Annotated in this window: 207 protein-coding genes, 1 tRNA gene and 1 riboswitch (1 of these 209 cut by a window edge); of the genes, 113 read left to right on the top strand and 95 right to left on the bottom strand. The window is 62.6% G+C overall.

Translation table 11 applies throughout. The annotated features are described in order from the left end of the window. Positions 1 to 522: the final stretch of an ATP-binding cassette domain-containing protein gene (locus KEM63_RS01035; protein WP_223654128.1), read on the top strand. 1,386 nt of this gene lie to the left of the window's left edge; the window shows 522 of its 1,908 coding nt (coding positions 1,387-1,908); its start codon lies beyond the left edge, outside the window; the stop codon is at positions 520 to 522. A 28-nt stretch (positions 523 to 550) separates the two neighbouring features. Then, on the top strand, positions 551 to 997 hold the full coding sequence (locus KEM63_RS01030; protein ID WP_223654126.1) for a YaiI/YqxD family protein: 447 nt from the start codon (positions 551 to 553) through the stop codon (positions 995 to 997). Here KEM63_RS01030 and KEM63_RS01025 read toward each other — a convergent pair whose 3' ends face one another. Together KEM63_RS01025 and KEM63_RS01020 are read right to left on the bottom strand one after the other, a co-directional pair. Then, entirely contained in the window at positions 998 to 2,506 is a 1,509-nt protein-coding gene (locus KEM63_RS01025; protein WP_223654124.1) for a methyl-accepting chemotaxis protein, read from the bottom strand. Positions 2,507 to 2,518: 12 nt separating this feature from the next. Further along, positions 2,519 to 3,079, bottom strand: a complete 561-nt coding sequence (locus KEM63_RS01020; RefSeq protein ID WP_223654122.1) for a DUF6436 domain-containing protein — start codon at positions 3,077 to 3,079, stop codon at positions 2,519 to 2,521. A 246-nt stretch (positions 3,080 to 3,325) separates the two neighbouring features. On the opposite strand from KEM63_RS01020, the gene KEM63_RS01015 reads away from it, so the two are divergent. From KEM63_RS01015 to ppk1, 3 genes are read left to right on the top strand one after another with little or no spacing between them, the layout of a single operon-like run. Further along, positions 3,326 to 4,558, top strand: a complete 1,233-nt coding sequence (locus tag KEM63_RS01015) for a GGDEF domain-containing protein (RefSeq protein ID WP_223654120.1) — start codon at positions 3,326 to 3,328, stop codon at positions 4,556 to 4,558. 42 nt (positions 4,559 to 4,600) lie between these two features. Further along, positions 4,601 to 5,614, top strand: coding sequence for a porphobilinogen synthase (gene hemB, locus KEM63_RS01010; protein WP_223654118.1), 1,014 nt, complete (start codon positions 4,601 to 4,603; stop codon positions 5,612 to 5,614). A 40-nt stretch (positions 5,615 to 5,654) separates the two neighbouring features. Beyond that, positions 5,655 to 7,832 (top strand): polyphosphate kinase 1, encoded by a 2,178-nt coding sequence (ppk1, locus tag KEM63_RS01005; RefSeq protein WP_423747844.1) that lies wholly within the window; start codon positions 5,655 to 5,657, stop codon positions 7,830 to 7,832. Here the strand turns inward: ppk1 and ppx are convergent. Next, the gene (gene ppx, locus KEM63_RS01000; protein ID WP_223654107.1) at positions 7,811 to 9,316 is read right to left on the bottom strand and encodes an exopolyphosphatase; all 1,506 of its coding nucleotides are present in this window, start codon (positions 9,314 to 9,316) and stop codon (positions 7,811 to 7,813) included. The two genes, ppk1 and ppx, sit on opposite strands and share 22 nt — an antisense overlap. Positions 9,317 to 9,464: 148 nt before the next feature. On the opposite strand from ppx, the gene trxA reads away from it, so the two are divergent. From trxA to KEM63_RS00980, 4 genes are all read left to right on the top strand, one after another. After that, positions 9,465 to 9,791 (top strand): thioredoxin TrxA, encoded by a 327-nt coding sequence (trxA, locus tag KEM63_RS00995; protein ID WP_223654104.1) that lies wholly within the window; start codon positions 9,465 to 9,467, stop codon positions 9,789 to 9,791. Between the two features lie 215 nt (positions 9,792 to 10,006). After that, entirely contained in the window at positions 10,007 to 11,272 is a 1,266-nt protein-coding gene (gene rho, locus KEM63_RS00990; RefSeq protein WP_223654102.1) for a transcription termination factor Rho, read from the top strand. 171 nt (positions 11,273 to 11,443) lie between these two features. After that, on the top strand, positions 11,444 to 12,910 hold the full coding sequence (gene ubiD, locus KEM63_RS00985; protein WP_223654100.1) for a 4-hydroxy-3-polyprenylbenzoate decarboxylase: 1,467 nt from the start codon (positions 11,444 to 11,446) through the stop codon (positions 12,908 to 12,910). Beyond that, positions 12,907 to 13,890, top strand: coding sequence for a 2Fe-2S iron-sulfur cluster-binding protein (locus KEM63_RS00980; protein WP_223654097.1), 984 nt, complete (start codon positions 12,907 to 12,909; stop codon positions 13,888 to 13,890). The genes ubiD and KEM63_RS00980 overlap by 4 nt, the downstream gene beginning before the upstream one ends. Before the next feature lie 35 nt (positions 13,891 to 13,925). Here KEM63_RS00980 and KEM63_RS00975 read toward each other — a convergent pair whose 3' ends face one another. Next, entirely contained in the window at positions 13,926 to 15,161 is a 1,236-nt protein-coding gene (locus KEM63_RS00975; protein WP_223654095.1) for a heme biosynthesis HemY N-terminal domain-containing protein, read from the bottom strand. Beyond that, on the bottom strand, positions 15,154 to 16,122 hold the full coding sequence (locus tag KEM63_RS00970) for a uroporphyrinogen-III C-methyltransferase (RefSeq protein ID WP_223654093.1): 969 nt from the start codon (positions 16,120 to 16,122) through the stop codon (positions 15,154 to 15,156). The genes KEM63_RS00975 and KEM63_RS00970 overlap by 8 nt, the downstream gene beginning before the upstream one ends. 91 nt (positions 16,123 to 16,213) lie before the next feature. On the opposite strand from KEM63_RS00970, the gene KEM63_RS00965 reads away from it, so the two are divergent. Beyond that, positions 16,214 to 16,528: a hypothetical protein gene (locus tag KEM63_RS00965; protein WP_223654091.1), complete on the top strand. Its 315-nt coding sequence runs from the start codon at positions 16,214 to 16,216 to the stop codon at positions 16,526 to 16,528. 39 nt (positions 16,529 to 16,567) lie between these two features. Here the strand turns inward: KEM63_RS00965 and KEM63_RS00960 are convergent, their stop codons facing one another. The 4 genes from KEM63_RS00960 to KEM63_RS00945 all read right to left on the bottom strand — a co-directional run bounded on the left by KEM63_RS00960 (position 16,568) and on the right by KEM63_RS00945 (position 20,202). Continuing rightward, positions 16,568 to 17,353: a uroporphyrinogen-III synthase gene (locus tag KEM63_RS00960; protein WP_223654089.1), complete on the bottom strand. Its 786-nt coding sequence runs from the start codon at positions 17,351 to 17,353 to the stop codon at positions 16,568 to 16,570. Further along, entirely contained in the window at positions 17,350 to 18,291 is a 942-nt protein-coding gene (gene hemC / locus KEM63_RS00955) for a hydroxymethylbilane synthase (RefSeq protein WP_223654087.1), read from the bottom strand. Before hemC ends, KEM63_RS00960 begins: the two co-directional genes overlap by 4 nt. A 79-nt stretch (positions 18,292 to 18,370) precedes the next feature. Next, on the bottom strand, positions 18,371 to 19,120 hold the full coding sequence (locus tag KEM63_RS00950) for a LytR/AlgR family response regulator transcription factor (protein WP_223654085.1): 750 nt from the start codon (positions 19,118 to 19,120) through the stop codon (positions 18,371 to 18,373). A gap of 20 nt (positions 19,121 to 19,140) precedes the next feature. Next, entirely contained in the window at positions 19,141 to 20,202 is a 1,062-nt protein-coding gene (locus tag KEM63_RS00945) for a sensor histidine kinase (protein ID WP_223654084.1), read from the bottom strand. A 240-nt stretch (positions 20,203 to 20,442) separates the two neighbouring features. Here KEM63_RS00945 and argH point away from each other — a divergent pair, with 240 nt between their 5' ends. Both argH and KEM63_RS00935 read left to right on the top strand, forming a co-directional pair. Continuing rightward, entirely contained in the window at positions 20,443 to 21,837 is a 1,395-nt protein-coding gene (gene argH, locus KEM63_RS00940) for an argininosuccinate lyase (protein WP_223654083.1), read from the top strand. Between the two features lie 39 nt (positions 21,838 to 21,876). Continuing rightward, a complete protein-coding gene (locus KEM63_RS00935) occupies positions 21,877 to 22,092 on the top strand; it encodes a hypothetical protein (RefSeq protein ID WP_223655920.1) in 216 nt (71 codons plus the stop codon). A 168-nt stretch (positions 22,093 to 22,260) separates the two neighbouring features. On the opposite strand, the gene aguA is transcribed toward KEM63_RS00935, so the two are convergent. The 6 genes from aguA to KEM63_RS00905 form a co-directional block, all read right to left on the bottom strand. Then, complete coding sequence (gene aguA, locus KEM63_RS00930) at positions 22,261 to 23,358, bottom strand: agmatine deiminase (protein ID WP_223654082.1); 1,098 nt, start codon at positions 23,356 to 23,358, stop codon at positions 22,261 to 22,263. Further along, positions 23,358 to 24,236, bottom strand: a complete 879-nt coding sequence (aguB, locus tag KEM63_RS00925) for an N-carbamoylputrescine amidase (RefSeq protein ID WP_223654081.1) — start codon at positions 24,234 to 24,236, stop codon at positions 23,358 to 23,360. Before aguB ends, aguA begins: the two co-directional genes overlap by 1 nt. 155 nt (positions 24,237 to 24,391) lie before the next feature. Continuing rightward, the gene (locus tag KEM63_RS00920; RefSeq protein ID WP_223654080.1) at positions 24,392 to 25,180 is read right to left on the bottom strand and encodes a M90 family metallopeptidase; all 789 of its coding nucleotides are present in this window, start codon (positions 25,178 to 25,180) and stop codon (positions 24,392 to 24,394) included. After that, complete coding sequence (locus KEM63_RS00915; protein WP_223654079.1) at positions 25,177 to 25,812, bottom strand: TetR/AcrR family transcriptional regulator; 636 nt, start codon at positions 25,810 to 25,812, stop codon at positions 25,177 to 25,179. The genes KEM63_RS00920 and KEM63_RS00915 overlap by 4 nt, the downstream gene beginning before the upstream one ends. 12 nt (positions 25,813 to 25,824) lie before the next feature. Continuing rightward, a complete protein-coding gene (locus tag KEM63_RS00910; protein ID WP_223654077.1) occupies positions 25,825 to 27,087 on the bottom strand; it encodes an NAD(P)/FAD-dependent oxidoreductase in 1,263 nt (420 codons plus the stop codon). A gap of 484 nt (positions 27,088 to 27,571) precedes the next feature. Further along, positions 27,572 to 28,996, bottom strand: a complete 1,425-nt coding sequence (locus KEM63_RS00905; protein ID WP_223654075.1) for a glutamine synthetase family protein — start codon at positions 28,994 to 28,996, stop codon at positions 27,572 to 27,574. A 272-nt stretch (positions 28,997 to 29,268) separates the two neighbouring features. Here KEM63_RS00905 and KEM63_RS00900 point away from each other — a divergent pair, with 272 nt between their 5' ends. From KEM63_RS00900 to KEM63_RS00840, 13 genes are all read left to right on the top strand, one after another. After that, positions 29,269 to 30,033, top strand: coding sequence for a gamma-glutamyl-gamma-aminobutyrate hydrolase family protein (locus KEM63_RS00900; protein ID WP_223654073.1), 765 nt, complete (start codon positions 29,269 to 29,271; stop codon positions 30,031 to 30,033). Continuing rightward, entirely contained in the window at positions 30,030 to 31,376 is a 1,347-nt protein-coding gene (locus tag KEM63_RS00895; protein ID WP_223654071.1) for a glutamine synthetase family protein, read from the top strand. The genes KEM63_RS00900 and KEM63_RS00895 overlap by 4 nt, the downstream gene beginning before the upstream one ends. 43 nt (positions 31,377 to 31,419) lie before the next feature. After that, complete coding sequence (locus KEM63_RS00890) at positions 31,420 to 32,790, top strand: aspartate aminotransferase family protein (RefSeq protein WP_223654069.1); 1,371 nt, start codon at positions 31,420 to 31,422, stop codon at positions 32,788 to 32,790. A 101-nt stretch (positions 32,791 to 32,891) separates the two neighbouring features. Further along, positions 32,892 to 33,983: an extracellular solute-binding protein gene (locus tag KEM63_RS00885; protein ID WP_423747843.1), complete on the top strand. Its 1,092-nt coding sequence runs from the start codon at positions 32,892 to 32,894 to the stop codon at positions 33,981 to 33,983. Positions 33,984 to 34,079: 96 nt separating this feature from the next. Beyond that, on the top strand, positions 34,080 to 35,180 hold the full coding sequence (locus tag KEM63_RS00880) for a polyamine ABC transporter substrate-binding protein (RefSeq protein ID WP_223654067.1): 1,101 nt from the start codon (positions 34,080 to 34,082) through the stop codon (positions 35,178 to 35,180). A 124-nt stretch (positions 35,181 to 35,304) separates the two neighbouring features. Beyond that, the gene (locus tag KEM63_RS00875; protein ID WP_223654066.1) at positions 35,305 to 36,441 is read left to right on the top strand and encodes an ABC transporter ATP-binding protein; all 1,137 of its coding nucleotides are present in this window, start codon (positions 35,305 to 35,307) and stop codon (positions 36,439 to 36,441) included. Further along, a complete protein-coding gene (locus KEM63_RS00870) occupies positions 36,438 to 37,343 on the top strand; it encodes an ABC transporter permease subunit (protein ID WP_223654065.1) in 906 nt (301 codons plus the stop codon). Before KEM63_RS00875 ends, KEM63_RS00870 begins: the two co-directional genes overlap by 4 nt. Next, positions 37,340 to 38,203, top strand: a complete 864-nt coding sequence (locus KEM63_RS00865; protein WP_223654064.1) for an ABC transporter permease subunit — start codon at positions 37,340 to 37,342, stop codon at positions 38,201 to 38,203. Before KEM63_RS00870 ends, KEM63_RS00865 begins: the two co-directional genes overlap by 4 nt. Before the next feature lie 143 nt (positions 38,204 to 38,346). Further along, positions 38,347 to 39,477, top strand: coding sequence for a pyridoxal-phosphate-dependent aminotransferase family protein (locus tag KEM63_RS00860; RefSeq protein WP_223654063.1), 1,131 nt, complete (start codon positions 38,347 to 38,349; stop codon positions 39,475 to 39,477). A gap of 919 nt (positions 39,478 to 40,396) precedes the next feature. After that, positions 40,397 to 41,416 (top strand): leucine-rich repeat domain-containing protein, encoded by a 1,020-nt coding sequence (locus KEM63_RS00855; RefSeq protein ID WP_223654062.1) that lies wholly within the window; start codon positions 40,397 to 40,399, stop codon positions 41,414 to 41,416. Between the two features lie 75 nt (positions 41,417 to 41,491). Next, a complete protein-coding gene (locus KEM63_RS00850) occupies positions 41,492 to 41,977 on the top strand; it encodes a GNAT family N-acetyltransferase (RefSeq protein ID WP_223654061.1) in 486 nt (161 codons plus the stop codon). A gap of 81 nt (positions 41,978 to 42,058) precedes the next feature. After that, a complete protein-coding gene (locus KEM63_RS00845) occupies positions 42,059 to 42,343 on the top strand; it encodes a hypothetical protein (protein WP_223654060.1) in 285 nt (94 codons plus the stop codon). A gap of 110 nt (positions 42,344 to 42,453) precedes the next feature. Beyond that, entirely contained in the window at positions 42,454 to 43,155 is a 702-nt protein-coding gene (locus tag KEM63_RS00840) for a DUF4145 domain-containing protein (protein WP_223654059.1), read from the top strand. A gap of 251 nt (positions 43,156 to 43,406) precedes the next feature. Here KEM63_RS00840 and KEM63_RS00835 read toward each other — a convergent pair whose 3' ends face one another. Next, positions 43,407 to 44,534, bottom strand: coding sequence for a zinc-binding dehydrogenase (locus tag KEM63_RS00835; protein WP_223654058.1), 1,128 nt, complete (start codon positions 44,532 to 44,534; stop codon positions 43,407 to 43,409). A 312-nt stretch (positions 44,535 to 44,846) separates the two neighbouring features. Between KEM63_RS00835 and KEM63_RS00830 the strand changes: the two genes are divergently transcribed. Both KEM63_RS00830 and KEM63_RS00825 read left to right on the top strand, forming a co-directional pair. After that, a complete protein-coding gene (locus KEM63_RS00830; RefSeq protein WP_223654057.1) occupies positions 44,847 to 45,068 on the top strand; it encodes a VF530 family protein in 222 nt (73 codons plus the stop codon). Positions 45,069 to 45,115: 47 nt separating this feature from the next. Continuing rightward, the gene (locus KEM63_RS00825; RefSeq protein WP_223654056.1) at positions 45,116 to 45,658 is read left to right on the top strand and encodes a DinB family protein; all 543 of its coding nucleotides are present in this window, start codon (positions 45,116 to 45,118) and stop codon (positions 45,656 to 45,658) included. A gap of 311 nt (positions 45,659 to 45,969) precedes the next feature. Here the strand turns inward: KEM63_RS00825 and KEM63_RS00820 are convergent, their stop codons facing one another. The 3 genes from KEM63_RS00820 to KEM63_RS00810 form a co-directional block, all read right to left on the bottom strand. Continuing rightward, the gene (locus KEM63_RS00820) at positions 45,970 to 46,683 is read right to left on the bottom strand and encodes a VC0807 family protein (protein ID WP_223654055.1); all 714 of its coding nucleotides are present in this window, start codon (positions 46,681 to 46,683) and stop codon (positions 45,970 to 45,972) included. A gap of 93 nt (positions 46,684 to 46,776) precedes the next feature. Continuing rightward, positions 46,777 to 47,751 carry a calcium/sodium antiporter gene (locus KEM63_RS00815; protein WP_223654054.1) on the bottom strand — a complete coding sequence of 325 codons (975 nt, stop codon included), beginning with the start codon at positions 47,749 to 47,751 and terminating at the stop codon, positions 46,777 to 46,779. A gap of 91 nt (positions 47,752 to 47,842) precedes the next feature. Then, entirely contained in the window at positions 47,843 to 49,534 is a 1,692-nt protein-coding gene (locus KEM63_RS00810; RefSeq protein WP_223654053.1) for an AMP-binding protein, read from the bottom strand. A 191-nt stretch (positions 49,535 to 49,725) separates the two neighbouring features. Between KEM63_RS00810 and KEM63_RS00805 the strand changes: the two genes are divergently transcribed. Both KEM63_RS00805 and KEM63_RS00800 read left to right on the top strand, forming a co-directional pair. Further along, positions 49,726 to 50,976: an efflux RND transporter periplasmic adaptor subunit gene (locus KEM63_RS00805; protein WP_223654052.1), complete on the top strand. Its 1,251-nt coding sequence runs from the start codon at positions 49,726 to 49,728 to the stop codon at positions 50,974 to 50,976. Then, on the top strand, positions 50,973 to 54,110 hold the full coding sequence (locus KEM63_RS00800; protein WP_223654051.1) for an efflux RND transporter permease subunit: 3,138 nt from the start codon (positions 50,973 to 50,975) through the stop codon (positions 54,108 to 54,110). The genes KEM63_RS00805 and KEM63_RS00800 overlap by 4 nt, the downstream gene beginning before the upstream one ends. 16 nt (positions 54,111 to 54,126) lie before the next feature. Here the strand turns inward: KEM63_RS00800 and KEM63_RS00795 are convergent, their stop codons facing one another. Continuing rightward, positions 54,127 to 55,050, bottom strand: coding sequence for an SPFH domain-containing protein (locus tag KEM63_RS00795; protein ID WP_223654050.1), 924 nt, complete (start codon positions 55,048 to 55,050; stop codon positions 54,127 to 54,129). Positions 55,051 to 55,052: 2 nt separating this feature from the next. Then, entirely contained in the window at positions 55,053 to 55,541 is a 489-nt protein-coding gene (locus KEM63_RS00790) for an NfeD family protein (protein WP_223654049.1), read from the bottom strand. A gap of 133 nt (positions 55,542 to 55,674) precedes the next feature. On the opposite strand from KEM63_RS00790, the gene KEM63_RS16925 reads away from it, so the two are divergent. The 5 genes from KEM63_RS16925 to KEM63_RS00770 all read left to right on the top strand — a co-directional run bounded on the left by KEM63_RS16925 (position 55,675) and on the right by KEM63_RS00770 (position 59,234). Further along, complete coding sequence (locus tag KEM63_RS16925) at positions 55,675 to 55,917, top strand: transporter substrate-binding domain-containing protein (protein ID WP_267461150.1); 243 nt, start codon at positions 55,675 to 55,677, stop codon at positions 55,915 to 55,917. A gap of 22 nt (positions 55,918 to 55,939) precedes the next feature. Next, a complete protein-coding gene (locus KEM63_RS00785; RefSeq protein ID WP_423747821.1) occupies positions 55,940 to 56,731 on the top strand; it encodes an ion channel in 792 nt (263 codons plus the stop codon). Positions 56,732 to 56,948: 217 nt separating this feature from the next. Beyond that, entirely contained in the window at positions 56,949 to 57,884 is a 936-nt protein-coding gene (locus KEM63_RS00780) for a triacylglycerol lipase (protein ID WP_223654048.1), read from the top strand. A 48-nt stretch (positions 57,885 to 57,932) separates the two neighbouring features. Further along, entirely contained in the window at positions 57,933 to 58,910 is a 978-nt protein-coding gene (locus KEM63_RS00775; protein WP_223654047.1) for a lipase secretion chaperone, read from the top strand. 90 nt (positions 58,911 to 59,000) lie between these two features. Further along, positions 59,001 to 59,234, top strand: coding sequence for a hypothetical protein (locus tag KEM63_RS00770; RefSeq protein ID WP_223654046.1), 234 nt, complete (start codon positions 59,001 to 59,003; stop codon positions 59,232 to 59,234). Positions 59,235 to 59,258: 24 nt separating this feature from the next. Here the strand turns inward: KEM63_RS00770 and KEM63_RS00765 are convergent, their stop codons facing one another. From KEM63_RS00765 to KEM63_RS00755, 3 genes are read right to left on the bottom strand one after another with little or no spacing between them, the layout of a single operon-like run. Next, a complete protein-coding gene (locus KEM63_RS00765; RefSeq protein ID WP_223654045.1) occupies positions 59,259 to 59,603 on the bottom strand; it encodes a YdbL family probable chaperone protein in 345 nt (114 codons plus the stop codon). Between the two features lie 10 nt (positions 59,604 to 59,613). After that, the gene (locus KEM63_RS00760) at positions 59,614 to 59,802 is read right to left on the bottom strand and encodes a YnbE family lipoprotein (protein ID WP_223654044.1); all 189 of its coding nucleotides are present in this window, start codon (positions 59,800 to 59,802) and stop codon (positions 59,614 to 59,616) included. A 14-nt stretch (positions 59,803 to 59,816) separates the two neighbouring features. Further along, complete coding sequence (locus KEM63_RS00755; protein ID WP_223654043.1) at positions 59,817 to 62,399, bottom strand: intermembrane phospholipid transport YdbH family protein; 2,583 nt, start codon at positions 62,397 to 62,399, stop codon at positions 59,817 to 59,819. A gap of 80 nt (positions 62,400 to 62,479) precedes the next feature. On the opposite strand from KEM63_RS00755, the gene KEM63_RS00750 reads away from it, so the two are divergent. Then, entirely contained in the window at positions 62,480 to 63,925 is a 1,446-nt protein-coding gene (locus KEM63_RS00750) for a phospholipase D-like domain-containing protein (protein ID WP_223654042.1), read from the top strand. On the opposite strand, the gene gabT is transcribed toward KEM63_RS00750, so the two are convergent. The 3 genes from gabT to KEM63_RS00735 form a co-directional block, all read right to left on the bottom strand. Next, complete coding sequence (gene gabT / locus KEM63_RS00745) at positions 63,926 to 65,197, bottom strand: 4-aminobutyrate--2-oxoglutarate transaminase (protein WP_223654041.1); 1,272 nt, start codon at positions 65,195 to 65,197, stop codon at positions 63,926 to 63,928. A 326-nt stretch (positions 65,198 to 65,523) separates the two neighbouring features. After that, positions 65,524 to 66,984, bottom strand: coding sequence for an NADP-dependent succinate-semialdehyde dehydrogenase (gene gabD, locus KEM63_RS00740; protein WP_223654040.1), 1,461 nt, complete (start codon positions 66,982 to 66,984; stop codon positions 65,524 to 65,526). A gap of 141 nt (positions 66,985 to 67,125) precedes the next feature. Next, positions 67,126 to 67,593, bottom strand: a complete 468-nt coding sequence (locus KEM63_RS00735) for a MarR family winged helix-turn-helix transcriptional regulator (RefSeq protein WP_223654039.1) — start codon at positions 67,591 to 67,593, stop codon at positions 67,126 to 67,128. Positions 67,594 to 67,846: 253 nt separating this feature from the next. On the opposite strand from KEM63_RS00735, the gene KEM63_RS00730 reads away from it, so the two are divergent. From KEM63_RS00730 to KEM63_RS00715, 4 genes are all read left to right on the top strand, one after another. Beyond that, positions 67,847 to 69,619, top strand: coding sequence for an N-acetylglutaminylglutamine amidotransferase (locus KEM63_RS00730; RefSeq protein ID WP_223654038.1), 1,773 nt, complete (start codon positions 67,847 to 67,849; stop codon positions 69,617 to 69,619). A gap of 129 nt (positions 69,620 to 69,748) precedes the next feature. Then, positions 69,749 to 71,497 carry an N-acetylglutaminylglutamine synthetase gene (ngg, locus tag KEM63_RS00725; protein WP_223654036.1) on the top strand — a complete coding sequence of 583 codons (1,749 nt, stop codon included), beginning with the start codon at positions 69,749 to 69,751 and terminating at the stop codon, positions 71,495 to 71,497. A gap of 23 nt (positions 71,498 to 71,520) precedes the next feature. After that, positions 71,521 to 72,735 carry an osmoprotectant NAGGN system M42 family peptidase gene (locus KEM63_RS00720; RefSeq protein ID WP_223654034.1) on the top strand — a complete coding sequence of 405 codons (1,215 nt, stop codon included), beginning with the start codon at positions 71,521 to 71,523 and terminating at the stop codon, positions 72,733 to 72,735. A gap of 29 nt (positions 72,736 to 72,764) precedes the next feature. Next, on the top strand, positions 72,765 to 74,840 hold the full coding sequence (locus KEM63_RS00715) for a TonB-dependent receptor family protein (RefSeq protein ID WP_223654032.1): 2,076 nt from the start codon (positions 72,765 to 72,767) through the stop codon (positions 74,838 to 74,840). Here the strand turns inward: KEM63_RS00715 and KEM63_RS00710 are convergent. Both KEM63_RS00710 and KEM63_RS00705 read right to left on the bottom strand, forming a co-directional pair. Then, positions 74,828 to 76,003, bottom strand: coding sequence for an MFS transporter (locus KEM63_RS00710; RefSeq protein ID WP_223654030.1), 1,176 nt, complete (start codon positions 76,001 to 76,003; stop codon positions 74,828 to 74,830). The genes KEM63_RS00715 and KEM63_RS00710 overlap by 13 nt on opposite strands. 2 nt (positions 76,004 to 76,005) lie before the next feature. Next, positions 76,006 to 77,505, bottom strand: a complete 1,500-nt coding sequence (locus KEM63_RS00705; protein WP_223654028.1) for an aldehyde dehydrogenase — start codon at positions 77,503 to 77,505, stop codon at positions 76,006 to 76,008. A gap of 193 nt (positions 77,506 to 77,698) precedes the next feature. Here KEM63_RS00705 and aptA point away from each other — a divergent pair, with 193 nt between their 5' ends. The 4 genes from aptA (at position 77,699) to KEM63_RS00685 (ending at position 83,384) form a co-directional block, all read left to right on the top strand. Then, positions 77,699 to 79,042, top strand: a complete 1,344-nt coding sequence (gene aptA / locus KEM63_RS00700; RefSeq protein ID WP_223654026.1) for an omega-aminotransferase AptA — start codon at positions 77,699 to 77,701, stop codon at positions 79,040 to 79,042. A gap of 213 nt (positions 79,043 to 79,255) precedes the next feature. After that, complete coding sequence (locus KEM63_RS00695; protein WP_223654024.1) at positions 79,256 to 80,752, top strand: CoA-acylating methylmalonate-semialdehyde dehydrogenase; 1,497 nt, start codon at positions 79,256 to 79,258, stop codon at positions 80,750 to 80,752. A gap of 167 nt (positions 80,753 to 80,919) precedes the next feature. Continuing rightward, positions 80,920 to 81,282: a cupin domain-containing protein gene (locus tag KEM63_RS00690; protein ID WP_223654022.1), complete on the top strand. Its 363-nt coding sequence runs from the start codon at positions 80,920 to 80,922 to the stop codon at positions 81,280 to 81,282. Positions 81,283 to 81,473: 191 nt separating this feature from the next. After that, on the top strand, positions 81,474 to 83,384 hold the full coding sequence (locus tag KEM63_RS00685) for a beta-ketoacyl synthase (protein WP_223654019.1): 1,911 nt from the start codon (positions 81,474 to 81,476) through the stop codon (positions 83,382 to 83,384). A gap of 159 nt (positions 83,385 to 83,543) precedes the next feature. Here KEM63_RS00685 and KEM63_RS00680 read toward each other — a convergent pair whose 3' ends face one another. Then, positions 83,544 to 84,203, bottom strand: a complete 660-nt coding sequence (locus KEM63_RS00680) for a glutathione S-transferase family protein (RefSeq protein ID WP_223654017.1) — start codon at positions 84,201 to 84,203, stop codon at positions 83,544 to 83,546. A 183-nt stretch (positions 84,204 to 84,386) separates the two neighbouring features. Between KEM63_RS00680 and KEM63_RS00675 the strand changes: the two genes are divergently transcribed. After that, positions 84,387 to 84,623, top strand: coding sequence for a TIGR02647 family protein (locus KEM63_RS00675; protein WP_423747820.1), 237 nt, complete (start codon positions 84,387 to 84,389; stop codon positions 84,621 to 84,623). Between the two features lie 10 nt (positions 84,624 to 84,633). Continuing rightward, the gene (locus KEM63_RS00670) at positions 84,634 to 87,471 is read left to right on the top strand and encodes a class I adenylate cyclase (protein WP_223654015.1); all 2,838 of its coding nucleotides are present in this window, start codon (positions 84,634 to 84,636) and stop codon (positions 87,469 to 87,471) included. Positions 87,472 to 87,495: 24 nt separating this feature from the next. Here KEM63_RS00670 and KEM63_RS00665 read toward each other — a convergent pair whose 3' ends face one another. Further along, positions 87,496 to 87,678, bottom strand: coding sequence for a DUF1289 domain-containing protein (locus KEM63_RS00665; protein ID WP_223654014.1), 183 nt, complete (start codon positions 87,676 to 87,678; stop codon positions 87,496 to 87,498). After that, entirely contained in the window at positions 87,678 to 88,013 is a 336-nt protein-coding gene (gene cyaY, locus KEM63_RS00660) for an iron donor protein CyaY (RefSeq protein WP_223654012.1), read from the bottom strand. Before cyaY ends, KEM63_RS00665 begins: the two co-directional genes overlap by 1 nt. A 104-nt stretch (positions 88,014 to 88,117) precedes the next feature. Between cyaY and lptM the strand changes: the two genes are divergently transcribed. The 6 genes from lptM to KEM63_RS00630 are packed head-to-tail and all read left to right on the top strand — an operon-like array spanning position 88,118 to position 92,687. Then, complete coding sequence (gene lptM, locus KEM63_RS00655; RefSeq protein WP_223654010.1) at positions 88,118 to 88,264, top strand: LPS translocon maturation chaperone LptM; 147 nt, start codon at positions 88,118 to 88,120, stop codon at positions 88,262 to 88,264. Between the two features lie 6 nt (positions 88,265 to 88,270). Continuing rightward, positions 88,271 to 89,524 (top strand): diaminopimelate decarboxylase, encoded by a 1,254-nt coding sequence (lysA, locus tag KEM63_RS00650; protein WP_223654008.1) that lies wholly within the window; start codon positions 88,271 to 88,273, stop codon positions 89,522 to 89,524. Position 89,525: 1 nt separating this feature from the next. After that, positions 89,526 to 90,356, top strand: coding sequence for a diaminopimelate epimerase (gene dapF, locus KEM63_RS00645; RefSeq protein WP_223654006.1), 831 nt, complete (start codon positions 89,526 to 89,528; stop codon positions 90,354 to 90,356). Continuing rightward, positions 90,353 to 91,051 (top strand): DUF484 family protein, encoded by a 699-nt coding sequence (locus KEM63_RS00640; RefSeq protein WP_223654004.1) that lies wholly within the window; start codon positions 90,353 to 90,355, stop codon positions 91,049 to 91,051. Before dapF ends, KEM63_RS00640 begins: the two co-directional genes overlap by 4 nt. A gap of 20 nt (positions 91,052 to 91,071) precedes the next feature. Next, positions 91,072 to 91,983, top strand: a complete 912-nt coding sequence (gene xerC / locus KEM63_RS00635; protein WP_223655912.1) for a tyrosine recombinase XerC — start codon at positions 91,072 to 91,074, stop codon at positions 91,981 to 91,983. Next, complete coding sequence (locus KEM63_RS00630) at positions 91,983 to 92,687, top strand: HAD family hydrolase (protein ID WP_223654002.1); 705 nt, start codon at positions 91,983 to 91,985, stop codon at positions 92,685 to 92,687. Before xerC ends, KEM63_RS00630 begins: the two co-directional genes overlap by 1 nt. Positions 92,688 to 92,739: 52 nt before the next feature. Here KEM63_RS00630 and KEM63_RS00625 read toward each other — a convergent pair whose 3' ends face one another. The 15 genes from KEM63_RS00625 to glnK all read right to left on the bottom strand — a co-directional run bounded on the left by KEM63_RS00625 (position 92,740) and on the right by glnK (position 104,776). Next, entirely contained in the window at positions 92,740 to 93,036 is a 297-nt protein-coding gene (locus tag KEM63_RS00625) for a hypothetical protein (protein WP_223654000.1), read from the bottom strand. A gap of 87 nt (positions 93,037 to 93,123) precedes the next feature. Beyond that, positions 93,124 to 93,966, bottom strand: a complete 843-nt coding sequence (locus KEM63_RS00620) for an ABC transporter ATP-binding protein (RefSeq protein WP_223653998.1) — start codon at positions 93,964 to 93,966, stop codon at positions 93,124 to 93,126. Between the two features lie 4 nt (positions 93,967 to 93,970). Continuing rightward, complete coding sequence (locus KEM63_RS00615; RefSeq protein ID WP_423747842.1) at positions 93,971 to 94,726, bottom strand: ABC transporter permease; 756 nt, start codon at positions 94,724 to 94,726, stop codon at positions 93,971 to 93,973. 83 nt (positions 94,727 to 94,809) lie between these two features. Beyond that, positions 94,810 to 95,577 (bottom strand): hypothetical protein, encoded by a 768-nt coding sequence (locus tag KEM63_RS00610; RefSeq protein ID WP_223653994.1) that lies wholly within the window; start codon positions 95,575 to 95,577, stop codon positions 94,810 to 94,812. Beyond that, the gene (locus KEM63_RS00605) at positions 95,574 to 96,356 is read right to left on the bottom strand and encodes an N-acyl homoserine lactonase family protein (RefSeq protein ID WP_223653992.1); all 783 of its coding nucleotides are present in this window, start codon (positions 96,354 to 96,356) and stop codon (positions 95,574 to 95,576) included. Before KEM63_RS00605 ends, KEM63_RS00610 begins: the two co-directional genes overlap by 4 nt. Positions 96,357 to 96,359: 3 nt before the next feature. Then, a complete protein-coding gene (locus KEM63_RS00600; RefSeq protein WP_223653990.1) occupies positions 96,360 to 97,130 on the bottom strand; it encodes a creatininase in 771 nt (256 codons plus the stop codon). Continuing rightward, the gene (locus KEM63_RS00595) at positions 97,130 to 98,008 is read right to left on the bottom strand and encodes a DMT family transporter (RefSeq protein ID WP_223653988.1); all 879 of its coding nucleotides are present in this window, start codon (positions 98,006 to 98,008) and stop codon (positions 97,130 to 97,132) included. Before KEM63_RS00595 ends, KEM63_RS00600 begins: the two co-directional genes overlap by 1 nt. Next, on the bottom strand, positions 98,008 to 98,763 hold the full coding sequence (locus tag KEM63_RS00590) for an SDR family NAD(P)-dependent oxidoreductase (RefSeq protein ID WP_223655911.1): 756 nt from the start codon (positions 98,761 to 98,763) through the stop codon (positions 98,008 to 98,010). The genes KEM63_RS00595 and KEM63_RS00590 overlap by 1 nt, the downstream gene beginning before the upstream one ends. 2 nt (positions 98,764 to 98,765) lie before the next feature. Continuing rightward, positions 98,766 to 99,548, bottom strand: a complete 783-nt coding sequence (locus KEM63_RS00585; protein WP_223653986.1) for an SDR family NAD(P)-dependent oxidoreductase — start codon at positions 99,546 to 99,548, stop codon at positions 98,766 to 98,768. 1 nt (position 99,549) lies between these two features. Then, positions 99,550 to 100,602, bottom strand: coding sequence for a fatty acid desaturase family protein (locus KEM63_RS00580; RefSeq protein ID WP_223653984.1), 1,053 nt, complete (start codon positions 100,600 to 100,602; stop codon positions 99,550 to 99,552). A gap of 59 nt (positions 100,603 to 100,661) precedes the next feature. Beyond that, on the bottom strand, positions 100,662 to 101,669 hold the full coding sequence (locus KEM63_RS00575) for an ABC transporter substrate-binding protein (RefSeq protein WP_223653982.1): 1,008 nt from the start codon (positions 101,667 to 101,669) through the stop codon (positions 100,662 to 100,664). Positions 101,670 to 101,723: 54 nt separating this feature from the next. Further along, a riboswitch (guanidine-I (ykkC/yxkD leader) is annotated at positions 101,724 to 101,830 on the bottom strand. A 242-nt stretch (positions 101,831 to 102,072) separates the two neighbouring features. Continuing rightward, the gene (locus KEM63_RS00570; protein WP_223653980.1) at positions 102,073 to 102,531 is read right to left on the bottom strand and encodes a hypothetical protein; all 459 of its coding nucleotides are present in this window, start codon (positions 102,529 to 102,531) and stop codon (positions 102,073 to 102,075) included. A gap of 101 nt (positions 102,532 to 102,632) precedes the next feature. Beyond that, a complete protein-coding gene (locus KEM63_RS00565; protein ID WP_223653978.1) occupies positions 102,633 to 103,055 on the bottom strand; it encodes a secondary thiamine-phosphate synthase enzyme YjbQ in 423 nt (140 codons plus the stop codon). An 81-nt stretch (positions 103,056 to 103,136) separates the two neighbouring features. Then, positions 103,137 to 104,387, bottom strand: coding sequence for an ammonium transporter (locus KEM63_RS00560; protein WP_223653968.1), 1,251 nt, complete (start codon positions 104,385 to 104,387; stop codon positions 103,137 to 103,139). A 50-nt stretch (positions 104,388 to 104,437) separates the two neighbouring features. Beyond that, complete coding sequence (gene glnK, locus KEM63_RS00555; protein WP_093396590.1) at positions 104,438 to 104,776, bottom strand: P-II family nitrogen regulator; 339 nt, start codon at positions 104,774 to 104,776, stop codon at positions 104,438 to 104,440. A 505-nt stretch (positions 104,777 to 105,281) separates the two neighbouring features. Here glnK and KEM63_RS00550 point away from each other — a divergent pair. Continuing rightward, positions 105,282 to 105,557 carry an accessory factor UbiK family protein gene (locus tag KEM63_RS00550; RefSeq protein ID WP_223653967.1) on the top strand — a complete coding sequence of 92 codons (276 nt, stop codon included), beginning with the start codon at positions 105,282 to 105,284 and terminating at the stop codon, positions 105,555 to 105,557. A 31-nt stretch (positions 105,558 to 105,588) separates the two neighbouring features. After that, positions 105,589 to 107,094: a YifB family Mg chelatase-like AAA ATPase gene (locus KEM63_RS00545; protein WP_223653965.1), complete on the top strand. Its 1,506-nt coding sequence runs from the start codon at positions 105,589 to 105,591 to the stop codon at positions 107,092 to 107,094. Positions 107,095 to 107,097: 3 nt separating this feature from the next. Here the strand turns inward: KEM63_RS00545 and KEM63_RS00540 are convergent, their stop codons facing one another. Further along, complete coding sequence (locus KEM63_RS00540) at positions 107,098 to 108,768, bottom strand: putative bifunctional diguanylate cyclase/phosphodiesterase (RefSeq protein WP_223653963.1); 1,671 nt, start codon at positions 108,766 to 108,768, stop codon at positions 107,098 to 107,100. Between the two features lie 189 nt (positions 108,769 to 108,957). Here KEM63_RS00540 and rep point away from each other — a divergent pair, with 189 nt between their 5' ends. After that, positions 108,958 to 110,964, top strand: a complete 2,007-nt coding sequence (gene rep / locus KEM63_RS00535; protein ID WP_223653961.1) for a DNA helicase Rep — start codon at positions 108,958 to 108,960, stop codon at positions 110,962 to 110,964. 61 nt (positions 110,965 to 111,025) lie between these two features. On the opposite strand, the gene KEM63_RS00530 is transcribed toward rep, so the two are convergent. Then, positions 111,026 to 111,460, bottom strand: a complete 435-nt coding sequence (locus tag KEM63_RS00530) for a c-type cytochrome (RefSeq protein WP_223653959.1) — start codon at positions 111,458 to 111,460, stop codon at positions 111,026 to 111,028. A gap of 208 nt (positions 111,461 to 111,668) precedes the next feature. Between KEM63_RS00530 and KEM63_RS00525 the strand changes: the two genes are divergently transcribed. Beyond that, positions 111,669 to 111,745, top strand: a tRNA-Arg gene (locus tag KEM63_RS00525). 616 nt (positions 111,746 to 112,361) lie between these two features. Here the strand turns inward: KEM63_RS00525 and KEM63_RS00520 are convergent. From KEM63_RS00520 to KEM63_RS00510, 3 genes are all read right to left on the bottom strand, one after another. Further along, positions 112,362 to 113,666, bottom strand: a complete 1,305-nt coding sequence (locus tag KEM63_RS00520) for a DUF2254 domain-containing protein (protein ID WP_223653957.1) — start codon at positions 113,664 to 113,666, stop codon at positions 112,362 to 112,364. 188 nt (positions 113,667 to 113,854) lie between these two features. Beyond that, a complete protein-coding gene (locus tag KEM63_RS00515) occupies positions 113,855 to 117,628 on the bottom strand; it encodes a PAS domain S-box protein (protein WP_223653955.1) in 3,774 nt (1,257 codons plus the stop codon). Positions 117,629 to 117,772: 144 nt separating this feature from the next. Continuing rightward, positions 117,773 to 119,590 (bottom strand): glycosyl hydrolase family 79 C-terminal domain-containing protein, encoded by a 1,818-nt coding sequence (locus tag KEM63_RS00510; RefSeq protein WP_223653953.1) that lies wholly within the window; start codon positions 119,588 to 119,590, stop codon positions 117,773 to 117,775. 231 nt (positions 119,591 to 119,821) lie between these two features. Here KEM63_RS00510 and KEM63_RS00505 point away from each other — a divergent pair, with 231 nt between their 5' ends. From KEM63_RS00505 to KEM63_RS00490, 4 genes are all read left to right on the top strand, one after another. Then, complete coding sequence (locus tag KEM63_RS00505) at positions 119,822 to 121,216, top strand: alpha/beta hydrolase domain-containing protein (RefSeq protein ID WP_223653952.1); 1,395 nt, start codon at positions 119,822 to 119,824, stop codon at positions 121,214 to 121,216. Positions 121,217 to 121,392: 176 nt separating this feature from the next. Next, positions 121,393 to 122,997, top strand: coding sequence for a tetratricopeptide repeat-containing response regulator (locus KEM63_RS00500; protein WP_223653950.1), 1,605 nt, complete (start codon positions 121,393 to 121,395; stop codon positions 122,995 to 122,997). Continuing rightward, on the top strand, positions 122,994 to 123,689 hold the full coding sequence (locus KEM63_RS00495; protein WP_223653947.1) for a sensor histidine kinase: 696 nt from the start codon (positions 122,994 to 122,996) through the stop codon (positions 123,687 to 123,689). The genes KEM63_RS00500 and KEM63_RS00495 overlap by 4 nt, the downstream gene beginning before the upstream one ends. Before the next feature lie 122 nt (positions 123,690 to 123,811). Further along, on the top strand, positions 123,812 to 125,479 hold the full coding sequence (locus KEM63_RS00490) for a long-chain fatty acid--CoA ligase (RefSeq protein ID WP_223653946.1): 1,668 nt from the start codon (positions 123,812 to 123,814) through the stop codon (positions 125,477 to 125,479). A 231-nt stretch (positions 125,480 to 125,710) separates the two neighbouring features. Here KEM63_RS00490 and KEM63_RS00485 read toward each other — a convergent pair whose 3' ends face one another. Both KEM63_RS00485 and KEM63_RS00480 read right to left on the bottom strand, forming a co-directional pair. Then, complete coding sequence (locus KEM63_RS00485; protein ID WP_223653944.1) at positions 125,711 to 126,736, bottom strand: NADP-dependent oxidoreductase; 1,026 nt, start codon at positions 126,734 to 126,736, stop codon at positions 125,711 to 125,713. Between the two features lie 142 nt (positions 126,737 to 126,878). Next, positions 126,879 to 127,430 carry a gamma carbonic anhydrase family protein gene (locus KEM63_RS00480; RefSeq protein WP_223653941.1) on the bottom strand — a complete coding sequence of 184 codons (552 nt, stop codon included), beginning with the start codon at positions 127,428 to 127,430 and terminating at the stop codon, positions 126,879 to 126,881. 124 nt (positions 127,431 to 127,554) lie between these two features. Between KEM63_RS00480 and prlC the strand changes: the two genes are divergently transcribed. Both prlC and KEM63_RS00470 read left to right on the top strand, forming a co-directional pair. Beyond that, on the top strand, positions 127,555 to 129,597 hold the full coding sequence (gene prlC / locus KEM63_RS00475; protein WP_223653939.1) for an oligopeptidase A: 2,043 nt from the start codon (positions 127,555 to 127,557) through the stop codon (positions 129,595 to 129,597). Then, a complete protein-coding gene (locus tag KEM63_RS00470) occupies positions 129,594 to 129,857 on the top strand; it encodes a YheV family putative zinc ribbon protein (protein ID WP_223653937.1) in 264 nt (87 codons plus the stop codon). Before prlC ends, KEM63_RS00470 begins: the two co-directional genes overlap by 4 nt. Before the next feature lie 25 nt (positions 129,858 to 129,882). On the opposite strand, the gene KEM63_RS00465 is transcribed toward KEM63_RS00470, so the two are convergent. Next, positions 129,883 to 130,527 carry a hypothetical protein gene (locus KEM63_RS00465; RefSeq protein WP_223653935.1) on the bottom strand — a complete coding sequence of 215 codons (645 nt, stop codon included), beginning with the start codon at positions 130,525 to 130,527 and terminating at the stop codon, positions 129,883 to 129,885. A gap of 390 nt (positions 130,528 to 130,917) precedes the next feature. Between KEM63_RS00465 and coxB the strand changes: the two genes are divergently transcribed. Genes coxB through KEM63_RS00445 form a run of 4 tightly spaced genes read left to right on the top strand, consistent with a single transcriptional unit; the run spans position 130,918 to position 135,139 of the window. After that, positions 130,918 to 132,042 (top strand): cytochrome c oxidase subunit II, encoded by a 1,125-nt coding sequence (gene coxB, locus KEM63_RS00460; protein ID WP_223653933.1) that lies wholly within the window; start codon positions 130,918 to 130,920, stop codon positions 132,040 to 132,042. Positions 132,043 to 132,052: 10 nt separating this feature from the next. After that, positions 132,053 to 133,633: a cytochrome c oxidase subunit I gene (ctaD, locus tag KEM63_RS00455; RefSeq protein ID WP_223653931.1), complete on the top strand. Its 1,581-nt coding sequence runs from the start codon at positions 132,053 to 132,055 to the stop codon at positions 133,631 to 133,633. Positions 133,634 to 133,643: 10 nt separating this feature from the next. Continuing rightward, the gene (locus KEM63_RS00450) at positions 133,644 to 134,210 is read left to right on the top strand and encodes a cytochrome c oxidase assembly protein (RefSeq protein ID WP_223653930.1); all 567 of its coding nucleotides are present in this window, start codon (positions 133,644 to 133,646) and stop codon (positions 134,208 to 134,210) included. Between the two features lie 29 nt (positions 134,211 to 134,239). After that, positions 134,240 to 135,139, top strand: coding sequence for a cytochrome c oxidase subunit 3 (locus KEM63_RS00445; RefSeq protein ID WP_223653922.1), 900 nt, complete (start codon positions 134,240 to 134,242; stop codon positions 135,137 to 135,139). Positions 135,140 to 135,156: 17 nt separating this feature from the next. Here the strand turns inward: KEM63_RS00445 and KEM63_RS00440 are convergent, their stop codons facing one another. After that, positions 135,157 to 135,372: a twin transmembrane helix small protein gene (locus tag KEM63_RS00440; protein WP_223653920.1), complete on the bottom strand. Its 216-nt coding sequence runs from the start codon at positions 135,370 to 135,372 to the stop codon at positions 135,157 to 135,159. 69 nt (positions 135,373 to 135,441) lie between these two features. Here KEM63_RS00440 and KEM63_RS00435 point away from each other — a divergent pair, with 69 nt between their 5' ends. The 5 genes from KEM63_RS00435 (at position 135,442) to KEM63_RS00415 (ending at position 139,396) form a co-directional block, all read left to right on the top strand. Continuing rightward, entirely contained in the window at positions 135,442 to 136,173 is a 732-nt protein-coding gene (locus KEM63_RS00435; protein ID WP_223653918.1) for an SURF1 family protein, read from the top strand. Then, entirely contained in the window at positions 136,160 to 136,759 is a 600-nt protein-coding gene (locus KEM63_RS00430) for a hypothetical protein (protein WP_223653916.1), read from the top strand. The genes KEM63_RS00435 and KEM63_RS00430 overlap by 14 nt, the downstream gene beginning before the upstream one ends. 4 nt (positions 136,760 to 136,763) lie before the next feature. Beyond that, positions 136,764 to 137,801, top strand: a complete 1,038-nt coding sequence (locus KEM63_RS00425) for a COX15/CtaA family protein (protein WP_223653914.1) — start codon at positions 136,764 to 136,766, stop codon at positions 137,799 to 137,801. 66 nt (positions 137,802 to 137,867) lie between these two features. Next, positions 137,868 to 138,773, top strand: a complete 906-nt coding sequence (gene cyoE, locus KEM63_RS00420; RefSeq protein ID WP_223653912.1) for a heme o synthase — start codon at positions 137,868 to 137,870, stop codon at positions 138,771 to 138,773. Beyond that, on the top strand, positions 138,770 to 139,396 hold the full coding sequence (locus KEM63_RS00415; protein ID WP_223653910.1) for an SCO family protein: 627 nt from the start codon (positions 138,770 to 138,772) through the stop codon (positions 139,394 to 139,396). The genes cyoE and KEM63_RS00415 overlap by 4 nt, the downstream gene beginning before the upstream one ends. On the opposite strand, the gene KEM63_RS00410 is transcribed toward KEM63_RS00415, so the two are convergent. The 9 genes from KEM63_RS00410 to KEM63_RS00370 all read right to left on the bottom strand — a co-directional run bounded on the left by KEM63_RS00410 (position 139,393) and on the right by KEM63_RS00370 (position 149,363). Next, on the bottom strand, positions 139,393 to 140,235 hold the full coding sequence (locus KEM63_RS00410; RefSeq protein ID WP_223653909.1) for a TIGR03915 family putative DNA repair protein: 843 nt from the start codon (positions 140,233 to 140,235) through the stop codon (positions 139,393 to 139,395). The two genes, KEM63_RS00415 and KEM63_RS00410, sit on opposite strands and share 4 nt — an antisense overlap. Next, positions 140,232 to 141,446: a putative DNA modification/repair radical SAM protein gene (locus KEM63_RS00405; protein ID WP_223653907.1), complete on the bottom strand. Its 1,215-nt coding sequence runs from the start codon at positions 141,444 to 141,446 to the stop codon at positions 140,232 to 140,234. The genes KEM63_RS00410 and KEM63_RS00405 overlap by 4 nt, the downstream gene beginning before the upstream one ends. Before the next feature lie 79 nt (positions 141,447 to 141,525). Continuing rightward, entirely contained in the window at positions 141,526 to 142,176 is a 651-nt protein-coding gene (gene pdeM, locus KEM63_RS00400; protein WP_223653905.1) for a ligase-associated DNA damage response endonuclease PdeM, read from the bottom strand. Then, the gene (locus KEM63_RS00395; RefSeq protein ID WP_223655910.1) at positions 142,173 to 144,635 is read right to left on the bottom strand and encodes a ligase-associated DNA damage response DEXH box helicase; all 2,463 of its coding nucleotides are present in this window, start codon (positions 144,633 to 144,635) and stop codon (positions 142,173 to 142,175) included. The genes pdeM and KEM63_RS00395 overlap by 4 nt, the downstream gene beginning before the upstream one ends. After that, positions 144,625 to 146,220: an ATP-dependent DNA ligase gene (locus KEM63_RS00390; RefSeq protein ID WP_223653903.1), complete on the bottom strand. Its 1,596-nt coding sequence runs from the start codon at positions 146,218 to 146,220 to the stop codon at positions 144,625 to 144,627. Before KEM63_RS00390 ends, KEM63_RS00395 begins: the two co-directional genes overlap by 11 nt. Next, positions 146,220 to 147,215, bottom strand: coding sequence for a ligase-associated DNA damage response exonuclease (locus tag KEM63_RS00385; protein WP_223653901.1), 996 nt, complete (start codon positions 147,213 to 147,215; stop codon positions 146,220 to 146,222). The genes KEM63_RS00390 and KEM63_RS00385 overlap by 1 nt, the downstream gene beginning before the upstream one ends. Positions 147,216 to 147,302: 87 nt before the next feature. Further along, positions 147,303 to 148,088, bottom strand: a complete 786-nt coding sequence (gene znuB / locus KEM63_RS00380; RefSeq protein ID WP_223653899.1) for a zinc ABC transporter permease subunit ZnuB — start codon at positions 148,086 to 148,088, stop codon at positions 147,303 to 147,305. Next, on the bottom strand, positions 148,081 to 148,884 hold the full coding sequence (gene znuC, locus KEM63_RS00375) for a zinc ABC transporter ATP-binding protein ZnuC (RefSeq protein WP_223653897.1): 804 nt from the start codon (positions 148,882 to 148,884) through the stop codon (positions 148,081 to 148,083). Before znuC ends, znuB begins: the two co-directional genes overlap by 8 nt. Beyond that, positions 148,881 to 149,363, bottom strand: coding sequence for a Fur family transcriptional regulator (locus tag KEM63_RS00370; protein WP_223653895.1), 483 nt, complete (start codon positions 149,361 to 149,363; stop codon positions 148,881 to 148,883). Before KEM63_RS00370 ends, znuC begins: the two co-directional genes overlap by 4 nt. Positions 149,364 to 149,445: 82 nt before the next feature. On the opposite strand from KEM63_RS00370, the gene znuA reads away from it, so the two are divergent. Beyond that, complete coding sequence (gene znuA / locus KEM63_RS00365) at positions 149,446 to 150,426, top strand: zinc ABC transporter substrate-binding protein ZnuA (protein ID WP_223653894.1); 981 nt, start codon at positions 149,446 to 149,448, stop codon at positions 150,424 to 150,426. Here znuA and KEM63_RS00360 read toward each other — a convergent pair whose 3' ends face one another. Next, a complete protein-coding gene (locus KEM63_RS00360; RefSeq protein WP_223653893.1) occupies positions 150,427 to 151,380 on the bottom strand; it encodes a homoserine kinase in 954 nt (317 codons plus the stop codon). 9 nt (positions 151,381 to 151,389) lie between these two features. Beyond that, on the bottom strand, positions 151,390 to 151,641 hold the full coding sequence (locus KEM63_RS00355; protein ID WP_223655909.1) for a DUF2782 domain-containing protein: 252 nt from the start codon (positions 151,639 to 151,641) through the stop codon (positions 151,390 to 151,392). Between the two features lie 127 nt (positions 151,642 to 151,768). On the opposite strand from KEM63_RS00355, the gene polA reads away from it, so the two are divergent. Further along, positions 151,769 to 154,516, top strand: coding sequence for a DNA polymerase I (gene polA, locus KEM63_RS00350; protein ID WP_223653890.1), 2,748 nt, complete (start codon positions 151,769 to 151,771; stop codon positions 154,514 to 154,516). Between the two features lie 235 nt (positions 154,517 to 154,751). Here polA and yihA read toward each other — a convergent pair whose 3' ends face one another. Further along, positions 154,752 to 155,396, bottom strand: coding sequence for a ribosome biogenesis GTP-binding protein YihA/YsxC (gene yihA, locus KEM63_RS00345; protein WP_223653889.1), 645 nt, complete (start codon positions 155,394 to 155,396; stop codon positions 154,752 to 154,754). Positions 155,397 to 155,663: 267 nt separating this feature from the next. Here yihA and KEM63_RS00340 point away from each other — a divergent pair, with 267 nt between their 5' ends. From KEM63_RS00340 to KEM63_RS00310, 7 genes are all read left to right on the top strand, one after another. After that, positions 155,664 to 156,281 carry a c-type cytochrome gene (locus KEM63_RS00340; protein ID WP_223653888.1) on the top strand — a complete coding sequence of 206 codons (618 nt, stop codon included), beginning with the start codon at positions 155,664 to 155,666 and terminating at the stop codon, positions 156,279 to 156,281. 158 nt (positions 156,282 to 156,439) lie between these two features. Next, entirely contained in the window at positions 156,440 to 157,072 is a 633-nt protein-coding gene (locus tag KEM63_RS00335; protein ID WP_223653887.1) for a thiol:disulfide interchange protein DsbA/DsbL, read from the top strand. Positions 157,073 to 157,079: 7 nt separating this feature from the next. Continuing rightward, the gene (locus tag KEM63_RS00330) at positions 157,080 to 157,952 is read left to right on the top strand and encodes an endonuclease/exonuclease/phosphatase family protein (RefSeq protein ID WP_223653885.1); all 873 of its coding nucleotides are present in this window, start codon (positions 157,080 to 157,082) and stop codon (positions 157,950 to 157,952) included. A 53-nt stretch (positions 157,953 to 158,005) separates the two neighbouring features. Beyond that, the gene (locus KEM63_RS00325) at positions 158,006 to 159,658 is read left to right on the top strand and encodes a GGDEF domain-containing protein (RefSeq protein WP_223653883.1); all 1,653 of its coding nucleotides are present in this window, start codon (positions 158,006 to 158,008) and stop codon (positions 159,656 to 159,658) included. A 63-nt stretch (positions 159,659 to 159,721) separates the two neighbouring features. Beyond that, a complete protein-coding gene (locus KEM63_RS00320) occupies positions 159,722 to 160,588 on the top strand; it encodes an N-acetylmuramoyl-L-alanine amidase (protein ID WP_223653882.1) in 867 nt (288 codons plus the stop codon). Positions 160,589 to 160,606: 18 nt separating this feature from the next. Next, a complete protein-coding gene (locus tag KEM63_RS00315) occupies positions 160,607 to 161,836 on the top strand; it encodes a nucleoside recognition domain-containing protein (RefSeq protein ID WP_223653880.1) in 1,230 nt (409 codons plus the stop codon). 60 nt (positions 161,837 to 161,896) lie between these two features. Beyond that, positions 161,897 to 163,234 carry a ribonuclease J gene (locus tag KEM63_RS00310; protein ID WP_223653878.1) on the top strand — a complete coding sequence of 446 codons (1,338 nt, stop codon included), beginning with the start codon at positions 161,897 to 161,899 and terminating at the stop codon, positions 163,232 to 163,234. A gap of 7 nt (positions 163,235 to 163,241) precedes the next feature. Here KEM63_RS00310 and KEM63_RS00305 read toward each other — a convergent pair whose 3' ends face one another. Together KEM63_RS00305 and KEM63_RS00300 are read right to left on the bottom strand one after the other, a co-directional pair. Then, the gene (locus KEM63_RS00305) at positions 163,242 to 164,537 is read right to left on the bottom strand and encodes an NAD(P)/FAD-dependent oxidoreductase (protein WP_223653876.1); all 1,296 of its coding nucleotides are present in this window, start codon (positions 164,535 to 164,537) and stop codon (positions 163,242 to 163,244) included. A gap of 59 nt (positions 164,538 to 164,596) precedes the next feature. Further along, positions 164,597 to 165,091 (bottom strand): Lrp/AsnC ligand binding domain-containing protein, encoded by a 495-nt coding sequence (locus tag KEM63_RS00300; protein ID WP_223653874.1) that lies wholly within the window; start codon positions 165,089 to 165,091, stop codon positions 164,597 to 164,599. Between the two features lie 152 nt (positions 165,092 to 165,243). On the opposite strand from KEM63_RS00300, the gene KEM63_RS00295 reads away from it, so the two are divergent. The 4 genes from KEM63_RS00295 to KEM63_RS00280 all read left to right on the top strand — a co-directional run bounded on the left by KEM63_RS00295 (position 165,244) and on the right by KEM63_RS00280 (position 168,699). Beyond that, positions 165,244 to 166,542, top strand: a complete 1,299-nt coding sequence (locus KEM63_RS00295) for a D-amino acid dehydrogenase (RefSeq protein ID WP_223653872.1) — start codon at positions 165,244 to 165,246, stop codon at positions 166,540 to 166,542. Next, a complete protein-coding gene (locus tag KEM63_RS00290) occupies positions 166,517 to 166,873 on the top strand; it encodes a RidA family protein (protein WP_223653870.1) in 357 nt (118 codons plus the stop codon). The genes KEM63_RS00295 and KEM63_RS00290 overlap by 26 nt, the downstream gene beginning before the upstream one ends. A 91-nt stretch (positions 166,874 to 166,964) precedes the next feature. After that, complete coding sequence (gene alr, locus KEM63_RS00285; RefSeq protein WP_223653868.1) at positions 166,965 to 168,038, top strand: alanine racemase; 1,074 nt, start codon at positions 166,965 to 166,967, stop codon at positions 168,036 to 168,038. A 112-nt stretch (positions 168,039 to 168,150) separates the two neighbouring features. Further along, on the top strand, positions 168,151 to 168,699 hold the full coding sequence (locus KEM63_RS00280; RefSeq protein ID WP_223653866.1) for a cupin domain-containing protein: 549 nt from the start codon (positions 168,151 to 168,153) through the stop codon (positions 168,697 to 168,699). 22 nt (positions 168,700 to 168,721) lie between these two features. On the opposite strand, the gene KEM63_RS00275 is transcribed toward KEM63_RS00280, so the two are convergent. Continuing rightward, positions 168,722 to 169,288 (bottom strand): DUF4136 domain-containing protein, encoded by a 567-nt coding sequence (locus tag KEM63_RS00275; RefSeq protein ID WP_223653864.1) that lies wholly within the window; start codon positions 169,286 to 169,288, stop codon positions 168,722 to 168,724. 280 nt (positions 169,289 to 169,568) lie between these two features. On the opposite strand from KEM63_RS00275, the gene KEM63_RS00270 reads away from it, so the two are divergent. Both KEM63_RS00270 and KEM63_RS00265 read left to right on the top strand, forming a co-directional pair. Then, positions 169,569 to 170,405: a BON domain-containing protein gene (locus KEM63_RS00270; protein WP_223653862.1), complete on the top strand. Its 837-nt coding sequence runs from the start codon at positions 169,569 to 169,571 to the stop codon at positions 170,403 to 170,405. 55 nt (positions 170,406 to 170,460) lie between these two features. Further along, positions 170,461 to 170,628: a DUF1328 domain-containing protein gene (locus KEM63_RS00265; RefSeq protein WP_223653860.1), complete on the top strand. Its 168-nt coding sequence runs from the start codon at positions 170,461 to 170,463 to the stop codon at positions 170,626 to 170,628. Between the two features lie 55 nt (positions 170,629 to 170,683). On the opposite strand, the gene KEM63_RS00260 is transcribed toward KEM63_RS00265, so the two are convergent. Further along, entirely contained in the window at positions 170,684 to 171,655 is a 972-nt protein-coding gene (locus KEM63_RS00260; RefSeq protein WP_223653858.1) for an NAD(P)/FAD-dependent oxidoreductase, read from the bottom strand. Between the two features lie 88 nt (positions 171,656 to 171,743). Beyond that, complete coding sequence (locus KEM63_RS00255; RefSeq protein ID WP_223655908.1) at positions 171,744 to 172,424, bottom strand: type 1 glutamine amidotransferase domain-containing protein; 681 nt, start codon at positions 172,422 to 172,424, stop codon at positions 171,744 to 171,746. A gap of 81 nt (positions 172,425 to 172,505) precedes the next feature. Here KEM63_RS00255 and KEM63_RS00250 point away from each other — a divergent pair, with 81 nt between their 5' ends. The 3 genes from KEM63_RS00250 to KEM63_RS00240 are packed head-to-tail and all read left to right on the top strand — an operon-like array spanning position 172,506 to position 174,993. Beyond that, the gene (locus KEM63_RS00250; protein ID WP_223653856.1) at positions 172,506 to 173,252 is read left to right on the top strand and encodes a 5-oxoprolinase subunit PxpA; all 747 of its coding nucleotides are present in this window, start codon (positions 172,506 to 172,508) and stop codon (positions 173,250 to 173,252) included. A 2-nt stretch (positions 173,253 to 173,254) separates the two neighbouring features. After that, positions 173,255 to 173,959 (top strand): 5-oxoprolinase subunit PxpB, encoded by a 705-nt coding sequence (gene pxpB / locus KEM63_RS00245; RefSeq protein ID WP_223653854.1) that lies wholly within the window; start codon positions 173,255 to 173,257, stop codon positions 173,957 to 173,959. Continuing rightward, a complete protein-coding gene (locus KEM63_RS00240; RefSeq protein ID WP_223653852.1) occupies positions 173,956 to 174,993 on the top strand; it encodes a 5-oxoprolinase subunit C family protein in 1,038 nt (345 codons plus the stop codon). Before pxpB ends, KEM63_RS00240 begins: the two co-directional genes overlap by 4 nt. On the opposite strand, the gene KEM63_RS00235 is transcribed toward KEM63_RS00240, so the two are convergent. Then, positions 174,960 to 175,274 (bottom strand): iron-sulfur cluster assembly protein, encoded by a 315-nt coding sequence (locus tag KEM63_RS00235; RefSeq protein WP_223653850.1) that lies wholly within the window; start codon positions 175,272 to 175,274, stop codon positions 174,960 to 174,962. The genes KEM63_RS00240 and KEM63_RS00235 overlap by 34 nt on opposite strands. Before the next feature lie 296 nt (positions 175,275 to 175,570). Next, positions 175,571 to 176,551 (bottom strand): AraC family transcriptional regulator, encoded by a 981-nt coding sequence (locus KEM63_RS00230; protein WP_223653848.1) that lies wholly within the window; start codon positions 176,549 to 176,551, stop codon positions 175,571 to 175,573. A gap of 98 nt (positions 176,552 to 176,649) precedes the next feature. Between KEM63_RS00230 and KEM63_RS00225 the strand changes: the two genes are divergently transcribed. From KEM63_RS00225 to KEM63_RS00200, 6 genes are all read left to right on the top strand, one after another. Continuing rightward, positions 176,650 to 177,975 carry a flavin-containing monooxygenase gene (locus KEM63_RS00225; RefSeq protein WP_223653847.1) on the top strand — a complete coding sequence of 442 codons (1,326 nt, stop codon included), beginning with the start codon at positions 176,650 to 176,652 and terminating at the stop codon, positions 177,973 to 177,975. Beyond that, on the top strand, positions 177,972 to 178,913 hold the full coding sequence (locus KEM63_RS00220; RefSeq protein ID WP_223653846.1) for a bile acid:sodium symporter family protein: 942 nt from the start codon (positions 177,972 to 177,974) through the stop codon (positions 178,911 to 178,913). The genes KEM63_RS00225 and KEM63_RS00220 overlap by 4 nt, the downstream gene beginning before the upstream one ends. Continuing rightward, on the top strand, positions 178,910 to 179,842 hold the full coding sequence (locus KEM63_RS00215; protein ID WP_223653842.1) for an SDR family oxidoreductase: 933 nt from the start codon (positions 178,910 to 178,912) through the stop codon (positions 179,840 to 179,842). The genes KEM63_RS00220 and KEM63_RS00215 overlap by 4 nt, the downstream gene beginning before the upstream one ends. Before the next feature lie 324 nt (positions 179,843 to 180,166). Further along, complete coding sequence (locus KEM63_RS00210) at positions 180,167 to 180,955, top strand: SDR family oxidoreductase (RefSeq protein ID WP_223653840.1); 789 nt, start codon at positions 180,167 to 180,169, stop codon at positions 180,953 to 180,955. Beyond that, on the top strand, positions 180,955 to 181,689 hold the full coding sequence (locus tag KEM63_RS00205; protein WP_223653838.1) for a sulfite exporter TauE/SafE family protein: 735 nt from the start codon (positions 180,955 to 180,957) through the stop codon (positions 181,687 to 181,689). Before KEM63_RS00210 ends, KEM63_RS00205 begins: the two co-directional genes overlap by 1 nt. A 4-nt stretch (positions 181,690 to 181,693) precedes the next feature. Further along, the gene (locus KEM63_RS00200) at positions 181,694 to 182,332 is read left to right on the top strand and encodes a cytochrome b/b6 domain-containing protein (protein WP_223653836.1); all 639 of its coding nucleotides are present in this window, start codon (positions 181,694 to 181,696) and stop codon (positions 182,330 to 182,332) included. A gap of 7 nt (positions 182,333 to 182,339) precedes the next feature. Here the strand turns inward: KEM63_RS00200 and KEM63_RS00195 are convergent, their stop codons facing one another. Next, positions 182,340 to 184,097 (bottom strand): SulP family inorganic anion transporter, encoded by a 1,758-nt coding sequence (locus tag KEM63_RS00195; RefSeq protein WP_223653834.1) that lies wholly within the window; start codon positions 184,095 to 184,097, stop codon positions 182,340 to 182,342. A 338-nt stretch (positions 184,098 to 184,435) separates the two neighbouring features. On the opposite strand from KEM63_RS00195, the gene KEM63_RS00190 reads away from it, so the two are divergent. The 8 genes from KEM63_RS00190 (at position 184,436) to fhuF (ending at position 197,679) form a co-directional block, all read left to right on the top strand. Continuing rightward, entirely contained in the window at positions 184,436 to 185,209 is a 774-nt protein-coding gene (locus KEM63_RS00190) for an SDR family NAD(P)-dependent oxidoreductase (protein ID WP_223653832.1), read from the top strand. A 74-nt stretch (positions 185,210 to 185,283) separates the two neighbouring features. Further along, the gene (locus tag KEM63_RS00185; protein ID WP_223653829.1) at positions 185,284 to 189,189 is read left to right on the top strand and encodes a PAS domain-containing protein; all 3,906 of its coding nucleotides are present in this window, start codon (positions 185,284 to 185,286) and stop codon (positions 189,187 to 189,189) included. Further along, positions 189,186 to 190,817 (top strand): GAF domain-containing sensor histidine kinase, encoded by a 1,632-nt coding sequence (locus KEM63_RS00180; protein ID WP_223653827.1) that lies wholly within the window; start codon positions 189,186 to 189,188, stop codon positions 190,815 to 190,817. The genes KEM63_RS00185 and KEM63_RS00180 overlap by 4 nt, the downstream gene beginning before the upstream one ends. Positions 190,818 to 190,852: 35 nt before the next feature. Then, positions 190,853 to 191,245, top strand: a complete 393-nt coding sequence (locus KEM63_RS00175) for a response regulator (protein ID WP_223653825.1) — start codon at positions 190,853 to 190,855, stop codon at positions 191,243 to 191,245. Continuing rightward, entirely contained in the window at positions 191,232 to 192,881 is a 1,650-nt protein-coding gene (locus KEM63_RS00170) for a diguanylate cyclase (protein WP_223653823.1), read from the top strand. The genes KEM63_RS00175 and KEM63_RS00170 overlap by 14 nt, the downstream gene beginning before the upstream one ends. 79 nt (positions 192,882 to 192,960) lie before the next feature. Beyond that, a complete protein-coding gene (locus KEM63_RS00165) occupies positions 192,961 to 194,613 on the top strand; it encodes a multidrug ABC transporter permease/ATP-binding protein (RefSeq protein WP_267461148.1) in 1,653 nt (550 codons plus the stop codon). A gap of 42 nt (positions 194,614 to 194,655) precedes the next feature. After that, entirely contained in the window at positions 194,656 to 196,830 is a 2,175-nt protein-coding gene (locus tag KEM63_RS00160) for a TonB-dependent siderophore receptor (RefSeq protein WP_223653819.1), read from the top strand. 81 nt (positions 196,831 to 196,911) lie between these two features. After that, positions 196,912 to 197,679, top strand: coding sequence for a siderophore-iron reductase FhuF (gene fhuF / locus KEM63_RS00155; protein ID WP_223653817.1), 768 nt, complete (start codon positions 196,912 to 196,914; stop codon positions 197,677 to 197,679). Positions 197,680 to 197,687: 8 nt separating this feature from the next. Here fhuF and KEM63_RS00150 read toward each other — a convergent pair whose 3' ends face one another. The 7 genes from KEM63_RS00150 to KEM63_RS00120 all read right to left on the bottom strand — a co-directional run bounded on the left by KEM63_RS00150 (position 197,688) and on the right by KEM63_RS00120 (position 205,490). Further along, positions 197,688 to 198,731, bottom strand: coding sequence for an NAD(P)H-dependent flavin oxidoreductase (locus KEM63_RS00150; RefSeq protein ID WP_223653815.1), 1,044 nt, complete (start codon positions 198,729 to 198,731; stop codon positions 197,688 to 197,690). A 55-nt stretch (positions 198,732 to 198,786) separates the two neighbouring features. After that, the gene (locus KEM63_RS00145; RefSeq protein WP_223653813.1) at positions 198,787 to 199,704 is read right to left on the bottom strand and encodes a hydroxymethylglutaryl-CoA lyase; all 918 of its coding nucleotides are present in this window, start codon (positions 199,702 to 199,704) and stop codon (positions 198,787 to 198,789) included. A gap of 31 nt (positions 199,705 to 199,735) precedes the next feature. Continuing rightward, a complete protein-coding gene (locus KEM63_RS00140; RefSeq protein ID WP_223653811.1) occupies positions 199,736 to 200,746 on the bottom strand; it encodes a zinc-binding alcohol dehydrogenase family protein in 1,011 nt (336 codons plus the stop codon). 167 nt (positions 200,747 to 200,913) lie between these two features. Continuing rightward, a complete protein-coding gene (gene fhuB, locus KEM63_RS00135) occupies positions 200,914 to 202,893 on the bottom strand; it encodes a Fe(3+)-hydroxamate ABC transporter permease FhuB (protein WP_223653809.1) in 1,980 nt (659 codons plus the stop codon). Continuing rightward, positions 202,886 to 203,746 (bottom strand): ABC transporter substrate-binding protein, encoded by an 861-nt coding sequence (locus tag KEM63_RS00130; protein ID WP_223653807.1) that lies wholly within the window; start codon positions 203,744 to 203,746, stop codon positions 202,886 to 202,888. The genes fhuB and KEM63_RS00130 overlap by 8 nt, the downstream gene beginning before the upstream one ends. Further along, entirely contained in the window at positions 203,743 to 204,513 is a 771-nt protein-coding gene (locus tag KEM63_RS00125; protein ID WP_223653805.1) for an ATP-binding cassette domain-containing protein, read from the bottom strand. The genes KEM63_RS00130 and KEM63_RS00125 overlap by 4 nt, the downstream gene beginning before the upstream one ends. A gap of 77 nt (positions 204,514 to 204,590) precedes the next feature. Next, positions 204,591 to 205,490, bottom strand: coding sequence for a LysR family transcriptional regulator (locus KEM63_RS00120; protein WP_223653803.1), 900 nt, complete (start codon positions 205,488 to 205,490; stop codon positions 204,591 to 204,593). A gap of 91 nt (positions 205,491 to 205,581) precedes the next feature. Between KEM63_RS00120 and trpB the strand changes: the two genes are divergently transcribed. Continuing rightward, positions 205,582 to 206,793 carry a tryptophan synthase subunit beta gene (trpB, locus tag KEM63_RS00115; protein ID WP_223653801.1) on the top strand — a complete coding sequence of 404 codons (1,212 nt, stop codon included), beginning with the start codon at positions 205,582 to 205,584 and terminating at the stop codon, positions 206,791 to 206,793. Further along, positions 206,790 to 207,620 carry a tryptophan synthase subunit alpha gene (gene trpA, locus KEM63_RS00110; protein ID WP_223653799.1) on the top strand — a complete coding sequence of 277 codons (831 nt, stop codon included), beginning with the start codon at positions 206,790 to 206,792 and terminating at the stop codon, positions 207,618 to 207,620. Before trpB ends, trpA begins: the two co-directional genes overlap by 4 nt. On the opposite strand, the gene aroE is transcribed toward trpA, so the two are convergent. The 5 genes from aroE to KEM63_RS00085 all read right to left on the bottom strand — a co-directional run bounded on the left by aroE (position 207,574) and on the right by KEM63_RS00085 (position 212,168). Beyond that, positions 207,574 to 208,386: a shikimate dehydrogenase gene (aroE, locus tag KEM63_RS00105; RefSeq protein WP_223653797.1), complete on the bottom strand. Its 813-nt coding sequence runs from the start codon at positions 208,384 to 208,386 to the stop codon at positions 207,574 to 207,576. The two genes, trpA and aroE, sit on opposite strands and share 47 nt — an antisense overlap. After that, complete coding sequence (hemF, locus tag KEM63_RS00100; RefSeq protein WP_223655907.1) at positions 208,386 to 209,309, bottom strand: oxygen-dependent coproporphyrinogen oxidase; 924 nt, start codon at positions 209,307 to 209,309, stop codon at positions 208,386 to 208,388. Before hemF ends, aroE begins: the two co-directional genes overlap by 1 nt. Before the next feature lie 63 nt (positions 209,310 to 209,372). After that, positions 209,373 to 209,930 (bottom strand): L-threonylcarbamoyladenylate synthase type 1 TsaC, encoded by a 558-nt coding sequence (gene tsaC, locus KEM63_RS00095; RefSeq protein WP_223653795.1) that lies wholly within the window; start codon positions 209,928 to 209,930, stop codon positions 209,373 to 209,375. A gap of 55 nt (positions 209,931 to 209,985) precedes the next feature. Further along, on the bottom strand, positions 209,986 to 211,092 hold the full coding sequence (dprA, locus tag KEM63_RS00090) for a DNA-processing protein DprA (RefSeq protein ID WP_223653786.1): 1,107 nt from the start codon (positions 211,090 to 211,092) through the stop codon (positions 209,986 to 209,988). A 50-nt stretch (positions 211,093 to 211,142) separates the two neighbouring features. Continuing rightward, on the bottom strand, positions 211,143 to 212,168 hold the full coding sequence (locus KEM63_RS00085; RefSeq protein ID WP_223653785.1) for a LysM peptidoglycan-binding domain-containing protein: 1,026 nt from the start codon (positions 212,166 to 212,168) through the stop codon (positions 211,143 to 211,145). 136 nt (positions 212,169 to 212,304) lie between these two features. On the opposite strand from KEM63_RS00085, the gene def reads away from it, so the two are divergent. From def to KEM63_RS00060, 5 genes are read left to right on the top strand one after another with little or no spacing between them, the layout of a single operon-like run. Continuing rightward, positions 212,305 to 212,817: a peptide deformylase gene (gene def, locus KEM63_RS00080; RefSeq protein WP_223653782.1), complete on the top strand. Its 513-nt coding sequence runs from the start codon at positions 212,305 to 212,307 to the stop codon at positions 212,815 to 212,817. A 55-nt stretch (positions 212,818 to 212,872) separates the two neighbouring features. Next, positions 212,873 to 213,841, top strand: coding sequence for a methionyl-tRNA formyltransferase (gene fmt / locus KEM63_RS00075; RefSeq protein WP_223653780.1), 969 nt, complete (start codon positions 212,873 to 212,875; stop codon positions 213,839 to 213,841). Beyond that, the gene (rsmB, locus tag KEM63_RS00070) at positions 213,838 to 215,190 is read left to right on the top strand and encodes a 16S rRNA (cytosine(967)-C(5))-methyltransferase RsmB (protein WP_223653778.1); all 1,353 of its coding nucleotides are present in this window, start codon (positions 213,838 to 213,840) and stop codon (positions 215,188 to 215,190) included. Before fmt ends, rsmB begins: the two co-directional genes overlap by 4 nt. Then, positions 215,187 to 216,560, top strand: coding sequence for a Trk system potassium transporter TrkA (gene trkA, locus KEM63_RS00065; protein WP_223653776.1), 1,374 nt, complete (start codon positions 215,187 to 215,189; stop codon positions 216,558 to 216,560). The genes rsmB and trkA overlap by 4 nt, the downstream gene beginning before the upstream one ends. A gap of 21 nt (positions 216,561 to 216,581) precedes the next feature. Beyond that, complete coding sequence (locus KEM63_RS00060) at positions 216,582 to 218,030, top strand: TrkH family potassium uptake protein (protein WP_223653774.1); 1,449 nt, start codon at positions 216,582 to 216,584, stop codon at positions 218,028 to 218,030. A 1-nt stretch (position 218,031) separates the two neighbouring features. Here the strand turns inward: KEM63_RS00060 and KEM63_RS00055 are convergent, their stop codons facing one another. The 3 genes from KEM63_RS00055 to KEM63_RS00045 all read right to left on the bottom strand — a co-directional run bounded on the left by KEM63_RS00055 (position 218,032) and on the right by KEM63_RS00045 (position 219,868). Beyond that, positions 218,032 to 218,307 (bottom strand): PilZ domain-containing protein, encoded by a 276-nt coding sequence (locus KEM63_RS00055; RefSeq protein WP_223653772.1) that lies wholly within the window; start codon positions 218,305 to 218,307, stop codon positions 218,032 to 218,034. Positions 218,308 to 218,334: 27 nt separating this feature from the next. Further along, the gene (locus tag KEM63_RS00050) at positions 218,335 to 219,222 is read right to left on the bottom strand and encodes a lysophospholipid acyltransferase (RefSeq protein WP_223653770.1); all 888 of its coding nucleotides are present in this window, start codon (positions 219,220 to 219,222) and stop codon (positions 218,335 to 218,337) included. 64 nt (positions 219,223 to 219,286) lie between these two features. Further along, a complete protein-coding gene (locus KEM63_RS00045) occupies positions 219,287 to 219,868 on the bottom strand; it encodes a DNA-3-methyladenine glycosylase I (RefSeq protein ID WP_223653768.1) in 582 nt (193 codons plus the stop codon). A 158-nt stretch (positions 219,869 to 220,026) separates the two neighbouring features. Between KEM63_RS00045 and glyQ the strand changes: the two genes are divergently transcribed. The 4 genes from glyQ to KEM63_RS00025 are packed head-to-tail and all read left to right on the top strand — an operon-like array spanning position 220,027 to position 224,333. Then, a complete protein-coding gene (gene glyQ, locus KEM63_RS00040; RefSeq protein WP_223653766.1) occupies positions 220,027 to 220,974 on the top strand; it encodes a glycine--tRNA ligase subunit alpha in 948 nt (315 codons plus the stop codon). Continuing rightward, complete coding sequence (glyS, locus tag KEM63_RS00035) at positions 220,974 to 223,028, top strand: glycine--tRNA ligase subunit beta (protein ID WP_223655906.1); 2,055 nt, start codon at positions 220,974 to 220,976, stop codon at positions 223,026 to 223,028. Before glyQ ends, glyS begins: the two co-directional genes overlap by 1 nt. 4 nt (positions 223,029 to 223,032) lie before the next feature. Next, positions 223,033 to 223,572 (top strand): D-glycero-beta-D-manno-heptose 1,7-bisphosphate 7-phosphatase, encoded by a 540-nt coding sequence (gene gmhB, locus KEM63_RS00030; protein ID WP_223653764.1) that lies wholly within the window; start codon positions 223,033 to 223,035, stop codon positions 223,570 to 223,572. Further along, positions 223,569 to 224,333, top strand: coding sequence for a lysophospholipid acyltransferase family protein (locus KEM63_RS00025; protein ID WP_223653762.1), 765 nt, complete (start codon positions 223,569 to 223,571; stop codon positions 224,331 to 224,333). The genes gmhB and KEM63_RS00025 overlap by 4 nt, the downstream gene beginning before the upstream one ends. Before the next feature lie 83 nt (positions 224,334 to 224,416). On the opposite strand, the gene gyrB is transcribed toward KEM63_RS00025, so the two are convergent. Genes gyrB through dnaA form a run of 4 tightly spaced genes read right to left on the bottom strand, consistent with a single transcriptional unit; the run spans position 224,417 to position 230,652 of the window. Next, positions 224,417 to 226,831: a DNA topoisomerase (ATP-hydrolyzing) subunit B gene (gyrB, locus tag KEM63_RS00020; protein WP_223653754.1), complete on the bottom strand. Its 2,415-nt coding sequence runs from the start codon at positions 226,829 to 226,831 to the stop codon at positions 224,417 to 224,419. 19 nt (positions 226,832 to 226,850) lie between these two features. Next, positions 226,851 to 227,942: a DNA replication/repair protein RecF gene (recF, locus tag KEM63_RS00015; RefSeq protein WP_223653752.1), complete on the bottom strand. Its 1,092-nt coding sequence runs from the start codon at positions 227,940 to 227,942 to the stop codon at positions 226,851 to 226,853. 15 nt (positions 227,943 to 227,957) lie between these two features. Continuing rightward, positions 227,958 to 229,061, bottom strand: a complete 1,104-nt coding sequence (gene dnaN, locus KEM63_RS00010; RefSeq protein WP_223653750.1) for a DNA polymerase III subunit beta — start codon at positions 229,059 to 229,061, stop codon at positions 227,958 to 227,960. Positions 229,062 to 229,113: 52 nt separating this feature from the next. Then, on the bottom strand, positions 229,114 to 230,652 hold the full coding sequence (dnaA, locus tag KEM63_RS00005; RefSeq protein WP_423747871.1) for a chromosomal replication initiator protein DnaA: 1,539 nt from the start codon (positions 230,650 to 230,652) through the stop codon (positions 229,114 to 229,116). Positions 230,653 to 230,686: the final 34 nt, after the last annotated feature.

Raw genomic sequence — 230,686 nt, 5'->3', positions numbered from 1 at the left:
ATGGAGATGCGTCACGCACTGACGCTGGCGCTGCAGGAGTTCGACGGTGCAATGCTGCTGGTGTCGCACGACCGTGCACTGATTCGCGACACCACCGACGAGCTCTGGCTGGTGGCGGACGGTCGCCTGCAGGTCTATGAAGACGATCTCGATACCTATACCCGCTGGCTTGCACGCTTTCGTCAGCAGCAGGAGCAGGCTCGTGTCGATGCGCCTGCCGAACAGCCCAAGGTGGACGCCAAGGCGCAGCGGCGTCTGGCTGCCGAGCAGAGACAGCGGTTGGCGCCCATGAAGAAAGCGATCGACAAGCTGGAACAGGCCATGGCGCGCGTGAACACCGAACTGCAGGAAATCGAGTCTGCGTTGAGCGACACGAGCCTGTATCAGCCCGACAGCAAGGATAGACTGAAGGACCTGCTGGCCCGGCAAACCGCCTGCAAGCAGAATCTGGACGCGCTGGAGGAGCAGTGGATGGACGCCAGCGAGGAACTGGAGGCGCTGCAGGCCAGCGCCGACGCATGACGGAGACCTTACCCATGCAGGTGCGCCAATGACGCTGTGGATTGACGCCGACGCCTGCCCGCGTCCGGTTCGAGACGTGGTGGTGCGCGCCGCACGGCGGCGCCAGATCGAGCTGATTCTGGTCGCCAACAGCGCCCAGCAACTGCCCCCAGGCCCGGGTGTACGTCAGGTGGTCGTACCCAGCGGCGCGGATGTGGCGGACCAGTACATCATCGATAACGCCCAGCCAGGGGATCTGGTCGTTACGGCAGATATACCCCTGGCGGCGGGGTTGGTGGAGCGGCAGATCGTCGCCATCAATCCGCGCGGTGTGATCTATGACGCCTCGAACGTGGGCGAACGGCTGGCCGTGCGCAATCTCATGGATGAACTGCGCGGAGCGGGCCTGGCCGGACGCGGCGGCCCGGCACCCTACAGCGATCGCGACAAGCAGGCCTTCGCCAATTCCCTTGATCGTCTACTGGCGCGACTCTGATCAGCGAACGATGAAGCGGCTCACCTGCTGGTCGAGTTCGCTGCGCAGGCTATCGAGACGGTCTGCCAGAGACGCCAGCTCCACTGCCTGATCGGCGTTGGTACTGGCAACTTCCCGCACGCCATGCACATGTTGCGCGAGATCGTCGCCCACTGCAGCCTGTTCCTGGGTCGCGGTGGCGATCAGCTCGTTGAGCTGTGATATCTGCGTGATCTCGCCGACCATTCCCTGCAGCATCTGAGCGCTGGAATCTGCCGAATCCAGACAGCGCTCGACCGAAGCACGGCTGCGAACCATCGCCTGGGTGGCAGCGCCGGAAGCTTCCTGCAGACGGGTAATGAAGTCCTGAATCTCTGCAGTGGACTTGGAGGTCCGCTGGGACAGATTGCGCACTTCGTCGGCAACGACGGCGAAGCCGCGCCCCTGCTCACCCGCACGGGCAGCCTCGATCGCTGCATTCAGCGCCAGCAGGTTGGTCTGCTCGGCCACGCCGCGGATGGCATCGACCACCTGATGAATATCCGCAGCGATCCGCGCGGTGCCTTCCACCGCCTCACCGGTAACGGCGATATCCTGATGCAAGGAGGCAACTTCCTGCTTGATGCGCTGCATTGCCTGATTGCCACGGGCCGCGTGCTGGTCGGCATTGCGAGCCGCACCGGCAGCTTCTTCGGCATTGCGGGCTACGGCAGAGGTGGCTGCGCTGAGCTCGCCAATGGCCTGCACCATGTAGTTCGCTTCGCCAGCCTGCCGGTCTGCGCCCTGACGAACCTGGACCGATTTACCGGTGACATCCGAGCTGAGCTCGCCAAGCTGACGCAGCCCACCCTGCACACCCCCAACGACATCGCCGAGCTGACCAACAAAGCTGTTGAACGCATCCATCGCCGGCGACTTGATCGAGACGCGATAGCTGAGATCGATGCCTCCACGCCCTTCGGTGATGTGCGCAGTCGCTTCGCTCAGCGCCAGTCCTTCCTGTGCATCCTGCATGCTCTGGCGAGCCAGGTAGACCAGTACCACCGCTTCGACGACCACATAGCCAGCGTGAACCCAGACCAACCCCCAGGTGGCTTCCGCGGCCAGCCACACGCCACTGGCGGTGCTCTGCAGATAGAAGAACGCCAGATGGTGCACGGCGATCACGCCCGCTCCGACCACAATCGGCAGCCAGTCCCGGTAGTAGATGAGGAAGGCCAGCAAGACGAAAATGGAAAAATGCATTTCCACCGCGCCCTGGCTCTGGTTGATATGCAGTGCAGACATGACCATCAGCGCCACCGCCACCATGCAGCGAAATAGCCGCTGCCCGCGAATAAGCCCGTGGAGGGCATGCATGACCGCGACGGTCCCGCCACCGACCAGAAGGGCCTGCATCCAGGTGTCGTGCCACGCTGCGAGCGCAAAGGAGTACAGCAGCGTGATCCACAGCACACCGAGCATGGTGCGATCGGCTTTCAGATACAGCCCTTCCAGCCCGAGGGCAGGAGACCTACTACCAGTATTCATGGTGCGTTCCAGTTAACGGAGCTCACACAGGCAGGACACCGTGTCCTGCGAGGTAATGTTGACCGATCGGCCCGACAGCAATGTCCGTATCACTGGCTCTACAAAACTGCTCTGGCTGTTGCAGTGCACGCCGTCGCTGTAGGGGCCGACGTAAGCCAGCCTGCCCGTTGCATCCCAGATTGCGATCGACGGAGTACCAGGCCAATCGGCCCACGCTTCTGGTATCGGCCAGTAGGGCAAATTCTTGAACGGACTGCCTCCTTTTTCTTCATTTTCTGCTCCGGCGACGGCAAATTGCACGCCCAGGGCAGTGAAGCGCTCGGTCATCTCCGCGATGTATTGCTCATGCCCCGCATTGCATGGACATCCGGGCTGCCAGACATGAACCACCTGAACCTGGCCGACGGCGAACGGCGGTGCAACAGCGACGCCGTTGAAAAAGGCCGGGCGGTCGAACGGCCGGACATAGCGCCCCTCGTACCACCAGAACGCCCAGACGAGCCCGGCCAGCCACACCACCAGAAGAAGTGCCGTCAGACCTGCCCGCCAGATAGTGCCGCTAGTGGTTTTCAATCCTGGTCCTGAAGCGTGACGGCTGCGTGCGCACACTCTAGAAGTGCCGAGGCCGCGCGCCCAATAGAAAAACAGCATTGCCGTTCATCGGCCAGCCTATCAACTGCTAACTCGACCACATTTCCACCGGGAACCGCATTTGCATTCGACGGTCTGCTGATATGGTTGCCCATCTGAGCGGAATTCCTATTCTAGATAACAGCGGTATCCGGCACGTTCCGAGCCGAACAAGGATGATATTTCCCCATGCCTGGAGAACTTGACATCGCCACCCTCGGAGTAGCCCTGTCGCTGGTTACTCTGAGCATGACGCTATTGCTGTGCGTGGCCGCCTGGCATGCCGGGATCGAGAAGGGGCTGCGCCATTGGGCGCTGGGCAACTTCGCGATCATGCTTGGCCTTGTCCTGAACGTCTACCAGGAGCACATCCACCACGGCCTGTCCGTCGTTCTCGCCTATACGCTGATGACCCTCGGTATCGGCGTCACCTGGCTTGGGATCCGCGCGTTCAAGGGCCAGACGCAGCCCCAGACCGGCCCTCTGCTCGCCGCCCTGACCGTGATGCTGCTGATGTGGGTGTTCCGCTTTCAGGTCGACGATATGCCGGCGCGTATCGTAATTTCCTCGGTCATTCTCTCGGGGATGAGCCTACTCTGCGCCCGCGAGCTCCTGATCCCCGCTGAACAGCCGATGCGCACCGCCTACTGGTTTACCGGCTTCACCGCCCTGTTCTGCGCCATCGGGCTGGCCTTCCGGGCAGCCCTGAGCTTCACGCTTCTGCCTTTATCGCAGGAAACCAACCTGGTGCCGATGCAGAGCGTGACGCTGCTAGGGGCGATGGTAGCGCAGATCGGCCTGGCCTGCGGCTTCCTCCTCATGACCCATTACCGCACCACCATCGCCCTGCATCGCCTGTCCGAACGCGATGCCCTGACCAATACGTTGAACCGTCGCAGCCTGCAGCAGCAAGCCGCGGCCGTACTCGAACTGGCACGGCAGCAGGAGTACCCGGCCACACTGATCATGCTCGACGCGGACCATTTCAAGCGGATCAACGACCAGTTCGGCCACCAGACCGGTGATGCGGTGCTGTGTCATCTGGTAAGCCGTGTACGCCAGCATCTACGCAACGATGACCTGCTCGGGCGCTTTGGTGGCGAAGAATTCGTACTCCTGCTTCCGGGCCTCGATACGGAAAGTGCAGTGCAGGTGGCCGAACGCATCCGGCAGGCACTGTGCGCTCAGCCGTGGCAGAACGAGAACCTGCCAGTGGCGTTGAGCGTCAGCATGGGCGTGGCCTGCAGCGATCAGCACGGCTACGACTTCGATTCCCTGGTCGGCGTTGCGGATGCAGCGCTCTACCGAGCCAAGGCGCTGGGCCGCAATCGCGTCGAGCTGGCCAGCGTGCCGGATCAGGAACTGCAGGACCAGATGGCATTACGCTTACTGTCGCAATTCCGTCATAATCTGGACGTATAACGTCAATCAGATAGGTGTCGTTCCGGCACCACGGGAGTTCCAGTGAGCTTTGATCCTGCAAATCGCCAGTTTCCGCTGAGCCGCCTGCGGCGGTTGCGGCGTGACGATTTTTCCCGCCGCCTGGTCCGCGAGACGCGCCTGACCGCCGACGATCTGATCTATCCCGTATTCGTTCTCGAAGGTGAAAACCAGCGCGAAGCGGTAGCGTCGATGCCTGGCGTCGAACGGCTGTCGATCGACCTGCTGCTCGAGGAAGCCGCCGAGCTGGTAGAGCTGGGCATTCCTGCCGTAGCACTGTTCCCGGTTACCCCCCTTGCATGCAAATCGCTGGATGCTGCCGAAGCCTACAACCCCGACGGCCTGGCCCAGCGTGCGACGCGCGCTCTGAAGCAGGCGTTTCCGCAGCTCGGTGTCATCACCGACGTGGCGCTCGACCCGTTCACCACGCACGGACAGGACGGCATCATCGACGAGGCCGGCTATGTGCTGAACGACGTCACCGTCGAGGCACTGGTGCGCCAGACGCTCTCGCATGCCGAAGCAGGCGCGGACATTGTCGCCCCGTCCGACATGATGGACGGGCGCGTCGGCGCCATGCGCCGTGCGCTCGAAGAGGCAGGACACATCAATACGCGGATCCTCGCCTACTCTGCCAAGTACGCCAGCGCCTATTACGGCCCGTTCCGCGACGCCGTCGGTTCGGCAGGTAATCTGGGCAAGGGTAACAAGGCCACCTATCAGATGGACCCGGCAAACTCCGACGAGGCCCTGCATGAAGTGGCGCAGGATCTGGCCGAAGGTGCCGACATGATCATGGTCAAGCCGGGCATGCCGTATCTGGACATCGTCCACCGCGTGAAGGAGACGTTCAAGGTCCCGACCTTCGTTTACCAGGTGAGCGGCGAATACGCCATGCACCAGGCAGCCATTGCCAACGGTTGGCTGAGCGATGCGGTCATCCTCGAGTCGCTGACGGCCATCAAGCGCGCCGGCGCGGATGCGATCCTTACCTACTTTGCCAAGACCGCTGCGCGCCAGCTGCGGCAATCGAACTGATCAAGAGGAATTCATGCAGGAACTCAAGAGCGTGGGTGACATGAGCGAAGTCAAGGATCCGGCACAGTCATTACCGGTGGTGCGCAGCGCACCGGCGCTGACCGCGCCGTCCGAGCCCGCCACACCCTCCGCCGACATCAATGCGCCGGAGCTGTACATCCATCGTGAACTGTCGCAGCTGCAGTTCAACATCCGCGTATTGGAGCAGGCGCTTGACGAATCCTATCCGATTCTGGAGCGATTGAAATTCCTGCTGATTTTCTCCAGCAACCTGGACGAGTTTTTCGAGATCCGCGTCGCCGGGCTGAAAAAGCAGATCACCTTCGCCCGTGAGCAGACCGGGCCGGATGGCCTGCAGCCGCAGCAGGTGCTGAGCAAGATCAGTGAGCTGGCGCACCAGCAGGTTGGTCGTCAGTACGCCATCCTGAACGATGTGTTGCTGCCGCAACTGGCCGAGAAGGGCATCCGCTTCGTGCGCCGGTATCAGTGGACGCACAAGCAGACGCTGTGGGTGCGCCGGTATTTCCGTCAGGAAGTCGCGCCGGTCATCAGCCCCATCGGGCTGGACCCGACCCACCCGTTTCCGCTGCTGGTGAACAAGAGCCTGAACTTCATCGTCCAGCTGGAAGGGACTGATGCCTTCGGCCGCGATTCGGGTTTGGCAATCATTCCGGCGCCGCGCTCGCTGCCGCGCCTGATCAAGCTGCCCGATGAACTGTGCGAGGACGGTGGCGACGCTTTCGTGTTCCTCTCGTCAATGATTCATGCCCATGCCGACGAGCTGTTTCCCGGCATGAAGGTGCTTGGCTGCTACCAGTTCCGCCTGACGCGAAATGCCGACCTGATCGTCGATCCCGATGAGGTGGACGATCTGGCCCGCGCACTGCGCGGCGAGCTGCTGTCCCGGCGTTACGGCGACGCGGTGCGTCTGGAAGTGGCGGATAATTGCCCGAAGCCGTTGACCGACTTCCTGCTCAAGCAGTTCGGCCTCAGCGAGGCGGAGCTGTACGAGGTCAACGGCCCGGTCAACCTCACGCGCCTGTTCGCCATCACCACGCTGGAGAATCATCCCGAGCTGCAGTTCCCGCCCTTCAGTCCGGGAATTCCCAAGCTCCTGTCGAGCGCGGACAACCTGTTTCAGGCGATCAGCAAACAGGACATTCTGCTGCTGCATCCCTACGAATCCTTCAGCCCGGTTGTCGACCTGCTGCGCCAGGCTGCGCAGGACGCAAACGTTCTGGCTATCAAGCAGACGCTGTACCGGACCGGAGCCAACTCGGAAATCGTCAACGCGCTGGTGGACGCGGCGCGTAACGGCAAGGAGGTGACGGTAGTCATCGAGCTGCGCGCCCGTTTTGACGAGGAGTCGAACCTGCAGCTGGCCAGCAGGCTCCAGCAGGCAGGCGCGGTGGTCATCTATGGCGTGGTGGGCTTCAAGACGCACGCCAAGATGATGCTGATCCTGCGCCGCGAGGACAAGGTTCTACGACGCTATGCGCATATGGGTACCGGCAACTACCACGCCGGCAACGCACGGCTGTACACCGACTACAGCGTGCTGACGTCCGACCTGGCGCTGACCGAAGACGTGCACAAGCTGTTCAATCAACTGATCGGAATGGGCAAGACCCTGCGCATGAAAAAGCTGCTGCAGGCTCCCTTTACGCTGAAGAAGCGACTGCTCGAACTGATCAACCGCGAAGCGCTGGCAGCGCAGGCCGGCAAACCCGCGCAGATCATCGCCAAGGTCAATGCACTGACCGATGCGAAGATCATCAAGGCCCTGTACAAGGCTTCGCAGGCCGGCGTGAAGATCGATCTGATCGTGCGCGGCATGTGCTGCCTGCGGCCCGGCATTCCGGGCGTATCGCACAACATCAACGTGCGCTCGATCGTCGGGCGTTTTCTTGAGCACAGCCGGGTTTACTACTTCCTCAACGAGGGGCAGGAGCAGGTCTGGCTGTCCAGCGCCGACATGATGGAGCGCAACCTCGAGAAACGCGTCGAGACCTGCTTCCCCCTGGAAGGGAAGAAGCTGATCACCCGTGCCAAGCAGGAGCTGCAGGTGTTCCTCACCGACAACACCCAGAGCTGGATTCTGCAGCCCGATGGCAGCTATGTGCGCAGCAATCCCTCCGGCAACCAGCTTGCGCGCAGTGCTCAAAGCGCGCTGCTGGACAAGCTGGGCAACTCGCCTCAGCGCACCGTCAGCGTATAACCGATCTTATCCCAGGACTGGGCTTCCTGCTGGAAATCCGCCTGGGTTAGCGGATTGTTGTCCAGCCAGCCTTCGGGAAACACCACGCTCAAGGCGTTCCCGGAGGTTTCCACGGCGAGGGCCGGCATTTCCTGATACCCCCGGATATGGTGATACAGAATCGCCAGACGCAGCAGCATGCTCAAGCGCAGCAGTGGTTGCGCCTCCTCGCCGAACTCGCTCAGCCGGTCGTCATTCGGCAGGTTGCGCCGGTGGCCGCGAATCAGCAGCGAAATTGATTGCTGCTCGTGCCGCGAGAACCCCGGCAGATCCGAATGCTCGATGAGATAGGCGCCGTGCTTGTGATACTGGTGGTGAGCAATGTCCATGCCCACCTCATGTACCCGGGCAGCCCAGCGCAACAGATCGGCGTACTTGCGATCGGTAAGACCCCAGGCATCGGAGACCTTGTTCAACAGACTGATCGCCTTGGCTTCAACCCGGGCGGCCTGATCGATGTCGACGTGATAGCGCTCTATCAGGGCGCTCAGCGTCCGCTCGCGGACGTCTTCGTGCTGATGCCGTCCGAGCAGGTCGTACAGCACGCCCTCGCGCAGCGCGCCTTCGGAATGGTGCATGACCTCCACGCCGAGCGCTTCGAACACCGCCTCCAGAATGGCGAGCCCGGCTGGCAGGATCGGCCGTCGATCGGCCTTCAGGCCGGGCAGATCGAGCTTGTCGATCTGCCCGGCCTTGATGACCCGGCGCTTGAGCCACTGCAGACCCTCACGGGTAACCTCGCCCTGACCCATTCCCGCCGCCTGCAGGCATTGACCGATAGCCCGGATGGTCCCGGACGCGCCAACCGCCTCCTGCCAGTCCAGGCGCTGAATGGCCTGCTCGATTTGCATCAGCTCCAGCCGGGCCGCGGTATAGGCTTCTGCATAGCGTGATGGACTGATGCGACCATCGGAGAAATACCGCCGACTGAACGACACGCAACCGATCGACAGGCTCTCGCGGAGAATGGACTCGAAGCGTTGACCGACGATGAATTCGGTACTGCCACCGCCGATGTCCACCACCAGACGCTTGCCTGCATCATCGGCAAGTGTGTGGGCGACGCCCAGATAGATGAGCCGCGCTTCCTCCCGGCCGGAGACCACATCTACCGGATGGCCGACGATCTGCCGGACCTGGCGGATGAACTGGGTTCGGTTGCGCGCTTCGCGCAGGGCATTGGTGCCCACTACCCGCACTGCTCCGGCAGGCAGGCCATTGATCAGCTGGGCGAAGCGACGCAGACAATCGAGCCCGCGCTGCATGGCCTCCTCGCTCAGGTCGCCATCGTCGTTCAGACCGGCGGCAAGCTGGACCTTTTCGCCGAGCCGCTCGAGAATTCTGATCTCGCCATGGTCGACGCGCGCCAGAACCATATGGAAGCTGTTCGAGCCCAGGTCTATCGCTGCTACCAGCGGAAAGTCCGGCTGTTCTGTCTGCACCATGCGCTCCCGTGAATAACCTGCCCGGATTCTAGCACCGCACCGAAGACTTTTCTGCGCAAAGACGAGCGCCCTAGGTCGCCTTTCGCTGATCGTCGGGGTGGTGCTATGATGACTCTCATTCTGCCCCTTACGATCCTTGGAGAGACTGATGAGTGATTTGATCGTGCATGTCACCGACGGCAGCTTCGACAGCGAAGTACTCAAGGCCGACGGCCCTGTTCTGGTGGACTACTGGGCTGAGTGGTGCGGCCCGTGCAAGATGATTGCACCGGTGCTGGACGAGATTGCCAAGGACTACAACGGCAAGCTGAAGATCTGCAAACTGAACATCGACGAGAATGCCGATACGCCGCCAAAATACGGCGTGCGCGGCATCCCCACCCTGATGCTGTTCAAGGACGGCAACGTCGAAGCGACCAAGGTCGGCGCCCTGTCCAAGTCGCAACTGACAGCCTTCCTCGACAGCAACATCTGAGGCTTGGTTCCGCCCCCTCGGTTTTTTCTGCAGGGGGCGAATTTTCTGGGCTTTTCCGCTAGACGCATGCCCGGAGCAGTGCTAGATTTGCTTTCCAATCCCTGCCACACCCCGTGGCAATGGCTTCCCTACTTCAGCCAAACCCATCGCCCCATTCCCAATGGCGGCCTGTTACTAACCGTCCTGCCGAAAAGACGCCTGAACCATCTAACTCTATGAACCTGACCGAACTCAAGCAAAAACCCATTACCGAACTGTTGGAAATCGCCGATCAGATGGGCCTGGAGAACATGGGCCGATCGCGTAAGCAGGATGTGATTTTCGCCATCCTCAAGAAACACGCCAAAGGCGGCGAGGACATCCACGGCGATGGCGTCCTGGAAATTCTTCAGGATGGTTTTGGTTTTCTCCGCTCGGCTGATTCGTCCTACCTCGCCGGCCCCGATGACATCTACGTGTCGCCCAGTCAGATCCGCCGCTTCAACCTGCGTACGGGCGATACCATCTCCGGCAAGATTCGACCCCCGAAGGATGGCGAACGCTACTTTGCGCTGCTGAAGGTCGACTCGATCAACTTCGACCGTCCGGAAAACACCAAGAACAAGATCCTGTTCGAGAACCTCACGCCGCTGTTCCCGGATGATCGTCTGGTCATGGAAGCCGGCAACGGCGCTACCGAGGATCTGATGGCGCGGATCATCGATCTGTGCGCGCCAATCGGCAAGGGCCAGCGCGGCCTGCTCGTGGCACCGCCGAAGGCCGGCAAGACGCTTATGCTGCAGAACATCGCATCGAACATCGCGCGTAACAATCCCGAGTGTCATCTGATCGTTCTGCTGATCGACGAGCGTCCGGAAGAAGTGACCGAAATGCAGCGCACCGTGCGCGGCGAAGTGGTTGCCTCAACCTTCGACGAGCCGCCGAGCCGCCACGTTCAGGTTGCCGAGATGGTCATCGAGAAGGCCAAGCGCCTGGTCGAGCACAAGAAGGACGTGATCATTCTTCTCGACTCCATCACCCGCCTGGCGCGCGCCTACAACACGGTTATCCCGAGTTCCGGCAAGGTACTGACCGGCGGTGTCGACGCGCACGCGCTGGAAAAGCCCAAGCGCTTCTTTGGTGCGGCTCGGAACATCGAGGAAGGCGGCAGCCTGACCATCATCGCCACCGCGCTGGTCGATACCGGTTCGAAGATGGACGAGGTGATCTACGAGGAATTCAAGGGCACCGGCAACATGGAGATCCACCTGGATCGCAAGATCGCCGAGAAGCGTACGTTCCCGGCAATCAACATCAACCGCTCCGGTACCCGCCGCGAAGAATTGCTGACCAGCGAAGACGAGCTTCAGCGCATGTGGATTCTGCGCAAGATCCTCCATTCCATGGACGAAATTGCCGCCATCGAATTCCTGCTCGACCGTCTGAAGGACACCAAGACCAACGACGAATTCTTCCAGTCGATGAAGCGCAGCAAAAACTAAGCTGCAAGCGTCAAGCTTTGAGCTGCAAGCGGTCCTGCACTGTTTGCAGCCTGTTTCATGTTACAACGGCCAACACGCCGCCTTGCCGGCATACTGTGCTTCTGACCAGACACCCAGGCTGCCGCATTCCTCGTACTGCTCGCAGCTTGCCGCTAGAGGCTTGAAGCTGCGATGCAATACTCCGATCTACGCGATTTCATCAAGGCCCTGGAAAGCAGAGGCGAGCTGAAGCGCATCCACACGCCAGTGTCGCCGGTGCTGGAAATGACCGAGATCTGCGACCGGACATTACGCAAGGGCGGCCCCGCTCTGCTGTTCGAAAAACCTACCGGTTTCGATATGCCTGTTCTCGGCAACCTGTTCGGTACGCCCGAGCGCGTTGCCTTCGGCATGGGCGCCGACGATGTCAGCGAGCTGCGCGAGATCGGCAAGCTGCTCGCATTCCTGAAGGAACCCGACCCGCCCAAGGGGCTGAAGGATGCCTGGTCCAAGCTGCCGATCTTCAAGAAGGTCATCTCCATGGCGCCCAAGGTGGTGCGTGACGCGCCGTGCCAGGCGACGGTCTTCGAAGGTGACGACGTCGACCTCGGGCGCATTCCGGTGCAGACCTGCTGGCCTGGTGATGCCGGCCCGCTGATCACCTGGGGACTGGTGATCACCAAAGGGCCGAACAAGGATCGGCAGAATCTGGGCATCTACCGCCAGCAGGTCATCGGTCGCAACAAGGTGATCATGCGCTGGCTCAGCCACCGCGGTGGCGCACTGGACTTCAAGGAATGGTGCGATAAGCATCCGGGAGAGCCGTTTCCGGTTGCCGTCGCCCTGGGCGCCGATCCGGCGACCATCCTCGGCGCGGTCACGCCGGTGCCCGATTCGCTATCCGAATATGCCTTCGCCGGGCTGCTGCGCGGGCAGCGCACCGAGCTGGTGAAATGTCGCGGTTCCGACCTGCAGGTTCCGGCCAGCGCCGAGATCGTGCTAGAGGGCGTGATTCATCCCGGCGAAATGGCCGAAGAGGGGCCCTTCGGCGACCATACCGGCTATTACAACGAGGTCGACCGCTTCCCGGTGTTCACCATCGAGCGGATTACCCAGCGCGAGAAGCCGATTTACCACAGCACCTATACCGGACGCCCACCGGACGAGCCGGCCATCCTCGGCGTGGCGCTCAACGAAGTCTTCGTGCCGATTCTGCAGAAGCAGTTTCCCGAGATCACCGACTTCTATCTGCCACCGGAAGGCTGCTCGTATCGCATGGCGGTCGTGTCCATGAAGAAACAGTACCCCGGCCACGCGAAACGCGTGATGCTCGGCGTCTGGTCCTTCCTGCGCCAGTTCATGTACACCAAATTCGTCATCGTCACCGATGACGATGTCAACGTGCGCGACTGGAACGATGTCATCTGGGCGATCACCACGCGCATGGATCCCAGTCGGGACACGGTGATGATCGACAACACCCCGATCGATTACCTGGATTTCGCCTCGCCTGTGTCCGGCCTGGGTAGCAAGATGGGTCTGGATGCGACCAACAAGTGGCCGGGTGAGACGACCCGTGAGTGGGGCGTGGCAATCAAACAGGATGCGGCGGTACAGCAGCGCGTCGACGCCATCTGGAACGAGCTGGGAATAGAATGACCAGAGTCACACTGCAACCGTCCGGACACGAGATCAAGCTGCTGCCGGGTGAGACGATTCTCGCGGCCGCTCAGCGCCTGGGCTTTGACGTGCCGCAGAGCTGTCGCAACGGCAATTGCCACGTATGTGCGGCGAACCTTGTCAGCGGCAGGGCGCGCCAGGGCGACACTGTGGTCGAGACGGGCGAACTGTATACCTGCATTACCAGACCGCTGGATGACTGCACGCTGCATTGGGAAAACGTACTGGCGCCGAACGAGCTCCCGCTGCGTAGCCTGGCCTGCCAGGTCGTCGACTGCATCGATCTGGGTGCTGACGTATGGCAGGTCAAGTTGCGCACGCCAGCCGGCAAGCCGCTGCGGCATCACGCCGGCCAGTACCTGCTTCTGGAACGCGATGACGGGGAGTCGTCTGCGTTTTCGATTGCATCGGCGCCCAATGATGACCGCGAGCTCGAACTGCAGATTCTGGCCCGCGAGCAATCGGCCATTGCCCTGGTCGAGCATCTGCGCCGTAACCGCATCGCGCGGGTCAAGATCCCCCTGGGGGACTGCCATGTAGCGCAGCTGCCTCAGCGCTCTCTGATCCTCATAGCGGCCGGAACAGGGCTTGCGCAGATGCAAAGCATCATCGAGAACTGCCTGGCACGCGGCTTTGATCGGGCGATCCATTTGTACTGGGGGGTGCGCGAGGCGGCCGATTTCTATCAGGCACCTTTCTGGGAGAGCTGGGCGACTCGACCGAATCTATACCTGCATCAGGTGGTCAGCGACGACGCCGCATGGCCCGGACGTCAGGGATTGCTGCCACAGGCAGTCAGCGCTGACCTGAGCAGTCTTGGCGATTATGAGGTGTTCGTCAGCGGGTCACCGCCTATGGTCTATGCAACGCTGGATTCACTGGTCGCAGCGGGCATGCCCGAGCAGAACATGCACGCCGATGTATTCGCATACGCGCCCCGGGAGGCGCTGGGCGAGTGACCGTCTGAACCGCTGCGGCCTCACAGAGGCCGCCGTCAACGCCTGTCGGGCATGGGTAACGCCGGCAGGTCATGCACCATCAGAGCAATCCCCTGCCGCAGCATCTGCTCGGCGGCTTCATGCTCACCCATGTGTTCCAGCAGGCGCACCAGCTCTGCGCAGGTCTGAATGTCACGCTTGCTGGCGAAGCTCGCCTCGAAATAATCCCGCGCCTTGCCCCATAGACCGTTGCGCAGACTCAACCGCCCCAGGGCCAGCAACAGCGTGGCGTCATGGGGATGCTCTTCGAGCCACTTTTCGGCGGCGTTGAGCTGACGAGCAGGATCCTTGCCCTGTACCAGACCGTAATGGTGCACCAGCCGGTCGTTGAACTGCTGCTTCAGCGCCAGCCGCAGCGTCTGCTCGGCAGGTTCCTCGGCACCGATACTCCTGAGCTGCAGGCAGTATGCTTCGATCAGTGAAGGGTCCTGGCGCATGGGCTTGGGCACCTGATTCCATACGCCGTCGATGGGATCGGGCTGCGGCGGGTCGAACTGCTTGGCACGCTGGCCGGCCTGTGACAGCAGCGCCAGGTAAACCTGATGCTCAAGCACCTGCTGTTCAGCCTGGCTCAGAACATTGTGCCGGCGCAGCTCCGGCAGCAGCTGCTGCAGCCGCGGCCAGTCCTCCAGCCGAACATACAGCTGACTCATCAGCTTCAATGCGTACAGGTGCTTGGGGTGATCCTTGCGTAGTCGGGTGAGCGTCGCCAGCGCCTGCTCATGCTGTCCGCGGGCAATCTGCAACTGCGCCTGGGTGACTGCAATCGCCACGTCGGCCTTCGGCGTGTTGTCGTACGCTTCGCGCAGCAGCCCGTCGGACTCGGCGTAGTCTTCCAGCTCGTGCGCGGCTCGCGCCGCAGCCAGGTAATTGATCAACGGCTGCTCGGCATGCGGAGCGGATCGCTTGAGCAGACGCAGTGCCTGACTCCAATGGCCTTCGGCAAACTCCAGAAGACCGCGCGTCGCGGCTGTGTTGGCCCGGCGCCCGCGGTTGTGCCGGGACCAGGGATTGATGCGTCGGCCGGAGGCTCGCAGAAGACGGGTCAGGGCCCGCAGCAGGGTGAACAGCAACCAGAGGCCGATCAGTACGGCAAGGCCGACCCAGATGCTGGTTTCGACCGACATGTTGCGCCAGGCGATCAGCAGGTAACCGGGATCTTCCGCTATCGCCATCCCCAACAGGGCGGACAGCAGCAGGACGACAAGGATGGCGATGTAGCTTTTATTCATCCTCCGTCTCCTGCTCGGCTTCGCCGGAATCCTGCCCTCTGCTGCGCATGTAGTCGGCCAGTGCGCGCTGTACCGGCGAAAGATCCGGCGGCGTCAGGCTGACCGGACGCTCGGCGAGCTCTGACAACTGGTCCCGCATCGCGCTGACCTGCTGGCTTTGCTCTTCGAAAAACTGCTCAAGGACCTCACCAGCGCGCTCGAGGCTGCTGCGGTATACCGCCTGCTCTCCACGCAGCGCTGCCCATTGCGCCTGCTCCAGGGTGAGCTGCAGGGTTCGGTGGATACGCTGCATTTCGGCTTCATCGAGCAGTGGGGTGATGACCTTGCCGCGCTGGAAGTCCACTCTCACGTAACGCTCGAGCCTCATCAACATCCGCTCTGCCCAGGTACGTCGGGCCAGACGGTCTTCGTACTCTTCCTCGGCGCTTACCTCATCCGGATCAAACTCGGGGACCGGCAGGGCGACGAGCTTGTCGACCTGATTGTGCAGGGCAGCCAGACGCAGGTAGATGCCGGCTCGATCGACCTCAGGCAGCGCACTGATCTCGGCCTGAGCCTGCGCCAGCACTTCGCGCACGGCGAACACGCCGCTGTCGGGCTGGTCACGCATGATCTGATCGACCGCCTCGAGCATTTCGCTGGCCGAGCGCACATCCTGGGCGGCCATCAATCGCAGCGAAGCAAGGCGCAGCAGGTACTCGGCCTCGGCCAACTTCCAGTCCGTGCGCGCATCACCCTGCTCTTCCAGACGAGTTCTGAGGCGTTGCTGACTGCGCTGGAGGTCATCCACCAGCCGACGTGTTTCATCCAGCTCCTCGGCGCGGGGGACATCTTCAAGGCGCTGCGCCTGGCTCTCGCTGGCTTCGCGCTGGCTCTGCTCAAGTTGACCCAGCCGCTGCTCGAGCTCTGCTGTCGGATCGTCGTCAGATGCCTGCGTCTGATACCACTGCCACACACTCATGCCTCCGGCTGCCAACGCAACGAGCAACGCCAGCGAAGCGAGTCCTCGACCACCGGACGACCCGTTCTTCCGAGGTGGCGACGGAGGCGGGGTGCTGCTTCCAGCGCCTGCGCCTTTGCCCGCCGTGCTGGAACCGGTGCCGGGCCTGGACGCGCTCGAAGCACTTTTCGTATCTGTGATTTGCGCCGCGGAGCCGGCTGCTGCGGCCTCCCTGGATGCAGCAGTGCTTGCGGGGCCACTGCCCGGCTTCGCCGCAGCGTCCTTGCCGGCCGCTGATCCGGTATCGGCACTCGAGCCGTTGGTAGTGTCTCCGGGAGGCTGGACACCGACCGGCGTGCCACCGGACGCCGGCTCCGAGCCGCCCAGATCCGCAACCGGATCACTACCGGCCCTGGTGCCAGCCTGATCGCCGATTGTTTCCGTCGGGTCCTTCGGCTTGTTCTTGTCAGTCGGTTCCACGCTGTTCCCCTTGTTGCGTCAGCGGATGCGAAGCGACAGCAGCAAGTACTGCCGCGTCGTCCGCTCCGTCACATACCACAATGTCAGTGCAGCCCAGCTCGGCGGCGCGTTTCGCCACCCTTTCGCTGGGCACCCAGCAGCGCCAGTGCCGTTGGCTATCCCATCGCGGGGCTGCGGCGTCGTGCCAATGCTCGAGCGCCTGCGCGCTGCTGATCAGGATGCCGGTTACGCCGCTTCCGGCGGCGGCGTGCAGCGCCTGGGCAAGCCCGGCAGGTTGCGTGCGCCGGTATAGTTCAAGATAGTCGACCTCTCCGCCAGCGCTGCGCACTTGCTCGGCAATATGCTCGCGGCCACCCTCTCCACGCCAGATCAGAACCCTGAGCCGTGGCGTATCGAGGAGCTCCTGCCAGACCGGCAACCGCATCAGGGCTTCGCTGTCCTGGCCGTCGTGCGGCCGTCGTACCGGCAGGCCGTAATCCGACAGAACGCCTGCGGTCGTCGCGCCGACTGCAAGCCACTCGATACCCACCGGCGCCTGCGGCCAGTATCGGTCCAGGCGCTCCAGCCCGAACCGTGCAGCCACCGGGCTGACCACGACGACCGCCTGATAGCGGTCCAGATCAAGCATCCTCTGGCGCTGCATGGCGGTTTCTTCGCAGGGCTCGATGCACAATAGCGGCACGCCGAGCGTGTCGACTCCCTCAGCCGCCAGCTTCTCAGCAAGACGCTGATTGTCCTGGTCGGCACGGGTCAGCAGCAGGCGTCCGCTCACCGCGGACCGGCCTCCTCCTGATAGACGGAATCGAGAATGTCCTGCGCGCCCTGGGCGAGCAGATCCTCTGCGACCGAGATACCCAGCGTCTCGGGATCTTCTTCAGGCCCGCGGGCCTCGGCGGTGATCAGCCGACTGCCATCGGGCTGGCCAACCAGACCCCGCAACCAGATCTGACCGGCTTCACGCTCGGCGTAGCAGGCAATTGGCACCTGGCAGCCGCCGTTAAGGCGATGATTCAGGGCGCGCTCGGCGCGTACGCGCAAACCGCTGTCCTGATCGTTGAGCGGAGCCAGCAACTGGTGCAACTCGGTGTCGTCAGTCCTGCACTCGATCCCCACCGCACCCTGCCCGCCAGCCGGCAGGCTTTCCTCGGGAGCCATGGCATAGCCAATGCGTTCGTGGAACCCCAGCCGCATGAGACCGGCCGCGGCCAGTATGATGGCGTCATATTCGCCGGCGTCGAGCTTGGCCAACCGTGTGTTCACATTTCCACGGAGGAAATGCACGGTCAGATCAGGACGGCGCGCCATGAGCTGAGCCTGACGCCGCAGGCTGGACGTGCCCACGATGCTCCCTGCGGGCATGCTGGCGACCGTCTCATAGCGGTTGGAAACGAAGGCGTCACGCGGATCTTCCCGTTCGCAGATGGCGTACAGACCCAATCCGTCAGGGAAGTTCATCGGCACATCTTTCATCGAGTGCACGGCCAGGTCGGCCTCGTCGTTCATCATCGCTGTTTCCAGCTCCTTCACGAACAGCCCCTTGCCACCGATCTTGGCCAGCGGCGAGTCGAGCAGCTTGTCACCGCGGCTGACCATGGGGACCAGGCTGACGGTGATGTGCGGGTGAAGGTGCTCCAGGCGCGCCTTGACGAACTCGGCCTGCCACAGGGCCAGCGCGCTCTTGCGGGTGGCGATACGCAAATGTCGACTCATGGGATTCTCGTTCAGGACCAGCCGGCATCATACGGCATGCCCCGGCGAGCATCCACGCGGGCTGCTGTCGCAGCCCGACTCACAGCTGACCCATCAGTTTGCGCACACCGGGCACGTGGCGACGGCTGACGGTAAGCGTTTCCTCCGGCAGCCCCTTGAGGTGCAGATGGAAATGTCCCATGGCACTGCGCTGCAACCGCTCTATGCGATTGCGCGCGACCAGTGCGTTGCGATGGATACGCACGAAGTAGTCGCCGAACTCGTCTTCCAGCGCCTTGAGCGGCTCATCCAGAAGTACCTCGCCCTCACAGTGGCGCAGCGTGACGTACTTGTGGTCGGCGATGAAGTACAGAACCTCTTCAATCGGGACCAGCTCGACGCCTCGCCGGGTCCGCGCGCTGATATGACTGCGCGCCTGGTTGGTCTCGCTGGTGACCCCGGCCTTGCCCAGATTGGCCAGCTGCATGCGGTTCAGCCGCTGCGCCTTGGCCAGCGCGTCGGCCAGATCCTCGCTGCGAACCGGCTTGAGCAGGTAACCGACAGCGGCAACGGAAAACGCTTCCAGCGCGTATTCGCCGTGCGCTGTACAGAACACCACCGCCGGCGCCTCGCTCATTTCGCTCAGCTTGCCTGCGGCCTGCAGACCATCCATGCCGGGCATGCGAATATCCAGCAGGACAATGTCGGGGTGTTGCTCGGCTACGATATCGAGTACTTCCTGGCCGTTGCTGGCCATCTCCGGTAATGCTGTGTAGCCCGGAAGCGCGGAGACCAGTCTGGCCAGGCGTTCTCGAGCGAGTGGTTCATCATCGGCGATCAGTACTTTCATGCCTTAATGACTTCCTGCGGTTATGGACGTTTGCTACAAGGATAGACCAGCCTGCTGAAGTAGCGTGGACCATCGCGCCATGCTTCGACGCTTGCCTGCGGCCCGAACAGGGCAGCCAGGCGTGCCCGGATATTCTGCAAGGCCATGCGAGATCCCTGATGGCTATCTACCACGTCTGGACAACTGTTGGAGACTTCCAGTTCAACCACGCCGCTTCGATAGATACCGTGAATACGAATGTCGCCGCCGTGCAGGCTGGGCTGCAGACCGTGCAGAATGGCGTTCTCGAGCAGCGGCTGCAGGGTCAGCAGCGGCATCGGCGTAACGGCTGGCAACGCCTCGGTATCCCACTCCACCTTCAGCCTGTCACCGAGGCGATACTGCTCGATGCGCAGATACCCCTCACACAATCGCTTTTCCTCGGCCCAGCTGGCGACGCCCTCGGCTTCGCCCAGGTTCGCACGGAACAGGTCGGCAAGATCGAGCACAGCGTTCTCGGCCTTGTCCGGCGATGAACCGATCAGGCTGACGATGCTGTTGAGGCTGTTGAACAGGAAATGCGGACGAATGCGCGATTGCAGCGATTGCAGCCGCGCCTTGAGCTCAGCCTGGGTCTGGCGCTGCCATTGTTGCTGGAGGTAGAAATAGCGCAGCAGCAGACTGGTCATGATCAATGCGATAAGCCCGTGGCGCAGCAGCAGTTCCGCATCGAGCTGCGGCAGACCGAGCATCCCCTGATGAAGCACCCACTCGCCGAGAATGGTGAATATCAGCACCAGCGAGATCACCACGGCGTAACAGGCGGCGATCGCCAGCCCGAGCGGACGCCGCTGCATCCAGGGCCGCAGGCGACACAGCAACGCGGCCGACAACAGCACGATCCATTGCACGAACAACGACGCCATGGCCAGCTGCAGCCAGTCGAATCCGCCCGACACCGGTTGCGCCAGCACCCACAGCAGCACCACCAGCTCGGCGAGCACCACCAGCGTGAACACGGCAAATGATGAGCAGAGATCCGGAAGGAAGAAATCTTCTCCGGGATAGGGTTTTTTCAGTAAGGTCCAGAGTCCATTCTTCATGGACGAAGTGTCGATCAGCCCGAGGTCGTCGCGCAAGCGGGAAATGGTATGCTATGCGGCTTTCAGCGCCGCGACTTGCTCCGTGCAAGCGTCATTGTGTGCTGGCGGAGCCGGACACGCCGTGAACCCATCCGTGGGAGCTCGGCGATGCCGTCCGGGGCATCGACGGTCCGCCCCCCAGCACCCAACGCCGCCTATGGCTTGAGCAAGCCGCCGAATCAACGAGCACGGACCACCGACATGAGCCAAGACAAGACTACCAATCAATCCTGGGGCGGGCGGTTCAACGAACCGGTCGATGCCTTCGTGGCCCGTTTCACCGCTTCGGTGGACTTCGACAAGCGCCTGTACAAGCACGACATCCAAGGTTCGATCGCCCACGCCACCATGCTGGCCAAAGTGGGGGTGCTCAGCGACGCCGAGCGCGACCAGATCATCGAGGGTCTGGACCAGATCCGCGCCGAGATCGAAGCGGGCGAATTCGACTGGCGCGTCGAGCTGGAAGACGTGCACATGAACATCGAAGCACGCCTGACCGATCGCATCGGCATCACCGGCAAGAAGCTGCATACCGGCCGCTCGCGCAACGACCAGGTCGCCACTGACATCCGCCTATGGCTGCGCGAAGAAATCGACGTGATCCTCAGCGAGCTCACGCGACTGCAGACCGGCCTGCTCGACCAGGCAGAAAGGCACGCGGACGTGATCATGCCGGGCTTCACCCATCTGCAGACCGCACAACCGGTTACCTTCGGCCATCACCTGCTGGCCTGGTTCGAGATGCTCGCACGCGACGCCGAGCGGCTGGCCGACTGCCGCAAGCGCGTCAACCGCATGCCGCTGGGCAGCGCGGCCCTGGCCGGCACCACTTACCCGATCGACCGCAGCGTTACCTGCCAGTTGCTGGGCTTCGAAGCCGTATCGGGCAACTCGCTGGACGGCGTGTCCGATCGCGACTTTGCCATCGAATTCTGCGCCGCAGCCGCGCTGGCAATGATGCACCTCTCGCGCTTCTCCGAAGAACTGGTGTTGTGGACCAGCTCGCAGTTCAACTTCATCGACCTGCCCGACCGTTTCTGCACAGGCTCGTCGATCATGCCGCAGAAGAAGAACCCAGACGTACCCGAGCTGGTCCGCGGCAAGAGCGGCCGCGTCTATGGCCATCTGATGGGTCTGCTGACCCTGATGAAGAGCCAGCCGCTGGCCTACAACAAGGACAATCAGGAAGACAAGGAGCCGCTGTTCGACGCCGTCGATACGCTGCGCGACAGCCTGCGCGCCTTCGCCGACATGATACCGGCGATCCAGCCGAAGGTGGAATCCATGCGCGAAGCGGCCCGCCGCGGATTCTCCACCGCCACCGACCTGGCCGACTACCTGGTACGCAAGGGTCTGCCGTTTCGCGATTGCCACGAGATTGTCGGCCACGCCGTGAAACACGGCGTGAACACCGGCAGAGACCTGGCCGACATGAGCCTGGATGAACTGCGGCAGTTCAGCGATCAGATCGAGCAGGACGTGTTCGAGGTGCTGACCCTGGAAGGCTCGGTCAATGCGCGGGACCACATCGGCGGCACGGCGCCAGCTCAGGTACGTGCAGCAGTATCACGTGGCAGGGAATTGCTGGGCGGCTAGGACGGTCCAACGGGATAGATCCCAGCGGAGCCGCTTCAGATGAGCGAAGACCGACCACGTTATCGCGTCAGCGCCGACCGGCACTCAGCCAGCCGGCGCGTACGCTATGTGGAAACCATTCAGCCGGAATATGGACAATGTACCGTCTGCGAACTCGACGAGCTCGCAGACCTGGAAGCGATCCGCGAAGGCCAGCACCCGCAGGAGTCGAGCGACTCGAAGCCACCGGACACGAAATCCAGCGCAGAACCGTGACGCCTCCGCAAAGATGCGTTGCTGCCCAGTACCGCTACGCATCGCCGCTATCTCGACCGCGCCCCTGTAGGAGCGGGCATGACCGCGAAGAAGGATGCACGCAACCCTGCCTCGTTATCATGCGGCCTCTGACCCGTAAGCACGCCGCTTACGCTCAGATCCTGATCCCTAAGCCACCGGCTGCTGCTGCGTAATGCAGTGGATGTTCCCCCCACCAAGCAAAATTTCCCTTCCAGGTACCATGACCACCCGGCGATCAGGGAACAGCTGCTGCAGAATCTCCCTGGCCTCGTCATCCTTCGGGTCATCGAAGGACGGAGCCACGATGCCGCCATTGACGATCAGGAAGTTCACATAGGATCCGGCAAGACGTATCGACGGATCGCGCGGCTGGCTGCCGACCACCTTGTCGATGCCGGTGCACTCTTCCTCGGTCGCGTATATCGGTCCGGGGATCGGCATCTTGTGCACGACGAATTCCCTGCCCTGCGCATCACGACTTGCCTGCAGCACTCTGATCGCCGCCTGACAACGCAGGTAGTTGGGATCCTCTTCGTCGTCGGTCCAGGCAAGCAATACCTCTCCTGGCCGCACGAAGCAGCAGAAGTTGTCGACATGCCCGTCAGTCTCGTCGTTGAACAGACCGTTCGGCAGCCAGATCACCTTGTCGATGCCCAGGTAGTCGCCCAGCTTGAGCTCGATCTCTTCGCGCATCATGTGCGGATTGCGATTAGGGTTGAGCAGGCACTCCTCGGTCGTGATGACGGTGCCCTCACCGTCTACATGAATCGCCCCGCCCTCGAGCACAAAACCTTCGGTGCGGTACCGCGGTGAGCGTTCCAGGCTGAGGATCTTGTCAGCGACCTGATCGTCGCGCTGCCACGGCCAGTAAAGACCGCCGTCGAACCCGCCCCAGGCATTGAAGGTCCAATCGACGCCACGGATGCCGCCCTGTCCATTGACCACGAAGGTCGGACCGGTATCGCGCACCCAGGCATCATCGGTACTCATCTCGACGATGCGGATGGCTGGATGATCGAGCTGCGCACTGGCGTTGGCATACTGTGCCGACGACACGCACACACTGACCGGCTCGAAGCTGGCGATGGCCCGCGCTACCTCGGCGAAGGCCGCCTGCGCCGGCTTGCCGCCGAGGCGCCAGTTGTCCGGGCGCTCGGGCCAGACCATCCAGGTCTGACCGTGCTGCTCCCACTCGGCAGGCATACGATAGCCATCGGCGCGCGGCGTACTGTGCAAGGTATACATCAGGACTCCAGGCTGCCGTCGAGGGTCTTGATCGGCGCGTACAGATTCGGCCGGCGGTCACGAAACACGCCCCAGGCGCTGCGAATGTGCTCCATGCGGTCGAGGTCGAACTCCTGCACCAGCACCGCTTCTTCGGTTTCACCCGCCTCCTGCACCTTGGCGCCGAACTGATCGGCGATGAACGAAGAACCGTAGAAGGTGATGTCGTAGCCGTCCTGCTCTTCCGTGCCGATGCGGTTGCTGGCGATGACCGGCATCAGGTTCGCCCCGGCATGGCCCTGTTGCACGCGCTGCCAGTGATCGCGGGAAGTGATGCTCGAATCATGCGGCTCGCTGCCGATCGCCGTGGGGTAGAACAGGATCTCTGCACCCTGCAACGCCATGGAACGGGCGCACTCCGGAAACCACTGGTCCCAGCAGATGCCTACGCCGATCTTCGCATAGCGGGTATTCCACACCTTGAAGCCGGTATCGCCCGGGTTGAAGTAATATTTCTCGTGGTAGCCGGGGCCATCCGGAATGTGGCTCTTGCGGTAGATTCCGAGATTGCGCCCGTCGGCATCGATGATCGCCACGCTGTTGAAGCGCGAACGCCCGGCGAGCTCGAAGAAGCTCACCGGCAGAACAACCTCGAGCTCACGCGCCAGCGCCTGGAAATGGGCGATAGCCGGATTGTTATCGACTTCAGTCGCCAGCTGAAGATATTCCGGATTTGGCTTCTGGCAGAAGTAAGGCGTTTCGAACAATTCCTGGATAAGAATGATCTGCGCACCCTGACTGGCGGCCTGCCGCACCAGGCGCTCGGCCTTGGCGATGTTGTCCTGACGGTCCCAGGAACAGCTCATCTGGGTAGCGGCGACGGTAACGAGACGGGACATGGAGGTCTCCTGCAGAGGTGGGGAATTGAGCTTTATAATCGATATTTATCGGCTTTACAACGCATGTCGTCCGTCTTGAGGCGACCCGGCATGACTGTTACACCGACATATATCCGGAAGAATCCGGGAAAACTGATAACAACCAAGCATAGCCGCTAGGGAGCGCTCACGCCGCGCTCAGCCGGCATCAGCGGATCCTGTCGATAGAAAGCCACAAGGTGCTGATACACAGCCGGCCAGGCCGCAGCCAGCGGGCGGGGCGCTTCGAAAAAGGTTTCCGACAGAACCGCAAAGAATTCGGCCGGATCCTCCAGCGCATACTCGTCGACCGGCAGGCTTGCGCCGGACTCTGCCCGCCGACCCAGATCATCCCACGCACCCTGCATGTCGCGTTTCCAGGCCGCCGGATCCATTCCGGCATGCAATGGGGGCGCGCCATTGGCGCCTTCCCGCCGCATGTCGAGCGTGTGCGAAAGCTCATGGATAACGACGTTGAAGCCGTCGAGGCCGGAGGCCAGCACATCCTCCCAGGAGAGTATTACCGGCCCGCGATACCACGCCTCACCGCTACGCTCGCTTGTTTCCTCATGGACGATGCCATACTCGTCCTCCCAGCTATGCTCGGCGACGAAGGGCCCGTCGTAGATGATCAGTGTCTGCCAACCGTCATACCAGTCCAGACCCAGCTCGAGCACCGGTACCACCGCCATGCCGGCGATGCGCAGGCGCATCGCGTCACTCAAGTGCAGATCCCCGGCCGCCACCAGATGCTTGCGCAGCAGCAGCCTCAGCGCCATCTCGCGCAATTTCTCCTGCGACTGCGGCGCATACCGGCGGTACACACCCCAGTCCCCGAGCGCTTCGCTCCATAGCGCCTCGGAAACCTCCAACTGTTCGAGCCTGCGGCTCTCACGCCAGGCCGAGAGCTTGCCGAACAGGCTCATCGACGCAGCTCCGCAGCAGGCAGAACGGCGGGCAGGTACAGACCCAGATACCCGATGATCACCCGCGTCGCCTCGCGGCACATGGGCGGGGTAAGACAACCGTTTTGTTGATAGTCGACGGCGAGCAACTTGTCCGCCGCCTGTAGCGCGAGGGTAAATATATCGACTTCCTGCGGCAGCGGTGGCAGCTCATAGCAGGCGGACAGACATTCATGAAAACGCCTGCCGAGCTGCAGGTCGTGCTGACGGTCGGCCTGGCGTATGGCTGCAAGCTCGTGAGCGCCCAGAAGCAGTTCGCGCGCCGCCGGGTGGGACTGATAGTAGGCCTGAAAGCGTGCTTCGATGCGCTCGACCAGCGCAGGCCAGCTCCCGGCGTGGGGAAGTTGGGCCTGTTCCTTGAGCAGCGCATCGAGCTCGAGGAACACGCGTTCGGCCAGCGCGGCCAACACATCACCGACCTGGGGGAAGAAGTGATACGCCGAAGAGGGCGGGATCTGCGCCTGCTCGGCGATGGCGTACATCGAAAGCTCGCCCAGGCCCTGCTCACCCAGCAGCGTCTCGGTGGCATCGAGTATTCGCTCGATGCGCTCCTGGCTGCTGGCACGGCGTTTAGGAGGGGTGCGCGCGTTCATTGGCATCCGGAATCAGCGTATGTCGCGCAGACGATACCATAGCAGCGCCAGCGCCCGAACGGCGGTGTGCAGCCCGGCCCCCGGTGGAACCGGAACATGACGGATCCGTGCGAAGAGATCGAAACCGTCGCCGCGGCCGACCAACACCTGAGCCATCAGCTGGCCTGCCAGCCCGGCCAGCGCGACACCCTGCCCGGAGTACCCCTGCGCGTACAGCACGCGCTCGCCGATACGACCGAATTGCGGCGCCTTGTTCAGTGTCATAGCCACCTTGCCGCCCCACAGATAGTCGAAGCCTTCTCCGGCGAGCTGGGGGAACACTGCGGCCATCCTCTGCCGCATGGCCGGCTCGAGTCGCTCCGGTCGCGCATCGTAGGCGCTGGCGCGGCCACCAAAAAGCAATCGGTTGTCATGACTCAAGCGGTAATAGTCGAGCAGGTGCTTCATGTCACACACGGCCATCCGCGACGGGATCAGCTGCTCGGCCAGCTCGCCCAGAGGGCGGGTTGCGCCGATGTAGCTGCCGATCGGCATGAAGCGGCGCGCGTGCCAGGGCAGCAGTTTCCCCATGTAGGCGTTGCCGGCCAACAGCAACTGATCCGCGTGGATTTCTCCGTCTGCCGTTCGAACGCGCACCCCGGTCGCCTCTTCCTCCCAGGCCAATGCCGGCGTGCGCTCGTGAATAACCGTTCCCGCCTCGGCCGCTGCACGTGCCAGCCCCAGTGTGTAGTTGAGCGGGTGCAGATCACCGCCGCCATGATCCACGACGCCGGCCTGATAATCGGCGCGCAGTTGTTCGCGCAATTGCTGGCGATCGAGAAAATGCAGCTGATCGTAACCCAGTGACGCCAGCGTGGCCTGCCAGGCATGCAGCTCCTCGACATGTCTGGCCTTGTTGGCCACCAACAGGATGCCGGGTTTTAGATGACAGTCGATGGAATGTTCGGCGACGCGTCGGCGGAGCAGTCCAACGCCCTCCACTGTCAGCTCCCACACCTTGCGGGCATCGGAGTTGCCCAGCTGCCGGACCAGCGTAGCGTGATCACAGGCCGGGCCCGGGTTGATCTGCCCGCCGTTGCGTCCCGAGCAGCCCCAGCCGACCCGTTCGGCCTCCAGCACCACCACCCGCCTCCCGGCCTGCGCCAGCTCGAGAGCGGCAGACAGGCCGGTGAAGCCTGCACCGACGATGCAAACATCCGTGCGGTGGTCGCCGTTCAGCGCAGCGTAAGCCGGTGATGGGTTTGCAGTGGCTTGGTACCACGACTCGTGCTGCACCCTTGTTCTCCCCTTGACGGATTAATAGAAGCCCGCGCCAGCACCCCGTTCAGCAATGTGGCGACCAGGCTCGTGCCGGGCTCGGTGCAATGGGCCGACTTCGCATCGCCTGGACCGGACACGCGGCAAGCCATCCCTGGGGCTCGACCACGCACATCCCTGTGCGTGGACGGTCCGGCCCAGGCGATACGAAGCCAGCCCAGCAGGCCTCAGTGCTGCGGATAAAAGATCCAACCGGGCTTTTCGGTCGGCCTGCACGACGTAACGCGGTGTTCGGGTGGGATAACCCTATACGGGACCGTCCGCGCACAAGGATGTGCGCGGTCGAGCCCCAGGGAAGGCTTGTAGCGTGTCCCGTATAGGGTTATCGCACCCGGACGCCCACATCGAATTCCCCGTCCACACAGCACCCACCACCGACGACACCAACAAAAATCCCGCCAATTTGACGGGATTTCAGTACTGCTCAGCACAGCAGACGGCGTCACACCGTGTGCAAATACCACATGTACTCAAGGTCGGAGATGGTTTTCTCAAACTCTTCGAGCTCGCTCTCCTTGCACAGCACGAATACATCGAGGTATTCCTCGCCGATGTATTCCTTCATCACTTCCGAGGTTTCCAGCTCGCGCAGAGCATCACGCAGGTTGGTCGGTAGTGACGGCTCGTGCTGGTCGTAGGCGTTGCCTTCGGTCTGCGGTGGCGGCTCGATCTTGTTGCTGATCCCGTAATGAATTGCAGACAGCAGTGCGGCCATCAGCAGATACGGGTTGGCGTCGGCGCCAGCCAGACGGTGCTCGATACGCATCGCGTCGGCATCCCCACCGGGCACGCGGACAGCCACGGTACGGTTGTCGATGCCCCAGGTCGGTGCACAGGGAACGAAGAAACTCGGGCTGAAACGACGGTACGAGTTCACGTTCGGACACAGGAATGCCATGTACTGGGGAAGGGTCTCGAGCAGGCCGCCGATCGCCCAGCGCAGCATGTCGCCCAGCGAGCCATCGGCATTCGGTGCGAAGACATTGCGTCCGTCCGCGTCGACCAGGCTGATGTGCACATGCATGCCATTGCCGGCCTGATCGTAGTACGGCTTGGCCATGAAGGTGGTGTCCATCTCATGGTCATAGGCGACGTTCTTGATCACCCGCTTGAGCAGCACGTTGTAGTCACAGGCCTTGACCGGATCATCGACGTGGTGAAGGTTGACTTCGAACTGGCCTGGGGCCGATTCGGCGACGATGGCGTCAGCGGGGATGTCCTGCTCGTGGGCAGCCTCGATGACGTCCTCAAGAAACTCTGCATATTCGTCCAGATCGTCCATCGAATAGACCTGAACCGAATTGGGCCGCTTGCCCGACATGGGCGAACGTGGCGGCTGCGGGCGACCAGTGAGGTTTTCCTGATCGATCAGGTAGAACTCCAGCTCGAATGCCGAGACGGGCTTCAGACCCAGCTCGCTGAAACGCTCTACAATGCGCTGCAGCACATAGCGCGGATCAGCGAAGAACGGCGTCTTGCGATCCAGCTCATACATGGTCATCAGTAGCTGACCCGTCGGGCGCTTCTGCCAGGGTTCGATATTCAGGGTGTCGGGAATCGGCAGGCAGATGCGATCGGCGTCGCCGATTTCAAGGCCGAGGCCGGTCTCTTCGACAGTTGTACCCTGAATGTTCAGCGCAAAGATGGAGGCCGGGAGGGCGATGCCCTTTTCATAGGCTTTGGGCAGAGCGGAACGGTCGATGCGTTTTCCGCGGACTATGCCGTTCATGTCGGCGATCAGAAGGTCGATAAAGTGAATTTCCGGATGCGCGGCGAGAAACGCCTCGGCTTCCTGGATACTGCCTGACGCAGTCTTTGCTGCATCAGTATCGACCGGAGCAGTATCCGCGCCGGCTTGGGGTTGCATTGATATCACCTGTAATTTTGTAAAATATATCAATCACGCAAGTACTACGGAGAGAGTTAATCCGAAAGGTTCCAACGAGTCAATAGAGCCAGCGATGCCCTATATATGTGCACAACGCACCAAATAAGGCCAGTTCTAGGCCTTTCAGGCGCCGCGCACAGCTTGCGAGAAGCGCGCCATCGGCTATTCTGTATTCATGATTTTTTATTGCTATTGTGTAAAAAATTGAACAACATCGAACTCATGTACGTTATTCAACACAGACCATGGACATGTCATCTCAGCGCAAACCCCTGATAGGTATCTCCTGCTGCACCGACAAGAGCGGTCTGCATCCTTTCCATATAGTAGGGGAAAAATACATCCTCGGCGTGGTGGATGGCGCGAACGGTCTACCACTACTGATTCCTGCGCTTGGCGACCGCCTGGCCAGCGAGCAGCTCCTGGAAACGCTTGACGGTGTACTGTTCACCGGCTCGCCTTCCAACGTCGAGCCGCACCACTATGCTGGCCCGCCCAGCGCCGATCCGAAGCAACATGACCCTCAGCGCGACGCCACCACGCTGCCGCTGATTCGTGCCGCTATCGACCAGGGCGTTCCGGTGCTCGGCGTGTGCCGCGGATTTCAGGAAATGAATGTGGCATTCGGCGGCAGCCTGCATCAACGCCTGTATGAAGTGCCCGGTTTTATCGAGCACCGCGAAGACAAGAGCCAGCCAGTGGACGTCCAGTACGGCCCCGCCCACGATATCAAGGTCGAACCGGGAGGACTGCTCTACGAACTGTCCGGCCGCGATTCGGCCCGGGTCAACTCTCTGCATACGCAGGGTGTAGACCGTCTGGCGCCGGATCTGCGGCCGGAAGCGACCGCCCCCGACGGGCTGATCGAGGCTTTCTCGGTCGCCCAAGCTCGCAATTTTGCGCTGGGCGTGCAATGGCATCCAGAGTGGAAGGTCACCGAGAATTCCTTCTATCTGTCGATATTCAGGGCGTTTGGTGACGCCTGCCGGGCACGCGCGGCTTCGAGGACTGTATGAATCAGATCGAATCCTGGCTTAAAGAACACAAGATTACCGAAGTGGAATGCATGGTCAGTGACCTGACCGGCATTGCCCGCGGCAAGATCGCTCCGACGATGAAGTTCGTCTCGGAAAAGGGCATGCGTTTGCCCGAAAGCATCCTCCTGCAGTCGGTCACCGGCGACTATGTGGAAGATGACATCTATTACGAACTGCTGGACCCGGCCGACATCGACATGATCTGCAAGCCGGACGAGAACGGCATCTATCTGGTGCCGTGGGCCATCGAGCCGACGGCGCAGATCATTCATGACTGCTATGACAAGCAGGGCATCCCGATCGAGATGTCGCCGCGCAACATCCTCAAGAAGGTGTTGAAGCTGTATGCCGACAAGGGCTGGCAGCCGATCGTCGCGCCCGAAATGGAATTTTACCTGACCCGCCGCAACGAAGATCCGGATCTGCCCTTGCAGCCGCCGATCGGCCGTTCCGGCCGTCAGGAGACCGGGCGTCAGTCGTTCTCCATCGACGCGGCGAACGAATTCGACCCGCTGTTCGAAGACATGTATGACTGGTGCGAGACTCAGGGGCTGGATCTGGACACGCTGATTCATGAGGAAGGCACGGCGCAGATGGAAATCAACTTCCGTCATGGCGATCCGCTGCATCTGGCTGACCAGATTCTGGTGTTCAAGCGCACCATGCGCGAAGCCGCGCTCAAGCACGACATGACCGCGACGTTCATGGCCAAGCCGATCACCAACGAGCCGGGCAGTGCAATGCACCTGCACCAGAGCATCGTCGACAAGAAGACCGGCAAGAACATTTTCTCCAATCCCGACGGCACCATGAGCGAACTGTTCCTGCATCACATCGGCGGGCTGCAGCGCTACATCCCCGAAGTGCTGCCGTTGTTCGCCCCCAACGTCAACTCGTTCCGCCGCTTCCTGCCAGACACCTCGGCACCGGTGAACGTCGAATGGGGTGAAGAAAACCGTACCGCCGGCCTGCGTGTTCCGGATTCCAACGCGCAGAACCGCCGCGTGGAAAACCGCCTGCCGGGCGCTGACGCCAACCCCTATATAGCGATTGCGGGCAGCCTGCTCTGCGGGTATCTGGGCATGGTGGGCAGCATCGCGCCGTCCGCACCGGTAAAAGGCCGCGCCTACGAGCGCCGCAACCTGCGCCTGCCGTTCACGCTGGAAGCGGCGCTGGAACGGATGGAAGCCTGCCGCGACATCCAGGAGGTGCTGGGCGAGAAGTTCTGCCGTGGTTACGTGTCGGTCAAGCGGGTCGAACACGAGAACTACAAGCGCGTGATCAGCTCGTGGGAGCGCGAGTTCCTGCTGTTGAGCGTCTGATCCGCCTCGCCTCACCGGGCACCACTGAACAACAGGAGTAACGATGAGCCAGCCAACCCATACCACCGCCGAGTTGCGTGCGCTTGATCACGCGCATTATCTGCATCCGTTCACCGACCACAAGGATCTGGGCAGCCGCGGCTCGCGCATCATCGAGCGTGCCGAAGGAGTCTACCTGTGGGACAGCGACGGGCAGAAGATACTTGACGGCATGGCTGGCTTGTGGTGCGTGAATATCGGTTACGGCCGTCGCGAACTGGCCGAGGTGGCGTACAAGCAGATGCTGGAACTGCCGTATTACAACAGCTTCTTCCAGTGCGCCAACCCACCTGCGGTCAAGCTCGCGGCGGCAATTGCCGAGATCGCGCCAGCGCATATGAACCATGTGTTCTTCACCGGCTCCGGTTCGGAATCAAACGACACAGTACTGCGCATGGTGCGTCGTTACTGGGATCTGAAGGGCAAGCCGACGAAGAAAACCGTGATCGGGCGCATCAACGGCTACCACGGCTCGACGGTCGCCGGCGCCAGTCTCGGCGGCATGGCGCCGATGCACGAGCAGGGCGACCTGCCTATCCCCGGCATCGTGCATATCGCGCAGCCGTACTGGTATGGCGAGGGGGGCGACATGAGTCCGGAGGAGTTCGGGCTCTGGGCGGCGCGCCAGCTGGAGGCGAAGATCGAGGAAGTCGGTGAGGACAACGTCGCCGCCTTCATAGCCGAACCGATTCAGGGCGCCGGCGGGGTGATCATTCCGCCGTCTACCTACTGGCCGGAAATCAAGCGCATCCTCGACAAGTACCAGATCCTGCTGGTCGTCGACGAGGTCATTTGCGGCTTTGGCCGTACCGGTGAATGGTTCGGCAGCCAGTACTACGACCTCAAGCCTGACCTGATGCCGATCGCCAAGGGCATGACATCGGGCTACCTGCCCATGGGCGGGGTGATCGTCGGCGATCGCGTCGCACGGACCATGATCGACGAGGGTGGCGAGTTCTTCCATGGCTACACCTACTCCGGCCATCCGGTTGCGGCCGCGGTAGGCCTGGAGAACCTGCGCATTCTGCGCGATGAAAAGATCGTCGAGTACGTCAAGCAGGAAGCGGCACCGTATTTGCAAAGCAAGATCGCCGGTCTGGCGGATCACCGCCTGGTCGGTGAAGTACGCGGTGTGGGCCTGCTCGGCGCGATCGAACTGGTGAAGAACAAGGCGACGCGCGAGCGGTTCCATGAGAAGGGCACCGCGGGCACGCTGTGTCGCGACATCTGTGTTCGCAACGGCCTGGTCATGCGGGCTGTGGGCGACACCATGATCATGTCTCCGCCTCTGGTCATCAGACCGTCGGAAATCGACGAACTGGTGATGCGTATTCGGCAGTGCCTTGATCAGACCGCGGAGCAGCTCGGCATGTGAAGGTCGGCCGGCAGGGTCCGCGTGTGCTTCGAGTGTGTAAGGAACAACCGTACAGGTTCGCAACGCGTTCAAACACAATGGATGGAGAGCTGAGAACGATGATCAAGCATCTGAGCAAGACTCTGTTGGCCGTAGGTGTCGCCACCTTTGGCACCCTCGCCCACGCCGAAGAAGTGGTGAACATCTATAACTGGTCGGACTACATCGCCGAAGACACGCTGGACAATTTCCAGAAGGAAACAGGCATCCGACCGGTTTACGACGTGTTCGACAGCAACGAAGTGCTCGAAGCCAAGCTGCTGTCGGGCAGTTCGGGATTCGACATCGTGGTCCCCTCCAACCAGTTTCTCGGCAAGCAGATCAAGGCCGGCGCCTTCATGCCGCTGGACCGGAGCAAGCTGAAGAACTGGGAGAACCTCGACAAGACCCTGCTCAAGGCGCTCGACACCAATGATCCGGGCAACCAGTACGCCTTCCCCTATCTGTGGGGCACCACCGGCATCGGCTACAACGTCGACAAGGTAAAGGAAGTGCTGGGCGACGATGCCCCGCTCGATTCGTGGGATCTGGTGTTCAAGCCGGAGAACATGGAGAAACTGGCCAAGTGCGGCGTAGCCTTCCTTGACGCGCCCGCCGAAATCATCCCCTCGGCCCTGTTCTACGCCGGCCTCGATCCGAACAGCACCAACGCCGACGACTACGCCAAGGCCGAGGAAGTGCTGATGGGTGTGCGCCCGCACATCACCTACTTCCACTCCTCCAAGTTCATCACCGATCTTGCCAACGGCGACATCTGCGTCGCGGTGGGTTGGTCCGGTGACATCATCCAGGCCTCCGACCGCGCTGAAGAAGCCGACAACGGCAATGACATCCAGTACGTCATTCCCAAGGAAGGCGCGGCCATGTGGTTCGACATGATGGCCATTCCGAAGGACGCGCGGAACGTCGATAACGCCTACGCCTTCATGGACTACATTCTGCGCCCGGAAGTGATTGCCGAGATCAGCAACTACGTTGCCTATGCAAACGGCAACGAGGCTTCCAAGTCGATGATCGACAAGGAAGTACTGAATGATCCGGGCGTCTATCCGAGCGACGAGACCTTGAATAAACTCTTCACGCTGGCCGAGCTGCCGCCGAACATCGAGCGTGTGCGCACCCGTGCCTGGACCAGAATCAAGTCCGGCCGTTGAGGACCTGAAAGCTGAACCCGCCGGATCGAAAGATTCGGCACACCAACAAGGCGGGCCAGGCCGGCGTTGCGGCTGGAGTCCGTTACAGGAGATACGATGAAAAACTTTAAGAAAAGCCTGTTGGCTGTCTCCACTGCCGTTCTGCTGGGAGGCGCTGCCAGTGCCCAGGCTGAAGGCGAGCTGAAGATTTTCAACTGGTCCGACTACATCGCCGAAGACACGGTCGACAACTTCGAGAAAGAAACCGACATCGACGTCACCTATGACGTGTACGACTCCAACGAAACGCTGGACGCACGCCTGCTGACCGGCCGCTCGGGCTTCGACATCGTCGTGCCGTCCAACCACTTCCTGACCAAGCAGATTCAGGCGGGCGTGTACCAGGAGCTTGATCACAGCAAGCTGCCCAACATGAAGAACCTTGATCCGAAGCTGATGGAACAGCTCGAAAGCGTTGATCCGGGCGCCAAGCATGCCATCCCCTACATGTGGGGCACCAACGGCATCGGCTATAACGTCGAGAAGGTCAAGGCTGCGCTGGGCGACGACGCCCCCACCGATTCATGGGATCTGGTGTTCAAGCCGGAGGTGGCCAGCAAGCTCAAGGACTGCGGCATTTCCATGCTCGACTCCGGTGACGACATGCTGACCTCCGCGCTCGGCTATCTCGGACTCGATCCGAACAGCACCGACGCCGACGACATCAAGAAAGCCGAAGAGCTGCTGATGGGCGTGCGCGACAACGTCCGCTACTTCCACTCCTCACGCTACATCACCGATCTGGCCAATGGCGACATCTGCGTCGCAGTCGGCTTCTCGGGTGACATCTTCCAGGCGGCCTATCGCGCCGAGGAAGCGAAGAATGGCGTGGAAATCGAGTACACCATTCCCAAGGAAGGCACCCAGCTGTGGTTCGACATGATGGCGATTCCGAAGGACGCGCCGAACCCGGACAACGCCCACACATTCATCAACTACATCCTCAAGCCTGAGGTCGTCGCGCCCATTACCGATTACGTGGCGTATGCGAACCCGAACAAGGCCGCGAACGAGCTGGTTGATTCCGAGATTCTCAACGATCCGGCGATCTACCCGACCGAAGAAGTGATGAACAAGCTGTACGTGGCCAAGCCGCGCCCGATGGCGGCACAGCGTCTGGTCACCCGCGCCTGGAACCGCGTCAAGTCAGGCAAGTAAGCAGCCGGGCCGCCCTGCGGGGTGGCCCTTTTTTGATCCAGCATTTACGACTTAATGGCCGCCCGGCCCTGCCGGGCGGTACTGATCAGGCGACCGCCTTTCGTGTCGCCGTGTGGAGATGAGTATGGTTGGTGCAGCAGGTGCCATGAAACAGGCCATGGCCAAGGCCGAGCCTAACGAGTTCGTCAAGATCGATCGCATCAGCAAGCGATTCGACGAGGCGCTGGCGGTCGACGATGTCAGCCTGACCATCAACCGCGGTGAAATATTCGCCCTGCTCGGTGGCTCCGGCTCCGGCAAATCGACGCTGCTGCGGGTACTTGCCGGTTTCGAACGCCCGACCGAAGGCCGCGTCTGGCTTGACGGCCAGGACATCACCGACCTGCCGCCGTACAAGCGCCCGATCAACATGATGTTCCAGTCCTATGCACTGTTCCCGCACATGACCGTGGAACAGAACATTGCCTTCGGCCTGAAGCAGGACCGCATGAGCAAGGCGGAGATCACCGACCGCGTCCAGCAGATGCTCAAGCTCGTGCACATGACCGAGTACGCGCGGCGCAAGCCCAACCAGCTCTCCGGCGGCCAGCGCCAGCGGGTGGCACTGGCACGGTCCCTGGCCAAGAGCCCGAAGCTGCTGCTGCTCGACGAGCCCATGGGCGCGCTGGACAAGAAGCTGCGCTCGCAGATGCAGCTCGAACTGGTGGAAATCATCGAGCGCGTCGGCGTGACCTGCATCATGGTCACCCACGACCAGGAAGAGGCCATGACCATGGCCCAGCGGATAGCCATCATGCACCAGGGCTGGATTGCCCAGGTCGGCACGCCGATGGATATCTATGAAAGTCCGGTGAGCCGCCACGTGGCCGAATTCATCGGCAGCGTGAACATCTTCGAAGGCGAGATCATCAGCGACATGGAAGATCACGCGATCATCCGCTGCCGCCATCTCGACCGCGATATCTACGTAGGCCATGGCATTTCCACCCGCGCGCAGGACAAGAAGATCACCTACGCGCTGCGCCCGGAGAAGCTGTTCGTCAGCACCGCGAAGCCGGAAAGCGAGCACAACTGGGGGCACGGCCACGTGCATGACATTGCCTACCTGGGCGGTCATTCGGTGTACTACATCAAGCTGGAAAGCGGCCTGATGGTTCAGGCCTTCTTCCCCAACTCCGAGCGCCGGCTGCCGCGCCCGACATGGGAAGACAAGGTCTACATCAGCTGGGAAGATGACGCCGGCGTGGTACTGCAGTCATGAGCAGGGGGCTGTCGCGACTGCTCCCGAGCGGGAAGCTGTGGGTCATCAGCATCCCGTACCTGTGGCTGTTCCTGTTCTTTCTGCTGCCGTTCGCCATCGTCCTGAAGATCAGCTTTTCGCAGGCGGCGATTGCCATTCCGCCCTACGAGCCGCTGATCGAATACGCCCAGCAGTCACTGAACATCGTGCTGAATCTGGGCAACTACCTGTTCCTGGCCAGCGACTCGCTGTACTACTCGGCGTACCTGGGCTCGCTGAAGATCGCCTTTTTCTCGACGCTGGTGTGTCTGGCCCTCGGCTATCCGATGGCTTATGCCATCGCCCGCGCGCCCAAGGACAAGCAGCTGGTGTATCTGCTGCTGGTGATGATGCCGACCTGGACCGCGATTCTGATCCGTGTGTATGCCTGGATGGGCATTCTCAGCACCAATGGCCTGCTCAATTCGGCGCTGATGGGCATGGGCATTACCGACTCGCCGATCCCGATCCTCAACACCGATACCGCCGTCTATATCGGTGTCGTCTACGCGTATCTGCCGTTCATGGTGCTGCCGCTGTACGCCAACCTGGTCAAGCACGACATGAGCCTGCTGGAGGCGGCAATGGATCTCGGCGCCGGCAAGACCAAGGCGTTCTGGACGGTTACCGTGCCGCTGTCGAAGAGCGGCATCATCGCCGGCTCGATGCTGGTGTTCATCCCGGTCGTCGGTGAGTTCGTCATTCCCGAGCTGCTCGGTGGCCCCGAGACGCTGATGATCGGCAAGGTGCTGTGGCAGGAGTTCTTCAACAACCGCGACTGGCCGATCGCCTCGGCGTTGGCGATCATCATGCTGCTGATCCTGTTGATTCCGATCATCCTGTTCCACTACAACCAGTCCCGGGAAATGGAGAAGAACGCATGAACACTCGCTCGACCTTCTCCACCGTGGTGCTCTGGCTGGGCCTGGCATTCATCTATGTGCCGATGCTCATCCTGGTGATCTATTCGTTCAACGACTCGCGCCTGGTCACCGTCTGGGGTGGCTGGTCGATTCGCTGGTACGTGGGTCTGCTGGACAATCAGCAGTTGATCAACGCGGTTCAGCGCAGTTTGCAGATCGCCTTTTTCACCGCATGTGCCGCAGTGCTGCTGGGTACGCTCGCGGCATTCGTCATGACGCGCATCAAGCGCTTCCGCGGCCGTACGCTGTTCTCCGGACTGGTCACCGCACCGCTGGTCATGCCCGAGGTGATTACCGGCCTGTCGCTGCTGCTGCTGTTCGTCTCCATGGCCCAGCTGGTTGGCTGGCCGGCCGAGCGCGGCATGGTGACAATCTGGATTGCGCACACCACCTTCTCCACGGCCTACGTGGCGATTGTCGTCAGTGGCCGTCTGGGTGAGCTGGATCAGTCCATCGAGGAAGCCGCGCTGGATCTCGGCTCGCCCCCGTGGAAGACCTTTCTGCTGATCACCGTGCCGATGATCGCGCCGTCGATCTTCGCCGGCTGGCTGCTGGCGTTCACCCTGTCGCTGGACGATCTGGTTCTGGCCAGCTTCGTATCCGGTCCGGGCGCGACCACCCTGCCAATGGAAGTCTTCTCGGCCGTGCGCCTGGGCGTGAAGCCGGACATCAACGCCATCGCCAGCCTGATCCTGCTTGCCGTGTCTCTGTTCACGCTACTGGCCTGGTTCGTCGCCCGCAGCGCCGAAAAGCGCTCGCGGATGCCGGAAGCGGAAGCCGCGCCAACCTGGAAGGACGCCATCGACAGTCGCCGCAATTGATCGAGCCGGGGCGCGCGCTGCGTAGCCCCGGCTTCCTTCCAGGCGAGCGTTAGGCGACTGCACCGCACAATCGAGTTAGGATATTCCCCTTCGTCGCCGACCCGTTCGGCACTGCCTGTTTACACCCGCTTGGAGATACCACCGTGTCCAGCCTGGTCCCCACCGTCGATCCGGACGGCCTGCTCGAATATTCCGTCGTCTTTACTGACCGCTCCCTGAATCACATGTCGCAAACCTTCCAGGAGGTGATGCGCGACATCTCCACCACACTCAAGCAGGTCTACCAAGCCTCCGCAGTGGCCGTGGTCCCGGGCGGCGGTACCTACGGCATGGAAGCGGTGGCGCGCCAGTTCGCCCGCAACAAGCGCTGCATGGTGATTCGCAATGGCTGGTTCAGCTATCGCTGGAGCCAGATCTTCGAGATGGGCGGCATGCCAAGCGAAGAGACCGTACTCAAGGCCCGCCAGACCGGCACCGGCGATCAGGCGCCCTTCGCGCCGGCACCGATCGAGGAAGTGGTCGCGGAGATCCGCAACCGCAAGCCGGATATCGTCTTCGCACCACATGTGGAGACCGCTGCCGGCATCATGCTGCCCGATGACTACCTGCGTGCCGTCGGCGAAGCGGTTCGTGAGGTCGGCGGCCTGTTCGTGCTCGACTGCATCGCCTCAGGCACCGTCTGGGTGGACATGCAGGCCTGTGCAGTGGACGTACTCATCAGCGCACCGCAGAAGGGCTGGAGCGCCTCACCCTGCAGCGCCCTGGTCATGTTCAGCGAACGTGCCGAACAGCGCCTGGCCGAAACCAGCAGCGACAGCTTCGCCTGCGACCTGAAGAAATGGCGGCAGATCATGCAGGCCTACGAAAACGGCGGCCATGCCTACCACGCCACCATGCCTACCGATGCCCTGCGCAGCTTCCGCGACACCATGCTGGAGACGCGCGACTACGGCTTCGACAAGGTCAAGCAGGAGCAGCTGGATCTCGGCCGCGCCGTACGCGCTTTGATGCAGGAAAAGGGCTTCGCTAGCGTTGCTGCAGACGGCTTCGGCGCCCCTGGCGTGGTGGTCAGCTACACCACCGACGAGAACATCCAGAACGGCAAGGCCTTCATCGCCCAAGGCTTGCAGACGGCAGCAGGCGTACCGCTAATGTGCGACGAGCCCGCCGGCTTCAAGACCTTCCGCATCGGCCTGTTCGGCCTGGACAAGCTGCACAATATCGAGCGCACCGTAAGCAACCTGCGCCAGGCGTTGGAAGCGGTTAAAGGCTGAAGACGACTCGCGATGTCGACGGCATGCCGAGCAGGCTCAACCCCTGTTGAATCTGCTCGGTGTGCATCACGTCTGCTAGGCCCCGGCATACCGTTGGAAAAGCCCTACCCCTGATATATGCTCGAACTCGGCAAGGGATGCCGTCGATACACCCGCCTACCGGCAAGGACAGCCGTCTCATCCCCAGCCTTTTAATACACACGCATGCTATGCCTTCTTGGCACCGGCAGGGCGGTAGCATGTTTGCCAAAACCGTCGCAGGTTCTGAGCTCGCACGCCTGCTGTAATGGCTAGCGCCTCGACGGCCGGAATATTGAGCGGACCAAATGTGGAAGTCACGCGATTACAGGTGTCGAGCCGAGCGGAACAGCAAGTGATTGTGTTACGAGGAAAAACCACCCCTAACGGTCCGGCATCGGCGGGAATATGTGGAAGCAACCAATATGCAATATGCTGGAATTCCATCTAATCACTGTTAAGTGAGGGGCGCGTTAAAGCTAAGTGCCACGTTTAAAGAGGAAGTTGGGTTCGGCAGTAGTCATAAAGCCTTGCGCCACGCTTTAAGAAACACCGATTCAAGTAGCGCAGGAGCTTAAAGCTGGGTGGGCGTAAAGAGGCGCGGTTTCGTTCATGTTGCGTTGGGTAAATCAAGCTCGTCATTTCAACAGCAATAGAAAGGGGCGCATGTTCTAAGCACCTCAGTGGCTTCAGGCCAAGTAGAAAGACGAAAAACAAAAAAGCAAGGCAGGTTTTGTGGTATGGCAAAACAGCAGTACACTTCAAAAACAAAATCACTTAACAAACGGTTCAAGCAGACAGTTTTTCCGCTCCGCCTTTTTGTGTTTGTTAACACAAAAAGGCTCCACTCAAAAACTGCTGCTTAACCGGGCGTTAACTTTAAATCAGAGATCGAGTATTTATGGCAGATAGCAAGGATGAATTTACTCTCTACAGAGAAAAGTCTAAGACCAAATCCTCAAAAGAGGTGCTTCAGGGCTTCATGGATTTGATGAAGCAAGAAATGCATTTAAGAAGTGAAGACGTTCAGCCATCTCATAGTTTTTGGTATTACCGCCCAACAAAAGACTTTCCGCCAAAATCAATTCGCTATCCGTCAGAGTATGATGGAAGTGATCGACTGAATATCGCATGCACACAGACAGAATTAAAACCTAGTGCACAAAAGAAGCTGGTTAATTCTTGGTGTGAATCATTACCAGATATGGACAACGTCGAATATATTTGGTTTTCATCAAGGACAACTCAAGAGTTGTTTGATGCTGTATGTGAGATGAAGTCAATAAAAGGTCTCTATATTAAATGGAGCGGAATAAAATCAATAGACAAAATCACTAAGGCAAAAAGTCTTAGGTATCTCCATATTGGTAGCTCTCCTTCTTTGGCACCTCTTGAACCTCTTGGTCAGCTTCCAGCCCTTGAATGGTTGGAACTTGAAAATATAAGGGCCTGCGAAGATTTATCATTTACTAAGAATCTCATTAACTTAAAGGGGCTTTCTATTGCAGGTGATGGGAACAGTATCAAGTACTTAAAAGCCAAAACTCTGGAGCCATTAACTTCGCTTCAGGAGCTTTACTGGCTATCACTTGGGACATTTATGGTGGAACAAGATGGGCTTTTACCCCTTGCAAAACTAAGAAAGCTAAAATATCTCTTCATTAGCAATAAATATAAATTCGAGGACGTGGCGGCACTAGCAGGCGCAAGACCTGATGTGGAGTGTGATTTGTTTGAGCCAGTATCTGGTGTTTATGATTTTCTTGCTTGTAAAAAATGTGGCGAGCACACAGTGATACTGCCTACAGGTAAAGGTAAGCCTTGGATGTGCCAGACATGTGATGCAAAAAAAATAGAAAAGCATATTCATCAATTCAATGAAATAGCTAACGAGTACTTAAAATGGTCATCAAAAAGTTAACAAGTCAAAGCACTCGGACGCAGCAAAGCTGCGCCGGTGTTTGAGGCGTTAAGCGGACATTAGAAGGTGCCATATATGATCAGAGATGTGATGTTTCCCGATGATGCTCAAGAACTGAACTCACTAATTCGCGAGTATGTCGAGTGGTTGAATATAGATCTGTCATACCAAGATTTCGAGGGGGAAATGGCGAGAATAGAGTCTGTATTCACTCTTCCCCGCGGTCTATACACATTCGTGATCGTAAACTCAAAAGTGGCAGGCGGTGTTGGATTCAGGCACATTGACCCTGAAACGGCAGAGGTAAAGCGCCTCTATGTTCGCCCACAGTATCAGGGGCTTGCCTTGGGCCGTGCCCTAATGAACAGCATGCTTGATAAGCTGGCCAGCCTCGGCTACAGAAGAGTCGTCCTAGATGCTGTGCCTCCGACTGTGCATGCACAGTCGCTCTACGTGAGCATGGGTTTCCATGAAATTGATCCTTATTTCGACAATCCCACGCCTGACACGAAGTTCTACGGCATTGAACTCAATGCATCGCATAGAAAGCCAAAAGCTTAACAATCGGCAGCACGGCGAGCGCTTTTACGCAGCTGCGCTGCTCCAAAGCGCCGCGTGTGCCGGGCGTTATGTGGTGATGCAATGAATCGTCGCTACGATGTATTTGATTTCGTTGTGATGGTCGGCTTCGTGCTGATCGTCGTGGCACTTGGACTGTTTTTTGTATTGCAGGCAGCCGATACCTTTGAGGTTTTGGTTACCTTGGGGCTGTGGGTGATTTTCTCTTTTTTCATAACAGCACTCGTGCATGGCGTCGCTCGGGGGATCCCAAGGACCGAAGTGAAGGTGCCCAAAGGGTTTGCTTTGCTCGCTTTCAGTATCAGTGGAGCATTGTTTCTTTCTGCCTGGGTCATTAGTGGCACATAACCAGGCGCTCAAATGCGTTACGGTCACGAAAGGCGTGGCCTCCACCGGACAGCCACTGCTTCGCAGTGTCTGCCGTTTAGCTTAGCGTTAGCCTTCCTGGAGACATACCCATGCCGTTCGAACACTTCCCTCCCGCCCTTGGAAAGGGCGAGTATCACTGCCCATACTGCAATGTTTACGCAAAGCAGTTCTATGCGCATCTAGCAACTCTGACAAATTTCAATTGGCGGAGTGTGGTTGACTCGCACTCCAAATTCGATGCGCTCATGCCGCAGGATTGGATTGTCACCAAATGCCAGCACTGCAGCGAGGTTGCTTTCTGGCATGGCGGGAACATGATCTACCCCAAGAAAAGCATCGCCACTCCACCGAACGTAGATCTCTCAGAGTCCATTCAGGCGGACTACCGCGAGGCAGCAAGCGTTCTTGCAGATTCTCCGAGGGCGGCCGCCGCGCTTTTGAGATTCGCTTTGCAAAAACTGTGTGTGCAGCTTGGAGAGCAAGGGAAGAACATTAACGACGATATCAAAAATCTGGTTAAGAAGGGCCTAAATCCACTCGTACAGAAATCTCTCGACGCCCTCAGGATCACCGGCAACAACGCTGTCCACCCAGGCGAGCTTGATCTCTCTGAAGAACCTGATCGAGTTCTCAAGCTCTTCGAATTGATCAACTTCATTGCGAACAAGATGATTACCGAGCCCAAGGAGATCGAATCCTTCTACGAAGGATTGCCTTCTGGTGCGATTCAAGCTGTAGAATGCTCGAGCTCATCGCGGCGAATCGGCAAAAGCGTGATAAGGCGGGGGTAGAAGGCTAAAAATTCATTCAAACCGCCGCCGCTTCGCGGCGCGGCGCGGCGCGGCGCGGCGCGGCTTTAGAAACTGGGGTCAGATGAGAGTTTCTGTACCAAAAAGGCGAGAGATTTATTCGTATTAGCCAAACGGAACGACCATGGACAATTTTCCCCAAGCGTCCCGCCCTCCTAGGCATTGTCCCATGCAAGCGCTGGAATCAATCTGACTCCAGCGCTTTGAGATGGCCTCACAGCACCCGCTAAACGTTAGCTCTGTGGTTTGATCAGAAACTTCTCTCCGGTCGCCTGCTTGCCATAAACCGAGATCGCATCCAGCTGTAACGCACCGGACAGGGATACTTCGTGGGTGTAGTGGCTGGCGAACGTGGTTTTGATTTCGGCCGCTACGCGTTTGCGCATGGCTGCGACGGTGTTCTGACCCAGCTTGCCTAGCGCATTGAACAACAGAAAGCCGTTCACGCCCCAGGCAAAACCGAAGGTGCGGTTCAGCGTGACGGGGCCGCGATCAAGGCCGCCATAGATGTACACCTGCTTGTAGATGTCCGAGCCGTACACGCTGTATTCAGTCATGTCGCGGGAGACGGCGGCTTCCATGCAGGTGAGGATGTCACTGGCCAGGCGACCACCACCGATAGGGTCGAAGGCGATGGTCGCGCCGGTATCGATCAGTGCCTGGGTCAGGTCAGCCATAAAGCTGTCGCTGCTGGAGTTGACCACGTACTTGGCACCCTGGCCGCGCAGCAAGGCTTCCTGTTCCGGCTTGCGGACGATATTGACCAGGTCGATGCCGTCGGCGATGCAGATGCGGTTGAGCATTTGCCCGAGGTTGGAGGCGGCGGCAGCGTGAACGATAGCCTTGTGACCTTCGGCGCGCATGGTCTCTACCATGGCCAGTGCAGTCAGCGGATTAACAAAGCTTGATGCGCCTTCGACTGCGGTAGTACCCGGCTCCAGTTCCAGACAGCTTTGGACATTGGCGCATACGTATTTGCGGTAGCTACCCCCACCAATGAACGCAACGGTTTTGCCCATCAGGCTCTGCGCAGCGGCTGACGAGCCCGCCGCGACAACAGTGCCGGCGCCTTCGTTGCCCACGGGTATGGACTTGCCCACCCGCTTCTTGACTGCACCCATGAATTTGGGCGGTACATCGGCATTGATGACCGGGCGATCGGCGCTGCCGGATTGCCTGGCAGTGGTCATATCGCCCACGCTGAACATCACGCCCAGATCAGAGGGGTTGATAGGGGCGGCTTCGATGCGGATGACCACCTGATTCTCGCCCGGCTGGGGGATCTCGATATCGCGCAGGGCAAGTTCCAGTTTGTTGTCTTCACTGATCGTTGAAATGAGTTCGATGTTGGTATCTGACACGTGTTTCTCCTTCAAATGTAGGTGGTCTGGTGCTTCGCTGACCGGTGTTGGTGCATAAAACTGCGTGGCATCCCCTTGACGCCTGCTTGATCCGCGTCGCTGGGACTGCCTGATCCCCGTGATCAATGGGGCTAGAGTAGCCCACTTAATGGATCTGCTCCTTCTCGAACGGCAGGCGACCTACCGCCAAGCAGCCCGGGCCAGCATGCAAGGCAAGGCGAGGGATCCATATGCGCGGTCAACTACCGATTCGCCCTCAGATCGCGGCGTGCGATAGTCTTACCTGCCTGATCATCTAATGGAGCCCGTCCTATGCCCGACCCCACGCCATCGCGCGACCCCCTCCATGGCGTTACGCTGGAGCGCATGATCAACGAGCTGGTTGAGCACTACGGTTGGGAAGGGCTTGGGCAGCGGATCAATATCCGCTGCTTTACCCATGACCCCAGCGTGAAATCGAGCCTGCGTTTTTTGCGGAAGACACCCTGGGCTCGCGAGAAGGTCGAGGCGCTGTATATTTCGATGGTGCGTTGAGATCGGCTCAGGCCGCTTAGCCTGGCGGATACTGGAGGGAGACGGTGATGACTCTGCAGGCACGTTTCACACTGCTGGCTGACTACAACCAGTGGATGAATGCGAAGGTCTACGAAGCTGCCGCTCAGCTTGACGAGGCGGAGCTGACCAGGGATCGCGGAGCGTTCTTCGGCTCCATTCTCGGCACGCTGAATCATATTCTCGTGGCCGACACGATCTGGCTTCAGCGATTCGCGAAACACCCGCGTTGCCACACCCTGTTGCAGCAGGTCTCGGAGTTGCCCAGCCCTGCTGGTCTCGATCAGATGCTGTTCGATGATCTGGCTGAACTGGCTCGGCAACGGAGCTGGATGGATCGTCAGATTATCGATTGGGTGCAGGCGCTGACCGATGATGATCTGGAGCTCGTGCTCAGCTATCACAACACCAAGGGCGTTGCTGCCGGCAAACGCTTCTCCAGCCTGATGCTTCACCTGTTCAATCACCAGACGCATCACCGTGGGCAGGTAACGACCCTGTTGTCGCAGGCGGGGGTCGATGTCGGCGTTACCGATCTTCTTGCTTTGATTCCGGATGAGGGCGACTTATAGATCGCTTCGTAGAACGTGCATCGCCAAAGCCGTCCATCTGCGAGTTTGGTGGGGTGGTCGGGCTTTGCTTTCGCGCCCGGGTGCGCTCCTACAAAAAACCCGGGTCGCGGATTGCTTGGGTACGAGGGCATTCTTGGGGTGATTCGGCGGATTCGGATGATGGGGGGTTCGGGGGTAGGGAGTGAGTTGTAAGGGTTTGGTGGGGTGGTCGGGCTTCGCTTTCGCGCCCGGGTGCGCTCCTACAAAAACCCCCGGGTTCCGGATTGGTCGTAGGAGCGCACCTGGGCGCGAAGGGGGTGTAGCGGGTGGGCTCAGCCCGCCTTCTGCGCGACGATATCTTCCATCTTCAGGCCGGTCAGGCCGTGGATGGTTTTCCACAGGTACAGCATGATCAGCACCATCATGACCATGGTGGGTAGCGCGATCATCGGGTAGCTGACCAGGGTCATGCGGCCAAGTTCTTCGTTGAAGGCGCTGGTCCCGGCCGGGCTGGTGACGATCCATTTGGCGACCAGGTAATTCATCACGGACGAAAAGAAGAAGGTCCCGGCGAGGAAGTAGGTGGCGCGCGACAGACGCCCTTCGAACACTGACACCTGACCGCGCTCTTCCAGCCGCTCCTGCACTCGGGCGACGTTCAGTACAGTGTCGTTGTACAGCAGGGTGCGGATCAGCGGATAGCGCGTGCGTGTGGAGATCAACACGGCAATGCCGATCAGCCCCGGTACGGCAGCTTCCTTGATGGCCAGCCACTGCGGGTCCAGCTCGAACAGGCCGATGCCGCCGGTAAGCATGACGCTGACCACCCCGAGCACCGCGATGAAATTGAATTTGCGATAGCGCAGCAGCTCGAACAGCCCCCAGCCGATCGGGAACGCCAGTGCCACGATGAGCGCCAGCGGCGCGCCGAGGTCCTCGTCGCCGCTGAACTTCATCAGGATCACCGAGGGCAGCAGGATGCTGACCAGCAGGTCGACCATGGGGCGGGGTTTGTGTTGCGGCGTGCGGGGTGTGGAGTCAGTCATCGAAGCTCAGTCGGTCTCGTTCGTATCGGCCACCATCATACACGGCCCGGCTGCGGTGTTCGCAGCCGTCGGCCTGCCGGCAACCGCCGGCCGTCAGGCGCCGATGATGGTATAGGCCAGGTAACCGGTATAACCGGCATACACGCAAAGCAGCAGCGCGCCTTCCAGGCGGTTTATGCGCCCCTGGCGGCCGCGCAGGCCGATACCCATGATAAACAGCGCCAGGGTCAGGCCGGCCATGACCATCCAGTCCCGATACAGAACGACTGGGTCGACCGAAAGCGGCATGATGCCGGCAGCGATGCCGACTACTGCCAGGGTGTTGAACAGACCGGAGCCAATCACGTTACCCAGCGCCAGATCATGCTCGTTCTTGCGGATCGCCGCGATGGATGAGGCCAGCTCGGGTAACGAGGTGCCGATGGCGACGATGGTCAGACCGATGATCAGATCACTCACGCCCAGGCTCTGGGCGATGCTGACCGCACCCCATACCAGCACCCGCGAGCTGAGCACCAGCAACAGCAGGCCGACGAACAGCCAGATCAGCGCAGACTTAAGCGGCATGGCGTTGGCCTTGAGCTCGGCGTCGTAATCGCTTTCCAGTGCGTCGCCGCGCCCGCGCATGCCCTGGAAGATGGACCAGCCCATCAGCAGGAAGAACACGCCGAGCAACACCCAGGCATCCATGCGGCTGAGCTGGCCATTGAGCAGTTGGTAACCGGCCAGGAGCGTCACGCCCATGAGGATGGGCAGCTCCTTGCGCAGTACCTGGGAGTGCACGGAGATCGGGCTGATCACTGCGACCAGACCGAGAATCAGTGCAATGTTGGTGATGTTCGAGCCGTAGGCGTTGCCCAGCGCCAGACCGGGATTGCCCTGCGAGGCGGCCAGCGCCGAGACGACCATCTCCGGTGCCGAGGTACCGAAGCCGATGATCAGCATGCCCACCAGCAGGGTCGGCATCCCGAAGTGCGTAGCGGTGGCCGAAGCGCCGTCGACGAACTTGTCGGCACTCCACACCAGCAGCGCCAGTCCGGCGATTACAGCGGCAAAAGCCATCAGCATGAACAATTCTCCGTGGTCAGCAGGGCGCCATTATCGGCAAAACATGCCCTTCCGACCAGCGGAGCGAACCGCCTGTTCCGCAAATGCCTGTTCAGGCGCAGGCCTGGCCACGCAGCCGTTCTTCCTCGTAGAGCTCCTTCTTCGACAGCTTGCCGACCGGCGTGCGCGGCAGCGCATCACGCACCTCCATCGACTGCAGGCGCTCGTGCTTGCCCAGGCGAGTCGCCAGGAAAGCCTGCAGCGTCTCGAAATCGAGCGGCTCAGCGCCCGCCTTGAGCTTGATGAACGCCTTCGGTGCCTGACCGCGGTAGGGGTCATCGACGCCGATCACCGACACTTCCTCGACGCTCGGCATCTCGTAGATGGCTTCCTCGATCACCCGCGGATACACGTTGTAGCCGCTGCACAGGATCATGTCCTTGGTCCGATCGACGATGTAAACGTAGCCGTCCTCGTCCATGTAGCCCACATCGCCGGTGCGCAGGTAGCCGTCGGCGGTCATGGTTTCGGCCGTGGCGTCGTCGCGCTTCCAGTAACCGACGGTGATGTTCGGGCCGGCGATGCATACCTCACCACGCTCACCCACCGCTACGCTGCCCGCCGAGCCGTCCAGCGGCGCAATACGGATGCGCGCTCCCGGGACCGGAATACCGCAGGAGCCAGGGCGTGGCTCGGCGTCCTTGGGCGAGAACGTACCGGTAGTGGTGGTTTCGGTCATGCCCCAGCCTTCCTTCAGCGCGCAGCCGGCCGTGCGGCTGTAGCGCTGCTGGACCTCTACCGGCAGCGGAGCCCCACCGGAGTTGCACATCTTCAGCGACGTGAGATCGTAGCTGGCGGTATCCGGATGGCTCAGCAGACCGATAAACATGGTCGGCACGCCCGGGAACGTGGTGATGCGGCTCTGGCTGATCTCCTTGAGCGCTGCTTCGACATCGAACCGCGGGTGCAGGTGAATTTCGGCCGCCCTGCTCAGACCGAACACCATGTTCACCATCAGCGCGTAGATGTGGAAGGGAGGCAGCACGGCCAGGACGCGCTCGTTGCCCATCTCGAGCGTACCGCGCAGGATCTCCTCGAGCTGCGCGCAGGATGTGGTGATGTTGCCGTGGGTGAGCATGGCGCCCTTCGGCGCACCCGTGGTACCGCCGGTGTATTGCAGCACGGCCAATTCCGTCGCCGCGTCGGCGATCGGATACGCATGATAGTTGCCGTCGTTGTTCAGCAGATCGGTAAACAGCTGGCAGCCGTTACCCACTTCCACATCTGCGCGTGGCCCCAGCAGCTCGGCCTGGACCGGTGTCAGGCCTTCGCAGAAGTCTTCCAGCGAGCCGACGACGAGATGCTGCAAGCGCGTGCGCGCCCGCAAGCTGGCCATCTTGGGATAGAACGCCGCCAGATCGAGCGTCACCATCACGTCCGTCTCGCTGTCTTCGATCTTGTGCTCGAGCGTGCGCTCGGCATCCAGCGGCGAATAGTTGACCACCGTCCCGCCAGCGCGAAGCACGCCGAAGAAGGCGATGTAGTAGTGCGGGCAATTGGGCAGATACAGACCTACATGCACGCCCGGCTTGACGCCAAGTGCCTGGAAACCTGCAGCGGCATGACCCACCAGCTCCTGCAGACGGGCGTAGCTGATCCTGCTGCCGAAGAAGTTGATCGCCGGACGCTCAGGGTAACGCTCAGCGGAGCGCTCGAGCAGGCTGTAGACCGGCACAGCTTCCAGCTCCACGTCCCATCTCACGTCTGCAGGGTAGGATTTCAACCAGCGCATATCAGCGTCCACGGTACGCCTCCGTATGTATTGTTGTTGTCTCGGTCTTAGAAGGTAGCCCGCAAGTGTCTCTGCCGATATACAAATCGACGACAGATATGAAGCACTATAGCTACAAACCCGCCTGACACCGCTGCGCCTATTGAATGGCCGTCAGCCGGCAGGTATACAGGACGACTGTCAAACCCCCGCAGGGAGTGCCCATGCGCAAACGTCTGGTTCCGGTGCTGATCATCGCCATCGGTATTGCCATTTTCGTATTGCTCCGTATCACCAGGGACGCTCCCGAGCCCGTGGCGCCGCAGGAACGCAGCTGGCGGGTGGATACGATGGCCATCGAGCCGGGCACCCTGCAGCCGAGCTTGACGCTTTACGGACAGCTGGAATCACCGCGCCGCTTCACCGTGGTCGCACCGCTGGCCGGCCGGATCGACCAGTTGCCGGTGCGTGATGGTCAGGTGGTCGAAGAAGGCACCTTGCTGGTCGCACTGGATGAGGCCGACATCGAACCGCGCCTGCAGCAGGCGCGTGCAGAGCTGCACGACGCGCAGGCGCAGCTGACCAGCGAGCGTTCGGCACATGCCAATGACCGTCAGGCGCTCGAGCTGGAAAAGCGCATCCTCGCCAACGCCCGTCGCAGCGTCGAGCGTACCGAGCAGCTGATCGAGCGGCAGGTGGTCTCCCGCGCCGAGCTGGAGGCCGCAAACGATGCGCTGGAGCGTGCCGCCTTGACCGTTGCCACGCGCTCGCGTGCGATCGAATCGTTTCCCTCTCGCGAAGCGGCACTGAAAGCGCGCGTCGACCGTGCCCGGGCCAGCCTGGAGAGCACCGAACGTGACGCCCAGCGGAGCCGTTTTCGCGCGCCGTTCGATGGCGTGGTCGGCGAGGTTCAGGTAGCCGTCGGCGACCAGGTATCGGCCAATGCGGCGCTGCTGCAGTTCTATCCGGTGGAAGGCATGGAGCTGCGTGCGACGCTGCCGCAGATGTACAGTCAGGACTTCATTCAGGCGCTGGCTGAAGGCGAGCAACTGGTGGCGCGGACGCTGGATGTCTCGCCGGCCGTAACCATGACCCTGCAGCGCATTGCCGGTCTCGCCGAAGCGCGGGGCGTCGAGGCGATATTCCGGCTCGACGACGCGGCGCCGAACCTGCGCCTGGGCACGCTGCTGGCTGTCAGCGTACCGCGCCCGGTGCGCGAGAGCAGCGTCGCCGTGCCCTACAGCGCACTCTACGGCAATGACACCCTGTACCAGCTGGTCGATGGTCGGATGAAACGGCTGCAGGTCGAGCGCGTCGGCGAAACGCTTCGCGAAGACGGCTCGCGCTGGGTGCTGGTGCGCTCCGAGCAACTGCAGCCCGGCATGCGCATCGTCGTCACCCATCTGCCCAACGCGGTCGACGGCCTGCGCGTCGACCCCACCGAGCAGGCGCCAGCCGGAGCAGCAGCGCAATGAACCAGACCGGCGGGCCGATCGGCTTTTTCGTCAACCACAAGGTCGCGGCGAATCTGCTGATGCTGGTCATGCTCATGGGCGGCGTGCTCGGCCTGCTGCGCATGAACATCCAGTTCTTCCCCACCTTCGCGCTGGATTTCGTCACCGTACGCGTGGTCTGGAGCGGTGCGGCGGCCGAGGACATCGAACAGGCGATCACCCAGCCGCTGGAACAGCGTCTGCGCAGTCTGGAAAACCTCAAGTCGATGACATCGACCTCCGCACAGGGCATCTCGAGCATCACCCTGGAGTTCACCGAGGGCACCGATCCGATCATCGCGCTGGACGACGCACGCCAGCGCGTCGAAGAATTTCGCAACCTGCCCTCGGATGCCGAGCGCCCCGAAGTGGTACGCGTCGCACGCTTCGATCCCGTGGCCAGCGTGCTGGTATACGGCCCGTACACAGATGCCGAGTTGCGTTCGCTGGCCAACCGCTTCGAGCGCGATCTGTTGACCCGCGGCATCGATCGCATCACGCTCGCCGGCCTGCCCCAGCAGCAGGTCAGCGTGGAGATTTCCACCACCCAGCTTGAACGGCTGGGCCTGTCGCTGGATCAGGTGGCCGACCGCATTGCTGCCGAGTCGCGGGATCTGCCAGCCGGTCTGGCCGGTGAGGACGACTCGGCACGCGAACTGCGCGCCATCGAGCAACGTCGCTCGGCAGACGAGTTTGCCAGCATCCCGCTGGTCGAAGGTGCCAGCGCGCACCTGCGCCTGGGCGATGTCGCGCAGATCATTCAGGAACCGATGCGCAACCAGGTTCAGCTGCGCCACGACGGACATCCGGCGGTCGAACTGCTGCTGCAGCGCGCCGAGGACGGCAACTCGCTGACCTCGGCGAAGATTCTCAACGACTGGCTCGACGAGGTGAGACCCACGCTGCCGCCCGGTGTGTCGATCCATGTCTACGATGAAGCCTGGCAACTGATCAACGACCGCATCGCGCTGCTGGTCAACAACGGCGTCAGCGGTCTGGTACTGGTTCTGCTGCTGCTCTACCTGTTCCTGCCCGGCCGGGTGGCGCTGTGGGTCGCGGTGGGCATTCCCACGGCGTTCCTCGCAGCGCTCGCGGTGTTCTGGCTGATCGGCGGTTCGATCAACATGATTTCCCTGTTCGCGCTGATCATGGCGCTGGGGGTGATCGTCGACGATGCCATCGTGGTCGGTGAGGACGCCGACGCCCACTTCCGCAACGGCGAGCAACCCGGCTACGCGTCGGAAGGTGCAGCCAAGCGGATGCTCTGGCCGGTAGTCGCTTCCTCATTGACGACCATTGCCGCCTTCATGCCGCTACTGATGGTCGGCGGCGTGTTCGGCAACATCCTCGGCGACATTCCCACGGTGATGATCTGCGTGCTGATCGCCTCGCTGCTGGAATGCTTCGTGGTGCTGCCGCATCACTTGCGCGGGGCATTCAAGCCCGGCACCGGCAGCCGCCAGCGCTGGTATTCCGGTGCTGCCCGTCGCGTGGATGCGGTTCGCCAGCGCTTCGATCAGAGTTTCGACCGGTTCCGCGATGGCCGTTTCCGACGCTTCTCTGCGCTGACCTTGCGCCATCGCGGCGCCACGCTGGCCTGTGCCCTGGTCAGCGTCCTGCTTGCCATCGGCCTGGTCAGCAGCGGGCGGATCGGCTTCAGCTTCTTCCCGACGCCCGAGCCCCAGGTGCTCTATGCCAATGCCAGCTTCGTGGCGGGTACGCCGCGTGCCGAGGTGGTGCGCTTTCTCGATCACCTGGAAGACACGCTGCTCGAGACCGACGCGGCCTTGGGTGGCGGCGTGTTGCAGACCTTCGTCATCCGTCAGGGCGAAGTCAGCGGCTCCGGCGGCGGCGCCCGCCAGGGTGATCAACTCGGCTCGATCATGATCGAACTGGTCTCGCCGGATCACCGCGAGGTACGAAACCGTACCTTTATCACCGAGTGGCGCGAGCGGATCGTCATGCCCGCCGGCATCGACCGGCTGAGCATCAGCGAGCGCGTTGCCGGGCCACCCGGCAAGGACATCAACGTACGCCTGACCGGCAGCGAACCGCATCAGCTCAAGGCCGCTGCCGATGCGGTCGCGGTGATGCTTGCTTCCATCGACGGCGTCACCAGTACCGACGACGACATGCCCTGGGGGCGCGAGCAGTTGATCTACTCGCTGACACCCTATGGTCAGGCCCTCGGGCTGAGCACCCAGAGCCTCGGCCGGCAACTGCGCGCCGCCTATGACGGGCGCCTGGCGCAGATCTATCAGCAGCGCTCGGATGAAATCGAAGTGCGCGTGCAATTGCCCAGAGCCGAGCGGGCCAGCCTGGCCAGCCTTGGCGATCTGTCGATTCGGCTGGATGACGGGCGCAGCGTGCCGCTGTACCAGGTCGCCGAGTTCTCCACCCGCCAGGGCTTCGAAGCGCTACGCCACGCCGAGGGGCAGTTAGCGGTCGAGGTGACTGCCGACATCGATCAGGCGCAGACCACCGCCGGCGTGGTGCTGGAAGCGATGATGGCCGAGCTGCCGGCGCTGGCCGAACGGCACAACGTGCGTTACAGCTTCGAAGGTCGCTCCGCAGATCAACGCGATACGCTGGCGGACATGCGCACCGGCCTGCTGGTCGGCCTGGCACTCATGTATGCGGTGTTGGTATGGGTGTTCACATCCTGGGCGACGCCGCTGATCGTCATGGCGGTGATTCCCCTGGCCCTGGTTGGCGCGCTGCTCGGGCACTGGTTCATGGGGCTGAATCTGACCATCCTGTCATTGTTCGGGCTGTTCGGCCTCTCCGGCATCGTGGTCAACAACTCGATCATTCTGGTCAGCTTCTACCAGGATCAGCGCGAACGGGGGCTGGAGGTCAATCAGGCGTTGAGCGAGGCGGTGGTGCAGCGGTTGCGGGCGGTACTGCTGACATCCCTGACGACAGTCGGCGGGCTGCTGCCGCTGTTGTTCGAAACGTCGCTGCAGGCGCAGTTCCTGATTCCGATGGCCACGTCCATCGCCTTCGGGCTGGGCTTTTCGACCCTGCTGGTACTGTTCGTGATTCCTGCGCTGCTGTCCTGGCTGGAGACGGCGAGAATACGTCGGGCAGAACGGGCCGCAACCAGCACAGGCTGAATGCGGCCTCGACCGGTCAGGGGCGGTTGACCTGCTCCATGGTCTTGGTGATCGCCGCTACCGCAGAGCCTATGTTGGTCAGCTCGGCGGGCAGGATCATGGTGTTGTTGGTCTTGGCCAGCTTGCCGAACTCCTCGACGTACTGCTCGGCAACCCGCAGGCCGACCGCGTCCTTGCCGCCGGGGGTGTTGATGGCCTCGGCGACACGGCGCAACCCTTCGGCGGTAGCCAGCGCGATCAGTTCGATCTCGCGCGCCCGACCTTCGGCCTCGTTGATCTGACGCTGCTTCTCGGCTTCGGACAGGTTGATGGTTTCCTGCTTCTGGCCTTCGGACACGTTGATCTTGGCCTGACGCTCGCCTTCGGACTGGGCGACAACCGCGCGACGCTCACGCTCGGCGCGCATCTGTTTTTCCAGCGCATCGAGGATGGTGGCCGGCAGTTCGATGTCGGCGATCTCGTAACGCATCACCTTCACGCCCCAGGGCCGGGCTGCTTCGTCCAGCGCCTGCACCACCTGCACGTTGATGGTCTCGCGCTCCTCGAAGGTCTTGTCCAGATCGATCTTGCCGACCACCGAGCGCAGCGTGGTCTGCGCCAGCTGCATGGCGGCATAGCGGTAGTCATTGATCCCGTAGCTGGCCGATTTGGGGTCGACGACCTGCAGATAGATCACGCCGTTGACCACGACCTGGATGTTGTCCTTGGTCACGCAGGCCTGCCGGTCGACATCGATCGCTTCTTCCTTGAGGGTGTGCCGGTAGGCGATACGGTCGACGAAGGGGATCAGCAGGTGAAAGCCCGCATCCAGCGTCTTGGTGTATTTGCCCAGACGCTCGACCACGTAGGCCGACCGCTGGGGAACGATCTGTGCGGTCTTGGCGATGGTGATGATCACCAAGGCCAGTACCGCCAGTGAAATGATGGTTGCCAATTCCATGCTCAAGCTCCTTGCGATGTATGAGAAGACGTCGGCTGACGCCCGCTGACGGTCAATACGATACCGCTGTGTCGGGTCACCCAGGCGGCGTCGCCGGCCTTCAGTGGCTCATCGGATTCGGCGTCCCACTTCGCGCCGTTAAGCTGAACCGCGCCGGTGCCGTTGGCGAAGTCGGTGGCGACGAACACCCGTGAACCGACCAGCCCGTCGTCCTGCGAATAGCCTTCGCTGCGGTCCGATACGCCGCCACGGAGCCAGTTGTTGAAATGGCTACGCAGCGCGAACAGCGCCACCACGCTGATGACGGCGAAGGTCAGCAGCTGGATCGGAAGCGTGTCGATGACACCCATCCAGGTCAGCAAACCGACTACGACCGCGCCGATGCCGAAGAACGCAGCAATCAGACCGGGAACGAAAAATTCCGAGATGAACAGGGCCAGGCCAAGCAAGAGCCAGAACCCGAAACTGGTGAACAGACTGCCGGCAAGCATATACAGATCCTTGTGTGATGAACGGACACAGGCCTCACAAACGTGCATCTGCATTTAACCACGATTCAGCGGGCGCGCCGAACGGCGCAGACCAGTTTGCTACCATCGGCCCTGATACCACGGAGAGAAGACCATGCGACTGATCCAATTCCTGCTGCCCGTTCTGTTCTGTTTCGGTACCTATGCGCACGCGGAGCCGATCCGCGTCGGCATTACCGAAGTACCGCCATTCGTCATGCAGAATGACAGCGGCGAGTGGGAAGGGATCAGCATCGACCTGTGGGCGCAGATCGCAGACAACCTCGATATCGAGTACCAGCTGGTGCCGATGCCCTTTCCCGAGCTGCTGGCCAGCAGCGCGGGACGGTTCTGCTGACGTCGCCGTCGGCGCCTTGACCATGACTGCCGAGCGCGAGGCTGAATTTGATTTCACGCATCCGTTCTACCAGACCGGACTGGCGATCGGTGTGCCGCGAGAAGATTCCGCAGGCATCCTGCGAAGTCTGGGCGCTCTGCTCAGCTGGCAGTTCCTCAGCCTGGTCGCCGGGCTGGGTCTGCTGCTGCTGGCGGTCGGGTCGCTGCTATGGCTGGTGGAGCGCCGGCGCAATGCCGAGCAGTTTGGCGGCTCGCCCGCACAGGGCATCGGCGCGAGTTTCTGGTGGGCGGCGGTGACCATGACCACCGTCGGCTACGGCGACAAGGCACCGGTTACACTCGCCGGCCGCCTGATAGCGCTGGTCTGGATGTTTGCCGGTTTGATCATGGTCGCCAGTTTCACCGCAGCAATCACGTCAGCCCTGACCGTCAGCAACCTGCAGCGCCAGATCAACGGCCCGCGTGATCTGCCCGGTTTGCGGGTAGCGACCGTTGCCGATACAGCCAGCGCCCAGTACCTCACCGAACAACGCATCGAGCAGGCCCGCTATCCCGACCTGCCCACCGCCATGCGCGCCGTGGCCGATGGCGCGGCGGATGCGGTGGTCTACGACCAGCCCCTGCTGCAGTATCGCAACCGGGAACTGGGCGAGCGGCGTCTGGATATCCTGCGCAACACCTTTGCCGAGCAGTTGTATGCCTTCGCCCTGCCCGCCGGAAGCGAACTTCGCGGCCCGCTGGCTCAGGAGGTGCTGCGCGTGACGGAGTCGGCCGAGTGGCAATCCTTGATGGATGCTTACCTGGGGCACCGCTAACAACCAAACCATGAATGACCGTTCGTCGGATCACTGCCGTCAATGATCGCAAAACAGAGCCATCGACTTCGTAGTCATCCCCTGCCGCTCCGGTCATCGCCCTGACCTGCAACGACCCGGCTTACCGGCCGGGTTATCGCTGCCTATGCTTGGCTGGCGTGCTCCAAGGAGCAGCTGTCGCACAACAACAATAAAACTCGACCCAAGGACACCTGCTATGCGTAACAGGATCTCCATCCCGCTGGCTGTGGGGCTTGCCGCCTCGCTCGCCGGTTTCAGTCAACAGGCATTGGCCTCCGGCTATACCCAGACCCGCTACCCCATTGTGCTGGCGCACGGCATGCTGGGCTTCGACAGCATTCTCGGCATCGATTACTGGTACGGCATCCCGTCGGCCCTGCGCCGGGACGGCGCCAGGGTCTACATTACCGAGGTCAGCCAGCTCGACACCTCCGAAGCGCGCGGCGAACAGCTGCTGCGTCAGGTCGAGGAAATCGCCGCGATCAGCGGCAAGGGCAAGGTCAACCTGATCGGTCACAGCCATGGCGGCCCCACTGCCCGCTACGTCGCTGCAGTGCGGCCCGATCTGATTGCCTCGGTCACCAGCGTCGGCGCGCCACACAAGGGCTCGAAGACGGCCGACTTCCTTCGCCAGATCCCTGAAGGATCAGGTGGAGAGGCCGTTCTGGCGGGCATCGTCAATGGTCTGGGTGGGCTGATCAATTTTCTCTCGGGCAGTTCATCCACCAGCCCGCAGAACTCACTCGGTTCGCTGGAATCACTCAACTCGGCCGGCGCGGAGCGCTTCAACGCCAAATTTCCGCAGGGCATTCCTACCAGCGCCTGTGGCGAAGGCGCTTATCAGGTGCGCGGCGTGCGCTATTACTCCTGGGGCGGTACCAAGCCGCTGACCAACATTCTCGACGTGTCTGACGTGTTACTGGGCGCCTCGTCGGTTCCCTTCGGTTTCGAAGCCAACGATGGCCTGGTAGGACGCTGTAGCTCGCATCTGGGCATGGTGATTCGCGACAACTACCGCATGAACCATCTGGACGAGGTCAACCAGACCTTCGGCCTGACCAGCCTGTTCGAGACCAGTCCGGTGTCGGTCTACCGCCAGCATGCCAACCGGCTGAAGAACGCCGGTCTGTAAGCGCAGGCCGGCCTGCGGGCCGGCTTCGCTCGACGAGGACCTCACACCATGAAAGCCATCGTTTACGCTCCACTGCTCGGCTGCATTCTGCTGCTTGGCTGGCACCTGACGCGGCCTGCCGTGGAGGTGGCGGAACTGTCGCCTGCGCTGCAAGCACCACGCTCCACCCTGCAGCAGGTGTCGACCAGACCTGCCGCGACCAGCGCGATCCCTCGGCAAGCGCCGGCCTCGCTGCGCGGGACCGAGGTGGACGGCACACTGCAGACCGATCATCGAGGCCATTTGCTGGTCACCGAGCAACTGCGCGACCTGTTCGAGTACTACCTGGCTACGATCGGCGAGGTTCAGTCGGATCAGGCGGTCGAGATGATTCGCCAGCAGCTGGCCGCTCAACTGAACCAGCCAGCCCTGACCGAGGCGTACGAGCTGCTGGATGCGTACCTGGAATACAAGCAACGCGTAGCCGCGTTAGAGCAGGACCTGCCCGTGGTCGCTGACCTGGCCGCGCTTGCCGAGCGCGAGGAGGCCGTACGCCGGCTGCGGGCCGAACTCTTCGATCCTCTGGTACACGAAGCCCTGTTTGGCCGGGAGGAGCAGTACAACCAGTATCACCTGGAACGGCTGGCCATACTTCACGACAGCGAGCTGGATGAAACAGGTCGGGCGCTGGCCCTGGAAGAGCTGCGCCAGCGCCAACCGGACGCCTTGCGTGATTCGCTGGCAGTACAGCTGCACCAGCAACTGGGTGAGCGCACCCGGGCGTTGCAGGCAGAGGGGGCGCCGCCGCAGGCGGTACGCCAGTTACGGCTCGAGCTGGTTGGGCCGGAAGCCACCGAGCGGCTGGAGCAACTGGACCAGGAGCGCGCCCGATGGCAGCAACGGCTGGACCAATTCGCGGAGGAGCGCCAGGCGATTCTTGCCGATCCGGGACTGGCTGATCAGGACAAGCAGGCCGCCGTCAGCGAGCTGCTCGCGGACCGGTTTGACGAGCGAGAGCGCATGCGCGTGGCTACGCTGATCGACTGAACAAATGCTGTAACAGCTCTGCCGACCATCGGCGGTGCAACCGACCGGGTCGGCGCCCATACTGGGGTTTTCCCACTCGAGGGATACAGCATGCGCGCCGACGAATTTCTCAAGAAGTACGGACTGGATGGGGACGACGACGACTTCAAGGACAGCAGCCTGAAGGGCAAGTCACTGGAGCGTGCCATGCATCCGGGCCGGCCGAAGGCCGGCACACCGCATGACTGGGAAGAATGGGAGGCCTACAAGGCCCGGCACGGCATTGTCGAGGACGAGCCGCCCGCGTCCCCCGGCAAGCCTTCGCCCGACTCTGACAAGCCCTGATTCACACTGGATTGGAGGTGAAGGCTACTTCTTCATCCACACGCCGTTGAGCATGATGTACTGCCCCTTGGCGGTACGCTCGATGGCCTTCTTGCCGGCAATCGATTCGACATCGGACTGCTGTATGCCGTTTTCCCTGGCCAGGCGCTGATACTCGGCGCGCCGTGCGCGGTTGATCTGCTCGGCAATCTGCGCGGCGCTGCCGCCGGCAGCCACCACCCCAAGATAACCATCCGGCTGTTCACCCAGCTGACCGGCCGCCTTGGCTGCGGGCAACGCGGACATCGCCTCGTTGAGGGTCATGGCCCAGGCAGAAACACTGAGCAGGAGGGCGAGCACAAGCCCGCCGATACGAAACGTCATACGCATGCGTTTTCCCTCAGAACAGGCCGCTGGATTCGTTGAAAATCTCGTCCAGCTGACGATCGACCTTGATATAGATTTCGTGCTGAATCTTCACATTCAGGTTGATGTTGATCGGCTCGCTGGGAGCCGCAACCCTTACCGTCGGGGTGCAGGCCGTTATTCCCCACACCAGAACCGCGACCGACAAGACGCGCCATCGCATGCGCCACTCTCCTTCTACTGGACGAGCCGCTGCCGCAACAGCCGCTCCTGAACCCGCTTCTGAATGATGTCGCTGACCTGACCGCTGAGCTGCAGGCTGGCGAGCAGCGCCGGGATGTTTTCCTCGAGATTGATATTGAGGTGTACCGGCCGGCCGTTCTGCAGATCCGGATTATTGCCCTCCAGACGCAGACCGAGTATGAGCATACCGTCCTCGCCGTAGTCAAGCTCACTCGATAGCACGCTGTAGCGGAAGTCATCCAGTGCCACTGCCAGCTCGCGCATGCCCAGGTTGCTTCGCCCCAGCTCGCTGAGCCGCTCGGACCGATACTGCAGCACGCCGCCCGGCTCACGGGCGCGAACCGAGCCCGAGTCAACCGTCACCTGGCCGTCGACCAGGCTCACTGGCAGCTGTCCGTCCAGCGTACCTCGCCCGCTCAGCCCGTCGGCAGGGTAAGCCTCGAACAGACTCGCCAGCTGCAGTCCGCGCAAGTCAATCACCAGATGCTGGCGTTCGGCAGCCAGATCGAGGGTCGCCGGTTGCACCACAAGCTCGCCACCGAGCAGCCCCATCTGCGCCTGGTGGACCGTAAAACGCCCCTCGATCGGGGCGTTCAGCGGCGCGTCATAGCCGAATCGGGCCGACAGGGGACCCAGCTCGACTCCGGGGTTCAGGGTCGTCAGTCTCAGGCCGTCGGTCTGCACGCTGAGCACGTCGCGGGCGATGGCGATGTCCAGCGGCAGGGTGAGCCCCTCGAACGTCGCCCGGTCATAGATTCCGGCAATGCCGCTGGCATCAACCGTCCCGTCGAGCCGCTCAAGCGAGGTCACTCCACTGACATCGAACCGCCCGCGCAGTCGCCCGCTCGCCAACGTCAGCAGCTCCGGCCAGTCTGCCAGCGTAGCGGCGATCGGATTGTCCGCGCGGAAAAACACTTCCTGCAATTGCACCTCGGCACGCCATGGCTGATCAAGCGGCCACACCAGGGCCACGTCCAGCCCCAGCCCGCCGACGGTGGCGACTGTACCGCTCCAGCTGAGGCCATCGTTACCCTGGCGCAGTGCGCCCTGCAGCGTCCAGCCCTGCGGCCGGAGTGCAGCGTGCTGCACCTGGCTGGCTGCAATCAGGGTCTGGCCTGCGATACTGGTCGCTGCCGGATCATTGAGTGGCGCCTCGACTGTCATGCCAGGGAGACCAAGGCGGACATCCGACAGCGCCAGGCCCAGCTCGGCGTGCGAGGCCAGCCCGGCGCTGAGAAAAGCGCCCTGACCCAACAGGAGATGTACAGCCTCGGCGTCCATTCGCGCCTGCAGTGGAAGCTGCGCGCGCACGTTCTGCAGGCGCATCCCCTGCTGGTCGAGCCGCGCCACCTGCAGGTCGATTCGCCCGTCGTCGAGACGGGCCTGCCAGGCCTGACCGGGGGTCAGGTGCACGAGTCCGGCGACCGTGCCCTTCAAGCCGCCCTCGGCCCGGGCTTCGAGCGCCAACACCAGTTCCTCCTGCCAGCCCAGCGCCAATGCGGGGCTCGGACGGATGTTCATGTGCAGGACCTGCGGCCGAGCCTGCTCTGGCAAGCTGTTCAACACGGCAATCGCAGGCTGCTCGAGTCGAACATCGGCGCTGCCCTGATTCAACAGCCAACGGCCTCGGTCACCTGCCAGGCTCAGGCTCATCGAGCCACTGACGTCCCCCACATCCGCCACCTGCCAGGGGCGTGTCAGATCAGCCTGCGCATCCAGTCGAACCTCGCCCGCCAGCCAGTCCTGCCAGGATCGAGGCGCACCCGGCGGCTGCAGGGCCCACCGGGCTTGCAGACTCAGGCCCGAGGGCAACTCGACGGGCAGGGCGCCCACGTCCGCCCAGGGCCGGACCAATCCGACGAGGACCTCGCTGGCGGGAAGAGACGGTACGGTCAGCTCGCCGGACAGCTCAGCACCGCCGGCGCCGTGCGACCAATGAGCGAGCAGCGCCGCACCCGGCTGATCGTTGAGACGCAGGTTGGTGGACAAGGCCAGCGCCTCGCCATTGCGGGAGACCCCGGCCTCGAGCTCCAGCCGGTCTGAGCCGGAGCTCAACTGGGCGCGCGCCTCGAGTTGCTGATCGGCGAGGTGATTGCGGACCTCGAGCCCGCCCACCAACCGGCAGCGCGTCGCCTGGCAGGGAAGATCAAGCTGCAGGGCATGAACGCGGATAACGTCGGGCAGCGAGCGCGAAGCATCGAACCAGTCCTGCGGCTCATGCAAAAAATCGTCTACCGGCTGGTTACCCGGCGGCTTGTCGCTGGCGGTGCGCTCGGGGCGGGCATCCCAGTCGAGATCCAGATCACGCACATCAAGCAGGAGCACCCGGGGTCCACCCTTCCAGGTCGGCGCCAGGCGAACCTCTTCAAAGCTGAATTCGAGACGGCCGTCGGCCCCGTTGTACACGCCGCTGACCCGTTCAAGATGGAATTCACCACTGGAATAGCTCAATCCCTGCCAGTCGAGCTGCTCCACCCCGGCGTCGATCAGAGCCCGCTGCGCCCAGTGATAGACGAACAGACAGGCCAGTACCAGGAACAGCACTATCACCAGCCCTATCCGCAATGCCCTTTGCATCGCACTCTCCTCATCAGCTATCGCTCAAGGTAGCATGCAGCTTCTTCGTGTCAGGCTGACGCACACCCCGGATGATTCGCATGGATGAACCTCGTCACTCTTCGCCCCGCCGCTGGCTCCAGAGCCTGTTCTTGTTGTTGCTGTTTTGCTGGCTGGGCATGGCGGTGTATCAGGCATTCAAACCGCTGCCGGAAGGCCTCTCTGTCACTGCGCCGTTAAGGCCTGCCAGCGACATCCGCCTGCTCATCGACCAGACCCATCATGTAGGCGATCAACGCGTCACCCAGCAGGCGATCTTCGATGAAGCCCTGGCCCTGATCCGACAGGCTCGTCGCCTGATCGTCGTCGACATGTTCCTGTTCAACGACTTTGCCTCCACCGCCGATCACCGACCGCTGAGCGAGCAGTTGACCGACGCGCTAGTGGCGGCCCGTCGCCAGCACACTGATATTGAGATCGTCGTAATCACCGATCCGTTCAATACGTTTTACGGCAGCATGCAGGCGCCGGTCATCGAGGCACTGCGCAGTGCAGGCATCACGGTGGTGGAGACACCGGTGGCTCAGCTTCGCGCGTCCAATCCGGTGTGGTCCGGGCTATGGCATCTGTGCTGTAGCTGGCTGGGCAATAGCGAAAGCGAAAGCGGCGGGTGGCTTCCGAATCCGGTCGCCGACGGCAAGGTGACCCTGCGCGGCTGGCTGCGCCTGCTCAACTTCCGCGCCAACCATCGCAAGACGCTGGTGGTCGATCACGGTGAGGACTGGACCGGGCTGGTCACGTCGGCCAACCCGCATAACGCCAGCAGCCATCACTGGAACGCGGCGCTGCGCTTCAATGGCGGCGCCGCGCTCGATCTGCTGGTATCGGAACAGGAGGTGCTGGCCATGGCCGGAGTGGAAGCGGACTGGCCTGAGCCGGCAGAGATGTCCAGCAGCGTGCTGCCGGCGGTGCAGGTACTGACCGAAGGCGCGATCCGTGACGCGCTGCTGAAAATGATTGAATCGAGCGAAGCCGGCGACCGTTTGGATCTGGAAGTATTTTATCTGTCGCACAGAGCCGTCATCGATGCGCTGATCGACGCGCAGCAGCGAGGCGTAGCGCTGCGGGTGTTGCTCGACCCCAACCGCGACGCGTTCGGGCGCGAGAAGAACGGTATTCCCAATCGCCAGGCAGCCTGGGATCTGCATCAGGCTGGCGTGCCGGTTCGCTGGTGCAACACGCAGGGGGAGCAATGCCATCGCAAGTGGTTACGCCTGGATCGCAAGGACGGCACCGCCGAATTGCTCAGCGGCTCCGCCAATCTGACCCGGCGTAATCTCGACGACCTGAACCTGGAAACCAGTGTGCGGCTGGTAGGCCAGTCCTCCGAGCAGGCGATCACCGAAGCCCGCGAGCACTTCGACGCGTTGTGGCATAACGACGATAGCAGGCCGTTCAGCCTGCCTTACGCTGCCTTTGCTGACCACAGCCGGGTACGCTACTGGCTGTATCGAGTCATGGAAGCGACCGGCATGTCGACCTTCTGATCACTGCTGTTCGCGGAAACAGGCCGACAGGATATCCATGCCCTGGTGCACCTCGACATCGGTCGCAGTCAGTGGCACGAGGATCCGGATGACATTGCCATACTGGCCGCACGACAACAGGATCAGGCCCTTTTCGCGCGCGGCCGCAACGATGCGCGCAGTCAGTTCGGCGTGCGGATGACCATCGTTGGTGAACAGCTCACAGGCGACCATGGCACCCAGTCCGCGAACGTCGGCGATGCGCTGGTCTTCGCTGGCGATCTCGCTCAGCCGGCCAGTGATCAGCTCTCCTATCTTGCGGCTACGCGCCAGCAGATTTTCTTCCTCGAAGATGTCGATAACCGCCAAGGCCGCGGCGCAGGCCAGCGGGTTACCCGCATAGGTGCCGCCCAGGCCACCGGAGGCGATGACATCCATCACCTCGGCACGCCCACAGACGCCGGCGACTGGAAAGCCGCCAGCGATCGACTTGGCGAAGGTCGTCAGGTCGGGCGCCACGCCCATCTGCTCCATGGCAAAGAAGGTGCCGGTCCGGCCTGCGCCGGTCTGCACTTCATCGGCCACCAGCAGGATCCCGTGCAAATCGCACAGCTCGCGCAAGCGCTTCATGAACGCAGGCGACGATGCGTAGAAACCACCTTCGCCCTGCACCGGCTCGATGACGATGGCGGCGATGTCGCGCGGCTCGGCATCGTTCTTGAACACGCGCTCGATACTGGCAATTGCATCATCTTCGCTGACGCCGTGTATCGCGCACGGATACTGCGCCCGATAGACACCGCCCGGCATCAGCCCCATTCCCGCGGCGTAGGGATTGACCTTCCCCGTCATCGACAGGGTCATCATGGTGCGGCCGTGGTAGCCACCGGTGAAGCAGATCACACCCGCCCGGCCTGTCGCTGCACGGGCAATCTTCACGGCATTCTCGACGGCTTCCGATCCGGTGGTGACCAACAGCGTCTTCTTGGCGAAGTCGCCCGGTACCAACGCGTTCAGCCGCTCGCACAACTCGACGTAGGGCTCGTAGGCCAGCACCTGAAAGCAGGTATGGGTGAATTGGTCCAGTTGCCGGCGAACAGCATCCATCACCTTTGGGTGACGATGGCCGGTGTTGAGTACCGCGATGCCGCCGGCAAAATCGATGTACTGGCGACCCTCGACGTCCCAGACGGTAGCGTTCTCGGCCCGCTGAGCAAAGATCGGATGGATCTGGCCGACACCGCGGGCCACTGCAGCATGTCGACGTTGCATCAGGGATTCGTTGGTTTTCATGTGTACAGCCCTCGTTAAAAAACAAATGGATGCTCGCCCGCCGTGCAGCGACGCTTGCTAGTCGAGACCATGACGAACACGCCACAAGTACGTCCCTGTAGGCTCGAAGGCGCCCGTCCGGGGCGCCTTCGGTCCGCCATGGTCTCAACTAGCAAACGCCGGTCTGACTTCGAGTCCGGCCACACACGAAGCTAGCGCGCAGCCGGGCGGTCAGCTAATCCGGACCGTTAGATGCCCTGGACGGGCATCTACGAGCCCACATGGATGTGCTTGCGGCGTGTCCGGCTTAGCTGATCGGCCGGCTGTGCTTGCACGGAATCGAAGTATCAGATCCCGCCTAAGCACACATATTTGATCTCGACATATTCCTCGATGCCGTACTTCGAGCCTTCTCGACCGAGCCCGGACGCCTTCATGCCGCCGAAGGGTGCGACCTCGTTGGAGATCAGACCTGTGTTGACCCCCACCATCCCGTATTCAAGTGCTTCGGCAACCCGGAACGCGCGCCCCAGATCGCGGGCGTAGAAGTAGGCCGCCAGGCCGAACTCGGTATCGTTGGCCTGGCGTATAACGTCGGCCTCGTCGCTGAAGCGGAACAGGGGCGCCAACGGGCCGAAGGTTTCCTCACGAGCGACGAGCATGCTGCTGTCGACGTTGGTCAGTACTGTCGGCTCAAAAAAGAAGCCGCCCAGTTCGTGTGGCTTGCCGCCGATCAGTAGCTGCGCGCCCTTGTCCTGAGCGTCCTTGAGATGCGCCTGAACCTTTTTTACCGCATCGGCATTTATCAGCGGACCGGTGGTGACGCCTGCCTCGGTTCCGTCGCCGACCTTGAGGCCCTTGACTGCCTCGGCCAATTTCGCCGCGAAGGCATCGTAAACGCCGTCCTGCACATAGATCCGATTGGCGCAGACGCAGGTCTGCCCGGCGTTGCGGTACTTGGAGATCATTGCCCCTTCTACGGCAGCGTCGAGATCCGCGTCCTCAAAGACGATGAACGGGGCGTTACCACCGAGTTCGAGGGAGAGTTTTTTGAGTGTCGGCGCGCATTGCTCCATCAGCTTGATGCCGACGGCAGTCGAGCCGGTGAAGGAGAGTTTGCGCACGATGGGGTTGGCGCACAGCTCGGCTCCAACGTCCCGGGATTGCGACACGTCGGCAGGGATCACGCTGAACAGGCCTGCCGGTAATCCGGCTTCTTCCGCCAGCGCGGCCAGCGCCAGCGCCGAGAACGGTGTCTGCGGGGCCGGTTTGAGAACCATGGCGCAGCCAGCGGCCAGCGCCGGCCCGACCTTTCGGGTGATCATTGCGGCGGGGAAGTTCCAGGGGGTGATCGCGGCAGCAACGCCAATCGGCTCTTTCTGCACGATGATGCGCTTGTCCGGCTGATGGCCGGGAATGACGTCACCGTAGACGCGCTTGGCTTCTTCGGCGAACCACTCGAGAAACGACGCCGCGTAGGCAACCTCGCCGCGCGCCTCGGCAAGCGGCTTGCCCTGCTCGGCAGTCATGATGCGTGCCAGATCCTCCTGGTTGAGCATCATCAGCTCGTACCACTTTCGCAACACCGCAGCCCGCTCCTTTGCGGTGCGCTTGCGCCAGGCTAGCTGTGCCGCCCGTGCTGCCTTGATGGCCCGTTGCGTTTCTGCTCGACCCATATTCGGCACGCTGCCCAGTCGCTCATCATTGGCAGGGTTGTGAATATCGGTGCGGGCGCCGTTGTCGGCCTCGCACCAGCGGCCATCGATGAACGCCTGCTGGCGAAACAGGGCGGGGGCGTTGAGTTGCATGAGGATCTCCGGCAAGCATACGTAACGCATTTGCTACATGCGTGTTTGAAATTTCAAACATGCTATGCCGAGCGAGCCGTTCAGGCAAGAGGAAGCGAACCGGACACTAACCGGCCGCTGATCAATCAGCGCACATGCCGTTCAGGCGGCAGTTTCGCTGTCGAACAGCTCCGGCGTGCCGTGCTGATCGGCCTCAAGCAGTCCAGCCACCCGCTGCAGGCTGGCCAGCAGCATCAACTGCTCCCAATCGGCGAGCTTGCCGAAACGATCGAGGAATTCGGTCGGCAGCAGGGCAGGTTCTGCCTGAATCGCAGCGACCCCCTTGTCGGACAATGCCAGGTGCACCTTGCGCTTATCGCTCTTGCTGCGAATACGCTGGAGCAACTCTCGGTTCTCGAGGCGGTCAATGATAGTGCTCAGAGTCGCCTGCGAAACGCTGACCTGCTTGGCGAGATCGCCAAGTGTTCCTTCGCCCATGGCTCTGATGCTGTGCAGTATCAGCAACTGGATCGGCGTCAGCCCGCTGTGGCGGCCGAGTCGTTTGGCGTGGATTTCGCTGGCGCGCTGCAGCCGGCGGAGGCTGAGATAAAGGTCGTGCATCATGTGCATAGTCTGCTCCCGGCAAGGCACCTCTGAAGGTGTGCATTTTGCCACACACTCTAAATATTCCAGTAGTAAATAGATATGTCCGGGAACGACCGGAAATATCGGCTTCATCTCCGTAAAACGGGCGTCTCGTGAGATGGAAGAGCAAAATGCTACACCATCGTTACTTTGACATCAAAGTATTTGCCGTTTAAATTGTTCGCCAACTGATCAGCGCCGCTTTTTGATCAACCCGAATCTGAAAGGATGAACGAACATGTGTGGACTAGCAGGTGAGTTTCGCTTCGATGGCCGTCCCGTCGACATGGGTGCGCTGGACCGTACCACGCACCATATGACCCAGCGCGGGCCGGATAGCGCAGGCCTGTGGTCACACGGTCCGATTGGCTTCGGCCATCGACGCCTGAAAATCATGGATCTGGCCGAAGCGTCCGGCCAACCGATGGTCGACGCCGAACTGGGTCTGTCGATGATCTTCAATGGCGCAATCTACAACTACCCCGAGCTGCGCGCGGAGCTCGAGGGATTGGGTTATCGGTTTTTCTCCGGTGGCGACACCGAGGTGTTGCTCAAGGGCTACCACGCCTGGGGCGAAAAATTGCTGCCCCGCCTGAACGGCATGTTCGCGCTGGCCATCTGGGAGCGGGACGGCAAGCGGTTGTTCCTGGCACGTGATCGTTTGGGCATCAAGCCGCTGTACCTGAGCCGCACCAAGCAGCGGCTGCGCTTCGCCTCCAGCCTGACTGCCATATTGCAGGGCGGCGATGTTGATACCTCGCTCGACCCGGTAGCGCTCAATCACTACATGTCATTCCACGCCGTTGTCCCGGCGCCACGCACCATTCTCAAGGGTGTGCAGAAACTGCCGCCAGCGCACTGGATGCGCGTTGAAGCAGACGGTAGCGAGCAGACCGGCTGCTGGTGGGATCTGCCCTACGGCACGCATGACGACGAAAAGGATCTGACGTTTGACGAGTGGCAGGACCGGGTTCTCGACGCCCTGCGTACTTCGGTCAAGCGGCGCAACCTGGCGGCGGTGGATGTTGGCGTTTTGTTGTCGGGTGGCGTTGACTCGAGCCTGCTGGTCGGCCTGCTGCGCGAGGCCGGTGCGGAGAAGCTCCAGACGTTCTCGATCGGGTTTGCCGACGTGGGCGGCGAAGCGGGCAACGAATTCAAGTACTCGGACCTGATTGCCGAGCACTTCGGCACCGACCATCACCAGCTGATGATTCCCGAGCAGGAAATTCTTTCCGAGCTGCCTTTCGCCTTCAAGGCCATGAACGAGCCGATGGTCAGCCATGACAACATCGCCTTCTTCCTGTTGTCGCGCGAGGTATCGAAGCATTGCAAGGTGGTACAAAGCGGGCAGGGCGCAGATGAAATTTTCGCCGGCTACCACTGGTATCCGAAGGTGGATCAGGCCAGCGACCCGGTGCGCGCCTACCAGGAAGCCTTCATGGATCGCAGCTTTGACGAGTATCGCCAGACCGTGATGCCGGAATGGGCGAAGGAAGATTATGCCGGACAGTTCATACGCGATCATTTCGCCCAGCCGGGCGCGAACAGCGGTCTGGACAAGGCGCTGCGACTGGACACCACGGTGATGCTGGTCGATGACCCGGTCAAGCGCGTGGATAACATGACCATGGCCTGGGGCCTGGAGGCGCGCGTGCCATTCCTCGACCACGAAGTGGTTGAACTGGCCGCCCGCGTGCCTGGCCGCTTCAAGCTGCCCGACGAAGGCAAGTATGTGCTCAAGGAAGCCTCGCGCAAGGTCATTCCTGCCGCCGTGATCGATCGGCCCAAGGGGTACTTTCCAGTGCCGGGCCTGAAATATCTGGAAGGCAGCACGCTGGAATGGGTGCGCGAAGCGCTGACCAGCGAGCGCGCCCGCGCCCGCGGCCTGTTCAATCCCGAATACGTCGACAAGCTGCTCAGTGATCCGAAGAGCCACATTACCCCGTTGCGCGGCTCCAAATTGTGGCAATTGGCCGTACTGTGCCTGTGGCTCGATGCACATGATCTGTGACGAAAGGGCGGGCACTTTGCCCGCCCTGCATGGTCAGGATGGCTGACAGCCTGAGCATGCATACCGTGAACCAGCACTCCTCTTTCCAGGCCGTTCGATCAGCATTCCAACAGGTGAGGACGACCCGACATGACCAAGCATCAACCCTCTGACCAGCGCCGACTTATGCGCGGCCAGACCCCGACTTATGAAGGTCTGCGCGCCGGCCATGCCCAGCAGGGTATGGATGAGGGGGTGAGGTCGAGTGTGACGCTGCAGTGCGGCTGGGGTCGACTGCTGGTCGGGCACACCTTCGCCGACTATGAGGTGCTTGCCGATACGTTGCTGCAGGAGAAGCCCGGCGAACGAGACATCGCCCTCTATGTCGCCGACCCGCAGGTCGTGCTGTCCTACGCTCCGCAGCAGCTGTTCCTCGATCCTTCCGATACCCTGCGGCTGTGGTTCAGCGATTACCGGCCGCCGCACAACAGCGTACGGGGTTTCATGATCCGCCGCCCGCAGGACGAGGAAGACTGGACGGCGATCAACACGCTCTACAGTGCTGCCGGGATGGTCAAGGTCGATCCTCAGCGCATTACCCCGCGCGACAAGGGTGGCCCGAGTTACTGGCTGGCCGAAGACGAAGACACCGGCGAAGTCATCGGCACCGTCATGGGGCTGAACCACAAGCGGGCCTTTGATGATCCGGAGAATGGCTCAAGCCTGTGGTGTCTGGCGGCTGACGCCAACACCCCACGCCAGGGTGTCGGCGAAGCGCTGGTGCGCCATCTCGTCGAGTATTTCATGAGCCGCGGCTGTGACTATCTCGACCTGTCGGTGATGCACGACAACAAGCAGGCCAAGGCGCTGTATCGAAAACTCGGCTTTCGCAAATTGCGCACCTTCACCATCAAGCGCAAGAACACCATCAACCAGTCACTCTTCATTGGGCCGGATACGGATCGGGAGCTCAATCCCTACGCCCGGCTGATCACCCGCGAAGCACGGCGGCGCGGCATCGAAGTGACCATTCAGGACGCTGAGGCCGGGATTTTCGTGCTTACACAGGGCGCGCGCCGCATCCGCTGCCGCGAGTCGCTGAGCGACCTGACCAGCGCGGTGAGCATGACCTATTGTCAGAGCAAGCACCTCACGCACCGCACCCTCGAGCGTGCCGGCCTGAGTACGCCCAGCTTTCGCGTTGCAGCCGAGCCCGAGAGCAACGCCGCCTTCCTGCAGGAACATGGCTCGGTTGTGGTCAAGCCGAACAACGGCGAGCAGGGCAAGGGTATTTCGGTCGACATCCGCGACGAGGCGGAGCTCGAGGCCGCCATCGAAGCTGCCAGACACTATGACAGTGACGTACTGCTGGAGAGCTACCACCCGGGCGACGATCTGCGCATTCTGGTGATCAATTACCAGATAGTGGCCGCCGCGGTCCGCCGACCGGCCGAAATTCGTGGCGACGGTAGCCGTACCATCGAGAAACTGATCGAACGGCAGAGCCGCAAGCGCCAGGCCGCCACCGGCGGCGAAAGCCGCATCCCGATGGATGACGAAACCCGCCGCACGGTTGAGGCGCAGGGCCATTCGATGGACGATGTTCTGCCTGCAGGGGAACAGATGTTCGTCCGCCGTACGGCCAACCTGCATACCGGTGGCGTGTTGATCGACGTCACCGACGACCTGCATCCGCGCCTGCGCGAGGATGCGATCAAGGCAGCCGAACTGCTGCAGATTCCGGTAGTAGGCCTGGACTTTCTGGTGCCCGCCGTCGATCAGCCGGAATACGTGATCATCGAAGCGAACGAACGGCCTGGGCTGGCCAATCATGAACCCCAGCCCACAGCGGAGCGATTTATCGATCTGCTGTTCCCGCTCAGCCGTGCCAATCCATGAGCGGAGACTAACGGAGGTACGCAATGACGCACGCGCACACGGGGCCTGACATGGCCTATCTTGAGCGCACGTTGCTGGAAATGCTGGCAATTCCCTGCCCGACCGGCTTCACCGACGGCGTGGTTCGCTACGTCGCCGAGCACCTGGACGCCATGGGCGTCCCGTATGAACTGACCCGCCGCGGCACCATCCGCGCCACACTCAAGGGCAAGCGCCCGTCGCCGGACCGCGCCATCGCCGCGCACCTGGACACCATTGGCGCCATGGTGCGCGGCATCAAGGACAACGGTCGACTGGAGCTTTCACCGATCGGCCACTGGTCCAGTCGCTTCGCCGAAGGCAGCCGGGTGAGCATATTTGGCGACAACGGGTGCATGAGGGGCAGTGTCCTGCCGCTGATGGCTTCCGGTCACGCTTTCAACGAAGGGGTGGACTCCCTGCCGGTGAACTGGGACACCGTGGAGCTGCGCATCGATGCGCACACGACCAGCCGCGCCGAGACACTCGAGCTCGGCATCAATGTCGGCGACTTCGTCGCCTTCGATCCGCTGCCCGAGTTCACCGAGAACGGCTACATCAGCTCGCGTCACCTGGACAACAAGGCCGGCGCCGCCATTCTGCTGACGGCGATCAAGCAGGTGGTGGATCGCGGCGAACTGCTCGCTGTCGACTGCCACCCGATCTTCACCATCACCGAGGAAACCGGCACCGGTTCGGCCGGCGCCCTGCCCTGGGATGTGAGCGAATTCGTCGGCGTGGATATTGCCCCGTCGGCTCCGGGCCAGAGCACCCATGAGCGTTGCGTGACACTGTGCATGCAGGATTCCGGCGGGCCCTACGACTACCACCTGACCCGCCATCTGCTGAGTTTGTGCCAGCGTGACGAGATTCCGGTGCGCCGGGACCTGTTCCGCTACTACCACAGCGATGCAGAGTCCGCGATCCGCTCTGGTACTGATACGCGCATCGCCCTGATCGGATTCGGAACGGATGCCACGCATGGCTACGAGCGTACCCACCGTGACAGTCTCGAGGCCCTGACTCGGCTGCTGGTAGCGTATGTCTACAGCCCGCCGATGTTCGAGCATGACGAGCGCACCGATCCGCCGCTGGAGAACTTCCACGGACAGCTGTCTCCGGGTACGGTGACCGGCAACGAAACGGTCCTGCCTCCCCTCGAGGAAGTGTTTGCCTCCGAAGCGCACGAAACGGAACATCATTCCCACAAGAAGGACTGAGCCGGCCGCAGCCGGGAAAGGAAACTCACTTGAAGACAAGCCCTAGCATCCTGGCATTTCCGCTGCTGACAATAGCGGTTTCCGTCGCTGCCCAGACCGGGCCGCGCCCCCTCAGCCTGCCTGCACAGGTGGTTCTGGGCAGCGAACGACCAGCCGAAGATCTCCGCGTGCCGCTGGCACGCGATACGCTCAGTGGGGATCGCCTACAGCCGCAGACATTGGGCGCAAACGTGTCCGAGTCGTTGCAGCGGCTCCCCGGCATCGTTGCGCTGAATCGTCAGAACTACGCGCAGGACCTGCAGATTTCATCCCGCGGCTTCGGCTCGCGGGCGCAGTTTGGCGTTCGCGGTGTACGCCTGGTTCAGGACGGCATTCCTCTGACCATGCCTGACGGCCAGGGCCAGCCGGCGCTGTTCGATCTGGATTCGCTGCAGCGCATCGAGGTGCTTCGCGGGCCGCTCGCGGCACTGTACGGCAACGCCTCCGGGGGGATCATTCAAGGCTTCACCGGCGAGGCGCCGTTCTACCCGACGCTGGAAAATCGCAGCGCGATCGGCAGCGACGGCCTCTGGCGCTCGCGTCTGCGCTACGGCGGCCAGCATGGACCATTGAACATACAGGCCAACGTTTCCCGCCTGGAAACCGATGGCTACCGGGATCACAGCGAGACCCGCCGTGATCTGGCCAACCTGCGCCTTGGCTGGGATATCGACGATGCCTCAAGTCTGACGCTGCTGGTGAATACCCTCGACCAGCCGGACACGCAGGATCCTCTAGGCTTGACCGAGCAGGCGCTGCGTGAGGACCGACGGCAGGCGGTGAGCAATGCCTATCGCTTCAATACACGCAAGAGCGTCCGGCACAACCAGGCCGGGCTGAACTACCAGCGCCGGCTCGCCAACGACGACCGCATCACTGTGATGGTGTACGGCGGCGAGCGTTACGTGCAGCAGTATCTGGCGTTCCCTGGCAGTGGCGAGTTCGCCGGCGGCGGGGTCATCGAGCTGGATCGCACCTTCGGCGGCGGGGAAATCGGCTGGCAGCGTGACAGCGAGGCATTCGGACTGCCAGTGGAGCTTGCAGCGGGTCTGACGTATGACTATCAGGGCGAGGACCGTCTCGGCTTCGTCAACGAACAAGGCGTCAAGGGCGGCTTGCAACGAGACGAGTTCAACCGCGTCGACGGCCAGGATGCCTATTTCATCACCACCTGGACCCTGGCGCCGAAGTGGACGATGACCGCCGGGCTGCGCCACAGCCAGGTAGAATTCGAGTCGAAGGACGATTATTTCACCGACGGCAACGACGACAGCGGCAGCGTGTTGTTCGAGCAGACCAATCCAGCGCTGGGCCTGAGCTACCAGTGGACGCCTGAATTGAGCGTATATGCCGCCATCGGTCAGGGCTTCGAGACACCGACCGCGCAGGAACTGGCCTATCGACCCGAAGGCAGCGGGCTTAATTTCGGCCTGTCACCGGCACGCTCGCGCAATAGCGAAATCGGTCTCAAGCTTCGCCGGCAAGATACGTCCGTCACTGCAGCACTGTTCCACACCCTTGTTGACGATGAAATCGTCACCGGTCCGGACCAGGCGTTCACCGGCCGTTCGACCTACGCCAACGCCGCCGAGTCCACCCGCAAGGGCGTGGAACTGGCGCTGGAACAGCGCTTCGATTATGGGATCACTGCCTACGCGGCCTACACCTATCTGCAGGCACGCTTCGATCGCTATGCCACCGAGGATGGCGACCTGTCGGGCAATGATCTGCCGGGCGTGCCGAATCACAGTCTGTTCGCCGAACTGGCCTGGCAGCCGCCGGGGACCGGCTTCACCACCGCCTTCGAAGCGCAGGGCCTGAGCGAGCGCTATGCCAACGACACCAATGAAGATCAGGCCTCGGGGTACGCCGTGTTCAACTGGCGAGCAGCCTACCGTCACGAGGTGGCCGGCTGGGCGGTAGAGCCGTTCGTTCGCGTGGATAATCTGGGCGACAGGGAGTATATCGGCTCACTGATCGTCAACGGACCGGGCGGACGCTTCTACGAACCTGCACCGGAGCGCAACTGGCTGGCCGGGCTCAGCCTGCAGTATCAGTGGCGCTGAGGATCAGCCGCCTCGTCCCGGGCTGGCACCGCCAGCTCGGTGAAGGCTCCGCGCCGCCATGCAAGCAGGATGAAACCCAGCGCGCCCGCCGCCATCAGGCCCGGCAATGCGTGGCTGCTCAGCCATTTGCTGGCGGCGCCGGTCGATAGCGGCCCCAGCAGGCAACCTGCCCCCCAGAGCAGCGCGATATGGGCGTTGGCACGCACCAGCGCGTCGTCCCGATAACGCTGGCCGACCAGAATCAGCGACAACGTATACAGCCCTCCTGCGCTCGCGCCGAACAGCACCAATACCGGCCATATCAACGGCGTGTGCAGAAACACCGGCAGTGCCAGACTGCTGCCCAGTAGCGTGACGCCGCACACCTGGTACAGCGCAGTGCGGGAAACCCTGTCGGCCAGCCAGCCGATGGGCACCTGCAAGGCGGCATCGCCCACCACGACCGCGCTGACCATGACCAGGGCCAGAGCCTGGGGGAAGCCCTCGCGGAGGAAATACACAGGCAACAGCGTCAGCGTCATGGCTTCGAACGCGGCAAACAGCATGATCGCCCAGGCGACTGCCGGCAGCCTGCGCACGAAGACCCGGATACCCTGACTGTTGGCGTTGTGTGAATCCACACGCGGCGCGCCGGTGACCATGAGCAGCATGACGAAACCCAGCCCGAGCAGTGCGACGGACAGCCAGAAGCCGGTATCCGCCTCGGTACCGATGAAGCTGAGCAGCAGAGGACCGCACAGCTGGCTGACGGCAAAGGCGCTGCCGTAGACCGCTACCAATCGCCCGCGCAGACGGTCCTCGACCAGCTGATTGATCCAGCTCTCGCCCAGCACAAAGGTGATGGTCAGGGAGACGCCCAGCAGCAGTCGCAAGAGCAGCCACACCCCGTAGCTGGGCCAGAGCGCAAGCAGGATGACCGACACCGCGCTGACCAGCATCACGCCTCGCATGCAGCGTTCCGAACCAAGCCAGCCGGCCAGGGTGCCGGTGATCTTCGCGCCGAGCAGCACACCTATGGCCGGCATCGCTGCCATCACGCCGATGGCGAAGGCATCGTAGCCCCAGCCGTCCAGCCGCAGCGATACCAGCGGCAGCGTGATTCCCATCGCCAGCCCGACGATGACCACTGCCGCGGTAACAACGAGATAGGTGCCCCAGCGCATGGCTACAGCTTGATCCAGGTAGCCTTGATCTCGGTGTACTTGTCGAAGGCATGCAGCGACTTGTCGCGGCCGTTCCCCGACTGCTTGAAGCCGCCGAAGGGCGCCGTCATGTCGCCACCGTCATACTGATTGACCCAGACGCTGCCGGCGCGCAGTGCCTTGGCCGCTCTGTGCGCCCGTGACAGATCGCTGGTCCAGACCGCAGCCGCCAATCCATAGACCGTGTCGTTGGCGATGGCAATCGCCTCCTCGAAGGAGTCGAAACTGATTACCGAGAGCACCGGCCCAAAGATTTCCTCGCGAGCGATGCGCATGTGATTGGAGACCCCATCGAACAATGTCGGCTCGACGTACAGGCCACCGGTTTCCTGCATCACCCGCTTGCCACCGAGCTTCAGCGTCGCGCCGTCGGCCTGTCCGGCTTCGATGTAACGCATGACCGTTTCGATCTGCGTGGTGTCAACCAGCGCACCGACGGTGGTCGCCGGATCGAGCGGATGGCCCGGTTGCCAACTGGCCTTCAGCGCTGCGATCACCTTGTCGACAAAGGCATCCTTGATCGAAGCCTCGACCAACAGACGCGAGCCGGCGGTGCAGACCTCGCCCTGATTGAAGGCGATGGCGCTGGCAGCCGCCTGCGCGGCGCCCTCCAGATCAGGCGCGTCGGCAAATACGATGTTCGGGCTCTTGCCGCCGGCTTCCAGCCAGACGCGCTTCATGTTCGACTCGCCGGCATGGATCATCAGCTGCTTGGCTACGCGGGTGGAACCGGTAAAGACCAGCGTGTCGACATCCATGTGCAGCGCCAGCGCCTTGCCTACGGTATGGCCGTAGCCTGGCAGCACGTTCAGCACGCCAGCCGGAATGCCGGCTTCGATCGCCAGCTGAGCCAAGCGAATCGCCGTCAGCGGCGACTTCTCCGAGGGCTTCAGGATCACCGAGTTGCCGGTTGCCAGCGCCGGGCCAAGCTTCCAGGAAGCCATGAGCAGCGGAAAATTCCATGGCACGATGGCGGCCACCACTCCAACAGGCTCGCGCGTTACCAGCCCCAGCTCGTCATGCGCCGTGGCCGCGACCTCGTCATAGATCTTGTCGATGGCCTCGCCGCTCCAGCGCAGCGCGCGGGCCGCAGCGGGAATGTCCACAGCCAGCGCGTCGCTGATCGGTTTGCCCATGTCCAGCGTTTCCAGAAGCGCAAGCTCCTCGATGTTCTGTTCGATCAGATCCGCAAGCCGAATCATCACCTGCTTGCGCTGGGCCGGCGGGCGCCGCGACCAGACACCGGAATCGAAGGCGCTGCGGGCGGCCTGAACCGCGGCATCGGCATCGGCCTGTCCGCAGCTGGCTATCTGCCCAAGCACCCGTCCGTCGACAGGGCTGACGCAGTCGAAGGTTTCGCCGCTCAGCGCTGGCTGGTAGCCTCCATCAATGAAAGCCTGTCCCTGAACCTTGAGGTTCGCTGCGCGCTTCTGCCAATCTGCCAGAGTCAGTGTGTTTGCCATAGGTGCCTCGCTGCGGAACGCCCACCGGCGTCGCCAGTCTGTGATTTGGAAGTGCGGACACAGTAAAGCAGCGGTTATATGAAATTCAATATTTTTGACAGTGAAGCACTTATTGGTCTTTTTCGTTTGTTATTTTTGACATAGACTCTCGAACATTCGTCCGCCACAGCACGGTCTTATCCGGGAAGGTCCCATGAACAGCTTGCCGAACGCCGCCAGCGCGCCGTCACACCAGAGTCTGGATGAATTCTGGATGCCTTTCACCGCCAACCGCCAGTACAAGGCGCGTCCGCGCCTGCTGGAAAGCGCCGAGGGCATGTATTACACCGATACCGATGGGCGCAGGGTGCTCGATGGCACTTCCGGGCTGTGGTGCTGCAACGCAGGACACGGCCGCAGGGAAATCTCCGAGGCGGTGGCCCGACAGATCAGCAAAATGGATTTCGCGCCAACCTTTCAGATGGGCCATCCGTTGCCGTTCGAGCTGGCAGAGCGGCTGACCGACATCACGCCGGACGGGCTGGACCGGGTGTTCTTTACCAACTCGGGCTCCGAATCGGTCGACACCGCATTGAAGATGGCGCTGGCTTACCATCGCGCCCGCGGCCAGGGTACCCGCACCCGCTTCATCGGCCGTGAGCTGGGTTACCACGGTGTCGGCTTCGGCGGCATTTCGGTCGGCGGCATGGTCAACAACCGCAAGGCCTTCGGCGCACAACTGCCGGGCGTCGATCATCTGCCGCATACGCTGGACCTGGAACGCAATGCGTTCACGCGCGGCCTTCCGCGCCATGGCGCAGAGCTGGCCGAGCATCTGGAGAAAATCCTCACGCTGCACGGGGCGGAGAACATCGCCGCGGTGATCGTCGAGCCGATGTCAGGCTCGGCCGGGGTGATCCTGCCGCCGCAGGGTTATCTCAAGCGACTGCGCGAGATCGCCTCGAAGCACGGCATCCTGCTGATCTTCGACGAGGTGATCACCGGCTATGGGCGGATGGGCGACGCCTTCGCTGCGCAGCGCTGGGACGTCACGCCGGACATCATGACCACAGCGAAGGGTCTGACCAATGGCGCTATTCCGATGGGCGCGGTGTTCGTCAATCGCGAGGTGCATGACGCGCTGATGCACGGCCCGGAACATGTCATCGAATTTTTCCACGGCTACACCTATTCGGGCCATCCGGTCGCCGCCGCTGCGGCGTTGGCCACCCTGGACATTTACGAACGTGACGGCCTGCTTACCCGGGCGCGTGAGCTCGAGGTCTATTGGCAGGAAGCACTGCACAGCCTGCAGGGTTTGCCCAACGTGATCGACATTCGCAACGCCGGACTGGTCGGCGCGGTACATCTGGCCAGCCGCGACGGCGCGCCGGGCACGCGCGGTTATGACGTGTTCGAAAGCTGTTACTGGGACGGTGACGTGATGGTTCGCTGCACTGGCGACATCATCGCCATGTCGCCCCCCCTGATTACCGAAAAGACCCATATCGACCAGCTGGTCGAGGCACTGGGCAAAGTGATAAAGCGCACCCAGTGACGTGAGCCGCAGGGTCTGGTGATCGCTGATCGCCGCGCCGGATCCTGACAGCGTCGAGGCGGTTCGGCTGGGGCGGACCGTCGGTGGCAAGGATGCCACCGCCGAGCTACATGGATGTACTCGCTGCGTGTCCGAACCAGCCGGACCGCCTCGACGCTACCCCACAAAACTCTACGATCGGTGCGACTGCACGGATTACAGGAAGGATGACGCATGACCCTGCAACTGACCCACTACATCAACGGCCAGCGCACCGCACCGAGCGCCCGCACCCAGACCACCTACGAGCCGTCCACCGGCGAAGCACGCGGCGACGTCTCGCTGGCCAGTGTCGGCGAAGTCGAACAGGCCATCGAAGCCGGCAAGCAGGCATTCGCTGCGTGGGCGGCGACCACACCGCTGAATCGTGCGCGCATTCTGTTCAAGTACAAGGCGCTGCTCGAAGCCCATGCCGACGAACTGGCCGAGCTGATTACCCGCGAGCACGGCAAGGTGTTCGATGACGCCAAGGGCGAGCTGACACGCGGTCTGGAAGTGGTCGAGTTTGCCTGCGGCATCCCGCATCTGCTCAAGGGCGAGCACACCGAGCAGGTCGGCGGCGGCGTCGATGCCTGGTCTGTGAACCAGCCGCTGGGTGTGGTGGCAGGTATCGCGCCGTTCAACTTTCCGGCAATGGTTCCGATGTGGATGTTTCCGATCGCCATCGCCTGCGGCAACACCTTCATCATGAAGCCGTCGGAGAAGGACCCGAGCGTACCGCTGCGCCTGGCCGAACTGCTTACCGAGGCCGGCCTGCCGAAAGGCGTGTTCAACGTGGTCAACGGCGACAAGGAAGCGGTCGACGTACTGCTCACCCACCCGGATGTTCAGGCGGTGAGCTTCGTCGGCTCCACGCCGATCGCCGAGTACATCTACGCCAAGGGCTGTGAGCACGGCAAGCGCGTGCAGGCGCTTGGCGGTGCGAAGAACCACATGCTGGTCATGCCCGACGCGGACCTCGACCAGACCGTCAACGCGCTGATGGGCGCAGCCTACGGCAGTGCCGGCGAGCGCTGCATGGCCATCTCGGTAGCGGTCGCCGTGGGTGACGAGGTAGCCGACAAGCTCGTGGCGGCGCTAAGCCCGAAGGTGAAAGCCCTCAAGATCGGCGACGGCATGCGTCCGGGCATGGAAATGGGCCCGCTGGTGTCTGCGCAACACCTGCAGAAGGTGAAAGGCTTCGTCGATCAGGGCGTCAGCGAGGGCGCCGAACTGGTTGTCGACGGTCGCGACGTAACGGTACCGGGCCTTGAAAGCGGTTACTTCATGGGCGGCTGCCTGTTCGACAAGGTGCAGCCGGAGATGACCATCTACCGCGAAGAGATCTTCGGACCGGTGTTGTGCATCGTGCGTGTGCCGGACTTTGCCACCGGCGTGAGGCTGATCAACGAGCACGAGTACGGCAACGGCACGGCAATTTTCACCCGTGATGGGGACGCTGCGCGGCAGTTCTGCAACGAAATTCAGGTCGGTATGGTCGGCGTCAACGTGCCGATCCCGGTGCCCATGGCGTTCCACAGCTTCGGCGGCTGGAAGCGCTCGCTGTTCGGTCCCCTGCACATGCACGGTCCGGACGGGGTGCGCTTCTATACCAAGCGCAAGGCGGTCACCTCGCGCTGGCCGACCGGGATTCGTTCGGGTGCGGAATTTGTGATGCCGACGATGAAGTGATGCTGTAAGTATGTGCAAAGCGGCTACGGTGAGTCAGGCCAGCCGGACACGCACAAGTACATCCATGTAGCTCGCGGTGCCCATCCATGGGCACCGACGGCCCGTCCAGCCTGACTCACCGTAACCGCAACGACTTGCGAGCCGCTATGAATCTTCAGGAGCCCGCCATGCCGACCACATCGATCATCGACTTCGCCACCACCACAACCCCAGCCGAACACTACCGTCCGGCGCCTGAGAAGATCCTCAAGGGCGACCCTGCCCAGAACGTACGCAACCACTATTCCAGCCCTGACGAGCGATTCGCCACCGGGGTCTGGGAAGCGGAGCCTGGCCAGTGGTCGATCAGCTATAGCGAACATGAGTACTGCGAGATTCTCGAAGGCGAGTCGATTCTGCGGGATGAGCAGGGGAACGAGCGCACCGTCCGCGCTGGCGACCGCTTCGTAATTCCAGCCGGCTTTACCGGTAGCTGGGAGGTGGTGACGCGTACGCGCAAGGTGTATGTGATCTACGAACCGGGTGAATAGCGGCGCAGGCCCATGCGTCGGCCACAGCATGGTCTAAACGTGACCAACCGGTTACAGTCTTCGTCAGCATAAGCATTCGAACCCACAATTCATGCCCAGGCTGACGGTACCTGCGTTCCATACGCTACCCGCCACGACGGTTGTCAGCCACCCGCAGCGAGCGGAGGGGTACTGCCAGGAGTCTTGCGAAGATGTCGCGTTTGCCCGTAATTGTCGGCTTTGGTGGCTACAACGCCGCTGGCCGCAGCTCGTTTCACCATGGATTTCGCCGCACCGTGCTTGAGTCTCTTCCGGCAGCCGTGCGCCAGGAGACACTGGCCGGACTGGCGGTGATGATGAAGCTGGTGCGCGTCGAAGAGGGGCAGTATCTCGACGAGGAGCGGGTAGTGCTGACGCCTGCGGACATCGAGGCGCGGTTTGCCGAGACCATCATCCAGGGGACGCTGGTGCGCCGCATCGAGAAACGCTACCTCGACGTGGATGCGGCACATTGGCAGAAGAATCTTACCGTCACGGGCGAAGCGGGCAAGCCGTTCTCGTTCATCACCCTGGCCAAGCAGCTTCCCGAGCCGCTGCCTTCGGACTGGGTGGTCGAACCCCTCAACGATACCGAAGTCATGGTGACCATGTACGACGGCTGCGACATGAAGCTCGACAGCTATCGTCCGCTACCGGTGAAGTCGGCTGGTCAGCTGCCCAGCGGCTTCGACCCGGCCGAACTGTACGCCTCGCGCTTTCATCCGCGTGGTCTGCAGATGACCATCATTGCCGCGACCGATGCACTGCGCTCCAGCGGTCTGGAGTGGAAGACCATTGTCGATCGCGTTCAGCCTGACGAAGTTGCCGTCTTCGCCAGCAGTGCCATGAGTCAACTGGACGAGAACAGCTTCGGCGGCTTGATGCAGTCACGTCTGAAGGGCAACCGCGTCAGCGCCAAGCAGCTGGCCCTGGGGCTCAACAGCATGCCCGCCGACTTCATCAATGCCTACATTCTGGGCAGCGTCGGCACGACCGGCGCAATCACCGGTGCCTGCGCCAGCTTTCTGTACAACCTGCAGAAAGGCACCGAGATGATCACCAGCGGTCGGGCTCGGGTGGTATTGGTCGGCAATGGCGAGGCGCCGGTCACCCAGGAATGCATCGAAGGGTATGGCGCAATGGGCGCGCTGGCGACCGAAGATGGCCTGCGTGCGATCGAGGGCCGCGATGACGTCGACTTCCGCCGTGCCAGCCGCCCATTCAGTCAGAACTGCGGCTTCACGCTGGCCGAGTCGGCCCAGTTCTTCCTGCTGATGGATGACGAGCTCGCGCTTGAGCTGGGCGCGGATATCCATGGCGCGGTGACCGATGTGTTCATCAACGCCGACGGCTTCAAGAAATCCATCTCTGCGCCCGGGCCGGGCAACTACCTGACCATGGCCAAGGCCGTACATAGCGCGATGCAGATCGTTGGCGAGGAGCGGGTACGCAGCCGCAGCTTCGTGCATGCCCACGGCTCCAGTACCCCGGCCAACCGGGTGACCGAGTCCGAGCTGCTCGACCGCATCGCCGAGGCATTCGGCATCGCCGACTGGCCGATAGCCGCAGCCAAGGCGTTCGTCGGTCACTCGCTGGCAAGCGCCAGCGCCGATCAGCTGGCTTCGGCACTGGGCACCTTCAAGTATCAGATCGTACCCGGGATCAAGACCATTGATGCGGTGGCGGACGACGTCCACCAGCAGCACCTGCGCATCAGCACTCGCGACGTGCCGCGCAGCGATGACCCGCTCGAAGTGTGCTTCATCAATTCCAAGGGATTCGGCGGCAACAACGCCAGCGCCGTGGTACTCGCGCCCAGCGCCGTCGAGCGAATGCTGCGCAAGCGCCACGGCGACGCCGTCTTCGACGAGTACCTCGCGCGCCGCAAGACCACGCAGGCTGCTGCGACGGCTTACGATCAGCGCGCTCTCAAGGGTCAGCTGGATATCATCTATAACTTCGGCAACGACATGATCGATGATCGTGAACTGCAGATCTCGACGGAATCGATCAGGGTCCCCGGCTTCGAACAGCCGCTGGTGTTTCGACAGGATGATCGGTTCAGCGATATGGCGGGGGATTGACTGCTACCCCCGCACTGGTACCGGGGCGGCGTCCATGCGAAGCCTTGGCCCTGCAGGAGGCGCCTGTGACGCTGCTTTCGCGCCCAGGTGCGCTCCTACACTGAACCAACCGCACGCTTCGTGCCCGGCAGGAGCGGGCATGACCGTACGGGTCGGACGTTATTTACCGGCCTTTGCCGCTGCGATAAAGGCCTGCATTTCCGCGTTCTTGTCCGCTTCGATCTGCTTGACGTGGGGGTTCTGACCGAGCAGCTCGAGCAGCTTTGCGGCCTCGGGCAAATCGGCCAGCAGGTCGATGCCGAACGCTTTTTTGGCGACGATTGACGCCAGATCGATGCTGTAGAGGAACACCACGTCGGCGATGGTCATCTGGTCACCGGCGACATAGGGCGAAAATTTGCCGTGGCGCTTCAGCGCTGCCACGCCATTGAGCAGATCGGCCTTGGCCTTGTCCTTGATCGCCTGATCGACCTTGCCGCCGAAGAAGACTTCCGGGTAGCACATGCGCGCCGGCAACTCGATATACAGTTCGATTTCCTTGGCCAGCGCCCTGACATTGGCGCGCTCGAAGGGGTCTTTCGGCAGCAGCGGCTTGCCACCCTGAGTCTCTTCGATGTACTCGAGGATGACGTTGGTCTCGCTGAAACAGCCTTGCTCGGTCTCCAGGCAAGGCACCTTCCCGCGCGGACTGATTTTCAGAAACGCCTCGTCCTGGCTGGGATGCACGTTGTTGATTTTGAAATCAACGCCCTTTTCCAGCAGTGCCAGCTTTACCATGTTGAAGTAGTTACTGACGTTGAATCCGTGCAGGGTAAGCATGCGGTGTCTCCATTATTCTGATTGGTGGATGCGACGCACTGTTGTATCCCTCCGGACGGCAAAGGTCTATAGCCATCAACCGACTGAATAAGTCGAGCCGAACGCTGCGATTGCCCACCACCTGACGATGTTTTAACGCTAGACTGCGGAAAAAGCAGCTACCCCCGAGAGGTAACGCCCATCATGCTGACACCCGAAGAAGTCGCAGAAATCAACCTGCTCAACCAGTTCAATCTGGGCAATACCCGTGAAGGGCTCAAGGTGCATGACCATGACGCCTCGCCCGATACTGTCGCCGCCGCAGGCCGTCTGCACCAACGCGGCCTGATCAGCCTGCCGGACGGTGGTTACCTGACCAGCCTCGGGCTGGACGCAGCCGAGCATGCGCAGACGCTGATGACCATTCTGCGCACGCGTTGAGATAGCCAGGGTGCAGGACCGGGGCGAGATTCGGCCGCTGATCAGCGAAGGTATCGATCGCAAGACGCTCGCCACGCTTTACCGGCGCTTCATGGAGGTCAACCAGAAGCGCCTGCGCCGTGTCGAGCAGGCGCTCGGCCCCCGCCAGCACACGGTGCTGCAGCTGATCCCGCTGCTGTTCGATGTGAATCACCCCCTTCTGCCGGGCTATGTCTCGCGCCAGACGCCCTTCGGCCTGCCCGGCTTCACGCCCGATTCGCAACAGCTCTTCAGCGCACAGGCACTGTCGCGCAGCTTCGTCTATCGTCGTCATCCCGCTGGTTTTTCACATCAGATCCAGGCGCTGTATCTGATGGGCAGTGGCGGCACCATTGCGCAGTCCGATCAAAGCGATCTGGATGTCTGGGTCTGCCATGCGCCGGATCTGTCCACACCGGCGGTGGCGGAGCTTGCCAGCAAATGTCAGCTGATTACCGACTGGGCGGCCACGCAAGGCTGCGAAGCGCATTTCCATCTGGTCAACCCGGCCAGCTTCGCCCGTGGTGACCGGCACAACCAGCTCAGCACCGAGGACTGCGGCAGCACCCAGCATTACCTGCTGCTTGACGAGTTCTACCGCACCGCGATCCTGATCGGCGGACGATTCCCGCTGTGGTGGCTGGTGCCTGATTACGAAGAGCCGGACTACGCCGATTACACCCGCCAGCTGATCGACAAGCGCTTCATCCGCCAGCATGAGAGCCTTGATCTGGGGCATGTGGCGCAAATCCCTGCCGGCGAATACGTCGGTGCCGGATTGTGGCAGCTGTACAAGGGTATCGACTCGCCGTACAAGTCGGTGCTCAAGCTGGTACTGACCGAGGTCTATGCCAGCGAACACCCGCAGGCGCAGTGCCTGAGCCTGGATTTCAAGCGTGCAATCTATGCCAACCGGCTGGATGTCGACGAGCTCGATCCCTACGTCATGCTGTACCGGCGCCTGGAACGCTACCTCCTCGGGCGCGGCGAGACAGACCGTCTGGAGCTGATCCGCCGCTGCCTGTACATCAAGGCGGACGTACGCCTGAGCCGGCGCACCGGCACGCTGAACTGGAAACGCAGCCTGATGGAAAAGCTGGTGCGCGAATGGCAGTGGGGCACGCGTCAGCTGCAGCAGATGGATGCCCGCAGTGAATGGCGCGTGCGCGAAGTCGCCCAGGAGCGCCGCCAGCTGGTGCGCGAGCTAACACACAGCTACCGGCTGCTGTCGCATTTCGGGCGCAGTCAGGGCGTGATCAACACCATCACCAGTCGCGATCTGTCATTGCTCGGCCGTCGCCTGTACGCGGCTTTCGAACGCAAGGCCGGGAAGGTCGAGGTAGTCAACCCGGGTATCGCACCGGACATCAGTGAGGACCTTCTGACCGTGGCCCTGCGCGGAGATCAGGCGCAGCCGAACTGGTCGCTCTACCACGGCACACTGGGCGTGGCTGAACTGGCCGATCAGCCGCCAATCAAGCGCACCCGGCATCTTGTCGAGCTGCTGGCCTGGGCACACCGCAATGGCATTGCCGATGCAGCCACGCGCTTTGCAGTACATCCGGGCAACAGCGACCTGACCGAGTTCGAACTCAATCACCTGGCCGCCAGCCTGCAGCAGATGTTCGCGCTACCGCTCCCGGCGCTGACCGAGGCGGCGCTGCTGCGGGCGGCGCAGCCCTGCCAGATCCTCCTATTGATCAACGTCGGGCTCGACCCGATGCCCGGGTCCAGTCAGAAGAATCTTCATCTGATCAGCAGCCACACCGATGCGCTCGGCTATTCGGGGCTGCGGGACAATCTGATCCGCAGCATCGATCAGATTGCGCTGAACAGCTGGAACGAGCTGATGGTGACTCGCTTCGAAGGCGAGGACGCCTGTCTGCTGGCCCTGGCCGACTACCTCAACAAGGGCCGGGAAAACGGCCGCCTGCCGGAACTGTCGGCACGCAGTTTCTGCCGCAACCGCTCGGCGGCGATCGCCGAACGCGTCGAAGGACTGTTCAGGCAGGCCGCGGCGCAGGTGCTGAACAATCCGCCGGGGCGCTTCCTGATTCAGGTGCAAAATCACTTCAACGTGCTTGAACAGCACGCCGATGGCATCGAGATCACCGAGCTGCCGGACCAGGACCGGCTGATGCGCTACCTCGGCAGCGCGCGTCCCAGTTACAGTCGGCTGGCGCTGGACAGCTATGCCTTGCCTGGCCAGGACATCGGCAGCATCCTGGAACACGATGTGCCCGGCCGGATCCAGCTGTTTTACCGGCTGCTCCCCGGCAACCTGGCCGAAGTGAGCGTGCTGGATGAACGGGGGGCCTTCTGGCGCAGCCGTCAACCCTACCGCGATGAACGCACGCTACTGCTGCCGCTGCTACGCTTTCTGCACAGCATTCGTATGCGCCGTCAGGCCGGCATGACGCTGGAAAGCAGTCTGGGTGAAGGGGACGTGCTGGTCTACCGGGTCCAGCCGGCCGGCGATGGCCGCCCACTGCAGGTGGAGCCCGTCGCGGTGGCTGCCCAGGGTATCGAGGCCGACTATTTCCCGGTTCAGGCCATCGCCCAGCCGGGAGACGGCCAGCAATTGAGCGTTACCATTTTCTGCGATCAGAGCGAGTTTTCTCAGCTTGAATACGGTGACCAGCTGTTCGCTGTTGCCGCGCGCCACATTCTGGGCCGGCGCCGCAGCCTGGAAGCCTACCCGTGCTATATCACCGATCTGGACCTGTCGATGCTCGACCAGACCGGCAACCTGCACACCGTTCAGTATCTGCGCTACCGCCAGCAGCTGGAAGATACGCTGAACGCCGCAGTACTGGCGCAGCGGCGTTGATCCCCGGCCCAGACCGGGTTGCCGCTATGCGCCGCGGCTGAGCTTGCGGGCACGGGCCGCCTGGATGATATCGCGCTGGCGCTGATCGCTGGCTGAGGCCCATTCGAGAATCTCCGGCATCAGCCTGCCGCAGCCCAGGCACTGTTCCCCGTCCAGACAGCACTGGCGCACGCACGGAGAAGGCTGCTTGCCGGGTGACTGGCGCATTACTCGTCCACGTCCAGTTCGACGTCGTAGCCGGTCAGATCACTCAATACCCGCGACAGCACCTCGCCCAGCGACTCGCCGTCGCCGTCATGCTGCCAGCCATCGTCGGGCTGATAGCCGAAATGCAGGGTGCGCGATGGCGTGGCAACCCAGAGCTCGCGCGACGCGGGCTGTCGACCAATCACCACGCGCCCGGCATCCGGGAGACGCAGAATCAACGACCCTTCGACATGTTCCATCTCGAGGTCCAGACCGCAGTCGTCGACGGCATGTTCGATCAGATCCTGGATTCGATCGACCTGCCTGTTGAATGCTGCTTCACTCAGCTCATGCATGCCATGTTCTCTCGTCCGCTCATCTGCCGGCGTGGCGCGGGTGCGCCGAACCGGACGGCTGGGTATACTGCCGGATATCTTTGGTTTTTCAACAGGATTTCATCATGAAACCGAGCTTCATCATCCTCGCCGGCCTGCTTCTTCTCGCCGGCTGTGGTCAGAAAGGCCCGCTCTTCCTGCCTCAGCAGACGCCGGCCGAGACTGTCCCGCCTGCGCAGGAAGAACTCAACCAGCAACCGACGGATGAATGATCGCGCATGACAGCTTTTGATTATCGCCAGGGCGAGCTGCACGCCGAGGAAGTCGCGCTGTCAGCGGTGGCCCGGCGCTTCGGCACGCCCTGCTATGTATATTCCCGCCAGGCCATCGAACAGGCCTGGAAGGCCTGGGACAGCGGCCTGCGTGATGTCCCGCACCTGGTGTGCTTCGCCGTGAAGGCAAACTCCAATCTGGCGGTGCTCAACCTGCTGGCGCGCCTGGGTTCGGGCTTCGACATCGTCTCCGGTGGCGAACTGGAGCGCGTCCTGGCCGCTGGCGGAGATCCGTCGCGGGTGGTGTTCTCCGGCCTCGGCAAGACCGCCGAGGAGATGCGCCGGGCGCTGGTAGTCGGCATTCACTGCTTCAACGTGGAATCGGCGCCCGAACTCGAGCGCCTGCAGCAGGTAGCCGCGGACATGGGCGTGCAGGCACCCGTGTCGCTGCGGGTCAACCCTGATGTGGACGCGGGGACGCATCCGTATATCTCGACGGGGCTGAAGGAAAACAAGTTCGGCATCGACATCGCCAGCGCGCCAGCGGTGTATCGCCGCGCTGCGGACCTGCCGAACATCCGGGTGGTCGGCGTCGACTGCCATATCGGCTCGCAACTGACGGACGACGCACCCTTTATCGATGCCCTGCAGCGACTGCTGGGCCTGATCGATCAGCTGGCTGCGGACGGTATACGCATCGAGCATCTCGACCTCGGTGGGGGCCTTGGCGTGACCTATCGCGATGAACAGCCTCCCGCCCCCGGCGATTATCTGCGCAAGGTCAGCGAGCTGGTCGCCGGGCGCGATCTGACGCTGTTGTTCGAGCCGGGTCGCTCCATCGTCGCCAATGCCGGCGTGCTGCTGACCCGGGTCAATCTGCTCAAGCCCACCGAGCACAAGAACTTCGCCATCATCGACGCAGCCATGAACGACCTGATCCGCCCGGCACTGTACAGCGCCTGGATGGGCATCGACGCGGTGCGCCCGCGCAGCGATGACGGCGCGCTGGAGTGGGATATCGTCGGCCCGGTGTGCGAGACCGGTGACTTCCTTGGCAAGGATCGCCGCCTGGCACTGGCCGAGGGTGACCTGCTCGCGGTGCGCTCCGCCGGTGCCTACGGCTTCGTCATGAGCTCGAACTACAACACCCGCCCGCGGGCCGCCGAAGTCATGGTGGATGGCGGAACCGCACATCTGGTGCGCCGCCGCGAGACCGTCAGCGAGCTGTTTGCCGGCGAGTCACAGCTACCCGAGGCCTGACATGCTGTTGCGATTTACCAAGATGCACGGGCTGGGTAACGATTTCATGGTCATCGATCTGGTGACCCAGCACGCCCAGCTGTCGCCCAGACTCATCAGGCAATGGAGTGACCGGCACACCGGCATCGGCTTCGATCAGCTGCTGGTGGTGGAGCCGCCGGGCCAGCCCGATGTCGATTTCCGTTATCGGATCTTCAACGCCGACGGCAGCGAGGTTGAACAGTGCGGCAACGGTGCGCGCTGCTTCGCCCGCTTCGTCCAGGACAAGCGCCTGACGGCCAAGTCGGAGATCCACGTGGAGACCGCCGGCGGCCCGATCACCCTGTCGGTGCGTGATGACGGTCAGGTAACCGTGAACATGGGCGCACCGCGTTTCGATCCGCCGCAGATCCCGTTTCAGGCCGAGCAGGAAGCGCTGACCTATCCGCTGCAGGTAGGTGGCCAGGTCTATGACGTCGCCGCCGTGTCGATGGGCAATCCGCACTGCGTGACGTTGGTCAATGATCTGCAACAACTGCCACTGGCCGAACTCGGCCCGCTGTTCGAGGCGCATCCGCGCTTCCCCCGGCGGGTCAACGCCGGGTTCATGCAGGTGGTCGACAGCCATCATGCGCGACTGCGGGTGTACGAACGCGGCGTCGGCGAGACCCAGGCCTGCGGAACCGGCGCCTGCGCGGCAGCCGTGGCAGGCATACGGACCGGGCATCTGGTTTCACCGGTAAAGATCGAACTGCCCGGCGGCATCCTGCATATCGAGTGGGCAGGTCCTGGCGAGCCGGTGATGATGACCGGCCCGGCCGTGCGGGTTTACGAGGGGCAGATACGCGTATGACCGACACGCCGCAACAACCCGAACTCTCCGCCGATCAGGTCGCCGAGTACCTGCGCCGTCATCCGGCTTTTTTTGCCGAGCACGACGAACTGCTGCCGGACCTGATCATCCCGCACCTCCCCGGCCAGGCTGTTTCGCTGGTTGAACGGCAGGTCAAGCTGCTGCGCGAGCGCAACATCGATGTGCGTCATCGACTGAATCAGCTGATGGACGTTGCTCGGGAGAACGATCGACTGTTCGAGAAGAGTCGGCGATTGATCCTCAGCATGCTCGAGGCGCAGAGCATGGAAGAGCTGATCGCCAGCATGGAAGACAGCCTGCGCGACGACTTTCAGGTCCCCTACGTCAGCCTGATCCTGTTCAGCGAAGCCGGGCGCTTCTCCAATGCGCGCTGCGTGCCTCACAGCGAAGCCCGTTCGGCCATCGGCCATCTGCTCGACAGCGGCAAGCCGCTGAGCGGCATACTGCGCTCGGACGAACTGGAGTTTCTGTTCGGCCGCCGCGGCAATGATGTCGCCTCAACCGCACTGGCGCCGATTCAGCACCAGGGCCTGCATGGCGTGCTGGCGCTCGGGAGCCGCGACGCGAACCATTACAAGGGTGCCACCGGCACGCTCTTCCTCGGCTATGTAGCCGATGCGCTGGCACGTCTGCTGCTACGCCAGCGGCCGATGGCTGACGAAGCCAGAGCCTGATGAACCCTCCCGCCGCATCGCTGCAGGGCCCGCTCGAGTCCTTTTGCGAGCACTTGCGCAGCGAGCGGCAGGTCGCAGCGAACACGCTGGATGCCTACCGTCGCGATCTGCAGACGCTGCAAACCTATCTGCAGGCCAACGGCATCGAGCGTTGGGATGCGGTTGATACTCAGGTGCTGCGCAGCTTCGTCGCACGTCGCCACCAAGGCGGTCAGTCCGGCCGTAGCCTGCAACGACAGCTGAGCTCGGTGCGCGCGCTGTATCGCTACCTGATCCGCGAAGGCGTCTGCCGGCACGATCCGGCTACCGATCTGCGCGCACCCAAGTCGCCGCGAAGGCTGCCCAGAACGCTGGACGCGGATCTCGCCGCCTCATTGCTCGACCAGGCCGGCGTCGCCGGGGGTGATGACGACGACTGGCTGCGCACGCGGGACGCGGCCATGCTTGAACTGTTCTACTCATCAGGCTTGCGCCTTTCGGAGCTGGCCGACCTGAGCCTGCACGATCTGGATTTGCGCGAGGGCGAGGTCAGGGTACTCGGCAAGGGCAGCAAGACGCGCGTACTCCCGGTCGGCCGCAAGGCCCGTGAAGCGCTGGAGCACTGGCTGGCCATGCGCCCTTCGCTGGGTGCCGAAGACCAGCCGGTATTCGTCGGGCGACAGGGCCGCCGGCTGACGCCGCGGGCAATCCAGCTGCGGGTAAGGCGCAGCGGTGTGCAGAGCATCGGCCAGCACGTGCATCCGCACATGCTTCGCCATTCCTTTGCCAGCCACCTGCTGGAATCCTCCGGCGACCTGCGCGCGGTGCAGGAGCTGCTCGGACATGCAGATATCGGCACTACGCAGATCTACACCCATCTGGACTTTCAGCATCTGGCGCAGGTCTACGACAAGGCGCATCCACGCTCGAAACGCAAACACGGGAAAGACTGATGATCCGCCTGCTGACCTTCGACCTCGACAACACCCTGTGGGAAACCGAGCCGGTGGTCATCGCCGCCGAGGCGAGACTGCTCGAGTGGCTCGCCGAGCAGGCCCCGCTGTTCGTGCGAAATCTGGACGCAGCCGCCCGACGCGCCCTGCGCAAGGACGTGCTCGCTGCCGAACCGCTGCTGCGCCATCGGGTGACGGCGCTGCGCATAGCCATTCTGGAATTGGGCCTACGTCGGGCAGGGTATTCGGACGAGCATGCGCGCGAGCTGGCGCTAGAGGGATTCGAGGTATTTCTGGAGGCGCGCCACGCGCTGACCTTCTTTCCGCACGCCGAGGCGCTGCTGGGTCGACTCGCCAGTCGGTATCAGCTTGCGACCATCTCCAACGGCAATGCCGACGTCAAGCGGCTCGGTCTGGAACAGTATTTCAAGGTCATCGTTTCGGCAGATGAAGTCGGCGTCGGCAAGCCGGACCCGGCGCCGTTTCTCGCTGCGCTCGAGCGAGCCGGTGTCGAGCCGCATGAGACGCTGCACATCGGTGATCATCCGGTCGACGATATTCAGGGCGCACAAGGGGTGGGCCTGCACACGCTCTGGTTCAACCGTCTTGAATTGCCCTGGCCGGATCAGCCACGGCCGCACGGTGAAGTGAAATGCCTGAGTGAAGTGGAAGGCTGGCTGGAGGCATACCTCCGCCGGCTCTGAGACTGCGAACCCGAGCCTGGGCCAGCGCACGGCTCGGGTCCGCCAGCCCGGATCAGATCGGACGGCTACCGTACTTGCTGTCCGGCTTCTTCGGCGGATCGCCTACCACGTTGTCGTCAATTTCCTGCACCTTGCCGCCGCGCGCCATGAACTCCTCGATCTGCCGCGCCAGCATTTCGCGCTCACGCGCCTTGGCTTCGAGCGACAGGCCCTCAAGCGGATCCTCGACGACTGCAGCCTTTTTCTTCGGCTTGGGAGCCGGTTCGTCGTCCTCTACCTCTGGCAGATCGTCGACGTCATTGTCGTCCACACTCTCCAGCTCTTCGTCTTCAATATCGTCGTCGCTCATCACCTGACTCTCGCAGCGGGAAAAACAGGCTATTTATAGCGCAACGAAACTTTTTGGCTAGAGGGCACGAAGATTATTTTTCATGGTTCAGACAGATGCCCCCTGCGTGAGTCGGGCCAGCTGGTCCAGGTCCGTTTGTACGCCTGACGTTTCGCGAATGCGCGCCAGGATCTGCCGCTTCAGGTGGATGAAGGACGGTTCCAGCTTCATGTCCTGATGGCGCGCCTCAGGCAGCGGTACTTCATAGATGGTATCGATGCGACCGGGCCGCGGCGCCATCAGCACGATACGGCTGCCCAGGTAGATTGCCTCCTCCACATCGTGGGTGACGAACACGATGGTGGTCTTTTCCAGCCGGTGCACGTGGCGAATCAGATCGTGCATCACCTCGCGGGTCTGCGCATCCAGCGCGCCGAACGGTTCATCCATCAGCAGGATGTCCGGGCGCGGCATCAACGCGCGTGCGATCGCCACGCGCTGCTGCATGCCGCCCGACAGCTGGCTGGGATAGGCATCGGCAAACGGCGCAAGGCCCATCAGGCTGAGCAGCGCGTCGGCCCGCCCGCTCGCCGTTTCCACGTCGGACTGGCTGTATACGGTATCGGAGATCGCGCGTAACTGACGGCAGAATTTGATGTTCTGCATCACCGTCAGCCACGGATACAAACTGTAATGCTGGAAGACCATTGCGCGATCGACACCGGGGCCGTCGATCGGCTGGTCGTGCAGCAACAGATCGCCGCTGTTGTGCGTCTCGAGCCCGGCGAGGATGCGCAGCAGGGTGGACTTGCCGCAACCGGAGGCGCCGACAAAGGTCACGAACTCGTTCGGTCGTATGTCCAGATCGATGTTGCGCAGCGCTTCGATGGTCTGGCTGCGGGTGACGAACTGCTTGCCGAGCTGGCGGATGCCGATACAGGGTTTGTCCATGGTCTCACCTCTTCTGCCAGTGGAAGGCGCGGCGCCCGATCCAGCGGAACGCCTGGTCGGTGAGCAGCCCGATCAGGCCGATCAACAGAATGCCGGCGAAGATCTTGTCGGTATGCATGTAGCGCTGGGCGCGCAGGATGGCGTAACCCAGACCGGAGTTGGACGCCACCAGCTCGGCCACGACCAGATAGGTCCAGGCCCAGCCGCAGGTGATGCGCAGGGTATCGAGCAGGGCCGGCCGCGCGGATGGCAGGATCACCAGGCGAATGATTTCCCCGCGTGAGGCGCCCATGGTCTGCGCCGCCTCGATCTGCGCCATCGGCACCCGGCGCACGTCCTCCGCCGCCATCAGCGTCATCTGGAAGAAGGTGCCGATGAAGATGATCAGTATCTTCGAGCCCTCGTCGATGCCGACCCACAGCATGACCAGCGGGATGAACGCAACCGCGGGCATGTAGCGGATGAAGTCGATCAGCGGCTCAAGCGTCGCCTGCACCGTGCGGTAGGTGCCCAGATACAGGCCCAGTGGCAGCGCGAACAGCGCCGAGAGCAGAAAGCCGGCCATGACCCGGTAGACGCTGATGCCGATGTCGGCCAGCAGGCCTTCATCGGTCCACCAGCGCCAGACCCGCTGGGCCACCGCTTCCGGGCTTGGCATGAACAGCGGATCGGCGAGGCCCAGCGCGGTGTACAACCACCAGGCGATGAAGGGTGAGCAGAGGCCGATCGTGGCCAGGATGGCGGCGCTGCGACCACCCATGTCCCCACGAATGGTCCACCAGCGACTGCGGCGCCGAACGGGCGTGGTCGGGGCGCCGGAGACCGGCAGCGGTGCCTGTGCGTTCATGCGAAGTCCTCCTCGGGAACGGGACGACATACCGGATTCGCCACTCTGAGCCATCCACCTGCCGGCGCATGGGCACCCAGCTTGGCGAGTCGCGTCGCGGGCCACGTCGTCAGCGGTGCGGTCGGCTCCGGATTGAGCAGCAACGCCTTGCCCAGGCGACAAGGCAGCGTCGAGAGCTCGATGCGCCATGCATGGCCGGTCGAGTCGATCCGGCCGAAAGACAGCTCCATGTCCAGCATCCGCTCTGCCTGCTCGGCGGAGGCGGTGGTGAGCTGCCTGACCAGCGAGGCATCCTCGCGCAGCGGTTCCGGACGGCTGGCCACGAACAGGAAGAACGTCCCGGCGCGTAACAGGCAGGCACTGCGGACCCCGGTGTCAGCGTCGGTCAGCCATTGCGCCTGGCTTTCTCCCTGCGAACCGGGCAATCGCTTCCATACTTCCAGGTAGCTGCCATCGAGGGCTCTTTCATGGAGTTCGTCAGGCCCGACGAAGGTCATCCGGCCGACATCGGGCGGGCTTGCCGGATGGAAATCTATCACTCGATGCCAGCGGCACAGATCTCCCTCGACGCGGGTGACCCCGGCGAACCCGGCCTGCAGGCAGCGCTGTTCCAGTGAGCGTGGACGGGGCTCCGGGATGCGAATATCCGCATGCAGCGATTCGGTCTGCAGCCAGAACACCCGCGTGGTACGGTCTTCGAAACCGTTCGCGGTCCGCAGCAGCGTGCGCTGCCATACACCCAGATAGGGTTCGGGTACATTCATGCGTGGTACTCCGGGAAGCGTTTGAGGGTCCGCCAGAAGGCCATGTCATGGTTGGGCCAGAGCTCGGCGCCGGTCTCTACTGCCACCCGCTTGAGCTTGCGAATGCTGTCCACTGCCAGATCATCCCGATCACGCCAGCACAGCCCAGGCGCAACCTCGTCAGCCAGGTTCTCCGTGAGATCGGCCGCGTCGCCGGCGAGAATCACCGGCGCGCCCGTCGGCAGCTCGATCAACAGGGACATGTGCCCGGCCGTATGACCCGGCGTGTTAATTGCGCGCACCCCCGGCAACAGGTCGTACTCGTCGCGCTGGAGCTTCCAGCGCACATCGCCGGCGAAGTCGTCGGCGAAATACGCGTTGTCCGCAGGCTCCCGCGCGGCCTCAAGTTCGGCTTCATGGACATGCACGTCGGCACCGCACACTTCGCACAGCCCGCCTGCGTGGTCGAAATGCAGGTGGCTGAGAAACACCAGATCGATATCGGCGCAAGTCAGCCCCATACGCTGCAAGTGCGCAGTCAGCCGCTGCTCTTCGCTCATCTCCGGTGGCCCCATGGGGAAGTCCACCGGGTCGAACCAGCGCTGCCGGGCAACCGGATCGTCCAGTTTGTGGAAGTCGCAACCGACGTCGAACAGCACCCGGCCCTGCCGCGTTTCGATCAGGTAGGCGAGGATGGGTGCCTCGATCAGCGTCCCTTCGCCCCGATTGCGGGTGGAATAGGACTTGTCATAGCGGTGGGTGGCGGTGAGTAGCGGCCACAGCTTGAGGACCTGGCTCATGCTTCAAGCCTCCAGCCGGAATTCATGCCGCACCGCGGCGACGATGCCGCTGACGATATCGTCGGCCATCCGCGCGCCCTTTGCCGCATCGGAGCCGCGCGCCGAGGAGAGCACGCCGGACGGTGGCACCCACTCGGTACGCGATGGATACATGTCGTACAGGGGAAAGTCCGCCGGGCCATCATCCGGAATCAGGTCCAGACGAACCAGAGCGGGGTGGTAATGCAGCATCAGCGAGGTCTCGATCACCGCTGCATGCTCCAGCGAGAAGCCGGGGAAACCGTCCGGGAACACGTCGGCCAGTGTCTGCTCGCTGCAGTAATCCCAGTGTTCCAGACGCATGACTTCCAGCGCACAGCCCTGGCCCAGCTCGCGCAGCGCCAGCTGGATTCCCTCGGCCACGAACCACTGATTCTCGTAGTGACCAAGCACCAGTACCAGCCGCCTGACGCCGTGGCGGGCGAACTCGCGCACCGCATCCTGAACCAGTGCGATCAGCGTCGCGCCATCCAGACTGGTGGTGCCGCAGAAGTGTTGCCCACCGCCGCACTTGGGCTGCGACTTGTAGCCGTAGGCCAGGGCCGGAGCGACGATGCCGCCGACCTGCCGCGCAGCATCTGCAGCGATGGCAGTGGACAGCAGCGCATCGGTGCCAAGCGGCAGGTGCGGCCCGTGCTGCTCGGTGGCGCCGCAGGGCAGAAACACCACTGCGCTGTCATTGACGCGTTGCTGATATTCCACCCAGCTGATCTGGTCCATGAATACGCTTGTCATCAGATTGCACTCCTCGGCAGGGCAGGTTGGGGCTGGTCTGGCCAGGCGGCCAGTACGGCGGCCACGCACACCAGACCGGCACCGAGACTTTCGCGCGGCCCGAGCGGTACGTCGCCCAGCCAGGCTGCAGACAGCACAGCCGCGATCAACTCGAAAACGATGATTACTGCTGCGCGGCTGGCTTCCAGATGCGTGACGCCGTACTGCGCTGCCAATGTTGCGAGCAGCCAGCCAACGGAGAACAGGGCAACCAGTACCCAGGTTACCGGGCGCAGTGTGGGCAGGCCCTGGTCCAGGATCAGGCAGGCGACACCGGCAAAGACGACACTGCCTATGAAGGCGGCGAAGGTCTTGCTGAACAGCGGAATGCGGTGGGCGGCACGGGTAGCCAGGTTGTTCATGGCGAAGGCGAAGCCTGCGCTCAGGGCCAGCCAATCGATACCTTGCAGCGGCTTGAGGGTATCCAGGCCGATTCCCAGCGTGAGCGCAATGCCGAGCAACGCCAATGCAAGCGCACCGAGACGCAACGCCGTGAGCTGCTCGCGCAGCAGCAGCCAGCCGCCGAGCACGGCCCACACCGGCGCCAGGTAGAACAGCAGCATGAGCCGGACAATGTCATGCCCCAATGACAGCGACCCGATCAGCGCCGTGTTGGCCCACCCGCCGAAGACCACGATTGCAAGCAATCCCCACGCTTGACCCCGCCACGCCCGGCGTTGCCACCAGAGAAGCGGCACCGCCACCAGCGCGATCAGTCCGTAACTGGCAAATACCATGGGCATGCCGCTAATACCGGCTTCGGCGAAGGCCCGCAGGGGGATCCAGCTGGTACCCCAGAGGAGCGTCGCGAATATCAGAACGAGCTCAGGCCGCAGCATCAGCCACCCATCCAGGAGCCGCCGTTGGGCCCGAGTATCTGTCCGGTAAAGAAGCTCGCTTCGCTCGACAGGAGAAAGCACACCGCAGCGGCCACTTCCGCCGGCTGACCGAGGCGCGCCGCCGGAATCGCAACTTCCCGAGCCATCCATTCGGCGCTCATGTGAGCTGGCGAGACCATCGCCGTTTCGATCGGCCCGGGAGCAACCCCATTTATGCGGATCAGCGGCGCAAACTCGCGTGCCAGAGCGCGGGTCAGACCGATCACGCCAGCCTTGGCCGCACAATAGGCGACGTAATCCTCGCGGCCGAGAAAGCCCAGGTCTGAGGCGACGTTGACGATGCTCCCGCCACCACGTGCGGACATACCGTGCAGGGCCAGGCGGCAGCAGCGATAGACGCCGTCCAGATCGACCGACATCACCCTCTGCCAGTCCTCCTCTCCCGTTTGCAGGAAGGGCTTTTCAAGAATGACGCCCGCATTGTTGACCAGACCATGCAAAGGACCGTCCTTTTCCATGCGGGCGAACATCGCCTTCACTGAAGCCGCGTCGGCGACGTCCACTTCCAGGCCCCGGACGATGCCGCCCTGCGCTGCAACCGAGCGGATCAGCTCATCCATGAGGTGTTCCTGGCCTGTCTGATACCCTGCCCAGACCCGGGCGCCACGTCCGGCCAGTGCCTCGACGCACGCACGGCCGATACCGGTCGCGGCGCCTGTCACCAGAATGCACTGATCTGCAAGGCTGGACGGCATACTCAATGCATCATCTCCCCGCGACTGACGACCAGCGCCTGGCCGGTCATGGCCGCTGCGAGCGGGCTTCCGAGAAACAGGAAGGTTCCGGCCAGGTCTGCTGGCGTCAATAGTTCGGGGATAGCCTGGGCAGACAGAATGTGTTGCAGTTCGGCGGCTTCGCTGCGTCCGCTGACAGCGGCCATGCTGCGCAGGGACGCCATGGCCGCGTCCGTGGCGATCCAGCCCGGGCAGACCGCATTTACCCGTACCCGCTGCGGGCCCAGCTCCCAGGCCAGCGAGCGGGTCAGACCGATCACCGCGTGCTTGCTCGCCACATAGGCCGAAAAGCCGGCAACCGCACTCAGCCCCCAGATCGAGGACTGGTTGATCACGCTGCTGCCTTCACCGAGCAACGGGAGGACAGCCCGCGTCAGTCGCAGCATGCTGACCACGTTGTTGTCCAGTTGAGCCTGCCAGCGCGAATTAGCGTCGGCTGCAGCGTCGAGCAGCGGCGTCGGCAGCTCGATGCCGGCATTGTTCACCAGCACGTCGAGCCGCCCACAACGCTCGCGCAGCACGTCGGCAAACGCGGAGACCGCCGCATCATCGCCAAGATCGACACAGCTGCCGCGCACGCAGCGCGCGCCGAGCTCGTCTACCACTCTGGCGAGGCCTTCAGCGTCACGATCAATCAGCTCCAGCCGCGCGCCCTGCTCGGCGAACGCGCGAGCCAGCCCGCGGCCGATGCCGCTACCGGCTCCGCTGATCAGTACAGTACGGCCGCTGTAATCGACGTCTCGCATATCACACCGCCGTCAGGAACGAGACGCCGACCGCGCCATAGAAGTTGTCTGCACGCTTCGGCCCGTCACCGAACTGCCCGTAGTCGTCATCGGTGACCCGACGTAGCCGGTGCCGATGGAAACTGCTGACCAGTTCTCTCATTGGCACCACCTGCCGGTAACCATCGCTGTAGAACGATGCATGCAAGGCGGGCAGGCGATACCACGGCGCGACCGGCTTTTCATGGTGGGCGTTGTGGTAGGAAAAGTTGAGCAGCAGCAGATTGAGTGCAGGCCAGCGCAGGGAAACCAGATTGCTGAAGGTGTTCTGCTGCTCGTAGGCGCGGTCGCGCAGCTTGTCGGCCGGGATGTCGCCTTCCTCCAGCACGGCGAAGGCGTCATAGGTGTGCTGGTAGGCGTCGGTGAAGCGCAGCACGGTGATCATGATCAGCCAGGCCACCGCGTAGAGCACCAGCGCCGCGGGAGACAACCAGCCGAGCAGGGCGAACGCGGCGATACGGATCACCAGGATGGTGGCCACGGCAGGACGGCGGGCACGCTGCTTCTCGCTGTCGCTGAGGAACGGCAGCAGGATGACGTAGCCATGCAGCAGTAATTCGACGGCGGGAATGTAGGCCCACTCCAGCGCCAGGATGAGCTTACGCACCCCGACAGGCAGGCCGTTGATGAACTGCTTGCTGTCGAAGGTCAGTACATCGGCCCGGTCCACGTGGTGACGCATGTGCTTTCGGCGCAGGTCCTGGAATTCGGCGTAGCAGCCGCCGGTCATCCAGCTGTATACCGCACCGGCGCGAGCGTTGTGCTGCGGTGAACTGAAAATGGTGCCATGGGCGAACTCGTGCATCAGATAGGCACCGATGATCATCGCGTGCGCGAGCAGTAGCGTCCCGCCTGCCTTGAGCAGCCAGGAATCGGCGAGCAATAGGCCGATGCCGACGACGTAGCCGGCCAGACTGTAGGTCATGGCCAGGATATTGGGCAGCGGACCGTCGGTATAACGGAACAGCGGCTTGCGCTTGGCAGCGGGCCTGCCTGTGGATGCGGACGTGGTCATGGCTCCTCCGGATGGCGATGCAGCGGATGCGCCCACGGCAGCATCCGCGATACCTGTGGTTATTCGGTCAGGGCTTCAACGAAGCTGGCATCAAAGGTCTCGGCAAAATCAGGAGCCGCCTGGATCTGCTGGTTCTTCACCAGAATGTCGGCAATTACCGCACCGCTGCCGAAGAACGAGGTGGTGTCTTCCGATTTCTCGAAACTCTTGGCCATCTCGTCCAGGGGCAGATTGTAGGCGCCCTCCATCTGCTCGACGGCTTCTTCAGCGGTGACGCCGAGCACCTTGCCGATGATCTTCGCGGACTCTTCGGGGTTGGCTTGCATGTAATCCAGCCCGGCCTGGTAGCCCTTGATCATTGCAGTGATGGCCTCGGGGCGCTTCTCGATCACGCTCTGGTCGAACACCAGCACGTCGGTGATCAGGCCAGGGGCGTCCTTCGAGGAGTACACCACGTGGTATTTGTCACCTTTGCCCATGCCGAGAATCTGCGACACATTCGGCTCGTAGGTCACCCCGACCGGCAGGCTGCCGGAGGCCATGGCGCCCGGAATGCCTTCAGGGGTCATGTTCACCGGGCGGATATCCTTTTCGCTCATGCCGTTGCTCTGCAACGCGTAAGCCAGCAGAAAGTCAGAAGGAGACAGGGGGTTGTAGCCAACCGCCTTGCCCTTGAAATCGGCGATCGAGGTGATCGACTTGTCGGCCACGATGGCATCGCCGCCATTGGAGAAGTCGATGGGCATGACGACCTGATGCTTGAGCCCCTTGGCCACCGAGCCGACGACCTGGTCATAGGTCAACATGCCGCCGTCCACCGCGCGACTGGCCATGGCGGAGGGGATGAGTGCCGGATCATTGAAAAATTGCAGATCGACGTCGAGCCCGAATTCGTCGTACAGATCGAGCTCATCAGCCACGTAGAACGGACCGTAGCCGGCCCAGACCACAGTGCCGATCTTCAGGGTCTCGGCCCCTTGTGCGGCCATGGGCGCAACGAAAGATACGCTCGCCAGGCCGACGCCGAGCAGGGTCTTGCGAAAGCAACGCAGCATAGAGACGGTCATGATGTGCAACTCCTACACAGTGAGAAAAAAGCACGGGATCGCGTCGTCATGACGGTCTCCCGGGCTTTTATCCCGCCGTGTAGCCTCCTGATCCATGGAAGCCGGAAAACTCTCGGACCAGCATCTGCGTCCTGCAGACCGGAACCCTAGTTCGCCTAAGTACCACTCCGATTTGTGTGATGCGTCATGCTTGCTGGTGACTCATCCCGCTTCATCATAGGTTTTGCATGGTTGATGCCAACTTCCCGTATACACGCCCAAACCCGTCTGCGACGGGCCCTGGCGAGTAGCAGGCGATCTGACAGGGAGACTTGGCAGGCGATCAGGGCAGCGATAGCGCCCGAAAAGGGGGCGGGCTGGGCTGGCGCGGTGCATCACGCCGGCCGGCCGGGAGGAGGGAGACCTACATCTGCTGGACGCTGGTTATCTGGTCGGCCAGCCGCAGCGTTTCGTTTTTTTCCAGATCGTGGATCTTCTGCGCCAGCTCCTTGGCCTCAGGCACGGCGCCCTTGCTGACCATGCTCTCCCATACTTCGATCACCTGATTGTGGACGTCGAAGACTTCGTTGGAGATGGCAGTGAAATCCATGGTCCCGAAGTCGATGTCACGGGTGCGCGCGTCCGGCGGCAGCGTCTCGGTAAGATGCTCGTACAGCCAGGTTTCCAGGGCCTTGGGGTCGGCCTGATCCTTGAAGCCTTCGACCTCTTTGGCGAGCGTACGCTCGTGGTCGATGAGGTATTCCAGCACCCATTTGGCGCGTTCGTCGGTCTGCTGTGGCCGGCCTTTCTCCATCGCATCGGCGAGATTGGTGTGGAATTGGGCCGTCCATTCGGTCAGGTACTGGAACGTCTGCGCTTTCATGGCATCTCCTTCCTGGTTGAGTCTGTGCTAGATAGGACCGCCAGCGGCAGCGCATGGTTCGCCTGATACAGATGCCGTAACCTTTGCGCCGACCGAACCAGTCAATGCTCACCCTGCAGCGTCGCAACGATGCGACGCGACCCGCCCTGCTCGCGGTGCTCACCCAGATAGATCCCCTGCCACGTACCCATCGCCAGAGCGCCGCCGGCAACCGGAATGCTCAGCTGCACGCCAAGCAGACTGCTCTTGACGTGCGCAGTCATGTCGTCCGGCCCTTCGTACGTATGCTGGAAATACGGCGTGTCATCCGGTACCAGGCGACGCAGAAAGGCTTCAAGGTCGCCCATCACCAGCGGATCGGCGTTCTCATTGATGCTCAAAGACGCCGAGGTATGCTGCAGCCAGAGATGCAACAGACCCGTTTCCACCCGAGTGAGCTCCGGCATTGCGCCCACGATTTCCTCGGTGATGATGTGAAAGCCACGGCTGCGCCCGCGCAGGCGGATGGTGCGTTGAAGCCACATGACATGCTCCTTGACCAGTACGAAAACAGACAGGGCGCCATGCGGCGCCCTGTCTGTTGGAGGAGTATCCCAGCGTGAAGTTTACTTCTTGCTGCTGGTGAACTCCGGGTAGGCTTCCATACCGCACTCGGAAATATCCACCCCTTCGTACTCTTCCTCTTCGCTGACACGGATGCCCATGACGGCCTTGAGGATAGCCCAGACGATCAGGCTGGCGATGAAGACCCAGAGGAAGATGGTGATGATACCCATCAGCTGCGCACCGATGGTGGCATCGTCGTTGGTCAGGCAGACCGCCAGCAGACCCCAGATACCGACCACACCGTGGACGGAGATGGCGCCGACCGGATCGTCGATCTTCAGCTTGTCCAGACCCAGGATCGAGAACACCACGATCACGCCACCGACTGCGCCGATCAGCGTAGCCTGGAAGCCACCGGGAGTCAGCGGTTCTGCGGTGATGGCAACCAGACCGGCCAGTGCACCGTTGAGAGCCATGGTCAGATCAGCCTTGCCGAACAGGATGCGAGCAACAACCAGCGCGGCGATCAGACCACCCGCCGCTGCAGCGTTGGTGTTGAGGAAAATCTGGGCCACCGCGTTGGCATCGTCGATATTCGAGACCACCAGCTGCGAGCCACCGTTGAAGCCGAACCAGCCCAGCCACAGGATGAAGGTACCCAATGTAGCGAGCGGCAGGTTCGAGCCGGGGATTGCATTGATCTGACCGCTGGCGCCGTACTTGCCCTTCCGCGCGCCGAGCAGCAGAACACCGGCCAGCGCAGCGGTTGCGCCACACAGGTGAACCACACCGGAGCCGGCGAAGTCGAGGAAACCTGCCTCGTTGAGGAAGCCACCGCCCCACTTCCAGAAGCCCTGGATCGGGTAGATGAAGCCGGTCATGATGACGGCGAAGAAGAGGAACGCGAACAGCTTCATGCGCTCGGCAACCGCACCGGATACGATCGACATTGCGGTAGCAACGAAGACCACCTGGAAGAAGAAGTCGGAACGTGCCGAGTAGTAGGGGGCGTCGTCGCCGCCTGCCAGCACCTCTTCAGCCGTGTTCTCGGCACCGATCAGCAGTCCGAAGCTCGGGAAGATGCCGCCTTCCGGGCTGGAGTACATGATGTGGTAGCCCACCAGCAGATACATGGTGCATGCGATGGCATACAGCGCCACGTTCTTGGTGAGGATTTCAGTAGTGTTCTTGGCGCGGACAAGGCCGGACTCGAGCATGGCGAAACCGGCCGCCATCCACATGACCAACGCACCGCAGATCAAAAAGTAGAACGTATCAAGCGCGTACTTGATCTGTACGATATCTTCCATAATAAGCCCCCCAATTAGGCTTAGTTACTTCATGTAATGAACTGGCTGAATCAGATCGCGTCGGTGTCGGTCTCGCCGGTACGGATGCGGATGGCCTGCTCCAGATTGACTACGAAGATCTTGCCGTCGCCGATCTTTCCGGTGTTGGCAGCCTTGGTGATGGCTTCGATGACGCGATCGAGCATGTCGTCGCCGATGGCCACGTCGATCTTGACCTTGGGCAGGAAGTCGACCACGTATTCCGCGCCGCGGTAGAGCTCGGTATGGCCTTTCTGCCGTCCGAAGCCTTTCACTTCGGTGACGGTAATACCCTGAACGCCGATTTCGGAAAGTGCTTCCCGAACATCGTCCAGCTTGAATGGCTTGATTACAGCCGTTACTAGTTTCATGTTGATACTCCCGTGTTATCGACTGCCCTGGGGGACAGGACAAGTCTATGCCGAGTTAGCGACTTTTAGAAACGGACAATGCACAGACGCTGCCGCAGTTGTCCGCTCCGTGGGCAGCAGCGGGTTTTTCAACAGCCGTGAAGCCACAGGTCAACTGCTTCATCTTCTTATGCGCTCCCTACGATGCGTCTCTCAAATCATGCTGGCCTCTTGCCGTATACCCAAATTGGGTCACGGCTTTGAAGGCAGCTGGGGAGTCCTCTGCAGAATCCCTGCCAATTTGCGATTCCCTAACTTATTCAATGAATTAGCGGCTAAACGGGGTAGGATCAAGCGGTGCGGCGGCAGCGTTGGCGCACCAATAGTGTGCAGCGTGCGTAATCAAGGTGCGCTGTTTGCGTACACGGATGAGACCGCGTTGGGAAAAGCCGCGCCGGAGGCTGTGCTAGAATCTCCGCTTACGCCGGTACGTTCGCCCGCTTCCAGTCATTACGGGACTCACGCCATGTTGCCCAAGGATTTCATCGATGCAGTGACCAGCCAGGCCAGCCGCCTTTTCTCAGGTGAGCACAACCTCCCTGGGCCGGAGCTGGAAAAGCGGGTCAAGGCGGTGCTGCAGAGCGCCCTGTCGCGACTCGACGTGGTCAGCCGCGAGGAATTCGAGACGCAACAGGTCGTGCTGATGCGCACCCGTGAGCGGCTTGAGGCCCTGGAAAAGCGCGTCGCCGAAATGGAACGCACCGGTCGATCGGACGATAGCGTCCCGCAACCGCCCGCCTGACCCTCCTGGCGGGCCTGATCAAGGAGCGATCATGTCCCTTGCCATCGTGCACAGCCGTGCCAAGCTCGGCGTCCAGGCTCCGACCGTCACGGTCGAAATTCATCTCGCCAACGGCATGCCCAGCCTGACGCTGGTCGGGCTACCTGAAACAGCTGTTCGCGAGAGCAAGGACCGTGTGCGCAGTGCTCTGCAGAACGCGCGCCTGGACTTCCCGAGCCTCAAACGCATCACCATCAACCTGGCGCCTGCCGACCTGCCAAAGGAGGGCGGGCGATTCGATCTGGCTATCGCCCTCGGCCTGCTCGCCGCGAGCGGACAGATTCCCGCCGACAGTCTCGAGCACTGCGAGTGCCTGGGTGAATTGGCACTGTCCGGAGAGCTGCGCCCGGTCCAGGGCGTGTTACCTGCCGCGATAGCCTGCCGGGAAGCCGGTAGAACGCTGTTGCTGCCCCGCGCCAATGCTGCCGAGGCGGCCATGGTCCGTGGCGTGCATATCGTCGCGGCCGATCACATTCTCGAACTGTGTGAGCATTTGCGCGGCGAACGTGAGCTGCATCCGGTGCCGGCACACACCAGCATCCCAGCCAGTGGCTACGCCGACCTGGCCGAGGTCCAGGGTCAGGCGCAGGCCAAGCGCGCCCTGATCGTGGCCGCCAGCGGTGCGCACAACCTGCTGCTCTTCGGTCCTCCAGGAACCGGCAAGACTCTGCTGGCCAGCCGGTTACCGGGATTGCTGCCGCCCCTGGCAGAAGACGAAGCGCTGGAGGTGGCCGCCGTACAATCAGTGTGTGGACGCGGCCCGCTGACGCAATGGCCGGCCCGCCCGTTTCGCGCGCCTCACCATGGTGCATCGGCTGCGGCACTGGTCGGAGGTGGCAGTCAGCCGCGTCCCGGTGAGATCAGTCAGGCGCACCACGGCGTTCTGTTTCTCGATGAGCTGCCGGAATTTGATCGGAAGGTGCTGGAGATGCTCCGCGAGCCGATGGAATCCGGAGCGGTGCATATTGCCAGAGCACGCGAGCAGCTGACGTTTCCCGCCCGCTTTCAACTGATTGCAGCCATGAACCCGTGCCCCTGCGGCTATCAGGGCGACCCTTCGGGGCGCTGCCGCTGCTCTGCCGAGCAGGTGGAGCGCTATCGCAACAAACTGTCCGGCCCGCTGCTGGACCGTATCGACCTGCATCTGGCCATGCACAACGAACCGTTCACGCTGGAGCAGTCGGGTGACAACAGACCGACGACCGCTGAAGCCGCAGCCGCAGTCGCCGCGGCGCGGGCAGTTCAGCTTGATCGTCAGGGCTGCCTGAACGCGCATCTGGATCTTGCCGCGCTCAGGGATCACTGCGCCGTGTCCAGCGAAGATGCCCGCTGGATGGAAAAGGCCATCGAAAGGCTGGGATTATCGCGTCGAGCCAGTCATCGGGCGCTGAAGGTGGCACGTACTGTGGCGGATCTGGAAGGGGTCGACACGCTGCAGAGAGCGCATCTCGCCGAAGCGCTGCAGTACCGTCAACTGGATCGTCAGCCCGGACGCTGAGACTCAGGGGTCGTTGGCCCGGACATCGTCGCGCCCCATGCTGTAGGCGTCGAGGAAATAGCACAGCTCTTCAAAGGCCAGCGCCGGGCTGATGAAGAAACCCTGTACCTGATCACATCCCAGCACCTTCAGCAGCTCCAGCTGCTGGCGGTGCTCGACACCCTCGGCCACCACTTCGAGTCCCAGGCTGTGACCCATGTCGATCATGGCGCTGACCAGCTGCCGGTCACCATCGCGGTGGGCGATGCCCTTGACGAAGCTGCGGTCGAGCTTGAGCAGATTGATCGGCAGCCGATGCAGGTGTACGAAGGACGAGAAGCCGGTGCCGAAGTCATCCAGCGAAAACCGCACGCCGAGTCCGGTCATGCCGGTCATGGTTGCCTGAACCTGCTCCGGGTGCTGCATGACCGCTGTCTCGGTCAACTCGAACTCCAGCAGATGCGGATCGATGCCGGTCTTGTCGAGCAGGCGCTTGACCGTGGGCAGCAGCTGGCTGTCCTGAAACTGTCGGAAGGACATGTTCACGGCCACGTGAATATTGTTCAGCCGACGCCGGCGCAGCTGGGTCAGATCGTGGCAGGCGCGGGCGATGACCCAGTAGCCCATCGGGACGATGAGGCCGGTTTCCTCGGCCAGCGGAATGAACTCGTTGGGACCGAGCAGACCACGCTCCGGGTGGCGCCAGCGGATCAGACCCTCGAGCCCGACGATCCTGCCGCTACGCAAATCCACCCGCGGCTGGTAGTGCAACTCGAACTGGTTGCGCCGCAGGGCCTGACGCAGCGAGCCTTCGAATTCGATCAGGCTGCTGGCCTGCAGGTTGATGCGGTCATCGTAAAAATGAAAATTGCAGCCGCGGTGCGCCTTGGCCTGCTGCATCGCCATGTTGGCATGCAGCATCAGACTGTCGACCGTCTGGCCGCCCTCGGGATAGGTGGCAATGCCGATGCTGCAGCCGAGCAGCAGACTTTCCTGCTCGACAAAGAAGGGTTCAGCCAGCTCATTGGTGATCTTCTGCGCCACCTGGAGCAGGTTCCCCGGGCTGTTGAAGTCTTCAACGATCACGCCGAACTCGTCACTGCCCATGCGGCCGATGGTATCGGTGTTGCGCAGCACGCCGCGCAGACGGGAAACCACCTCGCAGATGATCGCATCGCCAGCCCCGTGGCCGAGCGTGTCGTTGACGTGGCGAAAATTGTCCAGATCGATGAACAGTACGGCCAAGGGCTGATTGGTACGCAGCGCGCGCCGCATACCCTGCTTGAGCCGATCGTGGAGCATCTGACGATTGCAGGTGCCGGTCAGCGGATCATAGCTGGCAGCGTGGTCGAGAGCGGTACGCAGGGCGTGGCGCTCGATCGCGTAGTTCAGGCATCGGACCAGCTCGCTGGCACTGGCCTGATCCCATATGCTGTCGGCGATACTGGAGGGCAACGGGTTGAAATCGGGTTCGGCGGCGAGACAGATCAGCGGAGCACTGCAGTCGGGCGGAGGGTCGAGATACGACTTGCGCGCCAGCACCGCACTGATCGACCCCTGGGCGATCATCGGCTGCACCTGCTGCCAGTCGTCGCAGAGGATCAATTCGAAGGGGGATGCCTTGATAGCCGAAAGCCGACGACACAGCAGCAGGTGAGCACCTGGCTCGCTATCGAGCAAGACAATACGCTGCATCGGACGGTCAGCAGACAAACGATCCCCCACGGATCCATTAAAAACTTCGCGAAATTAGATATATACGCAAGCTTTATAAAGTAGCTTGTTCGAAAAATAAAGATACATCCCTAGACTATCGTTCGACCGGCTCGCTGTCGAGGGTCGTTTGGACTGTTAGAATGCCCGGCCAACGCAGGAGACGAGTCGGTGTCCACTCTCAACCCAAGACAACAGGAAGCCGTCCGCTACATCAGCGGTCCGCTGCTGGTGCTTGCCGGTGCCGGCAGCGGCAAGACCAGTGTGATCACCCGCAAGATCGCCTACCTGGTGCGCGAATGCGGGATCAAGGCGCAATACATCGTCGCGGTGACCTTCACCAACAAGGCCGCTCGCGAAATGAAGGAACGCGTGGGTCAGTTGCTCAAGGGTAGCGATGCCCGGGGTCTGACCGTTTCGACATTCCACAATCTGGGCTTGAACATCATCCGCAAGGAGCACAAGCGGCTCGGCTACAAGCCGGGGTTCTCGATCTTCGACCAGCAGGACGCCTCGGCACTCATCACCGATCTGATGCACCGGGATTACGGTGCCGATGACGGTGCCGAGGGCATCCAGTCCCAGATTTCTGCGTGGAAGAACGACCTGATCACACCCGAAGAGGCCCTCGCGCAGGCTAAAAGCCCCGCCGAGCAAACCGCCGCCAGTGTGTACACGCACTACAATCGCACGCTGAAGGCCTACAACGCCGTCGACTTCGACGACCTGATCCTGATCCCGGTGGTGCTGTTCCGCGAGCACCCCGACGTTCTGGAAAAGTGGCAGTTTCGCATCCGCTACATGCTGGTCGACGAATACCAGGACACCAATGCCAGCCAATACCTGCTGGTGAAGATGCTGGTCGGCAACCAGTCCCGCTTCACCGTTGTGGGTGACGACGACCAGTCGATCTATGCCTGGCGCGGCGCAAGACCGGAAAATCTGGCCCAGCTCAAGGAGGATTTTCCCTCGCTCAAGGTGGTGATGCTCGAGCAGAACTACCGCTCGACCAGCCGGATCCTCCGAGCCGCCAACACGCTGATCGCCAACAATCCACACGTGTTCGACAAGCAGCTCTGGAGCGAACTCGGCTACGGCGACCCGATTCGCGTGGTGCGTTGCCGTAACGAGGAAGCCGAGGCCGAACGGGTCGCCGGCGACATTCAGACCCTGCATCTCAAGCACAAGCTCGCCTGGCGCGACATCGCCATACTGTATCGCGGCAATCACCAGTCCCAACTGATTGAACTGAAGCTGCAGCATCACCAGATTCCGTACCACCTTTCCGGCGGGACCAGCTTCTTCAGCCGGCAGGAAGTAAAGGACCTGATGGCGTACTTCCGGCTGCTGGTCAATCCCGATGACGACAATGCGCTGTTGCGCGTGATCAACGTGCCAAGGCGCGAGATCGGGCCGGCCACGCTTGAGAAACTGGGCAACTACGCGACTGACCGGCAGGTCAGCCTGTTTCAGGCCTGCGCCGAGATGGGTCTGGCCGAGCATCTGGAGCCTCGTTACCTGGAGCGATTGCAGCGGTTCCAGAGTTGGCTAGACGGCATCCGCACCCGGTGCCAGAAGGAAGAGCCGATCGGCGTACTGCGTGACATGGTGCTGGATCTGGACTACGAGAACTGGATTCGGCAGAACTGCTCGAGTGACGAGATCGCTGCCAAGCGGATGGGCAATGTCTGGTTTCTACTCGACGCCCTGAAAACCACCATCGAGCGCGACGAAACCGGCGAGACCGATATCGAAGATGCCATTTCCAGACTGGTGCTGCGCGACATGCTCGAGCGCCACGAAGAGGAGGAAGACAACGACCGGGTGCAGCTGATGACACTCCACGCCTCGAAGGGCCTGGAATATCCCCACGTCTACATCATGGGAATGGAAGAAGAAATACTCCCGCACCGCTCCAGCATCGAAGCGGACAGTGTGGAAGAAGAGCGGCGCCTGGCCTACGTCGGCATCACCCGGGCCAAGCGAAACCTGACCTTCACCTTTGCTGCGCGTCGCCGACAGTTCGGCGAGGTCATCGACTGCCTGCCCAGCCGCTTCCTGGATGAGCTACCCAGGGAAGACCTGGAATGGGAAGGAACCGAAGATGCGCCGATCGAGCAGAAGCAGGCCCGCGGGCGGAATGCCCTGGCGGACATCCGCAGCATGCTCAAAAGCTGATCAGGCATTTGCTGCGCCCACAAAAAAGCCACCCGAAGGTGGCTTTTTCACGGCGGGAACGTTATTCCAGACCGGACATGTGCTGGATGGCCAGCTTGATTTCTTCGTCCGAACAGTCGGCACAGGTACCTTTTGGAGGCATTGCGCCGATGCCGGTGATGGCCGATTGAGTCAGCTCATCCAGGCTTCCATTATGATTGGCCAGCCGGCTTTCCCATGCGGCACTGTCACCCGTCTTGGGTGCGCCCAGTACACCGCCACCATGACAGGCCGTGCAGAACTTGCCGTACACCTCTTCACCGGAGCGCGCGCCGCCGCCGGAAGCGCCTGCAGTGCTCGGACCAGCTTCCTCGGCACACGGCTGGCCGACATAGCAAACGTCACCATAGGGCTTCAGACGCTCGGCAATGGCTTCATCGGTGGCCGCGAAAGCACTGCCGGCAGCCAGAGCAAGCAAGGCCGCAGAGGCAGCCAGTAGTTTCTTCACAGTCGTCACCTTATACATCCTCATCATCGCTATCGTTAGCAGCCTGGGTACGATGCCCTGACACTGTGCGCGAGTATACCGGTAAACCCACAGGCGACAAAATAGCCACGCCTCGCGAAGGGCCGCAGAGCGGCCAATCGCCGCAGCCCAGCCGCTTTTACCCGCCCGAGGGCATGGACGTTCTGCAACACAATGCGTATTATTGCGCCCCTGCAACGCACCCGTAGCTCAGCTGGATAGAGTACTGCCCTCCGAAGGCAGGGGTCACAGGTTCGAATCCTGTCGGGTGCGCCAACCAAATGAAAAAGCCCAGCAATGCTGGGCTTTTTCATTTGGTCAGCTTCCGACGGCAGATTCGAACCTGTTGTTCGACAAATCGCGTAGCGATTTGGGCGGAGCCGCAACGCGGCGACGGGGCGCAGCCCCAAGAATCGCCAAGGCGATTCGCAGCCAATCCTGTCGAATGGTCTCCTCGACAACACAACATCCCCACCCATACTTGTCGTTCGACAAATCGCGCAGCGATTTGGGCGGAGCCGCAACGCGGCGACGGGGCGCAGCCCCAAGAATCGCCAAGGCGATTCGCAGCCAATCCTGTCGAGTGGTCTCCTCGACAACACAACATTCCCACCCGAACCTGTCGTTCGACAAATCGCGCAGCGATTTGGGCGGAGCCGCAACGCGGCGACGGGGCATAGCCCCAAGAATCGCCAGGCGATTCGCAGCCAATCCTGTCGAGTGGTCTCCTCGACAACACAACATTCCCACCCGAACCTGTCGTTCGACAAATCGCGCAGCGATTTGGGCGGAGCCGCAACGCGGCGACGGGGCATAGCCCCAAGAATCGCCAAAGCGATTCGCAGCCAATCCTGTCGAATGGCCGTACCCCCAGCGCAACGACTTTGCACACCTACAACAAGGAAACCCGCCGCCGCGTCGACTCCAGCGAGTTCAATCGGTCGATCGCCTCGTTGATGATCTTTCGATCCAGCACACCCTCGATGTTCGCCGCGGCTGCGTCACGCATGGCCTCAATCTCATCTTCCACGATTTCAAGCTGATGCTGCGTTCCCTTGCAATGCAATACGTTCTTCAGGCATTGCAGTACGGCGATGACAACCTGCGGGTCATGCGAGCCATAGGTTCGGATCGGCCCGAGGACGGCGAACAATATTTCCCGCATGGTCAGCTCTCGGTAGTACAGGCGCGCCTTTGCCCCATCAAAGCAGCCGGGGCGGAACGCGGGCAGGTTCATCAATTCCGCGAGCAGCACCCCGATGATATTGATGATCCGCATCGCCGTCCCCGGATCGTTGATCGCCGGGCTGATCGCCTTCACCGCAATCTCGCTAAGCTGGCGCAATCCATAGGCCGCATTCGAACTAGCGAACTCATCCGTGCCGAAGTCGAAGCAATCGAGCATCAGGGTCGCCTCGGTATCAGACAGCGCATCGCTCAATCGAATCAATGGATGACCCTCGACCAGAAAAAAACCAGGCTCGACTTGCAGCCTGGCGACGAGATTGCGAGCAGCCAGCAGCTTGCCGAGCTGCTCTTCATTGATCTCACGCAGATAGCCTGACGCGCGCATGCGTAGCGTCCACCAGTCGCTGTCGTCAGGCGGGCTCGCGCTGTGTTCAACCAGGCGCTTGCGTTCTGCCAATTCAGCCCTGGCGGCCGAAAACAGATTGTCGACGACCCAGTCGACTCGAATCGACTGCGACACGGAGCTGATGAAGACAACGAACAGGGCCATGCACAGGGCGCCAGCGCCCAGCGAGAGCAGCACCCCAAGCGAAGGCACACTGGGCGGTGTACCGGCATCGATGTGGGCCAGCTGTACCAGAAAAAACAGAGTGCTCCCCAGGTAGGCACCGAGAATGACCCGGTTGCGCGAATCCCTGATCAGACCTGGTAGCACCCGGGGTGAGAGCCTTGAGGCTGCTCCGTTGAGTACCACCATGACCATGGAGAAACTGAACACTGCCAGCGATAGAATTCCGGTGGTCAGCGTGCTGAGAATGGCCCGCGCGTTGTCCGGGTCGGAAAGTCCGGCCGGGAGCATCTCCCTTATAGGCGCATACGCCGCAGTGCTTTCAAGCTCCAGCGTCAACAGCGCCAACAGGACGAAACCTGCCGAAACAAGGCTGGGGTAAAAAGCAATGCTGTCGCTCAGGCGCCTGAAGGCGCGAAACCACACGTTGGAAATGTTCAAATGGCACCCCGGCCGGCAACCGGCTGATCGTGTTGGTACCCGGCAAAGCCGCCCGGCTTCGGTCCATTCCTCAGCCCTCGCGCTGGCGGTGTCGCCAGGATGCGAGTGAAGACGGATGCTCAGGATTCAGGCAGATCATCGCTTCGTCGCGATAAATAGAAGCATCCACCTAACAGCATCATCGATCTTCAACGGTCCGTCACCTCGCGCACACGCTGGGCAAACGCTTCGATCGAGAAGGGCTTGGTGAGCATATCCGACCCGGGTTCCAGGAAGCCGCTGGCCTGCGTTGCATTCTCTGCATAGCCGGTGATGAACAGCACCTTGAGTTCCGGTCTCAGCTCGCGTGCCCGCTCAGCCAACTCGCGGCCGTTGAGTCCCGGCAATCCCATGTCGGTGATCAACAGATCGATTGCCTGACCGCTATGCATGACGGCGAGGCCGGCCGCCCCGTCTGCCGCCTGCAGGGTGCGGTAGCCGAGGTCGGACAGCACTTCGACAACGAGGGCTTGGACGACAGGCTCATCCTCAACCACAAGAACCGTCTCGCCCTCCAGGCTGCGATAGGCATCGCCCAGGCTGGCTGCGTCTGTCGCAAGCTCGGATTCACCCTCGGTACGCGGCAGATAAAGCTTGACCGTGGAGCCCTGTCCGACCTCGGAATAGATCCGCGCGTGTCCCTCCGACTGCTGCGCGAAACCGTAGATCATCGACAATCCGAGACCGGTGCCCTGGCCCGCAGGCTTGGTCGTGAAGAACGGCTCGAACGCCCGCTCGACGACCTCGGGCGTCATGCCGGTACCGGTGTCGGTGACCGCAACACAGATGTATTGCCCCGGCTTGAGTGACGGGAAGCGTGCCACATAGGCTCGGTCCAGATGGGTATTGCAGGTCTCTATTACCAGCTTGCCGCCGCCCGGCATGGCATCGCGGGCATTGATCGCCAGGTTGAGGATGGCGCTTTCCAGTTGGTGCGGGTCGCAGAGCGCATGCCACAGTCCACCGGCCATGATCAGCTCCAGATCCACCGACTCGCCCAGGGTGCGTCGCAACAGCTCCTCCATCGACATGACCAGCTTGCCCGCATCGACAGGCTTGGGCGCCAATGGTTGCCGACGCGCGAATGCCAGCAGTCTGTGAGTGAGGGTCCCGGCCCGGTTGGCCGACCCCAGGGCGGCACGCAGATAGCGCTCCAGGGTATCGAAGCGGCCTTGCGTCATGCGTACCTGCATCATGTCCAGCGAGCCGATGATACCGGTAAGCAGATTGTTGAAATCATGAGCGATGCCACCCGTAAGCTGGCCCACGGCCTCCATTTTCTGTGCCTGGCGCAGCGCCTCTTCGGTCTGGCGCAAGGCTTCGCTGCGCGCCTTCTCCTCGGTGATATCCCGCGCCACGGCCTGAATCAGACCGTCTGCGGGTACCGCGGTCCAGGACATCCAGCGGTGGCTGCCGTCCTTGTGCGCGTAGCGATTCTCGAATCGCCAGGTAGTCTCATCGGCTGCAAGGCGGGCGACCTCGTCTCGCGTCACCGCCAGATCATCGGGATGGACGAGGGACAGGAAGGAGCGACCAGCCAGTTCAGCTTCGCTCCAGCCGAGCACCCGCTCCCATGCCGGGTTCAGCGCGGTCATGGTGCCATCGAAGCGCGCCACCATCATCACATCGGTGGACAGCCGCCACATGCGATCTCGATCGGCAGTACGCTCGGCTACCTTGCTTTCCAGCGTTTCGTTGAGTTCACGCAGCGCCTGCTCGGCCTCGAGACGTTTGAACACGCTGCCAGCAGCGCGCGCCATGGCTTCCAGGGTTGCAACTTCGTCGGCATCACTGACATGCGTGTCGGACCAGAACAGCCCTATGGCGGCGATGGCTTCACCGTGGGCTAGAATCGGCACCATGATCAGGCTGCGTACCGAGGTACTCCGGTACAACTCGCTCTGCACCCGAGGATCGTCATGCACGTCAGCCACGACCACGGTCTGCCGCTCGCGCATGGCCAGACCCGACACGCATGCATCCAACGCAAAGCTCCGACCCCGCCACCGCGATTCGCTGCTGTGAACGTAGCGCGACTGGTCGCCTTCACGCAGCACGAGCGCCTTGCCGTCGGCACCGGCGATCTGCTCGGCGGCGTCCGAGATGACCCGCATCAACGCGTCGAGAGACAACGCCGAGGGCATCCGTTCAATGGCAGCGGACAGCAGCCGTAGCCGCTCATTGTGCAGATGCATGAGCCGCTCGGCCTGACGCCGCTGATCCACCTCGGCCTGGGCGGAGCGAAACAGCCGCGCGTTGTCGATGGCTATGGCTGCCTGTCCGGCGATGCCTACCAGCAGTTGCTCATGCTCTTCGGTGAAGATGCCCGCCAGCTCGTGGCCGAACAGCATACCGCCGAGCACCTCGCCGGACCGGGAAACCACCGGTACCGCCAGGTAACTGCGCACCGGTAGGTGTCCTTCGGGCATGCCTCGATGGGGGGCGTTGCGCCCGTAACGCGGGTCCAAGGTGATATCGTCCGAGCGCAGGACCCCCAGCCCCTGAAAGGTAGCGCTGAACACGCTGGTGTTGCGCGGCATGGGAAAATGCGCAAACGCTTCACGCGCCGCGCCGGACAGGGCATACAGCATATAGCTTTCACCCTGATCATCGACGACGTTGTAGAAGAACGAACCGAACTGCGCCGCGGTCAGCGCCACGCCGGCATCGGTCGCCTCCTGAACCAGCCGGTCGAGGTCGAGCTCGGCCGCCAGGCGGGCGCCGACGCGATTGATAATACTCAGGCGCCGCGTTTCCAGGCTCAGTGCATCGCGAATGGCTCGGTGAGCAGACAGATCATGCAGCGCGATGATCCATGCGCAGATGGTCTGGTTTTCATCCAGCTGGGGCGTCGCGCTGACGGAGAACAGGCTCCAGGAGTCGTCCCGCCGGCGAATGCGGCATTCGATACGAAAGGCGCGTCGTTCCGCGGCAGCGGAGCGTCGGGCGCGCTGCCACTGGTCGAGGTCGGCTGGATGGATCGCGCTGATCCAGCCGAGGCCCTGATATTGCTCGAACGTCTGACCGGTCAGGGCCTCCCAGCCGGGCTGGCCGGAAGCGATCTCACCGTTTGCCTGGGCGATCCAGGCGACCGAATCGATCGACTCGACACTGGCGTGCGTGCGCGGTTGGCGACGCCGCTCGCCGAGGGCCAGACGATCGTAGGTGACGTCCTGCACCAGGGCTATGATTCGCTCCGGCTCACCGCTGGCATTCAGACTCGGCAGCAGCTGCACCTCCCACCAGCACGGTCCACCCTCGGCACGGTTGATCAGGCCTTCGAAATGACCCCTGCATCCCTGGCTTGCCCGCTCGACCGCGTGCTGCAGCTCCTGACGTTCGGGCTCGCTCCACCACTCCGACCAGAGCTGGTCGACATGCTCAGATACCTCGCTGACCCCGACGACCCGCTTGCACGCCTCACTCATGTATTTGATGCGGCCGTGAAGGTCCAGGACCAGGGGCGCACCCCGCGCTGGCTGATCTGTAGCGCTATCCGGGCCGGCTTCGGGCATGTCATGCATGAGCGCCAGCTGCTGAGTCAAATACTGCTCGGTCCGGTCACGCAGAATCTTCAGAAAGCCGATCGTGGCGCCCCCACCGGCCATGAGCGGCTGCGTCTGGCCCTGCCCCCAGAACTGCGAACCGTCGCGGCGCTGGTGCCAGCGCTCATCGGCGGCCCGTCCGTCACACAGGGCCAGTTCCATCTCGACCTGCGGGCGTCCCGCCTCCCGGTCCTCCGGGGTGAAGAACACTCTGCTCGGCAGACCAATGGCCTCGCTTTCCGACCAGCCAAGCAGTTGGGCTGCCCCGACGCTCCAGTAGGTGATGAGCCCGTCGAGGTCCGTGGCAATGATGGCGAAGTCCTGGGCGCTGTTGACGATGGCAGTCAGCAGAGCCTGGCCGTCCGGGGCCTGAGGCACTGCTGACTCATCCCTGCTGGAGCGGATTTGCGTAGGTCTGTCGGTGGACATGGTCGAGGATCACAGGAACGTTGATAACCCGTGTGAGTAGGCGATCCACACATGGTTCCTTTCACCCGTCCACGCGTCCCCCGGCCCGAACGATTAGCGCTCCAGGCGCAACAGCATCGCGCTCCCTGCAGCCAGGGCCACCTCGAAGACACCGTCGTCCATCGTCACCCGCTCACGCTGCTCGACCCCTACCGGCACAGCGTCTGCGCTGCCGTCAAAGGTCTGCCCGCCGAAGCGCACCTGATCGCGCGCCTCGAGCGAGGGAGCCGCCAGGCGTTTCACTTCGCCGCGGGTGTAGCCGGGCATGTCCAGGCGGACCCGGCCGAACGCCTCCCTGTCCTTGTTGATCAGGGCCACCGTGATGCGACCGGTGTCCCGGTCGCGGGTCGCCCATGCCTTGACATTGGCGTCACTGGCCAGCGCCACCGGCAACAGTTCGGCCTGACCGGCCGTGGCCTCGGCAAAGAAGAGCATGGCGTAGTATTGCGGCAGGGCGCGCCTGAGCTGGTAGTCGGCGCTGAAGGCGTCTTCCCCCGGCGGCACCGCCCGCGCTTCGGCTACCCTGTGCTGCTGTGCCGGGATCGCCATGTGCACCAGCGCCTGCCGGTCCCAGCCACCATCGGCAGCCCACAGGTCACTCTGCACATTGACTGCGGTCACCCCGGCGTAAGCCAGCTCGAACAGCGCATCCGCCAGCCACAACGCTGACGCGAAGCTGTCGCCACCAACGGCGTCCGCTGCGCAGATGTCGCTGCTCAGCCCGACCAGTCTGTAGGGCTTGGCCGCCCGCCGAGCAACTTTCAGATAGGTTTGCAGCTGACCGAGCACGGCAGTGCTCACATCCGACTGCAGCAAGGCGTGCGGCTCACAGGCGTTGCGCTCTCCCGTTGCAGGGTATTGACCAACCTCGCCGACCACATCGAACGCGCCCATCAACAGCCGCTCAAGTTGAGCAGGCGCAATGAAGCGTTCGTCACCTGCAACGGTAGCGGGAGCCAGGGTGACTGCGCGAGGACCGGCCACTTCCTTCAGCTGAGCTGCGTACAACTGGTACTCGGCCAGATATTCAGCAAAATCATAATCGGCAGCACGATGACCCTGTTGCACGTACAGGTCTGGCCGGCTACCAATCTCGAATGCATGGATTGCCTCGGGCGCAAGCGCTTGCAGGTAGGCCTGAGCCTGCATGCGCGCAAGGCCGGGGACTCCCTGCTGCATGTCCAGCCCGAGGGTGTACCGCACGCCATCGCCGTTACCACTCATGTCCCGATGCAGGCTTGCCAGGGCAGTGGTAAGCGAACGATCAGGCACTCGAGCCTTGCCGCCTCCCGGACTGGCGATGCGCAGATTGAGTGGGCCGGCGCTGTCCCGGGTGAGATTGGCCAGCAATTGTCGGTAGACACGGTTGACCCCAATCGAGGGCTCGCCCATCAGTAGCTGCGCCTGGGCGGCCGTATGAGACAAACCGAGAAATCCACTCGGCAGAACCGGCCCGCTGGCGGCAGCATCCAGTACCACCTTGGCGAGAATCGGCCCGTCCTCGACGTTGACGGTCACCTCCCGGCTCACCGTCTGGCCCGAGGCGGTGACCGCGGTCAATCGGTAGCTGGTGGTGCGGATCGGCGAGACGGTGGTCTGGGACCAGCCCGGCTGAGCGGGCGCGCCGCCCAGCGAGACTTCCCGGGCGCCAGCGACCTCCCAGCTGAGCGTCGTGGTCTGGCCCGCGGTAATGGCCGCCGGTTCGGCTACGAACCGGCGGATGACCTCAGCGTCGTTATCAGCCTGTTTCGGGCTGCTGGCACAACCCAGCAGGGCGAGACTGATCATGACAAGCCCCAGCCAGCGCATCAGCTGGGGGGTATCGCCGGCTATAGACGCGCTCCGACGCTGTCTGGCGATCACGCGATGCATGTGTGTTCTCCAATAGTGGCCAAAAGGTGGCGTAAAACCTTTCCTAGCCTAGCTCACTATCCCGATTTGCCCAGCGCAGAGGCCTCGCGCCTACGTCCTGCAGACAGGCAGGGGGCCATCAGTTGTTCGGGCACGACCAGCGACCTTGACCGAAACGAAACGGCCGACTACTCCTCAATGAGTCTGACCGCCCGGTCAGTCTCATAACAACAACAGATTTGGAGAACGCCCATGCGTTACTGTCACTCGCAGTCGGCACCCGCCGCCTCGTCTCGCTTTACGTCTTCAGCCTGCATCAGAGCCGCCCTGCTTACCCTGGGACTGAGCTGTTCGGCCACGGTGCTGGCCGCGCCAGAGCTCGAAGGCCCGATACCCGGAACTCCTCCGGGCGACCGCACTTCAGCGAACCTGGCCGACACCTACCCGTTCTTTGCTACCTACGAAAATCTCGCCCAGCGGGGTTACGTCGAAGAAGAGTTCTACCTCACCGGTGAAGCCGATGCCTACGCGACAGACGGTTCGCTGCTCGCCGAGGATGTTCCCTATCGCACCCGTATCGTGGTTCGCCGGCCAACGGCCGAAGCGCGTTCCAATGGGGTCGTGCTCATGGAGTGGCAGAATGTGACGGCAGGTTACGACCTTGATGCTCTGTGGCAGACCGAGCAGATTACCCGCGCCGGCTACACCTGGATCGGCGTTTCGGCACAGCGCGTTGGTGTGAACCAGCTTCGCGGCTGGAGCCCGACCCGCTATGGCGCGCTGGATGTCACGGCGGACGGTGACTGGATGACCGATGAACTTTCCTACGAGATCTTCGCTCAGGCTGCCGAAGCAGTGCGCAACCCTGACGGAGCGGATCCCATGGGTGGCTTGTCGGTAGACAAGATCATCGCCATCGGCGCGTCGCAGTCGGCCGGACGCATGACCGTCTACTACGACCGCATCCTGCCGCAGATCGACAACCCGGTGTTCGACGGCTACGAGTTCATCGTCGGCCAGGCGCCGTCCCGAGCGGGCGACGAGCCGGCGTTCCACATCCTCTCCGAAACTGACGTGCGTACCCCGGCGGGGCGGCGTCCGGACAGCGAGATCTATCGCCGCTGGGAAGTCGCCGGCTCGGCACACTCGGGCTACGAAGGCCAGCGCTATCGCAGGCCCCTGTCCGAGCGGGATCTGCCCGATGGTGCGCCGCAGTACAACTGTCTGGTAGAGCCGTTCAGCCGAGTGCCTCTGCACCATGTCATCGCCGCCGCCCATGACCACATGGTCGACTGGATCGACGGCGAGGCTCCACCCTCCGCGCCGTATCTGGAATTCGACGGCACCGTCAAGGTGCGCAACGAGCTGGGCCTGGCCCAGGGTGGCATCCAGTTGTCGCAGGTCGAAGCGCCCGTTGCAATCAATACGGGGAGCAACGCCGGGGAGTCGTTCTGCTTTCTGTTCGGCAGCTACGAGCCGCTGGATGACCAGGCCTTGTCCGAGCTGTACGGCAACCACGGCCGTTACGTGACCGCCGTGCGCCGCTCCGACGCGGACAATGTGCGCGCCGGGTACCTGCTGAGGGAGGACGCCCGCAACAATCTCCGCAGCGCGGCGCAGTCGGACGTAGGCAAAAAGCGTAGATAGGACGATGATGGCAGCATCGACCGGAGCAGGGATGCTCGCATTTTCTCGGACGACCGGGCTGGACCCGGCCGCCCGGGTTGCTGCTATAGTGGCACTATGCTTTCAGTCCAGGATGGGCGCATCGGCTACACTGCAGGCAAGCGCCTGCGCACCCACTGGATCTGATGAGTTACTGAATGATCGACTACAGCAAGAAACGTTTTCTGGTCGTCGACGACTTCTCCGACTTCCGCTCCTCGGTCACCGGCATGCTCCGTCAACTGGCGGTGCAGAATGTCGATACCGCTGCAAATGGTGACGAAGCGCTGGCCCAGTGTCGGCGCAACAGCTACGACATCATCCTGCATGACTACAACCTCGGCGAAGGCAAGAACGGCCAGCAGGTCCTTGAAGAGCTGCATCACGCCAAGCTGCTGAGTCCGCATTGCATCTTCGTCATGGTCACCGCCGAAAGTAGCCAGGCAATGGTCATGGCGGCTTTGGAAACGGAGCCGGACGCCTACCTGACCAAACCCTTCACCCGCGCCAGCCTGCAGCAGCGTCTGGACAAGCTGGTGGAGCGCAAGGCGGCACTGAAACCGATCCTGGACGCCCTGGCCAAATCCGATCACCGGGGGGTCGCGCGTGCCAGCGCCGAGATCATGGCCAGTCATCCGCGCTATGCGCCTCAATGTCAGCGCTTCCTCGCCGACGCGCTGCGCGAGCTGGGTCAGCACGCCGAGCTGGAGAACCTGCTGAGCAAGCTGGTAGATGACCGCCCGATGCCCTGGGCGCTGGTCGCCCTGGCGACGCACTACCGCACCACCGGCCAGCTGGACAAGGCCCGGGCGCTGTATCAGCGGGGGATCGAGCTGTTTCCCATGCTGCCCGCACTCTACGACGGGCTCGCGGCGGTAGCTGCGGCCGAAGGTGATACGCGCAAGGCGCAACAGTACGTCGAACAGGGCGTGAAGATTTCGCCCAACACGCTGCGGCGCCAGGCCGAGCTCGGCAAGCTGGCCCTGCAGAATCAGGATCATGACCGCGCCGTGCGGGCATTCCGCCAGGCGGTCGACCTGGGCAAGAACTCGGCCTTCCGCGATCCCGAGAATCACCTGAACCTTGCCGCCAGTCTGACCGACCAGGCAGGGGAAGGGAGTCTGAACCCGCGGGCTCTGGTGGAAATCCGCCAGACTCTCGGCGAGCTGGACAAGACCTGGCGCGACGATCCTGCGCTCGGGGTGCGTTCAAATCTGGTTCAGGCACGCACCATGACCAAGGCCGGCAAGCCTGACGAAGCCAGACGACTGGCAGAGCAGGCGGCACAGCGGATGGGCGAAATGAGCACCTTCTTCCCGGCAGACGTTGCGCTCGCCGTCGCCAGCCAGTTGCGCGAACTCGGTCAGGCCGATCGCGCCGAAGACGTGCTGGCCACCTGTGCCGAAATGTATGGCGATGATCCGAAGGTCATGGCCGGTATTGCCGAACAGACCGACAACAGCGCCATACTCAATGCGGGGGTCGATGCGCAGAAGCTCAATCGCGAGGGCATTCGGCAGTATCAACAGAAGCAGTTCCCCGAGGCGCTGGACTCCTTCCGCAAGGCGCTGGCAAGCCAGCCACGCAACATCAGCTTTGCGCTGAATACCGCGCAGTCGCTTTTGCGTCTGCTGGCCAGCAATCGCGACCCCGAACTCAAGGCCGAATGCCTGCGCTGCCTGGACCAGGTGCGCAGCATGCCTGCGAGCGATCATCGCTTCGAACGCTACCAGAAGTTGCTGCGCTCGGTGGAATCCCTATGAGCGATCAGCCGGATCCTGCTCTGGACTTTTCCACGGTCATTGCCTCGACCGTGCATGACATGAAGAACTCGCTGGCGTTGCTGATGCAGGCATACACTGCATCGATCGAGCAGATGCCCCCGGAGCTCAGTGACACCCGCGAACACGGCATCATCGAATATGAGTCCCTGCGCCTCAACGGCATGCTGGTACAGATGCTCGGACTCTACAAGCTGGGGGTGAATCAGCTGCCTCTGCGACCGACCTGGCTGGATGTAGAAGATTTCCTCGAGTCGCAGCTGGCCCGGCATGACGATATTCTGCGCGCGCGGCACATAGAAGGCAGCTACGAGGTGGAAGTCGACGGCATGATGGGCTACTTCGATCCGGAGCTGGTCGGCTCGGTCGTGGCCAACGTGATCAACAACTCGATCCGTTACACGCGATCGGCGATTCATCTGGAAGCGGTCATGGACGGTGAGCAGCTATGCATCGCCATCAGCGACGATGGTCAGGGGTACCCGCCGGCGATGATCGAGAAACAGTCCGATTACGTGCTGGGCATCGACATGAGTACGGGCAGCACGGGCCTGGGGCTGTATTTCGGCGAGCGCATCGCCCGCCTGCACCAGCGCAACGGCATCAGCGGCCATATCGAACTGACCAACGACAGTCGCCTGGGCGGCGGCGAGTTTCGTATCTGGCTGCCCTGAATAACCCCGCCTGGGCTTATGACTCATCAACACTGATGCTGTTATCCGTTTGCAGCGCCAGGCTGGGCCGCTAGCCTCTTCGGTTCGCCAGAACAAGACCGCGCCGTAACCGGAGACATGCCATGTTCGATCGTCACTACCAGGTCTGGCCTGACCAGGTACCGCATTTTCTCGAATTGCCCCAGACCAGTCTGTACAGCAACCTCACCATCTCCGCCCTGCGCTACCCAGACCACCCGGCGATCATCTATTACGGCACGTCGCTGTCGTACCGTGAACTGGAAAGGCAGGCCGAGGCACTGGCAGGCTATCTGCAGCAGGCCGGCGTCAAGCGCGGTGGCCGCGTGCTGCTGTACATGCAGAACAGTCCGCAATTCGTGATCGGTTTCTACGCCATATTGCGCGCCAATGCGGTGGTGGTACCGGTCAACCCGATGAACCGCAAGGCAGAACTGGAATACCTGATCAGCGACACCGAGGCGGAGCTGGCGCTGTCCGGGTTGGAGCTACTGGATAACTTCGACGGGCTGATCGGCCAGGGATCGCTGCGAGAGGTCGTCGCGACCGCCTATTCCGACTACGTCAGCGAGCCGACCGAGCTCGAGCTGCCCGATGCCGTGCGCCTGCCGGGCCGGATTCCGGAGGCCGCAGGTATTACCAGCTGGCAGAAGGCGATCGCCGCGGGGCATGCACCCGGCCCGCTCACCGCCGGACCCGACGATCTGTGCGTGATCCCTTACAGCTCCGGCACCACGGGGAACCCGAAGGGCTGTGTACATACCCACCACAGCGTCATGGCTACCACCGTGTACTGCTCTGTATGGGGCAACGCCCAGCATTCCAGCCGGGCGCTCGTCTCGGTGCCGATGTTTCATGTCACCGGCATGCAGGTGTGCATGAACAGCCTGATCTACATCGGTGGCACGCAGGTCATCATGACCCGCTGGGATCGCCGCACCGCCGCCCAGCTGATCCAGGACTTCCAGATCAGCAGCTGGCGCAATATCTCGACGATGGTGGTCGATCTGCTCTCCGAGCCGACCATCGATCAGTACGACCTGTCCAGCCTGCAGGCCATAGGTGGTGGCGGAGCGCCCATGCCAGCGGCCATCGCAGCCAAGCTCGAGCAGCAGATGGGTCTGCAGTACGCCGAAGGCTATGGCCTGTCGGAAACCATCAGCGCCACTCACATGAACCCACCGGGTCGCGCCAAACCCCAATGCCTGGGCATCCCGATCATCGGCGTGGACGCCCGGGTAATCGACGTGGACTCGCTCAAGGAAGTCGGCCCGGGCGAAACCGGCGAGATCGTGCTGCACGGGGAACAGGTATTTCAGGGCTATTGGCGCCGCGACGAGGCGACTGCCGAAGCGTTCATCGAGTTGAACGGGAAACGCTTCTTTCGCTCCGGTGACATCGGTCACTATGACGAGGAGGGGTATTTTTTCCTGGTCGACCGGGTCAAGCGGATGATCAACGCCTCCGGTTTCAAGGTATGGCCTGCGGAAGTCGAGTCGCTGCTGTACGGCCACCCGGCGGTACAGGAGGTCTGCATCATTTCCGCTCCGGATCAGCGCCGTGGCGAAACGGCCAAAGCGGTCATCGTGCGCAAGGCCGGCCACGATCAGGTTACCGCCGAGGACATTCTCTCCTGGTGCCAGGCCAATATGTCGGCGTACAAATGCCCGAAGCTGGTGGAATTCGTCGACGCCCTGCCCAAGTCGCCCACCGGCAAGATCATGTGGCGCGCGTTGCAGGAAGAGGAGTGGGCCAAGGCAGGCCGGGATTGATCAAGGCTGCGGGGTCCGAATCGGACCCCGCTTGCGTACCGAGGTGCGCGCCTTCACAACCCGGACCGGAGCCGGGCTTGGCAAGGAACGGGCATGACGCGATGGAGACTGCATGGTCCCACTATGTCGCGCCGAGCTGGCCGCAACAGGCTGGCGGTCTGACTCAGCTATCGCGCACAGGTGCGCTCCTACGGGGTAACACGAGCGTCCCGCCCGCAGGAGCGCATCGGCTCAGTCGGCGATGTGCACCAACTGCTTGCCGAAGTTCTTGCCCTTGAGCATGCCCTTGAATGCCTCTACTGCGTTATCCAACCCTTCGGCCACGGTCTCGCGATACTTGAGCTTGCCCGATGCCACCTGGTCGGCAAGCAGCCTGGTGATTTCCTGATGCTTGTCCTGCCATTCGGTGACCAGGAAGAAGCGATGCTCGGGCTTGTTCTCGCCCATGGCGCCAAACACGTGGAAAGGGGTCTCGACCTTGCTCGCGTCTTCGGCATTGTAGGCCGAAACATAACCACAGATCGGCACACGGGAGCCCTTGTTCAGCAGCTTGGCCACCGCGCGAGTCACCTCGCCGCCGACGTTTTCGAAGTACACATCGATGCCGTCCGGACAGGCAGCCTTAAGGTCAGCCTCAAGGTTGCCGGCCTTGTAGTCGACACAGGCGTCAAAGCCCAGCTCTTCCACCACAAAACGGCACTTGTCCGGGCCACCCGCAACGCCCACGACCCGGCAGCCCTGTTGCTTGGCGGTCTGGCCAACCACGGTACCTACCGGGCCGGAGGCAGCGGACACCACCACGGTTTCGCCGGCCTTGGGCTTGCCGACGTACATCAGACCACAGTAACCGGTACGGCCGGGCATGCCCGCCACGCCCAGGTACGCCTGCAGCGGAACATTGCCGGCATCGACCTTGTAGACCATCGGCGCGTCGCCAGGGAAGGTGCAGTATTCCTGCCATCCGGAATAGCAGGTGACGATGTCGCCAACCTGATACTTGTCCGACTTGGATTCGATGACCCGACCGACGCTCTCACCGACAATCGGCTCACCGATGCCGATGGGATCCATGTAACCCTTGCTGTCGTTCATGCGTGGACGCATGTAGGGGTCCAGCGACAGCCACAAAGTCTGAACCAGCACCTCGCCATCTCTGATGTCACGTACCGGCTCTTCCTTCAGGACGAGATCGCCATCCTGGATTTCGCCCTGTGGGCGCTGGTTGAGAACGACCTTGCGGTTGGTATAGGCAGACATGTTTCCCTCGCGGTTTGGTTGGTGAACGGAACGGGGCGGCCCCGTATGCGTCGATGGTAAACCAGCGCCGCGCGGTTTCCAGAGCCGGAGCGGGACTATTCATGCCCCTGATCATCCGGCAGCAGGCCGGGCGAAACGCTGGCTAGGTTCCGCCGCCGGCCCAGGCCTGCTGCAGGTGCTGGTCCTTCAGACGAACGTAATTGCCGGCGGTATAGGTGAAAAAGGAGCGTTCCCGGTCGGTCAGCGGACGAACCTGACGCGCCGGACTGCCCATATAAAGATAGCCCGATTCCAGCGTCTTGCTGGCCGGAACCAGACTGCCGGCACCCAGTATCACCTCGTCCTCGATGACCGCTCCATCCATGACGATGCTGCCCATCCCGACCAGAATCCGGCTTCCCAGGGTGCACCCATGCAACAAAACCTTGTGGCCGATAGTCACATCATCACCGATGAGCAACGGAAAACCGTCCGGATTGTAGGGTCCGGCGTGGGTGATATGCAGCACGCTTGCGTCCTGGACGCTGGTTCGGTTGCCGATGCGTATGCGGTGCATGTCGCCGCGAATGACTGCTCCGGGCCATACCGAACAATCGTCGCCGAGTACCACATCACCCAGCACCACCGCCGACGGATCGACGAATACGGCCCGACCCAATTGCGGCGTCTTGTCAGCGAAAGACCGAATATGCATGCCTGCACCTCATTTAACGAAACTCTGAGTCCGATTGAATAAATCCAGTGGCCGTGCCAAACCCAGCCGTATTCAATAAGATGGCACGTGAAACCCGTTACTACGAATCAGGATACCGTACACCATGTCGAACCCGCTGCTGCAAGACTATGACCTGCCGCCGTTCAGCGCGATCCGCGCCGAACACGTCAAGCCGGCCATCGAGCAGATCCTGGCGGACAACCGTGCGCAGATTCACGCGCTGCTCGCCACCTCGCCGACGGAATGGACCTGGGAAGATCTGATGGAGCCGCTGGATGAAACCGGCGAAAGACTGTCACGCGCCTGGTCGCCGGTCGGCCATATGAATTCGGTGGTGAACACGCCGGAGCTGCGCGATGCGTACAACAGTTGTCTGCCGATGTTGAGTGAATATTTCACCGAGCTGGGACAGAACCAGGCGCTGTTCGAAGCCTATACCCAGCTCGCGGAAAGCGACCGCTTCGCCGAGCTGGACGGCACCCAGCAGATGATCATCAACAAGGCGCTGCGCGACTTCCGCCTGTCCGGTATCGCGCTGCCGCCGGCGCAGCAAAAGCGCTACGGCGAGTTGCAGATGCGTCTGTCGGAGCTGCAGAGCAAATTCTCCAACCAGGTGATGGATGCAACCCAGGCCTGGACCAGACATATCACCGACCGGAGCGTCCTGGCGGGGCTGCCGGAATCGGCACTCGATCAGGCGCGCCAGGCGGCCGAAGCCAAGGGGCTCGACGGCTGGCTGATTACCCTGGAGTTTCCCAGCTACTACGCGGTAATGACCTACGCCGATGATCGCGCCCTGCGCCAGGAGCTGTACACCGCCTATTCGACTCGCGCGTCGGATCAGGGTCCGAACGCCGGCGAGTTCGACAACGGCCCGCTGATAGACGAGATTCTCGCGCTGCGTCTGGAACTGGCCGAGCTGCTCGGCTACGCCAGCTTCGCCGAGCTGTCCCTGGCTACCAAGATGGCCGAAAGCACCGACCAGGTCCTGGGCTTCCTGCGCGATCTGGCGTCACGCAGCAAACCCTTTGCCGAGGCAGATCTGCAGTCCCTGCGCGAATTCGCTGCCGAACACGGTTGCGATGCACTGCAAACCTGGGATGTCGGTTACTACAGCGAGAAGCTGCGTCAGCATCGTTACGCCATCTCCCAGGAAGCGCTGCGTCCCTATTTTCCGATCAACCGCGTGCTCGACGGCATGTTTGCCGTGGCTGAACGGCTATACGGCGTGCAGATGCGCGAAGTCGCCGAGTTCGATCGCTGGCATCCGGACGCCCGTCTGTTCGAGGTGGTCGAAGAGGGTCAGGTCATCGGCCGTTTCTTCCTCGACCTGTACGCGCGCAGCAACAAGCGCGGCGGCGCCTGGATGGACGGCTTTCGCGACCGTCGCCGCCTGCCCGGTGGTGTGGTACAGACGCCGGTCGCCTATCTGGTCTGCAACTTCACGCCCGCAGTGGGCGGTAAGCCGGCGCTGCTGACCCATGACGAAGTCACCACCATGTTCCACGAATTCGGACACGGATTGCATCACCTGCTCACGCGGGTCGACTATTCTGCCGCCTCGGGTATCAACGGGGTCGCCTGGGATGCCGTCGAGCTGCCCAGCCAGTTCATGGAGAACTGGTGCTGGGAACCCGAAGGACTGGCGCTGATCTCCGGCCATTACGAGACCGGGGAAGCCTTGCCGCAGGATCTGCTCGAGAAGATGCTCGCAGCCAGGAACTTCCAGTCCGGACTCGGCATGTTGCGCCAGCTGGAATTCTCCCTGTTCGACTTCGAGCTGCATGCGCAGGGCCGAGGCGGGCGCAGCGTGCAGCAGGTACTCGATGCCGTACGCGATGAAGTATCGGTGCTCCGTCCGCCGGCATCGAACCGTTTCCAGAACGGCTTCGCACATATCTTCGCCGGCGGCTATGCAGCAGGTTATTACAGCTACAAGTGGGCCGAGGTGCTGTCGTCCGACGCCTTCTCGCGGTTCGAGGAAGAAGGCGTATTGAATCCGGAGACCGGACGCGCGTTTCGCGAGCACATCCTTGGCAAGGGGGGCAGCCGCGAACCCATGGAGCTGTTCGTCGCGTTTCGCGGACGTGAGCCGTCGATCGACGCGCTGCTACGCCACAGCGGTCTGACCGGGGAAGCGGCATGAGCGACGACGTGATCGTCAAACGCTTCATCGCCGGGGCGGTTTGCCCGGCGTGCAGCGCAATGGACACCATCAAGATGTATGAAGTGGAGGGTGTGCCGCATCGCGAGTGCATCGCCTGCGGCTTCGCCGACACACTGGACGTGCGCGGCAATTCCGTACCGCGGGAGATTCCCACCCGGGTGACCGCGGCCAAGCCGGTCCAACCGTCGAAATCCCAGACGGTACAGTTCTTCCCCAATCCACGCTTGAAAAAACCCTGACCTCCCCCGCGGGCGCGGCGTCAGGTCAGACTGCGTCGCGCCAGCGGATACCGACACCCAGCGTTTGCGACATGCACGGCCACTGCTGCCACAACTCGCGGCGCATGGCCGGATTGATGCGCGACTGATATTCGCGAAACGGCGGCGAGCTGAACAGGCTGTCGGGCACCAGTCCGCGCACTGCGTCATCGACAGCCGCGTCCAGTTCATTGGCGAACGGCTCGCCCAGCAGGTGATGCACGATCAGATTGGCCCGGGTGATATCCATCGGTATCAGCTGCTCACCGCCGTTGACCACATAGCGGTCGTTCACCTCTTCAACCAGCCGGTGCGCCAGATAGGCTTCGTCGAGCAGGGCGAGCATGCCCTGATGGTCTGCCGGCAGGTCCGGCGGGTGCAGGAAGAAGGCTTCGGCTACTTTCAGCACGGGAAGCAGCTGCGTGCGCAGGGTGGCCGTTTCCGCAACGGACTCCGCTGCCTCGATCACATCCGGAACATGCTCGATATAGCAGCGGATAAAGTTGAAAAGTGTCTCTACGCCATCACCCTCGACGACAATCGACTGGTGCAGCTCCGGTAGCCGCTGACCCAGCCAGCCGCGCAGGGCAATCTCGTTCTGCTCGTGTTCCTGAGCCAGGCGCACACGTTCGCGTAGACCGTTGATATTCATGCTCAACTCTCGGACAGGGCGTCAGGGAAGGATTATCGAATCGGACTGAAGCTAGCAGAGGGGTTCTGATCCGTCAAAGTGACTCAGCCGCGAGCCATAACTCCTGAAAAGATGACTGGAAGGCGGCTCGCACGGACTGAATCCGGGCTCTTCCAGCCTGTGCGAGACGACTGCAAAGCCCTTGACAACGGACAAAAATAACCGGAACGAAGGATTGCCAAGCCGCCTCGCAGGTCTATACTCGACAAGTCTGGAGTGCTTGGGGGTTGCCGTCCGCGCCAGCTCGACCGAACAGGGTCGATCTCGCCGTTCAGCCGTATCATGACCGGCCCGGTCATGCCTGCTTGCCCCCGCTTCGGAAGCGATAACAACAATAAAAGGGGACCGGGAATGTTGCGACACGCAAGAGCCTGGCCGGCAGGACTGTCTTTGCTTTGGCTAAGCAGCTCCGCCTGTGCCGATTGGACCGTGAACATGCGCAGGGGGATGACCGAGGTCAGCCACTCCGTATTCGATCTACACATGACCATCTTCTGGATATGCGTCGCCATCGGGGTACTGGTGTTCGCCGTCATGTTCTGGTCGATCGTCATGCACCGCAAGTCTCGCGGCGCTGTGCCCGCGAAATTCCATGAAAATCTTTCCGTCGAGATTGCCTGGACAGTCATCCCGCTGATCATCCTGGTCGGCATGGCTATCCCCGCGACCCGAACGTTGATCGAGATCTACGACGCCGAGGAAGCCGATCTGGACGTCATGATCACCGGCTACCAATGGCGCTGGCAGTATCGCTATCTTGGCGAAGACGTCAGTTTCTTCAGCAACATGTCCACACCCCGCGAGGCAATCGCCAACACCACCGACAAGGGCGAGAACTATCTTCTCGAAGTCGACGAGCCGCTGGTGATACCGGCTGGCCAGAAGGTGCGCTTCCTGATCACCGCCTCGGACGTGATCCACTCATGGTGGGTGCCGGATCTGGCAGTGAAGAAGGACGCCATTCCGGGGTTTATCAACGAAGCCTGGACCCGCGTCGAAGAGCCCGGCATCTACCGGGGCCAGTGCACCGAGCTCTGTGGTCGTGACCACGCCTTCATGCCGGTGGTGGTCGAGGTCAAGAGTGAAGAGGATTACGCGACCTGGCTGGCCGAGAAGAAGGAAGTGGCAGCCCGGGAAGCCGAATTGCGCGACAAGGAGTGGACCCTCGAGGAACTCATGGAGCGCGGCGAAGGTATCTACTCCAGCGCCTGCGCATCCTGCCACCAGCCCGGCGGCGAAGGTATTCCGCCGATGTTCCCGGCGCTCAAGGGCAGTCAGATCGCCACCGCCGACATTCCCGCGCATATCGACATCGTCGTCAACGGCAAACCGGGCACGGCGATGGCCGCCTATGGCAAGCAGCTCTCCGAAGTCGACCTGGCTGCGGTCATCACCTACGAACGTAACGCCTGGGGCAACGATACCGGCGAGATGGTGACACCGCTGCAAATCCTCGAATTCAAAGAAGGCCAATAGGAGACCTGTCATGAGTGCAGTGATCGATCATCACGCCGACCATGCCCATGGTCCGGCCAAGGGCTTGATGCGCTGGGTACTGACCACCAACCACAAGGACATCGGCAGCATGTACCTGTGGTTCAGCTTCGCCATGTTTCTGCTTGGCGGCAGCATGGCCATGGTCATCCGCGCCGAGCTGTTCCAACCCGGCCTGCAGCTGGTAGCGCCGGAGTTCTTCAACCAGATGACCACCATGCACGGTCTGATCATGGTGTTCGGTGCGGTGATGCCGGCCTTCGTCGGCCTCGCCAACTGGATGATCCCGATGATGATCGGGGCGCCGGACATGGCCCTGCCGCGGATGAACAACTTCAGCTTCTGGCTGCTGCCGGCGGCATTCGGCCTGCTGGCGTCGACGTTGCTGATGGAAGGCGGCGGCCCGAACTTCGGCTGGACCTTCTACGCGCCGCTGTCGACGACCTATGCCCCGCCCAGCGTGACCTTCTTCATCTTCGCCATTCACCTGGCGGGCATCAGCTCGATCATGGGTGCGATCAACATCGTCGCGACCATCCTCAACCTGCGTGCACCCGGCATGACGCTGATGAAGATGCCGCTATTCGTCTGGACCTGGTTGATCACCGCCTTCCTGCTGGTGGCGGTGATGCCGGTACTGGCAGGCGTGGTGACCATGATGCTGATGGATATTCACTTCGGTACCAGCTTCTTCAACGCGGCAGGTGGCGGTGACCCGGTGATGTTCCAGCATGTGTTCTGGTTCTTCGGGCATCCCGAGGTATACATCATGATCCTGCCGGCCTTCGGCGCGGTGAGCATGATCATTCCGGCCTTCGCGCGTAAGCCGCTGTTCGGCTACACCTCGATGGTCTATGCGACGGCAGCGATCGCCTTTCTGTCCTTCGTGGTCTGGGCGCATCACATGTTCACCGTCGGCATTCCGCTGACCGGCGAGCTGTTCTTCATGTATGCCACCATGCTGATCGCCGTGCCCACCGGGGTGAAGGTGTTCAACTGGGTGAGCACCATGTGGCGCGGATCCCTGACGTTCGAAGCGCCGATGCTGTTCTCGATCGCCTTCGTCATCCTGTTCACCATCGGCGGATTCTCCGGCCTGATGCTGGCCATCGCGCCGGCCGACTTCCAGTATCACGACACCTACTTCGTGGTGGCGCACTTCCACTACGTGCTGGTGCCCGGCGCGATCTTCGGCATCTTCGCTTCCGCGTACTACTGGCTGCCCAAGTGGACCGGCTACATGTATGACGAGGTGTTGGCCAAGACGCACTTCTGGATGAGCTTCGTCGGCATGAACCTGGCCTTCTTCCCGATGCACTTCGTCGGGCTGGCCGGCATGCCGCGGCGTATCCCGGACTACAACATGATGTTCGCCAACTTCAACATGGTGTCCTCGGTGGGTGCGTTCATGTTCGGCGCCACGCAGCTGCTGTTCCTGTACATCGTCATCAAGTGCATTCGTGGCGGGCCGAAGGCCGCAGCCAAGCCGTGGGAAGGCGCCGAGGGGCTGGAGTGGACCGTTCCATCGCCCGCGCCCTATCACACCTTCACCACTCCGCCCGAAGTGAAGTAGGGAGTCCGCGATGAGCGAAGGCCTGAGCAACAAGCGTCTGGTAGGCAGGCTGTTACTGCTGGTGGTCGGGATGTTCGGTTTCGGATTCCTGCTGGTGCCGATCTACGACGTCATGTGTCAGGCCTTCGGGATCAACGGCAAGACCGACAAGGCGGCCTACGTGGGCGAAGCCAAGTCGGTCGATACCGAACGCACCTTGCGGGTCCAGTTCGTCGCGACCAACGCCGAGGGCATGCAGTGGAGCTTCGGCCCGATGGCCGACGAACTGTCGCTGCACCCGGGTGAAACCCGTGAAATCCGCTTTGTTGCGCACAATCCAACCGACCGGCCGATGGTCGCTCAGGCCATCCCCAGCGTTGCCCCGTCCAAGGCCGCGGCGTACTTCCACAAGACCGAATGCTTCTGTTTTACCCAGCAGGTTTTGCAACCGGGAGAGCGCATCGAGATGCCGGTACGCTTCATCATCGATCCTGAGATGCCCGGGGAGATCCGGCGGTTGACGCTGTCCTACACGTTATTCGATGTGACCGAGCGCATGGCAGGCAGCCTTGACCTGGCCTCCGCGCCCATCAATTGAACAGGCTGCCTGATAAGGAGAACAACACAATGGCAAGTCACGATACGCAGCACGAAGTCTATTACGTCCCGGCGCAGAGCAAATGGCCCATCGTCGGCTCGATCGGCCTGCTGGTAACCGTACTCGGCGCCGGCACGCTGATGAACAACCTGAGTGACGGCGATCCTGCCGGCGGAGCACGCTGGGTACTGATTGCCGGCCTGGCCATCATTGCCTACATGTTCTTCGGCTGGTTCAGCAACGTGATCAACGAGAGCCGCCAGGGACTCTACAGCGCGCAGATGGATCGCTCGTTCCGGATGGGCATGGGCTGGTTCATCTTCTCGGAGGTGATGTTCTTTGCCGCTTTCTTCGGCGCGTTATTTTACATCCGCGTACTGGTCGGCCCGTGGCTCTCCGGCGAAGGCGAACGCGGCTACTCCAACATGCTCTGGCCGGAATTCCAGTTCAGCTGGCCGCTGATGCAGAATCCTGATCCCTCTGCGTTCCCCGGTCCGCGCGAAACCATCAGCCCCTGGCAGCTGCCTCTGATCAATACCATCATCCTGATCAGCTCGAGCGTCACCGTGACGCTGGCCCACCACGCCCTGCGCGCCGGCAAACGCGCTGCACTGCGTAACTGGCTGCTGCTGACCGTAGTGCTTGCGGTAGTGTTTCTCGGGCTGCAGATCATGGAATACGTCCATGCGTACAACGATCTGGGCCTGACGCTCAACTCGGGTATCTACGGTGCCACGTTCTTCATGCTCACCGGCTTTCACGGTGCACACGTGTTCATGGGTACGCTGATACTGACCGTGATACTGCTACGGGTCATCAAGGGCCATTTCACTCCCGACAATCACTTCGGCTTCGAGGCAGCTGCCTGGTACTGGCACTTCGTTGACGTGGTCTGGGTCGGATTGTTCATCTTTGTCTACGTCGTCTGACCGATCCCCCTGGCTGCTCAGCCGTGCAGCCAGGGGGTATTCCAGCCCAGCTGGCCGGACCAGAAACCGTAAGCGATCAGGATGACCACCAGCACGGTCAGGACGATCCTCACACTGAGTGCATTGACCAGCCGTCCACTGTTGTCGGTATCCTTCATGAGGAAGAACAGCCCGCTGAACAGACTTACCGCCAGCGCGGCCAACAACAGCAGAATGGTTATCTTGAGCCACATGACCGACGTTTCCTTGTTCGCAGAATGTCCACGCAGTATAGCGCCGTTGGCGCTCCCGGAGCGCCTGCCATGAGCCGTCGCTTTGCACCTGGCTGGCCTCTGTGGCTGTTCGTCCTGGTCTTCCTTCCCCTGCTGATTACCCTCGGCTTCTGGCAGCTGGACCGCGCCGACGAAAAGCGCACGCTGCAGGCCCGGATCGACCAGGGCAGGGACCAGCCGGCGATCCCACTTGATCAACTGCCGCCTGGCGACGACGCGGCATGGCGACAGCTACGACTGCGCGGTCAATTTGACGTCGAGCATGTCTGGCTGCTGGACAACCGGACCCGCGACGGCCGCTCGGGCGTCGAGGTTCTGCAACCATTTCGTGATGAAGCTACCGGCCAGTGGGTGATCGTCAACCGCGGCTGGATCCCATGGCGGGATCGTAGCGAGCGCCCCGCGGTGAAGACGCCGGAACAGACCGTGACGCTGACCGTGGAAGCCCTGCCCGAGCCCGGTCGCGGCTTCGAACTGCCCGATGGATCGGATCGCAGTGGCTGGCCGAAGCTGATCGTGCGTGTCGAGCCCGAGCGACTGTACGAGCAGCTCGGGCTGGCCAGCCCTGGCTGGATAGCGCGGCTGACCGACAGCGGTCCCGGCGCCCTGCGGCTGGACTGGCCCGGGCTCCCGATGACGTCGACCAAGCATGTCGGCTATGCCGTCCAGTGGTTCGCTCTGGCGGCCGCCCTCATTGTCCTGTTTATCTGGGCCGGCTTTCGGCCCGACTCGGAAGGAACCATCGTCCATGGAAAACCATAACGCATCTGATGCGCCGCCGCGCCGGCGCGGACAACTCAAGCTGCTGGCCGTCTTCGGGGTGGTCGTTGGCCCGATACTCGTCGCCTGGATCATGGCACGCTCGGGCGTCGGCGTGCCGGAGAGCCATACCAACAAGTCCGACCTGCTGGAGCAGGAAGTGTCCGTACAGGCGTGGGGCGCCGGTGTCGAACCCCTGGGCTATGGCGCCCCGTGGCGACTGACTGTCACCACGCCGGGTGAATGCACCGAGGCGTGCCTGGCGCTGGTCCATGAAGCGCGGCAGATCAATGTGGCGCTGGGCCGGGAGGCCGGCCGGGTGGAGCACGTACTGCTGCCGGCGCAGCCGTTGTCGGCTGAGACCCGCGAACGGATAGAAACCGACTTTCCGCGTCTAGCGGTACAGCCATTGAACCAGTCGGCCTACCAGGACAGTCTGAACGGCCAGCCGCAGGACTGGCAGCAGGGCCCGCAACTCTGGGTGGTCGATCCACTCGGCCGGGTGGTGCTCAGGCGCAATCCGGACCGGCCGGGCCGGCAGATACTGGATGATCTGAAACACCTGCTGAAAGTTTCGAAGATAGGGTAATCACATGCGTAAACCGGGGTTCAATTTCGCGGTGCTGGCACTGCTGCTGGGTTTTGTAGTGGTCGTACTGGGTGCCTTTACCCGGCTTACCCACGCCGGGCTGGGTTGTCCGGACTGGCCCGGCTGCTACGGCTTTCTCAGTGTGCCGCGAAGCGATTCGGCACTTGAACTGGCGCAGATGCGCTACCCGGATAGCCCGGTCGAGTCGTTCAAGGCCTGGGCGGAGATGATCCACCGCTACGCGGCCGGCACGCTCGGACTGGTCATCCTCGGGCTCGCCCTGTTCAGCCTGCGGCACCGTCAAGAGCGCGGGTACCCGGCAGGCCTGAGCTTTGGCCTGTTGCTGCTGGTGATCTGCCAGGCAGCATTCGGCATGTGGACGGTGACGCTCAAACTGTGGCCGCAGGTGGTGACCGCGCATCTGCTCGGCGGCTTTGCCACGCTCAGCCTGCTGCTGTTGCTGTGCCTGCGCCTGCATGGCGGATTGCGTCCCCTGGGGAGTCCTTCCCGCCAGCCGGTCAGACTGGTGGCGCGCATAGCGCTAATGGTGGTCATCGCCCAGATCGCTCTGGGCGGCTGGACCAGCAGCAACTACGCAGCCCTTGCCTGCACCGACCTGCCCACATGCCATGGCGAATGGTGGCCGGACATGAACTTCGCTGCCGGCTTCGATGTCTTCCACGAGATCGGACCCAACTACCTGGGCGGCATACTGGACGGCGCAGGACGCACGGCAATTCACTTCGCACACCGGATCGGTGCAGTGATCACCACGCTGACCGTCCTGTTTCTGGCATGGCGCCTGCTGCGCTCGGGCCTGCCGACAATGGCCGGCCTGATCGTTCTGGTACTGCTGATGCAGGTCGCGCTTGGGGTGACCAACGTGCTGGCGCACCTGCCGTTGTCGGTGGCCGTTGCACACAACGCCGGAGGAGCCTGCCTGCTGCTGGTCATGGTGGCGGTGAACTACCGGCTGCGCTCGCCCGGGAACGAGGCAATCTTTGCCAGACCGCATCCGGGCAGCGCGCTGGCCAGTCACTGAAGGCTGGCGCATACTGGGACCACAATAAACATAAAGGCGCTTGAAAAGCGTCAGGGGGAGAGCACGATGCGGAGCTTGACCAACGCAGGTCAGCTGGAGGCCAGCTGGCGCGATTACCTGGAGCTGACCAAGCCCAAGGTCGTGGCGCTGATGATCATCACGTCGGCGATCGGCATGCTGCTGGCCACCGAAGGGGCGGTGCCCTGGGTGGTACTGGTCGCCGGTAATCTGGGCATTGCACTGTGTGCCGGCTCTGCCGCCGCCATCAACCATGTGGTGGATCGCCGTATCGACCTGCACATGGCCCGCACGCAGAGACGCCCGTTGGCCCAGGGTCGCGTCAACCCGGTCAATGCGGTGGTGTTCGCCATGCTGCTGGGTGTTGCCGGTATGGCGATACTGCTGCAATGGGTCAACGCCATTACGGCCTGGCTGACACTTGGTTCGCTGCTCGGCTACGCCGTGATCTATACCTCCTTTCTCAAACGCGCCACTCCGCAGAACATCGTGATCGGCGGGCTTGCCGGCGCAGCACCCCCGCTGCTCGGCTGGACCGCCGTCACCGGTCAGATCGACGCCGAAGGGCTCCTGCTGGTGCTGATCATCTTCGCCTGGACACCGCCGCACTTCTGGGCGCTGGCGATTCATCGCAAGGCCGAGTACGCCAAGGTCGATATTCCGATGCTGCCGGTCACCCACGGCGAGCGCTACACCAAACTGCATATTCTGCTCTACACCCTGATCCTGCTGGCCGTCAGTTTGCTGCCCTACGTCATCCAGATGAGCGGACCGCTGTATCTGGTGGTCGCGCTGGTGCTGGGCATCCGCTTCCTCGACTGGGCCTGGGCGCTGTGGAAGGACAGTCGGCTTCACGCGGCCATCAAGACGTTCAAATACTCGCTCTGGTACCTGCTGTGGCTGTTTGTGGCACTGCTGGTCGATCACTACGCCAGCATCGCCGGCTGGTTATGAGCGGCGTTCAGAGAACGGTATGGATCATCCTCGCGATCATCGCGATGATCCTCGGTCTGCTGCTGTTCAAGATGACCCGGACCCCGGATCTGGACGCCGAGCAGCTATCGCAGGCAGGCATCTTCGTCTTCGACGCTCCGCGCCCGGTGCCGGAGGTGCGCCTGCAGGCGGCAGGCAACGGTGACTGGACCGAGCAACAGCTCCGTGGGCAGTGGGATCTGGTGTTCTTCGGATACACCTTCTGCCCGGACATCTGCCCGACCACCCTGGCCGATCTCCGCCAGTTGGTGGCCGACCTGCCAGAGCAAGCGCGCGACAATCTGCGCGTGACACTGGTGAGCGTCGATCCCGAGCGCGACACCCCGGCACGACTGCGCGAATACCTCGACTATTTCAATCCGGAGTTTCGCGGAGCCACCGGCGAGCCTGCCGAGCTGGAGAAGCTGGCCAGCGCGTTGTCGATTGCCTATATCGAGCCGGACACGTCTGAGCAGGACTATCTGGTCGATCACAGCGGACAGGTGGTGTTGATCGACCCGGAAGGCCGCTACGCCGGTTTTCTGCGCGCCCCCTTGCAGCGCCAATCGGTCACCCGATACCTGCCGCAGCTGATGCAGCGCTAGTCGGAGGCGGGCGGCTTGGCGCCGATGCGCTTGCCGCCCTGTGCCGAAACTCTGCCAGCCTGCCCGACCTGACGCGCACCCAGGCGCGCCTCGCCCACCAGGCCCGCAATCAGCTTGCCTTCCGGCAGGCCGGACCAGAACCGATTCGGCATGTGCCCCCGCATCACTTTCGGGTTGACCCGCGCAGGATTGAAGATGCAGCTGTAGTAGGTCTGCCAAAGCGCGTCGTCTTGGCTACACACCGCGTCGGCCAGGGCCCGCCATTGCTCTGGACAGCTCCGCTGGTGCTGCAGGTGTTCCCCGTCGAACCAGACAGCATCGCGCGAGGACACGATCATCCAGCGCTGCCTGCCAAGACGACCGATGAAATGCTCGCTGGCCCAACCGAGTATGTCGTGCGCGGCTTCATGAATCGCGACGTAATCCAGCGACGGATTCACCGGGCAGGGGTGAAAGCGCAGGAAGGCGTGCAGGTGGTGAGCCTCGCGCCTGACCGCCTTGATCCGCCGCTGCAGCTCACTGCCATCCGGGTCGCCGGCGAGTCGGGCTTCCGGCTCGCCGTGCGTCACGCGCCACAGGACGCGGTAGAGCAGATTCCAGCGACCCGGCATGCGATGACAACCCGCCAGCTGCAGATCCTGAAGCAGATCGGCCGGTACCCGGACGGACGGGCCTGACGAGACCACAGGCAGCGTGCCGTCGCTTGGCTGATCGTCGAACAGCTGTCGCGCCTCGACATCTTCCCAGCAGACCTGCTCCGGCGCGACCCCGGCCAGCAACAAACCGCGCGCCTGGCTGCGCCACTGGGTGAAGTCGTCATCGCAGGTGAGCACCCTCATCCCCACAGCCCCATCTGCGCAGGCTGATCACGCAAGTGGGTGCGCAAAACCGCCGACTCGACGGTGTCCTGGCGCGGTCGATAATCGGCGGTGACCACGAAGGGCCGCGCCTTGTCCATCACGCAGCGCAGACGCAACAGGTCCTGGTATCGCACGCGTTTCAAGGCACGCAACTCGACAATACGTTGTGCCGAGCGCAGTCCGATGCCCGGGATGCGGGCGATCATGCCCGCCTCGGCGCGGTTCAGATCGACGGGGAATTGCTCGCGATTGGCCAGCGCCCACGCCAGCTTCGGATCGATATCCAGCGACAGCTCGCGTGTTTCGCCGAGCAGTTCCCCGGCCTTGAAGCCGTAGCCACGCAGCAGGAAATCGGCCTGATACAGGCGGTGCTCGCGCATCAGCGGCGGTGGCTGGAAGGGGACCGACGACGGGCTGTTGGGGATCGGGCTGAAAGCCGAGTAGTAGACCCGTTTGAGACGGTAGTCTCGATACAGCGACTCGGCTCTGAATAATACGGTGCGGTCATCGCTGGCGTCGGCCCCAACGATCATCTGTGTGCTCTGGCCGCCAGGCGCGAACGCCGGCGCACGGCGATCTGCCCGCGAATCCTGCGAGGCATCGTCAATCGTGCCCATGGTCTGGGTGATGCTGTCGATGCGCTTTTCCGGTGCCAGGCGGATCAGCGTGGCCGGGTCGGGCAGCTCGATGTTCACGCTCAGACGATCGGCGTAGCGGCCCGCCTCGACGATCAGCGCCGGGTCAGCCTCGGGGATCGTCTTCAGATGGATATAGCCGCGAAATTCATGCTCCTCGCGGAGCAACCTGGCCACGCGCACCAGTTGCTCCATGGTGTAATCGGCCGACCGAATGATGCCCGAGCTGAGAAACAGCCCGCTGATGTAGTTGCGCTGGTAGAAATCCAGCGTCAGCCTGACCACTTCTTCCGGCGTGAAGCGCGCCCGTGGTACGTCACTGGACCGCCGGTTGATGCAGTACTGGCAGTCATACAGACAGAAGTTGGTGAGCAGGACCTTGAGCAGCGATACGCAGCGGCCATCCGGCGTGTAGCTGTGACAGATTCCCATGCCATCGGTGGCACCGATGCCGCTCTTGCCCTTGGAGCTGCGCTTTGGCGCCCCGCTGCTTGCACAGGAAGCGTCGTACTTGGCGGCGTCGGCGAGCACGGCGAGTTTGTCGATCAGCTGCATGACGGCATCCGAAACTGTATGGACATACAGCTTATTGCAACAGCGCAGGTATGCTCAACACGTCGCTGACCGGCGGCGCTCAAAGTTCAGGCAGTGGCAACAGCTGGTCGTCGAGCACCATCACCATGCGGCTATCTCTATGCTCCGGCACGTTCCAGCCGCCGGTCAGGGCGCCGAAGGACGGCAGCACCGTCACGCCCGGTCGCATCCAGAACACAGGGGCGCGGAGCCGGTCACCGCCCGCTGCAAGCGCGTAGGCCGGATGAATGTGTCCGGCGATGACGTGCCGACCCTTCACCGCCTCCGGCTCGTGACACAGGCGAAACGGTCCGATGTCCAGCAACGGGTGCCAATCGATGGGCAGGCTCAGGCCGCGCACATGGCGATCGTGGTTGCCGACCACCGCCTCCATTGTCAGCTGCCGATGCCGCGCCTGCCAGGCGTCGAAATGGTCGAAGAACGGCTCGCCTGCCGCCGGACGGTGATGGAACACGTCGCCCAGCACGATCAGACGTTGCGGTTCGAACTGGTCCACCAGGGTGCTGAGCCGACGCAGGTCATCCGCGCTCTGCCCGCTCGGTACGGCGATGCCCTGCCTGCGAAAAAAGGCGCCCTTGCCGAAATGCGTGTCGGCCACCAGCAGCGTCGACCAGCGAGGCAGATACAACGCCTTGCTCGCGTGGAGCATCACAGGTTCATCAGCCAGCACCCAGTCCAGGGTCTGTTTCATGCGCGCTTCCGGCGTTTGCTGGCGTTACGTTCCAGCGACTCGAGCATCCGCTGCACTCTCTGACGCCAGTCTTCGGTGCTCAGGCGGCTGCGCTGGCGCTCCACCCACAGCGGAAAGCCCAGCGGCGAGAAGCGCTCCAACGACATGACGCGCAGATGCTGCGCCGCAGCGCGCTCAAGCACCTCGCGCAGTCGCCGAATGTCCAGCTGCTCCTCGAGCACTTCCCGGCGCGCCTGATCGAGCAGCCGGTGCTGTGGGTCGTAACGCTGCAGTGTGTCGTACAGCAGTCCCGTGGAAGCCTGCAACTGCCGATCGGTCTTGCTGCGCCCGGGATAGCCCTGAAAGACCAGACCACTGATGCGTGCTATATCGCGAAACTGGCGGCGAGCCAGCTCGCTGGCATTGAGCGCTTCGAGCACGTCGTCGAGTAAACGCTCGGGTGCGAGCAGCGCCCGCCAGGCCGCCTCGTCCAGCTCGGGCAGGCGGGCACTGCTCAGCAGTTCCAGGCCGTAGTCGTTGACCGAGAGGGCGAAGGTGGCCGGCACCTGCTGGCCAAGGCGCCAGGCCAGCACTGCAGCCAGACCCTCATGCGCCAGCCTGCCGGCAAACGGATAGACGAACAGATGCTCGCCCTCCCGTGAACGGCAGCGTTCGATCAGCAGGCGGTCCGGCGCGGGCAGGGCTGATTGCGCTTTCTGCAGCTCGAGTACGGGCGCGACGGCGGCTACTTCGGTATCGGCGTACTCTCCGGTTTCCACTTCCTGCAGAATCTGCAGCACGCTGTCGGCCAGTTCGCTGGACAATGGCAGTCGACCGCCATACCAGCGCGGGACGTGTTGCCGCCGGGAAGCAGCCGGGCGTACGTAGGCGATCAGGTCGCGGACCCGAATCAGTTCCAGCGCGCGGCCGGAAAACAGGAACACATCACCAGGGTTAAGACGGGCGATAAAGGTTTCCTCGATGCTACCGAGGCTGCCGCCCTTCATGAAGCGCACCTGCATCTGCGCGTCGCTGGTGATGGTGCCGATCGCCATGCGATGGCGTCTGGCAATACCCACATCGTCGACGCGATACAGCCCGTCCTCGGTCTCGATCACTCGCTGGAACTGCGGATAGTGTTCGAGCACCGGCCCGCCGCGGGTAATGAACACCAGACACCAGTCGAACATTTCGGGCGTCAGATCGGCGAAGGCATGGGTCGATCGCGCCTCGGCGAGCGCTGCATCAGGACGGAAGCCGGGACCCGCCGCCAGGGTCACCAGATGCTGCGCCAGCACATCCAGACACAGGCGAAGCGGCCGACGCGACTCGACGCGCCCGGCATTCCAGGCCCGCCGGGCCGCAGCAATTTCAACCAGCTCGAAGGCATGACTGGGCACGCAGAGGATTTCACTGGCGGCACCGGGACGGTGTCCCGAGCGACCCGCACGCTGCATCAGGCGGGCAATGCCCTTGGGGCTGCCGACCTGAACCACGCGGTCGACCGGCGAAAAATCCACGCCCAGATCCAGGCTCGATGTACACACCACGCAGCGGAACCTGCCTTCACGCAGGCCGTCTTCCAGCCGCTTGCGCAGTCCGCGATCGATCGAGCCGTGATGCAGGCCGATGTCGGTTATCCAGTCCATTCGTGTTCTGGCAATGGCCTCGAACCAGAGCTCTGCCTGCGAGCGGGTATTGGTGAACAGCAGCGAGGTCTGCGCCTGCTCGAGATAGGTCAGCACGCCCTCGAGCTGGGACAGTCCCAGATGTCCCGCCCAGGGGAAGCGATCGATGCTCGGCGGGCACAGCCCGCGGACGGTCAGTTCCTTGCCGCTGGCTCCGGCGACCCGCTCGCCGGGCTCGGCGCCTTCGCCCAGAAGTACGCTCAGCGCCTCTTCGAGATTACCCAGTGTGGCAGACAATCCCCAGACCGGTAGCTCCGGCCGGCGGGCGCGCAGCCAGGCCAGGCAGAGCTGCAGCTGTACTCCACGTTTACTGCCGAGCAGCTCGTGCCACTCATCGACAATGACCGCATCGAGGCCGGCAAACTGTTCTTCGGCATTGCGGTACGACAACAGCACCGACAGGCTTTCCGGCGTGGTCACCAGCGCCTGCGGCAACTTGCGCTGCTGACGGGCGCGCACGCTCGCGCTGGTATCGCCAGTGCGAATCTCGACTTTCCATTCCAGCCCCAGTGCGTCGACCGACTGTTGCAGATGGCCAGCGGTGTCGCTGGCCAATGCGCGCAGCGGCGTGATCCACAGCACGCGCAACCCGCTCTGTACCCGATCCTGTTCGAGCGCCAGCGAGACCGGCCCGAGCCAGGCGGCGAGGGTCTTGCCTGACCCGGTCGAGGCATGGATCAAGCCGCTGCGGCCGGCGCGAAACGCCTGCCACGCCTGACGCTGGAAGTCGGCGGCCTGCCAGCCCAACGCGGCGAACCACGCATCGATTCGTTCCAGTCCGTCAGCTGCCATAGACACGCAGCAACTCCCGAACCTGCTCGATGGTATCTGCCTCGGCGACCGGCTTGTCATGGCGCCAACGCAGGATGCGCGGGAAGCGCAGGGCAATCCCGGACTTGTGCCGGGGCGAGGGCTGGATGCCCTCGAAGGCGATTTCCAGCACCTGCTCAGGTTTGACCGAGCGAACCGGTCCGAACCGCTCCACGGTATTGCGGCGGATCCAGCGGTCGAGTTTGCCCAGCTCCTCATCGGTCAGGCCCGAGTACGCCTTGGCGATCGGCACGAAGCTGTCGCCATCGACGACGGCCAGGGTGTAATCGGTGTAGAGATTGGCACGACGGCCGTGCCCGGGTTGGGCGTAGAGCAGCACGGCGTCGATCGACAGCGGTTCGATCTTCCATTTCCACCAGTCGCCGCGCGGCCTGCCGCTGCGGTATGGGCTCTGCCTGCGCTTGAGCATAAGGCCTTCGACGCGCCGGTCGCGACTGCTCTCTCGCATCACCCCGAGCGCGTCCCAGTCCGCCGCCTCGGCCGCCGGGCTCAGGCGCAACGCCGGATGGTCTGCCTCGGCGAGGATGGCTTTCAGGCGCGAGCGGCGTTCCTCCAGCGGCCTGTCACGCCAGTCTTCGCCCTGATCTTCCAGCAGGTCGTAGGCCAGGAAGACCACCGGAACCTCGCGCAGCAGTTTCTCTCCCACGGTCTTGCGCTGGATGCGCCGCTGCATCTGCGAGAACGGCAGGACGTCGGTGTCCCAGGCAAGCAGTTCTCCGTCGAGCACCACCTCCGGCAACAGCTTCGCCGCCGCTTCGACTTCCGGAAAGCGCCCGGCCATCGGCTCCTCGCCCCGGGACCATAGCCAGATCCCGGCAGGCCGGGCGATCAATTGCGCACGGATGCCATCCCACTTCCATTCGGCCAGCCATTCATGCAGATCGCCGAGCGCCTCCGGGCCACCTTCGAGCGGTGAAGCCAAGAAGAACGGGTACGGCTGGCCGGCGCGCTCCTCGCGCTGCTCGGCGTCGAACAGACATTCATAGAAGCGCGCCGTCGGTTCGAATTCGCCCATCAGCCGACGCGCAATCAATGCCCGCGGCCTGCCGCTCAGTGTTGCCAGCGCCCGCTCGACCAGTCCGCGCGAGACGCCGACCCGCAAACTCCCAGTGAGCAGCTTGTTGTAAAGAAAACACGCAGGCCGCGGAAGCTCGCGCCAATGCTGGATCACATGCGCCCTGCGCTGGTCTTCATCGAGGTCGAGCAGGCCGAGAACCGCGCTGTCGATCCATTCGGCAAGCGAGCCGCCGACAACTGTACGCTCGCGATCATCTTCCATCAGCAGGCTGATAGTTTCTGCCAGGTCACCCACATGCTGATAGGTTTCCTCCACCAGCCAGTCGGGCAGCCCGGCGGCCTCGCTCAGCCACTCGCGAAGCTTGCGCGGACCAACCAGCCGCTTCATCCTGCGGCCGGCCAGAATATAGGTGGCCCAGGCGCCGTCGGCCGGATCGACGTCAGTGAAGTAGCGCACCATGGCATCAAGCTTGGCCTGGGTGCGCGTGGTCGCGTCGAGCTCGGCATACAGGTTGGCAAACGCCTGCATCAGTCGTCTTCTCCGCCGTACAGAGTGGTCAGCGCCCGCGCGTCGACACCGCGTTCACACAGGTAGTGCACCAGCTCTTCGCTGCGCCCATGGGTAGTGAGAATGGTACCGGCGCCGCTTTCTTCAATGGTCTGCAACAGCGCTGGCCAGTCGGCATGATCGCTGAGCTCGAAGCCATGGTCATAGCCGCGGCGTCGACGGTTGCCGCGTATGCGCATCCATCCGGAGGCGAACCCGGTGCTGGCACCGCGGAAGCGGCGCATCCACGGCGAGCCGGCGGCGGAGGGCGGGGCGAGGATCAACTCGCCGGCAAAATCATGATCGGCCGGCAACTCGCTCACCGGGGCGGTCGGAACCATCGCAATGCCCGCGTCGCGGTATATATCGGTGATAGCCAGCATGGCACCGTGGAGGTAGACGGTACGATCGGTATGCGCTGCCAGTGCGGCCAGCACCCGCTGCGCCTTGCCTAGCGCGTAGGTGAACAGCACGCAGGGGCGATCGGTGTGGCCGGACCACCAGCTCCATATCTGCTCGGCGACGCGCTCGACCGGGGGCCAGCGATAGCAGGGCAGAGCGAAGGTGGCCTCGGTAATCAGCGTGTCGCACTGGACGACCTCGAACGGCGCGCACGTCGGATCGGCGTCGCGCTTGTAATCACCGGTCACCACCCAGACCCGGCCATCGGCGTGCTCGACCCTGACCTGCGCAGAGCCCAGCACATGCCCAGCCGGGTGCAGGCTCACCCGCGTGCGGCCGAAGGTTGCCGGTTCGCCGTAGTCCAGGCCGTGAAAGACGTGCCCTTCGCCCAGGCGGTGGCGGAGTATTGGCAGTCCAGCATGCTGGGAGAAGTAATCGGTATTGCCCGGTCGCGCATGGTCGGCATGGGCGTGGGTGATGACGGCACGCGCCACCGGGCGCCAGGGATCGATATGAAAATCCCCCGCCGGACAGTAGAGACCTTCGTCTGTCGGAACGATAAGCGGATCACGCATGCGGCAGTGTAACCATGAAGCCATCCTGTTCGATGCCTGTACATGGGACAACCGCCGCGCGGGAGTGTTACATCCTTTTGCCCTGGATCAGGCGCGACGAGGCAAGGACACGGCGATCAGGAACAGCAATGCAGCACTCACCACAATGGACGGCCCGGCCGGCGTGTCCAGATTCCATGACATTGTCAGACCACCGAGTACCGCCAGGCAGCCGAGCAGGCTGGCGCCCATTGCCATCTGCTCAGGGGTGCGGGCATGCCGCTGTGCAGCAGCCGGCGGAATGATCAGTAATGAGGTGATCAGCAGCACTCCGACGACCTTCATGGCCACGGCGATGACAATCGCGATCAGCAGCATCAAGGCCAGGCGAATGGCGGTGACCGGTCGGCCTTCGACGCGTGCGAGCTCCTCGTGCACGGTGACCGACAGCAGCTGACGCCAGAGCAGACCAAGCAGAATGACTACCAGGACCATACCGCCCAGCATCCAGTACAGGTCACGCTCGCTGACCGCCAGCAGATCACCGAACAGGTAAGCCATCAGGTCGACACGAACGTTGTCCGTCAGCGCCAGCACCACCAGCCCCAGCGACAGGGTGCTGTGGGCAAGAATGCCGAGCAAGGTGTCACTGGCCAGCCACTGCTTGTTCTGCAGCGCCACCAGGATCACGGCCAGCAGTACGCATCCGGCGGTCACGGCCAGCGTGAGATTGATATCCAGCAACATTCCCAGCGCAACGCCGAGCAACGCCGAGTGTGCCAGGGTGTCGCCGAAGTAGGCCATGCGCCGCCAGACCACAAAGGACCCCAACGGACCGGCGACCAGCGCCAGCCCCAGCCCGGCGGCCAGGGCGTATATCAGGAAATCAGGCATGTTTGCAGGAGGGTCCGTGCTTGTGTGCGGGCGTCAGCCGCGGCGTATCCGATGAAAGCGGCTCGTCGATGACTTCGCCGTGCAGATCGTGGGCATGGTCGTGATGATGGCTGTAAACCGCCAGAGCGCTGGCCTGCTCACCGAACAGGGCAACGAAGGCCGGATCCAGGCTGACCTGCTCAGGGTGACCGGAGCAACAGACATGGCGGTTGAGACAGACCACGGTGTTGGTGGTCGCCATGACCAGGTGCAGATCATGGGACACCATCAGGATGCCGCAACCGTAGCGATCGCGCAGGCGGGTGATGAGCTGGTACAACTCGATCTGGCCATTCACGTCTACGCCTTGCACCGGTTCGTCGAGAACCAGCAGATGCGGCTTGCGCAGCAGGGCGCGGGCCAGCAGGATGCGTTGTAGCTCACCCCCCGAGACCTGCTGCAGAGGGCGCTGCAGCAGATGCTGAGCGTTGACCTCTTCCAGCGCTTCGCGCACATCGGTGCGCCGGCTACCCGGCGCCAGCATCAGAAAGCGCTCTACAGTCAGCGGCAGCGTAGCGTCGATATGCAGCTTCTGCGGCATATAACCGATCCGCAGCCGCGGCTGGCGCTTGACCCGTCCGGAATCGGCCTGCAGCAGTCCCAGCACGATACGCACCAGACTGGTCTTGCCGGCCCCGTTGGGCCCGATCAGCGTGACGATCTCGCCCGGCGCCACGCTCAGGCTGATGTTCTCCAGCACGCTCGAGCCATTGCGCGTGAGACCGACCCCGCTCAACTCGAGCAACGATTCGCTCATGCAGCCGCCTTGCAGCGGGCGCACAGCCCGGTTACTTCCACGGTCTCGGACTCCACCGAAAAACCCACGTCAGCAGCGCTGTCACTGATTGCCCGATGAATCAGCGGCTGGTCCAGTTCAACGGCGATGCGGCAGTTGCGGCAGATCAGAAACTGCCCTTCATGGGCGCGCTCCGGATGCACACACCCCATGAAGGCGTTCAGCGAAGCAATGCGATGCACAAGACCCTGCTCAAGAAGGAAATCCAGCGCACGATAGACCGTCGGGGGCGCAGCACGACGACCGTCTTCGCGCGATAGCGTCTCGAGAATATCGTACGCGCCCAGTGGCTTGTGGCTCTGCCAGACCAGTTCGAGTACCCGCTTGCGCAGCGGCGTCAGGCGAGCGCCATCACGGGCGCAGACCTCCTCGGCGGTGTCCAGCGCGGTGCTGACGCAATGACTGTGGTCGTGCGGAGTGTGCGGATCGGTAGCGCTCATGCTTCGCCTCGCCCGGTAGGGCTGTCGTAGGATAAACAAGCTGTTATCATATAACACTTTCCTTCCCTTCAGGTACCTGCCAATGCTTCGCTGTTTCGCTGTTGTCATGGGATTGACTCTGGCTGTGGCCGCCCGCGCCGATGAGCCACGCGTGCTGACCACCATCAAGCCTCTGCAACTGATCGCCGCGGCGGTGCTCGACGGCGTGGCAGAGCCTCAACTGTTGCTGCCGGTGGGCGCTTCACCGCACAGCTACGCGCTTCGCCCGTCCGAGCGTAGGGCACTGGATGAAGCGCAGCGGACCTATTGGGTCGGCCCGGAGCTTGAGCTGTTTCTCGAGCACCTGCTCGAGTCGCGGGATACCGACATGGCGCTGATGCACGCCAAGGGTATCAAGTTGCGTCCGGTCGATCCCGAGGCAGCCGACGAGCACGCACATGACAGCCATGACCATGGGCAGCGGGAACATGCCGAGCACGGGCATGACGAGCATAAGGTTGAACACCATGGCCATGCCGACGAGCACGAGCACCATCACAGCGGGACGCACGACGCGCATATCTGGCTCTCGCCCGACAACGCGATTGCCATCGCCCATGTCATGGCCGCCGATCTGGCTTCCCTGTTCCCCGCCCATGGCGAACGCCTGAACGACAATGCGCAGCGCTTCGAAAGCCAGGTGACCGAGCTTGATGCGCGCCTGCAGCGCCGCTTCGAGCCGCTGGGCGACAAGCCCTATTTCGTTTTCCACGACGGCTATGGCTATCTTGAAGACCACTACGGCATCCGTGCCAGGGGCATCTTCAGCCTGTCGCACGAGGTACAGCCGGGTGCCCAGCATGTCGCTCAGCTGCGCGAGCAGCTCCAGCAGGCCGGCTCGAGCTGCGTATTCAGCGAACCCCAATTCACGCCACGGCTGATCGAGTCGCTAACCGCCGGCCTGGACGTCCGTACCGGCGAGCTCGATCCGCTGGGCGGTAGCGCTCCGGTCAGCGCGCAGGGTTACGTCGAGTTCGTGGAGAGCCTTGGCGGCACGCTTGCCGAGTGCCTCGAAGCACTCTGATCAGGCTGCGCGGGGCAGGCGCACCGACACATGACGGTGCGCCTGCAGAATCTGCATGAAATGCATCGGATCCTTGACCAGCACACCGGGCTGGTCGGCGTGCGCCTGCGCCGCAAGGGAGCGCGACAGCCAGAAGCGCAGCGCGGCGACGCGCAACATGGCCGGCCAGCATGCCGCTTCCTCGGCGGTAAAGGGGCGCTCACCGGCGTAGGCCTCGAGCAGCGCCGAAGTGCGCAGCGGGTCAAGTCGATGTTCGGCGTCCAGACACCAGTCGTTCGCACAGATCGCCACGTCATACAGCGTCGGGCCGCTGGCCGCGTTGTAGAAGTCGATGATGCCGGTCAGCCGGTGCCCCTCGAACATCACATTGTCGCGAAACAGGTCCGCATGCAGTACCGCTCGCGGCAGGCCGGGCTCGAGCTGGCGAACCCGCCGCAGCGCCTCGAAGGCGTCATCCAGCAACTCGCTTTCCATCGGCAAGGCACCCTGACGGTAGCGTTCGGCCTCGTCAGCCATCCACTGCATCCCGCGATCGCTGCTGCGCTCAAGGCCGCAGGTGCTGGTGACCTGGTGAAGCTGAGCCAGCATCCGGCCAACGGCGGCGCAATGCTGCGGTTCAGGGGCCTGGACGTGGCGGCCGGTCAGCCGTGGCTGCATGAGGGCCGGACGGTTCTCAAGTCGATGCAGAGTCTGCCCGTGCCGATCGGCGATAGCGTATGGCACCGGAAGATTGGCCTGATGCAGACATTCGAGCAGCGCAACGAAGAACTCCAGCTCATCGGCCGGCCCGCGCTCGACCAGGGTGAGAACGAAGGAGCCGCCGGTGCAGTCAACGAAGAAGTTGCTGTTCTCACTGCCGCCTTCAATGCCACGGAAATCGATCAGCGACCCGAGCTCGAAGGCAGCCAGAAACGCCTCCAGCTGGCTGCGGTCAACCGGCGTGAATACGGACATGCCCGGTCCTTACCACTCGAATATCTTCCACGAAGGGATGCGCATGCCCTGCACCTGGTCGGCGCGGGCAAAATTGCCATCGTCGTCCACCGCGACCAGAAAGTATGGCTCCCCGTTCTTGGGGAATACCTTGATCGCATACAGGAAACCATTGAGTCGATACTCTTCGACGCGTCGACCGCTTTCCTCGCGAATGGTCACATCGGGCTCTGCGGTGACCGGCTCCTGGGCCAGCAGGGGCAAACTCAGCGCGAGGGTCATGGCTCCCAGCCAACGGCATACTGAACGTGTCATGGTACTCTGTGTCCTGTCATAGGAAGGTGGAGGAGCAGCCTTGCTACCCACCGCCATTCTAGCCCTTTTTCTTACCGGAACGTTGATCTGACGCATGACTGATACCGCCCCCCTGATCCTCGTGGATGGCTCGTCCTACCTGTATCGTGCCTTTCACGCCCTACCCCCGCTGACCACCTCCAAGGGTCAGCCCACCGGCGCGATCAAGGGCGTGCTCAACATGCTCAGCAGCCTGCGCCGGCAGTATCCGGACAGCCCGTTCGCTGTGGTCTTCGATGCCAAGGGGCCGACCTTTCGCGACGCCCTGTTCGAGAACTACAAGTCCCACCGCCCGCCCATGCCCGACGAGCTGAGCAGCCAGATCGCGCCACTGCATGCCTGCGTGCGCGCCCTTGGGCTGCCGCTGCTGTGCGTGGAAGGCGTCGAAGCCGATGACGTGATCGGCACGCTGGCCTGCCAGAGCGCCGCGCGCGGCTGTCCGGTGATCATTTCCACCGGTGACAAGGACATGGCGCAGCTGGTCGACGGGCACATCACGCTGGTCAACACCATGACCGGAACCGTGCTGGACGAAGCCGGGGTGCGCGAGAAATTCGGCGTGGGTCCCGACTGCATCATCGACTTTCTGGCGCTGATGGGCGACAAGTCGGACAACATACCCGGCGTACCGGGGATCGGTGAAAAGACCGCGGTAGGCCTGATCGGTGGACTGGGCGGCGGGCTGGACGTGATCTACGCCAATCTGGAGAAGGTCGCCAGCCTGGACATACGCGGCGCGAAGAAGCTGGGCGAGAAGCTGACCGAGCATCGCGACGCGGCGTATCTCTCGCATCAGCTGGCGACGATCAAGACCGACGTCGAGCTCGAGCTGCGCGTCGATGCCCTGCACCCGGGCGAGCCCAACCGAGAGGCGCTGCTCGAGCTGTACCGCGAGCTGGAGTTTCGCAACTGGGTGGAAGATCTGCAGCGCGAGAGTCGTGCGGCTGCCCAGCCAGGATCGGCCCAGGCTGTCGAGCCGGCTGAAAAGGTCGAACGCCATTACGCAATCATCCTCGAGCAGGATGACCTGGAGCGCTGGCTGGACAAGCTGGCGATCGCCCGACTGTTCTCCTTCGACACCGAAACCACCAGCCTGAACGCGCAGGAAGCGGAGCTCGTCGGGGTGTCATTCGCAGTCAACCCGCATGAAGCTGCGTATGTGCCGCTGCGTCACGATTACATGGGCGCGCCCCAGCAGCTTGACCGGGACGCGGTACTCGCCCGGCTCAAACCGATGCTGGAAGACGAGAGCAAGCTCAAGGTGGCCCAGCACGCCAAATACGACATGAACGTGCTGGCGCACTACGGCATCGACATGCGTGGTGTGGCATTCGACACCATGCTCGAATCCTACGTACTGGATTCGACCGCCACGCGTCACGACATGGACAGCCTGGCGCAGAAGTATCTGGGCGAAGCGACCATCCGCTTCGAGGACGTTGCCGGCAAGGGCGCGAAACAACTGACCTTCGATCAGGTTGCCGTAGAGCAGGCCGGACCGTACTCCGCCGAGGACGCTGACGTCACCCTGCGTCTGCACCAGACGCTGGTGCAGAAGCTGCGGGCGCATCCGAGCCTGATGAGCGTACTCAAGGACATAGAGATGCCGCTGATGCCGGTGCTCGCACGCATCGAGCGTTACGGGGCACTGGTCGACGCTCAACTGCTCGGCGTGCAGAGCCGGGAGCTGGGTGAGAAGATGCTCGAGCTCGAGCACAAGGCGTACGACATTGCCGGGCAGCAGTTCAATCTTGGTTCGCCGAAACAGCTGTGTGCCATCCTTTACGACCAGCAGGGTCTGCCTGTGCTGTCCAAGACTGCCAAGGGTCAGCCGTCGACGGCCGAATCGGTGCTCGCGGAACTGGCCGAGCAGGGTTACCCGCTGCCGCAGGTGATCATGCAGTACCGCAGCATGAGCAAGCTCAAGAGCACCTATACCGACCGGTTGCCGGAGCAGATCAACGCGCGGACCGGCCGTATTCACACGTCCTATCACCAGGCCGTGACCGCTACGGGCCGGCTGTCGTCGTCGGATCCGAACCTGCAGAACATTCCGATTCGTACCGCCGAAGGCCGGCGGATCCGCCAGGCATTCATCGCTCCGCCTGGCTATCGACTGGTCGCGGCGGACTATTCGCAGATCGAGCTACGGATCATGGCGCATCTGGCGCAGGATCCCGGGCTGCTCGATGCCTTCCGTCACGACCTGGATGTACACCGTGCTACGGCGGCGGAGGTATTCGGCGTGCCGCTGGAGGAAGTGCACAATGACCAGCGGCGCAGCGCCAAGGCGATCAACTTTGGGCTTATCTATGGCATGAGCGCCTTCGGCCTGGCCAAGCAGATCGGCGTAGACCGCAAAGAAGCGCAGGCCTATATCGACCGCTACTTCGAACGCTACCCCGGCGTGCTCAGCTACATGGAGCGGACCCGCGACCAGGCGCACGAGCAGGGCTACGTGGAGACGCTGTTTGGCCGCCGCCTGTACCTGCCGGATATCAATTCCAAGAACCAGGCCATGCGCAAGGCTGCAGAGCGCACGGCGATCAATGCCCCCATGCAGGGCACGGCGGCTGACATCATCAAGCGCGCGATGATCGAGGTTGACAGCTGGCTGGTCGCGTCCGGCCTGGATGCGCGCGTCATCATGCAGGTTCACGACGAACTGGTGCTGGAAGTACGTGAAGATCAGGTCGAATCGGTACGCGCGGGGCTATGCCAGCGGATGAGCGGCGCAGCGAAACTGGACGTGCCGCTGGCGGTTGAAGTGGGCGTCGGCATGAACTGGGATGAAGCGCACTAGAGCGGTTTGGTCCGCCCGTGCAAAAAAGTTTCATGTTTCCGCGGATTTTTTTGAACTTCAGCGAAAGGCGCCGGTCAGAGCTTGGGAATGGCCAGTCAAGCCCTTCTTGCTCCTTAGATGTGATTTAGTGTTGGCAGAAAACCGGGCAACCCTTTCCTAGCACAGCCCGGTCGTTAAACCCCGAACCTTCCCTCCCCATAGAAGTTCGGGGTTTTTTTTGCCTGCGATTCGGCGATCAGCCCTGCGCCTCATCGATATCCAGCAGATCCGGAAAGAACCACTGTTCGAGCACTGCGTGGGCCTCGTCCACCCCCTGTCGCTTCGGTGACGAAAACAGCTGCACCGATACCAGATCACCATGCTCCTTGCGCACACGTGCCTGGATCTTGAGCAACTCGTTCTTGGATGCGCCGAACGCGAGCTTATCGGCCTTGCTCAACAGCACCAGCGTAGGCAGGCTGCTGTCCCCGGCCCACTGCAGCATCATCTGATCGAAGTCCGATAGTGGATGACGGATATCCATGACCAGGACCAGCCCTACCAGGGAATCGCGATGGGTCAGGTAGGCGTCCAGATGCTGCTTCCAGTGCTCCTTGAGCGCCAGCGGCACCTTGGCGTAGCCGTAGCCGGGCAGGTCGACCAGCCGACGCTGCTCGTCGAGACCGAAGAAGTTGATCAGCTGGGTCCGACCCGGAGTCTTCGACGTTCGCGCCAGGCGCGCATGGGTCAGGGTGTTCAACGCACTGGACTTGCCGGCATTGGAGCGGCCGGCGAAGGCCACTTCGAAACCCTGATCGGGCGGGCACTGATCGACTTCGCTGGCACTTTTGATGAAGGAGGCGCGTTGGCACAGCGAGACGAGGGGAGTTGCTAGGGGCATCGGTCAATCCGTTAAAGCGGGCATGGGGGCGACGACATTCACGCCGCGACGTAGCTTAGTATATACTGCTGCGGTTTTATATCCCGGCCGGGGCACTGCGACAGTCTGCCCATTGCAGCCCCACCCTGTGGCAGATAGCATGGCGCTCTACTAGCACTGATGCGTGACGGGAACGAATAACGAGGCAGTCCGTCTGGATAACGCGGCCTACGAAGCCGGAGCTGCGGACAATGCCCATTTTTTATTTAGCCGTAATTGGATTAGCCGATGAATAAATTACTCGTGAGTCTGGTGTTATCCCTCGGTGTGGCCGGTTCGGCCTATGCACAGGCCCCGTTGCAAGGGGATGCCGAAGCCGGTAAGGGCAAAGTGGCCATGTGTGGCGCTTGCCATGGAACCGATGGCAACAGCACTTCGGGAAACTTCCCCAAGCTTGCTGGACAGGGTGATCGTTACCTGCTCAAGCAGCTGGTAGACATCAAGGAAGGCAACCGGGTGGTGGTCGAGATGACCGGCATGCTCGACAATTTCAATGAGCAGGACCTGGCCGACATGGCCGCGTACTTCTCTTCCAACACCATGACCGGTGGCGTCGCCGACCCGGATCTGGCCGAGCTTGGCGAGAAGCTTTACCGCGGCGGCCGCCTGGAAACGGGGCTACCGGCCTGCACCGGCTGCCACTCCCCAACCGGCAAGGGCAACGAGCCGGCGGGCTTCCCGCAGCTGGCTGGTCAGCACGCCGCGTACACGGTCAAGCAGCTCACGGCATTCCGGGAAGGCGACCGCACCAATGACGGCGACACGCGCATCATGCAGATGGTTGCGGAAAAGCTGAGCAACAAGGACATCGAAGCCGTTGCCAACTACATTCAGGGTCTTCGCTGACCCAAGTATTGCCGCGTGTTGCGGTGGGCTTCAAAAAAAGGGTGGCTTCGGTCACCCTTTTTTCGTGGTGCAGCGGGTATGCTGCACAGATAGCGACGGCAACCAGCCTCATATGCTGATGTCGTTCGATCCGTCAGGTGTTCGTTCGGGAGAGTTAGATGCGCGCATGGATTTCTATAGCCCTGGTGTGGCTGGTCGGCAGCCTGGCCCTGGCCAATGCTCAGGAAGCACCCTATAAAGCCGGAGTTCACTATGTGGAACTCACCGCGCCGGCCGCGACCCAGGATGTCGACAAGGTCGAGGTCGCCGAGCTGTTCTGGTACGGTTGCGGCCATTGCTTTTCTCTGGAACCGGTCATCGGAGAGTGGAAAAAAACGCTGCCCGAGGACGCGTATTTCCGTCCTGTCCCCGCATTCTTCGGCGGCGTTTGGAACACCCACGGTCAGCTTTACTACACTCTGCAAAGCCTGAACAAGCTCGATGAAACCCATCAGGCGGTGTTCCAGGCGATCCACAACGAGAAGAAGCGCCTGGCTACCCAGGACGAGATGATCGAGTTCCTCGAGCCGTACGGTATCGACGAAAAGCAGTTCAAGCGTGCCTGGTCCTCGATGGGTGTCCGCGGCAAGATGGCCCAGGCCGAGCGCCTGTCCAAGGCCTACCGTGCCACCGGCGTTCCGACGCTGGTCGTCAACGGGAAGTATCGTATTGAGGCAGCCATGGCCGGCGGCTTCGAAGAAATGCTCAAGGTTGCCGAGTACCTGGTGGAGCAGGAACGGCAATCCAACTGAGGTTGCCATGATTTCAGCGGGAAATATCCCTGTCCGGCGTTCTACCCATGGTTCGATGGCGCCGGCGTGCCTGCGTACCAATCCCAACTGGGTATCCTGTGAACAGACGCTGCCGAATGTGCTGCGTCTGCTCAGCTTCAACATTCAGGTGGGCATCAACACTCAGCGCTACCACCACTATCTCACTCGTAGCTGGCAGCATTTCCTGCCACATGCCCGCCGCCAGGCAACGCTGGGTCAGATCGCCCGCATGCTCAACGATTTCGATCTGGTGGCGCTGCAGGAAGTCGACGGCGGCAGCATCCGCTCGGGCTACGTCAATCAGGTGGAGCATCTGGCCAGGGAAGGGCAATTCCCGTACTGGTACCAACAGCTCAACCGCAATCTTGGTCGCTTCGCCCAGCACTCGAATGGTTTGCTCAGCCGCTTCGCGCCGGAGCTGGTCGAGGATCACAAGCTGCCGGGCATGCTCCCGGGCCGAGGCGCGATCCTGACCAGTTTCGGTCAGGGTCAGGACTCCTTACTGGTAGTGATGATGCATCTGGCGCTGAGTCCGCGTACGCGCAACAACCAGCTGGCGTACATCCGCGAGCGCGTGGCAGATCATCAACACGTGGTGCTGATGGGCGACATGAACACCCATGCCGAGGACCTGCTGGAGCGCTCGCCGCTGCGTGGCAGTGGCCTGCATACTGCATCATTGCCAGGCAGCTATCCGAGCTGGAAGCCGGCGCGGATGCTCGACCATATCCTTCTCAGCCCGAGCCTCTCGATCGAGCAGGTCGAGGTGCTGCCACACCCGATATCCGACCATTTGCCGGTAGCCATGCATATCCGTCTGCCCGACCAGATGTGCCGGCCGCGGGAGACTAAGCGCTAGCTCCGGTCCGGATTTGCTCTATAATCCGCGGGGTACAGCGTGCAGGAGCATCCATGTCGGACCCCAGAAACAACGTTGTCCAATCAGGGCAGGAAGCCATGGATCAACTCGCCGATCATGAAGAACTCCTAAAGCGCAGCCTGGTTCGCATCAGTATTGCTGCGGACGGGCTCGACCCGCTGCTTGACCGCCGTTTGCGGGAGCTGAGAGGTTCACTCAGAGCCGACGCCCCTACCCATCTGCTCGCCGACCTGATGCCGGAACTGGAACACGCCGTGCTCAAGGCCGACGCCGAGCGCCAGGAACGCCTGTCCCAGATTGCCCGGCATCTCCAGACTCTGGCGCAGAACCTGCAGCGTCGCCATCCCGCCGGATCGGCTGCGCAGGCGCTGAGGCAACTGCAGAAACAACTCGATGCTCCCATTGAATACGCCAATCAGATCCCTGCACTGCTCGAAGAACTGGCCCTCGTCCAGCAGCTGGTTCTAGAGGTTCCATCAGGTGCGGAAAACCGCGGCCTGCTGGCGCGCCTGTTCAAGCGCAGCGACGTGCAGAGCCTGTCATCCACGGCAGTCCCCGAGCAGACGCCGGATGCCGAACCCGACGCTGCGGCCACGTCCCTGCCAGCAGGCCGTCCCGTGGGCGGCGAAGAACAGCAGTATTCGCAGGTCGCCGGGCACATCGAAACCATCCTGATCAATCTGCTCGCCGAGCTGCAGGTTCTGGACGATGAGAAAAATCGTTGCGAGCGGCTGCGCGAGCAGGTGAGCCAGGGCCTGAACTGGTATGAGCTGGCTGCCGTGCTCGACGAGCTCACCCTGCTCGTGCTCAACGCCCAGCAGAAGCGCCAGCAGGACTTCGAACGCTACCTGCAACAGCTGAACAGACGACTCGCGCAGTTCCAGGGCAACCTTGAAGCCGCCCATGACGTTTGTCTGGGGTCGTTCGAGTCTGGCAAGGAGCTCGAGGTGGCGATTCGTTCGCAGGTCGCCGAGCTGCATGGGGACGTTCGCCAGGCCACCGACCTCGAAGCATTGAAAGCCACTGTCGAGTCCAAGCTTGATGCGCTGCTGCTCGATGTCGACCGCGCACGCTCGTCGCGAGAACATCAGGAGGAGGAAACCTCCAGCCGCTTACGCTCAATGATCGAGCGCATTCAGGTGATGGAAGTCGAAGCGCAGACATTCCGCAAGCATCTCGATGAGCAACGCCAACGGGCGATGCTCGACAACCTGACCGGCCTGGCGAATCGGGCAGGCTTGCAGAAGCGCATGGAGGAAGAGTTCGACCGCTGGCATCGCTACGGGGGCGAACTGCTCCTAGCCGTGCTGGACGTGGATCATTTCAAGACCATCAACGACCGCTTCGGTCACCTCGCCGGCGACAAGGTGCTGCGACTCATCGCTCATCAGCTGTCTGCACGGTTGCGCAAGACCGACTTCATCGGGCGTTTCGGGGGCGAGGAGTTCGTCCTGCTGATGCCTGGCACCACGGTCGAGCAGGGGGCGCTGGTGCTCGACGAGTTGCGCTCGGGTATCGAGCAATGCCCGTTTCACTTCAAGGCTGAGCGGGTGACCATCACCATTTCACTGGGTTTCACCCAGTTCAATGCCGGTGACTCGCTCGACAAGGTGTTCGACCGCGCCGACCAGGCGATGTACCAGGCGAAGAAAGCCGGACGCAATCGCATCGTCAAAGCCGTCTGACTTCGTCCGCAGGGCCGTCGCTATGCTAGGCTGAGCGCCTCATTCGATCGCTCCGAGGGCCTGGTGAAGCGTCTCGTTCTTCTATCACTGGCAGTACTGTTGCTGGCCGGCTGCGCTCGCGGACTGGTCATCGACAGCCGTCATACCTCCGACAGCCAGGACAGTCGGGTCCAGTACATCGTCCTGCATTACACCTCCTCGGGATTCGAGCGCTCGCTGGGCACCCTGACCCGCGGACCGGTGAGCAGTCATTACCTGATCGACCAGAGCCCGGCGACCGTCTACCGGCTGGTCGACGAGAACCGTCGCGCCTGGCATGCCGGTGACAGCAGCTGGCAGGGGCGAACCTGGCTCAACGCCAGTTCCATCGGCATCGAACTCGTGCATCCCGGCTATACCGACTCACCTCAGGGACGGCTCTGGCATCCCTGGGAGCCTGAACAGATCGAAGCGCTGATCATGCTGCTGCGGGATATTCTGCAGCGTCACCAGTTGACCGCTGACCGCGTCATCGGCCACAGCGACGTCGCGCCACAACGCAAGCTCGATCCTGGCCCACTGTTTCCCTGGCAGGCGCTGGCCGCCGCAGGGGTAGCCGTCTGGCCGCAGACCGCCGACGTTCAGCTGCATCTGGACCATCTGGCCGGCCGCACGCCACCGCTGGCCTGGTTCGCCGACGCGCTGACCCGCTTCGGCTATACCGTGTCGCCGACCACCCCGGAAGGCGAAGCAGACCCGGCGCTGCGCAACGTCATTGCAGCGTTCCAGATGCGCTTTCGTCCCGCGCGTTTCGACGGTCAGCCCGACAGTCAGACCGCAGCCGTTCTGGCCGCGCTCGTGCCCGCCGCGGTCGCCTCCCCGCACTGGTGCGGACCGGCGCTGGCTCCAGCAGAAACCGACCCCTGCCGGCAATTGCCGCGCGAACCATGACCCCCAGCAGGATGCACCATGCTTAACGGAATCTGGCTGAGCTTTTTCATCGCCGCCTTCGCCGCCGCCCTGTGGCAGTGGCTGGGAGCAGGCGATACCGAGGTGTTCAGCCGGCTGGTGGCGGCGCTGTTCGACATGGCGCGGCTGAGCGTCGACATCATCATTGTCCTGATAGGCACCATGACGCTGTGGCTGGGCCTGCTGGCGATTGCCGAAAAGGCAGGGTTGATCGACCTGCTCGCTCGCGTTCTGAATCCCCTGTTCCGACGCCTGATGCCCGAGGTACCGAGCGGCCATCCGGCGCTGGGCCACATCACCATGAACTTCGCAGCCAATGTGCTGGGGCTGGACAACGCGGCCACGCCGATCGGCCTGAAGGCCATGCATTCGCTACAGACGCTCAACCCCAGCCGCGACACCGCGAGCAACGCGCAGATCCTGTTTCTGGTGCTGAATGCTTCCTCGCTGACGCTGCTGCCGGTCACCATCTTCATGTACCGGGCGCAGCAGGGCGCGGCTGATCCGACCGCCGTATTCCTGCCAATTTTGCTGGCGACCACCGCCTCCAGCCTGACCGGCCTGTTCAGCGTCGCGCTCATGCAACGCCTCAAGGTGTGGGAGCCGGTGGTACTGGCCTACCTGGTGGGCGGTGCGCTGGCCCTCGGCGCGCTGCTTGCGGTGCTGGCCGGGATGTCTGCGCAGGCACTTGCCGCGACGTCGACGCTCGTCGGCAACCTGACCCTGTTCGGCATTGTGATGCTGTTTCTGCTGGTCGGCTGGCTGCGCAAGGTGAATGTGTACGACACCTTCATCGACGGTGCGAAGGAAGGCTTCAGCTTTACCGTGTCGCTGCTGCCGTACCTGGTGGCCATGCTGGTAGCCGTCGGGGTGCTGCGCGCCAGCGGCGTACTGGATGCCATTCTCGATGCCATACGCTGGCTGGCCACCTCGATGGCGCTGGACACACGCTTTGTCGATGCATTGCCGACCGCCCTGATCAAGCCGCTGTCTGGCAGCGGTGCGCGGGCGATGATGATCGAGACGATGAACACCCACGGCGTGGACAGTTTCCCCGCGCTGCTGGCGGCAACGTTCCAGGGCAGTACCGAAACCACCTTCTACGTTCTGGCGGTCTATTTTGGCGCCGTAGGCATCCGCCGCGTACGCCACGGGCTGGGATGTGCGTTGCTTGCCGATCTGGCCGGCATGCTGGCGGCGATTGGCGTCTGCTACTGGTTCTTTGCCTGAGCAGGGCAGCCGCAGCCCATCTGTTAAGCTGTTCTCAAAGACTTCGGACAGGACAGCGCCATGCCAGCACCCCGTTTCGATCAGCTTCACCGTCAGCCCGGCCCGTTCTTCGTTGCCCTGGGAGGCGCCGGCATGTTCGGCGCAAACTTCTACCTGTATGGTTCGGCAGGCCAATGGATAGCCGTCGACTGCGGGTTCGCCCTGCAGTCCACCGCCAGTGGCAGCAACATCATGTCCGTCCCCAGCCTGGCAGCGCTCGAGCAGCATGATATTCAGCTGTCGGCCGTGTTGATAACCCACGGGCATGAGGATCATATCGGCGCGATACCGCATCTGTGGCGGCAGCTGAACTGCCCCCTCTACGCCAGCCCGTTCGCCGCGCACCTGATACGCAACAAGCTCGACCCGTCCCTGCAGTGGCCGCAGCTCAAGGAGATCCGCCCGCTCGAGCCTGTTGGAATCGGCCACTTTCAGGCCGAATGGATTCCCGTGACGCACTCCATTCCGGAGTCCCATGGCATCGTCATCGAGGCCGCCGGCAAGCGCATCTACCACAGCGGCGACTGGAAGCTCGATCCGGCACCGGTGGTGGGCGGGCTGACAGCGCAGAGTCGACTGCAGGCGCTTGGCAGAAGCGGCGTTCACGCCGTGATCGGTGACTCCACCAACGCGCCGGTGCCCGGTATGAGTCGCTCGGAATCGGACGTGCAGAACGGACTGCTCGATACCATTCGCGCCTGCCGCAAACGGGTCATCGTCACCTGTTTTGCCAGCAACCTGGCACGCCTGCACAGTCTGGCAGAGATCGCCTTCGACACTGCCCGCTATGCCGGGTTGCTCGGCCGCAGCCTGCTGACCATGCACAGCGCCGGTCGGGCACTGAACTACCTGAGTCCCAGGCCCGGTTTCATCGGTCCCTGGGAGTTGGGCTATCTGCCGCGCGAGCAGCAGCTCTGGATCTGTACCGGCAGTCAGGGCGAACCCGCTGCCGCGCTGGGACGACTGGCCAGTGGCAGCCATCCGCATCTGTCCCTGGAAGAAGGCGATACCGTGCTGTTCTCATCGCGACTGATTCCGGGAAACGAGGAAGCGCTGGAGCGTATCCGGCGCGGACTGACCGAGCAGGGTGTGAACATCATCGATGATGAAATGGCTCCGATCCATTCATCCGGCCATCCGCCACAGGAAGACCTGCGGCGAATGTATGGCTGGCTGAAAGCGCGATATCTCTTGCCCGTACACGGTGAAATCTATCATCAGCAAGCGCATCTGGACTTCGCCCGGAGCCTGGGCATGCAGGGCATGGTGCCCGCCAATGGCGACCTGATCGACCTGTCCGCCCAACCGGCGCGGGTGGCCGACATGCAATGGGGCCTGCGGGAGGTCAAACAGAACTGACCGGCAGCTAGAGCAGCTCCTTGAGCTGCTGCCAGGCCATGCCCATCGCCAGCAGCGGCGCCCGGAAGCGCTGGCCACCGGGGAAGTGCATGTGCGGCACCCTGCTGAACAGGTCGAACCCGCGGCTCGCCTGACCACTCACCGCCTCGGCGAGTATCCGTGCGGCGAGGTGCGTAGCGTTGACCCCGTGACCGGAATAGGCCTGCGCATAGAAGACATTGCCGTGCTCCGGTAGCCGGCCGATCTGCGGCAGTCGATTGGCGCCGATGCCGATCATCCCGCCCCACTGGTACTCGATGCGCACGTCGGCCAGCTCGGGGAACACCCTGAGCATTTTCGGTCGCATGTACGCCTGGATATCGGCCGGGTCGCGACCGGAGTAATGGCATGCGCCGCCAAACAGCAGCCGACGGTCCGCGGAAAGCCGGTAGTAGTCCAGCGCCACCCGCTGATCACACAACGCCATGTTCTGCGGTATCAGACGTGCGGCGCGTTCCTCGCCGAGCGGCTCGGTGGCGATGACGTAGCTCCCCGCCGGGATAACCGTACTGCTGAGCTGAGGATGCAACGAGCCGATGTAGGCATTGCAGCCGATCACGAGCTGACCGGCGCGAACCCGGCCGCGGCCAGCATGCACGGTGACCGTGGGGCCGAAGTCGATGCGCGTCACCTGCGACTGCTCGAACAGCCGGGCACCAAGATCAATCGCCGCCTGAGCTTCACCGAGCGCCAGATTAAGAGGATGCAGGTGGCCCGAGCCGGTGTCGGTCATGCCACCGACATAGCAATTGGACCCTACCACGCTGTTCACCTGGTCAGGTTCGATGATGTGCAGGTCATGTGCGTAGCCAAGCTCGATGAGTTCCTCGCGATCGGCGCGAAAGTGCTCGAGATGCGCCGGCTTGTTCGCCAGATCGCAGTAGCCCCAGGTCAGATCGCAGTCGATATTGAACGCCTGCACACGCTCGCGGACGATCTGCACCGCCTCGATACCCATCAGCTTGAGATCGCGCACGCCGTCGCGACCGATGGTTTTTTCAAACTGGTCGAGATCGTGGCCGACGCCGCGAATCAGTTGGCCGCCGTTGCGCCCGCTGGCGCCCCAGCCAACACGGTGCGCCTCCAGCAAGGCAACGGACAGACCGCGCTGACGCAGCTCGATAGCGGTATTGAGGCCGGTGAAGCCGCCCCCGACAATGCAGACATCGACCTGCACGTCACCTTCCAGCGCAGGTAGCGCAAGGTGGCGGTTACTGGATGCAGCGTAGTAGGACGGGGCATGATCAGGCGTATGGGTCAGCACAGGCGGTTCCGTTCAGGATCTGTTCAAGAATGTAAATAAAATTTTACAGAGCTTAGCGATTAATCATCCTCGGGTATAGGGATGGCCAGCGTTTCCTTGAGTTCTTCCATGACGATATAGCTCTTCGATTCTCGCACCCCCGGCAGCTTGAGCAGGATGTCACCGAGCAGTTTACGGTATGACGCCATCTCCGAAATGCGCGCCTTGATCAGGTAGTCGAAGTCGCCTGAGACCAGATGGCATTCCAGCACATGCGGCAGCTTGATAGCGGCACGGCGAAAATCATCGAAGATGTCTGCCGACTTCGAGGCAAGGCTGATCTCGACGAATACCAGCAGATTGGCCTGCAGCTTCTGCGGATTGAGTCGGGCACCATAACCAACGATGAATTTCTCTCGCTCGAGCCGCTTGACGCGCTCCATGCAGGGCGTGGTGGACAGGCCGACCCGCTCGCCCAGCTCAACGTAGGAGATACGTCCTTCGGCCTGCATGATCCGCAGGATGTTCAGATCGATCCTGTCCAGCTCGCGGCTGGAGGCTCGGCGGGTTTTCATGGGTTTTTCCTGTTTCCAGCTCGGTTTCCAAAGCGATTCACCGTAAAACGCTTTTTTATTCGCGAATTTCGCAAGTCCTGCCGCTCCTAGAATAGTGATATCGCCCAGCAGGGCAAGTCATTCAATCAAGTGGGCCGGTCAGGAGCCTATCCATGCACGTGATGATCCTCGGAAGCGGTGTAATCGGCGTGACCAGCGCCTGGTATCTGGCCAGAGCAGGCCACCAGGTGACGGTCATCGATCGCCAGCCCGGGCCAGCGCTGGAGACCAGTTTTGGCAACGCAGGCATGATCTCCCCCGGCTATTCTGCTCCGTGGGCGGCGCCGGGCGTGCCGCTCAAGGCAGTGGGCTGGCTGACTGCACGGCATGCGCCGCTGGCCATTCGGCCGACCGCCGAAGCCGAGCAGTACCGCTGGATGGCGCGGATGCTGGGTAACTGCACCGCAGCGCGTTATGCGGTCAACAAGGAAAGGATGATGCGTCTGGCCGAGTACAGTCGCGATTGCCTGGTTGAGTTGCGCCGTGACAGCGGCGTCGATTACGAACACCGACAACTGGGCACCCTACAGCTCTTCCGTACGCAAAAGCAGCTCGACGCAGCGGCCAAGGACATTGCCGTGCTCAAGCGCTGCAATGTTCCCTATCGGCTCCTTGACCGGGCCGGCTGCGTCGAAGCCGAGCCGGGTCTGGCTGACAGCAGTGATCGCATTGTGGGCGGCCTGCAGCTCCCCGGGGATGAAACCGGCGATTGCCACCTGTTCACAAGCCGTCTCGCGGAGCAGTGCAAAGCATTGGGAGTCGAGTTTCGCTTCAACGCCGACATAAGTGGCCTGCTCAGCGACGGCAAGCGGATCACCGGCGTTCGCCTCGCCGATCAGGTGCTGCGCGCAGATCACTACGTGCTGGCCCTGGGCAGTTACTCCGCCGCCCTGTTGCGTCCATTGGGCATCGATCTGCCGGTGTATCCGGTGAAAGGCTACTCGCTGACCCTGCCGGTGATCGACGCCGCGCGGGCGCCTGTCTCGACCATCATGGACGAGACCTACAAGGTGGCCGTCACGCGCTTCGCCTCACGCATACGCGTCGGCGGGATGGCCGAACTGACCGGCTTCGACAACAGGCTGCTGGACAAGCGACGCGAGACGCTGGAAATGGTCGTCGGCGACCTGTTTCCCGGCGCAGGCGACATTAGTCAGGCCAGCTTCTGGACCGGCTTCCGGCCCATGACCCCGGACGGCACGCCGGTCATCGGCGCGACCAGCCTGTCCAATCTGTCGCTCAACACCGGCCATGGTACGCTGGGCTGGACCATGTCCTGCGGATCCGGACAGCTCCTGGCTGATCTGCTGAGCGACAACAAGCCCGCCATCCGTACCGAAGGACTGGGCATCGACCGTTACTCTCGACCGAAGGAGGCCCGCCGGCATGTCCGTCCAGCGTCTGCACACTAACAAGCGCATGAGCCAGATCGTCATTCATCAGAACACCGTATATCTGGCGGGCCAGGTCGCCGACGACGATGACCTGAATGCGGACTGTGCGGCCCAGACCCGCAGCACGCTGGCGGCGATCGAACGGTTGCTGGCCGAAGCGGGGACCGACAGAACACGCATCCTCTCGGTAACCATCTTTCTGAAGGACATCGAGGCCGACTTCGAGGCGATGAACAGCGTATGGGACCAGTGGCTGCCCGAGGGAACCGCACCGGCGCGGGCGACAGTGCAGACGCTGCTGTGCGAGCCGGAGCTACTCGTCGAAATGTCCGTCATCGCAGCGATCTAGCTCATCCGGCGTGCTCCTCGTGAGCCAGCGGGTCTGATAGGCTAGCGCTACTCGGGACCGCTCGGCCCCACTCTGCTCTCAAGATCCGACCATGCGCCCAGCCCACGCTCTTATCGATCTCTCTGCACTGCGCCACAACTATCAGCTGGCTCGTTCCCTGGCGCCGGCCGCGCGAGCGCTGGCGGTGATCAAGGCCAACGCCTACGGGCACGGCGCAGTGCCCTGTGCGCGAGCGCTCGAGGCACAGGCCGACGGCTTCGCAGTCGCCTGCATCGAGGAAGCGCTCGAGCTGCGCGAAGCGGGTATCAGCAAACCCATCCTGCTGCTCGAGGGCTGGTTCGAGGCCCTGGAGCTGGAGCTGATCGTCGAGCTCGATCTATGGGTCGTCATTCATCACCATGGGCAGCTTGCCGACCTCGCGCAGGTGCAGCTGGCGCGCCCGCTGAACGTCTGGCTCAAGCTCGACTCGGGAATGCATCGGGTCGGCTTCACGCCGGAAGAATACCCGGCGATATGGCGCAGCCTGGAACGCAGCGCGAATGTCGCCTCGCTCACGCGCATGACCCATTTCGCTCGCGCCGACGAGCCGGAAACCGGCCGAACCGAAGAGCAGCTGGCGGTTTTTCACCGCACCACAGATGCGCTCGGCGGTCCGGCCAGCCTATGCAACTCGCCGGGCGTGCTCGCCTGGCCCGCCGCGCACGGCGACTGGCTACGCCCGGGCATCATGCTGTATGGCGCCACCCCCTTTGAATTTGCGCAGCCAGACGCGCAGAACCTGCAGCCGGTGATGCAGCTGAACTCCAGAATCATTGCAGTACGTCAGGTCGAGGCAGGCGAACCGATCGGCTACGGCTCGCGTTTCGTCACTCGACGTGCGACGCGAATCGGTGTGGTCGCCATGGGTTACGCCGATGGCTATCCGCGCCATGCTCCCGACGGCACGCCGGTCCTTGTGGGCGGGCAGCGAACCGAGCTGATCGGCCGGGTGTCGATGGACATGCTGACAGTTGATCTGACCGATCTTCCACAGGCCGGGCTCGGCACGCCCGTGCGCTTGTGGGGAAATGGGCTCAACGCCAGCGAAGTGGCAGCGCACGCAGGTACCATCGCCTATCAGCTGTTCTGCAATCTCAATCGTGTCAGGCGCCTGTATACCGACTGAACGGTATCGTTCGCGCGTTGAAAATTCTGCACAGCCGTGCAATTATCCCCGCACTGAATCGACATTTGTCTCACCATCCGGCTGTTCGCAGCCGTCCCGGAGGATCCCGACCTTGGATGTGGGTGCGCGTCTGAAAGCGATAAGAAAAATGAAGGGTCTGTCCCAGAGAGAGCTGGCCAAGCGTGCAGGGGTTACCAACAGCACCATATCCATGATCGAGAAGAACAGCGTCAGTCCGTCGGTGAGCTCGCTGAAAAAGGTGCTGTCGGGCATCCCCATGTCCCTGGTGGACTTCTTCTCTCTCGAAGTCGAGCACGACAGCCAGCGCAAGGTCATCTACCGGGCTGACGAGCTGCTCGACATAGGCTCCGGCGAAGTGACCATGAAGCTGGTCGGTACAGGCCACCCTAACCGTGCATTTGCCTTTCTCAATGAAACCTATCCGCCCGGTTCCGATACCGGTACGGACATGCTCAACCATGAGGGAGAAGAAGCGGGCACCGTGGTCAGCGGGCGGCTGGAAGTGACCGTCAACGGGGAGGCGTACATCCTGGAAACCGGGGACAGCTACTACTTCGACAGCAGCCAGCCACACCGCTTCCGCAATCCGTTCGACGAGCCCTGCCTGCTGATCAGCGCCACCACGCCGGCGAACTTCTAGCCACAGCCGGTCAGCTATCCACTCAGTTCGGTGGATAGCCTGTGAGCACGCGGCCGGCCAGTTCGTGAGCCGCACGGGTTCGTTCGGCCGGTGTCTGGCTGCGATCGCGCACCACGTCGGTACTGCTTCCGCGCCAGACAAGCTGATTGTCGTCAGCGTCGATCATGTCGATCTGTAGCGTAGCCGTCTGGTAGTTCATCGAACGTGTTTCACTCATCACCGGCCCGCCGCCCCATACGCCCCAGTACCCGGTACCCAGGCCGACGCCATAGTTGGTGGTCACCATCTGTTCGCGCTCGTCAATGATCATGTCGGCACGAATTTTCAGGTCGGCCTGCTCTGGCGAAGCCGCAGGACGCAACCCTCGGGCATCCAGCTGGGCAGCGATCGCATCCTGCAGTCGTTGCGCGACCAGGTCGCTGCTGATGCGCGGGTCATTGGCAGGGCTGAAGTTGATTGCCGGCTCGGACCAGGCCCAGGTGCGATAGTCGGCAAAATTGCGCGATCCGTCGTAGTCACGCTGCGGCTGGGTAGTCTGGCAGGCAGTGAGCAATACGACGGCGGCGGACAAGAGGGTCATGCGTAACATGGGATACTCCGAATGACTGCCTGAGCAGAGCGGGACACCTGTATATTCGTGGTTCCCAGCATTCTTTAGTTCCCGCCTGCCTCCTGACCAATTGAATTGTTGCATCGCCTCGATGTGCTCGTGCAAAGCGCATCGCCGCTGCCCCGCCGATCGTGCAGATTGCATGCTGGTCGGCCTGAGCACCTGACGCACACCTTTGTTTCTCCTGGCTTTTTTCCGCTGATGCAGCTGGCACGGGCGTTGCTGGAGACATCCTCATCATGCAGAAAAGGAGCCGGTGATGAATCTCAAACATTCCCTCGTCGCCCTCGCCGTGGCCGGCGCCCTCGCGGTCACTGCGGGAGCTGGTGCCGAAGATGCCGATCTGCGCCAGCAACTGACCGAGGCCCGCCAGCAGGGATCCGTATGGACCGCCATTGCGGTAAACAGAAACCTGAGCCCGTTCCGGATAGACGTGGATGTCAGCGGCGATACCGCCATCCTCACCGGTACCGTTGATTCGGAGGTGGATCGGGAGCTGGCCGAGCAGGTCGCTCGGGAAGTCGATGGCATCAATCAGGTCGACAACCGTCTGGAGGTGGATCAGCAATCCGGACGTGGCGATGAGCGCGATCGCGGCCTGGGTGGACGCGTCGACGATGCCACCCTTACTGCAACGATCAAGTCGAAACTGCTCTGGAACCGCCGCACGCAGGGGCTGGACATCAAGGTCAGGAGTGAAAACGGTGTGGTCACGCTCAGTGGCCAGGTCGACTCGGAGGAAACCCGCGAGCTCGCCGGTCGCATCGCAGAAGATACCGATCAGGCGCGCGAAATCCGCAATCAGCTGAACGTCAGCGACATGGCCGGGTCAGATTTTACAGGTACTGCGCAGAACGCGGCACATTCCGCAGGGGACGCGCTGAGCGACGCCTGGGTGACCAGCAAGGTGAAGTCCAGCCTGCTGTTCAGCCGCAACCTGAGCGGCACCAGCATTTCGGTCGATACCCAGGGTGGCCGGGTGCGGCTTGCCGGAACGGTCGAGTCGGACGCGGAGAGGGAACAGGTGATCAGGACCGCGGAGGATATTCGCGGCGTGACCGAGGTGAATGCGCAGGACCTGACCGTACGCGACTGATCTTCAAGTGATGCCGAATGCGGCTCAAGCGGTTAAAACGACAAGAGGACTCATCATGCTGAAGTGGGCAATCATTTTCCTGGTTATAGCCATCATCGCTGCCGTGCTCGGTTTCGGCGGCATCGCCGGCACTGCGACGACCATCGCACAGGTGCTTTTCGTGGTATTCCTGGTGCTGTTCATCGTGTCGTTCTTCATGAGCCGACGCGGACCCCGATCCTGACGCGTCTTGATACGCAAAGGCCGCCCCGTGCGGCCTTTCGCTTGTCAGGATGGCTTCAGTCCGTTCCACCTTCCGCCCAGCGGGACCCACCCCAGGGATTGGCCTCGAGGCTGTTGTGCGCGGCTGTCGCCGCAATCGCTGCATGACCCGTCGCTACGCTCATCTGCTTGAGCCCCTTGACCAGATCCCCGATGGCGTAAAGCCCCTCGATCGATGTCTGCTGATGATCGTCCACCAGCAGCGATCCGGCATGGTCACAGCGCGCGCCCAGTTGCTGCGCCAGGGTGGAACGCACCCGGCTGCCCAGGCTCGGGTAAACCATATCGAAGATGATGCGGTCGCCCTTGCGGGTAATCACTTCGATACGATCATCCTCGGTCAGCTGCATGCCGTCGACGTGATCGGGCACCACCCGGATGCCATAATGGGCGGCGAGAGATGAAGCCTGCTCACAGGCATCCGCCTGTCCATGCACTATCACCGTCACGCGATCGGTAAAGGTGCGCAGAAACACTGCGTGGCTGATGGCGTTTTCCGCTTCCCCGTACACTGCGACGTTTTCGCCGCTTACCTCATACCCGTCGCAAATCGAGCAGAGCCTGACTATTCCGCGCCGAATGGCGTTGTGAACGCCCGGCATATCGGGCAGCTCATCTTCGATCCCGCACGCCAGTATCACGCGCCGTGTGATCATCACACGATCGGCGTAGCGAACGGCAAACCCGCCAGGATGCCGCTCGATGGAATCGACCCAGCCCTCTACGAGGCGCGCACCATATTCCTGCGCCTGCACCCGCAACCGCGCGAGCAGGTCCACCCCGGCGATGCCCGGGGGGAAGCCTGGATAGTTGTGCGAGTTCGGGATGTATGACGCTCGACTCAGACCCGCATCGAGGAGCAGACAGCGTCGGCGGAAGCGCGCGAGGTACAGCGCTGCGGTCAGGCCCGCCGGCCCGCCGCCGACGATCACGCAATCAGCATCGGTCGCTGGCGAGTCGGGCTGTGCATGCGCATTCGGAAAATACATCGGATGATCCTGGCTCAGCGAGCCTGAAGAGTATTGGAGGCCCGCGCGGCGCTGGCTGCCCCGCGCGCCTCGATTGTGGCGAGACCGCTCAGACTTCGCTGAGCAGCTTTACCAGCTCCCGCGCGGCCTCTTCCGACGACGCCGGGTTCTGTCCGGTGATCAGCTTGCCGTCGACCAGCACGTAGGAGCTCCAGTCCTCGCCCTTGCTGTAGACGCCGCCCTTTTCCTTGAGGCGGTCTTCGAGCAGGTAGGGCACCACCTCGGTCAGACCCACGCCCTGCTCTTCGGAATTGGCAAAGCCGGTCACTTTCTTGCCCTTGACCAGCGGACCGGCCTCGCCGCGGACGTTCAGCAGCACAGCTGGCGCATGACAGACCGCAGCGATCGGTTTGCGGGCAGCTACAAACTGTTCCAGCAGGCGAATCGAGTCGGCGTCGTCATACAGATCCCAGAGCGGGCCGTGGCCGCCCGGGTAGAACACCGCGTCGTAATCCTGCGGATCGATGCCAGCCAGCCGATGCGTCTCGGCCAGCTGCAGGCGGGCCTCGTTGTCCTCCCTGAAGCGTTCGGTGGCGGCCGTCTGGGCATCCGGCTCGTCGCTCTTCGGGTCGAGTGGCGGCTGCCCGCCAGCGGGCGAGGCGAGGGTGATGTCGGCACCGGCATCCTTCAGCACGTAATACGGTGCGGCGAATTCTTCGAGCCAGAACCCGGTTTTCTTGCCGGTGTCTCCCAGCTTGTCGTGCGAGGTCAGTACCATCAGTACCTTCATGACATGCTCCTGCTGCGTCGGGTTGAGTTGGTCATTCGACGGGTTCTCGGCTAGTTTGTTCAGCATTCTTGAGGACCCTGCATGAACAGACTGCTGCTCAACTGCGACATGGGCGAAAGCTTCGGTGCCTGGACGATGGGACTTGATGAGCAAGTCATGCCCCATGTCGATTGCGCGAACATCGCCTGCGGCTTCCACGCCTCCGATCCGAGCACCATGCGTCGCACCGTAGCGCTGGCCGCCGAACATGACGTGCGGATCGGCGCCCATCCGGCCTATCCCGACCTGGTCGGCTTCGGCCGCCGCTCGATGCACTGCAGCCATCAGGAAGTGGAAGACATGCTGCTGTATCAGATCGGCGCGCTGGACGGCATCTGCCGCGCCGAGGGTACCCGCGTCGAGTACGTCAAGCCGCACGGCGCGCTGTATAACGACATGATGCGTCGTCCCGATCTGCTGCGAGCGGTCATGCAGGCGGTGCACCGTTACGATCCAGCCTTGCAACTGATGCTGCTGGCGCGCCGTGATAACAGCCAGGCACAGGTCATGGCGAGCGAAGTCGGCCTGTCGCTGATGTTCGAGGCCTTCGCCGATCGGGCCTACGACGCCGATGGCTATCTGGTCGGGCGCGACCGGCCCGGGGCCGTACACCATCTGGCCACCGACATACTCGAGCAGGCTCTGACGCTGGCGCGAGGGGAGCCGCTGGTGACCACGGACGGCGGTGCGCTGCACCTTGCTGCCGATACGCTTTGCGTGCATGGCGACAACCCCGGTGCGGTCGCCGTGGTCCGACAGATCGCCGCCGCGCTGGCCGATCTGCGCTGATCATGCGCGTGCGGATCGAAACCGCAGCGCTCGATACCTTGACGCTGCGCCTGTTCGACGACATTGATGAAGCGAACATGCCCTGGCTACTGGCGGCGGCCGAGCGTCTGCGTGATCGCTTCGGCCCGGCGCTGGTCGAACTGGTGCCGTCCTACACCACGCTGATGGTCACCTTCGACCTGCTCCGGCTTGACGAACGCCAAGCGCGCTCGCACATCGCCGCCGCACTGCAAAACCTGCAGCCGCTGGACGACAAACGAAGCGGCACACTGCACGAAATCCCCGTGTGGTATCACGCCAGCGTCGGGCCAGACCTGCCGATACTGGCCAGCCGTTGCGCAATGGACGAAGCGGAACTGGTCGGAATGCACTGCGCCCGCGAGTACAGCGTCTTCGCTCTCGGGTTCGCTCCGGGTTTCGCCTATATGGGCCTGGTCGAGCCCCAGCTGGCCGCACCCCGACTGAGCACCCCGCGCCAGCACGTGCCGGCCGGCAGCGTCGGTATCGCCGAGCGCCAGACCGCCGTCTACCCACTGGTCTCGCCGGGTGGCTGGAACCTGCTCGGGCGCACGCCGGTCGCCCTGTTCGATCGTCAGCGTGACGGGTACAGCCTGCTTCGACCCGGCGACCGGGTGCGTTTCATCGCTGTGGAGCATGCCGACTTCATCCGACTGGGCGGCGACGACACGCCGATGGAGGCGGGATGATGCTGGTCGTCGAACAGACGCTGGGGCTGGCCCAGCTGCAGGATCTTGGCCGCTTCGGCGTACGTCATCTCGGCGTCACCCAGGGAGGGGCGCTGGACTGGGTAGCGATGCGCTGGGCCAATCAGTCGCTGGGCAATCCACCCGATGCAAGCGTGCTTGAGATGCCCTTCGGCGGCGTCACGCTGCGCTTCGAGGCCGACACCGTGGCGGCATTGGCCGGCGCCGATCTCGACGCTCTGCTCGACGACGAGCCGGTTCAGCCATGGCGTGCCATGTCGATTTCAGCCGGCCAGCGTTTGCAACTTCGAGCACCTCGCAACGGGGTGCGGGGGTACCTTGCGGTGCCGGGCGGCTTTGATCTCGAAGCCGTCCTGGGCTCGCAGTCCACGGTGGTTCGCGAAGGGTTGGGTGGGCCGGATGGCCGGGGCGGGGTGTTGCGCCGCGGTGACCGGCTGGCCTTCTCTGGGGCAGCCAGGCCCATCGCAGCGGGGACGCCGCTCCCACAGGCCCGGCGGGACAGAGGCATGCTGACGCTCACGCCGACAGGCGGTGCGATCGCCTCGCTGTATACCGGTTTCTGTGGAAGCGCCGTCCCCGGCGCGATAGCGGATTCACCCTATTCGCAACCGGCCGTGCTGGAGATGCTCCTCGGCTCGCAATACAGCGACTTCGCCGGCGCCAGCCTCTTCGCCGCTTTCAACCAGCCGTGGCGCATCGATACCAGAGCCGATCGCATGGGCGTCCGCCTGTCCGGACCAGCGCTGCGCTACACCGGCCCCGCGTTGATCTCGGAGGGTATTCCACTGGGCGCGATTCAGCTCCCGCCTGATGGCCAGCCGATCATTCTGCTCAACGATCGGCAAACCATTGGCGGCTATCCGCGGCTCGGCGCACTGACGCCACTCGCCGTGGCGCGTTTGGCGCAATGTGCGCCGGGAGAAACGGTGTATCTGCGACCGACCACGGGCGGCCGTGCTCGAGACAGGCACTTGGCTGCGCTTTACCGGCTCGAGGCAGAGGGGAAGCATCCATGACGATGATCCATCGACCAGGTGACCGACACCTCGACCACCTTGGCTTGTGTCGTAGCCAGGAGCAGGCGTTCAAGCTCTGCGGCCAGTCGCGGACCATAGCGCTCTGCGGGAAAGCGCAGATGCACATCGAGATAAACCCGGAAGGTGAAGGCCTCCAGCTTGGTCACCGCTCCGGCACTGATCAGATCGCAGCCAAGTACCGGATCGATCCATCGATCCAGCGCTGTAACAGCCTGCCGCGACAGTTCGTTGGGTAATACCTTTAACGCCAATTCGGACATGCTCGCGCTCCTGGGCTGCTGGGCTGCTGCTTTCGGTGGGGAAGGCTGCTCGACTGAAGCCACGCGGGCGAGCCTGGCCATGATGCAGCGTTAGCGATGAGACTTTGCACTGACTGTGCAAGGCTCATGCCGAAGAAGACGGCTGCGCACCGTAACGGCTTGAAGCAGGTTTCCGCGGCCGGATCTGACGTTGCGTGCACGCGCAGGCGCCGCGAATGAGCGAGAAGCGAGCGGGATGCACCCTCTTGAAGCGCCCGAAGCGGCAGGCGCTGCACCAGGGCTCCGCCAACCGCCGATCAGGCGTTTTGCAGGCTGGTTCTGAACCGCGCCGGTGTGACGCCCTGCCAACGCCGGAAAGCCCGGATGAACGCATTCTCGTCGGAGAAGCCCAGTTGTTCGGCGATGTCGGCGACGCGCTGGTCGCCCCGCAAAGCCTCGCAGGCCATCGCCTGTAGCACGCTCTCGCGCAGCGTCTTGAATGACAGTCCCTCTTCAGCCAGACGCCGGTTCAGGTGGCGACCGCTCAGATGCAACTGCTCGGCGACACGCTCCTTGCCCCAGCGCGGATGCGCCGTGACAAGCCGCTGCACCTCAGCACTCAGGCTGTGGTGACCCAATTCGGCCAAGGTCTGGTCGGCCAGCCTGCGCAGGTGATCCCGCAATGCGCCATTGGCCTGGATCTGCTGCAGTTCGAGCTGGTCGGCAGCGAAGCCCAGGTGATTACAGCCGGCGTTGAAGTGCACCGGGCAACCGACCAGGGCCGCGTAGCGCTCGACCTCGGCCAGCGGCGCATGGGCTAGCCAGATGCCGCTGGGCTGAAAGCGTCCGCCGGTCGCCCAGCGACTCAGATTGAGCATGCTGCCCAGCACCGCCTCGACCCGCTCGGCCCGGCGAATGCTCAGGTGGGGTTCGTAGTCGATGAACGCCTGGCCGTCCGTGCGGTGCAGACGGAACTCACCGCCGTCGCCAATCACCGGCGCGTACTCGATCAGCTCCTCGAGCGCCTCGCCAAAGGTATCGCAGGTCACCAGCAGCATGCCGAGGCTGTCGAGGTGGCCGACCTGTATCTCGAGCCCCAGTTTCAGCCCGATCAACGGGTCATCGCTGGCGCTGCAGAACGCTTCCCATAGTTCGTCCTGCCAGGCGATCGGCACCCGCTGCACTCCGGATAGCCTGCGGATGATCGATGCAGGCAGGGCGATGCCCAGCCGCTCGGCCATCTGCACGATGGCCTGACTGTAACGTGGCGTGACGCTGTGCTCGGCGCAGTCATGCATGGCCCGAATTGCTGCTCCCGTGTCCCGTTTGGTGCGATACGCTGATCGCCGGCTGGAATAGACTGCCGATCATAACAACAAGCCAGCGGAGAAAGATCATGTATGCCGTCATCGGTGCCGGCCCAATGGGCCTGGCCAGCGCACGCAATCTGCAAAAACTCGGTATTCCCTTCGTCGGATTCGAGCTGCACGGCGATGTGGGCGGCCTGTGGGACATCGATAATCCTCACAGCACCATGTACCAGAGCGCGCACCTGATCTCCTCCAAGCGCATGACCGAATTCGCCGAATTCCCCATGCGCGATGAGGTGGCCCCCTATCCGCACCACAGCGAAATGCGCCGCTACTTCCGTGACTACGCCGAGCAGTTCGCGTTGAAGCGGCATTACGAATTCAACACCCGCGTGATCGAGATGGCGCCGGATGGGGACGGCTGGTCGGTGACCACCGAACGCGATGGCGAGCGGCAAACCCGACGGTTCGATGGTGTACTGATTGCCAACGGCACCTTGCACAAGCCGAACAGGCCAGCGCTGCCCGGCCCCTTCGCCGGGGAGCTGATGCACTCGGCGGAATACCGCAGCCCCGAAATATTCCGCGGCAAGCGCGTCTTGATCGTCGGCTGCGGCAACTCGGGAGCCGACATCGCCGTGGATGCGGTGCATCACGCGGCCAGCGTCGATATGAGTCTGCGCCGTGGCTACTACTTCCTGCCCAAGTTCGTCAAAGGCCGGCCGATCGATACGCTCGGTGGCAAGCTCAAGATGCCACGGCCGCTCAAGCAGAAGCTCGACGCCGGGTTGATCCGGATGATCATCGGCAAGCCGTCCGACTACGGCCTGCCGGACCCGGACTACCGTATGTACGAGTCACACCCGGTGGTCAACTCGCTGATTCTGCACCATCTGGGTCACGGCGATATCAAGCCGCGGCGGGACATCTCGCGGATCGACGGCCACACCGTGCATTTCAGTGACGGTGAGTCGGCAGACTACGATCTGATCCTGCTGGCCACGGGGTACCTGCTGGACTACCCGTTCGTAGCGCGGGAGCACCTCAACTGGCCACAGAACCTGGACGCGCCGCAGCTGTACATGAATGTGTTCCATCCCGAGCATCACACGCTGTTCATGATGGGCATGATCGAAGCGGCGGGGCTCGGCTGGGAGGGACGTAACCTGCAGGCGCGTCTGGTCGCGCTGTACATTCTTCAACGGCGATCCGGCACGTCCAGCGTCACGGCGTTCGATCAACTCAAGCGCGAGCGGGCCGGCGTGACACTGGACGGTGGCTACGAGTACATCAAGCTCGCCCGCATGGCCTATTACGTGAACAAGGATGCCTACCTGGCCGCGCTGCGCCAGCACATCGGAGAACTGGAGCGCGACCTGCCTGCCATGCAGCCGCAGGCGGCCACCGCATGAGTGGCGCGCTACCACTGGAGTTCGATCCGGCCAGCCTGATACTGCTGAACGTCATCATGGCCTGCATGATGTTCGGCGTGTCGCTGAGCCTGCGGCTGGAAGACTTCAAGCGCATCGCCCTGGCGCCCATCGCGCCGCTGGCCGGGCTGGTCGCACAGTTTCTGCTGCTGCCGCTGGCCACCTGTCTGTTCACCTGGGCGATGCGTATCGATCCGGAACTGGCGCTGGGCATGATTCTGGTGGCCGCCTGCCCGGGCGGCAGCTTCTCCAACATCATGACCTGGCTGGCGCGGGGCAATGTTGCGGTCTCGGTCAGCATGACTGCGGTGTCGAGCCTGGCGGCAACCGTACTCACCCCGCTCAACTTCGCGCTGTACGGCTGGCTCAACCCCTATACGCGCAGCTATCTGACCGAGATCAGTCTGGAACCAGGCGGAATCCTGCTGCTGGTATTGCTGGTATTGGCCCTGCCGCTGGCCTTGGGCATGCTCTCCGGCCGCCGCTTCCCGGCGCTAGTCAGTCGCAGCGAGAAGCCGCTGCGCATCGTGTCGCTTCTGGTATTTCTCAGCTTCGTGGCCATCGCCTTCTCGAAGAATCTGGATCTGTTCGTCGAGCGGTTTCACAGCTTCTTCTGGCTGGTGGTGGTTCACAATTTGCTGGCGCTGTCGCTGGGTTACGCCATGGGCAGGCTGTTGAAGCTGCCGGTCAGCGACCGGCGGGCCGTCACCATGGAAGTGGGCATCCAGAATTCCGGCCTGGGACTGGTCATCCTGTTCACTTTCTTTCCCGAGGCCGGCGGCATGATGCTGATCACTGCTTTCTGGGGCGTCTGGCATCTGGTCAGCGGCCTGACGCTCTCGCAGATCTGGGCCCGTCTGCCGCTGCCCGCCGACGACCCGATCAATACCATCTCTCCTACCACGGCACGCCAATCATGAACCAGCGCATCCTTATCACCGGCGCCGCCGGTTACATCGGCCATCAACTCGGCGACCGGCTGGCGAGCGACTTCACGGTGATCGGAACCGATATCCGCCAGCGCGACGACGTGCGCTTTCCGATTCATTTACTGGACGTTCGCGACCCTGCGCTGGCCGAACTGCTGCGCACTGAGCAGATCACCCATGTGGTCCATTTGGCCTCGGTTCTGCAGGCCTCGCCGGACCGCGCGCGCGATTACGACATCGACGTAAACGGCACGCGCAACGTCCTGGAATGCTGCCTGGCGGCGGGCGTACGGCATCTGACCGTGACCAGTTCGGGCGCTGCTTACGGATACCATCCCGACAATCCGGCGTGGATAGACGAGCAGGATGCGCTGCGTGGCAATCCGGAGTTTGCCTATTCCGACCACAAGCGGCTCGTCGAGGAGATGCTCGCCGAGTATCGCCAGACCCATCCGGAACTGGCCCAGCTGATTTTCCGGCCCGGGACAGTACTGGGCGCCGAAACGCGCAACCAGATTACCGACCTGTTCCTGGCCCCCCGGATTCTGGCGCTCAAAGGAAGCGATTCGCCATTCGTGTTCATATGGGATCAGGATGTGGTCGGTGCCATGGAAATGGGCCTGCGCGAGAGCAAGACCGGCATCTACAACATGGCTGGGGATGGTGCGTTGACCATGGGCGACATCGCCGAACGGCTCAACAAGCCGCTGCTGACCCTGCCGGTCTGGCTGGTCAAGGCTGGCTTGCAGTTAGCCAAATGGCGCGGCAAGCCAACGGGGCCGGAGCAGGTGCGGTTTCTGTTGTATCGACCTGTGCTGAGCAACCGGCGGTTGAAGGAGGAGTTTGGGTATCGGCTGGCCAAAACTTCTGCTGAGACGTTCGAGTTTTTTGCTGAATATACTCGGGGCCAGCGGCGTTGATTCTTATGGTTCGGTGTGGCCGCCGCACTGGGCAATCGTTTGGCCAGACACGCTACTAGCACGTCCGTGTGGGCTCGGCCATGCCCATCCCTGGGCATGGACGGTCCGGCCAAACGATTACCCCGCGCAGCTGATCAAGCTCTCGGCGCCGCGCGGAGATCAAAGCGCAGGTCTCAGAGCACACATTATCCATAGCGGAGTTGCCGGTCGGGCAGGCTGGACCGTCGATGCCCAGGACGGGCATCGCCGAGCTTACAGGGACGTATTCACAGCGTGTCCAGCCTGCCCGGCTGGCAACACAGCCGGCACGGAAGGAGCAGCAGCATGATCAACACAACGCTAGTCACCGGAGCCGCCTCAGGCCTAGGCTGGGCCATGGCTCGACATTGGCACGCCGCTGGCCATCAACTGATTCTGGCAGACATCAACGCAGAGCAACTAGCGCAGCGGGCCGAAGAGCTGGGCTCACCGGACCGGGTGCTGACCGTCACCACAGACATAACCAGCGAAGCGGACATCAATCGGCTTGTTAGCGAAACCCGCAAACGCTTCGGCCGCCTCGACCTGCTGGTGAACAACGCCGGCATCACCCATCGCTCGCCAGCGCACCAGACTGACCTGACGGTGTTTCGCAAGGTCATGGCCGTGGACTGGCAGGGGCCGGTCGAACTGACCCTGGCCGCGCTGCCGTTATTGCGTGAAAGCCGCGGCAGCATCATCTGCATCGGTTCCATGGCCGGCTGGATGCCCGTGCCGGGGCGCGCCGCCTACTGTGCGGCGAAAAGCGCCTTGACCCAGTTCTTCGAGGTACTCAGACTCGAGCTCGAACCGGACGGAATACACCTTTTGATGGCCTATCCAAGCTTTCTCGACACGCCGATCGAACATCATGCGCTGGGCAGGGACGGCCAGGTTGCAAGCCATCCGCGCTCGATGGTCGGCGGCATGAAAAGCGCCGAGTGGATGGCCGAGCTGATCGCCGACGGCCTGGCGCAGCGCAAGCGCTGGCTGATGCCCGAGCCGGTCTCGCGCTTCGGCAGTCTGCTCTGGCGCTTCGCGCCGTCACTGTACTTGCACCAGGTGCGCAAGCGCTTTGCCGGAGATTTGCGCTGATGATCGACCCGTGGATCTGGGTCGGCGTTTGTATTCTGATCGCCTACACCATCGAAGCGATCACCGGGTTCGGCAGTTTGGTCATCGCTCTGTCGCTTGCAGCGCTGATGCTCCCATTGCCCGAGGTGATGCCGGTGCTGGTTCCCCTGAGCGTGCTGATGAGCGGCTTTCTGGCCTGGCGCAATCGCCGGCATATCGATTGGCGCTTGCTCCTGCGGATGATCCTGCCATTGATGCTCGGCGGCATGCTGGTTGGTTACGTTGCTCATACCGGACTGGACGACCAGCTCCTCAAGCTGCTGTTCGGACTGCTCATCGTCTGGTTCGCCGGTCGCGAATTGTGGCGGCTCGCTCGCGGAATCGTAGCCCAGGCACACCCGGTCTGGCTCAGCCGCACGCTGACATTTGCCGCTGGCATCACGCACGGCCTGTTCGCTTCGGGCGGGCCGCTGCTGGTTTACGCCATGGCCGGAACCACGCTGGTCAAGAGCCGGCTGCGCGCAACGATGCTCAGCGTATGGTTCACGCTGAACGCGAGTCTCAGCGCACTGTTCCTGTTTCAGGGTAGCCTGATACCGGCGCTGCCGCGCACCTTGACGTATGTGCCGCTCCTTGTCGTGGGCGTGCTGCTGGGTGAGTGGCTGCACCACCGTGTCGACGAGGCACGCTTTCGGCAGATCGTCTACGCATTGCTGACGCTGACCGGCGTCTTGCTGATTCTGCACGCCTGGTAAGGGGATGGGTTTGCCAATCAAGGTCTGGGATGTACCGACGCGGTTGTTTCACTGGTTGCTCGTGCTGGCTGTCACCGGCGCACTGATCACGGTCAACCTCGGCGAGACCTGGATGCACTGGCATCTGCGTTTCGGCCTCGCGGTCATCGGGCTGCTTGGCTTTCGCCTGGTGTGGGGAATCTGCGGGCCGAGCGAGGCACGATTCACCCGTTTCGCCGCCACGCCCCAGCGGCTGGCAGCACAGTGGCGTGGCGATTGGCACGGCGCGGGTCATACACCGCTGGGGTCGCTGTCGGTTCTGGCCATGCTCGCGCTGTTCACCTTCCAGTCCGTCACCGGCCTGTTTGCCACGGATGATGTAGCGGTCAGCGGCCCCTGGGCAGACGCGGTATTCTCACCGTTCAGCCGACTGTCGAGCGGCTGGCACCGCTCCACCGAGGAACTCCTCTACGCCCTCATCGGCGTACACGTACTGGCGGTCGTCTGGTATCAGCTGCGCGGCAAGCGCCTCGCCGGCGCCATGCTGCATGGCCGTAAGATAGTCTTTGACGCTGCGGCGCCGCCGGCTCCGGCTTCTCGTAGAGCCCTCGCTCTTGCATTGTCAGTGGGGGTTATAGCCGTCTGGCTGGCAAAGGGTTTCTGACGCCCGGTCAGGTCGACTCCGGCTCAGTCTCGGCCGTGTCCTCGCTCTGCTTGAGATTGGCCAGCGTGTTGAAGGCAATATGGGTGCTGGGGAACACCTCGCCAACCTGATGGCCGATCCAGTCGGTTTCGGTGAGCTGATCCATCAACGGGCCTTTCACCTCGGCCAGGTGTACCCGCACACCGCGTTCGGCAAGGCCTTCGGTAATCTCGCTGAGCATGTCCAGTCCGGTGCTGTCGATATGGTTGACCGCAGACAGGATCAGCAACACGTGGCGGGTGTCGCGGTAGTCATGAAACGCATCGAGCAGGGCCTGCTCGACCGCCTTGGTGTTGGCAAAGAAAATGTTTTCGTCGATGCGCAGCGCCAGCACCTGCGGCTCGATTTCCACCAGATGCCGGTTCACATTGCGGAAATACTGCGTCCCCGGGACCCGTCCGACCACCGCCACATGCGGCCGGCTGCCGCGCCAGAGCTGCGAGGCGATCGACAGGCAGACGCCAAGAATGATGCCCCCTTCGATGCCGAAGAGGATCACGCCAATGGCGGTCAGCAACAGGGTCAGGCCCTCGGCGCGGTCGTAGTCCCAGGCCCGTCGCAGACTGACCACGTCGATCAGCGGCGTAACGGCGACAAGGATGATGGTGGCAAGCACCACCAGCGGAAGATGGGCGAATAACGGGGCGAGGGTAGCGACCAGCAGGGCTATGATCCCCGCCGCGATGACGCTGGCCAGCGGCGTATTGGCGCCAGCTTCCATGTTGACTACCGAGCGGGACAGGCCACCGCATACGGCAAAGCCGCCGGACACGCCGGCACAGGCATTTGCCGCACCGAGCGCCAGCAGTTCGCGGTCAGGATTGATGCTCTCACGCTTGCGCCGTGCCAGCGACTGGGCCAGCGAGACGCTTTCGACGAAACTGACCAGACTGATCAGCGCAGCCGGGATCAGCAGAACGCGAAGATGGCTCCAGTCCGGTGTAGTCCACTGCAGCGACGGCAGGCCGGCCGGCAGGTCGCCTACCACCGGGACCCCGCGTGCAGCCAGATCGAACCCGGCGGTCGCAACGATGCCCAGCACCACCACCAGAATCGGCGCCAGACGCGCAGCCAGCCGGGCAATGCCGACGTGCAGCCCCAGCTTGACCAGGTGTCCGGCCAGCCTGCTTCGGGCATACATCAGCCAGCCCAGGCTGACCAACCCCATGGCGGTGACCAGACTGTTCATCGCCGTCCACTGCCCGGTAAGCTCGCCCGGCGTGCGCGGCAATGCGGCCAGGCCGAACACATGGGGCAGCTGGCTGAAGATGATCAGCAGCGCCGCGCCGCTAAGAAAGCCGCTGATCACCGGGTGACTGAGAAAATTGGCCAGAAACCCCATCCGCAGCAGGCCGAGAATGAACAGCATTGCCCCGGACAGCAGCGCCAGCCAGATCGCCAGTTGCAGATACAGCTCGGTGCCCACGGGCGCGAGCGGCGCGATCAGCGATGCCGTCATCAACCCGGTGACCGCCACCGGGCCGACCGAGAGGGTCATGCTGCTGGCAAACAGGGCATAGCCGATCAGCGGCAGAATACTGGCGTAGAGGCCCACCTCAACCGGCAGACCGGCGAGCATGGCATAGGCCATGCTTTGCGGGATGATCATCACACTGACCACCAGACCGGCTGTGACGTCCCCGCCGAGCCACGCCTTGCGGTAATTGCGTAGCCAGGCCAGCCATCCCGTACCGCCCGGTGGACGCAGCCGCGGGTTGTCCAGCATCAGCAGCCTGCTCCGGCACGGTCGTCCCGTCTTACCCTTGCTGCCGCGTGATCATTCATGTTGCTCGCCACAGTTTCTACCATCCTCCGTCCCCAATCCCGATCCTGATCTATGCCGCGGCGGCGCGAGATGTAGCAGCTCGACATCGCCGACACATTGTAGACGCGAACCCGGCTGGCTCTGCAGCACGGCCCGGGCGAAACCTTGAGCCGTGAACCGGTCATGTTCGAGATGGACAACATGGCCGGCCGAATGTCCATTCATCGAAACGATCGGTTCTTTCGTGCGTCGCGGGTTTACCTGATACTGAACCCAAGCATAAGCCACGGGAGCACAGCATGACTTCGGATCGTTTCAACCTGGCAGGAAAAACCGCCCTGGTCACCGGCGCGTCCAGCGGTCTGGGCGAGCATTTCGCATTGATTCTCAGCCAGGCGGGCGCACGCGTGGTGCTTGCGGCTCGCCGCATCGAGCGCCTCGAGGCGCTGGTCCAGCGTATCGAGGGTGCGGGCGGCCAGGCACTGGCGGTGAGCATGGACGTGACCGACAGCGACAGCATCGACGCCGGCTTTGCCAGTGCCGAGGCGGCGTTCGGGAGCATCGACATTCTGGTCAACAACGCCGGCATCGGCGATCCCGTCCCGTTTCTGGACATGACCGAGGGCAACTGGCGCAGCATGCTCGATACCAATCTCGACGGCGCCTGGCGCGTCGCGCATCGCGCCACTGTCGCCATGGCGAAAACAGGGACCGGTGGCAGCGTCATCAACATCGCATCGATCCTTGGTCTGCGCGTCGGTACCGCACTCAGCCACTACGCCGTGGCCAAGGCCGGCGTAGTGCAGCTGACCAAGGCCATGGCGCTGGAACTGGCGCGGCACAATATCCGAGTCAATGCCATTGCCCCCGGCTACTTTCGCACCGAGATGAACGGTGACTATTTCGACACGGAAAAGGGCCAACAGTACATCCGCAGCAAGGTACCTATGCGCCGTCTCGGCCAGCTCGAGGAGCTCAGCGGTCCGTTGCTGCTGCTTGCCAGCGAAGCCGGTTCGTTCATGACCGGCAGCGTCCTCAATATCGACGGCGGACACCTCACCAACAGCCTCTGACCACAGGTCGCCGGGCAGCTGGCAGCGGCCTCGCTTTGCGGCTATTGTCTGCCCAGTACACCGTGGAAACCTTTATGGCCAAACCTTTTGTGCCGCTCACGGGGCGTCTGGTGATGCCCTTCGGCATTCTCGCCCTCGCCATGTTCTTCCTTGCTCTGGCATTGTCAGGCTGGCATCAGCGCGAAGACCGCTGGGCCGGGCAACTGGCGGCCCAGGCCGAACTGCAGCGGCTCGCCGTGCTGCAGTCGCAGCAGGCGCTTAAGCGTCAGGCATTGATGGCGGCGGCAACGCTCTCGGAGGATGAAGACACGCTCAGACTGGTTCGCCGGACCGCTGAGCTTGCGCAGCGCGAGGGCCTGGACAGCCCACGGGTCGCCACCATGCGGGCCGCGCTGGAACGCGACCTTAGCGGCTTCTGGAATGCCCTGCAGTCCTCCGGTGCCAATCAGCTGCATCTGCACCTGAACCCCAACGTCGTCAGCCTTCTGCGTATGCACCGCCCGGAGAGCTGGGGAGACAGCCTTGCCGTGAACCGCCCGATGCTTGCCGAGACGCAGCGCACCGGTCAGGCACGCAGCGGGCTGGAAGTCGGCCGTTTCGGCCTGGGCATGAGTGGTGTCGTGCCCATCCGAGCGACCGAAGCGGACGACACACCGGTCGTCGCTACACTGGAAGTCGGCTTCGGCATGCTTCCCGAACTGCGCCAGCTCGACAACGAGCTACGGGCAGGCCTGGCAGTACTGCTGCATCAGCCGACGCTGGCGCAGAATCGCAGCGAGCATAACAGTGACGGCCTGGCTATCAGCGAGGATGGCGCCTGGCTGCTCGACAGCTACTCTCGGGACGAAGCGCTCGAGTGGCTGCAGACGGATCGGCTCGAACTGTCGTCCGAGCGTCCGAGTCACCAGCTGCTTCCTGCCGGCGAACAGCATTACCTGGTATCGCAGTTTCCCATGCACGATCGGGTGCGTGGGGAAACCCCGGCGGTCGCACTGATTCTGATCTGGCGTGATGTCACCGAAAGCCTGGCCGAGCATCAGGCTGACCAGTTGCAGCAGATGGCCAAATGGGTCGGCGCGTTCCTCGCTGCCACGGCCCTGCTGCTTCTGCTGCTCGGGATGACCCGCGCGGCAGCGCGACGGCAGACGCTCGAGCAGACGCGTCACCAGCAACAAGCTCTGAGTGCGCTCAACGACATGGCTGCCGAGCCTTCGTTGGAGCTGCAGACGCGGCTGCGCAATGCGCTGCGCCTGGGGTGCGAGTATCTCGGCCTGAATGTGGGGATCGTCAGCCGCATCGAGGATGACGACTTCCTGATCTTTGCCCAGCAAAGCCCCGAAGGGTCATTGCAGGATGGCGACCGGTTCGACCTCGGCCAGACGTTCTGCAGTCTGGTGATCGAGCAGAAGGACGTGCTGGATCTGACCCGTATCGGCGCGTCGGAATTCCGCCATCATCCCTGCTATCACACGTTCAAGGCCGAGTCCTATATCGGCGCGCCGATCATCGTCGACGGTCAGTATTTCGGTACGCTGAGTTTTTCCAGCACGGACCCGACCCGGGCCGACTTCAATGACATCGACGTCGAATTCATGCGCCTGTGCAGCCGCTGGATCGGGTCGACACTCACACGGGCGCAAGCCGAACAGGATCGCGAAGCGCTGATCGAACGCTTCAGCCGCCTCACTCAGCACCTCCCCGGCATGGTCTACACCTTCCAGCGGGCAGTGGATGGACGCGTGTGGTTTCCCTACGCCAGCGACGGCATCGAGGAGGTCTACGGCATCACCGCGGACCAGGCCGCACGCGATGGCACGCTGGCGATCGAGCGCATCCACCCGGACGATCAGCAGGGTATCGTCGACAGCATCGACCAGTCTGCGCAGTCGCTCAGCGTCTGGCGCGGTGAATACCGCGTGGCGCATCCCCGGCTGGGCGAGATATGGGTCGCCGGCTTCGCCAGTCCACAGCGCCTCGAAGAAGGCGACATCGTCTGGTATGGCTTTATTGGTGATGTGACCGCGCGCAAGCACATCGAGCTGACCCTCGAGCGCGAACGCTGGCGGCTGGCTTCGATCATCGAAGGCACGAATATCGGGACCGGCGAATGGAACATCCAGACCGGTGAGTGCGTGTTCAATGAACGCTGGGCGCAAAGCATCGGGTATCGTCTCCACGAGCTGGAACCGATCACCATCGAAAGCTGGCGGGCCCTGGTCCACCCCGATGATCTGGCGATCCTGCAACAACGGGTGGCGCACCATTTCAACAGCCCGGAGGAATACTTCCAGGCGCGCTACCGGATGCGCCACAAGGACGGACACTGGGTCTGGATGCTCGGTCGCGGACGGGTGGTCAGTCATGACGAGTCGGGTCAGCCACTTCTGATGGCCGGGACCCACGCCGACATCAGTGATGAAGTGCGGCGTACCGAAGAGATCCGTCAGGCACGGGCATCGTTGCGGGCGGTCATCGACGCCTCGACCGAGGTGGCGATCATCACCACAGACCTCGATGGCATTGTCACGCTGTTCAATAGCGGAGCCGAGAAGCTGCTCGGATACCGGCCCGACGAGGTGATCGGCAAGACCACGCCGGAGCGGTTTCATCTGCCGAGCGAAGTCGAACGCCGTGCCGCCGCGCTGGAGCAGGAGCTGGGCGAACGCCTGACCGGCATGGATATCTTCCTCGCCAAGGTCCGCGCCGGTCGACCGGAAACCCTGCCCTGGACCTTCATTCGCAAGGATGGGACGCAGCGACTGGTCAACCTGACGGTAACGCGCATGGCCGATGAACATAATCAGCCGACCGGCTTCCTCGGCATCGCCACCGACATCACCGAGTTGATCCAGGCGACCCGGGCACTGCAGAAGAGCGAATCGCGCTATCGAAGCATGGTCGACAACCTGCCCGGCGCAGTTTATCGCTGCCAGAACGACCCCGACTGGACCATGCAGTATCTCAGCGAAGAAATAGAGACCATTACCGGCTACCCCTCTAGCGACTTCATCGACAACCGCGTGCGCAGCTATTCCAGCATCGTGCATCCTGACGACCTGACGATAACCTACGGCGCACAGGAACAGATCAACCAGCGCGGCAGCTTCGAACTGAGCTATCGGATTGTTCACGCTGCCGGGCACGAGGTGTGGGTGCGGGAAAAGGGCCGTGGTGAATTCGACTCGCAGGGTCGGCTTCTCTGGCTGGGTGGCTTCATCTGGGATGCGACCGAACAGCAGCGCATCGAGCAGATGAAGTCGCAGTTCGTCTCCACCGTCAGCCACGAGCTGCGCACGCCGCTGACCGCCGTGTCGGGCGCGCTGTCGCTGTTGGCCGGCGGTGCGCTAGGGGAGATTCCGGCGCCGATGCAACGGCTGCTCGACATCGCTCAGCGCAACAGTCTGAACCTGAACAACCTGATCAACGACCTGCTCGACATGGACAAGCTGACGCTGGGCAGGATGCATTTCGACATGCGCGTACAGCCTCTGGCACCGCTGATCGAACAGGCGCTGGAGGCCAACCGCAGCTACGCCGCGCCCTATCAGGTCAGCCTGCAGGCGGGCCGCATCGACGCTGTGTCGGTCAATGTCGACGCGCAGCGGCTGGGCCAGGTTCTGGCGAACTATCTGTCGAACGCAGCGAAGTATTCGCACGAGCAGGGCGTAGTGACCGTCGAGGCAGTGATCGAGGGCGAGTCGGTTCGCGTCAGCGTGATCGACCACGGCGAAGGCGTCCCCGCCGCAGCGCAACCGCTGCTGTTCAACAAGTTCATCCAGGCCGACAGCTCAGATACCCGCCGGCGGGGTGGAACCGGGCTCGGGCTGGCGATCAGCCGCGAACTGATTGAGCGCATGGGCGGCCGGGTCGGTTTCCTGTCCACCCCGGGGCAGGGGTCGACCTTCTGGTTTACGCTGCCGATCGAGGCGGTTCAAGTAGGCCTTCCCGATACGCAGGATGATCGGAGCGAACCACAATGAGCGACGTGAAACCGGTCGACACCGCAGACGAGACAGTACGGCTGGAAACGCTGGCGCAATATCGCATTCTCGACACACCGCCCGAGCGCAGCTTCGACGACCTCACCGCGCTCACCCGCGATGCGCTGAATGTACCGGCGGCGCTTATCTCGCTGGTGGCCCGCGACCGGCAATGGTTCAAGAGCAGGGTCGGCATCGACGGCAGCGAAACCACGCGTGACATCTCCTTCTGCGCCCATGCGATCGGTCGAGGCGAGTTGATGGAGGTGCCCGATGCACGCCTTGATCCCCGCTTCGCCGACAACCCTCAGGTGACCGGCGACCCTTACATTCGGTTCTACGCCGGCGTGCCACTGCGTGCATTCAATGGAGCGAAGCTGGGTACGCTGTGCGTGGTCGATTACCAGCCCCGCCAGCTCAGCGCGCACGAGCGCGCCACTCTGGAGCGTTTAGCAGGCCTGGCTGAAGAACTGCTTTCGTTGCGTCTCGCCGGGCTCGCGGCCCGCGAGCGTCAGCAGGCGCTGGAGCAGCAGCGCAGTATGACCGAGCGGCTGCTTGGCTCGGTGGTTGAAGCGGTTGTCGCCTGCGACGCGGAGGGTCAATTGACCCTGTTCAATCAAGCGGCTCGGGATTGGCACGGTACTGACATAGCGCGGCTCGACTCGCTGCAGTGGGCGGATTACTACCAGCTCTTCGAAGCAGACTGCGTTACGCCGCTGCGCCACGAGCGTATCCCTCTGATTCGCGCGCTGCGAGGCGAAATGATCCGCGAAGAGGAAATCTGCATCCAGGCCGTAGGTCAGGCTCCCCGTACAGTGTCCTGCAATGGCGGACCGGTGACCGACGCCGCCGGCCAGCCTGCCGGCGCGGTGGTGGTAATGCATGACCTGTCAGAACGTAAACGCATCGAAACGATGAAGCGCAACTTTCTCGCGGCCATCAGTCACGAGCTGCGCACACCGCTGACCTCCATTGGGGGCGTGATCAATCTGATGCTCGGTGGCGCCACGGGCGCGTTGCCCGAAAGCGCGACAGGCATGTTGAGCATTGCCCAATCCAACGCACGACGGCTGAATCAACTGATCAATGATCTGCTGGATATCGAGAAGCTGGAATCCGGACACATGCGTGTCCTTGCCGAAGCGCAGCCGCTGCTGCCATTGTTGCAGCAGGCCATCGAGGCGAATCTGGGGTATGCCTCGAACTATTCAGTGACCCTCAAACTCGACGCCGAACCGGCGAACCCGCAGGTTGCCATCGACTCAGGACGTCTGCTGCAAGTGATGGACAACTTCCTGTCGAATGCGGCGAAATTTTCCCATCCAGGCGGTACGGTCCGCGTTCTCAGCGAACTGAAGGGCGACTGGGTGCGCGTCAGCGTAATCGACCAGGGCATCGGCATCGTCGAAGCCGAGCACTCGGCCCTGTTTCAGAAGTTCCATCAGGTCGACGGCGCCAGTGACCGGCAACGTGGTGGCACAGGCCTGGGGCTGGCGATCGCCAGGCAACTGGTCGAGCGCATGGAGGGTCGCGTAGGGGTCGATTCGCGGCCTGGCGAGGGCTCGCGGTTCTGGTTCGAACTGCCGATCGTCAACCACCCTGCCGACGCGTCGCCGGGCATGGCATGATGCCGTCAGGTTTGATCTCTCACATGGAGCTGGACATGAGTGACCTGCAGCGGGTGTTGCACATCGAGGACGACCCATCGATCCAGGAAATCGTGCGGATCGCCCTGGAAATCGTCGGCGGATTCAGCGTGAAGTCCTGTGCATCCGGTGTCGAAGGGCTGGAAGCGGCGGAAGCATTCGATCCGCAGTTCATTCTGCTGGATGTGATGATGCCCGGTATGGACGGTCCGCAGACGCTACGCCATCTCCGTGAGATACCCGCACTGGACGCTGTTCCGATCGTTTTCATGACGGCCAAGGTGCAACCCCCGGAGGTAGAGGAATACCAGCGCATGGGCGCTGCTCAGGTGATTACCAAGCCGTTCGATCCGATGACCCTGCCGGATCAGGTACGCACGATATGGAGGCAATGGCATGCAGCCCGCTGATCAATTGCATGCCCAGCTGCAGAAGCTGTCCGACGGGTTTCGGCAGAAACTGAAGGAACAGCTGCCCGTCCTGCTTGAACGGGCGCTGCAGCTGGCTGCGGACAGCGAGCCGGACCGGCATGCACTGCAGCCGATTCGCGATCAGCTGCACAAGCTTGCCGGCTCCGCTGGCACCTTCGGTTTTGCCGAGGTCGGCGTGCAGGCGCGCGAGCTGGAGCAGTTCGCCGACCGCTGTCTGCGTGATGGCTTCACCGAGCAGTGCTGTCAGCATCTGGCCGATGGCATCGCATCACTCGGCCGCCTGCCACTGGACGGGACCATCGAGGAGGCCGTCGACAGTCACCTGGTCGCGGATGACTGTCGCAATCGCTGCATCCAGGTACTGGAGGCCAACGCAGACCTGTCCGCCCGCATGGCGCAGACCCTGGAGAGTTTCGGCTATCGCGTCGAGCGGCACGCCGACGCCGCCTCGCTCGAGTCGGCATTGCGCGCTCGTCGCCCGGATGCCCTGATCATCGACGTCAGCCCAAGCGGCCCGGGTCACCCCTTGCTGGACACCATCACCGCACTGCAGGGTACCTGGGCGCAGCCGATGCCGTTGATAGCCGTCAGCGATGTCGACCAGTTCGAGGTTCAGATCGCTGCGGTACGTGCAGGCGCGCAGGGCTTCTTCACTCGCCCGGTGGATCTGGCAGCGCTGGAGAACCGTCTCGAGCGCTGTTTCGGCTCGCTGCACAACGAGCCGTTCCGTATTCTCGTGGTGGATGACGACACCGAGCTCGCCGCACGTTTCGCCACCGTCCTGAGCGGAGCAGGCATGCGGGTGGAAACCGTTGAGCAACCACAAGACCTGCTCCAGCATATCGAAACCTTCCAACCCGATGTCATCGTCATGGACGTGCATATGCCCGGCTATTCCGGGCCTGAGCTGGCGCAGATGATCCGCCTGCACGACAACTGGCTGCGGGTACCGATCCTGTACCTGTCCGCCGAGACCGATGTCGGGCGCCAGATGGCGGCCCTGCTCAAGGCGGGTGACGATTTCATCACCAAGCCGATCAGCGACAATGCCTTGCTCACCGCCGTGTTCTCCCGGGCCCAGCGCGCCCGTCTGGTCAGCCAGGCGCTGGCCCGCGACAGCCTGACCGGTTTGCTCAAGCACGCCGACATCAAGGAGCAGGTCGAGCTCGAGGTGGAGCGCTCGCGGCGCACGCATCTGCCAGTCACCGTCGCCATGATCGATATCGACCATTTCAAGCTGGTGAATGACCGCCATGGCCATGCGGTGGGTGACAACGTCATTCGCGCGCTGGCCAACCTGTTGCGTCAACGGCTGCGCAAGATCGATCGCCTGGGCCGCTATGGCGGCGAGGAATTCGTTGCGGTGCTGCCGAACTGCAATACCGAGGATGCCAAGGCCATCCTCGACGAGATTCGCAAGACGTTTCAGGCGCTGCAGTTCAGTGGTAGTGAAGGCTCCTTCCAGTGTACGTTCAGTGCTGGCGTGAGCGCCTGTCAGGCGCCCGAGTGGCAAACCGAGGAAGTTCTCGAGCGTGCCGATGCCGGGCTGTATCAGGCCAAGGCCCAGGGGCGCAATCGCATCGTCGCGCCGCAGCAGAAGCAGGGCGTGCCGTAGCGCCGGCCCGGGAACTCGCATTTACTTTGCTGGTGCATGTTGTACCCTGCGCCCCTGTCCTCACTGGCTCGGATCGATCATGAAACTGCTCTCCCTGCTGCTGCGCGAGAATCGCCTGGCGCTGCTCGGCATCGGCGTGCTCAGCCTGCTGAGCGCACTGCTCAGCGTTGGCGTCATCGCCTATATCAACACGCGACTGATCGCCGGCACCACTGACCTGGGCGAAGCCCTGCTCGGGTTTGGCGTGCTGTTGCTTGGCCTGCTGCTGTGCGCCACGGCAGCGCAGGTCGCGCTGCACGGTCTGGGCCACCGGTTTGTCTACCGGATGCGTCGTTCGCTGGTCAAGCGGGTCCTTGATACCGACATCGAGCGGCTGGAGCAGATCGGCGGTGCGCGTATCCTGGCGAGCCTGTCCACCGACATCCGCAATATCACCATCGCCTTCGTCGGCCTGCCTGAAACGCTCTATGGTCTGGCTCTGACCGCCGCTGCCTTTGCCTATCTCGCCTGGCTGTCGCCGCTGCTGTTCGTCACCACGCTCGGCTGGCTGACCGTCACCTTCTTCATCGGCTGGCTGCTGGTCAGCCGCGTGCACCGGCATATCCAGCGCATGCGCCAGGCCGAAGACCGACTCTACGCCAACTATCAGGACGTGATCGACGGGCGCAAGGAACTGGCACTCAACCGCGAACGCGCCCGCCGGCTGTACGAAGAGGAGTTCGACGCCAACGCCAGCGCCTATCGCGACGAGATCATCCGCGCCGATCTGTTCCATGGCCTGTCCGGCAACTGGGCAAACATCATGGTTCTGGGACTGATCGGGCTGGTGTTTTTCCTGGCCGGCGGCCTGGGCTGGGCGACGCCGGAGGTGGCCGCGGTCTACGCGTTGACCATGCTGTTTCTGCGCACGCCAATGGTGTCGGCGGTCGGCACACTGCCGCATCTGATCACCGCACAGGTATCTCTGGCGCAACTGGAAGCACTCGAACTGTTGCCGCACCAACCCCGGTTTCCCGAGCTGAGTCATATCAAGCCGGACTGGCAGGTGCTGCACCTGCAGGGACTCAGCTACCGCTACCCGGCCGAGGAGGGAGAGGGCTTCGACGTCGGCCCCCTGGACCTGTCGCTGCGCCGGGGCGAAGTGGTGTTCGTGATAGGCGGCAACGGCAGTGGCAAGTCGACCTTCGCGCGCCTGCTGACCGGGTTGTTCCGCCCGGCGGGCGGATCGATCCGACTGGATGACACGCTGGTGACGCCAGACAACTGGGTCGCTTACCGCCAGCTTTTCGCCAGCGTGTTCACCGATTTCCATCTGTTCAGCCGGCTGCTTGGCCCTCAGGGCGATGAAGCTGACTCGGCCGAGGTAGACGACTGGCTGAATCGCCTGCATCTGTCGCGCAAGGTGCGCATCGCTGAGGGCCGGCTGCAGGATCTGCGGCTGTCCCAGGGCCAGCGCAAGCGGCTGGCTTTGCTGCTGGGCCTGCTCGAGCACCGAGACATCTTCCTACTCGACGAATGGGCAGCCGATCAGGATCCGCTGTTCCGGCGGTTGTTCTACCGCGAGCTGCTGCCGCTATTCAAGGAGGCCGGCAAAACCGTGGTGGCGATCACCCATGATGACCGTTATTTCGATCAGGCTGACCGCATTCTGCGCATGGACAATGGCCGTCTGACCGAGCTCGACGACGCGCAGCGCGAACAGATGCGACAGGGCAACCTATTGCTTATGTAAATGCGAATGCTTTAGATTAGCCCTTTTCTCCGAGGGATAGTCATGTCATTCCAGTCGAAGTGCCCGTCCAGGCGGGCGGCTGAACCGGTTCGCACTGCTCGTCTCCATCCGTTGACCATCGCCCTCGGCCTGGCTCTGGGCAGTGCCAGTCTGCAGGCCCTCGCGCAGGACCAGGCGCGCGAACTGGAGGCGACGACTGTCTACGCTGAACAGAGCGATCCGCATGGCCCGGATACCGGCTACCAGGCGAACAACACGCTGGTCGGCACCAAGACCGACACCCCCCTGCGCGAAATACCCCGTGCCGTATCGGTGGTGACGCGCCAGCAGATGGAAGACCGCGCCGCCGTGAGCATCAGCGATGCGCTGCGCTATACACCCGGGGTACAGGCCGGTTACTTCGGCGAGGACAACAAGCAGGACTGGTTCATCATCCGTGGCTTCAAGCAGCAGAACTACGGTCTGTTCCAGGACAGCACGCGGGTGTATTCCAGCGGGTTCTACAGCTGGCAGGTCGATCCGTACATGCTCGAGCGGGTGGAGGTTCAGCGCGGCGCCGCCTCGGTCCTGTATGGCCAGACCCCGCCCGGTGGCGTGATCAACCTGGTGAGCAAGCGCCCCAGCGAATCGACCTTCGGCGAGATCGGCCTGCAGTATGGCAGCCACGACCGTCAACAGCTCACCCTCGACATGACCGGGCCGCTGACCGATAACGATCAGGTGCTGTATCGCATCACAGCACTGGCCCGGGATACCGGCACCCAGGTCGACGACGTCGACAACGATCGCCTGTCCATCGCCCCTGCGGTCACCCTGCGCTTTTCCGAGGATACCGAGCTGACGCTGCTGGCCAGCGCTCAGCGGGACACGGGCGACCCGATGCTGCAGTTCCTGCCGTCGGCCGGGACCGTGCTGCCCCATCCGCTTGGCAAGATCGACACCGACACCGCCGTCGGCCTGCCGGACTACGAGACCTTCGAACGCGATCAGTACACGCTGGGCTACGAGTTCACACATCGCTTCAACGATACCTTCAGCGTCCAGCAGAACCTGCGTTACGGCCATATGGACATGAATCTGCGCCAGCTGTTTTTCTTCTTCTGGCAGGATCAACCGGCGGGCGAACTGGTGCGCGGCCTCAGCTACGCCAACGGCGATGCCGACAACCTGTCGGTGGACAATCGTCTGATCGGGAACTGGCAGGGCGAAGGCTGGGAAAACACCCTGCTGGTCGGGGCCGATTACCAGCAGCTGCAGATCGATGACGAGTCACCCAACGGCTGGCCGCTGTATCCGGCCAATCTGAACATCTTCAACCCGACCTACACCCAGGTCCCCTTCGACTTCGAGCTCGAAAGCAAGCGCACCGAAGTCGACCAGATTGGCGGCTACCTGCAGAACCAGCTCAAGCTGAATGACCGCGTCATCCTGCTCGCAGGCGTACGCCGTGACTGGGCCGAGTTCGATTTCGACAACCGGACCACGGGCGACGGGCGCAACATCAAGGACCAGGAAACGACCTGGAATGCCGGCGCGGCGTACCTGTTCGACAACGGCCTGACGCCGTATGTGAGCTATTCCCAGTTCTTTCTCCCGGTCACCGAGGTCGATACCGTCGGCCAGGCTTTCGAGCCGGAATCCGGGCATCAGCGCGAGATTGGCCTGAAGTATCAGCCGCCGGGCATTAACGCCAGCTTCAACGCCGCTCTGTTCGAATTGACCCAGGAGAATGTGCGCAAGTCGGTCGCGGGCGGGCAACAGGTGCAGGTCGGGGAAGTTCGCAGCCGCGGGCTGGAGCTTGAGGCAGTTGGCAATCTGACGCCGAGTCTCAACGTCACGGGAGCGGTAACGCTGCTTGACGCCGAGACGACCCGTACCGGCACTGACTTTGCGGAAAAGGGCAAGACCCCTTCGGAAGTAGCCGACACCATGGCTTCACTATGGGCCCAGTACCGGGTACGCGGCGGCTTGCTCCACGGGCTCGGCCTGGGTGCCGGCGCGCGGTATGTGGGCGAGCGTTACGGGGACAACGTCGAAGGGCTCGAAGTGCCGTCCTACACCGTCTACGATGCCGCCGTCAGCTACGACTGGCAGAACATGCGCCTGCAGCTGAACGCCAACAACCTGGCCGACAAGGAATATGTCACCACCTGCGACTACTATTGCTGGTACGGTAATCGCCGCAACGTCATCGCCAGCGTCAGCTATCGCTGGTAACCGGACCTCCGCGGCCTGACGGCCGCGGGTCTCTCGCCGACCCTCGTCAGCCTGGCGCGGGTGCCTGTCTACGGAGGACGCGTGACCCAGACACTGCAGAATCTGTTTCCAGGTCCGCTGGCCAGGCTTTCCGACACGCTCGCGCTGCCAGGCGACCCGCGGCCGTCGCTCGGCATCAGCGACTACCTGGCGCCGGAACAGCTGGCCGATAATCTGCTGCGGTTTGCCCCGCAGTATGCCCAGGCCGATCGTCGCGCCCTGGTTTCGATCTGGATCAAGTACCATTTTCTCAGACTGGTGCCGGCCGTGGTCGCCGCCAGTGTGATGCATGACTGGCGCCTGCCGGTGCATACGGCATCACTACGGGTGGCAGTCGGCGCTGACGGCCTGCCGGAAGCGTTCATCCTTCCCGACCTGGGCAGCGCCTGGAACCGGCAGCCGCGCAATGGTTTCGAGCGGTTCGAAGAGCTGATGGATGGGCATCTCGATCCGGTCATCCGGACCCTCTGCGGGCAGGTGAAAATCGCGCCGAAAGTCCTCTGGAGCAGCGTCGGGCACTACTACGAGTGGATGCTCGGCGAGCTGGCGCATGCGGGAGCCCCACAGGACCGGATCGCGCAGGCGCGCGAGCTGCTGCAGGCCACCTGTCGTCCCAACGGTTACACCAATCCGTTGTACGACAGCATCCGCTACGTCGAGCGGCCCGATGCAGACGCTCCGCACCGACAACGCAAGCATTGCTGTGTGCGCTATCTGCTGCCGGGCAAGACGCTGTGCGCGACCTGTCCGCACACCGACAATCCGCCGGCCGGGTATCAGCCGGATGCCATTCTGATCCAACAGGCCTGAGGCGGCTCTCACAGCGCGAATGCGGCGCTCAGCTCGCAGGTCAGCTGGTAGGCAGAGACCGCCCGGCAACCGCTGGCATTCTGTCCCGACCAGAGAGGCGAGAAATCGCCTCTACCCTGCTTCTCGGCTGCACTGCGCAGCGGTGCAATACCTGCCGTAGCAAGCGGAAAGGCCGGCGCCGCAGACGACATGGGACCGACCTCGCGCACCACCCGGTTGACGATCCCGCGTGCGGGTCGGCCGCTGAACACATTGGTCAACACCGTATGCTCCGCCCCCGATCCTGCCAGCGCCGCCCGGTGGACCGACGATGTGGTGCACTCCGGGCACAGCAGATACGCCGTGCCCAGCTGCACCGCGCAGGCGCCCAGCGCCAGCGCTGCGCGAATCCCGCGGGTATCGGCAATGCCTCCGGCAGCCACCACGGGCAGACGTACGGCATCGACGACCTGCGGAACCAGCGCCAGCGTGCCCAGTTGCCCGGTCAGGTCCTGCTCGAGAAACATGCCGCGATGACCGCCGGCTTCGAGCCCCTGAGCGATGATCACATCGGCACCATGGGCTTCCAGCCACCGCGCTTCGGCCACGGTGGTCGCCGAGGACAGCACCAGGATGCCCAGCGCCTTGATGCGATCGAGCAGCGTCGCGTCGGGTAGTCCGAAATGAAAACTCACCACGGCAGGGCGGTAACGCTCCAGCAGAGCGAGCGCATCGGCATCGAAGGGTCTGCGTGCAGCCCCCGGCGCGATCGCGTCGGGGGCGATCCCGTACTCGTCGTAGTAGGGGCTCAGCGCCTCGCGCCAGCGTCTGCTGGCAGCAGCATCGGGCTGCGGCGAAGCATGACAGAAGAAATTGGCGCTCCAGGGGCCGGTACTCTGAGCGGCGAGCACGCTCAGCTCCTGCTCCAGTGCCTCCGGGCCCAGCATCGCCGCCGGCAGGGAGCCGAGCGCGCCGGCTCGGCATACTTCCAGAGCCAGGGCGCTGCCCTGCACACCGGCCATCGGCGCCTGTATCAGCGGGATGCGCGTGCCCAGCGGATTGCTACGAGTCATGGGATCTCCTTGACCAGGGCGCCATCGGCGATGCCCCTGGAAACAGTCGGTTTCATTATCCGTCGCTGGTCATCGCCCTGGCCAGCATTGCCCGAGCGACTCGAGACCCGTTGTCCTTGCCCAGCACCTGGCAGATACGCTCCCCGGCGCTCACCAGACGCTGCATGTCCACGCCGGTGTCGATGCCCAACCCGTTCAGCAGGTAGAGCACATCTTCGGTGGCCACATTTCCGGTGGCGCCTCGCGCATAGGGGCAGCCACCCAGCCCTGCGACCGAGCTGTCGAACACCGCGATGCCGTCCAGCAGGGCCGCGTGGATGTTGGCCAGCGCCTGACCGTAGGTATCGTGAAAATGTCCGGCCAGCTGCTCGCGGGGCACACGCTTGCTCACCGCATCGATCAACCGGCGGGTGTCGCCGGCAGTGCCCACCCCGATGGTGTCCCCAAGTGAGACTTCGTAACAGCCCATGCCAATCAGTTCAGCGGCAATCTCAGCGACCCGCGAGGGATCAACAGCACCCTCGTAAGGGCAGCCGAGCACGCAGGAAATGTAACCGCGGACACGCACGCTGTGGCGTGCTGCCGCTGCCATCAGCGGTTCGAAGCGCAGCAGGCTGTCGTCAATCGAGCAGTTGATGTTGCGCTTCGAGAAGGCCTCCGACGCAGCGGCGAACACCGCCACCTCGCGTACACCTGCTCCCAGGGCGGCCTCGAAGCCCTTGAGATTGGGCGTCAGCGCCGCATAGGTCACGCCCGGCCGTTGCTCGATTTGCGCGAACACTTCAGCACTCCCGGCCATTTGCGGTACCCACTTGGGCGATACGAAACTGCCGACTTCGATATAGCCGAGCCCGGCGGCGCTCAGGTCGTTCACCAGCTGCACCTTGTCAGCGACGCTGATGGGCTGTTGCTCGTTCTGCAGACCGTCGCGCGGCCCTACTTCGACGAGTCGCGCTGTCTTGGGTAACTGCATTGCCTTGGGCATCCTCCCGGGTGGTCGCTCGTCAGAAGCCTTCCAGTACGATCTTGCCACGTGCCTGATGGCTCTCGAGCAGCCTGTGCGCCTTGAGCAGGTTGGCCGCGGTGATCGTGCCGAAGTGTTCGCCAAGGGTGGTACGCAGCGCCCCGCTGTCGATCAGCTGCGCCACGCGTTGCAGCAGCTTGCCCTGCGCAGCCATGTCCTGCGTCTGATGCAGGCTGCGGGCGAACATGAACTCCCAGTGCAGCGACAGGCTCTTGGGCTTGAGCTTGATCACGTCCAGGCTGTCGAAATCATCGATCAGCCCGAGCTTGCCCTGCGGCGTCAGGCACTCGACGTACTGCTCGTAATAGTCCTGGGTGTGCGTCAGCGAGGCGATCATGTCGACCGACTCCAGCCCGAGCTCCTTCAGTTGTGGCAGCATCGGCTGGCGATGGTCGATAACGTGATCGGCGCCCAGCTGGCGCACCCATTCGACGCTCTCCGGCCGGCCTGCGGTACCGATTACGGTCAGGTCGGTCAGGCGGTGGGCGAGCTGCACCATGATCGAACCAACACCACCGGCCGCGCCGATGATCAGCAGGCTACGACCCTTGCCGCTGCCCTCGGCCACGCAGAAACGATCGAACAGCAGTTCCCAGGCGGTGATGGCGGTAAGCGGCAGCGCGGCGGCCTCGGCGTCATTCACCGACACCGGCGCATGGCCGACGATGCGCGCGTCGACCACCTGATACTCGGCGTTGCTGCCCGGTCGATCTATGGCGCCGGCGTAGAACACCCGGTCACCCGCCTTGAACCCTTCGACGGCGTCCCCGGCCTGCTCAACCGTGCCGACCGCGTCCCAGCCAAGCACCTGCGGCGCCGCATGGCTTGCCGCCCGGGTGCGGCGGATTTTCGTATCGACCGGGTTGACCGACACCGCCGCGACCCGAACCAGTAGGTCGTGCGGACCCGGCTCGGGGCGCGGCAGGTCGAGGTCGATCAGGGCATCGTCACGGGAGCTGTCGCCGTGCTGGGTATAGCCGATCGCTTTCATTGCATGTCCTCGCCAGATTGAATCGCGGTTAACGGATGCAGCAACCATAGCCGGCGAATGGCGGGTAGGGAAGGCCGACGCCGACTGACGTCTGCGTTAATCGCCTGCACACCCGCCCTGCCGGGACCCGTCAGCCGCTCGGCCAGCCAGCACGGCGACAACGCGGCTCAACTGCGGCGGCCGAGCCCCCACACGAGATAGGCGCCGCCGAGCACGGCGGCGAGCAAGCCTGCCGGCAGCTGATCCGGGAACATCAGCATGCGCCCGAGCCAGTCAGCCAGCAGCATCAGGCCGGCGCCCAGCGCAGCCGCAGCCAGCAACTGCCCCCGCGCGCGGTGAAAGCCCAGCAGTCGGGCCATGTGTGGTGCCATCAGCCCGACGAAGCTCAAGGGTCCAATGACCAGGGTACCCGCGGCGGTGAGCAGCGCGGCCAGCAGCATCAGCAGCAGCCGCGCCCGCGCCAGCGGCACCCCGAGGCTGCGCGGCGGTCCGTCGCCCAGCGGCAGCAGGGTCAACCAGCGTTGCAGCGGCAGACACGCCAACAACAACACACCGGCGCCGATACAGGCGACCAGGGCCAGCGGCATCTCCACGTGGTAGGTGGAGCCGGACAACCAGCCGAGGAGGTTCTGCCCGCGTGGATCATTGAGCGACAGCACCAGCGTCTGCACCGCATCGAACAGGGCACTGATGGCAATCCCGACCAGCAGCAGGCGCTCGGGAGAAAAGTCCTGCCGCCGAGCGAATCCGATGATGATCGTCAGCGTCACCGCTGCGCCCAGACACCCGACCAGCAGACGGATGAGCAGCGGCGCTGTCGGCCACAGAAACACCATCGCCATCAGGCCCAGTGCAGCGCCGGCGCTGATACCCATGATCTCGGGGCTGGCCATCGGATTGCCCGTCAGCCGTTGCAGAAGGGTGCCGGCCACAGCCAGCATCAACCCGGCACCGACCGCTGCCATGGCCCGCGGCAAGCGCCATTCGAGCACCGCCGGATCCAGCGTCAGCGTCCAGCCGTCCGGGCCCTGGCCAAGCAGCAGAGCGAGCGCGGCCAGCCCCAGCAACAGCAGGCCAAGTACAACCGGCGTTCGCGCGGCCGGGCGCGTCGAGCCGAGGCTCATGGCGGGGGTGCGCAGCGTCGGGGCGCCACCCATGCGCAGCCTCGGCAACAGCCACAGCAGCAGCGGAGCGCCCAGCAACGCGGTCACTGCGCCGGTCGGCAGCAGCTCGCTACGCTCGCCGGCCAGCTGTTGCAAACTCAGATCAGCCAGCCAGAGCAGCGCCGCGCCGAGCAGCGGCGTCCAGATCAGACGCTGGGCAAAACTGCGGGCGCCCATCAGACGCACGATCGCCGGTGCGGCGAGACCGATGAAGCCGATCACGCCGACACTGCTGACGACGCAGGCGGTGAGGAACACGGCGATGCCCAGTGCCAGCGCGCGCAGGCGGCCAAGCGACACGCCCAGGCTGCGAGCACCGGTTTCATCCAGCTCCAGCAGCGCCAGCGGGCGCGCCAGCACCATCACGGCGAGCAGCGCCAGCGCCAGGCGTGGCAGCAGGAACAGCACGCCGTCCCAGCTGTGCTGGCTGAGCGACCCTGCGGTCCAGATGAACAGTGCAGTCAGTCCCTGCGGCTGCATCAACATCAGTACGACGTTGAGCGCCCCGAGATACAGGCTGATGACCAGACCGGCGAGGATCAGGCTGAGCGGCGACATTCCGCGGCGGTGCGCCAGCAGCATGACCGCGAGCGTCGCCAACGCCGCGCCGGCAAAGGCGATCCATTCACTGGCTACCAGCAGGGTCGGGGCATAGAGCGTGGTCAGCGCCAGAGCCAGCTGCGCGCCGTTGGCTGCGCCCAGGGTGGAGGGAGAGGCCAGCGGATTGCGCAATACCTGCTGCATGAGCAAGCCGGCGAGCCCGAGTGCAGCGCCGCACAGCCCGCTCATGGCCAGGCGCGGGAGCCAGCTGAAATACACCAGCAGCTGCCGTACATCACTCAGATCGGGACCGACCAGCGCGGTGAACCACAACGCAGGCGGCAAGCGTCCGGCCAGCTGGACCAGCGCCAGCAGCAACGCGACCACCAGCAGCGCCCCGACCCACAGGCCCACCGGGGGCCGACGGAGCATCACTTCATTCATCCAGCGCCTCATCCAGGAGACTGGCAAAACGGCTGGCCGAAACCAGTCCACCGAACTGCCAGGTGGGCGGAAAACGGTAGACCCGTTCAGCGCGCACCAGCGGCAGGTTCTGCCAGAGCGCACTCGATGCCAGACTGCGTTCGGCATTGAGCGGCAACGGCTGCAACAGAATCAGTCCGGCTTCGGCCGGATCTGCCAGCTGTTCGATACCCGTCTGCGCGAATCCCCAGAAATTGTCCGAGCCGGACCAGGCATTGGTCAGCCCGGCGCGCTGCATCACCGCATGAAACAGGCTTTGACGACCGAATACCCGGGCGTGCCGGTCGTCCATCAGACTGGCTACGAACAGCGGCGGGATCGTCTGATCGGCGAGAGCCTCTCGCAGCGCATCCAACTGCGCATCCACCGAGGCAATCAACGCTTCGGCATTTGGCTCCAGAGCAGTCAATGCAGCGATTTCCCGGGTCACCTGCTGGGCATTGGCATAGGGATCGCCGTTCGGGCGGTAGATCGACAGGCTGACGACCGGCGCGATGCGCTCGAGCTTTGGGCGGGCAGCCTCGAACTGGGGGGTGATGAGAATCAGATCCGGGCGCAGTTGAGCCAGCAGCTCGAGGTTGGGTTCGGTACGCAGCCCGAGGTCCTGTACGCCGGCCGGCATCTCGGGTATCGCGACCCAGCGTCGGTAGTTGTCCAGCTCGGCCACAGCCAGGGGTGTCATGCCGAGACCCAGCAGGGTTTCAGCCAGGCCCCAGTCGATCACGGCCACGCGACTGGCGACCAGGGGCTCGGCGCGAGCGACCGTCAGCGAGGCGATCAACAGGCAACCGAGCAGAAAGGCGCGACGCCTCACCCCTGTACCACGGCGATCGACGTCGCCTGCGTAGGATGGGGGATAACGGTCATCGGCAGGCCATAAATGCTATGCAGATGGGCATCGGTCATCAGCTCCTCCGGCGTCCCCTGCATCAGCAAGCGACCGGAATGCAGGGCGACCAGCCAATCGCAGTAGCGCGCAGCCATGTTGATGTCGTGCAACACGACGATGATGCCGAGCCCGAGCTCACGGCTGAGATCATGCACCAGCGCCAGCACCTCAACCTGGTGCGCGATGTCCAGCGCAGAGGTCGGTTCGTCGAGCAGCAGATAGCGGGTGTTCTGCGCCAACAGCATGGCCAGCCAGGCCCGTTGCCGTTCACCGCCGGAAAGACTGTCGACCAGGCGCTCGGCGTACTGCTCGACCTGTGTCAATTGCATGGCTCGCTCGACTCTGGCGTGATCCTCCTCGCCGAAGCGCCCCAGCAGGCCATGCCAGGGGTAGCGTCCGAATCCGACCAGCTCACGTACCGTGAGACTTTCTGCTGCGGGCAGCTGCTGTGGCAGATAAGCGACCTGCCGGGCGAATTCCCGCTCGCCCCATTCTGCCAGCGGCTTGCCGTCCAGCTCGATGCGACCGGCCGCGGGCTCTTGCTGCCGGGCGAGCAGTTTTATCAGGGTCGACTTGCCGGAGCCGTTGTGACCGATCAGACCGATCATCCGGCCTTCCTCAAGCGTCAGGTCGAGGGGATGCAGCAGCGTGCGCGAGGGCACGGCGAAAGTGACGGAATCGAGCTGGAACATGCAGGCTCCGGTCGGCGACTGGCGCACGGCGAGGCTGGGAAATGAGCAGGCGAATCTATCCTAAATAGCAATTGTTATCAATCAGATTGCCCTGACGTCATGTTCGCCTCCAGCCACCCGGCAAGCTGTGCGATGCGCGTCTGCGGCTGTCGGGCGGCGGCCAGCAGAACCAGCTGATTGCCGGTCTCGACGAACCCCCAGGGGGCGACCAGCCGGCCGGAAGCAACGTCGTCTGCTACCAGCAGTTCGGGCGCGATGGCCACGCCGATTCCGGCCAGAGCGGCCTCGAGCAGGTAGTACAGGTGTTCGAAACCCTGCCCCTGGCGCAGGTCGGTGGGCGCCAGTCCGCTGCTGAGCGCCCAGTCCGCCCAGGCGCCGGGACGTGAAGCGGTGTGCAGAAGCGGTTCCCCCCGCAAGGCTTGCGGCGCGCCGGCAGCAAAGCGTTCCGCTCCAGCCAGCCTGGGACTGAGCACCGGCCCAATGCGCTCGTTCAGCAGCGGATAGGCCTGCAGGTCAGCGGGCCAGGGCGGGGCGGCGAACAGCAGCGTGGCGCTGACGCCGGGACGTCTGGGGTCGAGCTCGGCTTCGCTTGCGGAAAGATGCAGATTGAGTTCGGGCAGTTCGCGATTGAGCCGGTCCAGCCGCGGGATGAACCATCGGGCCAGAAGGCTACCAGGACACGCCAGCAGCAATGGAGCGTGCACGTCGGCCTGGCGAATCGACTCGCAGGCCTGGCGCAGATCAGCGAAAGCCTGGTCACAGGCATCGCGCAGGCGGCGACCGGCATCGGTGAGTTTCAGGCCGCGACCCGCCTTCTCGAACAGGGCAACACCCAATTCGCTCTCAAGGCTGCGTAGCTGACGGCTGACCGCACCATGCGTTACGTTCAAGCTATCCGCAGCCAGACTGACACTCTCCAGCCGGGCCGCGGCATCGAAACTTCGCAAGGCGTTGAGCGACGGTAGATCGCGTGGCATATGTCAGTTTTCCTCACAGATTGAGGACATCTTATCGATTTTTTCCTGGCATGGAAGCGCCTAGGGTAGCGACAACGTAGAGGAGACCGTCATGAACCAAACCCCACTGGAATTTGCCGGACCGGATGCCAACGGCTTGTTCGGCCGCTTCGGCGGGCGATTCGTTGCCGAGTCGTTGATGCCGCTGGTGCTGGATCTGGAACAGGCCTTCGACGAAGCGCTGGCCGACCCGCAGTTCATTCGCGAGCTGCGCAGCTTCGAAAACGAATTCGTCGGCCGGCCCAATCCGCTGTACTTTGCCGAGCGCCTCACGGCCAGCCTCGGCGGCGCGCAGATCTTCTTCAAACGCGAAGACCTCAACCATACCGGCGCCCACAAGATCAACAACTGCATCGGCCAGGGCCTGCTGGCCCGGCGCATGGGCAAGACGCGAATCATCGCGGAAACCGGGGCGGGCATGCATGGCGTAGCCGCTGCGACCGTCGCGGCTCGCTTCGGCCTCCCCTGTGTGGTGTACATGGGTGCCACCGACATCGAGCGACAGCGCGACAACGTCGCGCGCATGCGCCTGCTGGGCGCAACCATCGTGCCTGTCACCAACGGCACCGGCACCCTGAAGGACGCCATGAACGAAGCGTTGCGCGACTGGGTGACCAACGTCGACGATACCTTCTACATGATCGGTACCGTGGCCGGGCCGCATCCTTATCCGTTGATGGTGCGCACCTTCCAGTCGGTCATCGGCCGGGAGACCCGCGAGCAGTGCCAGGCCCGCACCGGCAGGCTGCCCGACAGTCTGGTCGCCTGCATTGGCGGGGGCTCGAATGCGATGGGGCTGTTTCATCCTTTCCTGGAGGATCGAAGCGTGCGCCTGATAGGTGTCGAAGCCGCCGGCGAAGGGCTCGACAGCGGTCGGCATGCCGCCAGTCTGCAGGGAGGCGAGCCGGGTGTACTGCATGGCAATCGTACCTACCTGCTGCAGGATGGTGACGGCCAGATCCATGATGCGCACTCGATATCTGCGGGACTCGACTATCCGGGCATCGGGCCCGAACACGCCTGGCTGCACGAATGTGGTCGAGTCGAATACGCGGCCGTCACCGATTCCGAAGCGCTGAACGCCTTTCATCAGTGCTGTCGCCTGGAGGGCATCATTCCTGCGCTGGAGACGGCCCATGCCCTGGCTGAGGCGATGCGACTGGCTCCGCAGCTCCCGTCGGACCATCAGATGATCGTTTGCCTGTCCGGCCGGGGCGACAAGGACATGCCCACCGTATTGAAACTGATGGAGGCGTCGGCATGAACCGTCTGCAGCAGCGTTTCGACCAATTGCGCGCAGAGGGCCGGCCGGCTCTTATCACTTATCTGTGCGCCGGCGATCCGGACCCGGCCACCAGCCTTGCGATGCTGCAGGCGCTCCCGACCGCGGGTGCCGACATCATCGAGCTGGGCATGCCCTTCAGCGACCCCATGGCAGACGGGCCGGTCATTCAGGCAGCGACCCAGCGCGCCCTGCGCGCCGGGCAGACACTGCGGGGGACGCTGGAGATGGTTCGTGCGTTTCGCCGGCAGGACGCCGATACGCCGCTGGTACTTATGGGCTATTACAATCCGATCTTTCGCTACGGCAGCGAGGCGTTTATGGCCGACGCCCGTGACGCCGGTGTCGACGGCTTGCTGATTGTCGATCTGCCGGCCGAGCATGCCGGCGAGCTCGGCCGCGTCGTGCAAGACGATGCATTGGTCCTGCTACCGATGGTCGCGCCCGGCACTGACGGCCGCCGGCTTCCAGGGGTCCTCGGTGGGCGCGGCGGATTCGTCTATTACGTGTCGGTCAACGGCGTCACCGGCGCCGGCGCGGCTGAGGCGCAGGATGTGGCAGAAGGCGTGCGAAGGATCCGGCAGCACAGCGAGCTGCCTGTGTGCATCGGCTTCGGCATCCGTACGCCGGCGCAGGTCCGCGCGGTGGCTTCCCTGGCCGATGGCGTCGTAGTGGGTTCGGCGCTGGTCGATTGCCTGGTCACGCGGGGGTCCGCGGCGGCCCTGGAGCTGACCCGCGAACTCGCCGAGGCGCTGCGTCCGGTCAGCTCTGACGAAGCGCAGCCAGTACCGGCGCGGTATCAGGCCTGACGCCACGCCACAGCTCGAAGGCTTCGGCGGCCTGCTCCACGAGCATCCCGAGGCCATCGATGCATCGTGCCGCACCATGAGCAGCGGCCCAGCGGTTGAACGGTGTCGGCTCGCTGGCATACATCATGTCGTAACAGACGGTGTGGCCGCGGCGAATCAGCTTGGGCGATATAGCCGGGACTTCACCACCCAGGCTGGCCGAGGTGGCGTTGATGATCAGATCCACTGACTCTTCCACCCAGTGCAAGCCGGCTGCACTGACAGGACCCAGATCGTTAAACATCATCGCCAGCTGCTCGGCCTTTTCTACGGTGCGGTTGACGATACACAGCTGGTCAGGGCGCGCAGCCAGCAGCGGCTGAATCACGCCTCGCGAGGCGCCACCTGCGCCAAGCAGCAATATGCGCGACCCGCGCAATTGCACCCCCGAGTTGAAGCGAAGATCCCGCGCCAGGCCGCGGCCGTCGGTGTTGTCACCCAGCAGCGTGCCGTCACCCTGCACTGCGATCGTGTTCACGGCTCCGGCGCGCTCTGCCGCCGCGGTGTGCGCATCCGCCAGGGCCCAGGCCTGCTCCTTGAACGGGACGGTAACGTTGACCCCGCGACCAGCGACAAGGAAGCCGCGAAGGGTACCGGCGAAGTCGTCAAGTGGCGCCAGGAGAGCCTCGTAACTGAGTGCCTGTCCCGTCTGCTCGGCGAACAACCGGTGAATCAGCGGCGATTTGCTGTGCGCGATCGGGTTTCCGATGACTGCGTAACGATCCATCACTGTGCTCCGGCCAGCCAGTCGCGCGCAGGCAGAAATTCGTCTACCAGCCGCGCCTCTTCGCTGCCCGGCTCGGCTTGCCAGTTGTACCCCCAGCGCACCGTCGGCGGCAGTGACATGAGAATCGACTCGGTGCGTCCTCCTGACTGCAGGCCGAACAGGGTGCCGCGGTCATAGACCAGATTGAACTCGACGTAGCGCCCCCGACGATACTCCTGGAACGCCTTCTGCTCTGGGGTGAAGGGGTCGTTCCGACGCCGCTCGATGATGGGCAGGTAGGCGTTCAGGTAGGCATCGCCGATCGCCCGGAGGAAGGCGAAGCTGCGCTCGAAACCCCACTGATTGAGGTCGTCGAAGAACAGGCCGCCGATTCCCCGGGCCTCCTGCCGATGCTTGAGATAGAAATACTCGTCGCACCATGCCTTGAAGCGCGGATAGACGTCCTCGCCAAAGGGTGCACAGGCGTCGCGCGCGACGCGATGCCAGTGCACGCAGTCTTCCTCGCGCGCGTAATACGGGGTCAGATCGAAGCCCCCGCCGAACCACCAGACCGGATCGGCATCATCTCTTTCGGCGATGAAAAAGCGCACATTGGCGTGGGACGTCGGCACGTGGGGGTTGCGCGGATGCATTACCAATGACACGCCCATCGCCTGGAAATGCCGACCGGCCAGCTCGGGACGATGGGCAGTGGCGGAGGGCGGCATTCCATCACCAAATACGTGTGAGAAACCGACGCCACCCTTTTCCAGCAGGCCACCCTCTTCGATGATGCGCGAGCGACCACCACCGCCACCGGCACGCGACCAGTTGTCCTGCTTGAAGCGCGACTGCCCGTCGGCAGCCTCCAGCGCCGCGCAGATGCGATCCTGCAGGTCCATCAGGTAGCTCTTAACCGCCACAACGTCGATGGTTTCGGTCATGTTCCGGTACACGCAGTGCTCTCCCGGCGGCGACGCCGCGCTTGACTGAGCCGACCCCTGCGATCAGGCGGGACGGATGATCTTTTCGGTTCGTACGTCCCTAATGATACTGGGATTGCGCTGCCCCCCCAACGGTCCGCAAACGACGTCATCAAGCATGTCGTGAAAATACTGCTCCACGCGCAATCGCGAGCGGGCGGGCGGGCGCCCGGCGGGGTTGGCGGACGTGGACACCAGAGGTCCGGCTACCTTGCACAGGCGTTGCACCAGCGGGTGCGCACTGACCCGCAGCGCGACGGTGTCATGCTCCCCGGTGATCCAGGCCGGCAGGCGCCCCTCGTGCGGCACCAGCCAGGTATGCGGGCCGGGCCAGGATAACCGCAGCCGGGCGAGCTGGGCGTCGGGCAGATCCCAGAGCAGGAAGTCGAACTGATCTATATCGCCGGCGACGAGGATCACGCCCTTTTCCGCCGGACGCTGCTTGATGCTCAGCAGGCGCTCGACCGCGTCGGCTTTCCACGGGTTGCAGCCGAGGCCCCACACTGCTTCGGTGGGGTAGGCGATGACACCGCCCGCATGGAGGATTCGGTCGACCTGTCGTGCGCGCCATGTTGCCAGCATATGTACCCTCGCTTGTCTCGTATGACTGCGACAGTAGCGGAGCCGGCGTGCCCGCTCAAGCGCGAACGCGTGTATAGCCGTGGGCGGTCTGCTGCACGAGACCATCAAGCTCGAGTTCGAGCAACCCTTGCAGCACCTGCTGGACCGGCATCCCGCTTTGCATGCTGAGCCGGTCTGCGCTGAGCGGGTCGTAGCCCAGCCAACGCAAGAGCGGATGCCTCGGTTCCGCCGTCTCGGTCGGCTGCGCGTCCAGCGCCTGGCGCAGCGGCACGCGCAGCACGCTCAGCACATCGGCAACGGTTTCGACCAGATGCGCACCCTCGCGCAGCAGTTTGTTGCAGCCCCGGGCCTGCGTGTTGTGAATCGAACCGGGCATGGCGAACACCTCGCGGTTCTGCTCCAGCGCCAGCCGCGCGGTGATCAGCGAACCACTGTTGAGGCTTGCCTCGACAACCAGCGTACCCAGAGAGAGTCCACTGATGATCCGGTTGCGGCGTGGAAACTGGCCTGGCTGTGGCCCGGCATCAGGCGGCATCTCGGAAACCAGCGCACCACCCCGCTCGACGATGGCTTCGGCCAGCTGCCGGTGACGATGCGGGTAACAGCGCTGCAGTCCGGTACCCCACACCGCGACGGTCGGCCCACCGGCGGCCAGCGCGCCCTGATGACAGGCGCCGTCGATACCCAGCGCCATACCGCTGGTCACCACCAGCCCCTGCTCGGTGAAGCAGCGAGCGAAATCATGGGCGGTCGCCGCCCCATGCGGACCGGGGTGGCGCGTGCCGACCATGGCCAGCTGCGGGTCGCTCAGTACCTCCGGGTTACCACGGACGTACAGCACTAACGGAGGGTCGGTGATCTCGCGCAGCAGCGGCGGATAGGCCGGATGCTCGAGCCACAGAAGATGGTTGCCGGGCTGCTCGGCCCAGGCGATCGACGCATCGATGCGGGCCTGGAGTTCGGCGTCTCCCTGGCGGTAGCGCAACACACTGGCAACCACGCGGCCTTGCAGGCCGAGGGAGCGCAAACGGGTGAGATCGAGGTTTAACAGATCGACGGGAGAGGCAAGCGTTTCGAGCAGTTGTCTCACGCCTTTCGGCCCAAGGCCGTCGAGCATGGAAAGGGCCAACCAGGCCTGCCGGGTTCCGGACAGGGTAGACATGAATCATCCTTGAACGGGGAAGGGCGCCGCCGTGGCGGCGCCCGGATACATCAGGGGTTGCGGACCTTGTCCATGATCGCCAGTTGGCGGCGGGCGTTGAGCACGATCCCGTAGCTCATCTTCTCGTAGGCACGGAACACCATGAGCAGGCCGGCGCGCTCGTCGGGCAGCTGGACCCGTTCGTTCTGCACACGGTCCCGCACGGTCTCGCCGGTCTTGTAGATGGCCAGCACGGAACCTTCCTCCAGCCCGTCACGCTTGCCCTTGTTCAGCAGGACCACATCGTACTGGCCGATCTGGGTCACGCCGTTGGGCACATCGACGATGAGACCGTCGATTTCCTGGTCTGGATCGGTCGGGAAGAAGGTCGAGGAGATCGGGCGTTCTTCTGTCTTCAGCAGCCGGTCACCGATACGCACTTCCTGGCGGCTGCGCGTCACGTTGAGCGTGGTGATGTCATCCTCGGTCGCCACGACATCGGCGTTGCCGATATCCTGCGCATGCAGGCCCAGCAATTCGCCGGTCTGCGGATCGCTGTAGGCCTTGCCGCGACGGTAAATGCCGAACGCCGGTACACCTTCCTCGATCTCGCCGCGGGCGTAGACGCGATTCCCCGCGCCGGCGACGACGCTCTCGGCTTCGCCGCCAATAACGTACGGTGCGGTTTCAAGCGGCTCGGCGCTGTCGAGGATGCGCCCGGCATTGAGGAACGAATTGATCGCTTCCAGCGGGATGGTCGGGATGGCCTCGGCTACCGGCTTGGCGCGTACGGTAGGCGACAGCTTGATGGTACCACCAGCACCCCGGTTGACCGTCAGGCGCGGCTGGCCATCGACGTACACCAGCGAGATGACATCGCCGGGGTAAATGAGATGGGGGTTGTCGATCTGCGGATTGGCGTGCCAGATTTCAGGCCATTTCCACGGCAGACTGAGGAAGCGCCCGGCGATATCCCACAGCGTATCGCCCTTGACCACCTCGTAGCTTTCAGGATGACCTTCCCTGAACGCGGACTCCTGGGCCTGGGCCCAAACGCTCACACCGAGCAGCAGGAGGCCGAGTAATGTTTTCCTCATGACACGAATCCCTTTATTATGTAGGCCAGCACCCCGGGTCCTTGGCAGAGTACGTATAGCAGACCCGCTTATTTCCAAGCTGCTCAATCTTAGCAGCACAACTAATTTCCATTCCACAAATGCATCACAAACCGACATGGCTATTTTGAATATTCTTGAATTCCCCGATCCACGCCTGCGCACCATCGCCAAGCCGGTGGCTACGGTGGACGACCGCATCCGGCAACTGGTCGACGACATGTTCGAGACCATGTATGCCGCGCCAGGGATTGGTTTGGCTGCAACGCAGGTCAACGTACACGAACGCGTCGTGGTGATCGACGTGTCCGAAGACAACAGCGAGCCGCTGGTCTTCATCAACCCGGAACTGGAGCCGCTGACCGACGATCTGGAAGAGATGCAGGAAGGCTGTCTCTCGGTGCCCGGTTTCTACGAAACCGTGACCCGCCCCGAGCGCGTGCGTGTCAAGGCACTGGACCGTGACGGGCAGCCGTTCGAGACAGTTTGCGAAGGGCTGCTCGCCGTTTGCATCCAGCACGAATGCGATCACCTGAACGGCAAGCTGTTCGTCGACTATCTTTCCAACCTCAAGCGCGATCGGATTCGCAAGAAGCTGGAAAAACTGCACAAGCAGCAGGCCAGCGCCTGAGCGCCGGACACACTCGCAAGGCTTGCTTCGGCAAGCCTTTTTTCTACGGATGCCCATGAACTCTCAGCCCGAGCCAATCAACTCGCTGCGTCTGGTCTTTGCCGGAACGCCGGAATTCGCCGCTGCGCATCTGTCGGCACTGCTCGCAGCAGGCCTCGATATCGTTGCGGTCTACACCCAGCCTGACAGGCCAGCCGGCCGTGGACAGAAGCTGGCCACGAGCGCAGTCAAGCAGCTGGCCGTGCAACACGGTCTACCTGTGTATCAACCGCAAACACTGCGCGATGCCGACGCGCAGGCGCAGCTCGCGGCGCTCAAGCCCGACCTCATGGTCGTGGTGGCGTACGGGCTGATATTGCCGCAGGCGGTGCTCGATATCCCCCGGCTGGGCTGCATCAACAGCCATGCGTCGCTGCTGCCCCGCTGGCGTGGCGCCGCACCGATTCAGCGCGCCATCGAAGCCGGGGACAGCGAGAGCGGCGTCACGGTCATGCAGATGGAGGCGGGGCTGGATACCGGCCCCATGCTGCTCAAGGCGGCCACGCCCATCAGCTGCAGCGATACCGGTGGTGCACTGCACGATCGCCTGGCCGAGCTGGGTCCGCCGGCGGTCATCGAGGCGATCCGGGGGCTGGCGTCCGGTTCGCTACACGGTGAGTCTCAGGACGACAGCCAGGCGACCTACGCGCACAAGCTGGGCAAAGCCGATGCGCGCATCGACTGGGCACGTCCCGCAACCGAACTCGACTGCATGATCCGGGCATTCAATCCGTGGCCCCTGGCCCACGCGCGCTGGCAGGATCAGCCGCTCAAGGTCTGGCAGGCCATACCCGAAGAGGGCGACGGCGAGCCCGGTCAGATACTCGACTGCAGCCGTTCAGGGTTGCTGGTGGCCTGCGGTGAACAGGCGTTGCGCCTGACCCGGTTGCAGCTGCCCGGGGGCAGACCACTTGATTTCGCCGATCTGTACAACGCGCGACGCGAGCAGTTCACGGTTGGCTCCCTGCTGGGCAACGGCCTGTGAATCCGAGGCTTGCCGCAGCCAGAGCACTTGCTGCAGTCAGTGCCGGAAAGGCCTCCCTTGGCGGCAGTCTGCCCGCTCAGTTGCGCAGCGTCGCGCCGCGCGATCAGGCACTGACCCAGGAGCTGGCATTTGGCACCGCGCGCTGGTGGCCGCGGCTGGACATTCTCGCCAACGCACTGCTGGACAAGCCGCTCAAACCGGCCGAAGTCGAATTGCAGGCGTTGCTGCTCATCGGCCTATACCAGCTGCTGTACATGCGCATTCCTGCTCACGCGGCAATCAGTGAGACCGTGAGTGCCGCCAACGCCCTGAAAAAACCCTGGGCGCGGGGCATGCTCAACGCCGTACTGCGCCGCGCTCAGCGCGAGGCGGTGGATCTGCTACCTACGCTCGAGCGCGATCCCGTCGTGGTCACCGCCCACCCGCGCTGGATGCAGAAGCGCCTCAAGGCGCAATGGCCCGAATACTGGCAGGCCATCTGCGAGGCGAACAATCTGCATCCGCCGATGACCCTGCGCGTCAACCTCCGGCATGGCTCGCGTGAGACGTACCTGAGCCGACTGACCGAAGCAGGCATTGCAGCACATCCCACGGCTTACAGTCCCACGGGGGTGACGCTGATGGCCCCCTGTGATGTGCAGCAGTTGCCTGGGTTTTCCGACGGTCATGTCAGCGTACAGGACGAAGCCGCCCAACTGGCCGCCCCGCTGCTGGAAAGCGCGGCAGGCCATAGAGTGCTGGATGCATGCTGCGCACCTGGCGGCAAGACCGGGCATCTGCTGGAAGCCACGCCCGGCCTCGCCGAGCTGGTAGCTCTGGATGCCGAACCGCTGCGACTGGAGCGCGTTCGCGAGAATCTGCAGCGATTGCAGCTGGATGCGACACTGATTGCAGCCGATGGCCGCGCGATTGCGCAATGGTGGGACGGTCGACCGTTCGACCGCATTCTGCTCGACGCGCCCTGCTCGGCTACCGGTGTCATCCGTCGGCATCCGGACATCAAGCTGACCCGGCAGCCGGACGATATCGAGCGCCTCGCTGCCCTGCAGGGCGAGCTGCTCGATCAGCTCTGGCAGACCCTCGCGGTGGGCGGGCAACTGGTGTATGCCACCTGCTCGATCCTCCCCGAGGAAAACACGCAGGTGATTCAAGCCTTCCTGCAACGCGAGCCCGGGGCACGCGAGCTGCCGATCATCGGCGCCTTCGGACTGGTCCAGCCCTGCGGCCGGCAGCTGCTACCGCAGCCCGATGGCCACGATGGGTTCTACCTGGCCAGGCTCATCAAGATTTCCGCCAGCACCAGGCAAGACGGCTACACTGCTGCAAGCAAGGAGACGTCCTCTTCATGAAGATCATCATTCTTGGCGCAGGCCAGGTAGGCGGCAGCCTGGCAGCAGAGCTCGCCAGCGAAGCCAACGACATTACCGTTATCGACACCGACGCCGTCCGACTGCGCGAACTGGGCGATCGGCTGGATATCCGCACGGTCATCGGCCGCGGGTCCTTCCCGCCGGTATTGCGCCAGGCTGGCGCCGACGACGCCGACATGCTCATTGCGGTTACCAGCAGCGATGAGACCAACATGATCGCCTGTCAGGTGGCGTACACGCTGTTTCGCACGCCAACCAAGATCGCCCGCATACGCGAATCGGCCTACCTCACCCGCGGCGGCCTGTTTCACAACGAAGCGGTACCCATCGACGTACTGATCAGCCCCGAACAGGCGGTGACCACCTACGTGAAACGCCTGATCGAGACGCCCGGCGCGCTGCAGGTTCTCGATTTCGCCGAGGGCAAGGTACAGCTGGTCGCGGTTCGCGCCTTCTACGGCGGGCCGCTGGTTGGTCAGGAGCTGCGCTTCCTGCGCCAGCACATGCCTGGCGTCGATACGCGAGTCGCCGCGATATTTCGCAAGAATCGCCCCATCCTGCCGCAGGGCGATACCGTCATCGAAGCGGATGACGAGGTGTTCTTCATCGCCGCCACGCCGGATATCCGCTCGGTGATGAGCGAGCTCAGACGGCTGGAGAAGAATCACAAGCGCGTGGTGATCGCCGGAGGCGGCAACATCGGCGAGCGCCTGGCCGAAGCGCTGGAAACGCGGTATCAGGTCAAGATCATCGAGATGAACAAGGCCCGCGCCGACTATCTCTCGCAGAACCTCGACCGCACCGTGGTGCTGCACGGCAGCGCCTCGGATCGCGAGCTGTTGGTCGAAGAGAACATCGAGGAAGTGGACATCTTCTGCGCCGTCACCAACGACGACGAAGCCAACATCATGTCATCGATGCTGGCCAAGCGACTGGGTGCCCGCAAGGTCATGGCGCTGATCAACAACCCGGCCTACGTCGATCTGGTGCAGGGTGGGGAGATCGACATTGCCATATCCCCGTCGCAGGCGACCATCGGCACGCTGCTGGCCCACGTTCGCCGTGGCGACATCGTCAACGTCTATTCGCTGCGTCGCGGTGCCGCGGAAGCGATCGAGGCCGTCGCTCACGGGGACGCCCGCTCTTCAAAAGTGGTCGGCAAGGCGATTCGCGATATCGATCTGCCTCCGGGCACCACCATCGGCGCCATCGTGCGCAACGAGAAGGTACTGATCGCCCATGACTCGACGGTGATCGAGTCGGACGACCACGTGATTCTCTTCGTGATCGACAAAAAACACATTCGGGACGTCGAACGGCTATTCCAGGTCGGGCTGACGTTCTTCTGATCAGGCACAGGTAAGCGCCCCATGCAGTACTCGCAAATCCAGCGCATCCTCGGCATCCTGCTCATGCTGTTTTCCACCAGCATGCTGCCATCGGCGGGCGTGGGCTGGTTTTACGGTGAGCAGGCGCGGGAAGCGTTTCTCGTCGGCTTCGCGGTTACCGCACTGGCCGGCTTCCTCATCTGGCTGCCGGTACGCCGCCAGCGTAACGAGCTGCGCACCCGCGACGGGTATCTGATCACCGTACTGTTCTGGCTGGTTCTGGGGCTGTTCGGGGCGCTGCCGCTGTACCTGCTCGAGCTGCCCGACCTGAGCGTGGCCGATTCGGTATTCGAGTCCTTCTCCGGGCTGACCACCACCGGCGCGACGGTTATCACCGGCCTGGATACGCTGCCGCGCTCGTTACTGTTCTACCGTCAGCAGCTGCAATGGTTTGGCGGCATGGGGATCATCGTGCTGGCGGTAGCGATTCTGCCGCTCCTCGGGGTGGGGGGCATGCAACTGTACCGCGCGGAGATGCCCGGGCCGCTGAAGGAAAACAAGCTAACGCCGCGCATCGCCGAAACCGCCAAGGTGTTGTGGTTTATCTACGCCGGATTGACTCTTGCCTGCGCGCTCGCCTACTGGGCCGCCGGCATGACCCTGTTCGATGCAATCGCACACAGCTTTTCTACCGTTGCGATAGGCGGGTTCTCTACGCATGACGCCAGCATCGGTTACTTCGACAGCGCGCTGATCGAGTTCATCTGCATCGTGTTCATGTTCATTTCGGGCATCAACTTCGCGCTGCACTTCCTGTCGTGGCGTTTTCGCTCGCTGAAGAACTACTGGCTCGACGTGGAGTGCCGCGCGTACATACTGATCCTGCTCAGCCTGTTCCTCATCTGCTGCGCGTTCCTCATTCACTACCAATACTTCGACGTCTGGACGTCGGTTCGCTACGCCGCGTTCCAGACCGTATCCATCGCGACCACGGCAGGCTTCGGCGTGACCGACTTTTCGGCCTGGCCAACGGTACTGCCGTTCCTGCTGCTCTACGCGAGTTTCATCGGCGCCTGTGCCGGGTCTACCGGTGGCGGCATGAAGGTGATCCGGGTCATCCTGCTGTACAAACAGGGCACGCGTGAAATCAAGCGACTGCTGCACACCCACGGCGTATTTCCGGTCAAGCTCGGCGGCAAGCCGGTGCCGGACCGGATAGTCGAAGCGGTGTGGGGGTTCTGCGCCGTATACGTGTTCACCTTCGCCGTGCTGTTTCTGATTCTGCTCGGCACGGGCCTGGATTTCGTCACGGCGTTCTCGGCCCTGGCCGCCTGCATCAACAACCTGGGTCCGGGGCTGGGAGACGTATCGGCGCACTACGGTGGGCTGAGTGCCACCGTCAAATGGATTCTGAGCTTCGCCATGCTGTTGGGGCGTCTCGAAGTCTTCACCCTGCTGGTTCTGCTGACACCAATGTTCTGGCGCCGCTAGTTCAGAGCGGGTCCTCGTCGAGAAAGGCCATCCCGGCGCCTTCTCCGGGGATGATCCGCTGGATCTGCATGGCCAGAACCGGTGCTTCGATGGGCATGTCCTGAACCTGACCCTGCACCTTGGTGCCGGGGGCAAGGGAGGCCAGCTCGGCGTTCTCTACAAAGACGCCGCCGTCGGAAAGATCGCGCGTGAAGCCGTAAACGTCGCCGATCTGCGGATGGCTGATCTTGATACGGCAGCGCATCGAGGTGCGCGGATACTGTCGCTGGTTGGCCACGGCACAGGTCCTTCTGGTTGGGGTGGGTCAGTACCACTTCTTCTCGCCGAGGGGGCGCTTCTTGAACCGCTTCATCGACCACATGTACTGACTGGGCCAGGTTCTTACATAGCGCTCGATCACCGCGCTCATGACGGCTACCGCCTCATGTTCATCGCTACTGTAAAGCGCCTCGGGCGCCGCTTCCAGTATCACCTTGAACCCCGAATTGTCCGGCAACCGGATGCAATGCAGAAACAGCGCGCGGGCCTTGCCGCTCTTGAGCATGCCGGGAACGAACTTGCTGGTCAGCGCCTGAACACCGAAGAAGGGCACGAATACCCCACTCTTGAGCGCCGGTTCCGGGTCCGCGGGTATGCCTACTGCACCTCCGCTTCGGACCTCCTTCATCACGCTGATGATGCCTTCGCGAGTCGAAGCGGCAACCTTGTTGCCCAGCTGGGTACGTTGTCGCTTGAGCAGATCGTCCACCGCCTTCTGCTTCGGAGGGCGATAGAAGATCACCGGCGAACACTTCGAGCAGTAGTAGTGGTTGAGCACCTCCCAGTTACCCAGATGACTGGTGATGCAGACCAGACCGGTCTCCGCTGCCAGCGCCTCTTCCAGCAGATGTTCGCCCTCTACCTCCTTGATCAGCTTGAGCGTCTTGTGTGGCGGCCACATCCAGGCGCAGGCGCTTTCGGCGAAACTGCGGCCGGTGTCGAGCAACGTGCGGCGGATCAGATCGCTACGGTCGGTCTCGGAAAGCTCCGGCATGCAATGCTCGAGGTTGATGCGTACCACCTCGCGGGACCGGTTGGGCAGCGCCCACATCAGCCAGCCCACACCGGCGCCCAGCCGCTGGGCCAGGGGAAACGGCAATAGCGAAAACAACTTGAGAAAGCCGACGATGAATGCGCCCTTTAACCGCTCCACGCGCTACTCCAACAGGTTCAAAGGGGCCATTGTAAAGCGCATCTGCGCTGACCGCGACCGCCGCTCAATTCAGCTGCGCGTGGCGAAAGCAGTCGGTCGTGTGGTCCATGACCATCCCGGTCGCCTGCATGAAGGCATAGCAGATGGTTGGCCCGACGAAGGTGAAGCCGGCCTTGCGCAGGGCGCGGCTCATCGCCTGCGCCTCGCTGGTGATCGTGGGGATCTCGGCAAAGCTGTGAAAACGATTGATCTTCGGCTCGCCACCCACGAAGGCCCAGAGCCACTCGCCCGGATCGGACTGTTCGGCCAGCTGCAACCAGGCGCGCGCGTTCTGCCGCGCACCGTAGACCTTGAGGCGATTGCGGACGATGCCGGCATCCTGCAGAAGTGCCTGCAGCTGCTGATCACTCTGCCCAGCCATGAATGAGGGGTCAAAGCCACGGTACACCTCGCGATACCGATCGCGCTTTTTGAGGATGGTGATCCACGACAGCCCCGCCTGAAAGCCATCGAGCAGAAGCTTTTCGAACAGCCGCTGCGCGTCCCACTCGGGCACTCCCCATTCGGTGTCATGATAGAGCTGATACACCGGGTCGCTCGAGCACCACTGGCAGCGAACCCGCCCGCTTGCAGGACCTTCAGACATGCGGCATCTCCTCGTCACAGTGTTAAGCGGTTATACCCGTCCCGGCGTGCGCCGCAAAGACCTGACGACCCACCATCTGCGAATTGGCGCGCTTTGTGTATGCAGGCCTCTTCTGACTGTATACTTCCGCCTTCTTCGAAGCCTCACCAGGTGAAAACGTGACTCACAACAATCCAGCCGTGCGCACCTTCCAGGGTCTGATCCTGGCCCTGCAAAACTACTGGGCAGAGAAGGGCTGCGTGATCCTGCAACCCTACGACATGGAAATGGGCGCCGGCACCTTTCATACAGCCACCTTTCTGCGCGCGATCGGCCCGGAAACCTGGAACGCCGCCTACGTGCAACCGAGCCGGCGCCCGGCCGACGGCCGCTATGGCGAGAACCCGAACCGTCTCCAGCATTACTATCAGTTTCAGGTAGTGCTCAAGCCGAACCCGGAGGACATCCAGGAGCTGTACCTGGACTCGCTGCGGCACATCGGTGTGGATCCCCTGGTGCATGATATCCGCTTCGTCGAAGACAACTGGGAATCGCCAACACTTGGCGCCTGGGGCCTGGGCTGGGAGGTCTGGCTCAACGGCATGGAAGTGACTCAGTTCACCTACTTTCAGCAGGTCGGCGGCGTAGAGTGCTACCCGGTGACCGGCGAGATCACCTATGGCCTGGAGCGCCTGGCCATGTACCTGCAAGGTGTCGACTCGGTCTACGATCTGACCTACTCCGATGGCCCCTTCGGCAAGGTCACCTACGGCGACGTGTTCCACCAGAACGAAGTGGAGCAGTCTTCCTACAACTTCGAACACGCCAATGTCGACAAGCTGTTCGAGCTGTTCGATTTTTACGAAGCCGAGGCCAACCGGCTGATGAGCGCCGAACTGCCGTTGCCTGCCTACGAAATGGTGATCAAGGCTTCGCACACCTTCAACCTGCTTGATGCCCGTCGGGCCATCTCGGTGACCGAACGTCAACGATACATTCTGCGCGTGCGCGCGCTGGCGCGATCGATTGCACAAAGCTATCTGCACGCCCGCGCCAAACTCGGCTTTCCCATGGCCACCCCCGAATTGCGTGACGAAGTACTGGCCAAATTGAAGGAGGCCGAATGATGCAGGCACAGGATTTTCTGGTAGAGCTGGGCACCGAAGAGCTTCCCCCCAAGGCACTCAAGCGTCTCGCCGAAGCCTTCCTGCAGGGCGTCGAGACAGGTCTTCGCGAAGCTGGTCTGGCCTACGAAGCAGCTCGCTGTTATGCCGCGCCGCGCCGTCTGGCCGTGCTGGTCGAACGGCTGGCTACCCAGCAGCCTGACCGTACCAGCCAGATGGATGGCCCGCCCGTCCAGGCAGCGTTTGACGCCAGCGGTCAGCCGACCCAGGCCGCGCTGGGTTTCGCTCGCAAATGCGGGGTAGACGTCGACCAGCTTGACCGCAGCGGCCCGAAGCTGCGCTACGTGCAGGCTATTCCGGGTCAGCCGGCCAGCGAACTGCTGCCGGATATCGTCGATGCAGCGCTGGCGGCGCTGCCTATCCCCAAACGGATGCGCTGGGCCGATCGCAAGACCGAATTCGTACGGCCTACGCAGTGGCTGGTAATGCTGCAGGGCGATGCCGTGATTCCCGCAGAGATCCTTGCGCAGCGCTCGGGACGCGACTCGCGCGGTCATCGCTTCCATCACCCGGACCTCGTGGAGATCGGCTCGCCGGCGAGCTATGCCGAGGACCTGCGTCAGGCGTCGGTCATTGCGGATTTCGCAGAGCGTCGCGAAATGATTCGATCGCGGGTCGAACAGCTGGCCAGCGAGCAGCAGGGCAAGGCCATCATTCCGGACGATCTGCTCGACGAAGTGACCGCGCTGGTGGAATGGCCGGTACCTCTGGTCTGCAGCTTCGAGGAACGCTTTCTCGATGTCCCGCAGGAGGCGCTGATTTCCACCATGCAGGACAATCAGAAATATTTCTGCCTGCTCGATGCCAATGGTCGGCTGCTTCCGCGCTTCATCACCGTCGCCAATATCGAGAGCGAGGACCCGGGGCAGATCATTTCCGGAAACGAGAAAGTGGTACGGCCGCGTCTGACCGATGCCGAATTCTTCTATCGTCAGGACCAGAAACAGCCGCTGGAAACCCGCAATCTGCGCCTGGCGAATGTTGTATTTCAGGCGCAGCTCGGGAGTGTCTACGACAAGGCCGTGCGCGTGTCGCAGCTGGCCGCCTCCATTGCGTCACAGATCGGCGGGGATGCCGAGCGCGCCGCCCGCGCCGGCCTGCTCAGCAAATGTGATCTGGCGACGGAAATGGTGGGTGAATTTCCCGAGCTGCAAGGCATCGCCGGTTACTACTACGCCCGACACGATGGTGAGGCCGAGGACGTGGCCCTCGCGCTCAATGAGCAGTACATGCCGCGCGGGGCAGGCGCGGAGCTGCCAACCACGCTGACCGGGGCGGCGGTGGCGCTGGCCGACAAACTGGATACCCTGGTGGGTATCTTCGGTATTGGCATGCTACCTACCGGCAGCAAGGATCCCTACGCGCTGCGCCGGGCTGCCCTGGGCGTGCTGCGGATCCTTATCGAGAAGAAACTCGAGCTGAACCTCATCGGTGCGCTGCAGACTGCGGTGCAGCAGTACGCTGACAAGGTCCAGCAGGACGGTCTGGTGGGCCAGGTGCAGGATTTCATCTTCGATCGATTGCGTGCGCGTTATGAAGACGAGGGCATCGATGTTGCGGTCTACCAGGCGGTTCGTGCTGTGGCGCCGGCCTCTCCGCTGGATTTCGACCAGCGCGTACAAGCCGTTCAGGCCTTCCGCCGCTTGCCGGAGGCTGCCGCTCTGGCGGCAGCGAATAAACGCGTATCGAATATCCTCGCCAAAGCCGAAATGGGCATCAGCGAAGCCATTGACCCCTCCCTGCTGCAAGAGGGCGCCGAGCAGGCGCTGGCAACGTCCATTCAGCATGCAGAGCAGTCCATCGCTCCGCTGGCGCAGCAACGCGAATATCAGCGCACCCTCGAGACGCTCGCCAGCCTGCGCGAACCGGTCGATGTCTATTTCGATCAGGTCATGGTCAATGTCGACGATGCCGCCGTGAAGGCCAACCGATACGCGCTGCTGGCGCGGTTGCGCGGGCTGTTTCTCGGCGTAGCTGACATCTCGCTGCTCGGTTGACCCTATGAAGCTGATCATTCTCGACCGTGACGGCGTGATCAATGTCGACTCCGAGGAGTACGTCAAATCGCCCGAGGAGTGGATCCCCATTCCCGGGTCGATCGAGGCGGTGGCCCGACTCACGCGCGCCGGCTGGACCGTGTGTGTGGCGACGAACCAGTCAGGGCTCGCCAGAGGCCTGTTCGACGTCGCCGCGCTGGAAGCCATGCACGACAAAATGCGGGGGCTGGTAGAGCGGGCAGGGGGCGCGCTGGAAATGATAGTGTATTGTCCTCACGGCCCGGACGACAGCTGCGATTGCCGCAAGCCGCTATCGGGGCTGTTCCAGCAGATCGCCGACTATTACCGTATCCCCCTCACCGACGTGCCGACAGTGGGCGACAGCCGTCGTGATCTCGAGGCCGGCAGTGCCCTGGGCTGCACGCCTTATCTGGTCCGCACAGGCAAGGGCCGCAAGACTGCGTCGCAGGCACTGCCCGCGGGAACGCAGATTTTTGATGATCTGGCTGCCGTTGCCGAGCACCTTCTGGAAACCCAAGCATGATGGCTGCGCGTGTCGTTCTGTTCTACCTCCTGTTGTCTGCCAGTGCGGGCCTCTGGGGCCTGCTCATGCTGATCATCGCTCCACTGATGCCCTACCGCTGGCGTTACCACATGATTGTCAACTGGTGGTGCCGGTGCGCCGTATGGCTGACCCGGACCATCGTCGGTATCCGCTATGAGGTCATCGGCCGCGACAACATACCTGATCAGCCGGGCGTGGTCCTCTCGAACCATCAGAGCACCTGGGAGACCTTCTTTCTCCAGCAGGTGTTTTTGCCACAAACTCAGCTGATCAAGAAAGAGCTGTTGTATGTACCGTTTTTCGGCTGGGCCTTTGCGTTGGCCCGGCCCATTGCCATCGATCGCAGCAATGCGCGGGATTCACTCAAGCAGTTGAGCAAGGAAGGCGGTGAGCGGCTTGCCGAAGGCAGCTGGATACTGGTATTCCCGGAAGGGACCCGCGTCCTTCCCGGTCAACCGGCGAAGTTTTCCCGTGGAGGCGCTGCGCTGGCCTGTACCAACATGGCACCGGTGGTGCCGGTCGCGCATAACGCGGGTGAGTTCTGGCCCAAGGCCGGGTGGGGCAAGCGTCCGGGGACGGTGACCGTGATGATCGGCCCTCCGATCTATCCGAAGGGTCCCGATCCTCGCTCGATCGTCGAGGTCAACCGGCAGGCCGAAAGCTGGGTCAACGAGGCGCTGGAGTCGATGCGCAACCCACCAGCAGACGCCGGTGCACCCATGTCCAACGCAACGGCATAGAAGCGGGCTACCGCTTACAACCTATTGATATTAAAAGAAAACCTGGCCTTGCCGGGTTTTCTTATTGCTACAGCCCGGCCGGTTTAGACGTCCAGGTTCGACACGGCGAGCGCATTACTTTCGATGAACTCGCGGCGTGGTTCAACGTGGTCGCCCATCAAGGTATTGAAAATCTGATCGGCCGCGATGGCGTCTTCAACGTTGACGCGCAGCATGCGACGGCTATCCGGATCCATGGTGGTCTCCCACAACTGGTCGGGGTTCATCTCACCGAGACCCTTGTACCGCTGGATGGTATGACGGCGAGCGGTCTCGTTCATCATCCAGTCCAGACCATCCTTGAAATGCGTGATGGGCTTCTTCTTCTCGCCGCGCTGCATGTAGGCGCCTTCTTCGAGAAGGCTCTGCAATTTTTCGCCGAGTTCAGCCATGGTTCGGTAGTCATTGCTGGCAAAGAGATCGCGATTGAAGGTGTGATAGCTGGGCAGGCCATGCGACACCGTTTCCACCTCGGGAAGCCAGAGATGCCGCTCGCGATCCTCTCGCAGGCTCACGGCGTAATGCGTCCCTGATGTCTCGGTGGCCTTGATGACCTCTTCGAAGCGAGCGATCCAACCGTCCATGAAACTCTTGTCAGCCAGATTATCGACGGACAGACGCGGCAGGTAGATGAAATGTTCCATCAGTTCCTGCGGGTAAAGGCGAGAGAGCCGCTTTAGCGTCTTCATTACCGAACGGTATTCCTGAACGATGCGCTCGAGACCTTCACCGGTAATGCCCGGTGCATCTTCGTTGACGAAGAGATAGGAGTCCTCCAGCGCCGACTGCGTCAGATACTCCTCCAGTGCTTCGTCGTCCTTCAGGTACTGTTCCTGCTTTCCTTTCTTGATCTTATAGAGCGGCGGCTGCGCAATGTAGATGTAGCCCTTCTCGATCAATTCAGGCATCTGACGGAAGAAGAAGGTCAGCAGCAACGTACGGATGTGCGAGCCGTCGACATCCGCATCGGTCATGATGATGATGTTGTGATAACGCAGCTTGTCCACATTGAATTCTTCGCGGCCGATACCGCAGCCCAACGCAGTAATCAGCGTACCGACTTCAGCGGACGACAACATTTTGTCAAAACGCGCCTTCTCCACATTGAGAATCTTTCCCTTGAGCGGCAGGATGGCCTGGGTCTTCCGGTTGCGACCCTGTTTCGCTGAACCACCGGCGGAGTCGCCCTCCACTATGTAGAGTTCGGAGAGGGCAGGGTCTTTCTCCTGACAGTCAGCCAGTTTCCCAGGCAACCCTGCGATATCCAGAGCACCTTTGCGTCGCGTCATCTCCCGAGCCTTACGCGCCGCTTCACGGGCACGGGCGGCATCAATCATCTTGCCGACTACGGCCTTGGCTTCGTTGGGGCTCTCCAGCAGATAATCGGCGAACGCCTTGTTCATCTCCTGTTCCACCGCGGTCTTCACCTCCGATGAAACCAGCTTGTCCTTGGTCTGGCTGGAGAACTTCGGATCCGGCACCTTGACCGATATGATCGCAGTCAGTCCTTCACGGGCGTCATCGCCGGACGTATTCACCTTCAGCTTCTTGAGCAGGCCTTCCTGCTCGATGTAGGTGTTCAGGGTGCGGGTCAATGCGCTACGGAAACCAGCCAGGTGTGTCCCACCGTCGCGCTGAGGAATGTTGTTGGTGAAGCACAGGATGCTTTCGTTGAAGCTGTCGTTCCATTGCATGGCGATCTCGACAGCGATGCCATCGTCGCGCTGCAGGTTGAAATGAAACACCGAGTTGATCGTCGACTTGTTCACATTCAGGTATTCGACGAATGCGCGCAGCCCGCCCTCGTATTTGAACAGCTCGTGCTTACCGCTGCGCTCATCCCGCAGATTGATGCCCACACCTGAATTCAGGAACGACAACTCCCGAAGGCGCTTGGCCAGGATATCCCAGCTGAATGTCAGACTGGTGAACGTCTCGGAGGAAGGCTTGAAGTGGATCTGGGTCCCGGTCGTGTCCGTATCACCAACGGGTCTCAGCGGCTCCTGCGGAACCCCGTGACTGTACATCTGTTCCCATACCTTTCCTTCGCGGCGAATGGTCAGCACCAGCGTCTCTGAGAGCGCGTTGACGACCGATACGCCAACACCGTGGAGGCCGCCGGAGACCTTGTAGCTGTTGTCATCGAACTTACCACCGGCGTGGAGCACCGTCATGATGACTTCGGCAGCAGATACACCCTCCTCGTGGATATCAACAGGGATACCCCTACCGTTATCGCGTACAGTGATCGACTCATCCGTGTGTATGACGATGTCTATGTCAGAACAATGCCCGGCGAGCGCTTCGTCAATTGAATTGTCGACCACTTCGAAAACCATGTGATGCAGACCGGTGCCATCATCGGTGTCACCGATGTACATACCCGGGCGCTTACGTACTGCGTCCAGGCCTTTCAGCACTTTGATACTTGAGGAATCGTAGGCTCTGTTTTCGCTCATTTTATACTCGCTTCAGACATCACTCGGTCTGCATTATGTGGCCATGTTCCACGTGGAACATGGCTAAAGGCGTTCCAGTTTGCCAGCTGCCGTGCAGCTGGCCGGCCTCGACACAGGTGATGAACACCTGACAGTCTAGGTCCGACAATAAACGACACAGCGCATCGCGATGCTGCTGGTCCAGTTCGGAGGGGAGGTCGTCCACCAAATAAAGACAGTGCGCAGCCCTCCCGACCGCTTTGAGTAACACTCCCTGTGCGATCTTCATCGCCGCGACCACTAGCTTTTGCTGGCCTCTAGACAGAACGTCCACTGCGCTCATGCCCCTGATACGCAGGCGCAGGTCGGCTCTCTGGGGACCGGCCTGCGTATGGCCTAGCTGGACATCGCGATCCAGCTGAGATGCAATTACGTCGGCAAGCGGCCGTTCCTTATCCCAACCCCGGTAATAGCTGAGCGATAGACCATCAAGTTCGATCAGCCTGCGCAGCGTTTCTTCGAATACAGGCTTTAATCGCACGATGTAATCGCGGCGAAGCTGGTCGATGGTCTCACCCGCCAGGCACAGTTCGCTGTCCCATACGGCAAGCAGAGAGCGATCGATTCTACCACGTCGCAGTAGCGAATTCCTTTGCTTGAGGGCCTTTTGCAGCCGCTGCCATGCCGCCAGAAAGTTATGTTCCACGTGGAACACACCCCAGTCGAGAAACTGCCTACGCTGTTTGGGGGCGCCTTCAAGGAGTCGAAAACTATCAGGGTTGATCAGCTGGATCGGCAGAATCTGGACCAATTCAGACGCGGCACTGACCGTCCGGCCATCAATTCGAATCTGAAAATCAGCATTGCGATCTCGCGTAACCCCGAGCAAATGCCGGCCTGCATCGGCATCCAACTGACCGAACACGGTGCAACTATCGAGATCATGCTGAATGACCGGTTGCAGGCGGGTGCTACGAAACGAACGCGCCAACCCGAGAATATGAATGGCTTCCAGCAGACTGGTCTTGCCGCTGCCGTTGGAACCGGAGATGAGGTTGATGCGAGGAGAGGGATGCAGCGTCACCGGTTGAAGATTGCGCACTCCGGTGACGCTCAGGCGGGTCAGAGCCATTGACTGGCCGTAGGATCAGAGGCGCATCGGCATGACGACGTAAACACTGTCATCAGTTTCAGACTCCTGAACGAGCGCACTGCTGTTGGCGTCGGCAAGAACGATCTTGATCTGCTCGTTGGTCAAAACACTCATGACATCAAGCAGGTAACTAACGTTGAATCCGATTTCCAGCGTCGAACCGCTGTAATCGACCACGATGTCTTCCTCGGCCTCTTCCTGCTCGGGGTTGTTGGCCTGAATCTTGAGCAAGCCATCATTCAACATGAGGCGAATGCCGCGGTACTTTTCGTTCGACAGGATTGCCGTACGGCTGAAAGCATTGCGAAGGGCCTGACGGTCAGCAAGGACGATCTTGTCGCCGCCCCGTGGCAGTACACGCTCATAGTCCGGAAATTTGCCATCTACCAGTTTCGAGGTGAAGGTGAAATCACCTGTGGTAGCACGAATGTGATGGGTCCCAAGCACGATGTTGACCAGATCATCAGCCTCACCGAGCAGACGGGCAAGTTCAAGTATTCCCTTGCGCGGCACAATGAGCTGATAGCGGTCCTGGTAATCGATCCCGGCGTCGACGGTACACATCGCCATGCGGTGACCGTCCGTCGCTACCGCGCGCAGCTGGCCGCGATTTATTTCCAGCAACATACCGTTGAGGTAATAACGAACGTCCTGTTGGGCCATCGCAAAGCTGGTCCGTTCGATAAGACGACGCAGCTTGCTCTGGCCGATAGCGAAGCTCATCGCGCCAGGCCCGTCTTCGACATTCGGGAAATCCGTCGCCGGGAGGGTGGCCAGTGTGAAGCGGCTGCGACCTGCCTTGATCAGCGCCTTGTTCTCTTCGACCTTGAACGTCAGCGCCACATCATCAGGCAGTGATTTGCAAATATCCATCAGCTTGCGCGCCGGCACCGTTATCTCGCCGGCTTCGGCTGTCTCATCCAGCTGAATGCGGCCGACCAGTTCGACTTCCAGATCGGTGCCGGTCAGTGACAGAGTATTACCATCGACCACCAGCAGAACATTGGACAACACCGGGAGTGTCTGACGCCGTTCCACTACCCCGGCAACCAGTTGCAGGGGCTTCAACAGGGCTTCGCGCTGAATGGTGAATTGCATTGTCTTCCTTCGACCTCGTGCAGGATGGCATCTAAGCTGAACCCTTCACCACTCAGGTGGTAAGCGTCCTCAGCAGGTTCTTGTAGTCTTCCCGGATATCCGCGTCTATCTCGCGCAACTCGGCGATCTTGCGCGTGGCGTGCAGCACGGTTGTGTGATCCCTGCCGCCGAAGGCATCACCGATTTCCGGAAGACTATGATTGGTCAATTCCTTGGAAAGCGCCATGGCTACCTGGCGCGGACGCGCAACCGAGCGCGACCGGCGCTTCGACAGAATGTCCGCAACCTTGATCTTGTAATACTCCGCTACCGTGCGCTGAATGTTGTCAATACTGACCAGCTTGTCCTGCAGTGCCAGCAGATCCTTGAGCGATTCGCGGATGAGCTCGATGGTGATATCCCTCCCCATGAAATGGGCGCTGGCGATGACACGCTTGAGCGCACCCTCAAGCTCGCGAACATTCGAGCGTATACGCTGGGCAATGAAGAAGGCGGCATCGTGCGGCAGGTCAATGCGCGATTGCTCGGCCTTTTTCATCAGGATCGCGACGCGGGTCTCCAGCTCAGGCGGCTCCACCGCAACCGTGAGTCCCCAACCGAAGCGAGATTTAAGGCGCTCCTCGAGACCATCGATCTCCTTGGGATAGCGGTCACTGGTGAGGATGACCTGTTGTCCGCCTTCCAGAAGCGCGTTGAAGGTATGGAAGAACTCCTCCTGGGAGCGCTCCTTCTTGGCGAAGAACTGGATGTCGTCAATCAGCAGCGCATCTACCGAGCGGTAGTAGCGTTTGAAATCGTTGATCGCATTCATCTGCAGCGCCTTGACCATATCCGCGACAAAACGCTCGGAATGCAGGTACACGATCTTCGCAGCAGGATTCTTCTTCAGCAGATGGTTGCCCACCGCATGCATGAGGTGGGTCTTGCCGAGCCCGACGCCCCCATAGAGGAACAACGGGTTGTAGCCGTGCTTGGGATTGTCCGCCACCTGCCAGGCTGCCGCTCGGGCCAACTGGTTCGATTTACCTTCGACGAAGTTCTCGAAGGTAAAGCTGCGATTCAGATAACTGGTGTGCTTGATCACCGGTGACCCCGGTGATGCCTGGTCCGCGCGCTGTGGTGCAGGAATGTCCTCGTTGGATTCGGCTGGAGGATACGATTCCTGCTCCACCCGCAGTGGCGGAGCGCTGGCCTGCGTGCGAGGCGATACAGGTGTGTTGCTCGAAGAGGGAACGGGCGCGGGCGAGGCAGCGCTGCCCGCTACCGCTGAAGTACCCATGCGGCGACTGCCTATCAGCAACGAGACCAGCGGCGCCTGACCCTGGGAGAGATCGTCGAGCAGTTCCTGAATCCGATTGAGGTACTTATCGTTCACCCAATCGAGAACGAACCGGTTAGGCGCATAGAGGCGCAGCTCACCGCTATCGCCATCGACCTGCAGGGGACGAATCCAGGTATTGAACTGTTGGGATGGTAGCTCATCACGCAAAAAGTCGATGCATTGCTGCCAGAGTGCAACAGACACAATATTCCCCCGGTACGCCAACCTGAGCGGCTTTTCTTGAATGAAACAGTGCACGTCACTGTGCAGCCATTCCGGTGAATCAGAGCTGGATATTCTAGCG

Origin of the sequence: Halopseudomonas nanhaiensis (assembly GCF_020025155.1) — a bacterium.
Taxonomy (GTDB): Bacteria; Pseudomonadota; Gammaproteobacteria; order Pseudomonadales; family Pseudomonadaceae; genus Halopseudomonas; species Halopseudomonas nanhaiensis.
Note: the sequence above shows the minus strand (reverse complement) of the source record. Positions and strands in the feature narration are given on the sequence as shown.

Bases quoted from the DNA above. Each gene is read 5' to 3' on its own strand.
- KEM63_RS00330 (WP_223653885.1), top strand. From the start codon at position 157,080: ATGATTTCAGCGGGAAATATCCCTGTCCGGCGTTCTACCCATGGTTCG.
- KEM63_RS00215 (WP_223653842.1), top strand. From the start codon at position 178,910: ATGAACCAGCGCATCCTTATCACCGGCGCCGCCGGTTACATCGGCCAT.
- KEM63_RS00335 (WP_223653887.1), top strand. From the start codon at position 156,440: ATGCGCGCATGGATTTCTATAGCCCTGGTGTGGCTGGTCGGCAGCCTG.
- KEM63_RS00855 (WP_223654062.1), top strand. From the start codon at position 40,397: ATGGCAGATAGCAAGGATGAATTTACTCTCTACAGAGAAAAGTCTAAG.
- yihA (WP_223653889.1), bottom strand. From the start codon at position 155,396: ATGCCCCTAGCAACTCCCCTCGTCTCGCTGTGCCAACGCGCCTCCTTC.
- gabT (WP_223654041.1), bottom strand. From the start codon at position 65,197: ATGAAAACCAACGAATCCCTGATGCAACGTCGACATGCTGCAGTGGCC.
- KEM63_RS00805 (WP_223654052.1), top strand. From the start codon at position 49,726: ATGCGCAAACGTCTGGTTCCGGTGCTGATCATCGCCATCGGTATTGCC.
- KEM63_RS00410 (WP_223653909.1), bottom strand. From the start codon at position 140,235: ATGAGGGTGCTCACCTGCGATGACGACTTCACCCAGTGGCGCAGCCAG.
- ppk1 (WP_423747844.1), top strand. From the start codon at position 5,655: ATGAGCGAAGTCAAGGATCCGGCACAGTCATTACCGGTGGTGCGCAGC.
- trkA (WP_223653776.1), top strand. From the start codon at position 215,187: ATGAAGATCATCATTCTTGGCGCAGGCCAGGTAGGCGGCAGCCTGGCA.
- KEM63_RS00705 (WP_223654028.1), bottom strand. From the start codon at position 77,505: ATGGCAAACACACTGACTCTGGCAGATTGGCAGAAGCGCGCAGCGAAC.
- hemF (WP_223655907.1), bottom strand. From the start codon at position 209,309: ATGACCGAAACCATCGACGTTGTGGCGGTTAAGAGCTACCTGATGGAC.
- KEM63_RS00950 (WP_223654085.1), bottom strand. From the start codon at position 19,120: ATGAAAGTACTGATCGCCGATGATGAACCACTCGCTCGAGAACGCCTG.
- KEM63_RS00615 (WP_423747842.1), bottom strand. From the start codon at position 94,726: ATGGGTGGTCGCAGCGCCGCCATCCTGGCCACGATCGGCCTCTGCTCA.
- KEM63_RS00470 (WP_223653937.1), top strand. From the start codon at position 129,594: ATGAGCGACGACGTGATCGTCAAACGCTTCATCGCCGGGGCGGTTTGC.
- KEM63_RS00265 (WP_223653860.1), top strand. From the start codon at position 170,461: ATGCTGAAGTGGGCAATCATTTTCCTGGTTATAGCCATCATCGCTGCC.
- KEM63_RS00240 (WP_223653852.1), top strand. From the start codon at position 173,956: ATGATGCTGGTCGTCGAACAGACGCTGGGGCTGGCCCAGCTGCAGGAT.
- KEM63_RS00895 (WP_223654071.1), top strand. From the start codon at position 30,030: ATGAATCAGATCGAATCCTGGCTTAAAGAACACAAGATTACCGAAGTG.
- KEM63_RS00905 (WP_223654075.1), bottom strand. From the start codon at position 28,996: ATGCAACCCCAAGCCGGCGCGGATACTGCTCCGGTCGATACTGATGCA.
- tsaC (WP_223653795.1), bottom strand. From the start codon at position 209,930: ATGCTGGCAACATGGCGCGCACGACAGGTCGACCGAATCCTCCATGCG.
- KEM63_RS00230 (WP_223653848.1), bottom strand. From the start codon at position 176,551: ATGCATGACTGCGCCGAGCACAGCGTCACGCCACGTTACAGTCAGGCC.
- KEM63_RS00935 (WP_223655920.1), top strand. From the start codon at position 21,877: ATGAGCGAAGACCGACCACGTTATCGCGTCAGCGCCGACCGGCACTCA.
- KEM63_RS00060 (WP_223653774.1), top strand. From the start codon at position 216,582: ATGCAGTACTCGCAAATCCAGCGCATCCTCGGCATCCTGCTCATGCTG.
- cyaY (WP_223654012.1), bottom strand. From the start codon at position 88,013: ATGCATGAGCTGAGTGAAGCAGCATTCAACAGGCAGGTCGATCGAATC.
- polA (WP_223653890.1), top strand. From the start codon at position 151,769: ATGACTGATACCGCCCCCCTGATCCTCGTGGATGGCTCGTCCTACCTG.
- KEM63_RS00390 (WP_223653903.1), bottom strand. From the start codon at position 146,220: ATGCAGGCGTTTGCCAACCTGTATGCCGAGCTCGACGCGACCACGCGC.
- KEM63_RS00795 (WP_223654050.1), bottom strand. From the start codon at position 55,050: ATGGAATTGGCAACCATCATTTCACTGGCGGTACTGGCCTTGGTGATC.
- KEM63_RS00845 (WP_223654060.1), top strand. From the start codon at position 42,059: ATGAATCGTCGCTACGATGTATTTGATTTCGTTGTGATGGTCGGCTTC.
- KEM63_RS00840 (WP_223654059.1), top strand. From the start codon at position 42,454: ATGCCGTTCGAACACTTCCCTCCCGCCCTTGGAAAGGGCGAGTATCAC.
- KEM63_RS16925 (WP_267461150.1), top strand. From the start codon at position 55,675: ATGCGACTGATCCAATTCCTGCTGCCCGTTCTGTTCTGTTTCGGTACC.
- dnaN (WP_223653750.1), bottom strand. From the start codon at position 229,061: ATGCAATTCACCATTCAGCGCGAAGCCCTGTTGAAGCCCCTGCAACTG.
- prlC (WP_223653939.1), top strand. From the start codon at position 127,555: ATGTCGAACCCGCTGCTGCAAGACTATGACCTGCCGCCGTTCAGCGCG.
- KEM63_RS00610 (WP_223653994.1), bottom strand. From the start codon at position 95,577: ATGAATGTACCCGAACCCTATCTGGGTGTATGGCAGCGCACGCTGCTG.
- KEM63_RS00665 (WP_223654014.1), bottom strand. From the start codon at position 87,678: ATGCGCCAGTCACCCGGCAAGCAGCCTTCTCCGTGCGTGCGCCAGTGC.
- coxB (WP_223653933.1), top strand. From the start codon at position 130,918: ATGTTGCGACACGCAAGAGCCTGGCCGGCAGGACTGTCTTTGCTTTGG.
- KEM63_RS00625 (WP_223654000.1), bottom strand. From the start codon at position 93,036: ATGAGCGACGACGATATTGAAGACGAAGAGCTGGAGAGTGTGGACGAC.
- cyoE (WP_223653912.1), top strand. From the start codon at position 137,868: ATGCGGAGCTTGACCAACGCAGGTCAGCTGGAGGCCAGCTGGCGCGAT.
- KEM63_RS00485 (WP_223653944.1), bottom strand. From the start codon at position 126,736: ATGTCTGCCTATACCAACCGCAAGGTCGTTCTCAACCAGCGCCCACAG.
- KEM63_RS00765 (WP_223654045.1), bottom strand. From the start codon at position 59,603: ATGCGTATGACGTTTCGTATCGGCGGGCTTGTGCTCGCCCTCCTGCTC.
- KEM63_RS00500 (WP_223653950.1), top strand. From the start codon at position 121,393: ATGATCGACTACAGCAAGAAACGTTTTCTGGTCGTCGACGACTTCTCC.
- ppx (WP_223654107.1), bottom strand. From the start codon at position 9,316: ATGGTGCAGACAGAACAGCCGGACTTTCCGCTGGTAGCAGCGATAGAC.
- KEM63_RS00800 (WP_223654051.1), top strand. From the start codon at position 50,973: ATGAACCAGACCGGCGGGCCGATCGGCTTTTTCGTCAACCACAAGGTC.
- pxpB (WP_223653854.1), top strand. From the start codon at position 173,255: ATGCGCGTGCGGATCGAAACCGCAGCGCTCGATACCTTGACGCTGCGC.
- KEM63_RS00510 (WP_223653953.1), bottom strand. From the start codon at position 119,590: ATGCATCGCGTGATCGCCAGACAGCGTCGGAGCGCGTCTATAGCCGGC.
- KEM63_RS00850 (WP_223654061.1), top strand. From the start codon at position 41,492: ATGATCAGAGATGTGATGTTTCCCGATGATGCTCAAGAACTGAACTCA.
- dprA (WP_223653786.1), bottom strand. From the start codon at position 211,092: ATGTCTACCCTGTCCGGAACCCGGCAGGCCTGGTTGGCCCTTTCCATG.
- trpA (WP_223653799.1), top strand. From the start codon at position 206,790: ATGAACCGTCTGCAGCAGCGTTTCGACCAATTGCGCGCAGAGGGCCGG.
- KEM63_RS00920 (WP_223654080.1), bottom strand. From the start codon at position 25,180: ATGAGCCTGTTCGGCAAGCTCTCGGCCTGGCGTGAGAGCCGCAGGCTC.
- aroE (WP_223653797.1), bottom strand. From the start codon at position 208,386: ATGGATCGTTACGCAGTCATCGGAAACCCGATCGCGCACAGCAAATCG.
- KEM63_RS00595 (WP_223653988.1), bottom strand. From the start codon at position 98,008: ATGCTGCGGCCTGAGCTCGTTCTGATATTCGCGACGCTCCTCTGGGGT.
- KEM63_RS00250 (WP_223653856.1), top strand. From the start codon at position 172,506: ATGAACAGACTGCTGCTCAACTGCGACATGGGCGAAAGCTTCGGTGCC.
- KEM63_RS00045 (WP_223653768.1), bottom strand. From the start codon at position 219,868: ATGTCTGAAGGTCCTGCAAGCGGGCGGGTTCGCTGCCAGTGGTGCTCG.
- KEM63_RS00205 (WP_223653838.1), top strand. From the start codon at position 180,955: ATGATCGACCCGTGGATCTGGGTCGGCGTTTGTATTCTGATCGCCTAC.
- KEM63_RS00170 (WP_223653823.1), top strand. From the start codon at position 191,232: ATGCAGCCCGCTGATCAATTGCATGCCCAGCTGCAGAAGCTGTCCGAC.
- KEM63_RS00260 (WP_223653858.1), bottom strand. From the start codon at position 171,655: ATGTATTTTCCGAATGCGCATGCACAGCCCGACTCGCCAGCGACCGAT.
- KEM63_RS00310 (WP_223653878.1), top strand. From the start codon at position 161,897: ATGCCAGCACCCCGTTTCGATCAGCTTCACCGTCAGCCCGGCCCGTTC.
- ngg (WP_223654036.1), top strand. From the start codon at position 69,749: ATGACCAAGCATCAACCCTCTGACCAGCGCCGACTTATGCGCGGCCAG.
- KEM63_RS00680 (WP_223654017.1), bottom strand. From the start codon at position 84,203: ATGCTTACCCTGCACGGATTCAACGTCAGTAACTACTTCAACATGGTA.
- gmhB (WP_223653764.1), top strand. From the start codon at position 223,033: ATGAAGCTGATCATTCTCGACCGTGACGGCGTGATCAATGTCGACTCC.
- KEM63_RS00730 (WP_223654038.1), top strand. From the start codon at position 67,847: ATGTGTGGACTAGCAGGTGAGTTTCGCTTCGATGGCCGTCCCGTCGAC.
- KEM63_RS00545 (WP_223653965.1), top strand. From the start codon at position 105,589: ATGTCCCTTGCCATCGTGCACAGCCGTGCCAAGCTCGGCGTCCAGGCT.
- KEM63_RS00770 (WP_223654046.1), top strand. From the start codon at position 59,001: ATGCGCGCCGACGAATTTCTCAAGAAGTACGGACTGGATGGGGACGAC.
- znuB (WP_223653899.1), bottom strand. From the start codon at position 148,088: ATGCCTGATTTCCTGATATACGCCCTGGCCGCCGGGCTGGGGCTGGCG.
- KEM63_RS00640 (WP_223654004.1), top strand. From the start codon at position 90,353: ATGACCGACACGCCGCAACAACCCGAACTCTCCGCCGATCAGGTCGCC.
- KEM63_RS00605 (WP_223653992.1), bottom strand. From the start codon at position 96,356: ATGAGCCAGGTCCTCAAGCTGTGGCCGCTACTCACCGCCACCCACCGC.
- KEM63_RS00760 (WP_223654044.1), bottom strand. From the start codon at position 59,802: ATGCGATGGCGCGTCTTGTCGGTCGCGGTTCTGGTGTGGGGAATAACG.
- KEM63_RS00565 (WP_223653978.1), bottom strand. From the start codon at position 103,055: ATGTGGCTTCAACGCACCATCCGCCTGCGCGGGCGCAGCCGTGGCTTT.
- KEM63_RS00815 (WP_223654054.1), bottom strand. From the start codon at position 47,751: ATGCTGATGGCTTTTGCCGCTGTAATCGCCGGACTGGCGCTGCTGGTG.
- KEM63_RS00490 (WP_223653946.1), top strand. From the start codon at position 123,812: ATGTTCGATCGTCACTACCAGGTCTGGCCTGACCAGGTACCGCATTTT.
- KEM63_RS00780 (WP_223654048.1), top strand. From the start codon at position 56,949: ATGCGTAACAGGATCTCCATCCCGCTGGCTGTGGGGCTTGCCGCCTCG.
- hemC (WP_223654087.1), bottom strand. From the start codon at position 18,291: ATGAGTCGACATTTGCGTATCGCCACCCGCAAGAGCGCGCTGGCCCTG.
- KEM63_RS00325 (WP_223653883.1), top strand. From the start codon at position 158,006: ATGTCGGACCCCAGAAACAACGTTGTCCAATCAGGGCAGGAAGCCATG.
- KEM63_RS00880 (WP_223654067.1), top strand. From the start codon at position 34,080: ATGAAAAACTTTAAGAAAAGCCTGTTGGCTGTCTCCACTGCCGTTCTG.
- ubiD (WP_223654100.1), top strand. From the start codon at position 11,444: ATGCAATACTCCGATCTACGCGATTTCATCAAGGCCCTGGAAAGCAGA.
- fhuB (WP_223653809.1), bottom strand. From the start codon at position 202,893: ATGAATGAAGTGATGCTCCGTCGGCCCCCGGTGGGCCTGTGGGTCGGG.
- KEM63_RS00710 (WP_223654030.1), bottom strand. From the start codon at position 76,003: ATGCGCTGGGGCACCTATCTCGTTGTTACCGCGGCAGTGGTCATCGTC.
- fmt (WP_223653780.1), top strand. From the start codon at position 212,873: ATGAACTCTCAGCCCGAGCCAATCAACTCGCTGCGTCTGGTCTTTGCC.
- KEM63_RS01025 (WP_223654124.1), bottom strand. From the start codon at position 2,506: ATGAATACTGGTAGTAGGTCTCCTGCCCTCGGGCTGGAAGGGCTGTAT.
- KEM63_RS00395 (WP_223655910.1), bottom strand. From the start codon at position 144,635: ATGGCAGCTGACGGACTGGAACGAATCGATGCGTGGTTCGCCGCGTTG.
- KEM63_RS00340 (WP_223653888.1), top strand. From the start codon at position 155,664: ATGAATAAATTACTCGTGAGTCTGGTGTTATCCCTCGGTGTGGCCGGT.
- KEM63_RS01015 (WP_223654120.1), top strand. From the start codon at position 3,326: ATGCCTGGAGAACTTGACATCGCCACCCTCGGAGTAGCCCTGTCGCTG.
- KEM63_RS00235 (WP_223653850.1), bottom strand. From the start codon at position 175,274: ATGTCCGAATTGGCGTTAAAGGTATTACCCAACGAACTGTCGCGGCAG.
- KEM63_RS00150 (WP_223653815.1), bottom strand. From the start codon at position 198,731: ATGACTCGTAGCAATCCGCTGGGCACGCGCATCCCGCTGATACAGGCG.
- KEM63_RS00620 (WP_223653998.1), bottom strand. From the start codon at position 93,966: ATGGACAAACCCTGTATCGGCATCCGCCAGCTCGGCAAGCAGTTCGTC.
- pdeM (WP_223653905.1), bottom strand. From the start codon at position 142,176: ATGAAACAGACCCTGGACTGGGTGCTGGCTGATGAACCTGTGATGCTC.
- argH (WP_223654083.1), top strand. From the start codon at position 20,443: ATGAGCCAAGACAAGACTACCAATCAATCCTGGGGCGGGCGGTTCAAC.
- KEM63_RS00405 (WP_223653907.1), bottom strand. From the start codon at position 141,446: ATGCAGCTGATCGACAAACTCGCCGTGCTCGCCGACGCCGCCAAGTAC.
- KEM63_RS00450 (WP_223653930.1), top strand. From the start codon at position 133,644: ATGAGCGAAGGCCTGAGCAACAAGCGTCTGGTAGGCAGGCTGTTACTG.
- KEM63_RS00785 (WP_423747821.1), top strand. From the start codon at position 55,940: ATGACTGCCGAGCGCGAGGCTGAATTTGATTTCACGCATCCGTTCTAC.
- KEM63_RS00180 (WP_223653827.1), top strand. From the start codon at position 189,186: ATGAGCGACGTGAAACCGGTCGACACCGCAGACGAGACAGTACGGCTG.
- KEM63_RS00445 (WP_223653922.1), top strand. From the start codon at position 134,240: ATGGCAAGTCACGATACGCAGCACGAAGTCTATTACGTCCCGGCGCAG.
- znuC (WP_223653897.1), bottom strand. From the start codon at position 148,884: ATGAGCGAATCGTTGCTCGAGTTGAGCGGGGTCGGTCTCACGCGCAAT.
- KEM63_RS00875 (WP_223654066.1), top strand. From the start codon at position 35,305: ATGGTTGGTGCAGCAGGTGCCATGAAACAGGCCATGGCCAAGGCCGAG.
- KEM63_RS00385 (WP_223653901.1), bottom strand. From the start codon at position 147,215: ATGCGTGATCCGCTTATCGTTCCGACAGACGAAGGTCTCTACTGTCCG.
- trxA (WP_223654104.1), top strand. From the start codon at position 9,465: ATGAGTGATTTGATCGTGCATGTCACCGACGGCAGCTTCGACAGCGAA.
- gyrB (WP_223653754.1), bottom strand. From the start codon at position 226,831: ATGAGCGAAAACAGAGCCTACGATTCCTCAAGTATCAAAGTGCTGAAA.
- ctaD (WP_223653931.1), top strand. From the start codon at position 132,053: ATGAGTGCAGTGATCGATCATCACGCCGACCATGCCCATGGTCCGGCC.
- KEM63_RS00295 (WP_223653872.1), top strand. From the start codon at position 165,244: ATGCACGTGATGATCCTCGGAAGCGGTGTAATCGGCGTGACCAGCGCC.
- KEM63_RS00360 (WP_223653893.1), bottom strand. From the start codon at position 151,380: ATGTCCGTATTCACGCCGGTTGACCGCAGCCAGCTGGAGGCGTTTCTG.
- KEM63_RS00440 (WP_223653920.1), bottom strand. From the start codon at position 135,372: ATGTGGCTCAAGATAACCATTCTGCTGTTGTTGGCCGCGCTGGCGGTA.
- KEM63_RS01030 (WP_223654126.1), top strand. From the start codon at position 551: ATGACGCTGTGGATTGACGCCGACGCCTGCCCGCGTCCGGTTCGAGAC.
- KEM63_RS00210 (WP_223653840.1), top strand. From the start codon at position 180,167: ATGATCAACACAACGCTAGTCACCGGAGCCGCCTCAGGCCTAGGCTGG.
- KEM63_RS00120 (WP_223653803.1), bottom strand. From the start codon at position 205,490: ATGCCACGCGATCTACCGTCGCTCAACGCCTTGCGAAGTTTCGATGCC.
- znuA (WP_223653894.1), top strand. From the start codon at position 149,446: ATGCTTCGCTGTTTCGCTGTTGTCATGGGATTGACTCTGGCTGTGGCC.
- KEM63_RS00915 (WP_223654079.1), bottom strand. From the start codon at position 25,812: ATGAACGCGCGCACCCCTCCTAAACGCCGTGCCAGCAGCCAGGAGCGC.
- rho (WP_223654102.1), top strand. From the start codon at position 10,007: ATGAACCTGACCGAACTCAAGCAAAAACCCATTACCGAACTGTTGGAA.
- KEM63_RS00505 (WP_223653952.1), top strand. From the start codon at position 119,822: ATGCGTTACTGTCACTCGCAGTCGGCACCCGCCGCCTCGTCTCGCTTT.
- KEM63_RS00415 (WP_223653910.1), top strand. From the start codon at position 138,770: ATGAGCGGCGTTCAGAGAACGGTATGGATCATCCTCGCGATCATCGCG.
- KEM63_RS00790 (WP_223654049.1), bottom strand. From the start codon at position 55,541: ATGCTTGCCGGCAGTCTGTTCACCAGTTTCGGGTTCTGGCTCTTGCTT.
- KEM63_RS00195 (WP_223653834.1), bottom strand. From the start codon at position 184,097: ATGCTGGACAACCCGCGGCTGCGTCCACCGGGCGGTACGGGATGGCTG.
- lysA (WP_223654008.1), top strand. From the start codon at position 88,271: ATGACAGCTTTTGATTATCGCCAGGGCGAGCTGCACGCCGAGGAAGTC.
- KEM63_RS00600 (WP_223653990.1), bottom strand. From the start codon at position 97,130: ATGACAAGCGTATTCATGGACCAGATCAGCTGGGTGGAATATCAGCAA.
- KEM63_RS00585 (WP_223653986.1), bottom strand. From the start codon at position 99,548: ATGCGAGACGTCGATTACAGCGGCCGTACTGTACTGATCAGCGGAGCC.
- lptM (WP_223654010.1), top strand. From the start codon at position 88,118: ATGAAACCGAGCTTCATCATCCTCGCCGGCCTGCTTCTTCTCGCCGGC.
- KEM63_RS00830 (WP_223654057.1), top strand. From the start codon at position 44,847: ATGCCCGACCCCACGCCATCGCGCGACCCCCTCCATGGCGTTACGCTG.
- glyS (WP_223655906.1), top strand. From the start codon at position 220,974: ATGCAGGCACAGGATTTTCTGGTAGAGCTGGGCACCGAAGAGCTTCCC.
- KEM63_RS00945 (WP_223654084.1), bottom strand. From the start codon at position 20,202: ATGAAGAATGGACTCTGGACCTTACTGAAAAAACCCTATCCCGGAGAA.
- KEM63_RS00750 (WP_223654042.1), top strand. From the start codon at position 62,480: ATGGATGAACCTCGTCACTCTTCGCCCCGCCGCTGGCTCCAGAGCCTG.
- KEM63_RS00175 (WP_223653825.1), top strand. From the start codon at position 190,853: ATGAGTGACCTGCAGCGGGTGTTGCACATCGAGGACGACCCATCGATC.
- KEM63_RS00825 (WP_223654056.1), top strand. From the start codon at position 45,116: ATGACTCTGCAGGCACGTTTCACACTGCTGGCTGACTACAACCAGTGG.
- KEM63_RS00125 (WP_223653805.1), bottom strand. From the start codon at position 204,513: ATGTTCCAGCTCGATTCCGTCACTTTCGCCGTGCCCTCGCGCACGCTG.
- KEM63_RS00775 (WP_223654047.1), top strand. From the start codon at position 57,933: ATGAAAGCCATCGTTTACGCTCCACTGCTCGGCTGCATTCTGCTGCTT.
- KEM63_RS00495 (WP_223653947.1), top strand. From the start codon at position 122,994: ATGAGCGATCAGCCGGATCCTGCTCTGGACTTTTCCACGGTCATTGCC.
- KEM63_RS00690 (WP_223654022.1), top strand. From the start codon at position 80,920: ATGCCGACCACATCGATCATCGACTTCGCCACCACCACAACCCCAGCC.
- KEM63_RS00165 (WP_267461148.1), top strand. From the start codon at position 192,961: ATGAAACTGCTCTCCCTGCTGCTGCGCGAGAATCGCCTGGCGCTGCTC.
- KEM63_RS00160 (WP_223653819.1), top strand. From the start codon at position 194,656: ATGTCATTCCAGTCGAAGTGCCCGTCCAGGCGGGCGGCTGAACCGGTT.
- KEM63_RS00695 (WP_223654024.1), top strand. From the start codon at position 79,256: ATGACCCTGCAACTGACCCACTACATCAACGGCCAGCGCACCGCACCG.
- KEM63_RS00570 (WP_223653980.1), bottom strand. From the start codon at position 102,531: ATGAAAGCGCAGACGTTCCAGTACCTGACCGAATGGACGGCCCAATTC.
- KEM63_RS00865 (WP_223654064.1), top strand. From the start codon at position 37,340: ATGAACACTCGCTCGACCTTCTCCACCGTGGTGCTCTGGCTGGGCCTG.
- KEM63_RS00675 (WP_423747820.1), top strand. From the start codon at position 84,387: ATGCTGACACCCGAAGAAGTCGCAGAAATCAACCTGCTCAACCAGTTC.
- recF (WP_223653752.1), bottom strand. From the start codon at position 227,942: ATGGCTCTGACCCGCCTGAGCGTCACCGGAGTGCGCAATCTTCAACCG.
- KEM63_RS00425 (WP_223653914.1), top strand. From the start codon at position 136,764: ATGCGTAAACCGGGGTTCAATTTCGCGGTGCTGGCACTGCTGCTGGGT.
- KEM63_RS00575 (WP_223653982.1), bottom strand. From the start codon at position 101,669: ATGACCGTCTCTATGCTGCGTTGCTTTCGCAAGACCCTGCTCGGCGTC.
- KEM63_RS00430 (WP_223653916.1), top strand. From the start codon at position 136,160: ATGGAAAACCATAACGCATCTGATGCGCCGCCGCGCCGGCGCGGACAA.
- KEM63_RS00890 (WP_223654069.1), top strand. From the start codon at position 31,420: ATGAGCCAGCCAACCCATACCACCGCCGAGTTGCGTGCGCTTGATCAC.
- aguA (WP_223654082.1), bottom strand. From the start codon at position 23,358: ATGTATACCTTGCACAGTACGCCGCGCGCCGATGGCTATCGTATGCCT.
- KEM63_RS00720 (WP_223654034.1), top strand. From the start codon at position 71,521: ATGACGCACGCGCACACGGGGCCTGACATGGCCTATCTTGAGCGCACG.
- KEM63_RS00685 (WP_223654019.1), top strand. From the start codon at position 81,474: ATGTCGCGTTTGCCCGTAATTGTCGGCTTTGGTGGCTACAACGCCGCT.
- dapF (WP_223654006.1), top strand. From the start codon at position 89,526: ATGCTGTTGCGATTTACCAAGATGCACGGGCTGGGTAACGATTTCATG.
- KEM63_RS00190 (WP_223653832.1), top strand. From the start codon at position 184,436: ATGACTTCGGATCGTTTCAACCTGGCAGGAAAAACCGCCCTGGTCACC.
- aptA (WP_223654026.1), top strand. From the start codon at position 77,699: ATGAACAGCTTGCCGAACGCCGCCAGCGCGCCGTCACACCAGAGTCTG.
- KEM63_RS00975 (WP_223654095.1), bottom strand. From the start codon at position 15,161: ATGAATAAAAGCTACATCGCCATCCTTGTCGTCCTGCTGCTGTCCGCC.
- KEM63_RS00270 (WP_223653862.1), top strand. From the start codon at position 169,569: ATGAATCTCAAACATTCCCTCGTCGCCCTCGCCGTGGCCGGCGCCCTC.
- gabD (WP_223654040.1), bottom strand. From the start codon at position 66,984: ATGCAACTCAACGCCCCCGCCCTGTTTCGCCAGCAGGCGTTCATCGAT.
- def (WP_223653782.1), top strand. From the start codon at position 212,305: ATGGCTATTTTGAATATTCTTGAATTCCCCGATCCACGCCTGCGCACC.
- alr (WP_223653868.1), top strand. From the start codon at position 166,965: ATGCGCCCAGCCCACGCTCTTATCGATCTCTCTGCACTGCGCCACAAC.
- KEM63_RS00590 (WP_223655911.1), bottom strand. From the start codon at position 98,763: ATGCCGTCCAGCCTTGCAGATCAGTGCATTCTGGTGACAGGCGCCGCG.
- aguB (WP_223654081.1), bottom strand. From the start codon at position 24,236: ATGTCCCGTCTCGTTACCGTCGCCGCTACCCAGATGAGCTGTTCCTGG.
- KEM63_RS00220 (WP_223653846.1), top strand. From the start codon at position 177,972: ATGAGTGGCGCGCTACCACTGGAGTTCGATCCGGCCAGCCTGATACTG.
- KEM63_RS00290 (WP_223653870.1), top strand. From the start codon at position 166,517: ATGTCCGTCCAGCGTCTGCACACTAACAAGCGCATGAGCCAGATCGTC.
- KEM63_RS00870 (WP_223654065.1), top strand. From the start codon at position 36,438: ATGAGCAGGGGGCTGTCGCGACTGCTCCCGAGCGGGAAGCTGTGGGTC.
- KEM63_RS00025 (WP_223653762.1), top strand. From the start codon at position 223,569: ATGATGGCTGCGCGTGTCGTTCTGTTCTACCTCCTGTTGTCTGCCAGT.
- KEM63_RS00970 (WP_223654093.1), bottom strand. From the start codon at position 16,122: ATGAGTGTGTGGCAGTGGTATCAGACGCAGGCATCTGACGACGATCCG.
- KEM63_RS00550 (WP_223653967.1), top strand. From the start codon at position 105,282: ATGTTGCCCAAGGATTTCATCGATGCAGTGACCAGCCAGGCCAGCCGC.
- KEM63_RS00480 (WP_223653941.1), bottom strand. From the start codon at position 127,430: ATGCATATTCGGTCTTTCGCTGACAAGACGCCGCAATTGGGTCGGGCC.
- trpB (WP_223653801.1), top strand. From the start codon at position 205,582: ATGAACCAAACCCCACTGGAATTTGCCGGACCGGATGCCAACGGCTTG.
- KEM63_RS00540 (WP_223653963.1), bottom strand. From the start codon at position 108,768: ATGCAGCGTATTGTCTTGCTCGATAGCGAGCCAGGTGCTCACCTGCTG.
- KEM63_RS00735 (WP_223654039.1), bottom strand. From the start codon at position 67,593: ATGCACATGATGCACGACCTTTATCTCAGCCTCCGCCGGCTGCAGCGC.
- KEM63_RS00370 (WP_223653895.1), bottom strand. From the start codon at position 149,363: ATGAGCGCTACCGATCCGCACACTCCGCACGACCACAGTCATTGCGTC.
- KEM63_RS00225 (WP_223653847.1), top strand. From the start codon at position 176,650: ATGTATGCCGTCATCGGTGCCGGCCCAATGGGCCTGGCCAGCGCACGC.
- KEM63_RS00900 (WP_223654073.1), top strand. From the start codon at position 29,269: ATGTCATCTCAGCGCAAACCCCTGATAGGTATCTCCTGCTGCACCGAC.
- KEM63_RS00200 (WP_223653836.1), top strand. From the start codon at position 181,694: ATGGGTTTGCCAATCAAGGTCTGGGATGTACCGACGCGGTTGTTTCAC.
- KEM63_RS00085 (WP_223653785.1), bottom strand. From the start codon at position 212,168: ATGAGGAAAACATTACTCGGCCTCCTGCTGCTCGGTGTGAGCGTTTGG.
- KEM63_RS00315 (WP_223653880.1), top strand. From the start codon at position 160,607: ATGCTTAACGGAATCTGGCTGAGCTTTTTCATCGCCGCCTTCGCCGCC.
- KEM63_RS00980 (WP_223654097.1), top strand. From the start codon at position 12,907: ATGACCAGAGTCACACTGCAACCGTCCGGACACGAGATCAAGCTGCTG.
- KEM63_RS00355 (WP_223655909.1), bottom strand. From the start codon at position 151,641: ATGACCCTCGCGCTGAGTTTGCCCCTGCTGGCCCAGGAGCCGGTCACC.
- KEM63_RS00630 (WP_223654002.1), top strand. From the start codon at position 91,983: ATGATCCGCCTGCTGACCTTCGACCTCGACAACACCCTGTGGGAAACC.
- KEM63_RS00560 (WP_223653968.1), bottom strand. From the start codon at position 104,387: ATGGAAGATATCGTACAGATCAAGTACGCGCTTGATACGTTCTACTTT.
- KEM63_RS00255 (WP_223655908.1), bottom strand. From the start codon at position 172,424: ATGAAGGTACTGATGGTACTGACCTCGCACGACAAGCTGGGAGACACC.
- KEM63_RS00140 (WP_223653811.1), bottom strand. From the start codon at position 200,746: ATGAAAGCGATCGGCTATACCCAGCACGGCGACAGCTCCCGTGACGAT.
- KEM63_RS00300 (WP_223653874.1), bottom strand. From the start codon at position 165,091: ATGAAAACCCGCCGAGCCTCCAGCCGCGAGCTGGACAGGATCGATCTG.
- KEM63_RS00185 (WP_223653829.1), top strand. From the start codon at position 185,284: ATGGCCAAACCTTTTGTGCCGCTCACGGGGCGTCTGGTGATGCCCTTC.
- KEM63_RS00275 (WP_223653864.1), bottom strand. From the start codon at position 169,288: ATGTTACGCATGACCCTCTTGTCCGCCGCCGTCGTATTGCTCACTGCC.
- KEM63_RS00435 (WP_223653918.1), top strand. From the start codon at position 135,442: ATGAGCCGTCGCTTTGCACCTGGCTGGCCTCTGTGGCTGTTCGTCCTG.
- KEM63_RS00755 (WP_223654043.1), bottom strand. From the start codon at position 62,399: ATGCAAAGGGCATTGCGGATAGGGCTGGTGATAGTGCTGTTCCTGGTA.
- KEM63_RS00145 (WP_223653813.1), bottom strand. From the start codon at position 199,704: ATGCAGTTACCCAAGACAGCGCGACTCGTCGAAGTAGGGCCGCGCGAC.
- glnK (WP_093396590.1), bottom strand. From the start codon at position 104,776: ATGAAACTAGTAACGGCTGTAATCAAGCCATTCAAGCTGGACGATGTT.
- KEM63_RS00820 (WP_223654055.1), bottom strand. From the start codon at position 46,683: ATGACTGACTCCACACCCCGCACGCCGCAACACAAACCCCGCCCCATG.
- KEM63_RS00465 (WP_223653935.1), bottom strand. From the start codon at position 130,527: ATGAATATCAACGGTCTACGCGAACGTGTGCGCCTGGCTCAGGAACAC.
- KEM63_RS00580 (WP_223653984.1), bottom strand. From the start codon at position 100,602: ATGACCACGTCCGCATCCACAGGCAGGCCCGCTGCCAAGCGCAAGCCG.